General features: G+C 73.1%; 197 protein-coding genes, 3 pseudogenes and 1 riboswitch (1 of these 201 cut by a window edge). Of the genes and pseudogenes, 97 read left to right on the forward strand and 103 right to left on the reverse strand.

Going from position 1 to position 230,686, the window contains the following annotated elements:
• Window positions 1-1,941, forward strand: a 1,941-nt coding sequence (locus NFS20_RS00005; RefSeq protein WP_251149710.1) for a DEAD/DEAH box helicase, incomplete at its 5' end; no start/stop codon positions are given.
• Here the strand turns inward: NFS20_RS00005 and NFS20_RS00010 are convergent.
• Together NFS20_RS00010 and cspE are read right to left on the reverse strand one after the other, a co-directional pair.
• Window positions 1,938-2,714 carry a hypothetical protein gene (locus NFS20_RS00010; protein ID WP_251149711.1) on the reverse strand — a complete coding sequence of 259 codons (777 nt, stop codon included), beginning with the start codon at window positions 2,712-2,714 and terminating at the stop codon, window positions 1,938-1,940. The genes NFS20_RS00005 and NFS20_RS00010 overlap by 4 nt on opposite strands.
• Window positions 2,715-2,952: 238 nt before the next feature.
• A complete protein-coding gene (cspE, locus tag NFS20_RS00015; protein ID WP_047231069.1) occupies window positions 2,953-3,156 on the reverse strand; it encodes a transcription antiterminator/RNA stability regulator CspE in 204 nt (67 codons plus the stop codon).
• Between the two features lie 871 nt (window positions 3,157-4,027).
• Between cspE and NFS20_RS00020 the strand changes: the two genes are divergently transcribed.
• From NFS20_RS00020 to NFS20_RS00045, 6 genes are all read left to right on the forward strand, one after another.
• Complete coding sequence (locus NFS20_RS00020) at window positions 4,028-5,278, forward strand: branched-chain amino acid ABC transporter substrate-binding protein (protein ID WP_251149712.1); 1,251 nt, start codon at window positions 4,028-4,030, stop codon at window positions 5,276-5,278.
• 115 nt (window positions 5,279-5,393) lie between these two features.
• A complete protein-coding gene (locus tag NFS20_RS00025) occupies window positions 5,394-6,452 on the forward strand; it encodes a branched-chain amino acid ABC transporter permease (RefSeq protein WP_251149713.1) in 1,059 nt (352 codons plus the stop codon).
• On the forward strand, window positions 6,449-7,816 hold the full coding sequence (locus NFS20_RS00030; protein ID WP_251149714.1) for a branched-chain amino acid ABC transporter permease: 1,368 nt from the start codon (window positions 6,449-6,451) through the stop codon (window positions 7,814-7,816). Before NFS20_RS00025 ends, NFS20_RS00030 begins: the two co-directional genes overlap by 4 nt.
• Window positions 7,813-8,862 carry an ABC transporter ATP-binding protein gene (locus tag NFS20_RS00035; RefSeq protein ID WP_463104280.1) on the forward strand — a complete coding sequence of 350 codons (1,050 nt, stop codon included), beginning with the start codon at window positions 7,813-7,815 and terminating at the stop codon, window positions 8,860-8,862. Before NFS20_RS00030 ends, NFS20_RS00035 begins: the two co-directional genes overlap by 4 nt.
• Complete coding sequence (locus tag NFS20_RS00040) at window positions 8,849-9,568, forward strand: ABC transporter ATP-binding protein (RefSeq protein ID WP_251149715.1); 720 nt, start codon at window positions 8,849-8,851, stop codon at window positions 9,566-9,568. Before NFS20_RS00035 ends, NFS20_RS00040 begins: the two co-directional genes overlap by 14 nt.
• Window positions 9,569-9,606: 38 nt before the next feature.
• Window positions 9,607-11,493 (forward strand): outer membrane protein assembly factor BamB family protein, encoded by a 1,887-nt coding sequence (locus NFS20_RS00045; RefSeq protein WP_251149716.1) that lies wholly within the window; start codon window positions 9,607-9,609, stop codon window positions 11,491-11,493.
• 32 nt (window positions 11,494-11,525) lie between these two features.
• Here NFS20_RS00045 and NFS20_RS00050 read toward each other — a convergent pair whose 3' ends face one another.
• The 3 genes from NFS20_RS00050 to NFS20_RS00060 are packed head-to-tail and all read right to left on the reverse strand — an operon-like array spanning window position 11,526 to window position 14,391.
• Window positions 11,526-12,476, reverse strand: coding sequence for a transglutaminase-like domain-containing protein (locus NFS20_RS00050; RefSeq protein WP_251149717.1), 951 nt, complete (start codon window positions 12,474-12,476; stop codon window positions 11,526-11,528).
• Window positions 12,473-13,363, reverse strand: coding sequence for a MerR family transcriptional regulator (locus tag NFS20_RS00055; RefSeq protein WP_251149718.1), 891 nt, complete (start codon window positions 13,361-13,363; stop codon window positions 12,473-12,475). Before NFS20_RS00055 ends, NFS20_RS00050 begins: the two co-directional genes overlap by 4 nt.
• A 56-nt stretch (window positions 13,364-13,419) precedes the next feature.
• Window positions 13,420-14,391 (reverse strand): GGDEF domain-containing protein, encoded by a 972-nt coding sequence (locus NFS20_RS00060; RefSeq protein WP_251149719.1) that lies wholly within the window; start codon window positions 14,389-14,391, stop codon window positions 13,420-13,422.
• Window positions 14,392-14,564: 173 nt separating this feature from the next.
• Here NFS20_RS00060 and NFS20_RS00065 point away from each other — a divergent pair, with 173 nt between their 5' ends.
• The 5 genes from NFS20_RS00065 to NFS20_RS00085 all read left to right on the forward strand — a co-directional run bounded on the left by NFS20_RS00065 (window position 14,565) and on the right by NFS20_RS00085 (window position 21,311).
• On the forward strand, window positions 14,565-16,988 hold the full coding sequence (locus NFS20_RS00065; protein WP_251149720.1) for a S9 family peptidase: 2,424 nt from the start codon (window positions 14,565-14,567) through the stop codon (window positions 16,986-16,988).
• Entirely contained in the window at window positions 16,985-17,908 is a 924-nt protein-coding gene (locus tag NFS20_RS00070) for a hypothetical protein (protein ID WP_251149721.1), read from the forward strand. Before NFS20_RS00065 ends, NFS20_RS00070 begins: the two co-directional genes overlap by 4 nt.
• Before the next feature lie 110 nt (window positions 17,909-18,018).
• Window positions 18,019-19,617: a hypothetical protein gene (locus tag NFS20_RS00075; protein ID WP_251149722.1), complete on the forward strand. Its 1,599-nt coding sequence runs from the start codon at window positions 18,019-18,021 to the stop codon at window positions 19,615-19,617.
• A gap of 144 nt (window positions 19,618-19,761) precedes the next feature.
• The gene (locus NFS20_RS00080; protein ID WP_251149723.1) at window positions 19,762-21,015 is read left to right on the forward strand and encodes an inorganic phosphate transporter; all 1,254 of its coding nucleotides are present in this window, start codon (window positions 19,762-19,764) and stop codon (window positions 21,013-21,015) included.
• A gap of 11 nt (window positions 21,016-21,026) precedes the next feature.
• A complete protein-coding gene (locus tag NFS20_RS00085; protein WP_251149724.1) occupies window positions 21,027-21,311 on the forward strand; it encodes a hypothetical protein in 285 nt (94 codons plus the stop codon).
• 4 nt (window positions 21,312-21,315) lie between these two features.
• Here the strand turns inward: NFS20_RS00085 and NFS20_RS00090 are convergent, their stop codons facing one another.
• Together NFS20_RS00090 and NFS20_RS00095 are read right to left on the reverse strand one after the other, a co-directional pair.
• Window positions 21,316-22,527: a glycoside hydrolase family 3 N-terminal domain-containing protein gene (locus tag NFS20_RS00090; protein WP_251149725.1), complete on the reverse strand. Its 1,212-nt coding sequence runs from the start codon at window positions 22,525-22,527 to the stop codon at window positions 21,316-21,318.
• A 64-nt stretch (window positions 22,528-22,591) separates the two neighbouring features.
• On the reverse strand, window positions 22,592-23,005 hold the full coding sequence (locus NFS20_RS00095; protein WP_251149726.1) for an SRPBCC family protein: 414 nt from the start codon (window positions 23,003-23,005) through the stop codon (window positions 22,592-22,594).
• A gap of 131 nt (window positions 23,006-23,136) precedes the next feature.
• Here NFS20_RS00095 and NFS20_RS00100 point away from each other — a divergent pair, with 131 nt between their 5' ends.
• Window positions 23,137-24,132: an alpha/beta hydrolase family protein gene (locus tag NFS20_RS00100; RefSeq protein ID WP_251149727.1), complete on the forward strand. Its 996-nt coding sequence runs from the start codon at window positions 23,137-23,139 to the stop codon at window positions 24,130-24,132.
• A gap of 84 nt (window positions 24,133-24,216) precedes the next feature.
• Here NFS20_RS00100 and NFS20_RS00105 read toward each other — a convergent pair whose 3' ends face one another.
• Window positions 24,217-25,368, reverse strand: a complete 1,152-nt coding sequence (locus NFS20_RS00105; protein WP_251149728.1) for a threonine aldolase family protein — start codon at window positions 25,366-25,368, stop codon at window positions 24,217-24,219.
• Between the two features lie 99 nt (window positions 25,369-25,467).
• On the opposite strand from NFS20_RS00105, the gene NFS20_RS00110 reads away from it, so the two are divergent.
• The gene (locus tag NFS20_RS00110) at window positions 25,468-25,842 is read left to right on the forward strand and encodes a hypothetical protein (protein WP_251149729.1); all 375 of its coding nucleotides are present in this window, start codon (window positions 25,468-25,470) and stop codon (window positions 25,840-25,842) included.
• Window positions 25,843-25,940: 98 nt separating this feature from the next.
• Here the strand turns inward: NFS20_RS00110 and NFS20_RS00115 are convergent, their stop codons facing one another.
• Window positions 25,941-27,644 carry an alpha-amylase family protein gene (locus NFS20_RS00115; protein WP_251149730.1) on the reverse strand — a complete coding sequence of 568 codons (1,704 nt, stop codon included), beginning with the start codon at window positions 27,642-27,644 and terminating at the stop codon, window positions 25,941-25,943.
• On the reverse strand, window positions 27,641-28,633 hold the full coding sequence (locus NFS20_RS00120; protein ID WP_251149731.1) for a TIGR03885 family FMN-dependent LLM class oxidoreductase: 993 nt from the start codon (window positions 28,631-28,633) through the stop codon (window positions 27,641-27,643). Before NFS20_RS00120 ends, NFS20_RS00115 begins: the two co-directional genes overlap by 4 nt.
• A 119-nt stretch (window positions 28,634-28,752) precedes the next feature.
• Here NFS20_RS00120 and NFS20_RS00125 point away from each other — a divergent pair, with 119 nt between their 5' ends.
• Window positions 28,753-29,211 carry a VanZ family protein gene (locus NFS20_RS00125; protein WP_251149732.1) on the forward strand — a complete coding sequence of 153 codons (459 nt, stop codon included), beginning with the start codon at window positions 28,753-28,755 and terminating at the stop codon, window positions 29,209-29,211.
• Here the strand turns inward: NFS20_RS00125 and NFS20_RS00130 are convergent.
• Entirely contained in the window at window positions 29,150-30,010 is an 861-nt protein-coding gene (locus tag NFS20_RS00130) for a helix-turn-helix transcriptional regulator (protein WP_251149733.1), read from the reverse strand. The genes NFS20_RS00125 and NFS20_RS00130 overlap by 62 nt on opposite strands.
• A 93-nt stretch (window positions 30,011-30,103) precedes the next feature.
• Here NFS20_RS00130 and NFS20_RS00135 point away from each other — a divergent pair, with 93 nt between their 5' ends.
• A complete protein-coding gene (locus NFS20_RS00135; protein WP_251149734.1) occupies window positions 30,104-30,709 on the forward strand; it encodes a dihydrofolate reductase family protein in 606 nt (201 codons plus the stop codon).
• A 6-nt stretch (window positions 30,710-30,715) separates the two neighbouring features.
• Here NFS20_RS00135 and NFS20_RS00140 read toward each other — a convergent pair whose 3' ends face one another.
• Together NFS20_RS00140 and NFS20_RS00145 are read right to left on the reverse strand one after the other, a co-directional pair.
• On the reverse strand, window positions 30,716-31,171 hold the full coding sequence (locus NFS20_RS00140) for a YchJ family protein (protein ID WP_251149735.1): 456 nt from the start codon (window positions 31,169-31,171) through the stop codon (window positions 30,716-30,718).
• Window positions 31,168-31,680 carry a MarR family winged helix-turn-helix transcriptional regulator gene (locus tag NFS20_RS00145; protein WP_251149736.1) on the reverse strand — a complete coding sequence of 171 codons (513 nt, stop codon included), beginning with the start codon at window positions 31,678-31,680 and terminating at the stop codon, window positions 31,168-31,170. Before NFS20_RS00145 ends, NFS20_RS00140 begins: the two co-directional genes overlap by 4 nt.
• A 98-nt stretch (window positions 31,681-31,778) precedes the next feature.
• Here NFS20_RS00145 and NFS20_RS00150 point away from each other — a divergent pair, with 98 nt between their 5' ends.
• Complete coding sequence (locus NFS20_RS00150) at window positions 31,779-32,369, forward strand: NADPH-dependent FMN reductase (protein ID WP_251149737.1); 591 nt, start codon at window positions 31,779-31,781, stop codon at window positions 32,367-32,369.
• Window positions 32,370-32,495: 126 nt separating this feature from the next.
• Here NFS20_RS00150 and NFS20_RS00155 read toward each other — a convergent pair whose 3' ends face one another.
• Entirely contained in the window at window positions 32,496-34,280 is a 1,785-nt protein-coding gene (locus NFS20_RS00155; RefSeq protein ID WP_251149738.1) for a carbohydrate-binding protein, read from the reverse strand.
• A gap of 156 nt (window positions 34,281-34,436) precedes the next feature.
• Between NFS20_RS00155 and NFS20_RS00160 the strand changes: the two genes are divergently transcribed.
• Window positions 34,437-35,111, forward strand: coding sequence for a DUF305 domain-containing protein (locus tag NFS20_RS00160; RefSeq protein WP_251149739.1), 675 nt, complete (start codon window positions 34,437-34,439; stop codon window positions 35,109-35,111).
• 57 nt (window positions 35,112-35,168) lie between these two features.
• Here the strand turns inward: NFS20_RS00160 and NFS20_RS00165 are convergent, their stop codons facing one another.
• Window positions 35,169-37,415 carry a hypothetical protein gene (locus tag NFS20_RS00165; RefSeq protein ID WP_251149740.1) on the reverse strand — a complete coding sequence of 749 codons (2,247 nt, stop codon included), beginning with the start codon at window positions 37,413-37,415 and terminating at the stop codon, window positions 35,169-35,171.
• A 1-nt stretch (window position 37,416) separates the two neighbouring features.
• Window positions 37,417-37,815 (reverse strand): hypothetical protein, encoded by a 399-nt coding sequence (locus NFS20_RS00170; protein WP_251149741.1) that lies wholly within the window; start codon window positions 37,813-37,815, stop codon window positions 37,417-37,419.
• A 176-nt stretch (window positions 37,816-37,991) separates the two neighbouring features.
• Here NFS20_RS00170 and NFS20_RS00175 point away from each other — a divergent pair, with 176 nt between their 5' ends.
• Complete coding sequence (locus tag NFS20_RS00175) at window positions 37,992-38,993, forward strand: ribokinase (RefSeq protein WP_251149742.1); 1,002 nt, start codon at window positions 37,992-37,994, stop codon at window positions 38,991-38,993.
• Between the two features lie 126 nt (window positions 38,994-39,119).
• Here the strand turns inward: NFS20_RS00175 and NFS20_RS00180 are convergent, their stop codons facing one another.
• Window positions 39,120-40,727 carry an asparaginase gene (locus NFS20_RS00180; protein WP_251149743.1) on the reverse strand — a complete coding sequence of 536 codons (1,608 nt, stop codon included), beginning with the start codon at window positions 40,725-40,727 and terminating at the stop codon, window positions 39,120-39,122.
• A gap of 236 nt (window positions 40,728-40,963) precedes the next feature.
• On the opposite strand from NFS20_RS00180, the gene NFS20_RS00185 reads away from it, so the two are divergent.
• Both NFS20_RS00185 and NFS20_RS00190 read left to right on the forward strand, forming a co-directional pair.
• Window positions 40,964-42,973, forward strand: a complete 2,010-nt coding sequence (locus tag NFS20_RS00185) for an MDR family MFS transporter (protein WP_251149744.1) — start codon at window positions 40,964-40,966, stop codon at window positions 42,971-42,973.
• 37 nt (window positions 42,974-43,010) lie between these two features.
• Window positions 43,011-44,384, forward strand: a complete 1,374-nt coding sequence (locus NFS20_RS00190; protein ID WP_251149745.1) for a pyridoxal phosphate-dependent decarboxylase family protein — start codon at window positions 43,011-43,013, stop codon at window positions 44,382-44,384.
• Between the two features lie 150 nt (window positions 44,385-44,534).
• Here NFS20_RS00190 and NFS20_RS00195 read toward each other — a convergent pair whose 3' ends face one another.
• The 3 genes from NFS20_RS00195 to NFS20_RS00205 all read right to left on the reverse strand — a co-directional run bounded on the left by NFS20_RS00195 (window position 44,535) and on the right by NFS20_RS00205 (window position 47,791).
• Window positions 44,535-45,848 carry a ScyD/ScyE family protein gene (locus NFS20_RS00195; protein WP_251149746.1) on the reverse strand — a complete coding sequence of 438 codons (1,314 nt, stop codon included), beginning with the start codon at window positions 45,846-45,848 and terminating at the stop codon, window positions 44,535-44,537.
• 298 nt (window positions 45,849-46,146) lie between these two features.
• Window positions 46,147-47,265, reverse strand: a complete 1,119-nt coding sequence (locus NFS20_RS00200; RefSeq protein ID WP_251150547.1) for an endonuclease/exonuclease/phosphatase family protein — start codon at window positions 47,263-47,265, stop codon at window positions 46,147-46,149.
• Between the two features lie 340 nt (window positions 47,266-47,605).
• Entirely contained in the window at window positions 47,606-47,791 is a 186-nt protein-coding gene (locus NFS20_RS00205; RefSeq protein WP_251149747.1) for a hypothetical protein, read from the reverse strand.
• Window positions 47,792-47,945: 154 nt separating this feature from the next.
• On the opposite strand from NFS20_RS00205, the gene NFS20_RS00210 reads away from it, so the two are divergent.
• Window positions 47,946-48,785 (forward strand): VOC family protein, encoded by an 840-nt coding sequence (locus NFS20_RS00210; RefSeq protein ID WP_251149748.1) that lies wholly within the window; start codon window positions 47,946-47,948, stop codon window positions 48,783-48,785.
• Window positions 48,786-48,905: 120 nt separating this feature from the next.
• On the opposite strand, the gene NFS20_RS00215 is transcribed toward NFS20_RS00210, so the two are convergent.
• The 4 genes from NFS20_RS00215 to NFS20_RS00230 all read right to left on the reverse strand — a co-directional run bounded on the left by NFS20_RS00215 (window position 48,906) and on the right by NFS20_RS00230 (window position 54,408).
• Window positions 48,906-50,843 (reverse strand): glycerophosphodiester phosphodiesterase, encoded by a 1,938-nt coding sequence (locus tag NFS20_RS00215; protein WP_251149749.1) that lies wholly within the window; start codon window positions 50,841-50,843, stop codon window positions 48,906-48,908.
• 214 nt (window positions 50,844-51,057) lie between these two features.
• Window positions 51,058-52,023, reverse strand: coding sequence for a glycoside hydrolase family 19 protein (locus tag NFS20_RS00220; protein WP_251149750.1), 966 nt, complete (start codon window positions 52,021-52,023; stop codon window positions 51,058-51,060).
• 340 nt (window positions 52,024-52,363) lie between these two features.
• A complete protein-coding gene (locus NFS20_RS00225; protein WP_251149751.1) occupies window positions 52,364-53,083 on the reverse strand; it encodes a histidine phosphatase family protein in 720 nt (239 codons plus the stop codon).
• A 98-nt stretch (window positions 53,084-53,181) separates the two neighbouring features.
• Window positions 53,182-54,408: a hypothetical protein gene (locus tag NFS20_RS00230; RefSeq protein ID WP_251149752.1), complete on the reverse strand. Its 1,227-nt coding sequence runs from the start codon at window positions 54,406-54,408 to the stop codon at window positions 53,182-53,184.
• A gap of 132 nt (window positions 54,409-54,540) precedes the next feature.
• Here NFS20_RS00230 and NFS20_RS00235 point away from each other — a divergent pair, with 132 nt between their 5' ends.
• A complete protein-coding gene (locus NFS20_RS00235) occupies window positions 54,541-55,086 on the forward strand; it encodes a hypothetical protein (protein WP_251149753.1) in 546 nt (181 codons plus the stop codon).
• A 178-nt stretch (window positions 55,087-55,264) separates the two neighbouring features.
• The gene (locus tag NFS20_RS00240; protein WP_251149754.1) at window positions 55,265-56,131 is read left to right on the forward strand and encodes an alpha/beta fold hydrolase; all 867 of its coding nucleotides are present in this window, start codon (window positions 55,265-55,267) and stop codon (window positions 56,129-56,131) included.
• Window positions 56,132-56,262: 131 nt separating this feature from the next.
• Here the strand turns inward: NFS20_RS00240 and NFS20_RS00245 are convergent, their stop codons facing one another.
• Both NFS20_RS00245 and NFS20_RS00250 read right to left on the reverse strand, forming a co-directional pair.
• Window positions 56,263-56,901: a hypothetical protein gene (locus tag NFS20_RS00245; protein ID WP_251149755.1), complete on the reverse strand. Its 639-nt coding sequence runs from the start codon at window positions 56,899-56,901 to the stop codon at window positions 56,263-56,265.
• A gap of 86 nt (window positions 56,902-56,987) precedes the next feature.
• A complete protein-coding gene (locus tag NFS20_RS00250; RefSeq protein ID WP_251149756.1) occupies window positions 56,988-58,097 on the reverse strand; it encodes a saccharopine dehydrogenase family protein in 1,110 nt (369 codons plus the stop codon).
• Window positions 58,098-58,621: 524 nt separating this feature from the next.
• Here NFS20_RS00250 and NFS20_RS00255 point away from each other — a divergent pair.
• The 5 genes from NFS20_RS00255 (at window position 58,622) to NFS20_RS00275 (ending at window position 69,020) form a co-directional block, all read left to right on the forward strand.
• Window positions 58,622-59,773, forward strand: a complete 1,152-nt coding sequence (locus NFS20_RS00255; protein WP_251149757.1) for a multicopper oxidase domain-containing protein — start codon at window positions 58,622-58,624, stop codon at window positions 59,771-59,773.
• A 170-nt stretch (window positions 59,774-59,943) separates the two neighbouring features.
• A complete protein-coding gene (locus NFS20_RS00260; protein ID WP_285821084.1) occupies window positions 59,944-63,867 on the forward strand; it encodes a ThuA domain-containing protein in 3,924 nt (1,307 codons plus the stop codon).
• Window positions 63,868-63,974: 107 nt separating this feature from the next.
• The gene (locus tag NFS20_RS00265) at window positions 63,975-66,446 is read left to right on the forward strand and encodes an OmpL47-type beta-barrel domain-containing protein (protein ID WP_251149758.1); all 2,472 of its coding nucleotides are present in this window, start codon (window positions 63,975-63,977) and stop codon (window positions 66,444-66,446) included.
• A 252-nt stretch (window positions 66,447-66,698) separates the two neighbouring features.
• Complete coding sequence (locus NFS20_RS00270; protein ID WP_251149759.1) at window positions 66,699-68,432, forward strand: nuclease-related domain-containing DEAD/DEAH box helicase; 1,734 nt, start codon at window positions 66,699-66,701, stop codon at window positions 68,430-68,432.
• 66 nt (window positions 68,433-68,498) lie between these two features.
• On the forward strand, window positions 68,499-69,020 hold the full coding sequence (locus tag NFS20_RS00275) for an MmcQ/YjbR family DNA-binding protein (RefSeq protein WP_251149760.1): 522 nt from the start codon (window positions 68,499-68,501) through the stop codon (window positions 69,018-69,020).
• Window positions 69,021-69,125: 105 nt separating this feature from the next.
• Here the strand turns inward: NFS20_RS00275 and NFS20_RS00280 are convergent, their stop codons facing one another.
• Complete coding sequence (locus tag NFS20_RS00280; protein ID WP_251149761.1) at window positions 69,126-69,605, reverse strand: HEPN domain-containing protein; 480 nt, start codon at window positions 69,603-69,605, stop codon at window positions 69,126-69,128.
• Window positions 69,598-70,194 carry an HVO_A0114 family putative DNA-binding protein gene (locus tag NFS20_RS00285; RefSeq protein WP_251149762.1) on the reverse strand — a complete coding sequence of 199 codons (597 nt, stop codon included), beginning with the start codon at window positions 70,192-70,194 and terminating at the stop codon, window positions 69,598-69,600. Before NFS20_RS00285 ends, NFS20_RS00280 begins: the two co-directional genes overlap by 8 nt.
• Window positions 70,195-70,248: 54 nt before the next feature.
• Between NFS20_RS00285 and NFS20_RS00290 the strand changes: the two genes are divergently transcribed.
• A complete protein-coding gene (locus NFS20_RS00290) occupies window positions 70,249-71,340 on the forward strand; it encodes a type II toxin-antitoxin system HipA family toxin (protein WP_251149763.1) in 1,092 nt (363 codons plus the stop codon).
• A 32-nt stretch (window positions 71,341-71,372) separates the two neighbouring features.
• On the opposite strand, the gene NFS20_RS00295 is transcribed toward NFS20_RS00290, so the two are convergent.
• Both NFS20_RS00295 and NFS20_RS00300 read right to left on the reverse strand, forming a co-directional pair.
• Entirely contained in the window at window positions 71,373-73,055 is a 1,683-nt protein-coding gene (locus NFS20_RS00295) for an SIR2 family protein (protein WP_251149764.1), read from the reverse strand.
• Window positions 73,055-73,711: a DUF6308 family protein gene (locus NFS20_RS00300; RefSeq protein WP_251149765.1), complete on the reverse strand. Its 657-nt coding sequence runs from the start codon at window positions 73,709-73,711 to the stop codon at window positions 73,055-73,057. The genes NFS20_RS00295 and NFS20_RS00300 overlap by 1 nt, the downstream gene beginning before the upstream one ends.
• A gap of 104 nt (window positions 73,712-73,815) precedes the next feature.
• Here NFS20_RS00300 and NFS20_RS00305 point away from each other — a divergent pair, with 104 nt between their 5' ends.
• From NFS20_RS00305 to NFS20_RS00315, 3 genes are all read left to right on the forward strand, one after another.
• Entirely contained in the window at window positions 73,816-74,205 is a 390-nt protein-coding gene (locus NFS20_RS00305) for a hypothetical protein (protein WP_251149766.1), read from the forward strand.
• 53 nt (window positions 74,206-74,258) lie between these two features.
• Window positions 74,259-75,350, forward strand: a complete 1,092-nt coding sequence (locus NFS20_RS00310; RefSeq protein WP_251149767.1) for a vWA domain-containing protein — start codon at window positions 74,259-74,261, stop codon at window positions 75,348-75,350.
• Window positions 75,351-75,419: 69 nt separating this feature from the next.
• Entirely contained in the window at window positions 75,420-75,968 is a 549-nt protein-coding gene (locus tag NFS20_RS00315; RefSeq protein WP_251149768.1) for a hypothetical protein, read from the forward strand.
• A 417-nt stretch (window positions 75,969-76,385) separates the two neighbouring features.
• On the opposite strand, the gene NFS20_RS00320 is transcribed toward NFS20_RS00315, so the two are convergent.
• The 6 genes from NFS20_RS00320 to NFS20_RS00345 form a co-directional block, all read right to left on the reverse strand.
• Window positions 76,386-78,659, reverse strand: coding sequence for a 3'-5' exonuclease (locus tag NFS20_RS00320; RefSeq protein ID WP_251149769.1), 2,274 nt, complete (start codon window positions 78,657-78,659; stop codon window positions 76,386-76,388).
• 17 nt (window positions 78,660-78,676) lie between these two features.
• Complete coding sequence (locus tag NFS20_RS00325) at window positions 78,677-85,177, reverse strand: DEAD/DEAH box helicase family protein (protein ID WP_251149770.1); 6,501 nt, start codon at window positions 85,175-85,177, stop codon at window positions 78,677-78,679.
• Window positions 85,178-85,348: 171 nt separating this feature from the next.
• A complete protein-coding gene (locus tag NFS20_RS00330) occupies window positions 85,349-86,194 on the reverse strand; it encodes a hypothetical protein (protein WP_251149771.1) in 846 nt (281 codons plus the stop codon).
• Between the two features lie 192 nt (window positions 86,195-86,386).
• Entirely contained in the window at window positions 86,387-89,158 is a 2,772-nt protein-coding gene (locus NFS20_RS00335; protein ID WP_285821085.1) for a GmrSD restriction endonuclease domain-containing protein, read from the reverse strand.
• 90 nt (window positions 89,159-89,248) lie between these two features.
• Complete coding sequence (locus NFS20_RS00340) at window positions 89,249-94,201, reverse strand: DNA methyltransferase (RefSeq protein ID WP_251149772.1); 4,953 nt, start codon at window positions 94,199-94,201, stop codon at window positions 89,249-89,251.
• Complete coding sequence (locus NFS20_RS00345) at window positions 94,201-97,248, reverse strand: SNF2-related protein (RefSeq protein ID WP_251149773.1); 3,048 nt, start codon at window positions 97,246-97,248, stop codon at window positions 94,201-94,203. Before NFS20_RS00345 ends, NFS20_RS00340 begins: the two co-directional genes overlap by 1 nt.
• Window positions 97,249-97,507: 259 nt before the next feature.
• Here NFS20_RS00345 and NFS20_RS00350 point away from each other — a divergent pair, with 259 nt between their 5' ends.
• The gene (locus NFS20_RS00350; RefSeq protein WP_251149774.1) at window positions 97,508-98,134 is read left to right on the forward strand and encodes a hypothetical protein; all 627 of its coding nucleotides are present in this window, start codon (window positions 97,508-97,510) and stop codon (window positions 98,132-98,134) included.
• Window positions 98,135-98,281: 147 nt separating this feature from the next.
• Here NFS20_RS00350 and NFS20_RS00355 read toward each other — a convergent pair whose 3' ends face one another.
• The 3 genes from NFS20_RS00355 to NFS20_RS00365 form a co-directional block, all read right to left on the reverse strand.
• Window positions 98,282-99,304, reverse strand: a complete 1,023-nt coding sequence (locus NFS20_RS00355; RefSeq protein WP_251149775.1) for an HNH endonuclease — start codon at window positions 99,302-99,304, stop codon at window positions 98,282-98,284.
• Between the two features lie 19 nt (window positions 99,305-99,323).
• Entirely contained in the window at window positions 99,324-100,466 is a 1,143-nt protein-coding gene (locus NFS20_RS00360; RefSeq protein ID WP_251149776.1) for a MerR family transcriptional regulator, read from the reverse strand.
• A gap of 98 nt (window positions 100,467-100,564) precedes the next feature.
• Entirely contained in the window at window positions 100,565-100,852 is a 288-nt protein-coding gene (locus tag NFS20_RS00365; RefSeq protein ID WP_251149777.1) for a hypothetical protein, read from the reverse strand.
• Between the two features lie 170 nt (window positions 100,853-101,022).
• On the opposite strand from NFS20_RS00365, the gene NFS20_RS00370 reads away from it, so the two are divergent.
• The 5 genes from NFS20_RS00370 (at window position 101,023) to NFS20_RS00390 (ending at window position 109,482) form a co-directional block, all read left to right on the forward strand.
• Window positions 101,023-103,512 (forward strand): HelD family protein, encoded by a 2,490-nt coding sequence (locus NFS20_RS00370; RefSeq protein WP_251149778.1) that lies wholly within the window; start codon window positions 101,023-101,025, stop codon window positions 103,510-103,512.
• 97 nt (window positions 103,513-103,609) lie between these two features.
• Window positions 103,610-105,142, forward strand: coding sequence for a DNA (cytosine-5-)-methyltransferase (dcm, locus tag NFS20_RS00375; protein ID WP_251149779.1), 1,533 nt, complete (start codon window positions 103,610-103,612; stop codon window positions 105,140-105,142).
• Window positions 105,143-105,210: 68 nt separating this feature from the next.
• Window positions 105,211-105,594 (forward strand): very short patch repair endonuclease, encoded by a 384-nt coding sequence (locus tag NFS20_RS00380; protein ID WP_251149780.1) that lies wholly within the window; start codon window positions 105,211-105,213, stop codon window positions 105,592-105,594.
• A gap of 91 nt (window positions 105,595-105,685) precedes the next feature.
• A complete protein-coding gene (locus NFS20_RS00385) occupies window positions 105,686-107,260 on the forward strand; it encodes an ATP-binding protein (protein ID WP_251149781.1) in 1,575 nt (524 codons plus the stop codon).
• On the forward strand, window positions 107,257-109,482 hold the full coding sequence (locus NFS20_RS00390) for a Z1 domain-containing protein (protein ID WP_251149782.1): 2,226 nt from the start codon (window positions 107,257-107,259) through the stop codon (window positions 109,480-109,482). Before NFS20_RS00385 ends, NFS20_RS00390 begins: the two co-directional genes overlap by 4 nt.
• Before the next feature lie 56 nt (window positions 109,483-109,538).
• On the opposite strand, the gene NFS20_RS00395 is transcribed toward NFS20_RS00390, so the two are convergent.
• Window positions 109,539-110,186, reverse strand: a complete 648-nt coding sequence (locus tag NFS20_RS00395; RefSeq protein ID WP_251149783.1) for a response regulator — start codon at window positions 110,184-110,186, stop codon at window positions 109,539-109,541.
• A 113-nt stretch (window positions 110,187-110,299) separates the two neighbouring features.
• Window positions 110,300-111,613: a sensor histidine kinase gene (locus tag NFS20_RS00400; RefSeq protein ID WP_251149784.1), complete on the reverse strand. Its 1,314-nt coding sequence runs from the start codon at window positions 111,611-111,613 to the stop codon at window positions 110,300-110,302.
• 389 nt (window positions 111,614-112,002) lie between these two features.
• Here NFS20_RS00400 and NFS20_RS00405 point away from each other — a divergent pair, with 389 nt between their 5' ends.
• The 8 genes from NFS20_RS00405 (at window position 112,003) to NFS20_RS00440 (ending at window position 125,053) form a co-directional block, all read left to right on the forward strand.
• The gene (locus NFS20_RS00405; protein ID WP_251149785.1) at window positions 112,003-112,884 is read left to right on the forward strand and encodes a DUF4352 domain-containing protein; all 882 of its coding nucleotides are present in this window, start codon (window positions 112,003-112,005) and stop codon (window positions 112,882-112,884) included.
• Between the two features lie 284 nt (window positions 112,885-113,168).
• Window positions 113,169-113,543 carry a hypothetical protein gene (locus NFS20_RS00410; protein WP_251149786.1) on the forward strand — a complete coding sequence of 125 codons (375 nt, stop codon included), beginning with the start codon at window positions 113,169-113,171 and terminating at the stop codon, window positions 113,541-113,543.
• Between the two features lie 110 nt (window positions 113,544-113,653).
• The gene (locus NFS20_RS00415) at window positions 113,654-116,359 is read left to right on the forward strand and encodes a vWA domain-containing protein (RefSeq protein ID WP_251149787.1); all 2,706 of its coding nucleotides are present in this window, start codon (window positions 113,654-113,656) and stop codon (window positions 116,357-116,359) included.
• A gap of 35 nt (window positions 116,360-116,394) precedes the next feature.
• Entirely contained in the window at window positions 116,395-119,730 is a 3,336-nt protein-coding gene (locus NFS20_RS00420; protein ID WP_251149788.1) for a tubulin-like doman-containing protein, read from the forward strand.
• Window positions 119,721-122,498 (forward strand): hypothetical protein, encoded by a 2,778-nt coding sequence (locus NFS20_RS00425; RefSeq protein ID WP_251149789.1) that lies wholly within the window; start codon window positions 119,721-119,723, stop codon window positions 122,496-122,498. The genes NFS20_RS00420 and NFS20_RS00425 overlap by 10 nt, the downstream gene beginning before the upstream one ends.
• Window positions 122,499-122,512: 14 nt before the next feature.
• Window positions 122,513-123,742 (forward strand): GmrSD restriction endonuclease domain-containing protein, encoded by a 1,230-nt coding sequence (locus NFS20_RS00430; protein WP_251149790.1) that lies wholly within the window; start codon window positions 122,513-122,515, stop codon window positions 123,740-123,742.
• Window positions 123,743-123,941: 199 nt separating this feature from the next.
• Window positions 123,942-124,529, forward strand: coding sequence for a G/U mismatch-specific DNA glycosylase (gene mug / locus NFS20_RS00435; protein WP_251149791.1), 588 nt, complete (start codon window positions 123,942-123,944; stop codon window positions 124,527-124,529).
• Window positions 124,530-124,690: 161 nt separating this feature from the next.
• On the forward strand, window positions 124,691-125,053 hold the full coding sequence (locus tag NFS20_RS00440; RefSeq protein ID WP_251149792.1) for a DUF6841 family protein: 363 nt from the start codon (window positions 124,691-124,693) through the stop codon (window positions 125,051-125,053).
• 9 nt (window positions 125,054-125,062) lie between these two features.
• Here NFS20_RS00440 and NFS20_RS00445 read toward each other — a convergent pair whose 3' ends face one another.
• Window positions 125,063-126,358, reverse strand: coding sequence for an FAD-dependent monooxygenase (locus NFS20_RS00445; RefSeq protein WP_251149793.1), 1,296 nt, complete (start codon window positions 126,356-126,358; stop codon window positions 125,063-125,065).
• A 200-nt stretch (window positions 126,359-126,558) separates the two neighbouring features.
• Here NFS20_RS00445 and NFS20_RS00450 point away from each other — a divergent pair, with 200 nt between their 5' ends.
• A complete protein-coding gene (locus tag NFS20_RS00450) occupies window positions 126,559-128,754 on the forward strand; it encodes a family 43 glycosylhydrolase (protein WP_251149794.1) in 2,196 nt (731 codons plus the stop codon).
• Window positions 128,755-128,792: 38 nt separating this feature from the next.
• Here the strand turns inward: NFS20_RS00450 and NFS20_RS00455 are convergent, their stop codons facing one another.
• Complete coding sequence (locus NFS20_RS00455; RefSeq protein ID WP_251149795.1) at window positions 128,793-129,836, reverse strand: ribonuclease Z; 1,044 nt, start codon at window positions 129,834-129,836, stop codon at window positions 128,793-128,795.
• Between the two features lie 180 nt (window positions 129,837-130,016).
• On the opposite strand from NFS20_RS00455, the gene NFS20_RS00460 reads away from it, so the two are divergent.
• From NFS20_RS00460 to NFS20_RS00500, 9 genes are all read left to right on the forward strand, one after another.
• Window positions 130,017-130,604: a DUF6318 family protein gene (locus NFS20_RS00460; RefSeq protein WP_251149796.1), complete on the forward strand. Its 588-nt coding sequence runs from the start codon at window positions 130,017-130,019 to the stop codon at window positions 130,602-130,604.
• A 263-nt stretch (window positions 130,605-130,867) separates the two neighbouring features.
• Window positions 130,868-131,515, forward strand: a complete 648-nt coding sequence (locus NFS20_RS00465; RefSeq protein ID WP_251149797.1) for a hypothetical protein — start codon at window positions 130,868-130,870, stop codon at window positions 131,513-131,515.
• A gap of 198 nt (window positions 131,516-131,713) precedes the next feature.
• The gene (locus NFS20_RS00470) at window positions 131,714-132,424 is read left to right on the forward strand and encodes a histidine phosphatase family protein (RefSeq protein WP_353050397.1); all 711 of its coding nucleotides are present in this window, start codon (window positions 131,714-131,716) and stop codon (window positions 132,422-132,424) included.
• Between the two features lie 179 nt (window positions 132,425-132,603).
• Window positions 132,604-133,482 (forward strand): tryptophan 2,3-dioxygenase, encoded by an 879-nt coding sequence (gene kynA / locus NFS20_RS00475; protein WP_251149798.1) that lies wholly within the window; start codon window positions 132,604-132,606, stop codon window positions 133,480-133,482.
• Entirely contained in the window at window positions 133,479-134,711 is a 1,233-nt protein-coding gene (locus NFS20_RS00480; protein WP_251149799.1) for an amidohydrolase family protein, read from the forward strand. Before kynA ends, NFS20_RS00480 begins: the two co-directional genes overlap by 4 nt.
• Window positions 134,708-136,105, forward strand: a complete 1,398-nt coding sequence (locus NFS20_RS00485; RefSeq protein WP_251149800.1) for a kynureninase — start codon at window positions 134,708-134,710, stop codon at window positions 136,103-136,105. Before NFS20_RS00480 ends, NFS20_RS00485 begins: the two co-directional genes overlap by 4 nt.
• Window positions 136,102-137,019, forward strand: a complete 918-nt coding sequence (locus NFS20_RS00490) for a PaaX family transcriptional regulator (RefSeq protein ID WP_251149801.1) — start codon at window positions 136,102-136,104, stop codon at window positions 137,017-137,019. The genes NFS20_RS00485 and NFS20_RS00490 overlap by 4 nt, the downstream gene beginning before the upstream one ends.
• A gap of 40 nt (window positions 137,020-137,059) precedes the next feature.
• Window positions 137,060-137,290, forward strand: a complete 231-nt coding sequence (locus NFS20_RS00495) for a FitA-like ribbon-helix-helix domain-containing protein (RefSeq protein WP_251149802.1) — start codon at window positions 137,060-137,062, stop codon at window positions 137,288-137,290.
• The gene (locus NFS20_RS00500) at window positions 137,287-137,754 is read left to right on the forward strand and encodes a type II toxin-antitoxin system VapC family toxin (protein ID WP_251149803.1); all 468 of its coding nucleotides are present in this window, start codon (window positions 137,287-137,289) and stop codon (window positions 137,752-137,754) included. The genes NFS20_RS00495 and NFS20_RS00500 overlap by 4 nt, the downstream gene beginning before the upstream one ends.
• A gap of 55 nt (window positions 137,755-137,809) precedes the next feature.
• Here NFS20_RS00500 and NFS20_RS22120 read toward each other — a convergent pair whose 3' ends face one another.
• Window positions 137,810-138,481, reverse strand: a complete 672-nt coding sequence (locus tag NFS20_RS22120; RefSeq protein WP_285821086.1) for a sugar O-acetyltransferase — start codon at window positions 138,479-138,481, stop codon at window positions 137,810-137,812.
• A gap of 142 nt (window positions 138,482-138,623) precedes the next feature.
• On the reverse strand, window positions 138,624-139,367 hold the full coding sequence (locus tag NFS20_RS00515; protein ID WP_251149804.1) for a hypothetical protein: 744 nt from the start codon (window positions 139,365-139,367) through the stop codon (window positions 138,624-138,626).
• 176 nt (window positions 139,368-139,543) lie between these two features.
• Between NFS20_RS00515 and NFS20_RS00520 the strand changes: the two genes are divergently transcribed.
• The 3 genes from NFS20_RS00520 (at window position 139,544) to NFS20_RS00530 (ending at window position 144,265) form a co-directional block, all read left to right on the forward strand.
• Window positions 139,544-139,969, forward strand: a complete 426-nt coding sequence (locus tag NFS20_RS00520) for a ChaB family protein (protein ID WP_251149805.1) — start codon at window positions 139,544-139,546, stop codon at window positions 139,967-139,969.
• Between the two features lie 210 nt (window positions 139,970-140,179).
• Window positions 140,180-141,871 (forward strand): collagen-binding domain-containing protein, encoded by a 1,692-nt coding sequence (locus NFS20_RS00525; RefSeq protein ID WP_251149806.1) that lies wholly within the window; start codon window positions 140,180-140,182, stop codon window positions 141,869-141,871.
• Between the two features lie 225 nt (window positions 141,872-142,096).
• Complete coding sequence (locus NFS20_RS00530; RefSeq protein ID WP_251149807.1) at window positions 142,097-144,265, forward strand: fibronectin type III domain-containing protein; 2,169 nt, start codon at window positions 142,097-142,099, stop codon at window positions 144,263-144,265.
• A 108-nt stretch (window positions 144,266-144,373) separates the two neighbouring features.
• Here the strand turns inward: NFS20_RS00530 and NFS20_RS00535 are convergent, their stop codons facing one another.
• Genes NFS20_RS00535 through NFS20_RS00545 form a run of 3 tightly spaced genes read right to left on the reverse strand, consistent with a single transcriptional unit; the run spans window position 144,374 to window position 146,307 of the window.
• The gene (locus NFS20_RS00535; protein WP_251149808.1) at window positions 144,374-144,679 is read right to left on the reverse strand and encodes a hypothetical protein; all 306 of its coding nucleotides are present in this window, start codon (window positions 144,677-144,679) and stop codon (window positions 144,374-144,376) included.
• Entirely contained in the window at window positions 144,676-145,302 is a 627-nt protein-coding gene (locus NFS20_RS00540) for a hypothetical protein (protein WP_251149809.1), read from the reverse strand. Before NFS20_RS00540 ends, NFS20_RS00535 begins: the two co-directional genes overlap by 4 nt.
• A 42-nt stretch (window positions 145,303-145,344) precedes the next feature.
• Complete coding sequence (locus NFS20_RS00545; protein WP_251149810.1) at window positions 145,345-146,307, reverse strand: WXG100 family type VII secretion target; 963 nt, start codon at window positions 146,305-146,307, stop codon at window positions 145,345-145,347.
• Between the two features lie 153 nt (window positions 146,308-146,460).
• On the opposite strand from NFS20_RS00545, the gene NFS20_RS00550 reads away from it, so the two are divergent.
• Window positions 146,461-146,940 (forward strand): heme-degrading domain-containing protein, encoded by a 480-nt coding sequence (locus NFS20_RS00550; RefSeq protein ID WP_251149811.1) that lies wholly within the window; start codon window positions 146,461-146,463, stop codon window positions 146,938-146,940.
• 175 nt (window positions 146,941-147,115) lie between these two features.
• Here the strand turns inward: NFS20_RS00550 and NFS20_RS00555 are convergent, their stop codons facing one another.
• Window positions 147,116-147,640, reverse strand: a complete 525-nt coding sequence (locus NFS20_RS00555; RefSeq protein WP_251149812.1) for an Hsp20/alpha crystallin family protein — start codon at window positions 147,638-147,640, stop codon at window positions 147,116-147,118.
• A 170-nt stretch (window positions 147,641-147,810) separates the two neighbouring features.
• Between NFS20_RS00555 and NFS20_RS00560 the strand changes: the two genes are divergently transcribed.
• Window positions 147,811-148,170 carry a hypothetical protein gene (locus NFS20_RS00560; RefSeq protein WP_251149813.1) on the forward strand — a complete coding sequence of 120 codons (360 nt, stop codon included), beginning with the start codon at window positions 147,811-147,813 and terminating at the stop codon, window positions 148,168-148,170.
• 3 nt (window positions 148,171-148,173) lie between these two features.
• Here the strand turns inward: NFS20_RS00560 and NFS20_RS00565 are convergent, their stop codons facing one another.
• The gene (locus tag NFS20_RS00565; protein WP_251149814.1) at window positions 148,174-149,142 is read right to left on the reverse strand and encodes a coiled-coil domain-containing protein; all 969 of its coding nucleotides are present in this window, start codon (window positions 149,140-149,142) and stop codon (window positions 148,174-148,176) included.
• 142 nt (window positions 149,143-149,284) lie between these two features.
• Between NFS20_RS00565 and NFS20_RS00570 the strand changes: the two genes are divergently transcribed.
• Window positions 149,285-149,734, forward strand: coding sequence for a PASTA domain-containing protein (locus NFS20_RS00570; protein WP_251149815.1), 450 nt, complete (start codon window positions 149,285-149,287; stop codon window positions 149,732-149,734).
• A 9-nt stretch (window positions 149,735-149,743) separates the two neighbouring features.
• On the opposite strand, the gene NFS20_RS00575 is transcribed toward NFS20_RS00570, so the two are convergent.
• The gene (locus NFS20_RS00575) at window positions 149,744-151,090 is read right to left on the reverse strand and encodes an exonuclease domain-containing protein (protein ID WP_251149816.1); all 1,347 of its coding nucleotides are present in this window, start codon (window positions 151,088-151,090) and stop codon (window positions 149,744-149,746) included.
• Window positions 151,091-151,203: 113 nt separating this feature from the next.
• Here NFS20_RS00575 and NFS20_RS22125 point away from each other — a divergent pair, with 113 nt between their 5' ends.
• Together NFS20_RS22125 and NFS20_RS00585 are read left to right on the forward strand one after the other, a co-directional pair.
• Entirely contained in the window at window positions 151,204-152,946 is a 1,743-nt protein-coding gene (locus NFS20_RS22125) for an acyltransferase (RefSeq protein WP_285821087.1), read from the forward strand.
• 78 nt (window positions 152,947-153,024) lie between these two features.
• Window positions 153,025-153,687 (forward strand): SDR family oxidoreductase, encoded by a 663-nt coding sequence (locus NFS20_RS00585; RefSeq protein ID WP_251149817.1) that lies wholly within the window; start codon window positions 153,025-153,027, stop codon window positions 153,685-153,687.
• 136 nt (window positions 153,688-153,823) lie between these two features.
• Here NFS20_RS00585 and NFS20_RS00590 read toward each other — a convergent pair whose 3' ends face one another.
• The 7 genes from NFS20_RS00590 to NFS20_RS00620 all read right to left on the reverse strand — a co-directional run bounded on the left by NFS20_RS00590 (window position 153,824) and on the right by NFS20_RS00620 (window position 160,930).
• Window positions 153,824-155,587, reverse strand: a complete 1,764-nt coding sequence (locus NFS20_RS00590; protein WP_251149818.1) for a M20/M25/M40 family metallo-hydrolase — start codon at window positions 155,585-155,587, stop codon at window positions 153,824-153,826.
• Window positions 155,588-155,765: 178 nt separating this feature from the next.
• On the reverse strand, window positions 155,766-156,221 hold the full coding sequence (locus tag NFS20_RS00595; RefSeq protein WP_251149819.1) for a PASTA domain-containing protein: 456 nt from the start codon (window positions 156,219-156,221) through the stop codon (window positions 155,766-155,768).
• A gap of 126 nt (window positions 156,222-156,347) precedes the next feature.
• Window positions 156,348-157,682, reverse strand: coding sequence for an NAD(P)/FAD-dependent oxidoreductase (locus NFS20_RS00600; RefSeq protein WP_251149820.1), 1,335 nt, complete (start codon window positions 157,680-157,682; stop codon window positions 156,348-156,350).
• A gap of 128 nt (window positions 157,683-157,810) precedes the next feature.
• On the reverse strand, window positions 157,811-159,658 hold the full coding sequence (locus tag NFS20_RS00605; RefSeq protein ID WP_251150551.1) for an AMP-binding protein: 1,848 nt from the start codon (window positions 159,656-159,658) through the stop codon (window positions 157,811-157,813).
• Between the two features lie 61 nt (window positions 159,659-159,719).
• Window positions 159,720-160,007: a hypothetical protein gene (locus NFS20_RS00610; RefSeq protein ID WP_251149821.1), complete on the reverse strand. Its 288-nt coding sequence runs from the start codon at window positions 160,005-160,007 to the stop codon at window positions 159,720-159,722.
• 12 nt (window positions 160,008-160,019) lie between these two features.
• Window positions 160,020-160,538 (reverse strand): hypothetical protein, encoded by a 519-nt coding sequence (locus NFS20_RS00615; protein WP_251149822.1) that lies wholly within the window; start codon window positions 160,536-160,538, stop codon window positions 160,020-160,022.
• Window positions 160,535-160,930: a class I SAM-dependent methyltransferase gene (locus NFS20_RS00620; RefSeq protein ID WP_251149823.1), complete on the reverse strand. Its 396-nt coding sequence runs from the start codon at window positions 160,928-160,930 to the stop codon at window positions 160,535-160,537. Before NFS20_RS00620 ends, NFS20_RS00615 begins: the two co-directional genes overlap by 4 nt.
• A gap of 34 nt (window positions 160,931-160,964) precedes the next feature.
• Between NFS20_RS00620 and NFS20_RS00625 the strand changes: the two genes are divergently transcribed.
• Complete coding sequence (locus tag NFS20_RS00625) at window positions 160,965-161,690, forward strand: MOSC domain-containing protein (protein ID WP_251149824.1); 726 nt, start codon at window positions 160,965-160,967, stop codon at window positions 161,688-161,690.
• Between the two features lie 33 nt (window positions 161,691-161,723).
• The gene (fes, locus tag NFS20_RS00630) at window positions 161,724-163,058 is read left to right on the forward strand and encodes an enterochelin esterase (protein WP_251149825.1); all 1,335 of its coding nucleotides are present in this window, start codon (window positions 161,724-161,726) and stop codon (window positions 163,056-163,058) included.
• 41 nt (window positions 163,059-163,099) lie between these two features.
• On the opposite strand, the gene NFS20_RS00635 is transcribed toward fes, so the two are convergent.
• The gene (locus NFS20_RS00635; protein WP_251149826.1) at window positions 163,100-163,669 is read right to left on the reverse strand and encodes a PH domain-containing protein; all 570 of its coding nucleotides are present in this window, start codon (window positions 163,667-163,669) and stop codon (window positions 163,100-163,102) included.
• A 69-nt stretch (window positions 163,670-163,738) separates the two neighbouring features.
• On the reverse strand, window positions 163,739-164,386 hold the full coding sequence (locus NFS20_RS00640; protein WP_251149827.1) for a histidine phosphatase family protein: 648 nt from the start codon (window positions 164,384-164,386) through the stop codon (window positions 163,739-163,741).
• 343 nt (window positions 164,387-164,729) lie between these two features.
• Here NFS20_RS00640 and NFS20_RS00645 point away from each other — a divergent pair, with 343 nt between their 5' ends.
• From NFS20_RS00645 to NFS20_RS00655, 3 genes are all read left to right on the forward strand, one after another.
• On the forward strand, window positions 164,730-165,425 hold the full coding sequence (locus NFS20_RS00645; protein WP_251149828.1) for a DinB family protein: 696 nt from the start codon (window positions 164,730-164,732) through the stop codon (window positions 165,423-165,425).
• Window positions 165,426-165,450: 25 nt separating this feature from the next.
• The gene (locus NFS20_RS00650) at window positions 165,451-166,125 is read left to right on the forward strand and encodes a DsbA family oxidoreductase (RefSeq protein WP_251149829.1); all 675 of its coding nucleotides are present in this window, start codon (window positions 165,451-165,453) and stop codon (window positions 166,123-166,125) included.
• Window positions 166,126-166,273: 148 nt separating this feature from the next.
• Window positions 166,274-166,447 (forward strand): hypothetical protein, encoded by a 174-nt coding sequence (locus NFS20_RS00655; RefSeq protein WP_251149830.1) that lies wholly within the window; start codon window positions 166,274-166,276, stop codon window positions 166,445-166,447.
• A gap of 16 nt (window positions 166,448-166,463) precedes the next feature.
• Here the strand turns inward: NFS20_RS00655 and NFS20_RS00660 are convergent, their stop codons facing one another.
• Window positions 166,464-167,486: a DNA-3-methyladenine glycosylase family protein gene (locus tag NFS20_RS00660; RefSeq protein WP_353050398.1), complete on the reverse strand. Its 1,023-nt coding sequence runs from the start codon at window positions 167,484-167,486 to the stop codon at window positions 166,464-166,466.
• A 120-nt stretch (window positions 167,487-167,606) separates the two neighbouring features.
• Window positions 167,607-168,212, reverse strand: coding sequence for a ribonuclease H family protein (locus NFS20_RS00665; RefSeq protein ID WP_251149831.1), 606 nt, complete (start codon window positions 168,210-168,212; stop codon window positions 167,607-167,609).
• A gap of 281 nt (window positions 168,213-168,493) precedes the next feature.
• On the opposite strand from NFS20_RS00665, the gene NFS20_RS00670 reads away from it, so the two are divergent.
• On the forward strand, window positions 168,494-169,207 hold the full coding sequence (locus tag NFS20_RS00670; RefSeq protein WP_251149832.1) for a DedA family protein: 714 nt from the start codon (window positions 168,494-168,496) through the stop codon (window positions 169,205-169,207).
• A 70-nt stretch (window positions 169,208-169,277) separates the two neighbouring features.
• On the opposite strand, the gene NFS20_RS00675 is transcribed toward NFS20_RS00670, so the two are convergent.
• Complete coding sequence (locus NFS20_RS00675) at window positions 169,278-169,649, reverse strand: FKBP-type peptidyl-prolyl cis-trans isomerase (RefSeq protein ID WP_251149833.1); 372 nt, start codon at window positions 169,647-169,649, stop codon at window positions 169,278-169,280.
• Window positions 169,650-169,756: 107 nt separating this feature from the next.
• Between NFS20_RS00675 and NFS20_RS00680 the strand changes: the two genes are divergently transcribed.
• The 4 genes from NFS20_RS00680 to NFS20_RS00695 all read left to right on the forward strand — a co-directional run bounded on the left by NFS20_RS00680 (window position 169,757) and on the right by NFS20_RS00695 (window position 173,990).
• The gene (locus tag NFS20_RS00680; protein ID WP_251149834.1) at window positions 169,757-170,875 is read left to right on the forward strand and encodes a VIT1/CCC1 transporter family protein; all 1,119 of its coding nucleotides are present in this window, start codon (window positions 169,757-169,759) and stop codon (window positions 170,873-170,875) included.
• 102 nt (window positions 170,876-170,977) lie between these two features.
• Entirely contained in the window at window positions 170,978-172,210 is a 1,233-nt protein-coding gene (locus tag NFS20_RS00685) for a hypothetical protein (RefSeq protein WP_251149835.1), read from the forward strand.
• Between the two features lie 80 nt (window positions 172,211-172,290).
• A complete protein-coding gene (locus NFS20_RS00690; RefSeq protein ID WP_251149836.1) occupies window positions 172,291-172,647 on the forward strand; it encodes a hypothetical protein in 357 nt (118 codons plus the stop codon).
• Window positions 172,644-173,990, forward strand: a complete 1,347-nt coding sequence (locus NFS20_RS00695; protein WP_251149837.1) for a hypothetical protein — start codon at window positions 172,644-172,646, stop codon at window positions 173,988-173,990. The genes NFS20_RS00690 and NFS20_RS00695 overlap by 4 nt, the downstream gene beginning before the upstream one ends.
• Window positions 173,991-174,114: 124 nt before the next feature.
• On the opposite strand, the gene NFS20_RS00700 is transcribed toward NFS20_RS00695, so the two are convergent.
• The 5 genes from NFS20_RS00700 to NFS20_RS00720 form a co-directional block, all read right to left on the reverse strand.
• Window positions 174,115-174,795, reverse strand: a complete 681-nt coding sequence (locus NFS20_RS00700; RefSeq protein ID WP_251149838.1) for an ABC transporter permease — start codon at window positions 174,793-174,795, stop codon at window positions 174,115-174,117.
• The gene (locus NFS20_RS00705) at window positions 174,795-175,625 is read right to left on the reverse strand and encodes an ATP-binding cassette domain-containing protein (protein ID WP_251149839.1); all 831 of its coding nucleotides are present in this window, start codon (window positions 175,623-175,625) and stop codon (window positions 174,795-174,797) included. The genes NFS20_RS00700 and NFS20_RS00705 overlap by 1 nt, the downstream gene beginning before the upstream one ends.
• The gene (locus NFS20_RS00710) at window positions 175,622-175,984 is read right to left on the reverse strand and encodes a PadR family transcriptional regulator (RefSeq protein ID WP_251149840.1); all 363 of its coding nucleotides are present in this window, start codon (window positions 175,982-175,984) and stop codon (window positions 175,622-175,624) included. Before NFS20_RS00710 ends, NFS20_RS00705 begins: the two co-directional genes overlap by 4 nt.
• Window positions 175,985-176,047: 63 nt before the next feature.
• Entirely contained in the window at window positions 176,048-177,430 is a 1,383-nt protein-coding gene (locus NFS20_RS00715) for a GntP family permease (RefSeq protein WP_251149841.1), read from the reverse strand.
• Window positions 177,431-177,470: 40 nt separating this feature from the next.
• A complete protein-coding gene (locus NFS20_RS00720; RefSeq protein WP_463104392.1) occupies window positions 177,471-178,058 on the reverse strand; it encodes a gluconokinase in 588 nt (195 codons plus the stop codon).
• 151 nt (window positions 178,059-178,209) lie between these two features.
• Here NFS20_RS00720 and NFS20_RS00725 point away from each other — a divergent pair, with 151 nt between their 5' ends.
• Window positions 178,210-178,917, forward strand: a complete 708-nt coding sequence (locus tag NFS20_RS00725; protein WP_251149842.1) for a FadR/GntR family transcriptional regulator — start codon at window positions 178,210-178,212, stop codon at window positions 178,915-178,917.
• Window positions 178,918-179,038: 121 nt separating this feature from the next.
• On the opposite strand, the gene NFS20_RS00730 is transcribed toward NFS20_RS00725, so the two are convergent.
• The 5 genes and pseudogenes from NFS20_RS00730 to NFS20_RS00750 all read right to left on the reverse strand — a co-directional run bounded on the left by NFS20_RS00730 (window position 179,039) and on the right by NFS20_RS00750 (window position 183,309).
• Complete coding sequence (locus tag NFS20_RS00730) at window positions 179,039-180,238, reverse strand: sulfate/molybdate ABC transporter ATP-binding protein (RefSeq protein WP_251150554.1); 1,200 nt, start codon at window positions 180,236-180,238, stop codon at window positions 179,039-179,041.
• 213 nt (window positions 180,239-180,451) lie between these two features.
• Window positions 180,452-181,228, reverse strand: a pseudogene (locus tag NFS20_RS00735) (ABC transporter permease); the annotation flags it as partial.
• Between the two features lie 37 nt (window positions 181,229-181,265).
• The gene (modA, locus tag NFS20_RS00740) at window positions 181,266-182,051 is read right to left on the reverse strand and encodes a molybdate ABC transporter substrate-binding protein (protein WP_251149843.1); all 786 of its coding nucleotides are present in this window, start codon (window positions 182,049-182,051) and stop codon (window positions 181,266-181,268) included.
• Entirely contained in the window at window positions 182,048-182,452 is a 405-nt protein-coding gene (locus NFS20_RS00745; RefSeq protein WP_251149844.1) for a TOBE domain-containing protein, read from the reverse strand. Before NFS20_RS00745 ends, modA begins: the two co-directional genes overlap by 4 nt.
• Before the next feature lie 284 nt (window positions 182,453-182,736).
• Window positions 182,737-183,309 carry a TetR/AcrR family transcriptional regulator gene (locus NFS20_RS00750; RefSeq protein WP_251149845.1) on the reverse strand — a complete coding sequence of 191 codons (573 nt, stop codon included), beginning with the start codon at window positions 183,307-183,309 and terminating at the stop codon, window positions 182,737-182,739.
• Between the two features lie 73 nt (window positions 183,310-183,382).
• On the opposite strand from NFS20_RS00750, the gene NFS20_RS00755 reads away from it, so the two are divergent.
• On the forward strand, window positions 183,383-183,961 hold the full coding sequence (locus NFS20_RS00755; RefSeq protein ID WP_251149846.1) for a dihydrofolate reductase family protein: 579 nt from the start codon (window positions 183,383-183,385) through the stop codon (window positions 183,959-183,961).
• 79 nt (window positions 183,962-184,040) lie between these two features.
• Complete coding sequence (locus NFS20_RS00760; RefSeq protein WP_251149847.1) at window positions 184,041-184,535, forward strand: GNAT family N-acetyltransferase; 495 nt, start codon at window positions 184,041-184,043, stop codon at window positions 184,533-184,535.
• Window positions 184,536-184,641: 106 nt separating this feature from the next.
• Here NFS20_RS00760 and NFS20_RS00765 read toward each other — a convergent pair whose 3' ends face one another.
• From NFS20_RS00765 to NFS20_RS00795, 7 genes and pseudogenes are all read right to left on the reverse strand, one after another.
• Entirely contained in the window at window positions 184,642-185,214 is a 573-nt protein-coding gene (locus NFS20_RS00765; RefSeq protein ID WP_251149848.1) for a DoxX family protein, read from the reverse strand.
• Window positions 185,215-185,333: 119 nt separating this feature from the next.
• Entirely contained in the window at window positions 185,334-186,092 is a 759-nt protein-coding gene (narI, locus tag NFS20_RS00770) for a respiratory nitrate reductase subunit gamma (protein WP_251149849.1), read from the reverse strand.
• Window positions 186,089-186,892, reverse strand: coding sequence for a nitrate reductase molybdenum cofactor assembly chaperone (gene narJ, locus NFS20_RS00775; RefSeq protein WP_251149850.1), 804 nt, complete (start codon window positions 186,890-186,892; stop codon window positions 186,089-186,091). The genes narI and narJ overlap by 4 nt, the downstream gene beginning before the upstream one ends.
• On the reverse strand, window positions 186,889-188,721 hold the full coding sequence (narH, locus tag NFS20_RS00780; RefSeq protein WP_285821088.1) for a nitrate reductase subunit beta: 1,833 nt from the start codon (window positions 188,719-188,721) through the stop codon (window positions 186,889-186,891). The genes narJ and narH overlap by 4 nt, the downstream gene beginning before the upstream one ends.
• An 85-nt stretch (window positions 188,722-188,806) precedes the next feature.
• Window positions 188,807-191,275 (reverse strand): annotated as a pseudogene (locus NFS20_RS00785) (molybdopterin-dependent oxidoreductase); the annotation flags it as partial.
• Window positions 191,276-191,558: 283 nt separating this feature from the next.
• A pseudogene (locus NFS20_RS00790) lies at window positions 191,559-192,893 on the reverse strand (molybdopterin-dependent oxidoreductase); the annotation flags it as partial.
• Window positions 192,894-193,007: 114 nt separating this feature from the next.
• Window positions 193,008-194,108, reverse strand: a complete 1,101-nt coding sequence (locus NFS20_RS00795; protein WP_251149852.1) for a 3-keto-disaccharide hydrolase — start codon at window positions 194,106-194,108, stop codon at window positions 193,008-193,010.
• A gap of 129 nt (window positions 194,109-194,237) precedes the next feature.
• Between NFS20_RS00795 and NFS20_RS00800 the strand changes: the two genes are divergently transcribed.
• On the forward strand, window positions 194,238-194,753 hold the full coding sequence (locus NFS20_RS00800) for a MogA/MoaB family molybdenum cofactor biosynthesis protein (RefSeq protein WP_251149853.1): 516 nt from the start codon (window positions 194,238-194,240) through the stop codon (window positions 194,751-194,753).
• Between the two features lie 35 nt (window positions 194,754-194,788).
• Here NFS20_RS00800 and NFS20_RS00805 read toward each other — a convergent pair whose 3' ends face one another.
• From NFS20_RS00805 to moaC, 4 genes are all read right to left on the reverse strand, one after another.
• On the reverse strand, window positions 194,789-195,025 hold the full coding sequence (locus NFS20_RS00805) for a MoaD/ThiS family protein (protein WP_251149854.1): 237 nt from the start codon (window positions 195,023-195,025) through the stop codon (window positions 194,789-194,791).
• Between the two features lie 2 nt (window positions 195,026-195,027).
• Window positions 195,028-195,312 carry a DUF6457 domain-containing protein gene (locus tag NFS20_RS00810; protein WP_251149855.1) on the reverse strand — a complete coding sequence of 95 codons (285 nt, stop codon included), beginning with the start codon at window positions 195,310-195,312 and terminating at the stop codon, window positions 195,028-195,030.
• Complete coding sequence (mobA, locus tag NFS20_RS00815) at window positions 195,309-195,950, reverse strand: molybdenum cofactor guanylyltransferase (RefSeq protein ID WP_251149856.1); 642 nt, start codon at window positions 195,948-195,950, stop codon at window positions 195,309-195,311. Before mobA ends, NFS20_RS00810 begins: the two co-directional genes overlap by 4 nt.
• Window positions 195,951-196,051: 101 nt before the next feature.
• A complete protein-coding gene (gene moaC / locus NFS20_RS00820) occupies window positions 196,052-196,522 on the reverse strand; it encodes a cyclic pyranopterin monophosphate synthase MoaC (protein ID WP_251149857.1) in 471 nt (156 codons plus the stop codon).
• A 91-nt stretch (window positions 196,523-196,613) separates the two neighbouring features.
• Here moaC and NFS20_RS00825 point away from each other — a divergent pair, with 91 nt between their 5' ends.
• Window positions 196,614-197,285, forward strand: coding sequence for an AIM24 family protein (locus tag NFS20_RS00825; protein ID WP_251149858.1), 672 nt, complete (start codon window positions 196,614-196,616; stop codon window positions 197,283-197,285).
• 35 nt (window positions 197,286-197,320) lie between these two features.
• On the opposite strand, the gene NFS20_RS00830 is transcribed toward NFS20_RS00825, so the two are convergent.
• A complete protein-coding gene (locus NFS20_RS00830) occupies window positions 197,321-198,112 on the reverse strand; it encodes a helix-turn-helix domain-containing protein (RefSeq protein WP_251149859.1) in 792 nt (263 codons plus the stop codon).
• An 88-nt stretch (window positions 198,113-198,200) separates the two neighbouring features.
• Between NFS20_RS00830 and NFS20_RS00835 the strand changes: the two genes are divergently transcribed.
• Window positions 198,201-198,614, forward strand: coding sequence for a nuclear transport factor 2 family protein (locus NFS20_RS00835; protein WP_251149860.1), 414 nt, complete (start codon window positions 198,201-198,203; stop codon window positions 198,612-198,614).
• A gap of 20 nt (window positions 198,615-198,634) precedes the next feature.
• On the opposite strand, the gene NFS20_RS00840 is transcribed toward NFS20_RS00835, so the two are convergent.
• Window positions 198,635-200,020, reverse strand: a complete 1,386-nt coding sequence (locus NFS20_RS00840; RefSeq protein WP_251149861.1) for a molybdopterin molybdotransferase MoeA — start codon at window positions 200,018-200,020, stop codon at window positions 198,635-198,637.
• 104 nt (window positions 200,021-200,124) lie between these two features.
• On the opposite strand from NFS20_RS00840, the gene NFS20_RS00845 reads away from it, so the two are divergent.
• From NFS20_RS00845 to NFS20_RS00855, 3 genes are all read left to right on the forward strand, one after another.
• On the forward strand, window positions 200,125-200,874 hold the full coding sequence (locus tag NFS20_RS00845; RefSeq protein ID WP_251149862.1) for a PAS and ANTAR domain-containing protein: 750 nt from the start codon (window positions 200,125-200,127) through the stop codon (window positions 200,872-200,874).
• A 13-nt stretch (window positions 200,875-200,887) separates the two neighbouring features.
• A complete protein-coding gene (locus tag NFS20_RS00850; RefSeq protein ID WP_251149863.1) occupies window positions 200,888-201,751 on the forward strand; it encodes an SDR family oxidoreductase in 864 nt (287 codons plus the stop codon).
• Between the two features lie 271 nt (window positions 201,752-202,022).
• Window positions 202,023-202,823: a GAF and ANTAR domain-containing protein gene (locus NFS20_RS00855; RefSeq protein WP_251149864.1), complete on the forward strand. Its 801-nt coding sequence runs from the start codon at window positions 202,023-202,025 to the stop codon at window positions 202,821-202,823.
• Here the strand turns inward: NFS20_RS00855 and NFS20_RS00860 are convergent.
• A complete protein-coding gene (locus tag NFS20_RS00860) occupies window positions 202,812-203,558 on the reverse strand; it encodes a PAS and ANTAR domain-containing protein (protein WP_251149865.1) in 747 nt (248 codons plus the stop codon). The two genes, NFS20_RS00855 and NFS20_RS00860, sit on opposite strands and share 12 nt — an antisense overlap.
• Window positions 203,559-203,703: 145 nt before the next feature.
• Here NFS20_RS00860 and NFS20_RS00865 point away from each other — a divergent pair, with 145 nt between their 5' ends.
• Window positions 203,704-204,210, forward strand: coding sequence for a DUF6328 family protein (locus NFS20_RS00865; protein ID WP_251149866.1), 507 nt, complete (start codon window positions 203,704-203,706; stop codon window positions 204,208-204,210).
• Between the two features lie 23 nt (window positions 204,211-204,233).
• Here NFS20_RS00865 and NFS20_RS00870 read toward each other — a convergent pair whose 3' ends face one another.
• The gene (locus NFS20_RS00870; protein WP_251149867.1) at window positions 204,234-205,499 is read right to left on the reverse strand and encodes an MFS transporter; all 1,266 of its coding nucleotides are present in this window, start codon (window positions 205,497-205,499) and stop codon (window positions 204,234-204,236) included.
• 109 nt (window positions 205,500-205,608) lie between these two features.
• Here NFS20_RS00870 and NFS20_RS00875 point away from each other — a divergent pair, with 109 nt between their 5' ends.
• From NFS20_RS00875 to NFS20_RS00890, 4 genes are read left to right on the forward strand one after another with little or no spacing between them, the layout of a single operon-like run.
• Window positions 205,609-206,313: a DUF1361 domain-containing protein gene (locus NFS20_RS00875; RefSeq protein WP_251149868.1), complete on the forward strand. Its 705-nt coding sequence runs from the start codon at window positions 205,609-205,611 to the stop codon at window positions 206,311-206,313.
• 33 nt (window positions 206,314-206,346) lie between these two features.
• The gene (locus NFS20_RS00880) at window positions 206,347-207,054 is read left to right on the forward strand and encodes a hypothetical protein (RefSeq protein WP_251149869.1); all 708 of its coding nucleotides are present in this window, start codon (window positions 206,347-206,349) and stop codon (window positions 207,052-207,054) included.
• On the forward strand, window positions 207,051-207,713 hold the full coding sequence (locus NFS20_RS00885; RefSeq protein ID WP_251149870.1) for a DUF4352 domain-containing protein: 663 nt from the start codon (window positions 207,051-207,053) through the stop codon (window positions 207,711-207,713). Before NFS20_RS00880 ends, NFS20_RS00885 begins: the two co-directional genes overlap by 4 nt.
• Window positions 207,710-208,288, forward strand: coding sequence for a hypothetical protein (locus tag NFS20_RS00890; RefSeq protein ID WP_251149871.1), 579 nt, complete (start codon window positions 207,710-207,712; stop codon window positions 208,286-208,288). The genes NFS20_RS00885 and NFS20_RS00890 overlap by 4 nt, the downstream gene beginning before the upstream one ends.
• Here the strand turns inward: NFS20_RS00890 and NFS20_RS00895 are convergent.
• Both NFS20_RS00895 and NFS20_RS00900 read right to left on the reverse strand, forming a co-directional pair.
• On the reverse strand, window positions 208,252-209,661 hold the full coding sequence (locus tag NFS20_RS00895) for a hypothetical protein (RefSeq protein ID WP_251149872.1): 1,410 nt from the start codon (window positions 209,659-209,661) through the stop codon (window positions 208,252-208,254). The genes NFS20_RS00890 and NFS20_RS00895 overlap by 37 nt on opposite strands.
• A 60-nt stretch (window positions 209,662-209,721) precedes the next feature.
• Window positions 209,722-209,988, reverse strand: coding sequence for a DUF4235 domain-containing protein (locus NFS20_RS00900; RefSeq protein ID WP_251149873.1), 267 nt, complete (start codon window positions 209,986-209,988; stop codon window positions 209,722-209,724).
• 109 nt (window positions 209,989-210,097) lie between these two features.
• A riboswitch (TPP riboswitch) is annotated at window positions 210,098-210,201 on the forward strand.
• Between the two features lie 67 nt (window positions 210,202-210,268).
• Between NFS20_RS00900 and NFS20_RS00905 the strand changes: the two genes are divergently transcribed.
• From NFS20_RS00905 to NFS20_RS00920, 4 genes are read left to right on the forward strand one after another with little or no spacing between them, the layout of a single operon-like run.
• On the forward strand, window positions 210,269-211,357 hold the full coding sequence (locus tag NFS20_RS00905) for a thiamine ABC transporter substrate-binding protein (RefSeq protein WP_251149874.1): 1,089 nt from the start codon (window positions 210,269-210,271) through the stop codon (window positions 211,355-211,357).
• 56 nt (window positions 211,358-211,413) lie between these two features.
• Window positions 211,414-213,153 carry an ABC transporter permease gene (locus NFS20_RS00910; protein WP_502800774.1) on the forward strand — a complete coding sequence of 580 codons (1,740 nt, stop codon included), beginning with the start codon at window positions 211,414-211,416 and terminating at the stop codon, window positions 213,151-213,153.
• Complete coding sequence (locus tag NFS20_RS00915; RefSeq protein ID WP_251149875.1) at window positions 213,153-214,310, forward strand: ABC transporter ATP-binding protein; 1,158 nt, start codon at window positions 213,153-213,155, stop codon at window positions 214,308-214,310. Before NFS20_RS00910 ends, NFS20_RS00915 begins: the two co-directional genes overlap by 1 nt.
• A 57-nt stretch (window positions 214,311-214,367) precedes the next feature.
• Window positions 214,368-214,688 carry a DUF4235 domain-containing protein gene (locus NFS20_RS00920; RefSeq protein ID WP_251149876.1) on the forward strand — a complete coding sequence of 107 codons (321 nt, stop codon included), beginning with the start codon at window positions 214,368-214,370 and terminating at the stop codon, window positions 214,686-214,688.
• A 25-nt stretch (window positions 214,689-214,713) separates the two neighbouring features.
• Here the strand turns inward: NFS20_RS00920 and NFS20_RS00925 are convergent, their stop codons facing one another.
• Window positions 214,714-215,400, reverse strand: coding sequence for a response regulator (locus tag NFS20_RS00925; RefSeq protein WP_251149877.1), 687 nt, complete (start codon window positions 215,398-215,400; stop codon window positions 214,714-214,716).
• A complete protein-coding gene (locus NFS20_RS00930; protein WP_251149878.1) occupies window positions 215,397-216,704 on the reverse strand; it encodes a sensor histidine kinase in 1,308 nt (435 codons plus the stop codon). Before NFS20_RS00930 ends, NFS20_RS00925 begins: the two co-directional genes overlap by 4 nt.
• Before the next feature lie 203 nt (window positions 216,705-216,907).
• Here NFS20_RS00930 and NFS20_RS00935 point away from each other — a divergent pair, with 203 nt between their 5' ends.
• Together NFS20_RS00935 and NFS20_RS00940 are read left to right on the forward strand one after the other, a co-directional pair.
• The gene (locus NFS20_RS00935; protein ID WP_251149879.1) at window positions 216,908-217,384 is read left to right on the forward strand and encodes a DUF6069 family protein; all 477 of its coding nucleotides are present in this window, start codon (window positions 216,908-216,910) and stop codon (window positions 217,382-217,384) included.
• Window positions 217,385-217,541: 157 nt separating this feature from the next.
• The gene (locus NFS20_RS00940; protein WP_251149880.1) at window positions 217,542-218,159 is read left to right on the forward strand and encodes a dihydrofolate reductase family protein; all 618 of its coding nucleotides are present in this window, start codon (window positions 217,542-217,544) and stop codon (window positions 218,157-218,159) included.
• Here NFS20_RS00940 and NFS20_RS00945 read toward each other — a convergent pair.
• The 7 genes from NFS20_RS00945 to pgi all read right to left on the reverse strand — a co-directional run bounded on the left by NFS20_RS00945 (window position 218,117) and on the right by pgi (window position 226,077).
• A complete protein-coding gene (locus NFS20_RS00945; protein ID WP_251149881.1) occupies window positions 218,117-219,754 on the reverse strand; it encodes a fused response regulator/phosphatase in 1,638 nt (545 codons plus the stop codon). The genes NFS20_RS00940 and NFS20_RS00945 overlap by 43 nt on opposite strands.
• Window positions 219,751-221,499 carry an ATP-binding protein gene (locus NFS20_RS00950; RefSeq protein ID WP_251149882.1) on the reverse strand — a complete coding sequence of 583 codons (1,749 nt, stop codon included), beginning with the start codon at window positions 221,497-221,499 and terminating at the stop codon, window positions 219,751-219,753. Before NFS20_RS00950 ends, NFS20_RS00945 begins: the two co-directional genes overlap by 4 nt.
• A complete protein-coding gene (locus tag NFS20_RS00955; RefSeq protein WP_251149883.1) occupies window positions 221,496-222,542 on the reverse strand; it encodes an ATP-binding SpoIIE family protein phosphatase in 1,047 nt (348 codons plus the stop codon). The genes NFS20_RS00950 and NFS20_RS00955 overlap by 4 nt, the downstream gene beginning before the upstream one ends.
• Complete coding sequence (locus NFS20_RS00960; protein ID WP_251149884.1) at window positions 222,539-222,955, reverse strand: ATP-binding protein; 417 nt, start codon at window positions 222,953-222,955, stop codon at window positions 222,539-222,541. The genes NFS20_RS00955 and NFS20_RS00960 overlap by 4 nt, the downstream gene beginning before the upstream one ends.
• On the reverse strand, window positions 222,952-223,356 hold the full coding sequence (locus NFS20_RS00965) for an STAS domain-containing protein (RefSeq protein WP_251149885.1): 405 nt from the start codon (window positions 223,354-223,356) through the stop codon (window positions 222,952-222,954). The genes NFS20_RS00960 and NFS20_RS00965 overlap by 4 nt, the downstream gene beginning before the upstream one ends.
• Window positions 223,353-224,192 carry an STAS domain-containing protein gene (locus NFS20_RS00970; protein ID WP_251149886.1) on the reverse strand — a complete coding sequence of 280 codons (840 nt, stop codon included), beginning with the start codon at window positions 224,190-224,192 and terminating at the stop codon, window positions 223,353-223,355. Before NFS20_RS00970 ends, NFS20_RS00965 begins: the two co-directional genes overlap by 4 nt.
• A gap of 157 nt (window positions 224,193-224,349) precedes the next feature.
• Complete coding sequence (gene pgi / locus NFS20_RS00975) at window positions 224,350-226,077, reverse strand: glucose-6-phosphate isomerase (RefSeq protein WP_251149887.1); 1,728 nt, start codon at window positions 226,075-226,077, stop codon at window positions 224,350-224,352.
• Window positions 226,078-226,253: 176 nt separating this feature from the next.
• Between pgi and NFS20_RS00980 the strand changes: the two genes are divergently transcribed.
• A complete protein-coding gene (locus tag NFS20_RS00980) occupies window positions 226,254-226,832 on the forward strand; it encodes a dienelactone hydrolase family protein (RefSeq protein ID WP_251149888.1) in 579 nt (192 codons plus the stop codon).
• Window positions 226,833-226,842: 10 nt separating this feature from the next.
• Here the strand turns inward: NFS20_RS00980 and NFS20_RS00985 are convergent, their stop codons facing one another.
• From NFS20_RS00985 to NFS20_RS00995, 3 genes are all read right to left on the reverse strand, one after another.
• Window positions 226,843-228,015, reverse strand: coding sequence for a GNAT family N-acetyltransferase (locus NFS20_RS00985; RefSeq protein WP_251149889.1), 1,173 nt, complete (start codon window positions 228,013-228,015; stop codon window positions 226,843-226,845).
• Window positions 228,012-229,223 carry a GNAT family N-acetyltransferase gene (locus tag NFS20_RS00990; protein ID WP_251149890.1) on the reverse strand — a complete coding sequence of 404 codons (1,212 nt, stop codon included), beginning with the start codon at window positions 229,221-229,223 and terminating at the stop codon, window positions 228,012-228,014. The genes NFS20_RS00985 and NFS20_RS00990 overlap by 4 nt, the downstream gene beginning before the upstream one ends.
• Before the next feature lie 159 nt (window positions 229,224-229,382).
• Window positions 229,383-229,649: a GlsB/YeaQ/YmgE family stress response membrane protein gene (locus NFS20_RS00995; protein ID WP_251149891.1), complete on the reverse strand. Its 267-nt coding sequence runs from the start codon at window positions 229,647-229,649 to the stop codon at window positions 229,383-229,385.
• Window positions 229,650-229,817: 168 nt separating this feature from the next.
• Here NFS20_RS00995 and NFS20_RS01000 point away from each other — a divergent pair, with 168 nt between their 5' ends.
• Window positions 229,818-230,237, forward strand: coding sequence for an RNA-binding S4 domain-containing protein (locus NFS20_RS01000; protein WP_251149892.1), 420 nt, complete (start codon window positions 229,818-229,820; stop codon window positions 230,235-230,237).
• Between the two features lie 100 nt (window positions 230,238-230,337).
• On the opposite strand, the gene NFS20_RS01005 is transcribed toward NFS20_RS01000, so the two are convergent.
• Window positions 230,338-230,686 carry the end of a lytic polysaccharide monooxygenase gene (locus NFS20_RS01005; RefSeq protein WP_251149893.1) on the reverse strand. 380 nt of this gene lie beyond the right edge of the window, so only the last 349 of its 729 coding nucleotides appear in the window; the start codon falls outside the window, past its right edge — the gene reads right to left on this strand; its stop codon occupies window positions 230,338-230,340.

Below are 230,686 nucleotides of genomic sequence, written 5' to 3' on the forward strand. Positions count from 1 at the left end.
GACGGCGTCGTCGCGTACGCCGCGCTGCGCGGGGACGGACCCCAGGCCGTGGACTCGTCCGCCGTCGTGCGGTCGCGGCAGCAGGTCGCGCCGGGGGCCGTCGAGGCCGACCTGCCCACGACGGTCGTCGAGCTCACCGCGGGCCCGTCCGACGGCGCCGCGGCGCGCCTCGCGCTCCCCGTGGAGGAGTGGCCCGGGCGCCGGAACGCGTTCCTCGTCGAGCAGGCGGAGGTCGTGAGGGGGTGGGAGGTCGAGCCGGGGCGCCAGACGTCGTCGCGGCGGCTTGAGCTCGTCGGGCGGCTGCCCGAGGGCACCGACCTGCGCGTCGGCGTCTCGCCCTACCTGTTGTACGACGCCCCGCTGCCGCCGGGCGTGCAGACGTCTGCCGACGGCGTGCGCGGCTGGGGGGGCGGAGCCACGATCGTCGGCGCGGGTCGCCGCACCACGCCTGCGGGGGAGCGGGACGTCCTCGAGGTCCGCGAAGGGCTGCGGCGCAAGGCCGACCCCTTCTCCGCGCTCCCGATGGCGCTCACGCCGTCCCCCGGGCCGCAGACCGGGCCGCTCGAGGCGGCCGTCGCCGGCGCTGCGCGTCGTGCGCTCGAGACCTGGCGCGAGACCGGAGCGCTGCCGCTCGACGCGGCGTCGGACGTGCTGCTGCGCCGTCCTCCGCGGCTCGTCGGGCCAGGTGTGCTGCCGCGTCCGGTCGGCGACGACCTCGTCGGCGCCGTCACCGCCGCCGTCGAGCGGCTCGACGGGTCGTACGTCGCGGTGCAGGGCCCACCCGGGACGGGCAAGACGTACGTCGGTTCGCACGTGATCGCGCGCCTCGTGGAGCGCGGGTGGCGGGTGGGGGTCGTCGCGCAGTCGCACGCCGTCGTCGAGAACATGCTGCGCGCCGTCGTCGAGAAGGCCGGCGTGCCGGCAGGCATCGTCGCGAAGAAGCTCTCGGGCGACGGGCCGTCGCCCACCGCCGTGTGCGCGGAGCTCGACGGCGGCGCGCTCTCGACGTTCGCGACGGAGCCGGGCCCGCGCGTCGTCGGAGGCACCGCGTGGGACTTCTCGGCCGAGCGGCTCCCCGAGGGCACGCTCGACCTCCTCGTCGTCGACGAGGCGGGGCAGTTCTCGCTCGCCGCGACGGTCGCCGTCGCCCGCGCCGCGCGGAACCTCCTGCTGCTCGGCGACCCGCAGCAGCTGCCCCAGGTGAGCCAGGGCACCCACCCGGAGCCCGTCGACCGGTCCGCGCTCGGCTGGCTCGCCGACGGTCACCGCGTCCTCCCCGACGAGCTCGGGTACTTCCTGGCCCGCACGTGGCGCCTGCACCCGCGGCTCGCGGCGGCGGTCTCGACCCTCTCCTACGAGGACCGGCTGGGCGCTCAGCCTGTCGCCGCGCAGCGCCTGCTCGACGGTGTGCCGCCCGGGATCGAGCAGGTGCTCGTCGAGCACGCGGGCAACGGTGTCCGGTCCCGCGAGGAGGCGGCCGAGGTCGTCCGGCAGGTCGAGCGCCTCGTCGGGCGGTCGTGGACCACGTCGGTCGACGGGAGCGAGGTGGTCCGACCGCTCGGTCAGGCGGACGTCCTCGTCGTCGCCGCCTACAACGCGCAGGTCTGGGCCGTCCGGTCGGCGCTCGCCGCCGCCGGGTATCCGGACGTCCAGGTCGGGACCGTCGACCGCTTCCAGGGCAAGGAGGCGGTGGTCGTCGTCGTGACCCTCGCCGCGTCGTCCGCACGGGACGCCTCGCGCGGCCTCGGCTTCCTGCTCTCGCGGCACCGGATCAACGTCGCCGTGTCACGGGCGCAGTGGGCGGCGGTCGTCGTCCGGTCGCCCGCGCTCACGGACTACGCGCCGAGCACGCCCCGAGGGCTCGAGGAGCTGGGAGCGTTCCTCGGGCTGGGCGCCGCCCCGCCCGTCGTCGTCGACGAGCAGGGCGGTCCGGACCTCTAGAACTCGCCGAACCCGCCGCCGAAGTCGTCGAACCCGCCGCCGAAGTCCCCGAAGCCGCCGTCACCGCCCGGGTCGGCACCGGCACCAGGGTCGGCGCCGGACGCCTCGACGGCGCCCGCGTCGCCGGCACCGGCGTCGCCACCGTCGCCCGCGCCCGGGTCCTCGCCACCCGACGCCGCAGCGGCGTCCTCCGCGACCGGCTGCGAGGGGTCGCCGAACGCGGGTCCGAACATCGCGTTCGCGACGGCCGAGCCGATGACGACGCCCGCGACGGTCCCGAGCAGGCTCGAGCCGACCATCGAGCCGAACCCCGGCGCTCCGCCGGTCCGGCCGGCGAACGAGCGCTCCAGGGTGCCCGGCTGACGCATCTCGGCGCGCGTCGCCATGCGTGCGAGGTCCTGGGGCGTGTCGGTGAGGGCGCGCTCCGCGGGCGGCACGGCCGCGCCGAGCTCGGCGAGGACCTGGCTCCGCTGCTGGGGCGTGAGCCGTGCGAACGCCTCCGCGTGCGCCTGCTCGACGGCGTCCGGCGGCGCCGTGCGGAGCATGTACCGGTACCGGTCGATCGCGACCTGGTCCGGCGTGCGCGGCGCACCCGGCACACCCGGCGCAGCCGGCGCGGCGTCGTCGGGCGTGCCGTAGGCGGGACCGCCCGGGGGGTACTGCGTGGGGTATCGGTCCGGCTGCTGCGAGGGCGAGCCGTAGCCGCCCTGGGCGGAGGGGCCGCCCTGCGCGTCGCGCGGCTCGCGGCCGAGAAGTCGGTCGAGGAATCCCATGTTCGTCCTCCGGGGTCGTCGTCGGCGGGCGTCCACCCACCACTCGGGGAACGAGCACGGGGCGCGACCGGTTCCTCGACCCTGCCGAGCCCAGGGTTGCCGGTCACCAGGGCCGGTCCGTGCCGCACGACCCGGGTTTCGGCGCGACCGGCCTGGCCCGGGCGCACGAGTGCCCCCCGACCCGGAGGTCGAGGGGCACTCGTCAGATCAGTTCACGCAGCCTGACGGCCGCGGGAGATCAGATCGCGCGGATGTTCTCCGCCTGCGGGCCCTTCGGGCCCTGCGTGACGTCGAACTCGACACGCTGGTTCTCCTCCAGCGTGCGGAAGCCCTGCGACTGGATCGCGGAGTAGTGCGCGAACACGTCGGCCGAGCCGTCCTCGGGGGCGATGAAGCCGTAGCCCTTCTCGCTGTTGAACCACTTCACGGTTCCGGTAGCCATGGTTACTCCTTCAAGAGTGTCAACCTTCACCCCCCACGGTCGCGGGGGCGTACATCACAGGTGTTCGTCGTCAACTCTTGGGGTAACAAGGTCCGCCGGGGCTCCACCCGAGGGTGTCACCTCAGCGCGAGGACAAGCGAGGCACTGCAATCTCGCGCACAACCGTACAGCCTTCGTCCGATCCTGGCTATGGATCTGGAGACTTCTCGTGAGAGAGTCCCCGGGCCGCGCGTCGGCTCGTCTCCGAGGCGTCGACCGGAGCTCGACGACCGGTACGACACGCCTCCGTTCGACCTCGCCCCGGGGCCTCACCAGCGGCTTCGCCCGCTCCCGCAGCACCGGATCGAGCGGAGACCGGGCCCGTCCCGAGCGCACCGCGTGGTCGTCGCCGAGGCGAGCGCCGCCGTCGGGAGCGAGCGTGCGCGGCCGCGTGCGCCCCCGGTCCCGGAGACCGCGACGGTGCGCGGACCGGCCAGCGGGAGTGCCGCCGCGTCGGTGCCGCGCCGATCGCTCCGCCGCACGGGCGGGCTCCGGTCGCTGCCCGACGATGGCTGGTACCGCCGTACCAGCACCGGTCCGAACAGAGACCTGCGCGTTACGAGTCGGTAACAACTGGTAGCCGTCCGTGAAACCCGACGCGCCTAGGTTCGCCGCACCCAGGTACGCGGAGAGCGCCCCCTCCCGCGGATTTGCCGGGCCGGAGGTCCCTGCCGCAGCGCGGGGACCTCCGGGTGGCGGTCCGCAGGCGGGTTTCGACTGTCGGTGACCTGTGTCACTATTCAGCACGCTATTCAGTGTTGAACTCAGCGATCGACCGTGGAGGCGTGCGGCTCACGCCACCTCCGCGGGGATCTGGACCACGGAGGTTGGCATGCATCGCACAGCACGACGGGCGAGCGGGGGTGCTGCCCTGCTCCTCGCGGCCACCCTCGTCCTGACCGCCTGCGGACCCCAGTCCCAGGGCGGCGACGACGAGACGACCGAGACCTCGACGGAGACCAGCGACGCGGACTCCGGGGAGCTCGGCATCGTCCCCTCCGTGCAGATCGACATCGAGGGCGCGGAGGTCGAGGCCGAGGCGGGTGGAGACGCCGTCGACCCGGCCGGCGACGGCAGCGCGGAGTGCGCGGAGGGCACCGCGATCGCGATGGCCGGGGCCCTCACGGGACCGAACGCCGCGCTCGGTCTCAACATCCAGTACGGCGCCCAGGTCGCCGTCGACGCGTTCAACGAGGCGAACCCGGGCTGCCAGGTGGAGCTCAAGCCGTTCGACACCGAGGGCGACCCGCAGAAGGCGACGCAGGTCGCACCGCAGATCGTCGGCGACGAGAGCGTCATCGGGCTCCTCGGCCCGGCCTTCTCGGGTGAGACGGCCGCGACGGGCGACGTGTTCAACCAGGCCGGCCTGCTGTCCCTCACGGCGTCGGCCACGAACCCCGACCTCACGGCCAACGGCTGGACCAACTTCTTCCGCGGCCTCGCGAACGACGCCGTGCAGGGTCCGTCGGTCGCGAAGTACCTGGTGAACACCCAGGAGTTCGCGAGCGTCTGCGTCGTGGCGGACAACTCCGACTACGGCATCGGCCTCGCCGAGCAGATCACGACCGGTCTCGGCGACGCGGCGAACCCGGACTGCGCCGCCGAGGTGAAGACCGGTGACAAGGACTTCTCCGCAGCGGTCCAGATCATCGCGGGCGCCGACGCGGACGCGGTGTTCTACGCGGGCTACTACGCGGAGGCGGCACCGTTCGTGCAGGGCCTGCGCGACGGCGGGGTGGACCTCCCGTTCGTCTCGGCGGACGGCACGAACGACCCGCAGTTCGTCGAGCAGGCGGGCGCCGCGTCCGAGGGCGCGATCCTCTCGTGCCCGTGCGGTCCCGCGCCCGACGACTTCGCGGCGACGTACGAGGAGTCGGCCGGCCAGGCGCCGGGCGTCTACTCGGTCGAGGGCTACGACCTCGCCACGATCATGCTGACCGGCATCGCGTCGGGCGTCACCGACCGCGCCGCGATGATCGACTACGTCGCGAACTACTCCGGTGAGGGCCTCGCCCGCAACTACGAGTGGGACGACATGGGCGAGCTCGCCTCCGCCCTCATCTGGATCTACGAGGTCCAGTAGTCCGACGACGACGGGCGCCTCGCCCCGCACCCCGCCACCTGCGGGGCCCAGCGGGCGGGGCGCCCCGTCGTGGACCACGACCTCGCACGATCCGAGCCAGAATCCAGGGAGCGTCATGCCCGCTCTTGCCGACGCGCTGCTCGCCAGCGCGACCGCCGGTCCCCTCGTCCACCAGTCGCTCATCGACTTCGACCTCGCTGCCCTCGGCCGCAACTTCTGGGGCCTCACCATCGAGGGCCTCACGTACGGCGCGATCTACGCGCTCGTCGCCGTCGGCTACACGCTCGTCTACGGCGTGCTGCGGCTCATCAACTTCGCCCACTCCGAGGTCTTCATGCTCGGGATGTTCGGGCAGTACGCGACCCTCCTGCTGCTCGGCTTCTACCCGAGCGGCGACGCGTACGACAAGGGCATCGCGCTCACCGTGCTCTACCTCGGGATCGCGATGCTCGGCGGCATGCTCGTCGCGGGCGGCACGGCCGTCGGGCTCGAGCGCGTCGCGTACCGACCGCTGCGCAAGCGCGGCGCACCCTCGCTCGTGTTCCTCATCACGGCGATCGGCATGTCGTTCATCCTCCAGGAGTTCGTGCACTTCGTGCTGCCGAAGCTCACGGGCGGCACGCTCGGCGGCGTCAACGCGGAGCAGCCCATCCGGCTCGTGCAGCCGGAGGTGCAGTTCACCATCGGCGGCGCTCCCGTCACGAACATCACGCTGGTGATCATCCTGTCGGCGCTCGTCCTCGCGCTGGCGACGGACATGTTCATCAACCGGACGAAGTTCGGGCGCGGCATCCGCGCCGTCGCGCAGGACCCGGTCACCGCGACCCTCATGGGCGTCTCGCGCGAGCGCGTCATCATGCTGACGTTCCTCATCGGCGGCATCCTCGCGGGTGCCGCGGCGCTGCTCTACACGCTGCGCGTGCCGAACGGGATCATCTACTCCGGCGGGTTCATCCTCGGCATCAAGGCCTTCTGCGCCGCGGTGCTCGGCGGGATCGGCAACCTGCGCGGCGCGCTGCTCGGCGGTCTGATCCTGGGCGTCATGGAGAACTACGGCCAGGTCGTGTTCGGCACGGAGTGGCGCGACGTCGTCGCCTTCGCCCTGCTGATCATCGTCCTGATGTTCCGCCCGACGGGCATCCTCGGGGAGTCGCTGGGGAGGGCCCGCGCATGAGCACGTCGACACCAGCACCGCAGCCCGGCGGCGGCGCGCCGGTCCAGCTGCCGCCCGCCGGGCGCACGGCGACCAAGGACCGCCCGCACGGCGGCGTCGGGGACAGCTTCCGCCTCTGGTGGGACGCGCTCCCGCGCCCCGCCCAGTGGGCGGCGGGCGTCCCGTTCCTGATCTTCATCGCGCTCGTGCCGATCCTCAACATCCCCGTGCTGACCACGGTGGGCACGAACTTCGGCGGCGTCATGGCGCAGTTCGGCATGATCGCGCTCATCGCGATCGGCCTGAACGTCGTCGTCGGTCAGGCGGGCCTGCTCGACCTCGGGTACGTCGGCTTCTACGCGATCGGCGCGTACACCGTCGCGATCCTCACGAGCCCGGACAGCCCGTGGAACCAGACGGACGAGTGGCTCGCGACCGAGTGGGCCTGGCTCGCCGCGCTCCCGATCGCCGTCGCGATCACGGCGATCTCCGGACTGATCCTCGGTTCGCCGACCCTGCGCCTGCGCGGTGACTACCTCGCGATCGTCACTCTCGGGTTCGGCGAGATCGTGCGCCTGCTCGCCGACAACCTCGACGAGCTGACGGGCGGTGGCCAGGGCCTGCGCGGCGTGGCCTACCCCCGGCTCGGCGTCACGGAGGACCTGCCCAACGGCGTCTTCTCCGCGGGCAACGCGAGCGGCACGCTCAACTCGGGCGTGTGGTGGTACTGGGTGAGCCTCGTCTTCATCGTCATCTCGCTGCTCTTCGTCGGGAACCTCGAGCGGTCGCGCGTCGGCCGCGCCTGGGTCGCGATCCGCGAGGACGAGGACGCGGCGGAGATCATGGGCGTCCCCACGTTCCGCTTCAAGCTGTGGGCGTTCATCATCGGCGCGTCGATCGGCGGCGTCGCGGGTGCGCTCTACGCGGGACAGGTCCAGTTCGTCATCCCGACGAACTTCAACGTCATCAACTCCGTGCTCTTCCTGTGCGCCGTCGTGCTCGGCGGCCAGGGCAACAAGCTCGGCGTCATCCTCGGCGCGTTCATCATCGTGTACCTGCCGAACTTCTTCCTCGGCCGGACCGAGATCTTCGGCATCCCGATCAACGGCAACGAGATCGCGAGCTACCGGTACCTGTTCTTCGGCATCGCGCTCGTGGTGCTGATGATCTTCCGGCCGCAGGGCCTGATCCCCGTCCGGCAGAAGCTGCTCACCTACGGCCGTGAGCTCTACGTGGCGGCACGCCGGCTGGCCCGTTCCGGGAACGGAGCCGGCGGCTCGGCACGCCCGGGCGCTCCGGCGTCCGCAGCGGCGTCGGGCACCGGTGGCACGACGAGCGGCACGGTGAGCGGCACGGCGACCACGAGCGGGGAGGAGACCCGATGAGCACCCACGACCCGGGCGGCATCGGGGCCGGTGGCGAGCACGGCGACGAGCACCTCGCCGCCTCCGGCCGCGCCGACTCCACCCGCCCCGACACGTACATGCCGGGCGCGGTCCTGGACGAGCCGGTCATCGTCGACGTCGAGTCCGTGCGACCCGAGCTGGCGGACCCCGAGCTCGTCGACGCGATGGTCGCGCCGGACCGCGCCGTCCAGGCGAAGATCGGCGAGCCGCTCCTGCAGATGGAGCACGTCACCGTCCAGTTCGGCGGCCTCGTCGCGCTCGACGACGTGACGTTCGACATCCGGCGCGGGGAGATCCTCGGTCTCATCGGCCCGAACGGCGCGGGCAAGACGACGGCGTTCAACGCGATGACGGGCGTGTACCGGCCCACCAAGGGCCAGGTCGTGTTCGACGGCGCTCCCCTCGGCGCGCTCAAGCGGTACCAGATCACGCAGCGCGGCATCGCCCGGACGTTCCAGAACATCCGGCTGTTCAACGAGATGACGGCGCTGGAGAACGTCGTGGTGGGCACGGACGCGCGGCACCGCACGTCGGTGCCGGGCGCGCTGTTCCGCTCACCGCGGCACCGCCGCGAGGAGCGTGACGCGATCGACCGCGGCATGGCGCTCCTCGAGTTCGTCGGGGTCGGCGGCCGGGCGACGGAGAAGGCGCGCAACCTCTCCTACGGCGACCAGCGCCGTCTGGAGATCGCCCGCGCGCTCGCCACGGAGCCGAAGCTGCTGTGCCTCGACGAGCCCGCGGCGGGCTTCAACCCGGCGGAGAAGGAGGCCCTCATGGACCTCATCCGCCACATCCGCGACGACGGCTATACGGTGCTGCTCATCGAGCACGACATGCGCCTCGTCCGCGGTGTCACGGACCGGATCGTCGTGCTCGAGTTCGGCCGGGTCATCGCGGACGGCACTCCCGACGAGGTGACGAGCGACCCGAAGGTCATCGCCGCCTACCTGGGGGTCCCGGACGAGGAGCTGGTCGGGGACGCCGCCACCACGGACGAAGGAGGCAGCGGCGATGCCACTGCTTGAGCTGCAGGACGTGACCGTCGCCTACGGGCGCATCGAGGCGGTCCGGGGGATCTCCATCACGGTCGAGGAGGGCGAGCTCGTCACGCTCATCGGCGCGAACGGCGCCGGGAAGACCACGACGATGCGCGCGATCTCGGGCATCCGGCCGGTCGCGCGCGGGCGGATCATCTTCGACGGCAAGGACATCACGCGCATGAAGGCGCACCTGCGCGTGCTCGAGGGCATCGTCCAGGCGCCGGAGGGTCGGGGCATCTTCCCGGGCATGACGGTGATCGAGAACCTCGAGATGGGCGCGTACTCCCGCACCTTCGCCACCAAGGCCGAGCACGACGAGACCCTCGACCGGGTGTTCGAGCTGTTCCCGCGCCTCGCGGAGCGCAAGGACCAGGTGGGTGGCACGATGTCCGGCGGCGAGCAGCAGATGCTCGCCATCGGGCGCGCCCTCATGGCGCGCCCGCGGCTGATGCTCCTCGACGAGCCGTCGATGGGCCTCGCCCCGATGGTGATCCAGCAGATCTTCCGGATCATCTCGGAGATCAACGCCCTGGGCACGACCGTCCTCCTCGTGGAGCAGAACGCCCAGCAGGCGCTCTCGCGGTCCCACCGCGCGTACGTCCTGGAGACGGGTGAGGTCGTCCGCGCCGGCGGCGGCAAGGAGCTCCTCGCGGACTCGAGCATCAAGGAGGCGTACCTGGGCGTCGCCTGACGTCCGCGAGCGACGGCGAGCGCGCCTACCATCGTCTCGTGCCCCTGCGACGCCGCGCGGCCGCTGCCGACCGCCACACGTTCGAGCTCGTCGACGACGGGTTCGACGACGAGCCCGACCTGGACGGGCCGTCGTCCGCCGGGTCTGCGGGGCGCGTCCACTGGACAGGTGGGACCGGCCCCGGCGTCCGGGCGCACGACGACGTCGACGCAGGCGCGATCCTCGACGGTCTCGCCGGAGACGACGGCAGGCGCTTCGGCGACGGCACGCAGGGCGACGACGGCACGTTCGGCGACGGCCCGGACGGACACGGCCCGGACGGACACGGCCCGGACGGCGACGGCCCGGACGGTGAGGCCGCGGAGCCGACGCCCCGGTCGCCCCGGCGCCGCCGTGCGGTCGTGGGCACCGCAGCGGCCGTCGTGCTCGTGCTCGGCGGGATGACGGCGGTCGACGCGGTCACGCAGCACCTCCAGACGGCGCGACTGCGCGACGCGCCCGGGGGTCTCGCACCGATCGGCGACGCGCCGCGCGTCGCGTGGGAGCTCGACATCGAGCTCGCGGGTCAGCCGCTCGGTGTGATGCCGGGTGCGCTCGTCGTGAACGACGGGAACGACGTCGTCGGGTACGACCTCGACACGGGCGAGGAGGCCTGGCGGACGACGTTCGACGGGCCGACGTCGTGCGGCACGCTCGCCCAGTGGTACTCCGCGGTCTCCGTGGACGTCGAGGAGTCGTCGACGTGCGTGCCGTCCTTCGACGTCGCGGTCTCCGTGGCGAGCCCGGCTGAGGACTGGGACCCGGTGCCCGTCGCGGTGCTCGCCGCTGACGGCACGATCGAGGCGGCCCGGGAGCTCGGCCCGCCCTCCGGGCCGGTCGACGGCGCAGGTCCTGGTGAGGAGGTCCGCTGGATCCGCCCGTCCGCGGGCCCCGACGGGACGCTGCTCTGGGTCGGCCGCATCGGTCCGGAGGCGGAGCAGCAGGGCGAGAGGGTGCCTGTCGACGAGTCCACCGGGTTCGTCCCGGTCTCCGGCGACCCGCCCGACGTCGCGCTCGCGCTCCAGGACGTGGCGAGCGGCGACCTCCGGTGGAGCGCGGCCGTCCCCGCCAGGATGCGTGACGAGGCGTCGTACGAGTGCGCCCAGTGGGGTGCCTCGGAGGGCAGCGGCGAGGAGGTCGCCACGGTCGACCTCGACCAGGCGTGGGGCTTCGGCACCCACCGAGCGGTGCACGTGCAGGGCTGCGGCGTCACGGCGTCGTTCACCGCCGACGGCGTGCGCACCGACGACCCGGCCGTCGTGGGTGACGTCACCTTCGCGCACGGCGACGGCTACCTGCGGGACCCGTCCGGCGGCTCGGTGATGTACGGCGGCTCGGGCCTGTACGACGAGTCGGGAGATCCGCTGCGGTCGGCGCTCCTCGCGGCGGACGGGTCGGTCGCCTGGGAGGCGCCGGGCCTGCTCGTGCCGCCGCTCGCGACCGACGGCCGGTCGGAGCTGCGCTTCGTCAAGACGGGTCTGACGATCGCCGCGTTCGACGGGTCGGGCGCCGAGCTGTGGGAGCCGGACACCGTGGGCACGCCCGAGCAGGTCCTCGTCGCGTCGGCCCCCGCCGTCCTCGTGTCGGTGCGGGGCGCGCTCGCGGCCCTCGACCCCGCGACGGGACGGACCCGGTGGAGCGTCGAACCGTCAGCGCTCGGCGGGTCGGGCTTCTCGTCCGGCTCGGTGATGCAGGCGTTCACCGACGGCCGTTCCGCGATCCTCGTCCTGAGCACCGCTGCGCCGTCGGCGGCCCTCGTCGCGATCGACCTCGCCGACGGCCGGGTGCTGTGGACCGAGGAGGGCTTGCCGGACGCGTGGTCGTACCTCAGCGTCGAGGGGCGCCTCGTGTCCGTCGGCGAGCGCTCGGTCGCACTGCTCCGCTGAGCGTCGCTCCGCTGAGCGTCGTCGACACCCTGTCACTCCCGCGTCACCAGCAGGCGGCTCCCGGGTTCCCCGGTGACGTGCCAGACCGTCGTCCGGCCGGTGAGGTCCGTCGAGCCGAAGCGTCCCGCCGGGGACCACGTGGAGACGACCGGCCCGGGTCGCAGACGTGCGTCGTCGGCGGCCCACAGCGCCTCGAGCTCGAGCTCGGCCGCGGTGTCCCCGGCGTCGGCGCGGACGACGAGCCGCGCGACGCGGTCGGTCAGCGCGGCGTCCCGGGGGTCGACCGGGGACCGGAAGAACCGCGACGTTCCCCACGCGTCCCACAGGAGCAGCTCGGTCCGCATCCGGTGGGCGAGGTCGCCGAGCACGTAGCGCTGCACGATCGTCGGCCCGCCGAGCTCCGGGAGGCCGGGCGCGACGCCGTAGGCGGCAAGGTCCGTGCGGCCCTCGCGGTACGCGAGCCAGGCTTCCGCGGCGGTCTCGAAGGGTGCGCCCTCGCCCGTGGCGAGGTCGTGGACGTCGAACGCGCGCGAGCCGGCGGCCAGCTCGGGGTCGAACCGGACCCACCGCCCGGGCTCCCAGCGTTCCGCGACCACGTGGTCGGTGCGGAAGCCCTCGTCGAGGTAGCCGGCGAACCCGAGGCGCGTGCGCGCCGGGATCCCGTGCTCGCGCAGGATCGCCACCGCGAGCAGCGCGTGGTCGCGGCAGCAGCCGCCGACCTGCTGGGCGGGGTCGCGCGGGTCGGTGAGCGCGCGGCCGGGAGCGCGCCGGGTCGCGGTGTCGAGGATGGTCTCGACCCAGCGTCCGTCGACGTCGGCGAGCTGGTCGGGCGTGGGTGGGGTCGCCCCGGCCCGGTAGTGCACGACGGCGGCCGTGACCGCCGCGTGCAGGCTCGCCGGGTCGGTGGGGACGGCGTCGAGCAGGGTCGCGTGCGGCCCGGGGTCGGAGTACGGGCTGTGGGTGGCGTAGTCGGCGAGGTTCATGACGACACGGTGCGGTCTGCCCCTGGGGCAGGGTCAACCGGGACGACGACCTCGGCGACGAGCGCGTCGTCGTCGGTCGACCACGGCACCGGGTAGACCTCGCGCGTCGGGCCCGCGGGCCCCCCGCGCTCGCGGGCCGCCGCGAGGACCGCGCCGCTGTACGCGAGGATCTGCGGGTACCGGCAGTCGACCGCCGGCACGGGGACGACCAGCTCGGTGCGCGCGGGCTCGACGCGCAGGGCGACGCCTTCCGACGGGTCGACCGTCCCCTCGTACGGGACGCACGTCTCGATCCGGCCGGCCGCCGCGGTGCCTGGCGGCTCGTGGTAGACGACCCAGTGCTCCGAGCCCCACGTCGCGCCCTGCGCGTCGAGGTGCGCACGGATGCCGAGCACGTCCGCGGTGAACCGCGGGACGAGGCCTTCCTGGTCGACGAGCGCGGCGACGGTCGCGACCTTGCGCGCGGGGCAGCGGCGCTCGCGAACGGTGCCGGGTGGTCGCACCGGTGCCGGCTCCGGCAGCGCGCCGATCTGCCGAGCGGCGGCGTGGAGGGTGTCGCGTCGCGCCAGGAGCTCGGCCTGGTGCCCGGACCACCACGCGAGGAGGACGTCGCGCGCACGGTCGGGGGCGGCGTCGAGCACGTCCGCGATCGTGGCGAGCGGCATGTCGAGGCGGCGCAGCAGCGCGATCGAGCGACCTCGAGCGACCTGCGCGGCGGCGTACACGCGGTACCCGGTGCGCGGGTGGACGCGCGCGGGGGCGAGGAGCCCGTTCGCGTCGTAGAGGCGCAGGGCCTTCGGGGACAGGCCCGACGCGCGGGCCATGGCGCCGCTCGTCAGCTCGCCCGCCGCGGGGCTCGGGTGCGCGGCGCTCCGGTCCGTGTGCACGGGCCCGAGCGTACGGGCGCGGGGCTGGACGAGCGGCGCCGGACGAGCGGCGCCGGTCAGGCCGTGGCCGGCGCGTACGGCAGCACGGTCCGGACCAGCGCCAGGCGGTGCTCGGCCTCGCGGACCAGCTCGTCCGGGTCGGCCGCGCCGGCGACGGACCACACGGCGGCGGCGTCGACCGTCGGCCAGGCGGCTGCCGGGACGGGGCCCGACGGCCCGACGAGGCGTCCGAGCACGTCCTGCCGCAGCGCCTCGACCGACGCCGCGGCCTGGATGTCGTCCATGGCGGGCAGGGTCGCGAGGACGGCGAACCGGTCGCCGTCGACGCGGCCGGCCTCGCACCCGCCGGGCACCGCCGCGGCGAGCCGGGCGGCGACCTCGACGAGCACGGCGTCCCCGGCCTCCTGGCCGAAGCGGGCGTTGATCGCGGCCATGCCGTGCACGTCGAGCAGCAGGAGCACGACGCGCGTCCCGCCGCGCGCGACGAGGCGGCAGCGCCGGGTGAGCGAGTGCCACGTGGTGCCGCGCGTGGACAGGCCCGTCAGCGCGTCGTGCGACGACCGCTCGGCGAGCGTCCCGACGAGGGAACGCATGAGGTCGGCCGTGCTCGCGCTGCGCCAGGTCGACCCGGCGACGAGGACGTCGTCGTACCGGTGCTCCCCGGGGCGCTCCATCGCGAGGGTCGCGACCTCGGAGATCGACGCGTCGGGGCGCACGGCGAGCGGCGACCAGTCCGTGACGCTCTCGGTGGGTCGGCGCTCCAGCACGGCCCGGCCGTACCCGAGACGACCGGTGAGCGCCCCGGTGATGCCGGCCCGGGTCACGATGCCGGTGCGGTGGCCCCCCGCGTCGTCGTGCACGACGACGCACGCGACGTCGGCGGGGCGGAAGATCACCTCGAGCTGCCCGACGGGCATCGACGAGCCGACGGCGAGCACGGGGCGCGCGAGCTCCGCGACGACCCCGACCCGGTGCGCGCGCGGGCGGACGGCGACGTGCTGGGCCAGCTCGGCGAGGGTGTCGTGCACACCGGAAGTGTGGCGTCGCCGCAACCCGGGGAGGAAGGTCCGGGTCGAGTGTTCCGGCACTGTTCAGCGCGAGGACACCGACCGTTCGGCGGGGCGTCGCCCGGCGCCCGGCGGGACGTCGCCCGGGCGGGCTGCGGCCCCCCGGGACGAGCGCCGACCACTACCCTGGCCAGATGCCCGACGACGTCATCGCGCCCTCGTCCACCTCCGCCGCCCGACCTGGCACCCGACCTGGCACCGCCCCCGTCACGCCCCCGGCCGCGGCACCCGTCGCTCCCCGCCGCCCGACGTCGCGCACCCACCACGGGGAGACGACCACCGACGACTACGAGTGGCTGCGCGACAAGGAGTCGCCGGAGGTGGTCGCGCACCTGGAGGCCGAGAACGCGTGGACCGAGCGTGAGCTCGCCCACCTCGCGCCCCTGCGCGGGCGGATCTTCGAGGAGATCAAGGGGCGCACGCTCGAGACGGACCTGTCCGTCCCCGTGCGCCAGGGTGACCACTGGTACTACGCGCGGACGGTCGAGGGGCACCAGTACCCGGTGCACGCGCGCGCCCCGATCGATGCGACGCTCGGGAGCGACGCACCGTCGGCCTGGGTGCCGCCCGTGCTGGAGCCCGGGGTCCCCGTGCCCGGCGAGCAGGTGCTGCTCGACGACAACGTGGAGGCCGACGGGCACGACTTCTTCTCGCTCGGATCGTTCGACGTCTCGGTCGACGGTCGCCTCCTCGCGTACGCGGTCGACGTCGTGGGCGACGAGCGCTACGAGCTGCGCGTGCGGGACCTCACGACGGGGGAGGACCTGGCCGACGTCGTGCCGGGCACGTTCCCGGGCGCCGTCTTCTCGCCGGACGGCCGGTACGTGTTCTACCCGACCGTCGACGACGCGTGGCGCCCGTGGCGCGTGTGGCGCCACGAGGTCGGGACGCCGGCGACGCAGGACGTCGTGGTCCTCGAGGAGCCCGACGAGCGGTACTGGGTGGGCGTGGGGGTGTCGCGCTCGCAGCGGTTCGTCCAGATCGAGCTGGGTTCCAAGATCACGTCCGAGACGTGGCTGATCGACGCCGCCGACCCGGCGGGCGAGGCGCGCGTCGTCTGGCCGCGTCGCGAGGGCGTCGAGTACACGGTCGAGCACGCCGTCGTGCCGAGCACGTGGTTGTCGACGCCCGAGCACGGGGTCGGCGACGGGATCTCCCCGGATCCGGTGGGCGACCCCGTGCTCGGCGTGCCGACGACCGACGTGCTCCTCGTCCTCCACAACGACGGCGCGGAGAACTTCGAGCTCGCGGTCGTGGACGTCCCCGGCGCCACCACCGAGGCGGAGGCCGCCGCGACCGCCGCGACCGGGCCCGCCGGCGCGCGCGTCGTCGTGCCGCACGACCCGGCGACGCGGCTCGAGGGCGTCGACGCGTTCGCCGGCCACCTCGTGCTGTCCTACCGGCGCGACGCCCTCTCGCGCGTGGGCGTGATCGACCTGTCGGCGCAGACGGCGCCCCGCCCGGCCGGGCTGCCGACCCCCGTCCGCACGGGCGGCACCGCCGCTCCCGGCGAGCCGTGGCACGTGCACGAGGTGGAGTTCGACGAGCCGCTGTTCACCGCGGGTCTCGGGCCGAACCCCGAGTGGGACCAGCCGACGGTCCGCCTCTCCTCCACGAGCTTCGTCACGCCCGCGACGGTCTACGACCTGCGCGTCGGGACGGACGAGCTGACGCTGCTCAAGCGGCAGCCCGTGCTCGGCGGCTACGACCCCGCCGACTACGTGCAGCGCCGCGAGTGGGCGACCGCCGAGGACGGCACGCAGGTGCCGATCTCGCTCGTGTGGCGCAGGGACGCCCTCGGCCTGGACGCGACGGGGACGGGCGCGGAGCCGGCGCCGCTGCTGCTGTACGGCTACGGGTCGTACGAGATCAGCATCGACCCGGCGTTCTCGGTCTCCCGGCTGTCGCTGCTCGACCGGGGCGTCGTCTTCGCCGTCGCGCACGTGCGCGGCGGGGGAGAGCTGGGTCGCACCTGGTACGACGACGGCAAGATGCTCGCCAAGACCAACACGTTCACCGACTTCGTCGCCGTGGCCCGGCACCTCGTCGAGACGGGCTGGACGAGCCCGCAGCAGATGGTCGCGCAGGGCGGCTCGGCCGGCGGGCTGCTCATGGGTGCGGTCACCAACCTCGCGCCCGAGCTGTTCGCCGGCGTCCTCGCCCAGGTGCCGTTCGTCGACGCGCTGACCTCGATCCTCGACCCGTCGCTCCCGCTGACCGTCGTCGAGTGGGACGAGTGGGGCGACCCCCTGCACGACCCCGAGGTCTACCGGTACATGCGCTCGTACACGCCGTACGAGAACGTGCCCGACGACGCGTCCCGCTTCCCGCGGATCCTCGCCGTCACGAGCCTCAACGACACGCGCGTGCTGTACGTCGAGCCCGCGAAGTGGGTCGCGCGGCTGCGCGCGGCCGGCGCCCCGGCCCTGCTGCGCATCGAGATGAACGCCGGCCACGGCGGGGTGTCCGGGCGGTACGACTCGTGGCGAGAGGTCGCCTACGAGGACGCGTGGGTGCTCGACGTGCTCGGCCGCGCGGGCGGCGACGGGGCGGCATGACCGAGGACGAGCGCCCGCCGGGTACCGCGCGGCTGCTGCTGCGCCCGCTGGGCTACCTGGCGATCGGGTGCGTGTGGCTCGCGATCGGGCTGTTCCTGCTCGGGGCCTACACCGGGCTGGGCGTCGCGCAGGTGCTGTGGGGCGCCGACGTCGGGCCGATCTGGGAGATCGACGGTGAACCGATGGCCTGGGGTGCGGCGGCGCTCGTGGTCGTGCTCCTGGCCCCGATCGCGGGGCCCGCGGCGTGGTACCTCGGGTGCGCGTCGTGGCCGCTCGCCGCGCTGTCGTTCGTCTACGTCCTGCGTGCGGTGCGGCCCTCCTACCGGGGGGAGGAGCTGTCGTTCACGTCCTACGCCGCGCCCGGGACGACGCTCGGACCGCCGACCGCGACGAACGTCTCGCTGTCGCTCCACCCGGTGCGCCGCTCCGGCGTGACGGACGTGCTCATGCGGTTCTACGTCTGCGGGTGGCAGCCGGACGTGCGGGACGTCGCCGCCACCCTGCCCGCCGGCTTCGGCTGGGCGGCCGCGACCGTCGCCGCCTCCCCGTTCCTCTCACCGGGCGTCCGGGCGCTGCTCGTCGCGGTCGCGCTCGTGCTCTACGGGGCGACGGCCGTGCTGCTGCGGCGCCGGTGGGTCTGGCGTTTCCACCGCGAGCGTCCGCGCCCGGGACGCCGCGAGCGGACGGTGGCGCAGTTCGACGGCAGCGGCGGGCCGGTCCTTCGCGACGGGCCGCGTGTCGTGCGGTCGAGGCCGCAGTCCGCGGCGCACCGCGAGCACGTCGAGGTGGAGCGTGCGCGGGCCCGGCAGGAGACGGAGCCGCTCACCGCACTCACGAGCGACGCGATCGGCGAGCGACGCGAGCGGGCCCTCCGGGCTCGCGAGCGGAGGCTGCGCGAGCAGGGCCGGGCGGACGGGTAGGCCGACGAGCGCTGACCGTGCGGTCGCCGCTCGTCCCGGCACCGGGACCGGCGCGGTGGCGGGGAGAGGTCCCCGTGGACAACGGCGCGACGCTGAGTACGCTCGCGCGCATGTCGACCTACAGCTCCTGGCGCTCGGACCACGGCAACATGCAGGCACTCTCCGAGGAGCTGGAGGCGCAGGCGGCGATGGCGCGCTCGCGCGAGGCGTCGCTCAACCGTCGCCTGCGGTCGCTCGAGGGCGACCTGTCGAGCCGTGTGGAGGTCCTCCAGCGCCTCGTCAACGCCCTGATCGAGCTCGGCGAGGTGCGCGAGGAGCTCGCGCTCTTCACGCCCGCGCGCCGCGCGCGCGACGCCGCCCGCGCCCTCGTGCGCGCCGTCGTCTCGGGCGAGGGCGACGTGTCCTACCTGCGGCGCTCGCCGGACCTCGCCGACGTGCACGGGTACTGGCTCGTGCCGGCGGCGCTCGCCGTCGCCGACGTGCGCGAGGGGCGCCTCGACGACGACGCGGCGCAGGAGGCCCTCGTCCGCGACCGTCGGCGCGCGGCCGTCTTCCTCGTGGGGGTGTGCGCGCTCGTCGGGCACCCTGGCCTCGCTGAGCCCTGGCTGTCGTCGGTCCTCCACGCGCCCGCCGCGCCCGACGCGGGCTGGGGCAGCGCGACCGAGCTGTCGGCGCCCGACCCCGACGAGGGGGCGGTCGAGGCGCCCGTCACGGTCGCCGAGCGGGCGCTGTGGCTGGCCGCCGCGGCAGGCCTGCTCGGTCCCGCGGGCACGGAGAGCGTGCGCGACGCGCTCGCGCAGCGCGTCGGGCTGCTCGACGCCGGCGCTCGCGACCGCTTGCGCCTCGCGCTCCTCGCCGAGGCGCCCGCCCTCGGTGGGGGCGGCGACTCCTGGGGGAGCCCGTCGGGCGCTCGCGACGACCTCGAGGTCCTGCGCGCGTGGGCGGCGTGGGCGCGTGCGGCCTCCGACGGGCAGGGTGACGGTGCCTCGACCGAGCCCGCGCGAGCGGCGGTGCTGTCCGTCGTCTCCTCGGTCGTCGACGAGGGGGCGCCGGTCGAGCGTGACCTCCTCGGACGGGCCGAGACGCTCAGCGAGCGCGTCGGCCGGGCGCCGGGCGAGGAGCAGGAGTGGTCGGCGCCGGCCGAGAGCCTCGTCGACCTCCTCGCCGCGGACGCGCGCGGCGACGACCCGGACCGCGCGCGGCTCGTCGCGCCGCTCCTCGCCGAGGACCTCAGGGCGGCCGCGCACGACCTCGCCGCGCGGCTCGCGGCCGAGCCGGCGCCGTCGCGGACGCTGCGGCTCGCCGGCCGGTCCGTCACCGTCACGCCCACGGACGACGGCGCGCGCCTCGCCACGACGGCACGCGCGGAGCTCGTCGCTCGACCGGTCGACGGGATCTCGTGGCCGGTCGTCGGAGGCCTGGCCGCCGTGGCCGTCGTCGCGCTCGTGCTGGCGGTCGTGGTGACGCCTGCCTGGTGGTTCGTCGTGGCGCTCGTCGGGGCGGTCGCGGGGTACCAGGCGGTCGGCGGCGCGCGTCGGGCACGCGACCAGCGCGAGCACGTCCGCCGTCAGCTCGAGCTGTTCGACGCCGAGATCGTGCGCGCGCGGCAGGACGTGGCCGACGACGCGGAGCGGGCAGGGACCCGGTGCGAGGCGGTCGCTGAGGTCGTCGTCGAGCTCGACCAGGCGCTCGACGGGGTCCGTGCCTGACGGCCGTCCAGGGTCGTCGGGCAGCCGTCGTCGGGACCTCCGGCGGGCGGTTCGAACAGGGCTTCGAACGCTGGGTGAACTGTCGATGAACACTGGTCGAAGAATCCACAGGATGGTCGAGACCGCTCCCGGTGCGACCCCACCATGGAGTACGTGACCGAGACGCTCCTGCTGGTGCTCGTCGTCGTGACGGCTCTCGCCTTCGACTTCACCAACGGTTTCCACGACACGGGCAACGCGATGGCCACCTCCATCGCCACACGCGCCCTCAAGCCCAAGACCGCCGTCGCGCTGTCGGCCGTCCTCAACCTCGTCGGCGCGTTCCTGTCGCTCGCCGTCGCCGCGACCATCGCCAAGGGCCTGGTCGACGCGAACGTCATCACGCTCGAGGTGGTGCTCGCCGGTCTGGTGGGCGGCATCACCTGGAACCTGCTGACGTGGCTCCTCGGCCTGCCGTCGAGCTCGTCGCACGCCCTCATCGGCGGCGTCGTCGGGTCGGTGCTCGCGGCCGTCGGGACGTCGGGCGTCATCTGGACCGGCGTCGCCGCGAAGGTGCTGATCCCCGCGCTGCTCGCGCCGCTCGTCGCGATCGGCGTCGCGAGCGTCGGTACGTGGCTCGTCGCGCGGCTCACCCGCGACGTCCCCGAGGACACGAGCAACCGCGCGTTCCGCTGGGGCCAGGTCGGCTCCGCGTCGCTCGTCTCGCTCGCGCACGGCACCAACGACGCGCAGAAGTCGATGGGCATCATCCTGCTCGCGCTGATCGCGGGCGGCGCCGTCCCGGCCGACTCCGGGGTCCCGTTCTGGGTCATCCTGTCCTGCGCCCTCTTCATGGCGCTCGGCACCTACCTCGGCGGCTGGCGGATCATCCGCACCCTCGGCAAGGGCCTCGTCGAGATCGACTCCCGGCAGGGCATGGCCGCCGAGACGTCGTCCGCCGCGGTCATCCTCATGTCGGGCTTCTTCGGCTTCTCGCTCTCGACGACGCACGTCGCGACCGGCTCGATCCTCGGCTCGGGCGTCGGCATGCCGGGCGCGAAGGTCCGCTGGGGCCTCGCGGGCCGCATGCTCGCCGCGTGGGGGCTGACGCTCCCCGCCGCGGGTGTCGTCGGCGCGGTGTGCTACTGGATCCAGGCGGGGATCGGCGGTGTGCTCGGCACCGCGGTCGTGTTCGGCATCCTCGTCGCGACGGCCGTCGCGATCTGGGTGGCGTCGCGCCGCAAGCCGGTCGACCACAACAACGTGAACGACGACTGGGAGGCCGCCGAGCCCGCCGGGGCCGAGCCCGTCGAGCCCGTGCTGGCCGACGTCGCCGCGACCCCGGCCGTCGTGGCCACCGACGCCCCGGTCCCGTCGACCACCGAGCCGCAGGGCGCGCGACAGCGCGCCGGCGTCTGAGAGGAACCCCCGTGTCCGAGTTCATCGAGATCGACTCGCTGCTCAAGGTCGTCGTCGCCGGCCTGATCGTCGGCGCCGGGCTGCCCGCGCTGTTCGCGCTGGGCGTCCGGCTCGCCGCCGGCCGGACCACCCCGGCCGCGGTGGACGCCGACGGCGTGCACATGACGCCGTCGGGCGAGGTCGTGACGGTCGCGCGCCCGTCGACCGTGCGCATCATCGCGGCGGGCGTGTGCTTCCTGGTCGTCGTGCTCGCCATCGCCGGGGGGATCGTCTTCCTCGCCAACGGCGGTCACTGACACCTCAGCGCAGGCGCGCCTTCGCGGCGAGCACGCGCTCGACCGCTGCGTCGACCGTCGCCGCGAACGCCGGGTCGCCCGACGCACGCTCCACGAGCGCGTCGGCCATCTCCGCCACGACGGACGGGTCCGCCGACGCGAGGACCATGTCGCCGCCGGCCTCGATCGTCAGGACGGCGCGCTCGGCCGGCGACCAGGCCTGCACCTGGGCCGCCGCCGAGACGTCGTCGGTGATCACGACGCCGTCGAAGCCGAGGTCTCCCCGCAGCATCCCGTCCACGACCACGGGCGAGAACGCCGCCGGGCGGCCCGGGTCGATCTGCGTGTAGACGGCGGTCGACGTCATGACGAACGCCGCGCCGGCCTCGATGCCCGACGCGAAGACGGCGACCGACGGGTCGTCGCGCGTCGTGACGTCGTCGGTCACGCCCGCGTCCGTGTCGGTGTTCGCGGAGACGCGCCCGAGCCCGGGGAAGTGCTTGATCGTCACGTCGACGCCCGAGGCCTCCATGCCCGCGCTGAACGCGTTCGCGTGCGACGTGACGGAGTCCGGGGTGAACCCGTAGGCCCGGTCGAAGTACCCGATCGGGGGGTTCTGCGCCGCCGACTGCTCGGGCACGAGGTCCATGACCGGGGCGAGGTTGAGGTTGACGCCCGCGGCGGCGAGCTCCGACCCCCACGTCGTCGCCTGGTCCTGCAGCGCGGCCGGCCCGAGGCGCGACTGGTCGAGCGCCGTCGGGATCTGCGAGAACCCGGGCCCGCGCAGCACCTGCACGTTCCCGCCCTCCTGGTCGGTCGCGACGAACAGCGGCGCGCCCTGCGTGGTCTCCCCCGACACGAGCGTCGTGAACCCGGCGACGAGGTCCAGCGTCGCGGCCGTCCCGGCCTGCGACCGCCCCGCGAGGAACACGTTCCCCACGTGGTGCTGGGCGACGGCGTCGTAGCTCACCTGCTGCGGCGAGCGCACGTCGACCCCGACCATGAGGAGCTGGCCCACCTTCTGCTCGAGCGTCCAGCCGGCGAGCGGGTCCGGGGCGGGCGTCGTGGGCGTGGGCGGGGTGGCCGACGGCGCGGGCTCGCCGGTGCTCGTGGCACCGGGCGTCGGGGGCGACGCGACGGTGGCCGGTCGCAGCACGTACCAGACCACGGCGGCGATCGCCGCCGCCGTCGCGACCACGGCCACGACCACCCAGACGGTTCGGGCCCTGCTCGCCATGCGACCACCTCCGCCTGCCACCGTAGTGGGACGCGGTGTCCGTCAGCTGCCCGTCAGCTGCCCGTCAGTCGTGACCGGCGAGCGTCGCGAGGGCCTTCGCCCACAGGGCGTGCGCTCGCTCGGCGCGGTCCGCCGTCTCGATGTTCTCCTCGAGGACGCGCACCTGCGTGCCGGCGTCGTCGGGCTCGAGCGTGATGGTGATGTCGTGGTAGTTCTCCGGGGCGTCGGGGAGCTCCATGGTGGGCGAGAAGTGGGTGAACCGGAGCAGGCGCGGGCGCTCGACCGCGACGACCTCTCCCCAGTCGGCGAACTCCCGGCCCATGTAGTGACCCTCGAACGTCACGGGGCTGCCCGGCTGGTAGTCCGTCTCGACGTTCATGCCGAGCATCCACCGCGCGCCGGGGTGGACCATCTGGGACCACACCACCTCGGGCGGGCGAGCGACGTGGATCTCGGCGGTGGTGGAGTGGGGGGACATGCGAACCTCCTGAGACGTGCGTGAAGCAGGGCCGTGGGGCAGGGCCTGGGAGCGACCGTAGACCGTCCGGGCGCACGTGGCAGCCCGGGCGGTGATGGGCGGACCCGATCGAGCCTGGGTAGGTTCGTCGCGTGACCCGACTCGTGCTCCTCCACGGCCGCGACAACCAGGGCCTCGACGCGGAGGACCTCGAGCGGACGTGGCGCACGGTCCTGTCCGCGGGGCTCGCGGCAGCGGGCCGGCCGCGGCACGTGACCGACGACGACGCCTCCTTCGTCTACTACGGCGACACCCTCGCCGCGCTCGTCCGGGGTGACGGCACGCCTCCGCCCGTCACCGTGCACGCCGTGTCCGGCTCGCGGTGGGACCGGATCGACGTGGACCGACGCGCGGTCGCCGACCTGCCGGAGGACGAGCTGCGGTTCCTCGAGTCCGTCGCGTCCGAGGTGCTGCGCGCCGCGGGGGTGGGCGAGGCCCAGGTCGCGGTGGACGCGCGCGAGGGCGGTGCACCGACACCCCTGGGCGGTGCCGCGAGGGGTGCCCTGGGCAGCCTCGGGGAGCTGGGCGGCTGGGTCAACGCGCTGCTGTCCGCGCTCGACGCGTACGTCCCCGGGCTGAGCAGCGGCGTCCTCGTGCTGCTCGTGCGTGACGTCTGGGCGTACCTGCACGACGCGGACGTCCGACGGGTGATCGACGACGCCGTCGCGGCCGCGGTGCCGACCGACGAGCCGGCGGTGGTCGTCGGGCACTCGTTCGGGTCGGTCGTCGCGTACTCGGTGCTGCGCGAGCACCCCGACGCGCGACGCTGGGACGTGCCGCTGCTCCTCACGCTCGGGGCCCCGCTCGCCGTCCGCGCGATCCGGGACGCCCTCGCTGCGCGGGCGCCGCTGCGCGTGCCCGCCGAGGTGGACCAGTGGGTCGCGGTCCGTGACCGGCGCGACCCGCTCGCGTTCCACGGCCTGGGCCCCGCCGTGTTCCCGCTCGCACCGGGGTCGCCGCCGATCGAGGAGCTCGAGGTGGAGAACGACGCCCCGGGCCGCCACGCCGCCGCCGTCCTGCTCGACGACGGCCGCCTCCCCGCGGGATACCTCGCCCTCCCCGAGGTGGCGCGCCTCCTGCCGAGGTAGTACCCCGGTCCGCGAGGTAGCACCGTGGTTCCGCGAGGTAGTACCGCGGTCTCTACCGCGGTACTACCTCGCGCTGCTGCGGTACTACCTCGCGAGGGCGGCGCGGACGTCCGCGACGAACGCGTCCACGTCGGCGGCGGTGGTGTCCCACGCACACATCCAGCGCACCTCGACGCGGTCGGGCGTCTCGCCCGCGCCCCAGTCGTAGAACCGGTGCCGCTCGCGCAGGGCCGCTACGACGGCGCGCGGCAGGGTCGCGAACACCGCGTTCGCCTCGGTGGGCTGCGTGAAGACGATGCCCGACGCCGCGGGCCGGGTTCCGCCGTCGGGCTCCGGCGCCGAGACGTCGGGGTGCGCGACGTCCGCCGGCGAGAGGTCTGCGAGTCCGGCACGCAGCCTCGCGGCCATCGCGTTCGCGGCCCGGGCGTTGCGCACCCACAGCTCGTCGGCGGCGGCCATCTCGTCGACGTCCGCGACCGGGTCGCCGACGGGCTCGAAGAGCGCCAGGAGCTGCGCCGAGACGTACCGCATCTTCGAGGCGAGCTGCATCGTCGCCTTGCGGACGAACTCCACGCCGTCGACGGCCGAGGGGTCGAGCACGACCACGGCCTCGCCCAGCGCGAGGCCGTTCTTGGTGCCGCCGAAGGACAGCACGTCCACGCCGGCGTCGGTCGTGAGCGCGCGCAGCGGGACGTCGAGCGCCACGGCGGCGTTCGCGAGGCGCGAGCCGTCGAGGTGGACGCGCATCCCGCGCGCGTGCGCGGCGTCCGAGATCTCGCGGAGCTCCTGCGGCGTGTAGACCGTGCCGAGCTCGGTGGTCTGCGTGACCGACACGACGAGCGGCTGGGCGCGGTGGGGGTCGCCGAGGTCGGCCGCGAACCGGTCGACGGCCTCGGGCGTCAGCCTCCCGTCGGGGGCGGGAACGGTGAGGACCTTGATCCCGCCGACCCGCTCGGGGGCGCCGTTCTCGTCCGTGTTCAGGTGCGCGTGCTCGGTCGCGACCACGGCGCCCCACCGGGGCAGCATCGACATCAGGGCGATGACGTTGGCGCCGGTGCCGGTGAGCACCGGATAGGCGGTCGCCTCCCCGCCGAACCGGGCGCGCACCACCTCCTGCAACCGCGCCGTCCACGGGTCCTCGCCGTAGGAGACCTCGTGTCCGGCGCTCGCGGCGGCCAGCGCGGCGAGGACGTCGGGATGGGCGGGGGCGTAGTTGTCTGACGCGAACGAGCTCACGGGCACAGCCTAGGCATGCGGCGCGCGAGCGGCCCCGTCCGGGCCTACCGTCGGGAGGGACGCCGACGTCGGCGTCGCACTCGACGCTGGAGGTGCGCGATGACCACGATCCCCGACCCGGGCTCGGTGCCGGACGACCCGAACTTCACCGGTCTGCCGCGCGACGAGCGGGACACGTTCGCGAACCAGGCCGAGCCCACGGACCCTGCGGGACCGGCCGAGCCGACCGGTCCCGACCCCGGCGGTCCCGTCGAGCCCGGAGGTCCGGTCGAGCCGGTGCGGCCGGCCGAGCCCGTGGTGGAGCCCCCGAAGTCTCCCGGGCCGCCTGCCGACCCCTCGGCGCCCCCGCACGAGCCGGTGCCGGGCGAGCCGGTCCCCGGCGAGCCGCGCCCGAGCGACCCCGTACCGGACGACCCGGGCTGGCCGTCCTCGCCCGGCCCGCCCGTCGGCCCCGACGAGCCGACGCACGGCTGACGCTGGGCTGAGGCCCTGCGGACGCCCGAGACGGCCACGACGCCCCGCCCGGGCAGGACCCGGGCGGGGCGTCGCGCGTCACGGTGCCGTGCGTCGGCTCACAGGAGCCGACGCGCCTCCGGGTGCGTCACGCGCAGCCAGCGGAAGCCGTACCCGTCGAGGCGCACCTCGGCCGTCCCGTCCGGCGCCGGCTCGACGTCGTCGTGGTCCAGCAGGTCGACGAGCCGGGCGCCCTCGGGCAGCTCGCCGAGGGAGAGCGGCACGACGGCGGGGTCCGGTGACAGGTTGTGCAGCGTGACCATCGACGCGTCCTGCCACGTCGTGCGCAGCACGAGCACCGAGGGCTCCGGCTGGTCGAGGACGACGGCGTCGCCCCACCCGAGCTCGGGGCACTCCCGGTAGCGGTGCGCGAGCAGGCGCACGAAGGTCAGGAGCGAGTCGGGGTCGCGCCGCTGGTCGGCGACGTTGACGTGCTCGGGTGCGTAGCCGTCGTCGGGCAGGGGCGCGGCGAGACGTCGCGCGGGAGCGCGCGAGAATCCGCCGTTGTCCTGCGACGTCCACTGCATGGGGGTGCGCACGGCGAGACGGCCCGGCACGGCGAGGTTCTCGCCCATCCCGATCTCCTCGCCGTAGAACAGCACGGGCGTCCCGGGGAGCGCGAAGAGCAGCGAGTAGACCATCCGCAGCCGCCGCGGGTCCCCGCCCAGCATGGGCGGCAGCCGACGACGCAGCCCTCGCCCGTAGAGCTGCATGTCCTCCTCGGGGCCGAACGCCGCGAAGACCTCCTGGCGCTCGTCCTCGCTGAGCTTGTCGAGGGTGAGCTCGTCGTGGTTGCGCACGAACGTCGCCCACTGGGTGTCGTGCGGGATGGGCGGTCGTGCCCGCAGCGACGCGGCGAGCGGGCCGGCGTCGTGGCGCGCGAAGGCCAGGTACATGGCCTGCATGGCGTTGAAGTCGAACTGCATCGTCAGCTCGGAGCTCGTCGTGCCGCCGGGGTCGCCGTCCGCCGGGTTCCCGTCGCCGAAGAAGCGCGCCTGGTCCGGGTAGGGCAGGTTGACCTCGCCCATGAGGATCGCGTCGCCGGAGCGGCGGCCGAGGAACGCGCGCAGCACGCGGAGCATGTCGTGCGGGTCGTCGATCTCGTCGTCGGGGTTCGCGGCCGCGTCGGTCAGGGCGAACGGGACGGCGTCGACGCGGAAGCCCGAGATCCCCAGCTCGAGCCAGAAGCCGATCGTCTTGGCGATGGCGTCGCGGACCTTCGGGTTCGCCGTGTTGAGGTCCGGCTGGTGCCGGTAGAACCGGTGCCGGTACCACTCGCCGGTCTTCTCCTCGAGGGTCCAGATGCCGTCCTCCTGGTCGGGGAAGACGACCTGGTCCTTCGTGGACGGCGGCTCCTCGGCGCGCCACACGTAGAAGTCGCGGAACGGGTCGTCGGTCGAGCGGCGCGCGCTGCGGAACCAGGGGTGGCGGTCCGACGTGTGGTTGATGACGAGGTCGACGATGACGCGGATGCCGCGGTCCCGCGCGGTGCGGACCAGCTCGACGACGTCGCCCATGTCGCCCAGGCGCGGGTCGACGCCGAGGAAGTCGGTGATGTCGTAGCCGTCGTCGCGCTCTGCGGTCGGGTAGAACGGCATGAGCCACAGGCACGTCACGCCGAGGTCGGCGAGGTGGTCGATGCGCTGCACGAGGCCGGGGAAGTCCCCGATGCCGTCGTCGTTCCAGTCCATGAACGTCTCGACGTCGAGGCAGTAGACGACGGCGTTCTTCCACCACAGGTCGCCGGTGTCGCGGATGTTCATGCGGCACCTCCGGCCGTCGTCGAGGCGGCGGCCTCGCGGATCCGGGGCAGCAGCACCTCGCCTGCGGCGTCGAGGAACGCGTCCTGCTCCTGGCCGACGTGGTGCAGGTAGACCGCGTCGAAACCGCACGCGGTCATCTCGGCGACGCGGTCGGCGAGGCGCTGGGCGTCGTGCTCCACGAGGACGGTCCCGCGGACCTCCTCGGGCCGCACGAGGTCCGCGACGGCGTCGAACTGCTCGGGCGTCTCGAGGTGCCAGTTGACGCTCGGCGGCAGGAGGTTCGAGCGCCACTGGTCGTGCGCGACGGCGAACGCGGCCTCGTCGTCCTCGCCCCACGCGACGTGCACCTGCAGGGCCAGCTCGCCGCGGCCACCGGCGTCGCGGTACTCGCCGACGACGCGGCGCAGCGACTCCACGGGCTGGTTCACGGTGACGAGGCCGTCGGCCCAGTCGGCGTGGCGGCGCGCGGTCCGCGGAGTGACCGCCGCGCCGACGAGCCGCGGGGCGACGTCGGGCAGCGACCACACGCGCGCCCGGTCCACGGTGACGTGCCCGTGGTGCGTGACCTCCTCGCCCGCGAGCAGCGCCCGCATGACGTCGGCGCACTCGCGCAGCCGCTCGTCGCGCTCCGCCTTCGTGGGCCAGCGGTCGCCCGTGACGTGCTCGTTCATGGCCTCGCCGGAGCCCAGCGCGGCCCAGAACCGGCCGGGGAACATGGAGCCGAGGGTCGCGATCGCCTGCGCGAGGATCACCGGGTGATAGCGCTGGCCCGGTGCGGTGACGACGCCGAACGGCAGGTCGGTCGTCGCGAGCGCGGCGCCGAGCCACGACCACGCGAAGCCGGACTCGCCCTGCCGCTCGCTCCACGGCGCGAGGTGGTCGGAGCACATCGCCGCGTCGAAGCCCACGTCCTGCGCACGCCGGGCGGCGGCGAGGAGGGGGCCGGGCGGGATCTGCTCGTGGGAGGAGTGGAATCCGAGGGTGACCATGGCGCCCAGTGAACCCAGAGTCGCGCCGGCCCGCGCGTCGAGGGCGGTTTCGGTGGAGGGCGCGTGGTGGTCCGGCGCACGGAGGAGCCCCGCGCCGCCCGGTTCCCTACGCTGTGGCGGTGCGCCTGCTGACCTGGACGTTCGTCGCCTACCTCGCCGCCGTCGGGGTCGTCACGCTGTGGCCGTCGCCGCAGTCCACCGCGGCGCCCGGCTGGGCGACGGCGACCCTGGACGCGCTGCACGGCCTGGGCGTCCCCATGACGCTCCCGGTGCTCGAGGCGTCCGCGAACGTCGTGATGTTCCTGCCGTTCGGGGTGCTCGGGCTGCCGCTGCTGCGCGCTGCGGTCGCGCGCCGCGGGCGCCGGGAACCGGGCGTGGGGCGTGCCGTCGCGGTCGTGACCCTCGGGGCCGCCGCGCTGTCCACCGCGATCGAGCTGACGCAGAACCTCCTGCCCGGTCGGGTGCCCACGGTGCAGGACGTCGTGCTCAACACCGCGGGGGCGCTGCTCGGCGCGCTCACGGTCGCGGTCGTGCTGGCTCTTCTCGGTCGACGAGGCCCAGTGCGGTCGACGGCGTAGGTCGGCGCGCGGCGGCGAGGGCGCTCGGCGTCTCCCCCGAGTACCGGACGACGTCGTGCGTGAGGTGGCTCTGGTCGGCGTACCCGTGGCGGGCGGCGATCTCGGCCAGCGGGAGCACGCCGAGGTCGGCGGAGGCGTGCTCGAAGCGGACGACGCCCGCCGCCCGCTTGGGCGTGAGGCCGACGTTCTCCGCGAACACCGTCGCGACGTGCCGGTGGCTCCAGCCCGTCTGGTCGACGAGGTCCGCGATGCGGGCCTGCCCGCCGCTCGCCCGGATCTGCCGCCACATCCACGCGACCCACGGCGGGACCACGCCCGCGCTGCGCGCCGCGTGCCGGGTGAGCGCGGCCTCGACGAGCGTGAACCGCTGCTCCCAGCTCGCCGCGGACGCGACGCGGTCGGCGAGGTCGTCGCCCAGGCCGGGGACGACGTCGTCCACCGCGACGACCCGACGGGCCACCTCTGCGCCGGGGACACCGAGGACGCGGCGGACGCCGAGCGGGGTGAGGTACACCTGCAGGCAGTCCATCGTCCCGGCGAACCGGGTCGTCGCGTGGCCACCCGACAGGCCGGCGACGAACGAGCGGTAGGAGCGGCCCGCCCCCGCCCCGTCCGCGAGGTCGACGACCTCGAGCGCGCCGTCGAAGGTGAGGACGAGCGGGAGCAGCGTCCCGGCCGGCTGACGACGCATGACGGCGCCGGGGGCGCTCTCCGACAGCCCGACCATGCCGGCGACCAGCCCGGCGAGGCCCGGCCCCGGGCGGTGCCGGACGAGCGAGACGCGGTGGCCGTCGTCCATGACGGCAGTATGGCGCGCAGCGCGGCCGGTCCGGTACCGCCAGGTCACCTTTCTTCAAGCCGGCGCCGGGTCGCAGACACCAGCATCGACGTCATGAGACGACTGGTGATCATCGAGTTCCTGACCGTCGACGGCGTGATGCAAGGCCTCGGCTCGCCCGAGGAGGACACGGACGGCGGCTTCGCCCACGGCGGCTGGGGCGCGCCCTACGCGGCAGCGGTCCACGAGGCCGTCGCCGCGGACGGGTTCGGCCGGACGACCGGCTATCTCCTCGGCCGGCGCACCTACGAGAAGATGGCGGCGTACTGGCCCCAAGCACCCGCTGACGACCCGATGGCGCGGCACCTGAACGAGACGCCCAAGCACGTGGCGACACGGACCCTCACCGACCTCGGCTGGGAGGGCGCGCACGTCCTCGACGGCGAGCTGGAGGCAGCCGTACCGCGGCTCAAGACGGCAGGCGACGGCGACCTCGCCGTCCTGGGGAGCGGCGACCTGGCCCACCAGCTGATGGTGCGGGGTCTCGTCGACGAGCTCCGCCTCTTCGTCCACCCGGTGCTGCTCGGCACCGGCAAGCGGCTGTTCCGGGAGCTCCCCGTGCCACGGCCCCTCCGGCTCACGGCGTGCTCCACCACCAGCCTCGGCACGCTGGCGCTGTCGTACGACGTGCTCGGCCCCGGCACCGCGACGCCGTCCTAGCGGTACCTAGCGCAGATCGCCGTTGACGTACGTCCAGCGCCCGTCCTCCCGGACGAACCGGCTCTCCTCGTGCAGCCGGCCACGCGTCGCGGGGCCGCCGGTGCGCGAGCGGTGGTGGGCGACGAACTCGACGACTCCCGTCGCGTCGAACGGCCCGCCGGCCTCGACCCGCACGACGTCGAGGCGCCGCCACTCGAGGTCGTCGTCGAGCTCGAGCGTCGTGGGCCGGGTGGACGGGTGCCAGGTCGCGAGGAGGTAGTCGGCGTCGCCGACCGCGAACGCGCTGTAGCGCGAGCGCATGAGCGCCTCGGCAGTCGGCGCGTACGGGCCTGTCGTGTCGCCGACCGGCTCGGTGCGGAGGGCCGCGTGGTACCGGCCGCAGCACGCGCCGTAGGCGTCGCCGGACAGGCACGGGCACCGCGCGTCGTCGGGCACGGCCCGCCTGCCGGGGGACACGTTCACGACGCCGCCCCCGTGGGTGCCGCTCGGCGTGCGGCGGGCGCGCCGGGCCGGCCGGAGCGCTCGACCGCGTCGACGACGCGGTGGGCGACGTCCTCGAGCCGCGCGAGCCCGTCGGGACCCAGCGGCTCGAACAGGACCTCGCGCAGCAGCTCGGTGTGACCGCGGACCGCCCGGAGCAGTGCACGGCGTCCGGGGTTGCTCAGCACGATCCAGGTCCCGCGTGCGTCGTCGACGCACTCGGTCCGCTCGAGCAGCCCGCGCTCGGCCATCCGGCGGGACAGGTGGGAGACGCGGCTGCGCTCCCAGTCGAGCGCGGCAGCGAGCTCGCCCGTGCGCAGCGCGCGGTCGTCGGCGGCGTGCAGCACCGACAGCACCTGGAACTCCGCCGGCGACAGGTCGCCGTCCGTGCGCATGGCGGCCTCGAGCACCCGGTCGAGCGAGCGTCGCATCGTGAGGTAGGCGTCCCACGCGTCCCGCTCGGCGTCGTCGAGGATCGGGTGTCCCGTCATGCGGATGATCCTACCGTCGATGCGTGACACGTCACCGAGGACGCGTTACGGTGACACATCACCAATTTCGGTGACACGTCACTTTCCCTGGAGGAACCATGACCTCGACCCCGCGCATCGCGATCCTCGTCGGGAGCACGCGCACCGGCCGCAACAGTGCAGGCGTCGCGCACTGGGTGCTCGACCGGGCCGCGCAGCGGTCCGACGCGACCTTCGAGGTCGTCGACCTCGCCGACCACCCGCTCCCGCACCTCGACGAGGCGCTCCCGCCGCGGATGCAGCAGTACGAGAACCCGCTCGCGTGGGAGTGGTCGCGCGTGATCGACGGCTTCGACGGGTACGTCGTCGTGACCCCCGAGTACAACCACGCGCCGGCCGCCGTGCTGAAGAACGCGATGGACTGGCTCTACCACGAGTGGGCGGACAAGGCCGTGGGCTTCGTCGGCTACGGGGTCCAGGGCGGGTCGCGGGCCGTCGAGCAGCTGCGGCTCGTCGCGGGCGAGCTCCAGCTCGCGGACGTACGCACGCAGGTCGGCCTGTCGCTCTACGACGACTTCGAGGAGTACGCCCGGCTGGCGCCGCGCGCGCGGCACGAGGGGGACCTCGACGCCATGCTCGACGAGCTCGTCGCGTGGAGCGTCGCGCTCGCGACCGTGCGGGAGCGCAGGGCGGCCGTCGCCGCGGCGTGACCCACCGGTGCGCGGGAACCTGCGACCCGCACGGGACCCCGCGCGACGGCGCCCGCCCACCGGAGGGTGAGCGGGCGCCGTCGGGCCTGCTGGTCGCCCGGGGTCACGACCCGGGCGGGACGTGGGTCAGTCCTGCGGGTCCCACGGACCCCAGCGGTCGCCGGGCTCCTGGTTCCGCGTCCACCACTTGGCGGTGTACTCGGTGCCCTCGTGCGTCACGGTGTCGCCCTTGACGTACACGCGCGTCGGCTTCCACGCGCCGACGCCCGCGGAGTCGACGCCCGCGATCTCCTCCCACGGACCCCACGGGTCGCCCGGCGTCTGGCCCTTGGTCCACCACTGGGCCTTCCAGACGGCGCCCCCGTACGTGACGACCGCGCCGCCCTGGTACGCGGTGCCCTTGGCCCAGGCCGCCGGCTCCTCGTACGTCGGCTGGGCCTGCGGGTTGAGCTCGTCCGTCAGGACGGACTTCGCGGCGTTGGTGATCGGGTCGTCGAGCAGCAGGACGTCGAGGCCCTGCTGGATGTCGTTCGAGATGATCGCGCCGTTGTACCAGTACGCCGACCACGAGCCACCGAGGATCAGGCGCTCGGTCGACAGCGGGCCACGGTCGAACCACGCGATCTCGACGGGGTTCGCCGAGTCCGTGAAGTCCCACACCGAGATGCCGCCCTGGTACCAGGCCTGGACCATGATGTCGCGGCCCGGGACGGGGATGAGCGAGCCGTTGTGCGCGACGCAGTTCTCCGTCGGCGCCTGCTCACGGCTGATCTTGTAGTAGCTCTTGAAGACGAGCTGGCCGTCGACGATGTCGTAGATCGCGTCGGCGCCCTTCTCCGGGCCGACGGTCGCGTTGCACGTCGGTGCGCCGCCGCCGCCGAGCTCGTCGGTGAAGACGACCTTCGTGCCCTCGTTGTTGAACGTCGCCGAGTGCCAGAACGCGAAGTTCTCCGTGTCCCGGACCACCTCCGTCACGACGGGGTGCGCGCGGTCGGTGATGTCCATGAGGACGCCGTCGCCCATGCACGCGCCCGCCGCGATGTCCTTCGACGGGTACGTCGTGATGTCGTGGCAGCCCGACGTCGTGCTCGAGCCGTTGCCACCGGGGTTGCCCCCGTCCGGGAAGAGGACGGGCGTCGACACCACGGCCGACGACGCCGGGTCGTCGAGCGGGACCTGCACGACCGAGATGAGGTCGTGCGGCGGCTGGCAGTCGGGGAACGACGCGCTCGGGCTGTACGACGAGACGTAGACGAAGAGGTCCTCGCCGTCCTTGCTCGGCGCGAGCGAGTGCGTGTGGGAGCCGCACTGCGTCTCGACCGACGCGACGTACTGCGGCGACGTCGGCTCGGAGATGTCGAAGACCTTGATGCCCTCCCACGACTCCTTGACCGTGGCGCTCTGCGCGACGTTGTCGCACGAGTCGTTGCTGCGCGACGAGTCCGTGCTGAGCACGAGGAGGTCGCCGTGGACGGAGATGTCGTTCTGCGAGCCCGAGCAGACGACCTGCGCCACCTGTTCCGGGTTCCGCGGGTCCGCGACGTCGTAGACCGTGAAGCCGCCGTAGTTGCCGGCGAACGCGTACCGTCCCTGGAACGCGAGGTCGGAGCTGTACTGGCCCTCGGGGGCGAACGCGCCGTTCTTCGGGATGTTCGCGACGTGGGTCAGGTTGGGGCTGCCGGCGACCTCTCCCGGTGCCAGGACGTCTGCGGCCTGGGCGAGAGGGGCGAGGCGCTGGGCGGGCAGCTCTGCGGTGGACTGCTCGACGATCTCCGCGACGGCCTCGGGCGAGCCGTCGGACGGCTCGGCGAGGGCTGGTGCGGCGACCGCGAGGGAGGAGACGGCGAGTCCTGCGGCGAGTGCTGAGGCGACGATGCCCCGGCGTCGTTGCCTGTGCGTCGGTTGATGCACGGGGGAAACACCTCCTTGGTAGGGTTCTGCGAATTCTGACGGGCAATTCGAGGCTCGGCTACCCAAACCGGACACTTTCTGGCGAAGTTTTACACGGAGGGAACGGGCGGCGTGAGGAGTTTTCCTGGCGGTAACGTGCGGCGGCGTCGGCGCACGGTGGTTCTGACCTGCGCGGTCGTCCTCCCGGCGGTCCTCCTCGCGTCGGCCTGCACGGGCGACGGCGACGCGTCGGCCACGCCGTCGAGCGTCGTCGTGCAGCCGGAGCGGCCTGGCGAGGACGCGTCGACGACGGCGCCCGAGGACTTCGAGGGCCCGCCGTCCACGGGGGAGTGGAACCAGGCCGACGTCACGTTCGTGACGAGCATGATCGGGCACCACCTCCAGGCGCTGGACATGGCGGCGCTCGCGCCCGAGCGGGCGCAGGCGCCCGACGTGGGCGCCTTCGCCGAGCGCGTCACCGCCGCGCAGGGCCCCGAGATCCACGCGCTCGCCGCGTGGCTCCAGGAGCGCGAGCTGCCGGTCCCCGCCGAGGTCGAGTCGCTCGACGGCACCGGGCCGCGCGTCCCCGACACCGGGCACGACCACGAGCACGACGGGATGGCCGGCATGCTCAGCCCGGAGCAGATGACGGCCCTCGAGGCCGCGACGGGGGACGAGTTCGACCGCCTGTTCCTCGAGGGCATGATCCAGCACCACCAGGGCGCGCTCGACATGGTCGACGTCGTGCTCGTCGACGGGCAGGACACGTACGCGCTCGAGATCGCCGCCGACACCGCGGCCGGCCAGGGTGCCGAGATCGACCGCCTGCGCGGTCTGCTCGACACGCTCTGAGGCGCGCCGACCTGTCCGGACCGTGGGACCCGGCGGGGGGTCCGCGCCGTCGACAGGTCAGGGGACGGAAGAGCCGGGCGGGACCGCGAGCGACGTCCCGCGGTACGGGGCGAGGTCGGCCGCCTGCTGGAACGGGGCGCCGAAGCCGCTGCGGTCCGCGCCGTCCTCGGTCCGGACGAACGGCGCCGCCCGGTCCGCGGCGTCCTCCGGAGGTACCCCGTCCGCGACCAGTGCGGCGACGACGAGGTCGTGAGCCCGCGAGCGCAGGACCGTGCTCTCGGCCGTGCCCTCCGCGCTCGCCCGGTCGACCGTCGTCGTGAGTCCGGAGTCGAGGTCGACCAGGTGGCCCTCGACCACGGCGAGCGCCGGCGTGGTCAGCACGGCAGCGCCGGGTGCGACATCGCCCAGCACGCCCATGAGGAACCCGATGCGGGACTCGTAGCGCTCGGCAGCGTCCACCGCGGAGGCGACGTCGGCGCGGTGCATGCTGCCGACGATCACCCCGGCGTCGGACAGCGCCTTGTCGTGCGCGTCGAGCGCCCGCACGACGCCGGTGCGCAGCTCAGGGTCCGTCGGATCCGGCTGCGCCGGCGTCGGGCCGAGCGCGTCGACCACGGTCGCGTCGTGGTGCGCGAGCATCGTCGCGGTCCAGGACCGCACGCCGTCGGCCGACGCCATCGTCGCGGAGAGCGTCCGGGACAGGGCGTCCGGCTCCAGCAGGGGAAGGGTGCGGCCACCGCTCCCGTCGGGCCGCGGTGGTCCGACGTAGACTCCGACGGCGTCGAACGGCTGCTGTGCGGCGAAACTCGTGTCGAACGCCTCGACGTAGGGCGCGTAGGCGGCCGCGAGATCCGTCTGGGCGGTGGGTGACAGGGAGACGGCGGCGAGGCCGCGCGGTGCGTCCCAGGTCACCCGGGACAGCAGCAGCGCCGCGCTCTCCCGGTCCGTCTCCGACGGGCTCGCCGCTCCGTGCTCGACCGCGGCCCGGACGACCGCGGCGACACCCTCGCCCTCGTCCGGCCAGCCGCCGAGGGGGACGGCACCCACCCAGAGCGCGGACCGGGCGGCGACGAGGTCGTGGTCCGCGTCGCCGGCGAGAAAGCGCAGCGACTCCTCGGGGGAGCCCGCGAGCCCGCTCAGCGCGGCGCTCATGACGAACCGCCCGTCGCGCTCGAAGGAGAGGGCGGCCAGGGGGTCGGGCGAGGCGGCGTCGGCCTGCCGCTGCGCGTCGAGGCGTTCCAGCGCCCCGCGGTGCACCCGGGGTGCGCCGTGCGCCGCGCCGAGGAGCGCCGTGGCCGTCGCGGACCACCCGACGGGGATCGTGACCGTCCCCAGGTCGTCGACCACGGCCGCGCCGAGCGCCTCCTGCTCCTCGGGTGCGAGCGAGGACGCCCACGGGCCGAACGTGCCCGCGACCGCGAGGGCGATCGCGCCGTGGTGCGTCCCGGGGTGGAGGACGGAACCGTCGGGCCTGAGGTGGCCGCCCTCCAGCAGCACGTAGAGGTCCCCGGGCGGGGTCGTGGCGTAGAAGGCGGACCAGAACGCCTCGTCCGTCCCCGCCGCGCCGACGACCCGGGCGAGCTCCTCGACCGCCGCCGTCTCGCCGTCGTCGTCCAGCCCACGAGCGGCGAGGCGGTCGACGAGGGTGGCGGCCGCCAGACCCGAGAGCGTCGACGCCGCGCTCGCCGTGGCGCCGCCGCCCGACCACGTGGTGCGGAACGCCGACGCCTGCCCGCCCGAGGCGATCCACGCGCTCACGGCACGGACGTCCGTGAGCGGACCGAGCTGCGCCGCCGCGCGCCGCGACTCGGCCTGCTTCGCCTCGCGTGCGGCGCGCCAGTCCTCCTCGGCCCGACGCACCTCGTCGTGCGCCTCGGCCACGCGCCGGGCGGCGTCCCCCAGCGCGCTCCCGTGGGCAGCGCCCCACGTCTCGAGGAACGGGGCCCGGTGCAGCGCGTCCAGCTCGGCGTCCCTGCGGTGCACGTCGTCCAGCGCGGACCGACGTCGCGCGATCGCTGCCGCTGCCTCGAGCTGGCGGCCGAGGAGGAGGTCGGCCTGTCCGTGCAGGACGCGCGCCGCGGCGTCGAGCACCGCGCCCTGGGTGGACGCGCGCCGGGTGAGGTCGTCGAGCCGTCCGAGGGCGAGCGCGACGGCGTCGCCGCGCTGGGGCGCGACGGCCGCGCGCACGCGCGAGAGCTCGTCGCCCGCGACCCCGAGCGCGTCACGAGCCCGGGCCAGCGCCGCGGCCGTCCCGTGCAGCGCGGCGGAGTCTCCCGTCAGCGGCAGGTACTCGACGTCGGTCATGTCACGCCACCCGCGCCTGTGCGGGCGGTACGGCCGACGGCACGCCCCTCACCGCTCCCACGCCCGGCACCGGTCCCACGGCCCGCACCGCTCCCGACGGCACGAGGATCTCGGCGAGGCCCCGCGCCGCCCCGGTCTCCGCGCCGTCGAGCAGTGCCGCCGCCTCGCGGAGCGCCCCCGCGAGCTGGTCGAGCTCGGTGAGCAGGAGCCGCCGCGCCGGACCCCACGCGCCGAGCAGCCCGGCGACCGCGTCGGCGAGCACCGTGTCTCCCGCCGCCACCGGATCGACCGCCCGGTCCGCGATCTCCGGACCGCCGACCGCGAGGAGCGCACCGGCCGCCCCCGCCGTCAGCGCAGCCGCGAGCGCCAGCGCCTCGGTGTCCACCTCGACGTGCGCCACCACCGACCCCCTGTCGTCGCGGTCCCGAGGGCCGGCGGTCCTCGATCCGGTGCGACGCTAGCAACCGCGCGCCCGGTGACAGGGGTTGTCCACAGGCGCTGGTGGCGCGCGGACCAGGACCGATCGTTACGCTGCGGAGCATCGCGGGCGGCCCGCGACCAGGGAGGCGATCGGGCGTGAGCAGGTCGGGGGAGCGGGGACGCGTCGTCGTCGTGGGCTCCGCGAACGTCGACCTCGTCGTGGACGTGCTGCGGCACCCGGGCGCGGGGGAGACGGTGCTCGGCGGCGACCTGCGCCGGTCGCCGGGCGGGAAGGGCGCGAACCAGGCCGTCGCGGCCGCGCGCGCCGGGGGTGCGGACACGACCTTCGTCGGCGCGGTCGGTCACGACGACGGCGCGGGGTTGCTTCTCGCGTCCCTCGACGCGGCGGGCGTGCGGACCGACCGCGTCGCGCGCCTCGACGCGGCCACCGGCACCGCCCTCATCACCGTCTCGCCCGACGGCGAGAACACGATCGTCGTCGCCCCGGGCGCCAACGCCCACGTCCGGCTCGGCGCCGAGGACGCCGCGCGGGTCGCCGCGGCCGACGCCGTGCTGGCCCAGCTCGAGGTGCCGCTCGACGTCGTGCGCGACGCGGCGGCCGCACGCCGCCCGGGCGTCCCGATGATCCTCAACGCCGCGCCCTCTCGCGACCTCCCCGACGACGTGTGGGCTGTCGTCGACGTGCTCATCGTCAACGAGCACGAGGCCGCCGACCTCGCCGGCTCGCTCGGCTCGGCAGGAACGGGTGCGGCCGGCTCGGCTGGTGCCGCAGGCCACGACCGCACCGGCGACGCGCAGGGCGCCGGGGCGCTCGCGGTCCTGCTGCTCGCGCGCGTCCCGGCGGTCGTCGTGACGCTCGGAGCGGCCGGGTGCCTCGTCGCCCGGCGCGCACAGGGCGCGGGGGCGGAGCCCGAGGTCGTCGTCGTCCCCGCGTTCCCCGCCGACGTCGTCGACACGACGGGGGCGGGGGACACGTTCTGCGGCGTCCTCGCGGCCGCCCTCGCCCGCGGGGCGGACCTCACCGAGGCCGCACGCCGCGCAGCGGCCGCCGGCGCGCTCGCCGTCGGGCGCCCGGGAGCGCAGGACGCCGTCCCGGACGAGGCCGACGTCGTCGCCCTGGCCGCGGCGAGGGGCTGACGAGAACAGGACGGACGACCGCCGAGCACGGGGTCAGCGACCGGAATCCTCAGGAGACGGTCGCCGATCCCGTGCTCGGCGGTCGCCGACCCGGTGGTCGGCTGCTGGGTGCGAGTCAGCCGGGCGTCAGCAGGTCGTCGCGGGGTAGGCGACGGTCTTCACCGTCTGGATGCCCTTGCCGTCGACGTTCTTGTAGGCGATGAGCTTGGCCTCGCCCGCCGCGAGCTCGGCGACCTTCGCCGGGATGGTGTGCTTCACGGTCTGCCCCGCCGGGATCTTCGTGAACTTGTACCCGCCCGCCGGGCTCTCGACGCGCAGGTCGACCGGCACGGCGTCGGAGCTGGTGATCTCGATCGTCAGCTCGGCCTTCTGGGCCTTGCACGACGGCGTCGCGGTCCCGGAGAACAGCACGGCGGTGCTGCCCGGCGTGGCGCCGACCGTGTCCGCCGTCGCCGACTGGTCGAACGACGCGTTGCCGTAGGTCGCGAACCAGCCCTGCGCCGTCGCGAAGTCCTCGGTGAACGCGCGCGACAGGAGGAGCAGGAGCCGCGCCTTGATCGCCGTGAGGTCGCCGCCCGCGATGAGGCCGTTGCCCGAGCCGTACGACGACCCGGAGCCGGTGCGCGTCGTCGAGACGAACCACACGCCCTTGTCGCGGATCGCGGCGCTGCGGGCCTGGCTCATCGCGGACGAGATGCCGCCCGCGCCGGTGCCCGCGGTGACGATCCCCTTGACGCCCGCGTTCGCGAACGCCGTGACCGGCTCGCCGCCCGCCTGCTGGTACGACATGAGGATCTCGGTCCGGGGCAGGTTCTCGGGCGCGACGTCCGTCAGGTCGAACGGCGTGAACCAGTCCTCGGTGTCGCACGTCATGACGCGGGCCGGGGCGCGGCCGAGCGTGATGTTGTCGCCGTCGATCCAGCCGAGCACGCCGTACTCGCGGGTCTGGAACGTGTCGGTGCGGTACGAGTTCGACTTGGTGACCTCGCGGGCCGCCTGGATCTCGTCGTTGAGCATGAGCACCGTGCCGAAGCAGTACGTCTGCTGGGACGCCGCGACCTTGATCGCGTTGTACAGGTTGGCCGGCGCGTCGGTACCGAACACGAGGCTGTCCTCGGGGCCGTCTCCCGACCCCCACGGGCGCATCGAGCCGGACGTCACCACGGGCTTGCGGGACTGCACGGTGAGGTCGAGCCAGTACGCGAACTCCTCCTGCGTGTCCGTGCCGGTCGTCACGACGACGGCGTCCGCCGTCTCGAGCTGCTTCTCGACCTCGAGCGTCAGCGCGTGGAACTGCGCGATCGAGTAGCCGGACGAGCCGGCGTTGCCGAACTGCACCGCGGTCACGTCGGCGACGGCGTCGAGCTCGGGCCGCAGCGTGTCCAGCATGTCCTCCATGAGGTACGTGCCCGCGCGATAGCTCGTGAACGTGTCGCGGCCCGTGGCCTTGCCGGCCATGGTGCCGCCGGTCGCGACGACGACGACCTTCGGCTTGGTGCTCGCGGCGTTCGCGGTCGCGGTGCTGTACCGGGCGGACGCGATGCCGAGCGGGTTCGTCGCCGCGCCTGCGGCGAGCACGGGAGGCTGTGCGCCGTCGGCCCGCGCGGCGGCGGCCGTGGCGCGCGAGTCGGCGACCGAGTACGCGACGGTCGCGACGACCGCGGCGAGCGCGAGCGCGACGGCGACGACGAGCGCGACGACGCGCCCGGAGAGGGTCAGTGTGAGCGTTCTCAAGGTGTGGCCTTCCGTCGGTGGTCCCTGCGCGCCCGACGCTAGGCACTGCGTGTTGCCTGCGGGTTGCCCGGGTGTAAGAAGTACGCGCGTCCAGGAACCCCGCGTGTCCAGGAGGCGCACGCGTCCAGAAACCCCGCAGTCCGGGCGTCGACCCGCGCACGTGCATCGCCCACGTGCAGCCGGACTGCCGCCGTGCCATGCTCCGACGAGCGAGCTTCGCACCCGGGGGAGGGGCTGTGAGCACAGCGTTGCCGGAGACCGAGCTGCCGAAGCGCAGGGTCTACCTCGTCTTCGCCGGGCTCATGCTCGCGATGCTCCTCGCCGCGCTCGACCAGACCATCGTCGCGACGGCGCTGCCCACGATCGTGTCGGACCTCGGCGGCGCGGAGCACCTGTCCTGGGTCGTCACCGCGTACATGCTCGCGTCCACCGCGACGACCGTGCTGTGGGGAAAGCTGGGCGACCTCGTCGGGCGCAAGCCGCTGTTCGTCGTCTGCATCCTCATCTTCCTCGCCGGCTCGATGCTCGCCGGCACCTCCCAGACCATGGGGCAGCTCATCGCGTGGCGCGCCGTGCAGGGCGTCGGCGGCGGCGGCCTCATGGTGCTCGCGCAGGCGATCATCGGCGACGTCGTCTCGCCGCGCGAGCGCGGTCGCTACCAGGGCCTGTTCGGCGCCGTCTTCGGGGTCTCGTCCGTGGCCGGTCCGCTGCTCGGCGGGTTCTTCGTCGACAACCTCGACTGGCGCTGGGTCTTCTACATCAACGTGCCGATCGGGGTCGTCGCCCTGGTCACGGTCGTCGCGGTGCTCCCGCGGATCGCGTCGACCAAGCACCCGAGCATCGACTACGCGGGCATCATCCTGCTCGGCGTCATCGCGACGGCCATCGTGCTCGTCACGAGCCTCGGCGGCACCACGTGGGGCTGGAGCTCCGTCCAGGTGTACGGGCTCGCGGCGGTCGCCGTCGTGTCGCTCGTCGCGTTCGTGCTCGTCGAGCAGCGCGCCGCGGAGCCCGTGCTGCCGCTGCGCCTCTTCAGCAACCGGGTCTTCAGCACGGCGGCCGTCGTCGGCTTCGCGGTCGGGTTCGCGATGTTCGGTGCCATCACCTTCCTGCCCCTCTACCTGCAGCAGGTCAAGGGGGCCACCCCCACGGCGTCGGGCCTCCAGATGACGCCCATGATGCTCGGGCTCCTGCTGACGTCGATCGGGTCCGGGCAGATCATCTCCCGCACGGGCCGCTACAAGGTGTTCCCCATCGCCGGGACGGCGATCACGGCCGTCGGGCTGTACCTGCTGTCCCTCATGGGGCGCGACACGACGACGCTGCAGGCCGGCCTCAGCATGTTCGTCCTCGGCCTGGGGCTCGGCATGGTCAACCAGGTGCTCGTCCTCGCGGTGCAGAACGCCGTCGAGTACCGCGACCTCGGCACCGGCACGTCCGGCGCCACGTTCTTCCGCACGATCGGCTCGTCCGTGGGCGTCGCCGTGTTCGGCACGATCTTCGCGAACCGGCTCACCGCGGACCTCACGACCGGCGTCCCCCCGGACGCCCAGGGCCCGTGCGGGCCGGACGCGCTCGCGGCGTCGAGCGCCGCGCTCGCGCAGTGCCCGACGGACGTCCAGGACTGGTTCCTCGACGCCTATGCCGACTCGCTCTCGACCGTCTTCCTGTGGGCCGTGCCCGTGGCGGTCCTCGCGTTCGGCCTGTCGTGGCTCCTGCCGGAGACCACGCTCCGCACGTCCGCGCGCGACGGCGCCACACCCGACCGCGCCGAGGTGGCCGGCCACTCCGCCGGCGAGGCGTTCGCCCTGCCGTCGAGCCGCACGTCGCTCGAGGAGCTGCGGATGATCCTGTGGCGGCGCGTGGGCGTGCGCGACCCGCTCGCGGTGTACCGGTTCATCGCCCCCGAGGTCGGGCTCGAGCCCGGCCAGGCCTGGATGGTCACGCGCGCGTCGCTCAAGGGCTCGCGGTCCGTCCGGACCATGGCGGAGCGTTCCGGCCGGACGGAGGACCGGGTGCGCGACGTCGCGCGGTCCCTCGCCGAGCGCGGCCTCGTCACCGTCGAGGACGACCGGGACACCGTCGTCGCCACCGACGCCGGGCACGCCGCGGCCGCCGCGCTGCGAGCGGCCGAGCGGGACCGTCTCGCCCGGTACGTGGAGGGCTGGGACCACGAGCCGGACGTCGACGAGCTCGTGGAGCAGTTCGCCGACGACGTGCTAGCGGACCCGGTGCACGACCGCTGACCCGGCGCGCACGAGCGCGAACGACCTGGGAGGACCGATGGAGGAGACCGGCGCCGCGCTGCGGCGTGCGCACGCCCACGCGACGGAGTGGCTGGACTCGCTCGCGACGCGACCCGTCCCGCCCCGCGCGGCCGTCGACGACGTCGTGGCCGCGCTGGGCACGGACCTCCCCGCGGGCCCGACGCCGGCCGCGGACGTCGTCGACCTCCTCGCCGCCGCGTGCGACCCGGGTCTCACGGCGATGCCCTCGGGGCGCTTCTACGGCATGGTCATCGGCGGCAGCCACCCGGCGGCGCTCGCCGCGGACTGGCTCACGAGCGCGTGGGACCAGAACTCCGCGCTGCGGACGGTCACGCCGGCGCACACGGCGGTCGAGGACGTCGCGAGCGCGTGGCTGCTCGACCTCCTCGGCCTCCCGCCCGCGAGCGCGGTCGGGTTCGTCACCGGCGCGACGACGGCGAACTTCACGGCGCTCGCGGCGGCGCGGGGCGAGGTCCTGCGCCGGGTCGGGTGGGACGTGCGCCGCGACGGGCTCGCGGGGGCGCCGCGCGTGCGCGTGCTCGTGGGTGCGGAGCGGCACGAGTCGGTCGACCTCGCGCTGTCCTACCTCGGCCTCGGCGTGCCGGAGGTGGTGCCCGCGGACGACCAGGGCCGCATCCGGACCGACGCGCTGGCCGCGGCGCTCGACGCGGGCTCGCACTCCGACGGGCCGCCGCCGATCGTCCTCCTCCAGGCCGGGAACGTGCACTCGGGCGCGTTCGACCCGTTCACCGACGCGGTCGACGTCGCGCACCGGCACGGCGCGTGGGTGCACGTCGACGGCGCGTTCGGGCTGTTCGCGGCCGCCTCGCCGACGTACCGGCACCTCGTCGCGGGCTACGAGGCCGCCGACTCCTGGGCGACCGACGCGCACAAGACGCTCAACGTGCCGTACGACTGCGGTCTCGCGATCGTCGCGGACCCGGTCCCGCTGCGCGCGGCGATGGGCATGCACGGCGACTACCTCATCCAGAGCGACGCGGGCGACCCGTTCGACAAGGTCCCCGAGCTGTCCCGCCGGGGCCGGGCGTTCCCGGTCTGGGCGGTGCTGCGCTCGCTCGGGCGCGAGGGCGTCGTCGACCTCGTCGACGGGTTCTGCCGCCACGCGGCCGCGTTCGCGGACGGGCTGCGCGCGCTGGACGGCGTCGAGGTGCTGCACGAGGTCGTCTTCACGCAGGTGTGCGCGTCCTTCGGCAGCGACGAGCGCACGCAGGACGTCGTGCGCCGCGTGCTCGAGGACGGCACGGCGTGGATGTCCGGCTCGCGCTGGCACGACCGGGCCGTGCTGCGCATCTCGGTGAGCAGCTGGGCCACGACCGACGCCGACGTCCGGACGAGCCTCGACGCCCTGGCCCGCGCGGCGTCCGCCTGACGCGTCGAAGGCGTGGCGCACCGCCGACGCGAGGCACCCCCGACGCGAGGTACCGCCGACGCGAGGTACCGCCGACGCGAGGTACCGCCGACGCGAGGTACCGCCGAGCACGACATCGCGGTCGTTCTCGGGGTGAGAACGACCGCGAGGTCATGTTCGGCGGTGAGCAGCGTCGTGCTCGACGGCGCCCCCCGGCAGGCCGGCGGGCTCAGCGGTCCCGGTCGAACCAGCCGCCGAGGCCGTGCCGGTCGCCCCGCCAGTCGTCACGCCCTGAGCCCCAGCCGCCGTGGCCGCTGTGACCCCCGTGGCCCCCGTGGCCCGGCCGTGACCCCCGTGACCCTTCGTCTTGCCGAGGCTCACGGTGGTGACGCGGCCGTCGGGCGGCGCGCCCTCGCCCGGGAGCGCGTTCGTCGTCGCGACGAGGCCCTTGCCCGTCCACTCGACGGCGCCGGGGAGAGGTACCTCGACGAGCGTGCGGAGCCGGCCGCGCTCGACGACGGAGATCTTGCCGCCGAACAGCTCGGCCACGTAGACCGTCCCCGTCGGGGTGACGGCGAGGTCGGTGGCGGTGACGAAGCCGGTCGCGATCTGGCGCACGGTGCCGCGCCAGGGGTCGACGGTGAACACCACACCGCGCGCGACGTCCGGGTCCTCCGGGCCGCCGGGGAGCGCGGTCACGTAGAGCTGGCCCCGCGGCCCGACCTCGACGTCGGTCGGCACGGGCTCCCACCAGTACGTCTCGCCCACGACGCACTCCGGCCACCCGACCTGGCCCGCGACGTCCGCGGTCACGACCAGGGGCTGAGGTGGCAGGACCGCGACCGTGCGCAGGCCGCGACGGTCGTGCGCGAGGATCGCGTTCATGCCGGCGTCGGCGACGTACGTCGTGCCGCGCGAGGTCGTCGTCGCGTACGGGTGGGCGTCGACGATCCCCGTGTACGTCCCGGGCAGGAAGGCGTCCTCGGAGATCTGGTCGAGGCACGCCGGGTCCGTCTCGAGCAGCCCGTACGTCACGTCCCCGTCCGGGTTGCTCGCCGTCTCGAACGCGTGCACGTCGGCGAGCACGGTCGGTGCGCCCACGGGCGTGCCGCCGCGGTCCGTCCGGACCGTCTTGAGCACCGCCGACAGCGACGTGTCGCTCTCGCCGTAGAAGGTCTCGGTGAAGGTGATCGTCCGGTCCGCGTACGACACGCCCCCGACCTCGTGCCCGGCCTCCGCGCCGTGGAGCACGGTGGTGGTCCCGTCGCGTGCGACGGACGTGAGCAGCCCGGCGAAGTCCTGCGAGACGTAGGTGATGCCGTGCGGGCCGACGGCGAGGCTCAGGGGCCCGAGGAGCCCGCCGGTGACGTCCTTGACGGTGGGTGGGCGGGGTTCGGGCCGGCCGCCGCCGTGCGCGACGGCGGGGGTGGCGGCCAGCAGCAGCGTCGTGGCCGCGGCGGCCAGGACGGTGGGAACGCGTCTCATGGGTGTGCTCCAAGGTCCGGCAGTGCCCGACACCCGCAAGGGGACGGCCCGCGGTAGCGGGCACGCGAGGTCCGGGCGTGTTCAGGGATGTCGTCGGGCCGGACGACGGAGGCGCGCGTCGCGGGGCGACCGTGCCGGGGGCCGGCGGAGCCGGCCGCAGTTTCGGTGAGAGGTGGCTGTGACTCAGCAGTGAGCACGAGCCTCCACGAGTGTGCACCCTCCGGTCGGGGCCGCGCCAGAGCCCGGTCCCGGCCGGAGGGGTGAGATCCCGGATGAAGATCCCGGACGCGATGAGCGCTCAGCGCACCGCGACGTCGACCCACACGAGGCGGTGGTCGCTGCTCGGGAACGGGTAGACGCCCGTGAGCCGCGACAGCGGGTCGGCCTGGACCGGCCAGAACACGCCGGCGTCGCGCACGCGCAGGTCGCGCGACGGGAGCACGTAGTCGGCGCGCAGGTTGCCGGGCGCGGTGTCGGCGAAGTCCGCGGTGTCGTACGCGGGGTCGCCCTCGTGCGTCGCGTTCGCGCCGCCCTGCAGCGCGGCGGCCTCCGGCCCGCCCTCCGACGTGGGCAGCGGGTCGGTGATGCGCCGGTGGTCGAGGAGCTGGTCGATCGCCGCGTCCACGGAGTCACCGTCGAGCGGGTCGGCGTTCTGGTCGCCCAGGATCACGAACGACTCGCTCGGTCGCAGCCCACCGCGACGGCCGTCGTCGTCGTAGACGTACCGCGAGGCCTTGCCCGGCGTGACGTAGTCCGCCCAGAAGCGGATCTCGTCGTGGTTGCGGCGGCCGTTGCGGTCCTCGGGGCCGTCGAAGGTGGGCGGCGTCGGGTGCGAGGCGAGCACGTGCACGGTGCGCTTGCCGACGCGGACGGGGACGTCCCAGTGCGACTTGCTCGACAGGCGCACGACCTCGAGCTCCTCGGGCGTGAACCAGTCCGCCGGCTCAGGCGTCGCCGGGTCGTCCGGCAGGAGCGCGCCCGGCATGTCCTTCCAGAGGAACTCCTGGAACGTGCGGACGTCGCGCGTGTCGATCGGGTACCGCGACAGGACCGCCATGCCGTACTGCCCCTCGAACACGCCGAACCCGAGGGCGTCGTCCCCGCCGCCCACCGTCCCGTCGTTGTTGAGGTCGAACCCGCTGGGGATCCCCGTGTTCGACGGCGCCACGTACGCGTACCGGTACTCGATCGGCTGCGCGCCGCCCTGCGGGACCTCGAGGTAGTTGTCGCGGAACAGGTCGACGGCGCGGTGGTCGGGGACGTAGTCGAACTCGTTGAGGAGCACGACGTCCGGGCGCGTGCGCTGCAGGACCTCGGCGATCGTGGCGGCCTGCGCGTCGTCGGGCGTCGACAGGTCGGCCTCCAGCTCGCCCGCGGCGGCGCGGTTGAGGCTCGCGTTGTACGTCGCGACGCGCAGCGTCTCGCCCTTCCCGTGCCCGCTCCCGCCGCCAGGCCCGCTCCCGCCTCCGTGGCCGTGGCCGTGGCCGCCGCCGTTCCCGTGGCCGCCGCCGTGGGCGACGGCGGCCCCCGCCGACGCGCCGACGGCACCCAGCGCCAGGGTGGCGGTGAGCGCCGCGGCCAGCGCCGTGCGGGTCCGCGGGCGGGTGCGGGGACGGCTCGTGGTGGGGGTCGTGGTGCGGGATCGCGCGGTACTCGTGGTCACGGTCGGGCTCCCTCGTCGTCGACGGATCGTCCCCGCCACCGTACGAGGTCGGGGTGACGCCGGGAAGACCGGGAGGTGACTCCCCGGCGTCGGGTCAGAGCAGCCGCCGGGCCTTCTGGGCCAGCCCGTCGACGGAGCGCAGCCCGCGCGAGAGCGTCGTCGGCCCGCCGTGCTTCGCCTCCGTGCGATCCGCGATCGCCCGCGCGACCCGCGTCGCGACGGGGATGAGCACGGCCACGATGACGAGCGTGCGCAGCCGGCGTCCGAAGAATGCCCACATGGTCGTGCCTCCGGGGTGTCGAGGTCGTCGGACCCTGACCGTAGGGCGGCACCCCGGTGCTCGCGCGGCGGGAAGGGTCCGGCCCTTGCGGAGGCGGGCTCCACGGGCCGAAGGTGGGACGGGGCCGCGCGCAGCGGCACGGACGGAGATCGAGATGACGGACCAGCAGCCGGGCGGACCGGTCCCGCGCACCTATCCCCACGGCGTGCCGTGCTGGGTGGACACCGAGCAGCCCGACGTCGACGCGGCGCTCGCGTTCTACGGCACGGTGTTCGGCTGGTCCTTCGAGGACCGGCTCCCGCCCGGGACGGACGGCCGGTACGTCGTCGCGTCGCTCGGCGGGCAGCCCGTCGCGGCCATCGCCTCGGGGGAGGGGCCCGCGCAGTGGGTGACGTACGTCGCGGTCGACGACGTCGACGCGGCGGCGCGAGGCGTCGAGGACCTGGAGGGCGAGGTCCTCGCAGGGCCGACGACGGTCGGCTCCGCGGGCCGGATGGCCGTCGTGCGCGACCGCCAGGGCGCGACGTGCCGGTTCTGGGAGCCGGACGAACGCCTCGGGGCCCAGCGCGTCAACGAGCCCGGGACGTGGAACTTCAGCATCCTGCGGACGCCCGACCCCGAGCGGGCGCTGCACTTCTACGGGCCGCTGCTCGGGTGGGAGGTGAGTCCCGACCTCGGCGCCGGCATGGTGCGCGTGCCCGGGTACGGGGACCACCTGGCGCGGACGTCCGACCCCGGGATCCACGAGCGGCAGGCGAAGCTGCCCCCGGGGTTCGCCGACGTCGCCGCCGGGATCGAGCGGGCCGACGGCCCCGCGCGCTTCGTCGTGACGTTCGCCGTCGCCGACCGCGACGCGTCCGTCACGACCGCCGAGCGTGCGGGCGCGGCCGTCCTGTCGACGGTCGAGACGGACTGGTCGCGCGATGCGGTGGTCCGCGACCCGCAGGGTGCCGAGCTCACGCTCTCGCAGTTCGCCCCGAAGCAGCCCGTCTGACGGACGGACCCCGGGTCGCGCGTCCTGAACGCCGAACCCCGGGTCGCACGGCGATCGGACGGTCGATCGCCGCGCAACCCGGGGGTTCGGCGAACGGGTCAGTGGTGCGTCAGTGGCGCGTCAGCGTGCCGCGAGGTGGTCGATCTCCGCGGCGAGACGTTCGACCGTCGTGTCGTCGTCCACGTGCTTCGTCACGCTGCGCACGAGGCGGTCCCAGTCCTCGCGTTCCAGGGCGGAGAGCAGCTGCTGGAGCTGGCCCGTGCTCACGTCGAGCCCGGCGAGCCGGGCGCGCAGGCCCTCGGCGGTGACGGTCACGACGACGGTCCGCTCCGCCGTCGCCTCGCCGCCCTCGCCGGTCGCCGTCGCGACGACGGTGTGCTCGCCGAGCGCGAGGCCGCCGGCGGGGATCGTGGCGCCGTTCTCGACCGGCTCGCCGTCGAGCGTGAGCACGACCTCGTCGGCGTCGGTGGACGACGCGGCGGCGACGAGCGTCTGACCGCGCTCGACCTCGGTGCCCTCGGCCGGGCTGACGATGCTGACGGTCGGGGCGGGGGCCTGGGGGTCGACCGCCTGGCCCTGCGCCTCCTTCCAGCCGACGAACGCCCCGGCGCGGTCGGTGATGACGCCGTCGACACCGATCTCGGTGAGCCGCTTCCAGTCCGCCGCCGAGTTCACGGTGTACGGCATGACGGCGATCCCTGCCGCGTTGAGCTCTCCGACGACGCCCGGCCGCGCGAGCAGCGCCGCCGCAGACGGGTTGTACATGACCGCGCCGAGCTCCTGCGCGACGGCGACCGGGTCGGCGTCGAGCGCGCCACGGAGCAGGCCGCGCGGGATCTGCGGCGCGTGCTCGCGCGCGTACCGGAGAGCGTTCACGTCGAACGACTGCAGGACGACGCGGTCCTCGATCCCGGCGTCCACGATCATGTCGACGACGCGCTCCACCTCGGCGGACGTCTCCGGCCCCTTGATCTCGAGGAGCATCGTCGACGATCCGGTCCCCACGAGCTCCAGCATGTCGGCGAACGTCGGCAGGCGCTGGCCCGCGAACGCCGGGCTGAACCAGGAGCCGGCGTCGAGCCCGGCGAGGTACGACGACTGCAGCTGTGCGACGTCGCCCGACCCGTCGGTCGTCCGGTCGACGGTCTGGTCGTGGCTCACCACGGGGACGCCGTCCGCGGACGTGTGCACGTCGATCTCGACGTACTCGGCACCGGTGCGCATGCCCGCGGCGTATGCGGCGAGCGTGTTCTCCGGGGCGACCGACGAGTAGCCGCGGTGGGCGACCGTGACCGGCAGCTCGCCGTCGTCGCCGACCCAGGACGCGGGCTCGATCTCCGTGACGCTGACGTCGTCGATGCTCACGGTGGCGCCTGCTGTGACGAACCCGAGCGCGCCGCCGTCGGTCCGGTCGATGCGACCCTCGAGCACCTCCCGGCCGTCGAGGGCCCACGTCGCCTGCGCGCCCTGCACCTCGACGGCGAGCGCGACGTCGCGGCCGGTGCCCGCGTCGAACGGCGCCGACGCGGTGTACGGGACGTTCCACGCGTTCGCGCGCGTGCGCTGCGCGATCTCGACGCCGTTGCTCGCGGTCGAGGTGCTGCGCAGCACGGCCTGCCACCACGGCACGGCCCCGTCGGGCGCGACGTCGAGGATCGCGCCCGCCCAGCGGGAGGCGTTGTCGACCTGCTCGAAGCGCAGCGTCGCCTCGAGGCGGTAGTTCTCGAGCGAATCGCCGAACGTGATGCGTGCGGGCGAGGAGCCGTCGGGCGCGTCGCCCACGAGCCGGCCGTCCCGGACCTGCCAGTCGCCGAGGACGGGCGTCCAGCCGGCGGGGAGCGCGTCGCCGTCGAACGTCTCGGTGAGCACGACGTCGCCCGGTTCCAGGGCGAGCACGGCGGGCACCGCGCCGGCACCGGGAGCGGCGGGGAGCGACGCGGCACCGGCGGCGCCGGGGGCGAGCGTCCCGGCGGCGACCGTGGCGGCGACGAGCGCCGCGGCGAGGCCGGAGCGCCTCGCGGCGGGTCTGCGGGTCGGGCGGGTGGTGGTGACGGTCATCGTCGGGTCCTCCAGGCGTCGTGCTGACGGTTGCCCTGACGACGCTAGGAACACCGGGTGGCCCCCGCGCGACGAGCGGACGAACACCGCGCGTCGGTCGGGTGACGTCCCGAACCGGCCGGCCGGCCGTCCGGGCACCGCGGGAGCTCATCGTCCGGAGGGCGCGCCGGCGTCGGTGGGGCGACCGGCGCCGGCGCGCCTCCCGGGGTCGGGATCAGCAGTACAGGTTCGCACCCGTCGTCGTGCCGAGGATCTGCGCGAACCGCTGGAACGCGGTCACGCGGGACTGGACCTGCGCCGGGTTGCCGCCGTTGCACTCGATCGACCCGTTGATCGACCGGATCGACTCGCCGAACCCGGCGCCGCCGACGATCGCCTGGTGCCCGGACATCGTGCCCGCGCCCGACTGCGTGTTCCAGAACCAGAGGCCCGTCTTCCACGCGACGGCCGGGTCGGTCTCCACGAGGTACGGGTTGTTGAGCAGGTCGATGCCGAGCGCGTCGCCCGCAGCCTTGTAGTTGTAGTTCCAGCTCAGCTGGACCGGGCCCTTGCCGTAGTACGCGCTCTGGCCCGCGGGGCAGCCGTACGGCTGCGAACGGTCGCAGTAGTGCGGGTAGTTGGCCGTGTTGATCTCCTTGACGTAGACCAGGCCGCCGGTCTCGTGGTTGACGTTCGCGAGGAACGCCGCGGCCTCGCGCTTCGCGATCTCCGTGCCGCCCGCCGACGCGAACTGCGGGTAGGCCGAGAGCGCCGCGACCAGGCCGTCGTACGTGTAGAACGGGTTCCGGTTCGGGAACATCTGGTCGAACTGCGCCCGGCTGACGACGAAGCCGCCGGGCGTGCCCGGGTCGGTCGGGCCACCGGGGTCGGTCGTGCCGGCGCACGCGCCCTGCGAGCGCCACACGCCCCACTCGCCGGTGGTGCCGGGGCGCTCGTTCTGGGTCCACCAGCCTGCGCGCCAGTTCTGGCCGCCGTGCGACACGACGGCGCCACCGGTGTACACGGCGCCCGCGCTCCACGCGGGGGCGCACGCCGTGGCGGCCTGGGCGGACGGCGTCGGGCCGGCCGTGGTCAGCGCGAGCGCAGCGACGAGCGCCAGGGTGAGCGCGAGCAGCGCGGCGAGCGGCCGGGACAGCGGGGCCGGGAGCCGGGAGACACGGGTCTGAGCGGGGGAGTGCATCGGTGCACCTCTCGTCGGGATCGGGTCACCGACGAGCCTGTGCCGCCCGCCCTGGGATGGACAACCCCCGTACGGGGAACCCCGTAGTCGTCCGTCCCGCGTCCGGTCGCCCGGCTCCCGTGGCGTTCCGTCCGCCCGGCGTCCACGACGGCGCGCGCGGGTCTACCATCCGACCGCTCGTTCCTCGCGGCCTCCCGCCAGACCCGCCACGACCCGCGCGCGCCGTCGTTCCCGCCGGGCTCTCCGTGCGTCCCGGTCGGCTGCCGCGCTCCCGTCCCGGCGCCGTCCCACCTCGGCCCGTTCGTGCGAGGGGCGACGGGACGTGCCTCCGTGCTCGGCTCTAGCCCGGCACGGTCGCCGAGCGCGCGGCGACCACCGAGGGGTCGACCGGGACGCCGCCCGGGGGCAGCGGGGCGGGCCGTGCCGCGACCGAGCCGTGGCCCGCGACGTCGACGCCGACCGAGACGGCGCGCGCGGTGCCGTCGGTCACCTCGACCGTCGAGACGGACGCGTTCGGCAGCGCGGCGAGGCACGTCGGGTCGAGCGTCGCGAGGTAGGCGCCGAGCGTCAGCCCGTGCCCGACGACGAGCACGTCCCGGTCCTGCGTCGCACCCGGGCGGGCGGCGTCGTCGTGCGCGGCGACGATGCGGTCGAACACCGCGGCGACGCGGGCCATGAAGTCTGCCCCCGGCTCTCCCCCGCCGACGCCCGGGTGGGTGCCGGCGAGGACGGCGGGGACGAGCTCGGACCACGGCTCGACCGCGTCGAGCTCGTGCTCGGGCCGGCGCTCGAACGTGCCGAACGACAGCTCGCGCAGGTCGTGGTCGACCGTCATGGTCAGGTCGGGGTGGTGACGCAGGATCTCCATCGCCGTGAGGACGGCCCGGCCTTGCGGCGAGGAGTACGCGGTGTGGAAGTCGTGGCGCGCGAGGTGCTGCGCCGTCACGCGGACGCCGGCGCGGCCGGTGCGCGTGAGGGGGGAGTCGCACGCGCCCTGGAGATGGCGGCGCGCGTTGAGGACGGTCTGCCCGTGGCGGACGAGCGTGATCGTGAGGGTCATCGTCGGTGTGCCCTTCCGGTGGTTCCCGGTGTCGCGGTCGACCGCGACGCTAGCGCGCCGAGGTGACCGGGCGGCGTCGGGCAGGGGTCCGGGAGGAGTCAGGCAGGGGTCCGGTCGGTGACCGGGCGCGCTCGCTGCCCCGCGCCCTCGCCCTGCACCTGCTCGTCCCGCTGCGCCAGCTCGTCCCGTGCCGCGTCCTCGCCCTCCTCGCCGTGGTCCGGAACCGCGGGGTCCTCCGTGGCCACCGGCGCCGGAGCGGGCCAGGGGTCCTCGACGGGGACGCCCTCCGGCACGACGGTCCCCGCGTGCCGGTGGACCAGGACGGTCAGCAGCGCGACGACCCAGCCGAGCCCGATGCCCCAGGCCAGGGCGTCCTGCACCGGGGGCAGCACCTGGTTCAGGTCCGGTCCGGACAGCGACCCGAACACCTCGAGGCGGTGCGCCACCTCGCGCACCGCGGCGGCGGTCGCCGCCGCGGCGACGCACGCGAACCACACCGCGAGCCCCAGCGCGACGCGGCCGGTCGCCGGCGGCAGCCGCCGCGTCGCGAGCGCCACGAGCACGCCGACGACGAGCGCGACGACGCCGAGCAGCCCCAGCTCGACCGGCTGGTCGAGGAGGTCCTGCGGGCTCTCGCCCCAGCGCATCGCGGGCGGCGGGACGCGGCCGTCGAGCGGGCCGAGGACGTCGCGCGCCCACGACGTCGCGAGCAGCACCTGGCGCGCGAGCCCGGCGCCCGCCCACACGGCGACCGCCGACACCACGGCCGTGAGCACCGCGGGCAGGATCCGCACGTGCGGCAGGGCGCGCGCGTGCCGCGACCCCGCCGGGTCGTCGCGCCGGTCGTTGAGCGCGAGCGTCACGACGACGGCGAGGCCCACCACCCAGCCGTTCACCAGGCCCCAGTACCCGTCCACGAGCGCGCCGAGGAGACCCGACGTGCGCTCCGCCGTCCACGGCAGCGTCATGCCCGAGAACCAGCGCGCGGTCCCCGCGCCGACGGCCGCCGCCACCACGGTGAACCACACCGCGAGGAAGGCCGCCCAGCGGCCCGTCCACAGCGGGAGGCGCCGTACCGCGAGGAACGTGCCGAGCGCGGCGACGGCGCCCGCGAGGACCGCGGTGAGGACCGCGCTCCCGGTCAGCGGCTCGCCGCCGAGAACGAGGCCGGTCGGGTGCGGCAGGACGGTCCGGACGATCGCGCCGTGGACGAGGTAGGTGGCGTTCGCGTGCACCCAGTCGGCGGCCTGGCCCGTCAGCAGCCACAGCAGCGCGGTGAGCAGTCCGGCGACGGCGACGGGAGGGGCGGTCCTCGATGACGGCATCCTGCGAGGGTAGTGGCACCCGGGTGTCACGAAGCACGTCGAGCCGGACATCTCCGGCGGGCGCCGGAGGGGCGCGAGGTCGACCAGGCACGTCGTGGAGCTGACCGGCTGACGGGTCGTAGGGTGGGCGCCGTGCCGACCGCCGCCGACCTCGCCGCCGCCGTCGGGCAGCGGCTCGAGCAGACGCCCTACCGGATCGTCGACCCGCGCCCGGACGGGTTCACGATGCAGCTCGACCTCGCCGACGCGCGCTGGTGGGGCGTGCTGTCCCGCAGCGGTCTGCGGGAGACGTACGACTTCGTCGTCCGGGTCGAGCCGGACGGGCCGGGCTACTCGATCCTCGAACGCCGGACGCAGGTCGAGTGGGTCGTCGGCGCGCACGGCCCGCAGCCACGGCTCGGAGGGGTGCTCTCGGCGTCCCGGTTCGACGGGACGAGCTGGACGTACTCGGCGAAGATCCGGGTCGGGCTCGACGACGAGGGGCGGCTGCGCGCCGTCGTCGCCTACGCGTTCTCGCCGGTCCACGGCCGCCGCATCATCCGGGAGGCGGCGAGCTCGCTCGGGCTGCGCCTGCGGATGACCGGGCGGTCGAAGGTCGCCCTCGGGGCGGCGATCCTCGGCGGTGTGGTGGCGGTCCTCGGCGTCGTCGTCGCGATCGTGGCGTCCGGCGCCGCCTGACGCGCACGCCGTCCCGGCGGACGACCGCCGAGCCCGCGGGACCCGCGGAGGCGAGCCGGGCGCGACGACCGCAACCGAGGCCGATCAGTTCTCGTCGGTCCCCGCGTCTACCGTCCATGAACGCCGACCCGCCGCGCAGAGCGGCCGGGCCAGCAGGACCGACGACGCGGAGGCTGACATGAGCGAGCGCACCACCCACACCCTGGACGTGCCCGGTGCCGTCCTCACCTACGACGTGATCGAGCCCGGCACCCCGGGCGACCAGCCGCCGCTCGTCGTCATGGGCTCGCCGATGGGGGCCTCCGGCTTCACGCAGCTCGCCGAGCTGTTCGGCGACCGCACCGTCGTCCTCTACGACCCGCGCGGAGCCGAGCGCAGCACGCTCGCGCCCGGCGGCGAGGTGACCATGCCGCTGCACGCGGACGACCTGCACCGGATCGTCGAGGCGCTCGGCATCGGCCCGGTCGACGTCTTCGGGTCGAGCGGCGGCGGGATCGTCGGCCTGTCCTGGATCGAGCAGCACCCGGAGGACCTGCGCACCTTCGTCGCGCACGAGCCGCCGCTCACGGCCGTGCTCGAGGACCGCGAGGTCGCCGACGCGGCGGAGCTCGACATCGTGGCCACCTACCACCGGGACGGGTACGGGCCGGCGATGGCGAAGTTCATCGCCCTCATCAGCCATGTCGGCCCGCTGCCGGCCGACTACCTCGACCGCCCCGCGCCCGACCCCGCCATGTTCGGGATGCCGACCGAGGACGACGGCTCCCGCGACGACGTGCTGCTGTACGGCAACCTCGCGGCCCAGCCGCTGTACGCGCCGGACGTCGAGGCCCTGCGGTCGTCCGGGGTGCGGATCGTCCCCGCGGTCAGCGCGGACGGCGAGGGCACGCTCGCCTGGCGCGGCGGGGTCGCCGTCGCCGGGGCGCTCGGCGTCGAGGCCGTGACGTTCCCCGGCGACCACGGCGGCTTCATGGTCAGCGAGTGGTCGCCGGACAACGACCCCGCGGCGTTCGCGAAGACCCTGCGCGAGGTGCTCGCGGGCTGACCCGCGCGTCGAGATCGGCAGTGCGGCGTGAGACCGGTCCTCCAGAGGGCCGGTCTCACGTCATTCTGCCGATCTCGCGTCCTTCTGCCGATCTCACGTCCTTCTGCCGATCTCACGTCTCGCTGTCGATCTCAGGGCTCCGTCGTCCCGTAGACGGGGCGCGAGAAGGCGAGGACGATCCCCAGCCCCTGGCGCGCGGCGAGGAGCGAGCGGTCGTCGGGGTGGTCCAGGAGGTGGCGCAGCACGAGCGCGACCGCCTCGGCGTCGACGAGGTCGACGGCGCCCAGGTCTGGTGCGGCACCCGGCGCGCGCGCCCGCAGGAGGTCCTCGCCCTCGGCCAGGACGATGCGGGCCCCGTCGTGCAGGTCCACGGCCACGGACGGACGGCGCTCGCCCGGCACGACCCGCACGTCGGCGACGTCGTCCCAGCGCACGACGACGCGCGTCGTCTCCGTGCGACCCGTCGGCAGCTCGACCCCGTCGGGTCGCAGGACGACCGACCCGCGCAGCGGGGCGCGCACGTACAGACCGAGACCGCACGCGAACCCGAGCGCCGCCAGGGCGGCCACGAACCCGGCGAACCCCTCCTCGGCACGCAGCGCCAGCACGGACAGCACCACGCACCCGCCGAGCAGGGCGACGAGGATCAGCAGCACCGCGAGGAAGTCCACGAAGGGCGAGAGGCGCTCGCGGCCGCGCACTCCGCGGCGCACGCGAGTCCAGACCATCGCGCGCCGGTGCACGGGCACGGGTCGAGCGGTGCGGGTCACGGGACCAGTGTCCCGGATCCGTGGACCGCGTCGGCCCGGGTCGGCCGACGGCGACGTCCCGGGTCGGCGGTGGACGACCTCCCGCCTCAGCGGATGCGGACGCCTGCCTCGCGGAGCGCGTCGAGCATCGCGTCGAGGCCGAACGCGTCGACGGGACCCAGCGCGCCGGTACCCCGGACGCCGTCCTCGGCCGCCCGCAGAGCACCCCACGCGAGGAACCGGGCGGTGAGGTCGTAGGGGTCCGGCCCGTCGAGGCGGACGCGCCGCAGCAGCGCGCCGTCGGCGTCGCGGGCGTCGGCGACCACGTGGCTCCGCGACCGCGCGCGTCTCGCGGCGTCGGGGCCGCCGGACGAGCCGGTCGACCTGGCTTCGAGCACGCGGCGCACCCGGGGGCCGAGGCCGGGGACCCGGAGCGCGCCGGTGAGGACCGCCGTCGCCGCGGGCACGAGCCGCAGCGAGGGGGTCCTCGCGCCGATCACGACGTCGACGTCGCGCAGACCGGGCGCGAGCGCCGGCAGGGTGAACGGCTCGGTGCCGCCCGCCGAGACGCCCCGGACCCGCCGTCCGTGCCCGAGCTCGAAGGTCACGACCCGCGCGCCGACCCGCTCCGCGCGCAGGCGCCCGCCGCGGAAGGCGTACGACGGCTCGAGCACGACCCGCGCCGCGCTCGCCCGGGTGCCACCGCTGATGCCGCCCCCGCCGCTGCCGAAGTAGCCGATGCTCAGCCGCGTCGTGGCGTCACCCGCCTCGCGGAGCGCGAGGGCGCCTGCGACGTTGCCGGGCACCCAGTCGTGGCCGAACGCCGTGAGGAGCGCCGTGCCCGCCGCGTGGGCACGCGGGCCGTATCGCTCGACGACGTCGCGGATGAACGCGGGCTCGCCGGTCGAGTCGAGATAGACCGCGCCGGTGTCGATCGCAGCCTCGATCGCCGGGCCGCCGTGCCGCACGAAGGGACCCACCATCGACACGAGCACGTCGCCGTGCTCGACGAGCGCGCGCACCGTGGCCGGGTCGTCGACGTCGGCGATCGCCGTCTCGAGCCGCGGACCGGTCACGCTCGTCAGGTCGTCGACGAGCGACGCCAGCCTGTCGCGCGACCGCCCGGCGAGCAAGGGGCGCGCCCCGAGACGCACGAGCTCGTGCGCGACGAGCGTTCCGGTGTATCCCGTGGCGCCGAGCAGGACGATCCGCTGCATCCGGTGAGCGTACGAGCGCGACGGCGTCCTCGCGCGCTCCCAGCCGCCTGCGGAGGTGGCATCGCTCCCACATGCTGAGCGCTCTGTCGATCGACAGGGGACTTTTGCGCGTTGGCGACAAAACTTCCGTACACCTGTTGACACCGCTGTCTAGGTGGGGTGTGATGAATCTCAGTTGCCCCTGGAATCCACCGGGGGATCCGGACGTCGGGCCCAGGGGAAGCCGGGCGTCCGGACCGACCGCCGGCCCGCACGCATCGCGGCGTGCACCGGCACGGCCCTCGCTGGCCCTGGACCTCCTCGCGGCTCGGGTACCTGCCCACCGCGCGGTGCGCCCCGCCCGTCCGACAACCTGATCACGCCTCCGACGTACCTCCAGCGCGGGAACGACCCCGCGTCCTCAGTCGTGCCCTCGCGGCACGGGCCCCGGCCCGCGACCGCTCGATCGAAAGACGTGGCACCGAACGCCGCGGCGCGCCGACGCGCCGGGTCGACTCGGCATGCCTCCGTCCGGAAGGAGAACCATGTCCGCACCGACGACAGACGGTGAGTCCCCCACGAAGCCGCTGTCCCGACGCTCCCTGCTCGTCGGGGCCGGCGTCGTCGCCGCGAGCCCCGCGGCGGCGCTCGTGCTCGGCTCGGGAGGCAGCGTCGTCGCGGCCGCGCCCGCGGCCGCCGCAGGCTCGACCGCCGCGGCACCCGTCGCCGCCGCGGCGAGCGGCACCCGCAAGATCACGATGTACGCGGAGCGCATCGACGACCGGACCGTCGGCTACGGGCTCGAGCCGGGGAAGGCCACGGTGCCCGGCCCGATCCTCGAGATGTGGGAGGGCGAGACGCTCGAGATCACGCTGGTCAACACCACCGACCAGCGGCTGTCGATCCACCCCCACGGCGTGAACTACGACGTCAACAGCGACGGGAGCCCCTTCAACGACTCGTTCAACGAGCCGGGGGAGACCCGCACGTACGTCTGGTCGACCGTGCCGATGCGCCGCGACCGCGGCATCTGGATGCCCGGGAGCGCCGGCTACTGGCACTACCACGACCACGCGTGGGGCGAGCACGGGACGCCGGGCATCGCCGCCGGGCTGTACGGCGCGCTCGTCGTGCGCCGGGTCGGGGACGTGCTGCCCGAGAAGCAGTTCACCGTCGTGTTCAACGACATGCTCATCAACAACAAGGCCGCTCCGGACACGCCGATGTTCGAGGCGAACCTCGGGGAGCGCGTCGAGTTCATCTGCATCGGGCACGGCAACACGTTCCACACGTTCCACCTGCACGCGCACCGCTGGGCGAACAACCGCACCGGTCTGCTGTCCGGGCGTGAGGACGTGACCCAGGTCGTGGACAACCGCGACCTCAACCCCGGCGACGCGTTCGGGTTCCAGGTCGTCGCCGGGCTGGGGGTCGGGGCCGGCGCGTGGATGTACCACTGCCACGTCCAGTTCCACGCCGACGGCGGGATGGCCGGCATCTTCCTCGTCCGCAACGCCGACGGCAGCATGCCGACCGGTGCCCAGGAGTCCATCGACCGCTTCCAGGCGCACGGCGGGCACGCGGCGTCGGGCACGTCCAGCGGGACGACGGCGACCACGGAGCCCGGGGCGGACGCCGCCCCCACGGACCACGGCGTGGCGGGCCTGCCGCCGCTGGCGGTGCACACCGACCACTGACCCGGTTCCCGCACCACCAGGAGCCGTACCACCAGCCGTTCCACCCCGGCGCCCGGTCCCGTCCGGGTGCACCGCACCGATGACGAAGGAGTTGGAGAGTGCTATCCAGACGTGCAACGTCCCCCACCACGAGAGGGCGCTCCCGACCGGGAGCGCTCCGCTCGGTCGCCGTGGGTCTGACGAGCGTCGCGCTCGTCGCGAGCGCGGCCGTGATCCCGGCGTCCGCCCAGTCCGGCCTGACCACGGGCACCACCCCGACGGCGGCGCAGCCCGCCGCCGTGAAGACCGCGACGAACGCAGCGCCCGTGCGCGTGCTCGTCTTCCACGGCGCCCCGGACGCGCAGGACGACCCGGTCGTCGACGCGACGCAGGCCCTCTCGCAGCTCGGGTCCGCGAACGGGTTCGAGGTCGAGGCGTCGTCCGACCCGGCGGTCTTCACCGAGGCCGCGCTGAGCGACTACCGCGGCGTCGTCATGCTGTCGGCCGAGGGCATCGAGCTGAGCGCCGCCCAGGAGGCGGCGCTCCAGGCCTACGTGAACGGCGGCGGCGGGTTCCTCGGCGTGCGTGACGCGGCGCGCGCCCAGGAGGCGTCGCAGTGGTTCACGGGCCTCGTCGGCGCGCGCATCGCCGGCGCCCAGCCCGACGCCGCGGACGTCGCCGAGGTCACCGCGACCGCGGAGAACCCGCCGAACGAGGACGCACCGAACCTCGTCGACGGCGACCCCGGCACGAAGTGGCTCGCGTTCGAGCCCACCGCGACGATCACCCTGCGGCTCGAGGAGCCGCTCGAGCTCGCGCGCTACACGCTCATCTCGGCCAACGACTCCGCGGGTCGCGACCCGCAGAACTGGACGCTGCAGGGCTCGACGGACGGCGAGACGTGGGTCGACGTCGACGAGCGCAGCGACGAGGACTTCCCGCAGCGCTTCCAGCCGCGCGACTTCGACGTCGAGAGCGACACCGCCTACGGGTGGTACCGGCTCGACATCACGCAGAACGCGGGCGAGGGGCTGACGCAGCTCGCCGAGATCTCGCTGTTCGACGACGAGTCGGTGAACCAGCCGGCGCCCGAGATCCCGGTCGAGACGCGCACGGTCGACCTCATCGACCGGCAGCACCCCGCGACCGCGGAGCTGCCGCTCACGTGGGAGCGCGACGACAAGTGGCTCGACTGGGCCGACAGCCCGGCCGGCGAGGTGCACACGGTCGCGCAGGTCGAGCCGGGCCCCGACGCCGGGCCGACGACGAACCCCTTCCACCCGGTGTCCTGGTGCCGCGACTACGACGGCGGCCGCTCCTTCTACACCGGCATGGGGGGCACGCCGGAGAGCTGGGCGGACGAGTCGTTCCGGCAGCACCTGCTCGGCGCGCTGCAGTGGACGACGGGCGTCGTGCGCGGCGACTGCCAGGCCACGATCGCGTCGAACTACACGACCGAGCGCCTCTCGGCCCCGAACACCGCGGGCCAGCTCGACCAGAACGGTGAGCCGCACGGCCTGACGATCGCGCCCGACGGCACGGTCTTCTACATCGGCCGCGGCGCGTGCCCGACCGGTCCGATCCCGTCGTGGTCCAACCCCGACGTGGGCCTGGGCTGCGGCACGATCCACCAGTGGGACCCGGAGACGGGTGAGGTCGACCTGCTGACGACGCTCGAGGTCATGGGCAACCGCGGCAGCGGCGACGAGCTGGTGAAGAACGAGGAGGGCCTGCTCGGCATCACGCCGGACCCGAACTTCGCCGAGAACCACCACCTCTACGTCTTCTGGATGCCGCACGAGTCGATCGACACCGAGCGCCGCGTCGGCATGCGGACCGTCTCGCGGTTCACGTACGACCCCGCGGGGCCGAGCATCGACCAGAGCACGCGCGTCGACCTGCTCGAGTGGGAGACGCAGATCCACAGCTGCTGCCACGCGGGCGGCGGCATGGCGTTCGACGACGACGGGAACCTCTACATCGGCTCGGGCGACAACAACTCGTCCGGCGGCTCGAACGGCTACTCCGGCAACAACTGGACGCAGGAGTACGCCGGGATCAGCTTCCAGGACGCGCGCCGCACGTCGGGCAACACGAACGACCTCAACGGCAAGATCCTGCGGATCCACCCCGAGGCCGACGGCACGTACACCATCCCAGACGACAACCTCTTCCCGGTGGGCGAGTACCCCGCCGACAAGACGCGCCCCGAGATCTACGTCATGGGCGTGCGCAACATCTCGCGCCTGCAGATCGACCCCGATACCGACTGGCTGACCGCCGCGTGGGTGGGGCCGGACGCCGGCATGCCGGACCCCGAGCTCGGCCCGGCCAAGTACGAGACGGCGACGATCATCACGTCCGCCGGCAACCAGGGCTGGCCGTACTGCATGGGCAACCGCCAGCCGTACCGTGACCGGAGCAACGAGGACGCGAGCGTCCTCACCGGCTGGTACGACTGCGACAACCCGAAGAACACGTCGCCGCGCAACACCGGTCTGGTCGACATCCCGCCGGTGCGCGACAACATGATCTGGTACTCGCCGAGCGGCGGCGGCCCGGTCTTCCCGATCGGCGAGGACGGCATCCCGTCCTACGAGGACGACGAGGCCACCTACACGATCCCGTGGCTCCGCGGTGGCGGCCAGGCCGTCATGTCCGGCCCGACGTACCGCACGTCGCAGGTCGACCCCGAGTCGGACGTCGCCTGGCCGTCGTACTGGGAGGGCAAGTGGTTCCTCGGTGACCAGTCGAACTCGAACAACCGCACCGCGGTGACGGTCGACCCGGACGCCGTGGAGTCGCAGGGCGCCCCGGCGTTCATGGAGGACCTGCGCCAGATCCTCCCGGGCGGTCGTGGTGACGACCTGGTGCAGAGCTGGATGGACGCGAAGTTCGGTCCCGACGGCGCGCTGTACCTGCTCGACTACGCGGGCGGCTTCTTCAGCCTCGACCCGAACCAGAAGCTCGTGCGCGTCACGTACGACGGCGGGGCACCCACCCCGCTGCCGACCGCCACCGCGGCGAGCATCCAGGGCGACCCGCTGACGGTGGCCTTCACGGGCGCCCGCTCCGGCGGCGTGTCCTACCAGTGGGACTTCGGCGACGGCTCGACGTCGACCAAGGCGAACCCGCGGCACACCTACCCGCGGGTGGGCGAGTACGAGGCGACGCTGACCGTCACGTACGCCGACGGCACCACGGAGACGGTCACGGCCGACGCGAGCACGACGTGCACGCTGCCGGACGACCGCGAGACCGTCTTCTTCGGCGAGTTCGACTCCGGCGTCGCCAACGACGACCTGGGCGGCTGCACCATCGCCGACCTGTTCCAGGACGAGAAGGAGTGGGACACGCACCAGAAGTTCCTGCGCCACGTGAAGGCCGTCGCGAAGAGCCTCTTCGACGACAGCCGCATCACGGGCTCGGAGCGCAACGCTCTGGTGAACGCGGCCGCGCGGTCGCAGATCGGCGTCGACCCGGGCGGGTACCGGACGATCTTCGACGGCACCCAGGAGTCGCTGTTCGACTGGAAGCAGGCGCCTGGCGGCAGGTTCGTGCTGCAGCCCGACGGGTCGCTCCGCTCGGAAGGCGGCCTGGGGATGCTCTGGTACGCGGCCGAGGAGCTCGGGGACTTCTCCGTGAAGCTCCTGTACCGCGACATCTCGGAGGGGAACACCTTCGCGAACAGCGGTGTCTTCACCCGGTTCCCGAACCCTGACGCCCCCGGCGACGTCGAGTGCGCCGAGGGTCAGTCCCCGGCGTGGGTCGCGATCTCGTGCGGTCACGAGATCCAGATCTACGACGGCACGACGGGCGAGCCGCAGAAGACCGGCTCGGTCTACAACTTCGACCCGGTCGGTCTCGACACCCCGGGGCTGAAGCCGAAGGGCGAGTGGAACGAGTACGAGATCCGGGTGGTCGGCCAGCAGTACACGATCATCCGCAACGGCGAGGTCATCAACGAGTTCGAGAACTCGCCCGGCCAGGAGTCGTCGCGCGCGGGCGACCCGCCGACCGACCTGCGTCAGTTCGAGCGCGGGTTCATCGGGCTGCAGAACCACGGGAACGCGGACCTCATCGAGTTCCGTGACGTCCGGGTGGCCGACCTGTAGCACCCACCGGGCCGCCCGCGCGGCGCAGCGGCTTCCCGGGGCGCCGCCCCGGGGTTCTTCCGTACGACCGACCTGAACCACCGCACATCGACGAGGAGTGCACCCCCATGGAACGACACAGCGCGAGAGCGCGCGGCACCCAGCGGCTCGTAGCCGCCGTGGTCGCCGGCCTCACCGCCGCGACGGTCATCTCCGTCGCCCCGGCGACGGCGAGCCCCCTGCCGGCGGCCCTGCCGTCGGTCACCCAGCCGGCGGACGCCGAGGCCACCCAGGCCGTCGTCGCCGCCGAGCAGGTGCTGACCTGGACCGGCGACAACAGCGTCAGCGACTACAAGACCTTCCCCGCCACGGCGACCGCCGGTCCCGCGACGATCGTGTTCGAGAACAGCATCGCGACCGGCAGCACGTTCGGCATGAGCCACACGCTGACGTTCGACACCTCGACGCCGGGCTACAACCACGACGTCGACCTCAACATCCTCGCGAGCCCGTTCGACGCGAACGGAGGCCTGCACGAGGCCGAGGTCGTGCTCACCGAGGGCACGTACCGCTACTTCTGCGCGATCCCCGGTCACGGCGAGATGTGGGGCGAGCTCGTCGTCACGGGTGACGGTGGGGGCGGCGACGACACGACCGCGCCCTCGGTCACCGCGCAGGTGACGGGCGAGCAGGACGGCGACGGCGCGTACGTCGGCGGCGCGACGGTCACGCTCGCCGCGACCGACGACGACTCCGGCGTCGCGGGCGTCGAGTACGACCTCGACGGCGCGGGCTGGCAGGCCTACGACGAGCCGTTCGTCGTCGACGCGGTCGGGGCGCACACGCTCCAGTTCCGCGCGACGGACGCCGCGGGCAACACGTCCGAGGCGCAGACGGCGGAGTTCACCGTCGTCGAGGGCGAGGAGCCGGTCGAGGACACGACCGCCCCGGTCGTCGAGCCGATGGTCATGGGCGAGCAGGACGAGGACGGCGCGTACGTCGGCTCGGCCGCCTTCATGCTCCACGCCACCGACGAGGAGGGCGGCTCGGGCGTCGCGTCGATCGAGTACGCGGTCGACGGCACCTGGCTGCCGTACACGACGACCGTGCAGTTCACCGAGCCCGGCGAGTACGCGGTGCAGTACCGCGCGACGGACGAGGCGGGCAACGTCTCGGAGGTCGGCACGTCGACGTTCACCGTCGTCGCGGACGGCGGAGGCGAGGACACCACGGCCCCGACCGTGACGGCCGAGGTCACGGGCGACCTGGACGACAACGGCGCGTTCGTCGGGTCGGCGACCGCGACGCTCACCGCGACCGACGACGCGTCCGGCGTCGAGACCGTCGAGTACGACCTCGACGGCGCGGGCTGGACCGAGTACACCGAGCCGGTCGTCGTCGACGAGCCCGGCGAGCACACGCTCGTCTACCGGGCGACCGACGTCGCGGGCAACGTCTCCGAGGAGACGGTCACGGAGTTCACCGTCGTCGCCGAGGGCGGCGGCGAGGACACCACCGCGCCGACGGTCGCCACCGAGCTCAGCGGCACGCAGGACGACGACGGCGCCTACGTGGGCTCCGCGTCCGTCATGATCACCGCCACCGACGACGGGGGCGTCGCGTCCGTCGAGTACGACCTCGACGGCGCAGGCTGGGCCCCGTACACCGAGGCCGTCGTGGTCGACGAGCCCGGTCAGCACACGCTCGCCTACCGCGCGACCGACGAGGCGGGCAACGTCTCCGAGGCCGGCACGGTGACCTTCGTGGTCGTGGCGGGCGACGGGAGCGACACGGTGGCGCCCGAGGTCGACCACCGCGTCTACGGCCAGCAGAACGATGCCGGCGAGTACGTCGGTCCCGCGTTCGTCCGACTGCGCGGGACCGACGCCGGCTCCGGCGTCGCGTCGATCGAGTACCAGGTCGACGGCGGCGAGTGGACCCCGTACGCGAAGCAGATCTCGCTGCGCGCCCCGGGCGAGCACGTGGTCACCTACCGCGCGACGGACGTCGCGGGCAACGTGTCCGCGCCGGTGAGCGTCACCGTCGTCATCGAGGGCGGAGAGCCCGGCGGCGAGGGGCCCGAGGTCACCGCGGGCATCGGCGGCAGCCGCAACCGCGACGGCGCGTTCGTCGGTCGTGCGACCGTGACGCTCACCGCCGTGGACGAGGAGTCGGGCGTCGACCGCACCGAGTTCCAGGTCGACGGCGGCACGTGGCAGCGCTACGCCGCACCGTTCGTCGTCGCGGCGGACGGCGAGCACGTCGTGCGCTACCGGGCGGTCAACGGCGCCGGCGAGACGTCGCAGACGGGCGAGGTGACCTTCACGGTCGTCCAGCTGCTGCGCGACCGCTGCCCCGGCTCGGACGTGCGGCCGACCGTCGTCATCGACGGCAACGACAGCACCGTCGGGAACTTCGACGACGGCGAGGGCTGCACCGTCAACGACCACATCGCCGAGGACGACGAGTACCCGACGCACCGCGAGTTCGTCCGCCACGTCCGCGAGGTCACCCGTGACCTCGTCGACGAGGGCGTGCTCATCGGCGCCGAGCGGCAGCTGATCATCGCTGCGGCAGAGCTGTCGGACATCGGTCGCTGAGGCGCTGAGGCGCTGACGCGTCGAGGGCTGAGGTCCTGAGGCGCTGACGCGACACGGCACGGAACGGCGGGCCGCGCCCCCTCGGGGGCGCGGCCCGCTGCTGCGTGGTCGCGGACCGGTGCGTCGTGCGCGGCGAGGCCGCGCTCGTGCGCCGAACACGACCTGAAGGTCGTCAAGAGCTCGATAACGACCGTGAGGTCGTGGTCGACGGCGCGTGGTGTCGTTCTCGACCACGGTCGCGGGTGAATTCTCATGACCGCGGCGACGATCTCGCCCGGCGCACGTGACGTCGTCGGGCACGTGCGGTACGAACGGGTCATGCCGCGTGCGTACCCGCCCGAGCCGACGTTCCCCGACGACGGCGGGGCCGAGCGTGCCGTGTGGGAGGCGCTCGTCGACCAGCTGCCCGACGACGCTGTCGTCGTCCACGGGCTGCACCTCCAGGAGGAGGAGCACGAGTACGAGATCGACGTGCTCGTCGTCTGGCCCGGGGTCGGGCTGGCAGCGGTCGAGGTGAAGGGCGGGCACGTCGACCGGGTCGACGGCGCCTGGTACCAGGGCAGCGGAGAGCGGCGCCATCGGATCGACCCGCTGCGCCAGGTGCAGGGCGCGCGGCACGCGCTGCAGGCGCTCCTGGGTCGTCGGGACCTCTGGGCGGGGGAGGCGCGCACCGCGCACCTCGTGGCCCTGCCGCACCGGTACGTGCCGGCCGACTGGTCCGCGCTCGACCTGCCGCGCGACATGCTCGTCGACCGCGGCGACCTGGAGCGGCCGTTCGGTGTGGCGGAGCGCGTCAAGCACGCGATCGAGCGCCACGGTCAGGGGCACGCGCCGCTCGCGCCCGACGACGTCCCCGACCTCGTCGAGTCGCTCGCCGGTGGCTTCCCGAGCCAGGCGGAACATCTCGCGCTCGCGGCGCAGCACGAGACGCGGCTCGAGCAGATGACGCGCGACCAGTCGCGCACGCTCGACGCGCTCTCGGGCGTGCGTCGGATGCGCGTCGTGGGCGGCGCGGGGTCCGGCAAGACATGGCTCGCCCTCGAGCAGGCACGGCGTCGGGCGCGATCGGGGGAGCGCGTAGCGCTCCTGTGCTACTCGCGCGGCCTCGGCCGGTACTTCGAGCGGGTCGTCGAGCAGTGGCCGGCGCGTGACCGGCCCGCCTACGTCGGCCTGTTCCACGACCTGCCGCTCGCCTGGGGTGCGGAGCCCGGCGCCGACGACGACCCGGACTACTGGGAGCGGCGGCTGCCGCTCGCGCTCGGGGAGCTCGCGGACGGGCGCGGGCCGGGCGAGCTGTTCGACGCGGTCGTGGTCGACGAGGCGCAGGACTTCGGCGACCTGTGGTGGCCGTCGCTGCTCCGCTGCCTGCGCGACCAGGACGGCGGCGGGCTGTACGTCTTCATGGACGACGCGCAGCGCGTCTTCCCCCGCGAGGGTCGTGTCCCGCTCGAGCTCGTGCCCGTGACGCTGCACGAGAACCTGCGCTCGACGAAGCAGATCGCCCAGGTGTTCGGGGCGCTCTCGCCGGAGCGCATCACGCCGCGCGGGATGGAGGGGCCGCCCGTCCGGGTCGTCGACGTGCCCGCGACCGACGCCGTCGGCGCCGCCGATGACGCCGTGGAGGCCCTGCTCGACGAAGGCTGGGAGATCGGACAGGTCGCGCTGCTCGCGACCGGGCGCCGGCATCCGCAGCAGGTGAACGAGGTCCAGGCCGGCGGTCATGCTGCCTACTGGGACGCGTTCTTCGCCGAGGACGACGTGTTCTACGGGCACGTGCTCGGGTTCAAGGGCCTTGAGCGGCCGGTCGTCGTGCTGGCGGTCAACGGCGTGCGGGACGAGTCGAGGGCGCGCGAGATGCTCTACACCGGGCTCTCGCGCGCGAGGTCGCTGCTCGTCGTCGTGGGCGACCGGTCCTGGATCGAGCGCGTCGGCGGCGAGGCGGTGCGGCGTCGGCTCGAGCGGGCGGACGGGTGGGTCCCGGGCTGACCCGGTGAACGGCTCCGTGGACGGCCCGGCGGACGGCGGGTGGGACCGCCGTGGAAGGGTGGTGGCATGACGACCGTCGCCCAGCTCCGCAAGGCCGCGCTCACGCTGCCCGAGACCGTCGAGAAGCCGCACTTCGGGATGGTCGCGTTCCGGGTCCACGACAGGGGGTTCGTGTCGGTGACGACGGACGACGTCGTCCAGCTCCACCTCTCGGCCGACGACGTCGAGCGGCTGCTCGCCGAGCACCCCGGTGCGTCGCGGCTGACCCGGGGCGATTCCCTGCTCGGGGCTCGCGTACCGCTCGCCGAGGTGGACGGGCAGCAGCTCAACCACTGGGTACGCCGAGCGTGGCTGCACCGGGCGCCGAAACGCCTCGCGGCGACGGTCGCGGCGGGGGACGCGGCCAAGCCGGGGCAGGTCGGGGACCTTCCCGCGTCCATCGGTGGCCCGGCCACGCGCGCGCTCGCAGGCGCGGGTCTCACGTCGCTGTCCGACGTCGCGCGGCTGAGCGACGCGGAGCTGCTGGCTCTGCACGGGGTCGGGCCCAAGGCGGTGCGGCTGCTGCGCGAGGCGCTCGCGGGAGTCTGACGTGGATCTTGACGGCGATGACCATGGCGACCCTCCGCCCCAGAAGCCTCAAGAATTTGGCACCGTTGCCAAGTTGTTGGCATCAGCGGCGAGATCTCTTCGGCGTCACCAGGGGCCGACGAGCGGGATGAAGCGTTCCATCGCAGCGACAACTGATCGTGCGTCCTCGAGTCCCTCTCGCGCCTGGTTACTCGTGACGGGCTGGCTGTCGAGGTCGGGGTACTCGGAGTCATGACGGCGCAGTCGAAGCTCTCGGAACCTTCGGACGACGGTTCGGCCGTCGGGCCCGAGCTGAGCCTCGAGGACGTCCTGGACGACGCGGTGTCCTCCGCGCGCCGTCGGCCGCAGACCCTGCGTGGCGAGAACGGCGACCATCGACTTGCGCGCTGCGTCGTACAGCATGGTGAACGCGCCGGCAGGATCGACGTCCACGACGAGTGCTGCCGTCCGGAGGTGCTGCTCGGCCTGTTCGACGAGCAGCGCGGCGTGCTCGGTGGACGGGTGCACCGTCTGGAGCCGGCGCTGTTCGATGGCCGTTGCGACCACCCGCTCGCCCGTCGTCCACCGACCCCGAGAATCAGGCATCGTCGCCTCCGGAGGGGACGATCACGTCGACCGTCGCGCCATCGAGCACCGTGCGCTTGAAGCTGCTCGTGTCCTTCGCCCAGTCGTCGGCGCGTACGCGTCGGACGTTCACCTCGCGGTGCAGTCGGCGTTCGGACTCCTCGACGGCGTCCGCCAGCTCGTCGCGGTCGGGGTCGCCCACGACGAGGAGGTCGATATCGGCTGGCACCGGTCCCGGCTGCTCCTCGTAGCGAGCCGCCCACGACCCGTAGATGAACGCCTGCGTGATGCCTGCCACGCCGGTGAGCTCGTCGCGCAGGACGGCGAGCGGACCGAAGGTCACGGCGAGCAGCTCGACGAGCGGGCGGTAGACGACCGAGTCGGTGAGCACCCGGACAAGGCGCGTGTTGCCGCGCTTCGTGGTGTGTACCAGTCCGGCGTCCTCGAGACGCGAGACCTCCCGCGTCACTGTCGGAGCCGAGGTGTCGACCGACTCGGCGATCTCGGAGATGCTCTGCTCCCGGTCCGGCGCGAGGAGGATATGGGCGAGGATCTCGCCCTGCGTCCGCGACCGCAGCAGGGGGAGCAATAGCGGCGACGAAACTTTCATAAAACAGAGGCTAGCGGTCGTCTTATGAAAGCAACAAGGTTGCTCTCGGAGTCGGTGCCGCTGAGTCTCGTGGAGAACCGCGCGCGTGCGGCCCGACGGCGCAACTACTTCGCGGAGCTTCTCCCCGAAGGTCGGGTCCTGAGCGACCTCTCCGGCCGTGCACGCCTCGCGGAGAACGACGTCGTCGGGCTGCTCGCGCGCTACGGGCGCGACGTCGCCGGCGCCGTCGAGCTGTACGACCCCGAAACGCCCGGAGAGCCACGCACACCGCGCGCGACGCCGTTCAGCGAGGAGCAGGTCGGAGTGCTCCTCGGCGACACGCGAGGAATGCCGCTCGGGAACTCGCCGCTCGGCGGCAAGTCGTCCCTCGCCGGCGTGCAGGACAAGATCGTCCTCGCCCTCGTGGAGGGCGTCTGGCACCAGGTCCACGACGGATACCCGTCGACACACATCCTCAAGCCCCACTCCGCGGCGAACCCGACGATCATCTACGACGAGGAGTACGCGACGCGGATCGCCGCGCGCATCGGCCTGACGCACGGGACGGTGCGTCTGCACGACTTCGGCGGACGGACCGCCCTTGTGATCGAGCGCTACGACCGGTCGCCAGACGCTCCCCGTGGACGCCTCCACCAGGAGGACATGAACCAGGCGCTCGGTGCGCGCGGTGACGAGAAGTACCAGGAGATCGGCGGCAAGGTCAGTCTCGCGAGGATCGCGAGCGCCCTCCGTCGTGCCGCCGGTCCGACCGCGGTCGAGCAGCTCCTGCGATACGTCACGCTGACCGTCGCCGTCGGCAACCTCGACATGCACGCCAAGAATCTCTCGATGCTCCGCCTCCCGGACGGCTCCGCGCACATCGCGCCGATGTACGACGTCGTGCCGCTGCGGCACCAGCCGACCGACGGTCGGCTCGCCCTGGCCGTGAACGGTGCCTACGTGCACAGCACGGTCACTGCGGACGATCTCGTCGCGGAGGGTGAGGCGTGGGGTGTGGCGACCGCGCGGGATCTCGTCGCTACGACGCTCGGTGACGTCGCTGCCGTCGTCTCGGACGAGGTGCCCGACCCGCGAGCGCACCCCGGGCTGCAGGACGACGTCGCGCGCTTCACGAGCAACCTCCTCGCGGAGGGTGCCCTAGGTTAGGGCCACACTCGTGTCTGCTCGACGTGGATCGGTCAGCTCGGTGAGGACCCCGCGCCGAACTGGTCGAGGGCGTCCGCCAGCTGGGTCCACGCATCGTCCGTGCCGAGCAGGCGCGCGGTTCGCGCCGACACGCGGAGCGTGGCGACGAGCGCTGCTGCCTCGTCGCCACGCTCGTCGGCGTACCGGTCGTCGAGCAGGTGCGGTGCGTCGCGCTCCGCGTGCATCGCGACGACGTCGAGGAACACCGTGAGCGCTCGCGCGGCCCGACGACGCTCGGCCGCCTCGCGCTCGCGTCGCTCCTCGTCCGACTCGGCGGGTTCGGGCGCCGGTGTTCCGGTCCGGTCGGCGACGTCCAGGGTGGGGACGACGACGTCGAACCTGCCCTTCCACAGGCGGCTGAACGCCGCGTCGTCGGCGAGGTGGACGACCGTGCCGATCTCCGGTGCGTCCGGGTCGCGCTTCTCGATGCTCGCGCGGAGACCGGCCACCTCGTAGGCGAAGCGCAGCAGGTTGTCGTCGGTCATCGACGCCCCGACGACGAGCAGGTGCTTCGTCATCATCAGCGACTGGACGAGCGACCCGACGGGCTTCCACCGGGTGTCGTAGTGCACGAACGAGCTGCGCGACAGCACGATCGAGTCCGGGTGCTCCACGTCGCCGTGCATCTTGAGCAGCCACGGTCGGTCGGTGCTCGTGCGGTCCCACGGGAGCCGGTCGATGACGACCCGCTGGTCGTCGGACGGGCGGCCGGCCGTTGCGGTGACGGCCTGCTCGTAGAGCTGGTCGTAGTTGGTCGTCGTCGCCTCGCGCACGCGCATGCTCGCGAGAAGGGTGTGGGCGAGGCTTGGCCGGGCAGACGCCGCGGTGATGATCTTCGCGACGCGACTGCCCAGCGCCTTCTGCGTGTCCGCCTTGGCGCGCGCGGACCGGTCGGCGAGCGCGACCTGGATGAGCTCCGCCTGCTCGAGCGGGCCGAGCTCGCTGATGCGTTCGCGCACGTCGCTGTCCAGGTCCAGCTTCGCGACCAGGTCGGTGAGCAGGTGGCTCCACGACGGCAGTCCCGCAGCGATGCTCACACCGGCGCCGAAGAAGAGGGCGAGGTCGCCGTCGGCGGCGTGCTTGCCGAGCACCTGCGCTCGGGTCGTCGTCCCTTCCGGGAGCCCTGTGTGTCGGGCCAGCGCCCGACGGCGGTGCTGCAGCGCCGAGTAGTCCGCCCGGTTCGACGCCACGAGGGCGACGTCGACGCCGAGGTCGCGTGCGGCGTCGTGCAGGGTGGTGAGGAGCGCCGAGATGACCTGGCCGCGGCGCAGCCGGTGACCGCCGTAGCCGGTCCCGACGATCGGGAGCGCGACGAGCGGCAGGTCGCGACCCGCTGTCTCGGCAGCGGTGCGGAGACGGTCGGCCGAGTGCTCGACGATCGCGGCGACGGCCCGGCGGGCGGCGTCGCCGACGCCGTCGGGCGTGGTGGCGATGGTGTCGAGGAACCAGACCTCTGGCTGGTGCTTGGCGCTACGGCGGGACGTCCGCGCGGGGAGGGCGGCGCCGTGCCCCCAGCCGGTCGGCTCGACCTGGCTCCAGGTGGTCGCCGGCTCCAGGCCGGCCGCGTCGCGCCACCAACGCTCGACGTGGAACGCCGCGTCGGTCGGGATCACGACGGCGTCGGCGCTCAGCGCCTCGAGGCGGCCGTTGACGACGAAGAGGTGTCCCTCGGTCATCAGGCGGCTTCTGCGTCGGCGGTGGGATCGAGGTAGCGATTTTGCATCCACACGACGACGTCGAAGACACGCAGCGCCGAGATGTCGTCGCCGATGCCGGCCTCGTCGCGGAGGGAGAGGAGGTGGCGGTGGAGCGCGCGGTCGTCGGCGCGCAGCGCTGCGCGAAGTGCTTCCCAGAACGAGGCCGTGGGTGTGACCGCCTCCTGCACGACGCTGTCGTAGACCGGGATGAGACGGGGACGCTTGCGTGCCAGCAGCTTGCCTGCGGTGACCCAGCCGATGCCACGGACGTCGCGCAACGCCGCCCACAGGCGGTTCGGGGCCCAGTCGTCGGGGATCGACTCCACGTCGACGAGCTCGAGGTCGTGAGGGATCTCGGCGAGCAGGCGCGCGAGCTCGTCCGCACGAGACTCGAGGAGCTGGATCGCTCCGTGAGGTGGCACGTTCACCGACAGGAGCGAGACGGCGACGAGGTCGTCCGCAGTGAACCGGTCGGCGACGTCCGGGCGGTCACCTCCACCCGCCAGGCGCTCGAAGCGTGAGCCCGCCCAGCCAGACGTCCCGTCGACGGGACCGAAGTACCGGCGGAGGTGTTCGACGGCCTGGGCACGGGAACCGGGCGTCAGGATCTTCGGGACGTTCAGCGTCGAGGTCACGCGGCCACAGTAGGTGCGACCTCATGCCCGTCCGGCTCCACCGTGCGGGTGAAAACTGCGTGCACCTCTTGCGCATGTGCAGTTACTGCACATAGTGTCCTCGCATGACTTCGACCCCGGCGCGACAGTCCCGTCCTCGCCTCGACGCCGTGCGTGCGGCACTCAACGAGGCGTCGTGCGCTGCGCCGGGTGAAGCGGTCGAGCCGCTCGCCCGGGCCCGTGGATTTCTCGACGCCGCCCTCGACGAGGCGATGGCCGAGTCGTTGCTCGCCGGGGCGTCGATGCGGTCCGTCGCGGAGGAGGCGGGCGTCGCGCCCAACACCGTGCCGCCGCGGCTCGGTCGGACGGAGTCGCTCGGTGGCTACTCCGGTCCGGACGGCCGCGTCTCGGCCGAGGGTGTCACCCGGGCCCGCTACGACCGGGAGCGCGGCACCCCGCCGCCGGCCGCGCCGTCGTCCACGGAACCGCTGCGGTTCCGCCGACGCCGCAGCTGAGGCCAGCACCACTCTGCAGGACCCAGACCAGCAGCACGACGAAGGGAACCGCCATGCCTGACAACGCCCTCACCCATCTCGCCATGCTGCTCGACCGGTCAGGTTCGATGCAGTCGATCAAGACGGCCACCGAGCAGGGCTTCGACCTGTTCCTCTCCGAGCAGCGCGAGGCGCCGGGCCGCTGCACGGTCACGCTCGCGCAGTTCGACAACGAGTACGAGGAGGTCTACACCGACCTCGACATCCGCCAGGTCCCGCCGCTCGACCTGCGTCCGCGCGGTATGACGGCGCTGCTCGACTCGATCGGACGGCTCGTCCAGACGACCGCGCTGCGCATCGCGCAGCTGCCGGAGGAGCAGCGCCCGGGCGCGGTGATCGTCGGCATCATGACCGACGGCATGGAGAACGCGTCGAAGGAGTTCACGCACGCCGCGATCAAGGCGCTCGTCACCGAGCGCGAGGAGACGTTCGGCTGGACGTTCCTCTACATGGGCGCGAACCAGGACGCCATCGAGGTCGGAGAGTCGATCGGCGTGAAGCGCGAGCGGTCGCTCACCTACGACACGGCGAACGTCGATCAGGCCTACGCCGCGACGTCGCGCAGCATGGCCGCGATGCGCGGCGCCGTGTGGGCGGGGGCGGCCCCCGCCGCAGCGCGCGACCAGCACGCCGCGTACACGGAGGCCGAGCGCCTCAGCGCCGCCGCCCCCAGCGGCCGGCGGCGGGCGGCGCGCCCCACGGCTCGTCCCGAGGCCCGTCCCACAGCCCGGCCCGCCGGTGACGGCACGAAGGCGGCGCCGTTCTCCGAGGACGAGCTGCTCACGCACCTGCGGTCCGTCGTCGCGTCCGGCTCGCCGACACTGGCGGACGTGGCGACGTTCGGCGGGCGCGCCGTCGTCTTCGCCACGGTCCGCGGTGTCCCGGTGTTCCTCAACGCCGACACGACACGCGCCGCCATCCAGGACCTCGTCGACGCAGCGGAGCGAGGGCCGGTGCACTGGGCCGTCATCGCGAACCGGAAGGGTGAGCTCAACAAGGTCACCGTCCGGCCCGACGGCGCTCGCGTCCCGGGCTTCTACTGCTACACGCGTGACGTGCAGAGGGTGGCCGGCCCGCTGGGCGCCTCGGTTCCCGCCGCCCGCTGAGACGTACCCGACGGCGCTGGGCGAGTCGCGAGACGGCTCGCCCAGCGCTCGACTCGACGGAGGAGAGCGATGAACGAGAAGAATGAGCTGGTCAACGGCGCTGAGCTCTACCGCACGAATGGGCGTGGACGACTGCACGTCCTCGGGTGCAGCCACCTGCAGACGACCGACCTGTCGCAGCTGATCGTCGCCGACACGACTGATCGTGCCGAGCGGGAGCTGTGCAGCGAGTGCGACAAGGAGATCCGCGGCGTCGGCAGGACGGAGTACCCGTCGCTCGACGCAGCCTTCGAGGCGCTGAAGTTTCCGGTGGAGAACCGTCCGCGCATGCGAGAGATCGCAGCGGAGCTCGACTTCGACCTGGTGTGGGCGCCTCAAGCGCGAAGCTACATCGCCGCGGGACACCGAGACAGGCACGCGGCGGCCGCCGCGTACTTTAACCGCGGATTCGTCGACGTCCATCTCGACACCGGTGGGTATGCCCGGCACGAGCTGCCCACGGCGGTCCAGCGCGGGGGAGGAGACGGAAGACGGCAGGTGGCCGAGCGGAACGCCGCGACGTGCCCGACGTGCTTCCTGGAGCTCCCGGCGAACGGCACCTGCGACACCTGCGACTGAGCCGTGGTGTGCACGTCGTGCTCGAGCTGGACGACGTGCGCCGCGAGCTTGTCGACGACGTGCTGCGCAGCGGCGCCGAGCCATTCGTGCTGAGCGCCGTGCGCGTCGATCATCGGGCCGTCGAGCCGGCGAAGGAACGATTCCGGACTCTCGACCCGTCGACGCGCTATCTGACGTACGTCCGGTGGGCCCTTTCTCCCCGAGACACCCGCGGCGCTTGCCGCGCGAATGCGCGCCCGGATCGTGCTGCACGTGTGGGCGTTAGAAATCACTCATCCTCTGCTCGGTGCCCAAGGCCTCGTCGAGGACCTCGTCGCCGCCGGCAGATCCGCGCGGTGAAGTCGATATCGACGTCACGGTTCTCGATGTCGATAGTGAAGTCATCCTTGTGCTTCGCTGCGGGTGCTTGTGGCTTTCCTAGACCGACGACGTGGACTTGAGGGGTGCGGGAAGCAGGTCGCTGCGCCGGCCGTTCCACAGGACCACGAGCTCGTCACGTGCGCGCGTCGCCGCGACGTAGAGCAGCGACCGCTCGCGCAGCTCGCCGTCGACCCGATCGGCCTCGGGGAGCGACGAGAGCCCGGAGCCCCAGCCTCCTTCGTCCGACGAGACGCCGAACAGCACGACGCGCTTGAACTCCATGCCCTTGGAACGGTGCATCGTCATGACGAGCACGCTGCCCGATCCCGTCGCGGCGTCGTCCTGGATGAACTTCGCCTTGACCCCACGCTCGCTCAGCGCGTGGACCACCTTGTCGCCGATGTGGTTGGCGCGGACCAGCACGCCGATCGTCTCGGGAGGGTCGCCTCCGTCGCGCCAGCCGCGGACGAGCTCGGCGGCCTGTTCGTACTCGTCGAGGAGTGAGCTGGCCTTCACCTCACGCGGCACCGGCCCGGACCGCGCGGACCGGTAGCCGGTGGCCGCGGCGTCCTCGGCTTCCATGTCGATCCACTCCTCGCCCGCGAGCACTCCGACGGCGTAGCGCAGCACCTGCGCCGTCGTGCGGTAATTGAGCCTGAGGCGGCGTGAACGGCCCTGGATGTTGATGCCGTACCGGGAGAGCACGACCTTCTGCCCGTAGATGCGCTGTTGCGAGTCCTCGGCGAGGAAGAGGTCGTCCGGTCCCTGGGCGACGAGCGCACGCAGGAACACGAGACGGGCCGGGGCGAGGTCCTGAGCCTCGTCGACGAGCACGTGGTCGGCGAGGCGCGGCTCGCCCGCCGCCGCCCGGGCGTCGAGGTGGGTGGCCGCGATCATGGCCTTCTCGTCCCAGTCGGTCGACCCCGCGGCGTCGGCGGATGCGCGGTAGGCCTCCACGACCTCCCACACGGCGACGCGCTGCAGCCGGTTCAGCGCCACGCCTCGTCCGGGCCGGCGGACGCGCAGGTACTCGTCCCGCGACGTGATCCGGTTCGGGACGACGACGGTCGAGTACTCCGCGACGAAGAACGCCTGGCTCCGCAGCTCGGGTGCGAGGCCGGGACGAGCGGCCGAGATGGCGGCGTCCCACCGTGCGGCCGTCGTGAGATCGAGGACGTACGGCGAGCGCGGCCCGAGCACGGCGGCGACCGTCTCTCCCCAGGCGGCAGAGGCCACGTGGACGTCCTCGGCCTTCGCGAGCACCCGTCGCGAGAGCGCGTCGACGCCGGCCACGTACACGCCGGGGTCGCCGAGGTTCTTCGCGATCGGCAGAGACGGGTCGAGGAGCTTCAGCGTCTCCTGCAGCGAGGAGGCGAGAGTCCGGTTGTACGTGGTGAGGACGACGCGCGCCGCGGGGTCGGTGCGCGCGAGGTGCCGCGCACGGTGGAGCAGCACGACCGTCTTGCCGGTGCCGGCGCCGCCCGAGAGTCGGAACGAGCCGGTCCGGGCCTTGAAGGCGTAGTCGCGCTGCTCCGGGTGGAGGAACACCCGCCAGCGGCCGAAGTTGTCGTCCTCGATCGCGGCGCGCAGCGCGGCGTCGTCCTCGATGAACGCGAAGTCCATCTGCGCCGCGGGTTGCTTGAGCGCGTCGAGCAGCTGCTCGTCGCTCTGAGGGTCGGGCTCGACGGCGAGGACCGCCAGCCCGAGCTTCTCCTTGACCGTCGCGAGCCCGGCGCCGGTCGAGAGGTCGAGCAGCGCGTCACCCTGCCACGTCGCGGGGGCGCGCTCGGCGACGGCGAGCATCGCGTCCTCGGTCTCGGCCGTCGCAGCAGCGTTCGCGATCTCGACGTCGATGCCCAGGTCGACGAGGTCGGCGAGGGAGATCCCCTGCGTCTGCAGCAGGGGGTAGGTCGTGTGGTCGACGTCGTCCGGCTTCGGCCGCGGCTTTTCGACGAACGGCTTCTCGACGACCGGCTTCTCCACCGCGGGCTCGACGACTGACGCAGCCTCGACCAGCTCGGCGATGCCGTTGCGGGGGTTGATCCGCACGACGGCGGTCTTGGCCCGGCTGATCGCCTCGTCATGAGGGTAGGTGCCGAGGTACACGTAGTGCGCCTCGGCGGCCTGGCCCTGGATCTTGACGAGGAGGGCGCGCCAGAACTCGTTGACGCGGCCGGTCCGGATGCGGGAGTCGGCGGAGCCGTTGATCGGCTCGATGTGCAGGCCCGGGGTGGCGTCGTTCTCCTGGAGCTTCTCGAGGAACGCGTACGCGGCCTTGCGCACGGCGCCGTCGAGCTTGCCGAACGACGGTCCGAGGATGATCTGCGGCATCGGGGATGATCTCCGGTTCAGGCGGTCAGGGCCGCGCGGAGCGCGGCAGCTTCAGGTTCGACGACGACCCATCCGTCGGCGTGGAGGGTGCGGATCGTCTCGTGGTCCAGGTCGTCGACGTGCACGGTCACCTTACGGTCCGGCCACGACAGCGAGAGAGGTACGCCGTCGCCCACCTCGTCCCCGATCGTCGGTGCCCCGAGTCCCGACGCCGCGAGGTCGAGGAGCTCGACCAGCAGATCGTGCTCGGCCTCCGTGGCGAGCCGCGCCACAGCACGCCAGTCGGGGTACGCGTCCAGCCGTTCACGGAGCTCGGCCTCGACACGGCTGGACTCCTCGGCCTCGGCCAGGGAGGGCTGGACTGCCGGCTCCGCGCCCGTGAGCATCGACCGCGTCACGATCCGCAGCGGCAGCTCCTCGCGGAAGTTCAGCAGGTTGGCGAGGCGCAGCCACTCCCGCCACGAGGTCTTCTCGTCGTGGGCGAGAGCGTCGAGCGCGTCGTCGAGGACGACGGCGATCTCGAACGACTCGCCGACGAACGACCGGACGCCGATCGCGACCGTTCCCTGAGACCACACGCCGCCGAACTTGGTCCCGGGCGGGAGACCTGCGCCGTCGAGCACGTCGAGCGTGACCTGGTCCATGCCGATCTCGGCGGAGATCGCGCCGCCGTTCAAGGACGGCGCGACGAGCAGAGGCAGCCACCGGGCGAGCTGTGCTCGGCCGCCGCGGTCCGGACGCTGGACCCAGTCCAGCAGGAGGTCCAGCGCGGGACGGGTCACGAGCGCGACGGTGGCCGGCGACAGCGAGTCCTTGGCCTCGCTCAGGACGGCCGCGGTCGCCTGGGGGTGCAGCCACGGCACGTCCGCCGTGGACGGGTGCTGGCGGTCGAGGTCCTCCCACGTGAAGGCAAGCACCTGGTAGCCGAGGTCGCGCAGCGCCTGCCGCTTGGTGGCGTCGTCCGCGACCCTGTTGACGGCGGGGGAGGCGTGGAACTGCCAGCCGTCGGTGTAGATCGCCGTCGGCGGGACGTCCGGGCGGTCGCTGCGCAGCACGAAGTCGGGCTTGGTGCCGGCCTGGGCGACGAGGACCTGCGGCTCGAGCCGCCAGTGCGCGCCACCGGGCATGGTGATGGACCACGTGTTGCCGTTCGGTCCCGGCTTCTCGGTGATGGTCGAGCCCATCTTCTCCAGGCGCTCGCGGAGCACCTTGCGGAAGAGCAGCTCGATGTGCGACTCGGGGTCCGCGACGTCCGGCTCGTCCACGGTGACCGTCCACGGGCTCGCGGTCGGGACCTCGTCGTCGGCACCGACCTGCGACCGGCCGAGCAGGATCGACCGGAGGTGGCGCGTCGCGGAGGCCCGTGAAACGTGCTCCACCTGGTGCAGTGCGGCGTGGGGGAGCAAGCAGCGCTCGCAGGCGAGCTTTCCGTCGTGCTGGCAGGGGCACTCCTCGAGGTGCTGCCAGGCGTCGCGCAGCATCGACCAGACGGCCTCGTGGTCGGCGAGCTCGGCGAGGTAGCCCGTGCCGCCGCGGACGACGTCGTGCAGCAGCAGGGCCTCGGCGGGGCTGTCCGCCGCGGGGCTGGGGTCGACGACGTCCGTGACCTCCAGGTGGTCCGGGTCACCGCCGATCCGGATGCGCAGCGCGAGCAGCAGCGCGGCGCGCAGCGAGGGGAGCGAGAAGTCGTCGCCGAGGGTGACGGACTCGGGCAGCCGCAGGACGAGGCCCTCGGTGGTGAGGGACCGCGCGAGCGCGACCGTCCGGACCTTCTCGTTGCTGGCCTTGCGCAGCGGGCACCACGGGCGGTGCTCGGACGCGCGGTTGGCGCCGGTCGAGGTGTCGAGCTTGCCGCACTGCTCGCACACACGGAAGAGAGCGACGTCGTGCGGGTGCCCGGCGAGCTCGACGGTGGCGCCCTGCGCGGAGGCCTTGCCGAGGTTGAGCCACCGGATGGTCATCTGCCGCTGGTAGCGGGCGCCGAACCCGTAGTCCTCGACGAACCACTGGCGTGTGACGGCGGTCGGGTCGACGTCGGCGAGCGTCCGGATGGTGAAGCGCTCCCGCTCGCGCTCGTCGTGCCGGTCGTCGATGGTCGCCTCTTCGCGCCGGATGACGGACGAGACGCGCTTGAGCTCGACCACCTCGACCTGCTGCGCGACGTCGGCGATCCCGGGATCGCCGCACCGCGGGCACGACGACGGCGCGCCGGTGCTTCCCGGCGCGGTGGAGTCCGTGACGTCCTGCGTGTAGCCGCACCGCGGGCAGCACGCCCAGGTGCGGACGGCGTCGTCGTCCCGGCCGAGGTCGAGCGCGTCGATGGCGATGGCGTACCCGCGGGCGTAGAAGGTGGAGCCGGGCGCAAAGTCGCGCAGCGCCTGCGCCGAACCCCGGTTCAGCTCCATGTGCTCGGTGCGGTACTCCTGGGAGTCGGGGTCCACCCAGGACAGCGCGACCTCGAGCGACACGGAGTCGTCGAGGAGCGTGTAGTTGGGGAGCAGGCCGTGCTCCTCGAGCACGCCCACCCAGTGCTCGGTGGACGCCAGGGCCTTCTGGTACTGGGTGAGCTTGAGCGCGGCCTGCGCTGTGCGGAGCGCGCGCTCGTCGTCGCTCGTCGCGGCGGGCGACTCCGCCTTGATCCGCAGACCGTCGGCGGCGTTGATCGCCGTCTGGATCTCCTTCTCGCGGTACGCGAGGGTCTCCATGCGGGCTCGCCAGGCCTGGGACGCCGCGTGCGCACGTCCGGCCAGCTCGGAGGAGACGGTCTCGCCCGAGCTCGCGTCGACGGACGGCAGCGCCCACGCCCGCAGGCTGTCCTTCACGGCGTCGGAGATCTCGGCGAACCCGCTCAGGAACCGGTCGAGCAGTGCCGGGCCCTCGGCCTCGGACAAGGCGACCAGCTCGCCGAGGAACGTGCCCGGCTCGCTGCTGCCGAGCGCGTCGGAGGCGGTGCGCGGGTGCGGCGCGTCGGGCCGTCGCGCGAGCTCGTCGGCGAGGGACGCGACGTACTGGCGGCGCAGGATCTCTTCGGCGTCGAGGTAGGTCGCCGGCGGGCGCACGGCGCCGTTGATGACGCTCCCAGGATCGGTGAACCGCGGGAGCTGGTCGCCGCGTGCGGTGACGAACGCGAGCGCGAGCGCGTTGCCGGTGAAGCGCCCGGCGCGGCCGACGCGCTGCAGGTAGGACGCGACGGTGCGCGGCAGGGAGCTCAACATGACGGCGGAGAGCTCGCCGATGTCGATACCCATCTCCAGCGTCGGCGTGGCGACGAGGACGTTCGGTGCGTCCGGTTCGGGGTCGCTGGACTTGAACGCCGTCTCGTACGCCAGCCGGACCTCGTCCTCGAGCATGCTGGTGTGCTCGCGCGCGACGACGCGTGCCGGGTCGGAGTCCTCGTACATCCGGCGGTAGAAGTTGTCGGCGATCGTGTGCCGGCGCAGGCGCCCGGTGCACCGGGCGACGAGGCACGGCGCGCCGTCGAGCTGGTCGACAACGGTCGACGTCGCAGGCACCGTCGAACCGCAGTCGCTGCACTCCAGGCACAGTGCTCCGGAGCCGAGCGCGTCCATCCCTGCCGCCTGGACGGTGACGGTCCGGGGAGCGAGGTGGTACGTCGTGGCACCGGACGACGACAGGAGCGTGCCGACGAGGTCGAAGCGCGCGAGCTGCTTCATGAGCAGGCGCGCGAACGTCGCGGCCTCGGTCTTGTCGACGTGCAGGCACTTGTGCGTCCACGCCGCGTACCAGCCGCGAGATGAACCGACGGGCTCGAGGTCGTCGCCGGGTGCCTTCGCGCCGGCTCCGGTGATGACGGCGCCCCCGACGCGCGGATACCCCGGCGCGCTGGCCCCCTTGCCGAATCCGGGCATGCCGTCGTGACGCCGACGGCCGCCGGTGATCCACCAGCGGTTACCGTCCTCCTCGCGGAACTTCTTGAACCACTCGTGGTCGATCGCCCCACGGGTGCGCATGTGCTCGAGCACGCCGCGCACCCAGGCCCGGAGCTCGGCGTCGGTCGGCGCGAACCCGTCGAGCACGCCCTGCCGGTCGGCCTCGTCGAGGGCAGCGCTTGCAGTGGTGAGCAGCAGCTCGGGATCGGCTTCGACCTCGGCGACGACGGTCCCCGTCGCCTCGAGCGTGCGGCCGACGGCGGAGCGCAGCCCGTGCTCGAGCAGCACGTCGAGCAGCAGGCGGCGGCGCACGCGTCCTCGCACCGTGTGGTGGACCCTGGCCCAGGACGTGGCCTTCCAGAACGGGGCGAACTTCTCGCGGTCCGCGAGGTCCGGCGGGAGCAGTCGGTATCGCTTCTTCGCGTCGTCCCCGGCCTCGGCGATGACGCGGTCCACGAGTGTGTCGAGATCGACGGGATCGTCGCCGACGGCGTGGCGCAGTACGGCACGGAGGGTCAGCGCGTGCGAGCGGGACTGCACGAACCCGGCGCGGTGCGCGGCGTCCTGCACCGAGTCGGTGAAGACGAGCGCCTTCTTCTCCGCCGGGTCGAGCCCAGCGGTGCCGAACAGGCTGGACAACGACACCGACAGCAGCGTCGCGATGGCCGAACCGAGGAACCGGATGCCGTCCTTCTGCCCGCACGACGGGCAGTCGTCGTCCTTCGAGGGCTTGGCACCGGCGTCGTCCATGGGGTGCGCGAGAACCGGGAGGGCACCCTGGTCGGCGTCCTCGCCGTCCGGCGGTGAGGAGACGAGGCGGCGCTGCCCGACGAGGAACCACCACAGGCCCTCGATCTTCTCGCCGCCCTCGGCGCGCTCACCCTCGGCGGGGGCGTGGACGAGGGCGCGGAACCGCTCGTCCCCGCGCAGGTGACGGCCCCGGATGTCGTTGTCGTGCGTGTCCAGATCGGTCCCGGTCGGGGCAAGCGCGACGCCCCAGCCGGATCGGCCGCAGTGCCGGCAGTACAGCGCGGGGAACGCACGTGACTCGTCGCCGGACTCGTCCTCGTCGGAGTCCTGCACGACGACACCGTCGTCCTGCCAGCGGAACTGGGCGACGCCCGCGGTCGTGCGGTTCAGGCGCGTCAGCTCGCGGGTCCACAGGTGCACGTCTACCGACAGTGCGCCACGCCCTGTCTCCTTGCGCAGGTGCGACAGGGCGGAGAGCACCGCGGTGAGCGTCTGCTCGGCGCGGGCACGCCAGGCCGGGTCCGACGACGGTGTGAACACTTGGGCGGCGAGCTCGCCCAGGTCCACGGCGTGATCCGCGAGCCGGGCCAGGCCGTGGTGCCCCGAGACAAGAGGAAGCGCCTTGACGAGGGTCAGGAGGTCGTCGTTCGAGTCACCCGACAGGTCCGGGCGGGGCGACGCGGGGTCGACGTAGCCGGCGTCGCCGGAGCCCGCGCGGTACAGGTGGGACAGCACACTGCGGGTCAGGGCATCGGGGTCGGTCGGGTCAACCTCGGCGAGGTCGGCGAGCAGGGCGCGTGCGACGACGTCGTCCACGTCGACCGGGTGCAGCCCGAGCGCCTCGGTCCGGGTCACCGCGTCGCCGACCCACTCGTCGAGCGACAGGCGCGACTCGGTCACCACGGACTCCGCGACGAACTCCTCGCCGAACACCGTGCGGGCAAACTCCAGCATCGCCGTCGGGTCGCCCTTGTCGCCCAGCGTCGCGGACGTCGCGACGGGCGTGACGATCCCGAGCGGGCGTTCGACGTCGGCGTCGGTCAGCCCGGCGTCGGCTAGTGCGCCCGGCTCGGTGGGCCAGTGGGACTTCAGTGCGAGCCCTAGGCGCCGGATGAGCATGGCGACGTCGGTGCCCTGCGCGCCGTCGTAGGTGTGGAACTCGTCGAGCACCAGGTATTGCAGGGAGCGGGCGCTCGCGGACCACAGCTTCGCGTCCGCGTGGCGGAGCAGCAGCTGGTCGAGCATCTTGTAGTTGGTCAGGAGGATGTCGGGCGGTGTGTCGCGGATGATCGCGCGGTCGGTGATCAGGCCGGCGGTGCTGACCTTCGAGCGAGTGCCAACCTGCTGACCGGTGTAGAGCGAGGCGGTAACGCCGCCGAGCTCGGAGTTCCTGGTGAGTAGTTCTGTGAGGCGCTTCGCCTGGTCGTTGGCCAGCGCGTTCATCGGGTAGAGGATGACCGCCTTGATACCGCCAAGGCCCGCGCGCTTGGCCCGCAGCACGTGGTCGAGGATCGGGTAGAGGAACGACTCCGTCTTGCCCGAGCCAGTGCCCGTCGTGACCAGGGTGGGCTGCGGGCGGCGCAGCCCGCCGTCCGGCGCGAGCGACGACAGCCGCTGGAACGCTGCGGCCTGGTGGCCGTAGGGCGACGGGTAGCCGCCGTACCAGTCGAGCGAGTCGCGCCAGCCGTCGTCCGCGGGGCGGAACGGGAGGCGCAGCCGCACGTACGGGCCGCGAAACAGGCCTGTCTGAGGCGAGCGCAGGAAGTCCTCGAGCGACGCGCGCGTGCTGGCGTCGGCCAGGGCGAACGTCGTGCCCAGGTACTCGAGCAGCGCCGCGCGCAGCGAATCGGCCTGGGATACGGGGAGGAGCTCGGTCACGTCGGCATCGTTTCAGATTCGTGCGGCACGCTTCCAAGCTGAACGAGACCGGACAGCGATTCCCCATCCAACTGGAAGAGCTCGCACGCCCGACTGGCGAACGCGCAACCCCGCACAGAAGCCTCCGCGCCTTGTGGGAATGACGGGCCACACATCTTGGTGGAAGCCCCTTCAGGAGGTGTGCGGAGCGTAGAGGTCCCGCGGTTGGTCCTCGTCGGCTTCGTCGCGTTGCAGTTCGTCGTCTCCCCGGTCTTCGTTCGGCGCGCGCAGGCCCGGTTTCGTCAGTTCCAGACTTGCGAGGTGCCGCTGCAGCCGCCTCGACATCGGGAGGAAGGTGGCGAGAGTCAGCCCCCCGGAGAGAAGTGCACCCGCGACAGGGATCGCTTTGGCGACACCGCTCGCGAAGGTCTTCTTGGTCATCGCCACGCCCAGTAGCCCGGCGACATTCTTGACGGTGGGGTAGATGATGCCCTTGGTGAGCGCCTTCTGCGGCAGCTTCTTCACTGCTTGAGCCGCCATCATCTCGGCGACCTTCGTCACGCCAGCCTGTGCCACCGATACCCCGAACATGACGCCGATGAAGAGCGTCAGCAGGCTCTCGGTGGCTTCGTCAAGGTCCTCACCGCTGTTCTCAAAGAGATCCGGCCAGCTGTAGATGTACGCAAGTTTCTGCGTGACGCGGAGCAAGTGGCCCATGAACTGCGCCAGGTCCGCTGGCACAGAACCCAGCAGCGCCCAGCCCCCGGGAATCCCGGCCGCGGCGGAGAGTGCGGTCACCTTGCTCGTCTCAAACCTGATCGAGGAGTCCGCCGCTTCGCGAATCACCTCCAGAGGGATGCCAGCGGCCGCTGGGCTCTCTGCGATGGCACGACTGACCTGGTCCTCCGTGCAGTGTCGCTGCAGAGCCTTCCGGAGATAGTCAGCCCTGTCTATCCGCACGCCCGGGAGCTTCGCCGCAGCCTCGAGCAGCTGCGCGAATCCGAATCCGTTCTGTGCCACTTGCTGGTTCGCTGACATGGCGATGATCTACCAACTTTGAAGTCGAGTTTCGGATGGACGGAAGGTCATATCGCGAGGTGTGGGTCGAACCTACACAAGTCGGCTACGTCCCAGCGACGTCCGGAGTGATTTCACCCGCTCGTTGCGCATGACCTTCCCCAAGCGTGTGAGCGCACCAACCGCTCCTGCGAGCCTGGCGCTCTCGGCTCGTCATGCGCTGGGGACACCCTTGCCCGCGACGGCGGCGTTGACGGCCCGCTCCACCGAGTCCGCATCGAACGGCACCAGGACCCATCCGGACGACTCGATCAGTTCCCGGTCCGCGGTGGGGAGGGTATCCACGGTTGTCGTCAACCCGAGGTCCGGCCATGACAGCGACACGGGGATTCCCTCGACGAGCTCGTCACCGACCCTCGGCACCGGGAGGGCGTCCACGTCGGCCAGTGCCCGGAGCAGCGCTGCTTCCTCTTCCGTACCGGATCGGATCGCCTCGGCCCATTCGTCCGAGAGCTCAGTAAGCTCCGCCTGCTCCTCGTCCTCGGCAGCAATGACGGCTGTGAAGGTCTCAGCGGTTGACTCGTCCATCCAGTACGAGCTGGGGTTACCTCCGATGAAGCGCGATGGCATGCGGTGCCCGCGCTTCGCCGCAGCCCGGTCCGTGAACGCCAACGCTCCTGCCAGCGACCGGACGCTCTCCTCGCCCACACGTTCGGCGAGGACGGGCGCTGGAACCGGCTCCGGAGCGGCCGCGACAAGTGCGGCAAAGATGCTTCGTGCCCGTTCGCCGATCTCCGCCCAGTACCCCGCAGCGTCGTCGACATCCGTCTCAGGGTCCCAATGGGGCGCAGTCTCGTCGGAGGCCGACGGTGCTTCCGGGCGGTACAGCTGACGGATGTCCGCGAGCCGCCGCCCGTCCTCCAGCGACCAGAACGTCCAGCCGTTGGTGACACCGCCGCGTACGTGGCGGCCGGCGCGGGACGGGCTGTCGAACGACTGCCCTTCCACGACGATCTGACCGGACTCGGCAACCACGGCCGTCTTGGCCTGCCAGGTCCCTGGCCGCGGACGCAGCACCGTGCCCGCGGCGATCATCCCGGCGCGGACCAGCTCGGCCACCGTGACGCTCACCTGACCGCTCGTCCGGGCGTCCGTGACCTCGCCCGTGTGCTCCGCCGGTACCGGCCACACCGTGAGCAGTCCGTCGAGGAGCATCTGGGTCCGGACGTCGATGTGCTCCTCGTCCCAGCCGGACTCGCTCATCGTCAGCAGACGGCTGTTGAGCAGCAGGACGTCGTGCTGGGCGATCTTCGTGCGCTTGCCTCCGCGGCCGAGCCAGGCGGCGTTAGACGCCGACGAGTTGAGCTTGCTCGTCAGGAGCGTGAGGTTGCCCAGCCGGTGCACGTGGGCGTTGCGCGCGATCTCTTCCTCAAGGCTGTCGACGGGCCACTTCTTCTCCCAGGACTGCGGGAGCAGGTGCTCGATCGGGTACGAGCCACGCGGCACCTGCTGCGCGTCGTACTCGCCCCGCAAATGGTTCTCGGCGGCCTCGAGGAACATCCTCAGCCTTGTCCGCGAGAAGCGCCGGTAGGCCCGCTCCTCCTCGAAGACGTCGCGGATCTCGGCGTCGCCCGGCCAGTACGTGGAGGTGACCCGGAAGGACCGGAGGGTGTCCTCAACGCGTTGGACGAGGTCCTCTGCGGGCACGCCTCGCATCGCTCGGAGGATCTCGGCGACGGCACGTCCCAGTGACGTCGAGGTGAGCCGTAGCAGCGTGCGTCGCACGAGCCAGCTCTCGACGAGTCGGACGACGCCGATCACGACGTCATCCGGCAGAGCGCCGTCCACGGGGTGCAGCCGGAGCAGGATCGGAGTCAGCGCCGCCGATCCGATGGCGCGCGACCGATACATGCACATCTCGACCGGGTCGAGGCTGCGGCGGGTGTCTCCGACGGCGCGGGTCCAGCGCTCGTAGAGCTCGGCCTGAGCGCGCATGTCCGTGAGGACGTCCAGCATCGGGCGCCCGGCCTCGTGCTCCATGTAGTGCTTGAAGCGCGTGAACGTCGCTCGCGGGCGCACCTCCTCGGCGACCGTCGCGGCGAGCCACTGGTTGATGAACAGGGCCGCGTGCGTCGACGTCGCCCGCCCGACCGTGATCTCGGAGTCCCAGAACGCGGAGTCGAATGGCCATACGTCCCGGTACGCCGATCGCGCGTCTGCACCCTCCTTCGCAAGACGTTGGAACACGAGGTTCTTGACCAGGTCGGCTGCCGTCAAGGGCGTACCGCGAGCGTTGAGGGTCTCGAAGATCGCCTGGGAATCCTCGTTCGACTGCAGGTCGATGACGACGAACTGAATTCCGTTCGAGAGCGCGCCGGCCAGGAGCTCGGCACGCCGCCCGAGGTCGTCGGGCCGGGTATCCGCACTGACGTCGCCGTCGTCGTCCAGCCACTCGCCGACACAGCGCGCGAAGTAGGCGTGCGCTGCCGTGATGCGCGACGACGCGTGCGGCAGGGTGTCGTGGGTAACCGGCGGCTCCGCGTTCATGACGTCGTCGAACGCCGCGCGGTCGCGGTTCGTGTGCCGCACCTTGAGTCGTTGCTCCTCGTCGTCCACGAACGCCGGGTTGTTGTGGGTCAACGCTTCGAGCTGGGTGCTGTACCGGTCGAGCCCGCGTTCCTCAAAGGCAGCACCTGCGGCATCCATGAGGAGCTGCAACGTGGTCAGCCGCTGCTGGCCGTCGATGACGTTCCGCACGATGAGGTTTCCCATCGCTGACTCTTCCGCCTGGACGACGACCGCTCCCAGGAAGTGGCTCGCCCCGGTCGAGCCGCTGTGCCGGATCGACGCGATCCGGACGATGTCCTGCCACAGCGGCTCCCACTGGTCCTCCTCCTCCCACACGTAGGGGCGTTGGAAGAGCGGGACCATGATCTGCTGCGGCTGGATGAAGATCTGCTGCGGGGTCCGGACGTTCGTTTCCACTCTCGCGTTCCTCGTCCTTCGTGGTGGTGGCGACGGCGGTGGATCTTGCTGGGGGTGCGAATCTGCTGACAGGTGCGCGTCAGCCAGCGTCTACTCCGGAGCGGCAGGCTTTGCTCGTGCGGCGAGGCGGCGCTCGAACTCGGCGTAGGCCTGGCGCATGTGGGCCTCGCGGTCGAGGGTCTCGAACGGGAACTCGTAGAGGTAGTCGACGCCGCTGGCCGGGTGCGTCGAGGTGAGCTCCTCGTCCGTGTAGCGGCCGTCGTTGCCGCCCCGCTTGCGCCAGAGCGTCAGGACGGTGTTGGGCACGATGCGGCCGTTGGCGTCGAAGTGGTCGCGGCTGCGGTCGTAGCCGTAGAGCACCGGGAACTGCGTGCGGTAGATCGTGCAGAGCTCGTCCGCCGTGAGGCCCAGGGACAGGGCGACCAGCGCGTCGATCTCCAGGAGCGCCTGGCGGCGGTCCTCCGCACGACGCAGCGGCGTCTCCGGCGTCCAGGCCGGCCCCACATCGCCGAGGTCCACGAACCCGGAGCGCTCGGGCAGCCCGGTCCAGGAGTCGTCGGCGAACGCGTGGTCGAAGCAGTCGGCCCAGAGGTCGGCGTAGGCGTCGGTCACGCAGTTGAGGCGGAGCGATCGCAAGACGAGTTCCCCAGCGAACGCCCCGTCCACTGAGGGAAGACGGTTGACTGTGCGCGCTGAAATACCAGACTTTGGCGCGCTCCGAACGCCGAAGTCATGGACGAGTGACGCCATACCCGCGGATAGCAGTACTACGGCCCGAGGGGAAGAGGTGGGTGCGGCCGCAGAAAAGATTCCGTCGACGTGCGCAGCCCCAATCGGGATGAGTGCGGGGATCAGCGTTCGCTCGCCTGTGTTGGCTGCCATCCGGCGCCATGCAACTCGGTAGAAGCCCCGCGCGGCCACCGACTCAGTGCGGACGGTCGTGCCGTCCGAGCGGGTGGCGGTCTCTACGTCGCGAATCCACCGTGCGTCTACGGCGGGCACGGGCTGGATCGGATTGCCGTCTCGGCCAAGTATGACCTCGCGGGTCCAGTGCGTGTATGCCGCATCATATTTCGAGCGATCTCCCCGCGGCTTGTACGAAGTTGCAAGGATCGCGTCAAGCTGCAGCGACTCCAAATCAACATCGGTCCAGTCGCGGTGGTGTTTCATCGTCACGTTTGGCGACTTGAATGCTGGGTTTGCTACGAACAAGTGCGGCCCTTGAAGCACCGCGTCATCCCAGGATTCTGGCGCGCCCCAATCCGAGTCAAAATAGCCCTTAGCCTTGGTGGCGGCATTCTCCATCCATCCGAGCGAGAACTCGAGTCCGATCGAGCCGATCCTTGGAGCCTCCGCAAGACTATCCAGCACCGACGCTGTCGAGCGGTTCACCGCATAGACCATTCGGCTCTGGCGCGCGGGAGTTCCCTCGTCTTCCAGGACGTCGCGCCATGTTTCGAGCACATGGTCATCCACGCGGACAACGCGGGCCGCGTGCGGCCTTAAATCCCAATTGCCGTCTGGATCCTTGATTCCCGGTTCTTCGCCGGAGCCGTCGTGCACGAGCGATCTTTCGACAGTGTCCGGGTGATAGAGCGACGCCGCCTGCAAAAAGTTGGGCTTCTGACGTGACGCGTAGACGTTGACGCCGTACCGCTTTTGGTTCTGAATCTCAAAGAGTTGGAACTCGTTGATGAACTGCCAGTGCCGACGAAGCCGCTCGTAGGTCATGGCGCGCAGGGGCCCAGCTTTCTCATCCGTGAAGTGCGACTCGAGGTGAATCATCGCCGTCACGCCTGTCAACGACTGGTGGCGCCATGTCTGCTCCATGAAGCAGCGGTAGAGATCGGGAAAGAGTCCCGCGAGCAGGGGGTAGTTGGAGATATCGCTGACGTAAGCCGCCGTCGTGAGAACCTCAGCCGTGCTACCCACCACAAGTTCCACCAAACCCGGGAGGCTGAGCGTCGCCTTGCGGCGTATAGCTATCTCAGTTTGCGTCGCCGTTGCCTTGAGTTGCCACCACGGATCACCCTCAGCAAGTAGCGCTTCGGGATCCACCCTCGGCCGCACCCACGGTGGGTTCCCGACCTGCAGGTCGAACCCGCCGCGCCCAGCGAACACCGGCGCGAAGTCGAGCTTCCAGTGGAAGAACCCCTGCTGCGCGGCCACCTTCTCGCAGACGCGGAGCCACGGGTGCTCCGCGAGCACTTTCTCGGGGTCGAGCGCCTGCGCGAAGCCCAGGTCGAGCTCCTCGGCGGTGTTGAGCTCGTTCCAGTCGGCCACGTCGGAGAACGTCTGGTCGCCGCCGCGCCAGCGCTTGCCGGAGCCGGTGCTCGCGGCCGAGACGGTGACCCCGACGAGCTTCTGCAGCGCGTCGATCCACTTACCGAGCGACGGCGGATCGATCCGGACGCGACCGCGCTCGCCGCCGTCGGACACCTCGGTGCCCGCTCCCTCAGTCTCCACACTGTCGACCCGCGTGGTCAGCTCGTCCGTGAGCGGCCAGAACCACAGCGCGCACCAGGCGTCCATGATGCGGCGCAGGCGCTGATACGCCCCGCGCGCGTCAGCGAGGCTCGCCTCGATCTGCTCGCGGGTCACGGCCCCACCGGCAGGGAGGTCGTCGGCACCCCAGACGTCGACCTGCCGACGGATCTCGGACTCCGCGATCGTGAGCCGGCGCAGCGCGATGTCCCAGAGCTGCTCGACGCGCAGCGCGATGTCGTCGAGCGCCTTGGCCTGCGCGGCCGTCGGGCGCACGAGCACGCTCTTGCGCCACGCCTTGAGGCGGGCCAGCGCCTCGGGTGCGAGCTCCTTGGCCTCCTTCGCCTCGACGGCTGACCCCCAGCCCTCGGCCGGCAGCAGGAAGTGGTGGATGCCGCCGTCGACACCCGGCTCCGAGCCCTCAGAGTCAGGCGCCCCAGACAGGAGAGACACGTCGCGCGGGATCGCCTTGAGCCAGTCCTTCTTGGCCACCTGGTCGCGGCGAAACACCGCGCGGCGCGCCCCGATGAGCGAGTTGCCGCGCTTGAGGTGCAGTCCGAACCACGGTGCGCTCAGGCCCTTGCCCATGGTGTCGAGCCACAGGGAGATCTCCGCGAGCTCGACCGCGGTCGCGTTGAGGTCGACCCCGTACACCTGGTGCAGGGCGATGTACGCCTTGACCTTCTGGAGCTCGGCCGCGTACCTGTCCGGGTCGATCGACTCGCCGCGCTCCGCCTGGGCGCGCTTGAGGTACTCGGTAGCGAGCTGGCGCACGGCCTCGATCGCGAACGCACCCGACCCGAGGGCCGGCTCGCACACGGTCAGGTCGAGGATCTCCCGGGCGGACGTCGTCCGACGCACGCCGTCCGGGCCCTCCTGGTCGAGCAGTTCCTCCAACGCCTGCGACACCGTGAACCGGGTCAGCACCTCGGGCGTGTAGTACGACGCCGACTGCTGCCGCTCCCGGCCCGCGAGCCGGAACACGAACGTGCCCTGCTCGTGGACGACCGGCTTGAGCTCGCCCGTGACGGGGTCCGGCGTCTTGACGAAGTCCTTGGCCGCGATGGACTGGGACCTCACGACCGGGACCACCCACGAGCCCTTCTCGGAGTTCCCGTCCTTGGCGACCTCGTGCAGGTCCTCGGTGGCGAAGAAGCCCGTGTAGCTCATGAGGCCCTCGTACACCGCGCCGAGCTGGTTGATACCGAGCTCGGCGTACGAGATGAACCCGCGGTCCTTGCCCTTCGACTCCTTGCTCAGCAGCAGGTGCCGCAGCACCTGCTGCAGAGCCGCGTTACCCAGCCCGACGGCGTCGATGTGCGCGGTCGCCTTCGGCAGGAACAGGTCGGCCTTGAGCGGCTGGAACGTCAGGCCGTCCGCGCCGTCGTCGACGCGCTGCACCTCGCCGTCGACCCGCTCGCCGCGTGCGGCGCCCGCCGCGCCGTCGTGCCCGGAGTCGACGAGCGCAAAGAGCGTGCTCAGCGACTGGTACAGGTGCGTGCCGTGCTCGGAGCGCGGCCCGGCGATCTCCACGAGCGTCAGCTCGCGCAGTCGGTCGAGGCTGTACCCCTGCTCGTACGTCGGGTCGCCGACAGGCAGCACGCCGAGCTCCGGCGAGGCCTCCGCGAACAGCAGGAAGAGGATGCGGTAGAGGTAGCGCAGCGCGTGCCGCGCGAGTTCCTGCGCCTCCGCCTGCGGCAGCGGCTCCAGCCCCTGCGCGGCGCGGCGACGCACCACCTCGTTGGCGATGATCTCGATGGACAGCCGCACGCCCTCGCGCAGGTCCTTCGACACCCCGACGGTGTGCTTCACCGACTCGTCGAGGACGCCTGGCCACCAGAGGTTGCCCTCCGGGTCCGGGGCGAGCGACGCCGCCTCGACGCACGTCAGCGCAGTGTCCGTCTCGCCACCGCGCCTGTCGTCCGCGCGCTCGGCCACGAGCTGCACGTCGACGGCGAGGTAACGGCCCTCTGCCCAGCGGGTCTTCTCCGCGACGAGCATCCACCCGCCCGCCAGCACGAGCGCGAACTCCGGGGCGTCGTCCTGCACGAACAGGTAGGACAGCAGCCGCGCCACCGAGTGGATCTGCGTCTTCTCGTCGACGTCGTACGGCTCCAGCAGCGTCCGGTCGCGGCGGGCCGGCTTGGCGGGGTCACCCTTGACCAGCAGCGACTCGACATCCTTGACTGCGACGGCCTCGACGATCACGAGCGGCGCGGCGGCCTCCAGGCCGGTCGCGTGGATCCACTCGACCGGCCCGACGCGCTTGGACTGCAGCGCGATCGTCGAGTACCCGAGCACCTCGCGCAGTTCGGCGTACAGATCGGGCAGCACGGCGAACCGGCCGCCCGCCTCGCCGAGGCCCGCCAGCGTGGACAGCAGGTTCGCGCGCGCGCCCACGAACCGGGCGCGCGTCGTCTGCTCACCCTCCTTCGCGGCGTCGTCCCACGCCTTGCGGCGCTCGAGCACCTGCGTGCGGAACGACTGCTTGCCGTCCGTGCCGAAGTAGTGCTCGCTGATCCAGTCCTCGCCGACGACGATCGCGTCGCTCGCGGCCATCAGTGGTTCTCCTCGGTGTGGTTCGGGACGACGACGAGCAGCGGCCTCAGCAGCGTTCGCTGCGGCGCCATCTCGCGCGCCAGGCGCGACTCCTCGTCGATGTCCGACTGGCGGTTCGTGATGCCCACCTTGGCGGCCGCGGCCTCGCGGCTCATGAGCGCGGAGGCCTCCATGCGCCAGTGCTGGCTGCGCTTGAGCCACGCCTCGACGCGCTGCTGGGTCTCGGTCTCGATCGACGCGATCTGGTCGCCGACGGCGACCTCCGCCGACCGGACCGCCTGCCGGACGAACGGCTGGAACGACTCGGCGCCGTCGATCGCGCCGGTGTTGGTGACGCTGACGGCCAGGTGCGCGACGGCGTCGGGCGCGGACCCGTGCTTGGTCACCAGCCCGAACGACGGGCTGTCCTGGTTGGGGAACGCGACCGTCTGGTACGACGTCGCGACGACCTGCCCCCGCGCGTTGTACAGCGCGACCTGCACCAGGACTGTCAGGTCCTCGACGTCACCGCGCACGGCGAACACCTGGTTGCGGCCCAGCGACGCGAGCGCTCGGTCGGAGGCCCAGTCGACGATCGGGTGCAGCGGGCCGAGGAAGTGTGCCTCCGGCCAGGTGGACCGGGACTCCGCGCTCTTGGCGTTCGTCAGCTCCTGCTTGCCCTGCGCCAACGACGTCGCCAGGCGCAGCGTCTCGGTGACGTGCCGGTCGGCGAGGTACGACTGCGGCAGGACCTCGAGGCGCTGCTGCAGGTCGCGCGGGGGCTTGAGCGAGGCGATCGACTGGTGCGGGAACGTCTTCCACGCGACACCGTTCGTCGGCTCCTGGCCGGGCGTCGTGTAGATCTGGGTGAGCGCGTCCTCCAGGAACGTCAGCTCGTCGTCGTAGACGCCCGTGCGACCGCCGGTCTCCGGTCCGGCGGGTGGCTGCTGCCCCGGCGCCGGCGCGGCTGAGCTCGTGGCGCCGAGATTCATCATGCGTGCCAGGAGGCCCGCGGGGCCGTCGTCGGCGACGACCTCCTCGACCTCCTTGACCACGCTCTCCAGCGGCTTCGCCCGCCGCAGCACGTCCGCGATCGCGCGTTCCTCGGCCTTGACCGAGTACTCGCCCATGAGCGACGCCGTGTCTCCGAGCGCGGTGTGCGCGTGGTGCTCGCGGTCCACCAGGCGGGTCAGGACGCGGATGTCGCCGCCGAACCGGGTCGTCGTCTGCGGGTCCAGCAGCAGCGTGGTGATCTGCGGTGCATCCTTCTGTCCGTAGCGGTCGATGCGGCCGTTGCGCTGCTCGATGCGGATGAGCGACCAGGGAATGTCGTAATGCACCAGGTGGTGGCAGTGGCTGTGCAGGTTCACGCCCTCGGACGCCACGTCGCCCGTCACCAGCACGCGGATGGGGGAGGACGCCAGCTTGAACGACTCGACGATCTCCTGCTGGTCGACGTCGGACAGCCCGCCGTGCAGCACGACGACGTTCTCGTCGGTCAGGCCGAGGTCTTTCACGAGCTTCGCCTGCAGCCAGCCCAGCGTGGCCACGCGTTCGGCGAAGACCACGGCCCGCATCTCCGCGCCCTTGCGGACGCCGATGCCGCGCAGGTGGGCGAGCAGCGCCTCGTACTTCGCCGAAGGCTCGGACGTCGATCGCACGGCGAGCTCGTGCAGGCGCGTCAACGCGGCACGCTCGTCGGCGCGGGAGCCGGTGCCCGCCGATGCCCTGCGTACGGGGGAGGCGGGATCGGGTGACCCGATGCCGGGAAGGTGCGCGTCGACGTCGGGCATCTGCTCGGCGCTGTCGGGTGCGACGAGCGAGTCCTCGTCGTCGGACTCCTCGCGGCCACCCTCGAGGACGCGAAGCCGCTTGCGGACCGACTCCTCCAGCGCGGCGGGGGAGGACAGGAACGCCTTGGCGAGCGTCCACGGGAAGAGTGTTGCTCCGCCCTTGCCCGAGTACGGGCTGGCGCCGCCCGCCGGCCAGAGCCACGTGCGCTCCAGCTCGACCGCGATCTCCTCCTCGATCGGTGACGGCTTGACGAGGGTGTTCTGCGGTTCCTTGCGCTCCGCCCAGTCCGAGCCGACGACGGACGCGACCTCGGGAGAGTGGCGGTGGCGGCGGACGATCAGCCGCTTCACCTGCTCCTCGTCCAGCTCGACGCCGTCCGGCTTCACCGCCGACGGCTCGAGCATGCGGACCAGCGCGGCGAACGACTTCGGGTCGCCGTTGTGCGGGGTCGCGCTCGCCAGGATCATGGCGTCGGTCTGGCGGGAGAGCATCGTCGCGAGGCGGAAGTTCTGCGTCGACGAGTTCGTGACGTTGTGCGACTCGTCGATGACGACGGCGTCCCACCGGTGCTTGCGCAGGTGCGCCACGTACTTGTCGGACTTCAGCGTGTCGATCGAGATGATGACCCGCTTGAAGTACGCGAACGGGTTGCGGTTCGCCGGCAGCTTCTGGCGGATGCGCTGGATCCCGGTGCTGTCGAGGCGGACGAAAGGCAGTGCGAACCGGGTCCACAGCTCGAACTGCATCTGCTCGAGCACGTGCTTGGGGGTGACGACGAGGATGCGCTCGCCGCGGCCTCGCCGGGCGAGCTCCGAGAGGATCATGCCGATCTCGAGCGTCTTGCCCAGACCCACCGCGTCGGCCAGCAGGATGCGCGGGCGCAGGTTGTCCGGGTCCAGCGCCTTGCGCACCGCGGCGAACTGGTACGGCAGCGGGTCCGCGAGGGCGCGGTGGGCGGTGGTGAGCGAGTCCTCGGCGATCGGGACCGGCGTCTTGCGCAGCATCGCCTCGAGCCACAGCCGCGACTCGCGGTAACGGGGGGAACCGTCCGCGACGACGGTCGTCTCCGCCGGGTCCGCGACCACGACGTCGTCGATCGCCGTCGAGAAGATGGCCTCTGTGTCGCGGACGAGCTCCGAGAGCCCGACGACGTGGACGAAATGACCGTCCGTCGTCGGCTCCACCTGCGTGACGAGCCACTCCTCGTCGCGGACGACCACCGTCGACCCGGGGGCCGCGTTGAACTCCGTCCGTGACTCCGTCGCTGCTGTCACGTGCCTTCCCTTCAGTCCTTATGTGTGGCTGCGTGGGGTCCGGCGATCCACACAATCGCTCCGGTCATCATCTCTTGGACCGAGCACGTGCTGTCCTCACCCGACGGTGGAGCAGGACATGCCAGTCCCTGAAGGTAACGAGGGACGGGTCGGCGAACCCCCGTCCTTGTGGGTGAATTTTGCCGTTCGCCATCCTCTGGGCCAAACCAGCAGATAATGTCAGCCCGCTCAAGGTGATCTCTCTGAGGAGGGCCTGGTCGTGGCTCACGCCCACGTGACGACTGCTCGGCGTGAGCAGCGCATCCATCTCTTCAACGGCACGTGGGGTGCGCTGTGCTGCGCGTCACTGCTCACCGGCTGCGCTGCGAACACCTACTCGACGAACGAACCGAACGCCTACTCGCCGGGCGCAGCGGGATCCCATGCAGCCTCGCAGTCCTGTACGTCGCTCCTGGACAGCATCATCGCCCGTGTGCGTGACGGCGAGACGAGCGGTGCTGTCGACGTCGAGCTGGATGCGCTAGGGGATGGCTGCCCGTCCGAGTACGGCATCTTCGCCGACTACGCGTCCATCGACGGCTTCGCGCAGGCGGGCGCCGGTGGTGTCTGCTCGGACTACGCGGCCTACGGCGTCGACCCCGTCGCGATCGACCTTGCACGGCGGGATGGTCTGTGTGCGCCCGACACCTTGGGGGGAGTCGAACTCATCGGGTCATGGTCGTGCGGATATTCGCCGACCTTCAACGACGACTGGCACGACGACGTCCTCTGCACGAACGGCACGGAGGACGTCCGCCCATACCTGAGGGAATGGGACGACTACGTCACTGAGGAAGAAGTTATGGACTCCGCAAGGGAGTACGAGCAACAGCTCAACTCCCAGTGATCGTGGCCGCCCCATCGCAAGCGCGGTCTGGACTTTCAGCCGAGCGATGCCCCGGTGTCAAGCTCGGGAATACGGGGGGCGTTCGTGCTGATATACGCTGCCGCCAAACCCCGGGGCTTGCCACAGCCGATGTGATTCCCCGCGAGCCTACGCCTCCGCTCGTCGCGGCATGTTCGATCGGACCGGTTCCGGCGGTCCTGCCTCGAAGACATGCGAGCGGTGCCATCCGAGGTACTTCGCCCGGGGATGCAAGCCCTGGACCGGTTCGTGCAGTCGCTTCTTAAGATGAGGTTCGGCGAAGTACGTTCTCACGGCGGCGTTGTTGGCAATGGCTCGGTCCAACCGGTGGGAGACGAGGACTTCCAACTCATCGGTCACGGTCAGCAAGCCGGCGTCGAAAGCAGAATCGTGGGCTGCGCATGCGGCGTACCCGTTCGCGACGTCGAGCCGCTCCCTGCCGTCCGAGTTTCTCCACGGCTTGATGTGGCTCGCGCGAAGAAGCGTCGGACCCGATTCGACTCCTAGGGAGAAGCCGCAGAAGGCACACTCATACGCCCACGAAGTCAAGACCGAACGCGCGAAACGATGCTGGCCGATGCGGAGCGACGCGAGCATGAGGCGTTCTGTCACCTGTTCCTCGACGTCCTTGACGACCCAGCGATGGATCTCCCGCTCGACGACGGACTCCAGGGCGGCGACGTCGAGCTCGTCCTGGCCGAGGAGCTCGACTTCGCCACCGGTCTCCAGACCGAGGAAGTCGGGCAGCGAATCTCGGTCGACGCCGACCGTGCGGGCGGCGCCCAAGATGACTCGATATATATGGCTCATCGCCTGAAGGTTGGTTCGAAGCACCGAGCCGACGATGAGATCGTTGCGGGCGCCGTGAGAGCGAGAACCGTGAAGGTTGTTCATCTTGGCAATGATGCTCGTGGGCCGACGCTTGAAGAGCTGTGCGAGCGACTGGACCGGTTCGGGTGCCCTGTGGGCGCTTCCACTGCCGTATCGCGAGTGCTCGACCACGAACATGCCGGCCAGACACAGAAGCGTCTCGATCGGGAGGTAATCGACCTGATTGCGACCTGAAGGCCAGCTGCGTTCGAGGATCGCGCGCCATTGCTGGGCTGCTTTCGCAGTCGTCAGGTCGAGATAGTCGGCGGTCGACGCGGGCATGCGTGTGCCTGTTCTTGTGTCAGCGAACCCGAGCCGTAGAACGCTCGACCGTGCTGCTGATGCGTTGGGCGAGGTGCAGGAGTGAGGCGGCCTCGTTGCGGAGCTTGGCCCTGTCCGCGTCGGACATGCCCCGGAGGCGCTTCTCGAGGCTCTCGAGAATGCGGACCGACGAGTTGATCTGGCGACCCACCGCCAGCGCCTCGTTCCCGTGCTCGGCCTCGTGCGCCTCCTGCACGGCTTGCTTGGCGTGGGCGAGGTCGCGAGACTGCCGAAGAGCCGCCCGGCCGGCGGCATCGGCGACGACGTCAGCAAGGGTGCCGATCTCACGAGATTCTTTCACGACGGGGGGCCTTGCATCCCCGGCGCCGAAGATCCATCCGATGAGTTCCTCGAGCTCAGGCGTACGCTCGTGAGGCACGGGTGGCTCGCCCACCTTGAGCTGCGAAGCCAGCGGGGCACCGACATGCTCCCGGAGCGCACCGTTGGCCATCGCTACGGTGATCAGCGAGAACTCGTCCTCAGCCGCGGCGACCGTCTCTGTCGGAACCCCAGGCAAGTTCCGCGCCTGCTCGAGGATCTCCAAGTTTCTGTAGGCATTCCCGACCTTGACGCTGCTCGCGCCCATCAGTTTTGCAGCGTTCCGGATCGTCATCCCCTCGTCCTCGACGAGGTACTTCACGTAGCGCGCTTGCTCGAACGCGCGCCACTTCTTGATTCCGGTGAAGTGGCGGAAGCCGATCATCGGGGCGGCTTCCTCCCGGCTCGAGACGATGACGGTGGGGACCAGTGACGTCGTGGAGATGCCGCCTTGTGCAGCGATCGAGTGCCATCGGGCCGGCTTCGAGAAGGCGAGCCGGAACGCCTCATCGCTCAGCCCGAGAAGCGCGGTGACACGCCGATTGCCCTCGAGCACGACGAACGTGTCTTTGTCGCTCGGGTGTTGCATCACGACGATGTGCTCAGTCCCGAAGTACCCGTTGTCAACGATCGACTCGGCGATCTGGAAGGCGTCCGCTGTCTTCTCCAGGTACGCCGCGAGCGTAGCTTGGTCTGAGCCGCGCAACCGCTCGGGTAGTCGTGGGTTGCGTTCATCGAGACGAAGTCGGTCCAGGCCGATATGCGTGGTGTTGCCGGCCATGGCAGTACGGACGTCGGTAGACATGAAATGGATGCTCCGCAAATCGCGCTCAGCCCGGTCGCCCGTCGACCGGTCCCGTCAGGATCAGAACATACCCGCATCCGAGATGCGGCAGGTGCGACTCACTGGCTCGTGGTCGCGGTCAACCGCTGGACCGCGGTGAGGACTGCGGCCAGCCCCTCCCGTGTCACGGTAGACCCTCTCGACGTGTACGAGCTAGACCACGTGCCGCCAGCGATCTCCACGATGGCACGCGCGAGATCATGCTTGGTGCGGGCCTCGAGACCGAGGCCGAGGCGCTCGTCGACGAGCTCGAAGATCCGGCGAGGTTCGGTCGATCCTGAAGACATCGTCGGCGCGTCCACGCCGATGGCCAGTGCGATGTCACGAACGATTTCTTCCTTCTTCACGCCGGTCTCCCTACGACGGCTGCACACCTGTCTCCCTACGGCGGCTGCACACCTGCCGGAATCTACTGCATCCGCACAGTCCGCAGCCCTCTACGTCGGTGCCCGCGGGTAGGCTCCAGGCACGCTGTGCAAGTTGCCCGGAGGCGAGAGTGGCCCTGACGATCCCTGAGATGGACTCGACCCGCGACGTCGAGCAGTCCTACTTCGACGACGTGTACGAGATCCGAGAGCGGAAGCGCCAGTTTCGCGCAGGGGCCTACGTCGCCGCAGCAGACACCAAGGCCCGTACTGGGATGAAGCGCAATTCCGACGCCGACCAGACGCTGGGCAAGCCATCTGACCCTGCTGCCTTTCTCCGGATCGATACTCTCGACGGCGGTTGTCACTACGTAGGCAACGCTCCAGTCCAGGATGGCGGCGAACTCTACGTCATCTCTTGGAAGTCCGACGTCGCGCTAGAACTGAGGAGCGCCACAGTTGATGACGCACGTGGAGTGGCGCGTCTGCGGAATTTCGCATGCCTTCCGACGAATGTCATCGACTCCATCGGCGACCAGATCCTTGCGGAGCTCGCCCAGACCGTGGCCGATCTGGATGACAGCGACCTCGGAGTTGCCAAGGTCGACGCGATGCTTCAGGACGTCCTCAGCAGCGCGCGAGAGCCCGAGATGCGGAAGATCGTCGAGACGATCCAGGCGGCTCAGGCAGCACTCATCGGATCCGATGCCGACAGACTTCTTGTGATCCAGGGAGGTCCGGGCACCGGGAAGACAGCCGTCGCCCTTCACCGCCTCTCAGTCATACTTTTCCAGCAGCGGTCCCTCACCCCGGACGACGTCCTCGTCGTGGGGCCGAGCAAGACCTTCGCCCGATATATCGGCCGAGTGATGCCTGAGCTCGGCGATGACAAGGTGAGGGTCACAGACCTCGCGCAGATGCTCGGTGATGCTCGGCCGTCGTACAAGGACACCCCGGACGCTGCGCGACTCAAAGGTGACGTGCGCATGGTCGGATTTGTCTCGCGCGCTCTGCGTGATCGGGTCCGGGCACCAGAGGATGGGGTGACGTTCACGGTCTCCGGAGTCGGTCCTGTCACGATTGACGCTGGTGAGGTGTCGGAGGCGATCGGCCGATCGGTCGGAGGTCCTCTGGTTGAAGACCGCTCCCGGTTCCGGGAGGCGTTGAAGAACGTCCTTGTCGTGCGCGCGCGGGAAGCAGCCGCTGCTGCCCGCGTACCGGTACGTGGCGACATCGCGATGAGGATCGATGGAACCGAGGTCGAGGCCGCAGTCGCGCGGATCTGGCCCACCATGTCCCCCAGGGCGTTCCTCGCCAGCCTCTACGGTTCGTTCCCTCGACTGATTGCTGCCGCCGGTTCGGTTCTCCTCGCTGAAGAGGTTGCTCTTCTGCAGCGCTCGGTCGGCTCGAGGGTCGCTGACCAGCAGTGGTCCAGCGAGGACCTCTTCATGCTGGATGAGGTCGCCGCGCAGATGGGTGACATCCCGCCGGCGCGATTCGCACACATCGTCGTCGACGAGGCGCAGGATCTGTCGCCGATGCAGGTCCGTGCCGTTGCCCGTCGATCGCGCGACGGTGCCATGACGATGGTCGGAGACATCGCGCAGTCCACCGGCCACTGGGCGCGAGACAGCTGGAGCGACGTGTTCGACCTTGTCGAGACGAGCCTCCCCAAGGACATCGAGTATCTCGATATCGGATACCGCGTGCCCAGATCGGTGATGGATGTAGCGGCCCGCCTGCTCCCTCATGCGGCGCCCGATGTCCCCATGCCCAGAGTCGTCCGAGACGTAGAGCAGGGGCCCCGTTTCGTCGAGGTCGACGACCCGGAAGATATCGGGATGCGCGTCGCAGACGTCGTGCAGGAGCACTCGTCGCGCGGTCGGTTCGTCGGTGTGATCTGCCCTGACAGGAGTCGGGCGATGGTCGAGTCCACGATGCGCCGCCGGAGCATCAACTGGCAGGACGTTGACGCTGGAGGGTTGAGCAGCGCCATCAACCTTGTCAGTCCCGTGGCCTCGAAAGGGCTGGAGTTCGACTCCGTCGTGGTCGTGGATCCGAGCGGGATCGTCGAGGCAGGCCCGCAGGGTCTGCGGATGCTGTTCGTCGCTCTTACACGCACCACGGCGCACCTCGACATCGTTTATTCGTCGGGTGAACTTCCTGTCGAGCTCTTGCCACCGGGTCAGGGACGGGACGATGCGGAGACTGCGCATGCGCACTTCGCTGACGTTGAGATGGACGCGTCGGGCGGTGACAGTGATGCCGTGGACTCGTCAACAGTCGCCGAGAAGCGTCACGAACGGTCCAGGATCGGTCGCTCGTCGTCGCGTGGGCCTGATGGGGTGCCTCGTGCGGAGGACCTGCTTCTCACACCGCGCCAAGAGGCAGTCGTGGAGAGCGAGTCCCGGGAAATCCTGGCGATGCTCCGCGAGACCGTTGCCCCGGCGATCGTGGCTGCCGTGCTCGATCGCGCCCTCGTGCACGTCGGAAGCGCGACGACGAGCGCTCCGGGCTTGAGCGAGCGTCAAGAGCGGGTCGTCGATCGAGAAGCCGCTGATGTCGTGGGGCAGCTCGAAGAGACGCTCGCACCGACGCTCCATGCATCCGTACTCAGGCGGGCAATCCGGCAACTCGACTGACATCTGGTCCAACATGTCTGACAACAGCCTCATTGGGAGCTAAGCTGGCACATCGGTTGCCCGCCCACCGGCAGCTCACGAGCAAGCAAGGAGAGTCATGCCCGCGGAAGCTGATGCGGAGTTCACATTCATCGACCTCTTCGCGGGTGTCGGCGGGTTTCATGCCGCACTCGCAGAGCTGGGCGGGCGATGCGTCTACGCGAGCGAGAAGGACAAGCGAGCGTGGGAGGTCTACCAGAAGGCGTGGGGCACCCCGCGGCACGAGGGCAAGCCGTCCTTCTCTCTCGACATCCGGGATCACGTGAAGCCGCTGCCCGAGTCCGAACTGCCTGATCCTGAGAGGGACCTGCCGCAGATCCCGGAGCACGATGTCCTGACGGCAGGGTTCCCCTGCCAGGCGTTCAGCAAGTCAGGGAAGCAGAAGGGAACTCTCGACGAGACCCGCGGCACTCTGTTTTACGACATCCTGAGGATCGTCCGGGCACGGCGGCCAAAGATCGTCTTCCTCGAGAACGTCAAGAATCTGGTGGGGCCTCGGCATCGCGACACGACGTTCGAGACCATCATCGGGGGTCTCAAGGAGTTCGGGTATCTCGTCTCCCGTGTGCCGACGGTCATCAGTCCGCACCGCATCGTGCCCCAGGCCGGAGGCACCCCGCAGGTTCGCGAGCGGGTGTACATCATGGCCGTCCGGCGCGACCTGGTCGGCCGTGCTGCTCTCCCGTTCAGCGAGTTTACATACCAAAACTGGGACGTCGAGAGTTGGAACCTCCACGAACTTGAGCTGCCCGTGCTCGGAGGGCGGACCATCTTGGAGGCGCCTGGCGAGGATCTCCGACGGTACGAGGTATCCGGAGAAGAGCGCGCGGCGCTGGATTGGTGGGAGTCGCTTCTTCAGGAGGTGATCAAGGAGTCAGAGGCTACTGCCGCCCAACCGCGCTCTGATCGATGGATCCCCGGACATCCCATCTGGCTCAAGGTGCTTGACGAGGTCTGGCGCGGTAGGGAACTTGACGACGCCAAGACACGGGACCTGCCGTGGAAGGCGAATTTCATCCGGAAGAACGTCGACTTCTTCGAGGAGCGCGCGGGAGCCCTGGCGGCAGTCAGGCAGGCCTGGGACGAGAGCGGGCAGCCTCAACCGGATGCGCAGCGGGCGCTGAGCAGGGCAAAGTTTGAGTGGCAGGCGGGGCTTGAGAGGTCGATCTTCCACTGCCTCATCCAGTTCCGGCCCTCGGGTATCCGCGTGCGGCCCGCGACCTACACGCCGGCACTGGTCGCCATCAACCAGACGCCGATCTACGGGCCGGAGCGCCGTCGGTTGACGCCGCGTGAGGTCGGGAGGCTGCAGGCGTTCCCCGAACGAGTCCGTGACGCGATGGTGGCTCTGAAGCAAGGGGACGCGGAGTCGTACAAGCAGTTCGGCAATGCCGTCCACGTCGGCGCGGTGCGCTTCGCGCTCGCACAGCTCCTCACGCATCTCTCGCAGTGGGAGCTTGACCCCCCCTTGCTCCGACTCAAGGAGAAGCTCGACGATGTTGTCGGGGGGCAGCGTGGTTCCGAGTCGGATGGGATGCCGGGCCAGGGAATGCTGCGGCTGGAAGACCGGGCGGGATCTGAAGCCGCGTGACCCTCACGCCATCTCCGCAACAGGTCCCCGCCCACCCCGGGGCCAGCTCTCCAGCGATATCCAGAAGGATGAGCACGGCGAAGCGCCGCGACACCGCGCCAGAGCTGGCACTGCGACGCGAGCTTCACGCTCGAGGGTTGCGCTACCGGGTGGCGTTCCCCGTCCCTGGACAGAAGCGGCGGACGATCGACATCGCCTTCACCCGTGCGCGAGTCGCCGTCTTCGTGGACGGCTGCTTCTGGCACGGGTGCCCGGTGCATGGAACGTCGCCGCGAGCGAATGGACAGTGGTGGAAGGCAAAGCTGGCAGCCAATCGCGCACGAGACGAGGACACGGATCGGGTCCTGCGCTCCGTGGGCTGGCGCACTGTTCGCGTGTGGGAGCACGAGTCCCCGATGGAGGCGGCGGGGCGCGTAGAGCGGGAGGTGTGGGGCCAGGCGGCGACGCGGTGACGACACCGATTTCACCCGCTCGGACGAGTTCGGCGACTTGGGCTCCGGCGGCCGGACGCCTACGGTGTTTCCAGCCAATGGAGGGGCACCCATGACTCAAAGCGTCGTCGTCCGGCCAGGTGTCGGGATGCTCGCGCTCTTTCCCTCGATGAGCTACAAACCGTGGTACGCCATCGGCGAGTTTGTCGACAACGCCCTCCAGTCCTGGCGAGCAAACAAGGGGAACCTGCGGGCGGCTCACGGTGGTCGCGATCCCGTGCTCAAGATCGACGTCGACATCGACCGTGACCGGGGAACCATCGTCGTCACCGACAACGCGGCTGGCATCGCGACGGCCGATGTCGGCCGCGCGTTCACCCCAGCTGAGCCGCCGGCCGATGCGACGGGATTGTCCCAGTTCGGGATCGGCATGAAGAGTGCCGCCTGCTGGTATGCCCAGCACTTCGTCGTCACGACGACAGCACTCGGGGAGCCAGTGCGTAGGACGGTCAGCTTCGACGTTCCTCTGATCATCGAGACGAAGTCCGACACGCTCCCGGTCACGGAGACTTCTGCACCCGCGGAAGAGCATGGCACCACGCTCGTCCTGACTCGACTCAATCAGAGCCCGCCGACCGGACGTACCCTCGGCAAGATCCGGGACTATCTGCGGAGCATCTATCGGGAGTTCCTCGTCGACGAGGATGTCCACCTAGTCGTAGGGGGTGAACGGCTGCGTCCCGAGCCCGCCCAGTTGCTCACCGCTGCCAGATGGAACGACCGAGAGGCGCTTGCTTTGGAATGGCGCAAGGATCTCGAGGTCTCGCTGCCCTCTGGGCGGCGGGTCAGCGGATGGGCCGGGCTCCTCTCGAAGGGCTCGACCTCAAGAGCTGGCTTCGCGCTCCTCTACCGCGGCAAGGTGGTCCAGGGCGCCGGCGCGATGGCGAAGGATCCCGCCGATGCGTTCAAGCCTCAAGAGATCTTCGGTCAGGGCAATACTTTTCGATCGCAGCGTCTGGTCGGCGAGTTCGACGTCTCCGCCATCAACGTCACGCATACCAAGGACGCGCTGATCTGGGACGGCGAGGACGAAGAAGCCTTTCTGGGCGAGCTAAGGGAGCAGATCGATGCGGAACCTCTGCCCTTGCTTCGACAGGCCGACAACTATCGCGCTACAGAGCGGAACCGGTCTGTTCAGTCGACGGTGCGTAATGTTGTAGAAACCGTCGCGCAGCTCGTCGGGCGAACCGAGCGCGAGAATCCCTATGTTCATGGCGCGGCCGTCACCGTCGGCCCCGTCCCCCCCGAGGCGAACGATAGCGTGACCGAGAGCGCTTCGCCGGCCGTCGAACAGAAGGTAGAAGTCAGTGAGGCCGAGCTTGCCGTGCAGGGAGAGAGCCTCATCATCCGCGTCGTCGATGAACCTGCGGACTCCAAGAGTTGGCTGCGGGTCGAACGGGCAGGCGATGACTGGGTCATCTCGATGAACCGGGCGCACCGGTTCACCGAGTCGTTCGCCTACTTACCCGGCATGGATCTTGAGCCAATCTTGCGACTCGCCGTGGCGATCGCGCTTTCGCAGATCCACGCTCAACAGAGCGGATCGCGCGAGCCGCGGTTCTTCGTCGCAGAACTCAACAGGCTGCTGGCGGGTCCACTCGCTGAACGTACGGAGGCTGTCTCATGAACGCTGACGTCAATGGCGTTGCGACGCCCAATGCAGCGTGGACACCGGTCGCCGGCGATGAACTCGAGATGACACTCGAACGGTCAGGGCTCCCTGAAGCTGCCGCCTCCAAGGTTCGCAATGAGACCTTACGTATTCTCTCGAGATGCCGTGAACCCATCTGGCACTCCGAGGGTAGAGAGGCGGAACTGGTCGTCGGCGAAGTGCAGAGCGGCAAGACGCTCTCCTTTACTTCCCTCATCGCGGCGGGGCGGGACAACGGATTTCCGCTAGTCGTGGTTCTGGCCGGGACGAAGAAAAACCTTCGCGACCAGACGTTCGAGCGGCTCAAGCGCGATCTCGGCATGGACGGTGACGGGGGGCTCGCGGTGTGGAACGCCCTCAACGGCCCAGCGGGCGCTGATGCTGAAGGCGTCGTAAGGCTTCTCAACCGTTGGCAGGGGCGCAAGAGTGAGCGTGGCCGGGTGGCGACGGTAGCAGTGGTCCTGAAGAACCATGACGCACTGCGCAGCACCCGCGAGTTCCTCGCCGCAGTGACGGCGGCGGTCGGCAGCGTGCCAATCCTCTTTGTCGACGACGAGGGAGACCAGGCAGGACTGAACCTCGCCAAGGGCGGAAATGAGAGCACCACCTACCGCGCAATCCGTCTAGTCCGGGAAGCATCACCGAACCACACATACGTGCTATACACCGCGACTCCTCAGGCGCCACTCCTGATCGCGATGGAGGACTCGCTGTCCCCGAGGACGGTCAGCGTCCTCGAAGCCGGCCCCGACTATGTCGGCGCGGAGGCATTGTTCGAGAACCACACGAGCGATTTTGTACGCAAGATCACTGACAGCAACGACGCTCTCGATCCGGACGCGGTGGGACCACCATCGTCGCTCGTCACTTCGCTCGCGACCTATCTGTTGTCGCTCATCGTCGCGCAGCGTCGCCGGTCGCCCCGGCCGTTGAGCATGCTGATCCACCCCTCGTCGACGACCGATCTCCATCGGGCATATGAGAGGTGGATCAAGAAGATCATAGATCGGCTCATCACGGTATTCGAAGCGGACGATCGGGAACTACTTGAACAGACGAAGGCGGAAACCTTCGCCGCGGCCTACGAGGACCTCACGTCGACGGGCGGTGCAACCGTGCGTGGCGATGTGGTCTCGCTCGACGAGCTGCTGGAGGATCTTGAGGTCTATCTGCCGCAAGTCAAGGTCGTGACCGTAAACAGCGAAGACGGACGCGAAATCCAGTCGAACGACTGGCGTAGTCGTCCAGGCTGGATCGTGATCGGTGGCAACAAGCTGGACCGAGGATTCACAGTCGAGAACCTCGCAGTCACTTACATGCCGCGAGGGCCCGGGATCGGAAACGCCGATACCGTACAGCAGCGTGGGCGGTTCTTCGGATACAAGCGAACATACATCGATCTGCTCCGTGCTTGGCTCAACCCTGGGACGATCTCGGTCTACGAGAGCTACGTCGAACACGACCGTGTGATGCGTCACGATCTCGCGCTACTCGACCAGGAAGATCTTCCGCTTCGCGACTGGCGTCGCTCGATACTCCTCGACCCGGCGCTGAACCCGACACGGCGCGCCGTCATACGCCTCGACCTCTCGAGCCATCAAGTCCGTCCTGGTTGGGCCTTGGTTCAGGAGCGTCTCTACTCGGAGTGCCACCCCGATACCGAGGGTGCGGCGGACCTTGAGACACTCAAGCGTCTTGCGTCGGCCGATCCGCGTGACTTCCGGCCCGAACCAGCCGTAAGGAACTCGACTGTCCGGACGACGTGGGAGAGGGTTGCACCGGCGCTCGCTGGCTGGCGGGCCGCCGAGATTGAGAAAGACAAGATCTACTCCCTCCTCCTAGCCATCCAGGAGACTGCGGGGAGCGACTTTCCCACCGAAGTCGTGTTCATGAACGGTGGAGCCATCCGCCGTCGCGGTCCCGACACTGAGTCGAGGCAGACAATCATCGCGGTTGCGGGCAACATCGCTCTCGTAGATGACACTGATGAGCTCTCGATCGGAAACCTGATGCAAGGCGCCGACCCAGCAGACGGGAGCGTATACCCGGGGGATCGCGCGTTCGTCAGCGAGGACGCGATCACCCTCCAGGTTCACGAACTGGACGTCGAGGTGCCGTCTGCGGCGTCCGTGCGGGCGACGGCTCTCGCGATCCATCTCCCAGATGGCTTCAGCAGTCGGGTGCTGCTTCAGGACTAACGCGCGCTTGCGCTCTGCGCCTTTCCTGTGCGTAATGCGTCTGGCAGGGCTCCGTGCTAACGCTCGCGGGCGACGACAAGAGCGACTGCTAGTTGAACGCGGCCCGAGGTTCCGAGCTTTGCGTTCGCACTCTGGATATGTGTCTTTACCGTTGCCTCGCTGAGGAACAGCCGTTGGGCGATGTCCGCGTTGGACAGGCCGTCCACCACGAGCCGTGCGACGTCAAGTTCGCGCTCACTGAGCGCGGCGAGCCGTTTCGCTGCCTCTCGGCGGCCAGCCACCCCAGGCGCAGCGCTCACCTGGGCCATGACGGTCCGTGCCGCTCTCGGCGACAGCGCCCCGTCTCCTGCCGCCACGGCACGCACCGCCGCGACGATCTCCGCCGGTTCGGCGTCCTTCGCGAGGAATCCCGCCGCGCCGGCGTGCACGGCGTCGAGGATGACCTGCTCGGTGTCGAACGACGTCATGACGATGACACCGGGTGCCGTCGGGATCGCTGCGAGCGCGCGAGTCGCCGCGACGCCGTCCATGCGCGCCATCCGGAGGTCCATGAGCACGACGTCCGGGTGGTGGGCCTGTACGCAGGTGACGACCTCGTCGCCGTCAGCCGCTTCCGCCACGACCTCGAGGTCGCTGGCCCGCAGGATGGTCCGCAGCAGGCGTCGCACCATCGCGTCGTCGTCGACGACCATCACCCTGATCACGATCGAAGCCTAGCGACGACGCCCCACTCGTGGTCGGGACGCCCGCCCAGCATCGCTACAGCGCGGGTCGTTTCGTGCCAACAGCTCGACCGCACCGGCGTATCGACGGCGAGCTACGCCGTCGGGCGCTCCCACGGGAGGTGTGCCGTCACGACGAACCGGCCGTCGTCGACCCCCGCGCTGAACGTGCCGCCCACGGTCTCGCAGCGTTCGCGCATCCCGACGATGCCTGCGCCACCTCCGGGGATCCCCGTCCCGCCGGCGGTTGCGCCCGGGTCGCCGAGCAGCGGCACGTCGCCGTAGGGGTTGAGGTCGCGCGTCAGGGCGTTGCGGACGGTGATGTCGACGCCGTCGCCGGGCCGAGCACGCACGTCGACCTCGGCCCGCGCGCCGGGCGCGTGCTTCATGACGTTGGTCAGTGCCTCCTGCACGACGCGGTACACGGCTCGTGTCAGGGCAGGCGGCGCGCCGTCCGCGTCCGTCACGAAGACCGTCGCGGCGAGGTCCACCCCGCTCGCGCGGGCGTCGTCGAGCAGTGTCGCGAGATCGCCGAGCGCCGGCGCCGACCCCGTGTACTGCTCGGAACCGGCGCGCAGCGACGTGATGAGCGCGCGCATCTCGTCGAGGGCGCGGTGCGCCGACGAGCGCATGGTGCGAGCGGCGTCCACGACCTCCGGGTCGTCGGTCGTCACCTCGAGCGCGGACGCCTGGAGGGATACGACGGAGAGGTTGTGCGCGACGGTGTCGTGCATCTCGCGCGCGATGAGCTCGCGCTCGTCCTGGCGGGACAGCTCCGTGCGGAGCTCGTCGGCCTGCGTGCTGAGCACCTCGGCGCGGTGGGTCTCGACGGCGGCGACGCGCTCGGCGGCGTCGGCCTTGCCCACGTAGCGGCGGACCAGCCCGGCACCCATCGACACGGCCAGGAGCAGCACGCCGAGGATCACGTAGCCGATCGGCTCCAGGTACGAGCGCTCGACGGTGCCGGTCGCCACGGAGGAGAACATCACGGCCTCGCCGTCACGCGAGGCGTCACGCCAGAACGACGCCCCGACGGAGAGTGCCGTCGCGACCGCGCACCCCGCGATCACGTGCCATCGCCGCTCGCGTGCGACGACGAAAGGCAGCGCGAGGAGCGGCGCCGCGGCCCCGACCGGTGTGAGGATCCCGGCGGCGGCCGTCGACAGGCAGACGACGACGGCGTGCCGGTCCCGCCAGACCACGGCCGTCGCGATCCCTGCGACAAGGACCCACCAGAGCACGGTGGCCGCCATCTGGGGCCCGGACACCTCGCTCCCGTGGCGCATGGCGTCGAACGACGTGCTGAACATCCCGACGGAGAAGGTCACCACCACCGCGGCGACGGTCCCGAGGACCGAGAGCACGCCCAGCGCCGACGACGGTCGGCGCTGTCGACGCGGGCCGGGCACGGGTGCGTGACCCCGTGAGGCGGGGTACGGCGTCGGGCCGTACGAGGGGACGACCCCGGACTGGTGGGCCGAGCTGCCGGTGTGGGGTGACCAGCCCGCCGGTGGAGTGCCGTACGGCTGAGGCGTGCCCCGAGCACCGTGCGGGCCCCCGGCCGGCGGTGTGCCGGGCTGCGGCGAAGGGGGGTACATGGCGCGAGCATATGGCCGCGCACCGACGTAGCGGCTCGCCCGTTCGGCTCGTCCTGACCGCCGCAGACCCACCGATCGGCTGGCCCGGACGAGCCGGGCGGGGGATCCGGCGGCGTGCTCGCGAAGAGCACGATCTTCGGAGAACGCCAGCACGGCGGCGCCGACGAGCGGCGACGTCGAACCCACCGCAGGAGGCCACGATGTCCGCACCCACGCCCCACCCGCAGCAGCCCGGTCAGCCCCAGCCGTACACGACGCCCCACCACCCGGGCGCTCAGGGCCAGCCCGCCCCCCAGCCCGCCTTCGCCGCGCAGCCGGGGTACCACCCGCAGCCCGGTCACGCCCCTCAGCAGGGTTATGCACCGCAGCCCGGGCAGGCGCCGTACGCCGGCCAGCCGTACCCCCAGGGCTACCCCACCCAGGGTGCGCAGCCGGGCGTCCCGACGCCGCCGCGCAGGTCCTGGTTCGCGCGCCACAAGATCCTCACCGGCCTGGGCGTCGTCGTGCTCGTGGCGATCATCGGGGGCGCCCTGGGTGGCGGGGGAGAGGACGAGCCGACGGCGACCGCCGTGGCGAACGAGGCGCCGGCGGAGAGCGCAGCACCCGAGGGGGAGGCGCCGGAGCCTGCGCCGGAGGAGCCGGCAGAGGAAGCTCCGGCAGAGGAGCCCGCGCCCGAGGTGCCGGCGACGCCGGGCATCGGCACGGCCGTGCGCGACGGCAAGTTCGAGTTCACCGTGACGTCCGTGGAGACGGGCGTGCCGAGCGTCGGTGACGAGTTCCTCAGCGAGCAGGCGCAGGGTCAGTACGTGCTGGTGCACATGACGGTGACGAACATCGGCGACGAGGCGCAGATGTTCGACGGGTCGAGCCAGGAGCTCACCGACACCGTCGGCCGCACGCACTCCTCCGACGGCAGCGCGGCGATCTACCTCGGGGACGCGAACAGCTTTCTCACCGACATCAACCCCGGGAACTCCGTCGAGGGGACCGTCGTGTTCGACATCCCTGCCGATGCCGTGCCGGCGTCGATCGACCTGCACGACTCGTTCTTCTCGGGCGGCGTCGAGGTCGCGCTGGGCTGACGCTCACCGGGTGAAATCTGGACATGTGTCCAGAATCCAGCACGACCAAGAGATGGCCACCAGACGATCCAGCGAATGATCGCAGAAGGCGACGGCTGGCGGCAATGGCATGGCGCACTCACGAGATCAGCCCGTGTTCAACCATCCGGTGGTCATGTACCCGCCCTGCACGTTAAGGAATGTGTGATGACCACTTCTTCGTCGGGCGTCGTGCCGGCTCGTAGGGTGAGCGCAGAGATCGACCGCCTGATCACCGAGACGTCAGGCGCGGAGCGGGGGGCCTCATGAGTGTCCACGTGCCCACGTCCTCGTCGGAGGCGTCGGGAGCACGGCGAGAAGAGGCGCCCCGTCCCGCCGCATGGCCCGCTCTCACCGCGCTCGGCGCGGCTCTGGCAGCTGCCGTGACGGTCGTCGTCGCCGCGACGACGCCGCACTCGGACGTGCGGCTCTGGGCCTCGATCGTCGGCTACGCGTTGGGAGCCGTCGTCGTGACCGTTCTGGTGAGCGTTCACAAGAGCAAGGACAACCGGTCCCGTCAGCACCCGGAGTTCCGTCCCCGCCCGCTGTGGGACACCGTGCTCCGCGTCGCGCTCGTCCTCGGGCTCGTTGCCGCTGCCGGGGACGCCTACCTCCTCGCGACGGAGGTCTCGAAGTGGTGAGGGGTGCACGCGCGCTGGCGGCTGCTCTGATGGCGGCATCCGCGCTGGTGCCTTTCGGTGCAGCGACGTCGGTCGCGTCCGCTCCGAGCGCGCATCCTCGGACCGCCGCAGTGGCCGCCGCCGAGGCCGCCGATCTCAGCGCCCAGGGCGCGAAGGCGTTCGCCGACCTCTCCGCGTGCGTCGCGGCGAACGGGTCGCTGCTCGCGACCGTCGTGGTCGACGAATCAGGAAGCCTGCAGCAGACGGACCCCGAGGACCAGCGCGTCGGTGGGGTCGAGGCGGCGATCGACGCACTGGCCGGTCTCGAGAGCTCCGGCGGTGCCGAGCTCCGGGTCGAGGCCAATCTCGCCGTCTTCGGCTCGGAGTACACGGAGCTGGTCGCGTGGGGATCACCGTCGGGCGAGCACGGCCAGGAGCTGCTCGACGCCGCGTCGGGTGAGCTGCCGTGGCACGACGGGGGCCGGCTCACGGACTACCGGGCCGCACTGCGCGAGGCGCAGTCCGCGATCGACGTGCGCGCCGACCAGATCGGCGGGCCGACGTGCAAGGCGATCCTGTGGTTCACGGACGGGAAGCTGGACGTAGGAGACGAGGGTGCGGGCGAGGCCACGGCCGCGGCGCGCGAAGAGCTCTGCGTGCCGCAAGGCATCGTCGACGGTATCCGGGCGTCCGGGACGACGATCATCGCGCTCGCGCTCTTCACCGAGGGTGCGGAGGGTTCCGTCACCGAGGCCGACAGGGAGCAGCTGCGCGCGATCGCCGAGGGCACCGCCGCGGGCGGTGTCACCTGCGGAACGACGCCCATCCCGTCTACGTCCGCGTCCGGTGCGTATCTGCGCGCCGACCAGCCGGACGCGCTACGACGTCTGTTCAGCGGCGCCGGAGCCCTCATCCAGGGCGGCACACCGGCCGGCTCGGTGCTGTGCCCGGGCGAGGAGTGCACCGACGGGGTGCTGACGTTTCCCGTGGACCCCGCCGTGGGATCGGTTCGGCTGATCTTCGAGACCGAGGACGGTGCCGACCCCGTGACCCTGGTCGCCCCCGACGGCGAGGAGACGGTTCTCGCTGCGGGAGAGGCGGCGCTCCCCGCCGCCGAGGTCGCTACCTCGAGCCGGTCCGGTCTCTTCGTGACCGACGTGGTCCCGACGTCCGGAGCCGCCTATGGCGAGTGGCGTCTGGTGACCGACCCGGAGCGCGTCACCGTGATCGACCTCTACTACTTCTGGGGCGCCGAGCTCGCGGTCGACGCACCGGACGGACTGGTCCTGGGCGAGCAGAGCGAGGTCGTCGTCTCCGTCCACGGGCCCGACGGCACCGCGCTCGACCCGAGCCTGCTCAGCTCCGTCGCCGGGGACGTGCTGGTCGACGGCGAGCCCACGGAAGCCCGGGCGCAGGGCGACGGCACCTTCGCCGTCACCGTCGACCTGAGCGGAGGGGAGGCCGCCTCGGAGATCCAGATCGGTGCGACCGTGAGCGCGACGAGCGCCCCGAACGAGATCGCTCTCGGCCCGGTGACGGCGCAGACCACGCTCCCCACGCAGCTGCCGCCGTCGTACCCGACGTTGGCGACGTCGCGACTCGAGCTCGAACCGCTCGTCGGCGACGAACCGGCGACGGGCACGCTCACGCTCACCGGGTCGGACCGCGGCGACACGCAGGCATGCTTCGGCGCAGCCGAGCTGGCGGGGCCGCCGGACGCGGGGGCGCTGAGCCTCTCCGTGCCCGAGTGCGTCGACGTTCCCGCTGCCGAGACCGTCGACGTCGAGGTCGCCCTCACGTCAGGACACCCGGCCGACGGCGTCGTCACCGGGAGCCTGCCGGTCACGCTCTCCGGCGTCGACGCCGCGGAGGACGTGACCCTGGCCGTGCCGGTGTCTTCGACGATGAGCCGGCCCGTCAACGAGCTCGCGCGCTGGGGGATCGTCCTCGGTCTCGTCCTTCTCGGATTCCTCCTCGCAGCCGTCGTGGGCTGGATCGGTCGCCGGATCTCCGACCGGTACCCGCTCGGACCCGACGTCCGGTCCGCCTCGATCCCGGTCGAGGTCACCGCTGCGGGTGTCCGACGTGCCGGCGGCGGTGAGCTGGTGCGGCTCGACGACTTCGGCCAGCGTCTGCGCCAGCCGCACGCAGTGGCCGGGTTCGAGACCGACGGGCTCGCCTTCGACCGGTACGGCTCGTGGTGGCCGTGGTCGTCGCTGCACGGACGGGTCCGCGCGACGTCGGGCGCGATCGTCGTGACCGACGGCAAGCACGCGCAGACCCTGGACGCCGAGGCCGCGACAGCGCCCGTGGAGTTTCCCGGTACGCAGCAGTTCTACCTCGTCGTCGACCCGGCGCCCGTCCCCGGCGCCAGTGCGGTGGCCGACGCAGAGGGTCTCGTCACCGGGCGGATCGTCCTGCTGGCCGACACGCCGCACGGCATCCGGCCGGCGGTCGTGGCGTGGAGCGAGGCGCTGCGCGACTTCCAGGAGTGGGCGTCGATCGTCTCGACGGTCGAGGGCGCGCGCGCCGCGAGGGCTGCGGCCGGCGTCGACGCCGCCGCACCTCGACGTCGCGACCGCGGATCTCGCAGCGTGCGGGGCGGGCGGCAGCCGGCCGCCACCACGCCGGCAGATCCACGGACTCGTGCCGCGGCGGTGCCGGGAGGCGACGAACCCCCGACCCTCCTCGGCAGGCCGGACGGCTCGAGAACCTCGGTTCCGCCCGAGCCCGGTCCGGGCACGGACCGGCCGGCGTCCCCACGGCCTTCCGACACGCGGAGCGCCGCACAGTCGCCCGGCGCGACCGACGACGGGCCTCCGCCCTCCCTGTTCTGAGCGTCTCAGCCCCCGACCATCCAGAGGTGTCCACCATGCTTCGTCCCTTCCTTCTCGTCGGCGTCGGCGGTTCCGGCGGCAAGACGCTGCGTGTCGTGCGCGAGGACCTCGAGCGTCGCCTCGCACAAGCGGGCTGGACGGGTGACTTCCCGGCAGCCTGGCAGTTCGTGCACGTCGACGTGCCGACCCAGGCGGACGGCAACGACCCCGACCTGCCCGCGCAGCTCCCGGACCGCGACTACCAGGGCCTGGTCGCGACCGGGGTCGACTACCGCACGATCGACACCGCCCTGCTCCAGGGCGCCCGCGACACCCTGCGGGACGCCGTCGCGACGTGGCGTCCCGACCCCAACAAGGTCAACGTCCCCGCGTCCAAGGGCGCGGGGCAGTACCGCACCCTCGGCCGGATCATCACCATCGCCGGGCTGTCGCGCATCAACGAGGCACTCCAGCACGCGCGTCGCGCCCTGAGCGGCGCGGAGGTCGTCGGGGAGCTCGCCGAGGTCACCCGCAAGCTCGGCGGAACCACCTCGCCGAACGCGGGCGAGCCGACGGTGATCGTCGTCTCCTCGATCGCCGGTGGCTCGGGGGCGGGCGCCGTCATCGACGTGTGCGACGCGATCCGCTCGCTCTCGGACAAGTGGGCGGACGAGTCGGTGGGCCTGCTCTACGCCCCCGACGTCTTCGACTACCTCGCGCCCGAGGCGCGTCGCGGCGTGCGACCCAACTCGCTCGCGACGCTCGCCGAGGTGCTCAACGGCTTCTGGAACAGCAACGGCCCGTCCGACGCGACCACCGAGCTGTTCGCGCGCAACGGGGTCGCGCTCGGTGCCGCGCGCCGGTCCGGCCCGCGATACCCCTTCCTCGTCGGTGCCCGCAACACGAACGTCGCGTACAGGACGCAGAACGACGTGTACCGCGCGCTCGGCCGGTCCGTGGCGTCGTGGGTCGCGAGCCCGACGCTGCAGGACAGCATCACCGGCTACCTCCAGGGCAACTGGGCCAACACCGCGCAGGCGGTGTCCGACCGCCTGCCGCTGCACTCGCAGGGCACGGAGACACCGTTCTCGGCGCTCGGCTCTGCCCGGGTCGGCCTCGGTCGTGACCGGTTCGCGGACTACGCCTCCGAGCACCTGGCACGGTCCGTCGTCGAGCGCCTCGTCGGCCAGCACGAGACGCTGCGCCGCAAGGACGACGACCGCCCCGAGAAGCAGCTCGTCCGTGACACGGCCGACGACGTCTTCCCCGGATTCCTGCGCCAGTCGCGGCTCGACGAGCGCGGCGAGGAGAACAACGCGCTCGTCGACGCGCTGCGCCCGTCGGGACAGGCCGACGACGCCCATGCCCTGTCTGCGCAGATCCTCGGCCGGATCCAGTCCGACATCCCGCCGAAGGGGGAGAAGGTCGAGAGGCTCCGGCAGGCGGTGGTCAACGCGGTCAACGACAGGGCCGCCGCCTTCGCCTCGACGCAGCGCGAGGCGCGCTACGCCCAGGCTCGGGTCTGGGTCGCCGAGATCCAGGACCATCTCGCCGACCTGGTGGCGAAGCAGGTCGCACTCAGCGGCGCGCCGGTGACCGAGCAGGTCCTCCACCGGCTCACGGCGGAGCTGACCTTCGTGAAGGAGGAGCTCAAGCAGGAGGCGTCCAAGTACCGCCGCTGGGCCGCCGACGTCGCGCAGCCGGTCGCCCAGGCGCTCAACGACCCCGACGGGACGACCGTGCTCGCCACGACCGAGGCGCTGCGCTCGGCGGTGCGCGGGGCCGTCAACACGCTGCTCCTGCAGGCCGAGGCCGACGTGCGCGACCTGGCGCTCGCGCTGATCCCGGACCTGATCGACAACCTCGTCGAACCGCTCACCGCAGCCGTGCGGGCCGCGCACGAGCGACTCGCCGTCGAACGACACGACGCGGGCTCCGCCGTCGGGAGCTGGCCCGAGGGCGACGTCGTCCCGATCCGGCTGCGACCGGCGCCCAACGAGTTCCTGCTCGACCCGCCCGACGAGTACCCGGCGATCCTCGCGCAGCTCGTCGGCCGCACGACCGGGTCCCCCGACCCGCGTGACGCGCGTCGCGACGCGGAGATCCAGGTCCTGCTCGACGCGGATGAGATCGACGGGACGCACCAGGGTCTCGTACGCCGCACCGTCTCGTGGGTCCCGCGGGACCACCTCGTGACCGGGTCCGTGACCGCGGTGCCGACGCGAGCCGCCTTCGACGTCGAGGCGCGCTCCAGCCAGGTGCTCTTCCGGGCACGGACGTGGCTCGCCAAGGAGGGGACCGCCGTCGGCGGCTACATGGCCGAAGGGCTGCGGGACTACCTGAACCCCGACAAGGTCTCACCGACCGAACTCGACAGGAGGCTCAACCGCTTCGAGGGGCAGCTCGTCGCCGCGCTCAACGCGGCGGAGCCGCTGGTGTCCATCAACGCCTCCGTGCTCGTCAACGTGCACGGCCGCCACGAGCCGGCTTTCCTCAGCAAGTTCGGCGAGATCCCGCTCCCGGACAAGTCCCAGGGACGCGGTGTGGTCAAGCGTGTGCTGGAGTCCCGCGGGCAATGGACGGGCGACATCGAGAAGGCGTTCACCGACGGCAGGGGCGGGTTCATCGACGTCTTCACGCACCTCAGCGAGCCGTACGAGCCGGTCGTGTTCGACTCGCTGATGCGTCCCATCGCCGCGGACTGGGGGGCGAAGAACAAGGCCGCCGATTCGCGCGCCGAGTTCTGGCGCTGGCGGCGCTCGCGTCCGCTCAACGAGTTCCTGCCGCTCTCGCCCGACGTCCTCGATGCCATGATCCGCGGCTGGTTCGTCGCCGGCACGCTCCAACAGCTGGAGCTCGCCGACGACTCCGCGTCGATCTACGTACCCGCCGACGCGGGTGTGGGCGGCAAGATCATGCCGTTCCCGTCGCCGACGCTCCGCAACCTCGCGATCACGAGCGCGGAAGGACTCCCGGTCGTGCTCGAGTCGATCGTGCTCGCGCTCGTCGACGTCAACGGCCAGGAGTCGCTCACGCCCGTCCTGCCCTACACACGACTCGTCGTGCTCGGCGGCGGTGGCGGCGTCGCCGGTGACGAGGAGGGCATGAGCGTCGAGCTCAAGCGCTGGGTCCTCGACGGCGCGAACCGTCGTCCGGAGAAGGCGGCGCTCGGCGAGGGGTGGGAGGACCGCCGCAAGGCCGCCCTCGACCGCCTCGATCGGCTGCGCACCAGCTACACCCAGCACTTCGAGAGCATCGCGACGCGGAACGAGGCGCTGGAGTTCCCGCCGAGCTACGACCTGCGCCACCAGATCCTCGCGGCACTCGGTGATCTGCACCGTGCTGTGGAGACCATCGAGACCGCACCGGCAGGAGACTTCGGATGGGCCTGAGCGACCTGACCGTGTTCGTCGTCGCTGACGACGATCGCTCTCGCGACGTGCGTGAGGCGATCGCCGCCTGGACCGTCGAAGGCCTCGTGGACCCGTCCGTCTGGGTGTCTCCGCTCGACCTGGCGGTGATGCCTGCGGGCCCGCCGCGCGTCGAGGGCGAGTATCTCGGCGCCGACGAGCGGTCGACGGACGACCTCTTCCGCATCGTCGGGCGCCGGCGGCGGAGCACGGTCCGCGTCGTCGTCGGCCAGCTGATCGGGCTCGACGGCGCCCATGACGAGGCGCTCGTCGAGACGGGCCGTCTCGTCGCCCGAGCCCTGAGCGACGCGATCCCCCGCACCACGGACGGCAACGGGTACGGGACCTCCTTGCGCTGCCTCAACGTCGTCGTCCCCGTGAGCGGCGCGAGCGGTGTGTCGTCGGAGTGCCTCATCGGCGGGTGGGACGTCAACGTCGTCGTCTCCGCCGAGGACCGGCCCGACGTCGATCGGGCGAGCACGTACGTCCGTGACCCCGGGAACATCGCGGGCCACGCCGCCACGGCGCTCGCGGCGTGCGGCGGCGTCCTCACGGGGATCGACGAAGGAGTCCTCGACGTCCTGGGCGCGACCTCGTCGACGTCGAACGGCGTCGAGGTCCAGCTGCTCCGGGTCTCGGTACGCGCAGTCGTCGGGCAGGACATGGAGAGCCGTCTCGCCGTGCGGGCGCTCGCGGCGGTCGAGGACGAGCCGCTCGGTGCAGGGACCTTCGTCGAGTGGGGACGCCTCGCCGCCGACCCGCAGCGCGTCGTCGCGGACATCACCGACAATCTGCTGCGCTCGGATCCCTGGGGATCGGGACGGCCGGCGGGCGTCCGGAGCGTGACCCGTGCCCAGACGGCACCGTGGGACGCGATCAAGGAGGCGGTCCGCTTCGACGTGGGAATGTTCCCCACCGTCGTGCGCTGGATCGCCGGTCGCAAGAAGGCGGAGCTGGAGGACCGGGCCACGGCACTCGTCGTCGGTGAGGACGGCGACACGCAGATCCGCTTCGAGCCGGCGTCGCCGGACCGGATCGCCGCCGATGCCGCGCGGCACCTCCACCAGGTCGACCAGCGGGCCCACGACGCGGAGATCGAACGCGAGTCCGCGGCGGTGGCCTTTCCCGATCCCGGCTCGTGGGGCGCCCTGCGGGACGTCGCGTTCGCCGCCGTGGACGGCGGGGCGTTGCCGGACGCCGTGCCTGAGCCGCGGTACGCCGGTGTGCGGGAGATCCTCGCGCCAGGGCGCGTCGTCCCGGACGTGCTCGACGTGTTCGTCACCTCGTCCGGAGTGCGGCTCGTCCCGAGCGACCCGGTCGCCGTCCGGTCGTACCGGCTCGAGCTCGGTCATCGGATCCAGTCCGCTCAGCGGGCGGTCGTGCCGGGCGAGCCGGACGCGTCGTCGGATGGGGGTGGCGTCGAGCCGTCGCCCGCTCAAGCCCGCAAGCACGCCGACGCGGAGGCCCGTCTCGAGCGGCTGGGCGACGAGCGCGACCGGCTCGACGCCTGGATCGGAGGGGCCGAGCAGTCGGTCCTGTGGCTCCTGGCCGACGACATCGGGCGGCGACGCTTCGACTACGCCGGGAAGCAGGTCGCGGCTCGAGAGCGCATGACGACGGAGGTGCCGCCGCACGAGGCGCTGGTCCGAGCGAAGAAGCGCCTCACCGGCTGGTGGTACACCATCTGCGGGACGTGGTTGCTGGCGCTCCTGGTGGCCGCGGCGTTGCTCGCCGCCGGGGAGTCCACGGAGATCTGGGACTGGGTCGCCTGGCTCGGTGGCATCAGCGTCGTCGCGGTCGTGCTCCTCGGCGTCGGCAACCACCGGTTCTACAAGGCGGTGCGGACCTACGAGTGGGACCTCGCCACGACGGTGCAGCGTCGACAGCGGACGTCGGAGGAGATCATCTTCTACGGGCGGGAGTCGCGTCGCCTCGGTCAGCTGTACGGCACCTTGGTCGACTGGATCGCGATCATCAGCTGGGTGCTCCACCATCCGACCGGCAAGGTCGTCGAGCAGGCCGACGACGTGGACGACGAGGTCGTCGGGACGCTCCCCGCGGCGTTCGGTGTCGCCCGGACGGCGTCCGAGGACGACATCCCCGAAGGGACCGTCGTCCAGGCCGTGCGCAGGTTGCACCCCGTCGGCTGGGCCGCCGGCGACTTCGACCAGGCGTACGACGCGTTCCGGTCGACGCTCGCGTCCGACGGAGACACCGGGTTCATCGCTGCCGACCTCGACACCATCGCCGGCCCGTTCAACCCCAGACGGCTGCTGCTGAAGTTCTTCGCGGAGGGAGAGGCGGCGACGGCACTCACCGGCCGCGCCGTCGAGACGTTGCGTCGCACGGTGCACGACGAGCTCATCGTCCTGCCCACGAGGCGTGTGACTCGTCTCGGCCCCCACACGGAGGACGTCTCCATGCCGGAGCCTGTCTTCTACGAGGCCGCGACGCGCAGTGCCACGACCTTCGTCGTCGACATGTTCTCGCCCGCCGGGATGACGGGACGCAAGCACTATGCCGCGAGGTCCGCCGCGTGGCTTCCACGCCTCGCCCGGGCGAGCGGTCGCGTCGACGGCATCGAGTCGAGACCGTCCGGAGCCGACGTCGCCCTGCGCGCCGACGTCTCCGACCGGTTGGCGCTCGAGGAGCTGCGGCTGTTCAGCCGTCCTACAGCCCAAGAGGCACGTCCGAAGGCTGCGGTGACGGTGGACGACGGCGTCACGCCGTCCGACGCCGTCTTCCACTGAGAGGGGTATCGCGCATGTCGCGCGCACGCGTGATCGGACTCGTCGGGCTCGTGCTCTGCGCCGCGCTGGGACTGACCAGCGGGCTCCACGGGGCCGTCTTCATGGCGTTCCTCTACCTGGCGATCAGCGCGGGGTGGGGGATCGTGCGGGGTCGCACGTGGTGGGGTGCGATGCCGCGCGCGGTCGCCACCGGGTGTGCCGGCGTCGCACTGCTCCTCGCCGTGGGCGCGGCCGCGACGGCGCCGTCACCGGCTGACACCATTCCGCAGGCGACGACGTCCTCGCCGGTGCCATCGGGTGCCGTGGAGACGACGACGCCGGTACCCGAGAACTCCACGGAGCCGGTGGAACCGAGCGAGGCCGCGACCGAGCAGGCGGAGGCTCCGCAGGCGACCGACACGGAACCGGTCGCGGCCCCTGGCTCAGCGCTCGCAGCGGTGGGCTCGCTCGACGTCAAGGGCCGCGCCCCGCGCACCGGCTATGACCGCGATCTCTTCGGTCAGCGGTGGGCGGACGTCGATCGCAACGGCTGCGACCAGCGCAACGACGTCCTGCGCCGGGACTTCACGAGCTTCACGATCAAGACCGGTACTACCGGCTGCGTCGTGGCCACCGGCGTGTTCGCCGACCCGTACAGCGGGACCACCATCGACTTCGAGCGCGGGCAGGGCACCTCGGAGGCGGTGCAGATCGACCATGTGGTCGCCCTGTCGGACGCATGGCAGAAGGGGGCGCAGCAGTGGGACTCCGTGACCCGGGAGCTGTTCGCGAACGACACCCTCAACCTGCTGGCGGCGGACGGGCCGCTCAACCAGCAGAAGGGTGACGGCGACGCGGCGTCGTGGCTGCCGCCCAACACCTCGTTCCGCTGCGAGTACGTGGCGAGACAGGTCGCGGTGAAGGTCGAGTACGACCTCTGGGTGACCGAGGCAGAACGGCGCGCCATGATCGACGTGCTCTCCGGGTGCCCGGAGGAAGGCCTGCCGGTCCCCGTCGTGGTGGAACGCGCGGAGGAGCCACCGGCGGAGGCGCCCGCTGCGCCGCCCGCTGCGCCGCCCGCTGCGCCGCCCGTCGCACCTTCCGAGAGTGGCGGTGCGTGCCCGGTGAAGGGCAATCACTCGTCGTCGGGCGAGTGGATCTATCACGTCCCGAGCGGGGCCTTCTACGACGTCACTGACCCGGAGGAGTGCTTCGCCACTCCGGGCGAGGCGGAAGCTGCCGGATACCGGGCGTCCAAGCGCTGATACGGCGTCGCGGCCGTACGCCCACGGGTTGCCGGCCGGAAATCGGAATCACCTAGGGCAAGGACGAGTGGTTCACGTACGCGCAGCGGTGGTTCGAGCTCTGGTCGGCGAAGAGCCGGGAGCCTCGTCGGAGCCGGGGGGCGAGCGCGCCGACCGAACCTGTTGCCGGCCACAGGCAGAGACGCGCGAGAATCGCCTCGTGTCGCCCGAGTCATCGCCGCCCTACCCGCGTCCCACGCCGGCCGAGCTCGCCGCTGCACGCGACAGCGAGATCGACGACTGGCTGCGCCCCGACCTCGACGTGCTGTTCTGCGGCATCAACCCGGGCCTGTACTCGGCGGCCGTCGGGCTGCCGTTCGCCAACCCGGGCACCCGGTACTGGAAGGCGATGCACGCGGCCGGCTTCACCGACCGCGTGCTCGGCCCGTGGGAGCGCGACGTGTTCCTCGACGCGGGGCTGGGCATGACGAACGTCGTGCGGCGCGCGACGGCCCGCGCGGACGAGCTCGCGCCCGAGGAGATCGTCGACGGCGGTCGTCGGCTCGTGGAGACGGCCGAGACGTGGCGCCCGCGCTGGGTCGCGGTGCTCGGGCTGGGCGCGTACCGCACGGCGTTCGGCGACCGCCGTGCGACGACGGGCCCGCAGGAGCAGCGCATCGGCCCGGCGCGCGTGTGGCTGCTGCCCAACCCCAGCGGGCTCAACGCGCACCACACGGTCGCGACGCTCGGGGCGGTGTACGCGGAGCTGCGCGAGGCGGCGGGGCTGCCGGACCGCCGTCGGGCCTGACGCCGCGCTCCTGGCGGGGCCTGGCCCGGCGCAGCCGGCCGCCGCGGGGCCTAGCAGTACCCGCCGGCCCGACCAGCCTGCCGACCAAGCGGCCCGACCAGCCCGCCCGACCTCCGGACCGGAGCGCGCGAGCGCAACAGGGCGTGCCTACCGTCGACAGCATGGACGCCCAGGGAACCGCTCAGGGGTTCTTCGACCGCTACACGCGAGCGCTGCTGGACCGCGACGAGGAGGCGCTCGCCGACCTGTACGCCGTGCCGGCGCTCATCGCGTTCCCCCAGCAGTCGCTCGCGGTGGCCGACCGCTCGCAGACCGCCGCCTTCTTCTCCTCGGCCTTCGGCCAGTACGAGGGCGTCGAGGACACGAGCGCGGACATCACGGTGATCGCGGAGGCCCCGCACAGCATCTGGGCGGACGTCACGTGGCATCACGACAACGGCATGACGGAGCGGTTCGTCTACCAGCTCCTCGACACCGGCGACCGCTGGCAGATCGGCGTCCTCACGCCGCTGCCCACCGACTGACGATTGCCGTCACGCCCCGCCCGGCGTCGGCGACCGCCAGCCCATGACGCCGTCGAGCGCGCGCGTCCCGAGCGACGCCGCCCACGTCCCGGCCGCTCGCGCCCCGAGGTCTCGGGCGCCGGTCAGCACGGGCGACGTCCATCGCGTCGGGACGGCGACCTGCGCGGACAGTTTCATGACTTTCTCGACCCGCGGCCGTCGCTCGGCCGACCACTCCTGCAGCGCCGACGCGACGTCGAGCCCACCCGACCGGCGTGCCGCCGAGGCTGGCACGCGCGCGCCCAGCACCACCGCGTCCTCGAGCGCCTGGCACCCGCCCTGCCCGACGTTCGGCAGCATCGCGTGCGCCGCGTCGCCGACGAGCGCGACGCGTCCGGTCGCGAGCGTCGCCGGGGGAGCGGGCAGGCAGCGGAGCGCGTGCCGCAGCGTCTGCGCGGGGTCGACGGACGCGAGCAGCTCCGGGATCGGCGCGTGCCAGTCGGCGAGGCGCGCGCGGAGCTCGTCGAAGGACTCCGGCACGCCCGCCGCGTCGGCGACCGAGACGTAGGAGTACACCCGACCGTCGGCGAGCGGCACGATCCCGACGACGATCCCGCGGCCCCAGGTCTCGCCCCCGACGATGTCCGTCCGGGCCGGAGCGACGAGCCGCCACGCCGTCGACCCACCGTGCACGGGCCGCGGCGCGTCCGGCCACCACCGCGTCCGGGTGGGCGAGTCGATGCCGTCCGCCGCGACCACGAGGTCGGCCTCGACCTCCTCGCCCGACGCCGCGGCGTCGGGCGCGTCCGTCCCCGCCGGCCCCGCGCCGTCGCGCACGTCTCCTCCCGCGGGACCCGCGGCGTCGGCCACGTCCCCACCTGGCGACCCCGCGGCGTCGGACACCCGGACCACCGCGGGTCGCCCGCCGTCCCCGGCGTGCACGACGGCGGCGCTCGTCCCGAGCCGCAGCGCACCGTCGGGCAGGGCGTCCGCGAGCATGCCGACGAGCTGCGCGCGGTGCAGGACGAGCGTCTGGTCGCCGAACCGTGCGCCGGCGTCCGCCGTGTCCGCGCGCACGAGCCACCGGCCGTCGGGGCGGCGCATGCCGACCTCGCCCTGGAGGGTCGACAGCTCGCGCAGCGCGTCGCCGAGGCCGAGCGCGCCGAGCGCGCGCACCGCGTTGGGCGCGACGGCGATCCCGGCGCCGACGGGCTCGAGAGACGTCGCGCGCTCCAGCACCGTGACGTCCCAGCCGCCGCGCGCGAGCGCGACCGCGGACGCCAGCCCGCCGATGCCGCCGCCGATCACGACGGCCCGCGCGGTCACCGTCGTCCGTCCTGAGGTGCAGTCACCCGCAGACCGTACCGTCCGCCACGGCGCCTCCACCCCGACTCCGTCGGTGGTCGATATCGCAGTGTTTGCTCTTGCCCGAATGTGTTGACTCGTGTGCGTTCGCCAGGGACACTCAGATTCCCAGGGACGACGCTGCCCCGGGGACACCGCCCCTCACCGTCGAGAGGACACCGATGAGGCCACGCGCCCGGTCCACCCGTTCCCTGCCCTCGCTCGCCGCGCTCGCGACGAGCGCTCTCGTCGCGCTCGGCCTCGTCGCGTCCGCGACGACCGCCACCGCGGCCGCCCCGAGCACCGCGACCACAGGGCCCGTCGCAGCGCAGGCCGCTGCCGACGCGACGCCCGTGATCGCACCCGTGATCGACGACAACTTCCCCGACCCCGACATCCTGCTCGTCGACGGCGTCTACCACGCGTACGCGACGAACTCCGGCGGCGACAACGTCCAGCACCGGACGTCGACGGACCTCGTGACGTGGACCGAGCAGCCCGACGCCGCGCCCGAGCTCGGCGCCTGGGTGGGGGAGTGCAGCTTCAGCCCGGGCGGCGCGACGGACCGGTGCGTCTGGGCGCCCGAGGTGGCCGCGGTGGAGGGCGGCTACGCGCTCTACTACACGGCGCGCGACGCGACGACGGTGCGCCAGTGCATCGGCCTCGCGCTGTCCGACACCCCGGACGGACCGTTCGTGCCCGTCGGCGACGACCCGATCGTCTGCCCCAACGGCGAGGACGGCACGCAGGACCTCGGCGGCGCGATCGACGCCGGCACGTTCCACGACGGCGACCAGCTCTGGCTGCTGTGGAAGGCCGACGGCAACTGCTGCACGGGCAAGACGGCGATCATCTACGCCCAGCCCCTCTCGGCCGACGGCACGACGCTCACCGGTCCGGCGACGGAGCTCATCCGTGTCGACCGCGCGAACGAGGGTCGCGTCGTCGAGGCGCCGACGATCGTCGAGCGCGACGGCACGTACTACCTCATCTACTCCGCCAACGACTTCTACGGCGGCGCCTACCGGACGGCCTACGCGACGTCGGACAGCGTGACCGGGCCCTACACCAAGGCCACCACGGAGCTCATGACGAGCGACCGCTTCCGGGGCGACGTGCGCGGCCCGGGCGGCCAGGACGTCGTGACGACGCCCGACGGTGGCACCGCGATCGTCTTCCACGGCTGGAACGAGGCGTTCACGTACCGCGCGATGTACCTCAGCGACCTCGAGTGGTCGGAGGACGGCGTGCCGTCGGTCGCCGCCGCGTCCGACCGCTACCAGGCCGAGGACGGCGTCGTGACGAACGCGCGCGTCGTGCAGGACGGCAGCGCGTCGGGGCTCGCCAAGGTCGGCGGGCTCGACTTCGCGGACAGCTCGATCACGGTCGAGGTCTACGCCGAGGAGGCCGGCCCGGCTCTTCTGGGCGTCCGGTACGCGAACGGCTCGACGGACGGCGCCGAGCGCGTGCCGTCGACCCACACGATGACGGTCAACGGCGAGGACGCCGGGACCGTGACGTTCGCCCACACGACGTGGGGGAACTGGCAGACGGTCGAGCACGTCGCCGAGCTGGACGCCGGCTGGAACACCGTCACGCTGACCCGTGCCACGTTCTTCGCCGAGATCGACGCGATCGACGTGTTCCCCGTCCTCGACGAGCCGCGGACCGTCGTCCCGCCGGTGATCCCCGACGACGCGACGCGGTACGAGTTCGAGGACGGCGTGATCGTGCGCGGCTCCGTGGGCACCGCTGCCGGCGCGTCGGGCGGCGAGAAGGTCGGCGGCCTCGACTTCGCCGACAGCTCCGTGACGCTCCAGGTCCAGGCCGAGGAGGCGGGGCCGTACACGCTCGCCGTGCGGTTCGCGAACGGGTCGGAGCGCGGGGGGTACACGCTCTCGTCGACCGACTTCGTCACCGTCAACGGCGAGGACGCCGGGGTCGTCACCTTCCCGCACACGACGTGGGGCAACTGGCAGAGCGTCGAGCACGACGTCGAGCTCCAGGCCGGGCTCAACACCGTGACCTTCACGCGCGGCACCTGGTACACCGAGCTCGACGCGCTCGACGTCTACCCGCGCGAGGAGCCGCCGACGGAGATCGACGTCGCGGTGACCGCGCAGACCCGCTGCCTCGGCAACGCGGCCTTCGTCGCGGTGCGGGCGACCAACGACGGGGACGAGGCGCTCGCGCTGACGCTCTCGACGCCGTTCGGCGACAAGAGCTTCGCCCAGGTGGAGCCCGGCAAGAACGCGTACCAGTCCTTCAAGGTGCGCGGCACGGGGGCGGCAGGGGAGGCCACGGTCACCGCGACCGCCCCGGACGGGACGTCGCAGACGTTCACCGCGGCCTACGACGCGCCGAGCTGCGGCGCCTGACGCAGCCGACGAGCACTACCCGCGAGCCCGGCGGCCCCTCACGACGAGGGGCCGCCGGGCTCGTCCGTGCCCACCGGGCGGGACGCGTCGTCGTGCCGGTGGACGCCGGGCTGGTCGACGCCGGGCTGGTCGACTCCGCGCTGGTGGGCGCTGCGGCGCCGGGGGACCGGCACGCGGTCGAGGTCCTGCGCGACGGTGAGGTCGCCGTCGAACACGGCGCGGGCCTCGCGCTCGAACTCGCGCGGGTCGGTGTAGCGCTGCGAGAAGTGCGTGAGGACAAGGTGCCGCACGCCGGCCTCGGCCGCGACCTTCGCCGCCTGGAACGCCGTGAGGTGTCCCCAGCGTTCCGCCTGGTCGAGGTCGCGGTCGAGGAACGTCGACTCGATGACGAGCAGGTCGACGCCCTCCGCGAGCTCGAGGACGGCGTCGCACAGGCGCGTGTCCATGACGAACGCGAACGACTGGCCGGGGCGTGGCGCGCTCACGTCGTCCAGGGTGACGGTCCGGCCGTCCGGCGCGGTGACGACGCCGTCGCGCTGCAGCTGCCCGACGACCGGCCCCGCCAGACCGTGCCGCGCCAGGAGGGTGGGGTCGAGGCTGCGGCCGTCGGGCTCGTCGAGCCGGTATCCGACCGCCTCGAGCGTGTGATCCAGGCGGCGGTGGCTCAGCGTGAACCCGGGGTCGGGCCGGTCGGGTGACGGGGGGATCGTGCCGTCGGTCGTCAGCGGCTGCTCGAGGAGGTGGCTCCGGCGGTGGTGCGCCGACGCGTCGAGCAGGTGGTCGACCCACCGCTGGCCCGACGCCGGGTACGACACCGGGATCGTGTGCTGCACCCCGTCACCGCTGATGCGCTGCGCGACGCCCGCGAGACCGAGGCTGTGGTCGCCGTGCAGGTGCGTGATCGCGACGCGCGTGACGTCCGTCGCGGAGACGCCTGCGAACGTCATCTGCCGCTGCGTGCCCTCGCCGGGGTCGAAGAGGATCGCCTCGTCGTCCCAGAACAGCACGTACCCGTTGTGGTTCCGCGTCCGGGTCGGGACCATGCTGGCCGTTCCGAGGACCACGAGCTCCCTGCGCGACATGCCGACAGGGTGCCACGCGACGTCGTTGTCCACAGACCGAGAACACGGGTTCCGCCGGACGTCACGGTTCGCTAGGTTCTGGGGCAGTTCGTGCGGCGCGGCCCGGATCCGGGCGCGCAGGGGGTCTCAGGGGGTTGCATGCGTCTCGCGTCAGGTTCGTCGTCCCGTGCCCGACGGCGCGTGCTCAGCCTCGGTGTCGTCGTCGCCGTGGGGCTGGTTGTCGGTGGGTGCACGGGGGATGAGCCCGTCGAGCCCGAACCGTCGACGAGCTCGGCCGAGGAGACGCCCGAGCCGACCGAAGAGCCCGAGCCCACACCGACCGAGACAGGCCCGGTGAAGCCTGAGCGCCCGGCGGCGATGGAGCGGGAGGATGCCGAGGGCGCGGCGGCCGCGGCGGAGTACTTCATCGAGCTCTACCCCTATGTCATGGCGACGGGCGACACAACTGAGTGGCGGGCGATGTCCCACGAGACATGTGAGCCGTGTTCCGGATTCATCGATCAGGCCAGCACTATCGCCAGTCGCGGTGATGTCTTCGACGGTGGTGAGATCTCGGCCGAGGTGCCCGAGCCCGAGCGATACATCCGCGATGAAACCACAGGGATCTTTCCGCTCGATGTCCAATACAGCCAGGATGCGATGAAGATTCTGAGCTCGGCGGGGGAGGAACTCTTCTCATCAGACAAGACGTCGAACGAGAGGCGCGTCGAGATGGGGCTGCGCAATGGCGAGTGGGTTGTCGTAACGATCGCGGAGATTCCAGCGTGACGACTCGCGCGGCACTACGCCGGACACCGATGATCGCGCGCTTCAGCGCGGCTGCGGTCGCGTTGGGGTTCACCCAAATTGGCGCGGCACCCGCTCTTGCAGTCGTGCCTGACTACACAGATTTCACCAGTGAGTCCAAGGGCGGCGCCATTCACACGCAGGCGGTCAGAGAAGCGACCCGTGGCGGTGGTGTCTTCGTCACCGCCGGCGCCGAGGACCCGCCCGATCGTTACTTCTCCGCGACGCCTGCGCTGTGCTCGCTCGTGACCAGCTTCGACGGTCCGTCGACGCGCTACGACTTCGCATGTACCGAGGGCGAGCAGCTCGCCTACGAGGGCATCGAGTGCGGTCCGGACGAGTTCGCCGAGGGTGCGCTGTTCCGCGAGGTCCGGCAGCCGGACGGTTCGTGGGGTCCGCCGGAGCTCGTCGGTGACGAGGGCTGCATCACGCCCGCCGATCTGCTCGCCGAGGCGGAGCGCGAGTTCGCGACGCTGCCGATCGCGCCGTCGTCGATCGTCGTGCAGCCACCGGACGGCTGGACGCTCGTCAACGTCCCGACCATCACGTACACCGACTCCGCGGAGCAGACGTTCGACGCCACGCTGCTCGGCATCCCGGTGCAGATCCGCGCGACGCCCGAGTCGTTCGCGTGGGACTACGCCGACGGCAGCGCGCCGCTCGTCACGTCCGACCCAGGCGGGCCGTACCCGGACCACACCGTGCACCACACCTACGAGCAGCCGGTCGAGTCGCTGACGATCGGGCTGACGACGTCCTGGTCCGGGCAATTCCGGATCGCCGGCGCACCGACGTGGACGGACGTGCCCGGAACCGCGACGACGGCGAGCGCGGCCGAGCCGCTCCAGGTGTACGAGGCGCGCTCGCGTCTCGTCGCGGACCCCGTCGGCTGACGGGGGCCGGCCCGAGGAACGGTCGCGGCTCGTAGCGGCACCCCTCGACACCCCTCGCTGCTCACTGGACACCCCGCCCTGCTCACGGGTCCCCTCCGGCACCATGGCGGCGCCCTCTCGGTGCCTCCGGTGCCGTCTCGTTCGCCCCTTTCGTCGCACCGGCTGTCGAGGCATGCGGGGGTTCCGGACCATAGGGTGGTGGGGTACCCCACGAACCGGAGAACCATGCGCCTGCTGCTCGTCCGTCACGGACAGACCCCGTCCAACGTCGCCGGTCTGCTCGACACCGGCCACCCCGGCCCCGGGCTCACGGCGCTGGGTGCGCGCCAGGCCGCGGCGCTCCCCGACGCGCTCTCGGAGCGGGTGATCGATGGCATCGCCGTCTCGACCCTCGTGCGCACGCACCAGACCGCCTCACCGCTCGCGGAGCACCGTCAGCTCGAACCGCTCGAGCTGGACGGGTTCCGCGAGGTCGAGGCCGGCGACCTGGAGATGTCCGACCGGCACGAGGACCACCTGCTCTACCTCGAGACGGTGTTCGCGTGGGGTGGTGGCAACCTCACGCGTCGGATGCCGGGCGGCCCGTACGGGACCGAGTTCGTGGCGCGCTTCGACGACGCGGTCGCGAAGGTCGCGGCAACGGGCTGGCAGACGGCCGTCGTCCTCTCCCACGGGGCTGCCATCCGCTCGTGGACGAGCGTCCGCGCCGAGGGCGTCGACCTGCACGCCATGGCCTACACGCCGCTCGAGAACACGGGCCTCGTCGAGGTCGAGGGTGACCCGGAGAACGGCTGGCGCTACGTCGGCATGAGCGCCGGCCCCCTCGGTGGTCACGTCCTGGCGGACGAGCTCGCCGACGACCCGACCGGAGAGTCCGTCGCCGAGGAGCGCGCCGACGCCGAGTCCTGACGCGCGCTTCTCCCGCGAGCGGCCGCGCCGAGGGGCGCTCCTCGCCCGGGCGGAGCAGCGAGATCGGCAGGCGCGCGTGAGACCGGTCCTTCGTCGTGCCGATCTCGCGGCGAGCTGCCGATCTCGAAAGGCATTGCACACTTCTGGCTCTCGTCACGTCTGTGACATACGCTCGGCGGATGGTCGAACCGTCACAGCGCGCGAACCCGCCCTCGAACGAGCGTGCCCTCGAGCCCGATATCGTCACCGACCTGCGCGAGCGCATGACCTACGGCTCCTACCTGCACCTCGACACGCTGCTCGCGGCGCAGGAGCCCACCAGCACCCCGGCGCACCACGACGAGATGCTGTTCATCGTCCAGCACCAGACCACCGAGCTGTGGCTCAAGCTCGTGCTACACGAGCTCGTCTCGGCCCGCGACCTCCTCGCCGCCGACGAGCTCCAGGCCGCCCTCAAGCGGATCGCCCGCGTCAAGCACATCCAGCGCACGCTCACCGAGCAGTGGTCCGTCCTCGCGACGCTCACGCCCAGTGAGTACGCGCAGTTCCGCGGCTTCCTCGGGAACGCGTCGGGGTTCCAGTCGTGGCAGTACCGGGCGGTCGAGTTCCTCCTCGGCAACAAGAACGCGGGGATGCTCCAGGTCTTCGCGTCCGAGCCGGCCGCGCACGCCGAGCTCTCCCGGCTCCTCGGTGAGCCGAGCGTCTACGACGAGTTCCTCCGCTACCTCGCCCGCCACGGCCATGACGTCCCGGCACATGTCCTCGACCGCGACGTCACGCACGCGCACGTCCTCGACGACGACCTCGTCGACGTCTTCCGCCGCATCTACGACGACCCCGACACCCACTGGTCCGCCTACGAGACGTGCGAGGAGCTCGTCGACCTCGAGGACAACTTCCAGCTCTGGCGCTTCCGCCACATGAAGACCGTCCTGCGCATCATCGGCACCAAGCGCGGCACCGGCGGGTCGAGCGGCGTCGGCTTCCTCCAGAAGGCCCTCGACCTCACGTTCTTCCCCGAGCTCTTCGCCGTCCGCACGGAGATCGGACGGTCATGACGCGCCGGGTGATCGGCCGGGTCGTCGAGGGCGGGACGCTTCTCCCGCCGTTCACCGACGCGCACGTCCACCTCGGCCTCGTCGACGCGACCGCCCTCCTCCCGCACGGCATCGCCGCCGTCCACGACCTCGGCTGGGTGCCCGACGTCGCGGCGACGTGGGCTCGCGACGCCGAGTACTCCGGGCTCCCGGAGGTCGCGTTCGCCGGTGCGTTCCTCACCGCGCCGGGCGGCTACCCCTCCGACCGTTCCTGGGCGCCGCACGGCTCGGTCGCGGAGGTGTCGTCGCCCGACCAGGCGGTCGCCGCCGTCGACCGCCAGCTCGCGGCCGGGGCGTCGTTCGTCAAGGTCGCGCTCAACAGCGAGGCGGGTCCCTTGCCCGACGACGTCACGCTCGCCGCGATCGTCGCGCGCGCCCACGAGCGGGGCCGGGACGTCGTCGCACACGCGGAGGGGCCGGGTCAGGTGGCGCGCGCGTTCGAGGCCGGCGTCGACCGCCTCGCCCACGCCCCGTTCTCCGAGCGACTGCCCGACGACCTGATCCTTGCCATGGCGCGCCCGGGCCCCCACCCCCGCGCCGAGCACGACGCTGCGTGCGGTCGAGCACGACCTGAGGGCCGGAATGCGCCCGGGAACGACCCTCAGGTCGTGATCGGCACGGTGCCGGTGAGCCGCACGACGTGGGTGAGCACGCTCGACATCCACGGGTGGGGCACGCCGACGCCCGCGCAGGACGTCGCGATCGACAACGTGCGGCGCTTCGCGGCCGCGGGCGGCACGGTCGTGTACGGCACGGACCTGGGCAACGGCCCGCTGCCGGTCGGCGTGAACGAGCGCGAGCTGCGCGCGCTCACCGCCGCCGGGTTCGGCCCGGAGGCCCTCGTGCGCGCCCTCACGTCCACCACGTCCTCGAACTCCACCCGTCCCGCGAACTCCACCCGTCCCGCGGCCTCCACCCGTCCCGCGGGCTCCACCCGTCCTGCGGCCTCCACGCTTCCCGTGACCTCCGCCCTTCCTGCCGAGCACGACCTGGAGGACGGCACGAGCCGCGGGACGACCGCCAGGTCGTGCTCGGCAGAGCGGGTGACGTTCGTGCCGGGCGCACAGCCTGACGACCCGGACGACCTCCCGCGCTGGCTCGCCGGCGCCTCGACCCTGCACCTGGACGACGTGCTGCGCCCGGGGTTCACCCCGCCGTCGGGCACGACCACCCGGAAGGACCAGCCATGACTCCCACAACCGCGTCCCGCGACGACCACCCCGACCGTCCGGCCGACCATGCCGACCATGCCGACCATGCCGACCATGCCGACCCCGCCGCCGACCCCGTCGCCGACCGCGCCGCCGAACGTGCTGCGCGGGCGCGCCGGCTCGACGCGGCCGACCCGCTCGCGCACCACGTCGACGCGTTCGTCCCGTCGGACGACGTGGTCGCCTACCTCGACGGCAACTCGCTCGGGCGCCCGACACGCGCTTCTGCCGAACGCCTCGCCCGGTTCGCGACGGAGCAGTGGGGTGCGCGGCTCATCCGCGGCTGGGACGAGGAGTGGTACGAGCTGCCGCTGACGCTCGGGGACCGGATCGGCGCGGCGGCGCTCGGCGCGGCGGCGGGCCAGACGTTCGTCGCGGACTCCACGACCGTGGTCCTCTACAAGCTCGTCCGCGCAGCGCTCGCGGCCCCGCAGGTGGACGGGCGCGACGAGATCGTCCTCGACTCCGGCAACTTCCCGACCGACCGCTACGTCCTCGAAGGGGTCGCGCGCGAGCACGGTGCGACGCTGCGCTGGATCGAGCCCGAGCGTGACGCCGGCGTCACGCCAGACCAGGTCGCCGCTGTGCTCTCCGACCGCACCGCGCTCGTCGTGCTGAGCCACGTCGCGTACCGGTCGGGGTACGTGAGCGACGCGGAGGCGATCACGCGCCTCGCGCACGACGCCGGAGCGCTCGTCCTGTGGGACCTGTGCCACTCCGCGGGAGCGGTGCCCGTCGCGCTCGACACGTGGCGCGTCGACCTGGCGGTCGGCTGCACGTACAAGTACCTCAACGGCGGGCCGGGCGCGCCCGCGTTCGGGTACGTGCGCGCCGACCTGCAGGACGTCCTGACCCAGCCGATCCAGGGGTGGATGGGCAGCGCGGCGCCGTTCGAGATGGGGCCGGGCTACGCCCCGCACCCCGGACCGCGAGGGTTCCTCAGCGGGACGCCCGCGATCGTCGGGATGCTCGCGATGCAGGACATGGTCGACCTCATCGCCGACGCCGGCATGGACGCGATCCGCGCGAAGTCCGCCGCGCTCACCGAGCACGCGCTCGACCTCGTGGACGAGCTGCTCGTGCCGCTCGGTGCGCACGTCGCGTCTCCGCGCGACGTCGCCCGGCGCGGCAGCCACGTCACCGTCGACCACGACGCGTTCGAGGCGACGCTTCCCCTGCTCTGGGCGCGTGGCGTCATCCCGGACTTCCGTCGTCCGAACGGCCTGCGCCTCGGGCTCTCGCCCCTGTCGACCTCGTTCGACGAGGTGCGCGTGGGCGTCGAGGCCGTGCGCGACGCCCTCGCGGAGGTGATGTCGGGCCAAGTCCCCGCTGCGCGACTGGTCGACGACGCGCCCGACGCCCCGACGCCGTGAGCCGGCAGCTGAGCCCGGCACCTGACACCGACGACGTGGTCCTCGACGACCTCGACGCCCGCCCGGGCAGCGCGACGTCGCTGCTGCGCACGGTCGTCGGGCTGTACCTGCGCGACCTCGGCGGCTGGGTCGCCGTCGCGGATCTCGTCGCGCTGCTGGACGCCGTCGGCGTCCCGTCCGCGGGCGCCCGCAGCGCGGTCTCGCGGGTCAAGGCGAGAGGGCTGCTCCTCGCGGACGACGTCGGCGGTCGGCCGGGGTACCGGCTCGCCCCGGGCGCCGACGCGATGCTCGCGCGCGGGGACCGGCGCATCTTCGCCTACCGGCAGCAGGCCGACGACGACGCGTGGCTCCTCGTCTCGTTCTCCGTCCCCGAGGACCGGCGGGCCGCGCGCCACCAGCTCCGACGCCACCTCGGGGGGATCGGGTGCGGGACGGTCGCCGACGCCCTGTGGATCTGCCCGGCGCACCTGTCCGGCGAGGTCGAGCAGATCCTCGACCACCTGGACCTGCGCGACGCCGCGACGCTGTTCGTCACCGGGACGCCCCAGACCCACGGGACCTTCGCCGACGCCGCGGCTCGCTGGTGGGACCTCGACCGGATCGCCGCGCTGCACGGCACGTTCCTCGCGGCGCACGGGGACGCACCTCGGCGGCCCGGGCCCGACGACGCCGGGTCGTCCGGGTCCACCCTCTCGCCGCGGGAGGCGTTCGCCCGGTGGGTGCGCGCCGTCGACGACTGGCGGCCCGTCCCGTACGTCGACCCGGGACTGCCCCCGAGCGCCCTGTCCGCCGACTGGCCGGGGACGGCCAGCACCGCGCTGTTCGGTGCCCTGCGGGCCGCGCTCGCCGGCCCGGCGTCCGAGCACGTCCGAGCCGTCACGAGGGAGAGCCCAGGACGTCACGGCCGGCCGTGACGTGCATGCAGAGTGCCTGCATTGGCGCTAGGATGCCTGCATGGTGACGATCACGATCCGCGACGTCCCGCAGGACGTGCGGGACGAGCTCGCGTCGCGCGCAGCAGGCAGCGGGCGGTCGCTGCAGGAGTACCTGGCGGCGGCGCTCCGCGAGATCGCCGCGCGTCCGTCCCTCGAGAGCGCTGTGGTGGAGGTGCGCCGGCGCGCTCGTGGCCTGCCGGAGCTCGAGGTCGGCGACGTCCTGGCCGACCTCGCGGCCGACCGGCGGTGAGCAGCCGGTTGCCGGCGCATCGCGGCTCGAGCGGCCCGGCCCGGTCGCCGTCCGGCGGGGCGCCCCTCGGCCCGCTCGTCGTCGACGCGTCGGCGGTGCTCACGATGCTCGTCGACCCGGGCGCTCGCGGTGAGGCGGTCGCACGCCGCACGCGCGGGGTCGGCGTGCTCGACGCCCCGGACCTCCTGCCCTACGAGGTCGCGAACGTCCTCCGTCGTCGACGCGCGTCGGGGCTCCTGACCGAGCGTGAGGCGCGGTCCGCGCTGGAGGGCTTCGAGCTCCTACCGGTGCAGCTCTGGCCGTTCGCCGTCCTCGCGGCGCGGGCGTGGGAGCTCGGTGCGAACCTCTCGACCTACGACGCGTCGTACGTCGCGCTCGCGGAGCGGCTCCGCGGGACGCTGCTCACGGCCGATGCGCGGATCGCGAGAGCGTCGGGCATCCGGTGCGCGGTCGACCTGCTCTGAGAGGCCGGTGCAGCGGACGTGGAGCCGGCGAGCGCCGGCTACCGCGACCTCGACGTCAGACGGCGGTGCCCGGCGCGGCGGCGGGGACGATCCGCGGGCCCGGACCCGGGACGTCGAGCGTGCGCGGCGCACGGTAGGTCCACTCGCGATCGGCGTCGGTGATCCCGCGCAGCACGCGCGCGGGCACGCCCCCGACGACGGTCATCGGCGGCACGTTCCCCGCCACGACGGCTCCCGCGGCGACGACCGAACCCCGCCCCACGGTGACGCCCGGCAGGATGACTGCTCCCGTCCCGACCCACACGTCGTCCTCGATGACGACCGGCGCGGAAAACTGGGTGCCGTCGGGTCGCAGGTCGGGGTGCACGGGATGTCCGGTCGTCGAGATCGTCACGTTCGGCGCGAACATCACGCGGTCGCCCACGGTGATCTCCACGTCGTCGACGAGCGTGAGCCCGAAGTTCGCGTACACGCCGTTCCCGAGGCGCGTCGTGCTGCCGTAAGCCACGCGCAGCGTCGGCTCGATCCAGACGTCGTCGCCGACGGCGGCGAACAGCTCGTGCAGCAGACGCCGCCGCTCGTCGGTCGCCGACGGCCGGGTCGCGTTGAAGTCGTAGGTCAGGTCGGTCGCTCGTGCGCGCTCGGCGGCGAGGCCGGCGACGCCGTGGTCCGTGTACAGCTCGTGCGCCGCCATGCGCCGCCGGATCTCGCGTTCGTGCTCGTCCACAGGTCTGGGCTCCCAGGGATCGGGGTGGAGGTCGGGTTCGGGACCAGCCTCTCGCACCCGAGCTCGAACGGCGCACTCCGGGCCGGGAGATGCGCTCTCCCGTGCATCCCTGGAGCGGGAGCGGATCTCTCGCCGGCTGCCCTCAGGCGACGTCGCCTCCGCCGTCCGGCAGGACGATCGTCGTCACGACGTCCGTCACGGCGGGGCGTCGCGGCGTCGACCCGAACCCGAAGCGCACCGGCGGGTCGACGGACGTGAGGTTTCCCAGCGGCTCGCCGTCCCACGAGGACGTGACCTCGTCGAGCGCGTGCACGTCCGTGGCGCCGTAGTGCTCGACGCGGCCCGACCCTGCGCTCCCGCGCGTGCGCACGCCGTGCATCAGCGCTCGGGCGACGGGGTCGGTCACGGTCGTGAACCGTCGTGACCCGGCGACCCGATCCGGGACCGCCCGCAGTGCGTGCCCCAGGCCGGTCCGCCGCCCGACGACGAGCCGCGCCTCGAGCGGGCCCGCCGACACCTGCCACGGGCGAGGAACCCGATCCAGCCGCGTCCGGCGGCCTGCCGAGCCACCTGTCGTTTCGCCCGTCGTTCCGCCCGTCGTCCCGCCCGGCGGAGCCTCGACGTCCGTGACCTCGACGTCCACGACCTCGACGTCCACGACCCGCACGGCGACGACCTCGACCCGGTCGAACCGGTACGTCGAGGCCACGAGCTCGGCGACCTCCGCGGTCGGTGCGAGCAGGAGGCGCTCGCCGTCGGGTCGTTCCACCATGACGTCGGCGAACAGGCCGAAGGGCGAGCGGTCCCAGCGGCCGACGACGACCCGGGTCCCGGACGACGTGCCCCAACCGGCGATCCGGCCGTGGAAGATCAGGGCGGGCGACATCCGGGAAGCGTAGGCCGGTGCGTTCCTGGTCGCCCGTCGGTGGGCACGTGGCGTCGACCCGCGCTGCCGCACCGCCGCGCCGCCGTGCGGCCGCGCTGGCGAGCGACGGCGGGCGGCGAGACGCTCGACGGGAGGCGGCGACCGCCGTCGGGCAGCGAGCGCGAAGGAGGCCGACCGTGCCGAAGACGACCCGCAGCGGGGACGCGAAGGAGTCCGAGATCCCGAGCACGCTCCAGCGCTCGGACGAGAAGGCGCAGCGGACGTTCGCCAAGGCCTACGACGCCGCGATGGAGCAGTACGGATCCGCCGAGCGCGCAGGCCGCGTGGCGTTCGCGGCGCTCAAGCACACGCACGAGAAGGTCGGCGACCACTGGGAGCCCAAGGACGAGCCGGGGCCGTCGGACGAGCGCGCCGAGGAGGACGGCCTGGAGTCCTCGGCGGAGACGGCGGGCGGCGTGGACGCGAACGCGACCAAGGAGCACCTGCTCGACGTCGCGCGACGGCTCGACGTGGACGGCCGGTCGTCGATGACGAAGGACGAGCTGGTCGAGGCGATCCAGCGCGCGAACGACCGCGCGACCAGGCACGCTCGCGGCGACTGACGGACCTCGGCGTCGGCGACTCTGACAACTCCGGCACTCCGGGAGCAACCAGGACGGCTCTCCGGTGGCCTTCGTCACAGCCTGACGCGTTCACCCGCGCTCGCCCCCGGAGGTGCGTCCGGAGCGACCTACGGTGGATCCGTGGGTCGCCCCCGGCCCGCCGCCCGTGATGCCGACCCCCAGGTAGTGATGACCCTCTCGACGACGTCCGTGTCCCCTCTGTCCTCGGAGCTGTTGCTCCGGTCAACCGGTCCCCGGCGTCGACGCCGGACGCGCGCGGCCCTGACCGCGGCGGCCCTCGTCTCCGCGTCCCTGCTGCTCCCGACCCAGGGAGCCGTCGCAGCCGTAGAGCCGGTCAACCCGTTCGACCTTGCCGGTGGCTTCAGCGTCTACGCCCGCGGCGACGCGCAGCTCGACAACACCGAGACCGAGGGCGCGGTCGCCGTCGGCGGCGAGCTCGCCGTCCGTGCCGACGGGGGCATGTACGGGATCATCCACCACGCAGCAGGCACGGCCGACTACACGATCCCGACCGTCGACGGCGACCCGACGCGGCTCCTCGTCGGCAGCTACGCGCCGACGTCGGGCACGGTCGAGATCACGAACCAGGGGGTGCCCGCGGGCAGCGGCGGCGAGCTGGAGGGATATCTCAAGGTCGTCGGCGACGACCCCGCGTTCGGCACCTACGAGCGCGGTAGCTGGGTCCGGTACCGCACGGCCGTCGACGACGCACCGGCGATCGACGCGACGAACCAGGACTGGCCGGCCGACGCGGGGACCGTCGCGACGCAGGGAGACTCCGTCGCGGGGTACGTCGAGCAGGGTGCTACCGACCCCGACGTCGTCCGCCAGTGCCTTGCCGACCTCGTCCCCTCCGGAGCGGCGCACGAGCTGACCGTCACCGAGGACGCCGGCGACCGCGTGGTGCTCTCCGCGCTCGAGCCCGGCCGCCCCAACGTCGTGGACTACGCGGCGATCGCCGACGCGTACCAGGTCCAGTTCGCCGACGGGGTCCTGCCCTCGGTCGACGCGCCGCTCGTCGTCTCCGTGCCCCCGGGCACGACGACGGTCGAGGGCAAGGTCTTCGGAGCGCAGGGCGAGGCGTCGCGCTACGTCCTGTGGGACCTCTCGCAGCTCGACGGCGCGGTGACCCTCGACGGCGCGGGGACGCGCGTCGACGGCTCGGTCTACGCGCCCGACGCCGACCTGACCGTGAACGCGGCACCGCTCGACGGCCAGGTCGTCGCGCACGACCTCACGCTCCTCGGCGGCGAGGCGCACGCCTACCTGTTCGCCGGGGCGATCCCGTGCGAGACAGCGCCCGTCGACGAGACCGGCAGCATCAAGGTGTCGAAGGTCGTCGACGGCGACGCCGCGAGCAGTGTCCCGGACGGCACGGAGTTCACCGTCGCGTACGTCGTCGGCGGGACGTCGGGCGAGCTGACCGTCCCGGTCGGCGGTTCGCAGACGATCGACGATCTCCCGCTCGGCTCCGAGGTCGTCCTGTCCGAGCCGACGTTCCCGGAGGTCGACGGCGTCGTGTGGGGCGAGCCCGCCTGGGAGGTCGACGGCGAGCTCGTCGAGCCCGCCGCGGACGGTGTGGTGAGTGTCGAGGTGAGCGGTACCGACGGCGTCGAGCTGGTCCTGACGAACACGGCGGGCAGCGAGCCCGCGCCGGACCCGACCCCGGACCCGACCACGGACCCCTCCCCGAGCCCGACGCCGGACCCGACACCGACCACCCCGGACGCGACCGTCACGCCGACGGAGACCGCGACGGACACGCCGACGGACGAGGGCCTCGCCACGACCGGTGCGCAGACCGTGGGGATCGCCGTGGCCGCCCTCGTGCTCGTCGCGCTCGGCGCGGTGCTCGTCGCGCGCCGTCGCCGGAGCGTCTGACCGGCGACCCACAACCACCACGAGCCGACGCCGCGTCCCCGCCCGGGGGCGCGGCGTCGCGCGTCTCCCGAGGCGGCCACCTGATCGCCGCGTGCCGTTCACGGTGCGGACCGCTTCGGGACACCGGCCCTCCGTAGCGTGACAGCGCTTCCCTCCCCGGGTCCTGCGCTGCCACGGTGGTCCGACGGCCGTCGCTGCCGGGACCCCTGACCTGCGAAGGAACCCATGACCCCGCATGCCTCCCGGCAGCCCGGCGCGCTGACGCGCGCGGCCGCGGCGACGCTCGCCGCGTCGCTCGTCGGCACCGTCCTCGTCACGAGCAGCATCGCGACCGCCGCCTCCGCGGTCGCCGACGACGAGTCGCTCCTCAGCACGAGCGGCACCACGTGGCGCTACCTCGACGACAACACGAACCCCGCAGGCGCCGACGCGGACCAGCGCGTCTGGACCACGACGGCGTTCGACGACACGGCCTGGAAGTCCGGCACCGGCGCGTTCGGCGCGAAGCGCGGCCAGCCGACGGGCATCGGTGCGGCGTTCCCGATCACCACCCTGCTGACCCAGTACATCGCCGGCACGACGACGGACGTCCCGACGTTCTTCTTCCGCACCGACGTCGACCTCACCGCGACGGACCTCGACGGCGTCCCGGCGTTCGAGGGCGAGATCGTCTACGACGACGCCGCGATCGTCTACGTCAACGGCGAGGAGGTCGCGCGCCTCGGCGACGACGCCGGCGAGATCACGGAGAACCTGCAGTACCACGGCAACAGCCGCACGGACCCGGTGACGAGCACGTTCGTCGTCCCGGCGGACGCGTTCGCGCCGGGGGAGAACACGATCTCCGTCGCGCTCTACCAGGACGCCCCGACGAGCTCCGACATCTACCTCGACGTCCGCTCGCTCGTGCCGACGCACGGCGAGGTCCGCGACGTCGCGCTCAACGTCGGCGCGGACGAGACGCAGGCGAACGTCGCGTGGTTCTCGACCCTGCCCGGCGCGGGCGAGGTTCAGTGGACGCGTGCCGACGAGGCGACCGACGCCGCGGGCGACCTCTCGTGGGAGGGCGCGGCGACGGCGTCGTCCACGGGCGGCGCGTCCGCCGACGGCGCGACGTACCACCACGCCACGATGACCGGCCTGGAGGAGGCCTCCTCCTACGTGTACCGCGTGGGCAGCGCCTCCTCCGGCTGGTCGGAGCCCAGCACGTTCGACACCGGCACGTTCGGGGACGAGTTCTCGTTCCTGTTCGTCGGTGACGCGCAGATCGGCGCGAGCGGCAACGCCACGAACGACGCCGCGCGCTGGGCCGAGAACCTCGGCACGATGACCGCTCGCCACCCGGACGCGTCGTTCCTCGTCTCCGCGGGGGACCAGGTCGAGCACGCGGGCAGCGCCCAGCAGTACACGGGCTTCCTCGCCTCGCAGCAGATGCGCGAGCTGCGGTTCGCGACGCAGGACGGCAACCACGACACGGCGAGCGCGCTGTACGACCAGCACTTCGCGATGCCGAACGTCTCGGCCGAGCAGCGCCGCGACTACTGGTACGGCTACAACGACGTGCTCGTCGTCGGCATCGACTCGAACGACTGGAGCGAGGCGGACCTCGCCGGGCACGAGGCGTTCCTGCGCGACGTGGTCGGCACGCACGGCGACTCCTACGACTGGGTCCTCGTGACGTTCCACCACTCGCTGTACAGCCAGGCGTTCCACTCGCGCGACCGCGACGTCGTCGCGATGCGCGACGCCCTGTCGCCGGTGTTCAGCGACCTGGGCGTCGACCTGGTGCTCGCGGGCCACGACCACATCTACACCCGCAGCCACCTCATGGAGGGCACGACGCCGGTCGCCCCGGCGACCGACCCCGCCGTCGGCGACGTGCTCGTCCCCGACGAGGACCAGGTCCTCTACGTGACCGGGAACTCCGCGAGCGGCTCGAAGTACTACGGCTTCGACGGCGACAAGCCGTGGACCGCGCGCTGGGAGCAGGAGCGTACGCCGAGCTACTCCGACGTCGACGTCACGCCCGAGGCGCTGACGATCACGACCTACGAGACCGCGACCGAGCGCGTCATGGACCGGGTCACGCTGCAGCGCGCGCCGCAGGGCCCTGAGCTCGTCGAGGTCACCGCCCAGACCCGCTGCCTCGCGGGCACGGCCTACGTCGCGGTCCGCGCGACGAACGGCGAGGAGGTGCCGGTCGACGTCACGCTCGCGACGCCGTTCGGCACCCGCGCGTACGCGGACGTCGCGCCCGGCAGGGCGGCGTACCAGTCCTTCCCGACGCGCACGACGTCGGTCGAGGCCGGCACGGTCACGGTCACCGCGGCTCTGCCCGACGGCGGAGCCTCCCGGGCGTACGACGTCCCGGTGGATGCCCTGACCTGCTCCTGACAGCAGTGCCGAACCCGGGGTTGCGCGTCACGAACCTGCTGACGTGGCGTGCGACCCCGGGTTCGGCGTCACCGTGTGCCTGCGCGGCGTCTCAGCGCGCGGGAGCGGTCAGCGGCGGTTCGGCGGCGGGTACGCGCCGCTGCGGATCTGACGCATCGCCAGCCCGCGGGTGACCCAGGCGAAGATGCCGACCCCACCGAACGCCACGACCCCGATCCAGCGGGCGACGTTCTTGCTCTCCCCGGCCCAGGCACCCGTGAGCAGCCCGACGAGGAGCGCGACGGCCACGACCAGGGCGATCGTGCCCATGACGGGGAGCCAGTAGCGGACGAAGCGCACGGCACCCTCGGGCGTGCGCCGCCCGTTCCCGTGCGGCGCGGGAGGCGGTCCGGGGTGCTGGGGGTGGTGGCTCATCGGAGCGCGGTCCCGAGCGCGGCGAGTGCCGCGTCGGCGTCGGGGAAGGTCTCGTCCCGGATGGTCAGGGCACCGTCGGCGTCCACGGGCTCGGTGGCGACGCGCCACGTCCCGGCGTCGTCGCGGTGGACGGCCGCCGCGACGCTGCCGTCGAGCGTGGTCACCTTGAGGCTCGCGCTGACCGGCTGGTCCCCGGCGTCCTCGATCCCGCGCCGGGCGAGGTCGAGGCCGCCGTCCAGCAGGTCGGACCCGGGCCGCAGCGGCAGCACGTCCCACGTGTCGAGGCCGCGCGGGCTGACGAGCAGCCCGCTGCCGCCGACGCCGACGAGGACGGCGGCGTCGGTCCGGTCACGGCGGACGATGCCCACCTCGACCCACCGGTCTGCCCGGGTCAGCACGCCGCTCACGCCGCCCGCGTTGCCGAGGGGCGCGACCTGGCCGTCGGTCGCGACGGCGAGCCCGCGGACGAGCAGGGAGGACAGCCCGGCCCGGCGCGCCTCGGGGGACGGCTGCGTGTCCGCCAGGCGCAGGCTCTGCGCGGACTGCGTCGCGGCCGCGCCGGGCTGGAACGTCAGCAGGGCGACGAGCTCGAACGACGTGAAGGGCATCGCGGGGTTGCTCAAGGGGTTCTCCGGCTGGTGTCGGGTGCTCGGTCAGGCCGGTGCTCAGCCGAACCCGAACAGTGTACGGACGGGTGAGGTCACGTCGTCGACGAAGTCGCTCGCGGCGTCGACCGCGTGGGACGCGCCCTCCGCGATGTTCGACCCGACGTCGCCCGCGAACGACGTGGTGGCGTTCCAGGCGTCGCTCGCCATGCCACCGATCCACTCGGTGGTCTCCATGCCGTCGGGCGTGAGGAGGTTGAGGCCACCCCAGACGAGGCCGGCGACGCCGATACCGGCGGCGACGCCCCAGCCGACGGGGTTCGAGGCGAGCGCCGCGATGGCGACGGCGGTCCCGGCGCCGCCGATGGCCGTGCTGATGACGCCGTCCGCCGTGGCCCAGCCGTTCCCGTCGATGATGCCGTTGACGCCCTCGACGATGCCGTCCGCCATGGTGAGGGCGGAGAAGAGACCGCCCGCGGCGGTGAAGGCCGAGCCGAGCGCGGTGACGCCCTTGCCCGCGTTCGCGAGGAAGCCGAACTCGTCCAGGCTCGAGAAGATCAGGTCCGCGGTGCCGGCAACGAGGCCGCCGCCGGTGACCGCGTCGGACACCCAGCCCGGCAGGCCGAACCACCACGTGTCCTCGTCGGCGCCCGGCGTGCCGGGTCCGCCGGGTCCGCCCGGTCCACCGGGTCCGCCCGGTCCACCGGGACCGCCGGGGCCGCCCGGACCCCCGGGACCGCCCGGTCCGCCGGAGTCGGTGCTCGTCTGCTCCTGCTGGTCGGCGTTCGTCTGCAAGGACTCGGCATGACCGGCGAGCATGTCGGCGACGGAGGTGAGCTGCGGCGCCAGCGCCGCGTCCCACGTGCCGATGAACTCCGAGCGGTCGGGTCCCGACCACGGGCTCTGCGCCACCTGCGGCCCGACGGTCGACGCCACCGAGCGCAGCGTGTCGCTCGCGGTCCCCATCTGCTGCGCGAGAGCGCGCAGGGCGGCGATGTCGGCGCCCCACATCCCTGAGCTCACGCGTCCCCCTCGTCGTCTCGTGGATGCTGCGCGGGCCGTGCCCGCGCGGGTGTCGTGCGCCGGTGTGCTGCGCTCCGAGGACCCTAGCCGACGGCGGTGCGGGGCTCCCATGGGGAGAGGTGCCCATCGGCCCGCTCGTGCCACGATGGCGGCATGACGACGACGCCCGACGACCTTGCCGCGACCATCGCCTCCGTCGAGGCGCAGGAGCACGAGCTCGTGCTCGCCTCGTTCACGCACGACGACGCGTGGCGCCTCGGGTGCCTCCTCGTCGAGCTCGCTGCCGAGCGCGACCTCGCGGTGACGATCGACGTCCGGAAGGGCACGCAGCAGGTGTTCCACGCGGCGCGCGAGGGCACGACTCCCGACAACGACTCCTGGGTCGAGCGCAAGGTGCGGGTCGTGCAGCGGTTCGGGGCGTCGTCGTACCTCGTGGGCCTGCGGGCGCGCGCCAAGGGGACGACGTTCACCGAGCAGCACCAGCTCCCGCTCCAGGAGTACGCCGCGCACGGCGGGGCCTTCCCGGTGCGCGTCGAGGGCGTCGGGCCCGTCGGGGTCGTCACCGTCTCGGGCCTGCCGCAGGCGGACGACCACGCGCTCGTCGTCGAGGCGCTGCGGGCGTTCCGCGGCTGAGCGGCCGCCTGCCGAACCCGGGGTTACGCGTCAGTCGAGGCGCTGAGCGGCCCGTCACCCGGGGTTCGGCACGTTCAGTCCGCCGCACGACGACGGGCCGGTACCTCGGGAGGTACCGGCCCGTCGGGCCCGGCCGCGGCAGGGGAGGGGCGCGGCCGGAGCAGGGAGCGCGGCGTCAGGCCGCGCGCGTGACCTCGATGCGCTGCGGCGCACGGCCGGCGAACACGCCGGCGACGGTCACGGTGAGCACGCCCGCGTCGTACGACGCGCGGACGGCGTCGGCGTCCGCCGCCTTCGGCAGCGTGACGGTCCGGCGGAACTCGCCGAACCGCACCTCACGGATGCGTCGGCCGACCGGCTTCTCGACCGGCTCGGCGACGGGCTCCGCCGCAGTGCCGTCGGTCGCCTCCGAGCCCTCGGCGGGCTCGTCGGTGGCCTCGGGCGCCTCGACGACGCGCTGGTCGCGACGCTCGCCACGCACGACGAGCCGGCGACCCTCGAGCTCGACGGTCACGTCGCGCTCCGGGTCGACGCCCGGCAGGTCGAAGCGGGCGACGAGGTCGTCGCCGTCGCGGTAGACGTCGGCGGCCGGTGCGTAGCCGCTCCGCTGCGCAGGGGCGGCGGGACGGGTCCACAGGTCGCGGACGAGACGGTCCGCGGCCAGAGCGCCGAACGGGATCGGGGTGAGGGTGGTGGTCATGGTGACTCCTCCGGGTCTGCTGCCGCGGTGAGCCCGCGGCGTCTGACGGGATCAACCTTGAGCGATCCCGGCTCAATCCCGCGTTCGCGCACGACGAACGGCGACGGTACGGGTCGGCCCGTGCAAGGTCGCGCGGGGTCACCACACGATCAGAGCGAGGGGAGGACGTGATGACCGGAGCACTTCGCGGTCGCCGGGGCGCGGCCGTGCTCGTCGTCCTGACGGCGTGCCTCTCCGCGTGCGGTCCAGCGGTCCGAGGGCCGGACGACGGCGCCCCGGACGAGGCCTGGACGATCGGCGTCGCGCACGGCGAGGGGGACTGGATGTCGTGCGTCGAGGCGTCGGGCCTGTCGGTCGCCGAGATGATCTCCACGGCCGACATGCCGGCGTCGTCGGTCGGCGTGCGGTTCGATCCGGGGGTGTCCCGGTCGGAGGCGTCCGATGTCGTGCGGTGCATCGAGGACCGGCTCACGGCGGGCGAGGTGTCGCTGGAGCTGTCGCCCCCGCTCGCCCGGCCCGGCGTCGGCTGAGCCTCAGGGCCGCGGGCGACGGGCGGCGCGGCGAGCCTTGCGCGCCTCGGCGGCACGCTCCTCCGCCGCCTCGAGCGCGTCGTCGGCGGACCCCAGCTCGGCCCGTGCCTCGTCCTGTGCAGCGCGCGCGGCCTCCAGCCGGGTGCGGGCCTCGTCGCGTTCGTCGGCGAGCCGGGCGAGCTCGTCCTCGATGCGGCCCAGCTCGTCCTCCACCTGCCCGACGGCGTCGCTCGCCTCGCGCGCCAGCGCGTCCGCCTCGTCACGGGCGGCCTCGAGCCGGTCGACCTCGGCCGCGGTCTCCTCGACGGCGCGCTCGGCCTCGGCGAGCGGGTCCGGCTCCTCCGCTTCCGCGGGCTCTGCCTCGGCACCCTTGCCGCCGCCGCCGGCCTTCCCCTCGCCGGCGCTGCGGCGACCCTTCCGCGGACGTTCGCGGCCGTCGTCGCCCACGACGTGGAGGGTGACGACGTCCGCGGGCTCCCCGCCCTCGTCGACGATCCCGAACCCGACGTGCTGCAGCGCCTGGCTCAGGCGCCCGGCCTGCACGACGGCGCCTGCGTCCGGGTCCATGACGGCGGCGGTCAGCGTCTCGGCGAGGCGGTCGACCGCGCTCGAGGAGACCGCGCGACCGGCGACCTCGCCGGCCTTTCTGACGGTCCCGACCAGCGCCTCGACGCGCTCGCGACGCAGCCGGTCCAGAGCGGTCAGCCGGCCCCGGTCGCGGTCCTCGGTCGCGTCGCGCAGCTCGTCGCCGATCGCGACGAGCGCCGCGACCTCGTCGGGGTGCTCGCGAGCGACCTGGTTGACGACCCACGCCGCGACCGTCGGCTTGGGGAGCCGCCCCACGCGCTCGGCACCGACGGCATCGCCCGACGCCTTGATCCGTTTCGACGCCGCCGTGCGCGCGACGACGAACTGCTCGAGCGGCAGCGCGTACAGCTCGTCGAGCGCAGCGTTGAGATCGGCCTTGGTCATGCGCCCACGATGTCACCAAGTGCTCCATTCAAACACCGCTGTAGATGGCTCCATCCGCACCAGATTCACCCGCTTTCATCTCGGACGAGCGCGCCCGTCCGTGCGCATACTGTCGCGATCAGCCATGGAAAGGTGTGGAGAGATGAGACGAACATCGGTTGTCGTGACGGCAGGATTCGGATTGTTGCTGCTGAGCGCGTGCGGTGGGGAGGGCTCGCCCGAGCAGGTCACGGTAACCGTGACAGAGGAGGCCGCACAGCCGGTGCCCTCGCCCACCGAGCCGGAAGCGGAGCCGGTCGACGAGAGCGCACCAGAGGACTCCGCAGCCGCATCCGAACCGCCTGCCGCCGAAGTGGAAGAGACCTTCGAGATGCCTAACGTCGTGGGTCAGAACCTCCAGGATGCGCAAGACCTTCTTCAAACGCTGGACTCGTACGTCATGGATCAAGTCGACGCGACGGGACTTGAACGTTTCGCTGTGGACGATTCGAACTGGACGGTGTGTACTCAGGACCCCCCGGCTGGAACCGTTTCTCCTGTGTCGACGGTTGTGACGCTCTCAGCCGTGAAGCTGGATGAGACGTGCCCATAGTCTGCGGCGTCAGGCGGTCATGACGTCCATGTCGCTCGCGCGCAGCATCCGGGCGAACGCGTCCTCGGTGACGATCGGGATGCCGTAGCGGCGCGCCGTGCGGGCCTTGGTCGACAGCGAGTCCGGGTCCGCCGCGACGACGAGCCGGGTGCGGCGCGTCACGTACGCCCACGGCGCGAGCCCGGCCCGGCGCACGGCGTCCTCCCACGCGGGACGCGTGCGCCGCATCGACCCGGTGAGCACCACTTCGTCACCCGGCACGAGGACGAAGCGCTCCCGGTGCCCGACGCCGACCCGCGCGTCGCCCACGAGCCGCGCCCCGAGCGCGGCCTGGGATGCGGCGACGACGTCGTCGGCGTCGAGCCCGAGCTGGCCCGCGACCTCGTGCAGCGTCGGGTCCTCCGTGAGGGCGCCGAGCACCCCGGTCTCGTAGACCCGCTCGCCGAGGGCCGACGACACGGCGACGTCCAGGACGTCGCCCGCGAGGAGCGCGAGGTGGTCGCGGTGCAGCCGCTCGACGTCCGACCGAGACAGCCCGGCACGTCGCGCGGCGTCGACCAGGGCGCTGCGCTCCGTGTGCGACACGTACCGGTCGAGCAGCGCGAGGTCGAGCAGGGAGAGGTACTCGTCGGTCGAGCCCGCCGTGACGGTCGCGGACCGGGACGACCGACGTCCCCCCGCGCCGTCGGGCAGCGCCGTGGCGGCAAGGACGGGTGGTCTGTCGAGGGCCGCGAGCCAGTGGCCGTGGAGGCGGCTCGCGCCGCGCTGCACGGGCTCGACGTCGAGCGCGGGCGGCAGCGTCCAGCGAACGCCGTCCGCCGCGGCGCGGGCGACGTCCCAGCACTCGTCCTCCCGCGCGACGTCGAGGTAGTGCGCGAGCAGCCCCGCGGTGGCGCGCGCGTCCCCGAGGGCCGAGTGGACGCCGTCGTGCACCACGCCCACGGTCGCGCAGCACGCGGCGAGGCTCCGCGACCCGGTGAGCCAGCGCCCGGCGAGCTGCTGCGTGCACAGGCACGCGAGCGGGTCGATCGCCGCCGCGACGCCCGCGCGTCCGAGCTCGGCGCGCAGGAACCTGGTGTCGAAGGACGCGTTGTGCGCGACGAGGACCCGGCCGTCGAGCAGACGGAGGAGTGCCGGGACGACGCGGTCGAACGCCGGCGCGAGCGCGACGTCGGCGGCCGCGATGCCGTGCACGTGCTGCGGACCCAGGTCGCGACCGGGGTTGACCAGGGTGCACCACTCGTCCTCGACCCGGCCCGCGTCGTCGACCAGGACGACGGCGACCTCCGCGACCCGGTCGCCGAGGCGGGGGGAGAACCCGGTGGTCTCGAGGTCGACGACGGCGAATCCGGGCACGGGCACAGTCTGCCCGACGCCGCCGACGGGGACGTCCGACCGCGCGTGACCGTTTCCGTTCGGTTCCGCCGCGGCCGAGGTCGGTCCGGTCGGCCTGTGCGAGCCTGGTGCGCGTGCCCGGCCCGCTGACCCCCGACTACGCCCCCTGGACCTTCGACACCACGGCCTCGCCGGAGCAGCGCGAGGCGAACGACGAGCGCGTCGCGTCCCTCCGCGCGGCCGGCCACGCGATCGGTGACGCCTGCGTCGTCTCCGGCCTCGCCGACGTCGACGCCGACACGTTCGCCCTGGGCGACCGCAGCTACGTCGCCGCGCACGCCCACGTGACGGGCGACGTCGCGATCGGGGCGGACTGCTCGGTCAACGTCTCCGCCGCGATCCGGGGGGCCGTGACCGTCGGCGACGCCGTGCGCATCGGCAGCCACACGAGCATCCTCGGGTTCGACCACGCGTTCGACCGCGTGGACGTGCCGGTGTTCCGGCAGGGCCTCACGTCGCGCGGCATCACGATCGGCGACGACGTGTGGATCGGCGCGCACGTCGTGATCCTCGACGGGGTCGACGTGGGCGACCACGCGGTCATCGGCGCCGGCGCCGTCGTCACGCGCGACGTACCTGCGGACGCGGTCGCCGTCGGCAACCCGGCGCGCGTCGTGCGCGACCGCCGCACGGGCGAGCGGCCCGCCACCTCCACCGGCACCGCACCCCCGTCCGCGCCGGCCCGGCGCCCGGAGCCCGACGCCGAGCGGGCGCGCCGGCTCGAGCGCTTCGGCGCCGAGGCGTTGGCGGCCCTGCCGGCGCTCGTCGAGCGGGCCTTCGACGGCCAGGACCACCGCGACGCGCCCGGCGCCCCGCCGACCGTGCGCGCCCACTGCGACGCCGTCGAGCTCGCGGCGCTCGCGGGTGGCACGCCCGCGGGTCTGTCGCGCGACGAGCACGTCCGGCGCCTCACGGACCTCGTCGGTCCGGACGGTCGCACCCCGGAGCTCGGGCACGGGGAGAAGGTCCTGCCCGACGGCGCGGGGCCCGACGGCGCGCAACCTGAGGACGCGCAGCCCGACGGCGCGTGGGCCGACGGCGCGGCCGCGTACCACGTGCTGTGCGTCGGGTACGCGCTCGACCTGCTCGGTGCGACGCTGCCCGCCGTGCCGTCCGTGGCCGCGAGCGCCGCCGAGGTCGTGCGGAGGGTCGAGGCGCTGCCGTGGGCGACGAACGCGTGGGGTGCGGGGTCGACGATCGACACCGTCGGGACCGCGCTGACGTTCGCGGGCGAGGCCAGCGTCGAGGTGCCCGCAGGGGCGCGGGAGGCCCTCGTCGGCTGGCTCGTCGAGCACCGCGACCCGGTGACGGGGCTCTGGGGCGCCCCGCGCGCGTCCGACGGGTGGCGCGAGCCGGTCAACGGGACGTACCGGCTGGTGCGCGGCACGTTCGCGCAGTGGGGGACGGCCCTCGGGCTCGGGCGCGAGCTCACCGACTCGGTGCTGCGGCACGCGTCCTGCGGGGTGCTCGACGCGCCGCGAGTCACGGCCTGCGACGCGCTCGACGTGGTGCACCTGCTGTGGTGGGCGCGCCGGTGCGGCGCCGACGGCTACCGAAGGGCCGAGGCGGACGACGTCGCGCGCCACGTCCTCGACGGGATCGCCGAGCGCTGGACGCCGGACGGTCTGGCCTTCGCCCCGGAGGGGTCCCGGACGGCACGGGGCGGCACGGTGTCCGGGGTTCCGGACGGGCTGCCGAGCCTCCAGGGCACCGAGATGTGGCTCGCGACCGCGTGGTACGCCGCGGACCTCCTGGGCCGTCCGGGCGTCCTCGGGTGGGTGCCCCGCGGCATCCACGCCCCCGCGCCGCGCGTCTGAGCCTCGTCCCGGGTGGCGGCGGGCCGGCTCCCGGGCCACGGTGGAGCCACATCCAGCACCCCCACGGAAGGACGCCCCATGAAGGTCGCCGTCATCGGAGCGCACGGCAAGGTCGGTCGGCTGCTCCTGCCGATCCTCGCGGACCGCGGTGAGCACGCGGCGGGAGTCGTGCGGCGCGAGGAGCAGGTGCCGCTCGTCCGCTCCCTCGGCGCGGAGCCCGTCCTGCTCGACGTGGAGCACGCGTCGACCGAGGAGATCGCCGCGGCGCTCGACGGGTTCGACGCGGTCGTGTGGTCGGCCGGCGCGGGCGGCGGCGCACCGGAGCGCACGTACGCCGTCGACCGGGACGCCGCGATCCGCTCGATGGACGCCGCGGCGTCGGCGGGGGTCCGTCGCTACGTCATGGTGTCGTGGGTCGGCTCCGTCCCCGAGCACGGCGTCCCGGAGGACAGCAGCTTCTTCGCGTACGCCGACGCGAAGCTCGCCGCGGACGACCACCTGCGCGGCACCGACCTCGAGTGGACGATCCTCGGGCCGGGCACGCTCACGGACGACGACCCGACGGGCGCGATCACGGTCCTCGCGGACGACGCCGAGACACCGGAGGGCGCGGCGTCGCAGGTCTCCCGGGCGGACGTCGCGATGGTCGTGACGCAGGTGCTGCGCACGCCCGGGACCGTAGGCCGGTTCGTCCGGTTCACCTCCGGCGACGCGCCGATCCTCGAGGTGTTCGCGGAGTAGCCGGGCACGTCCCGCCCGAGGCCGAGGCCGAGGCCGAGCGCGGGTCGCGGCCGGCCCGAGGTCCCGGGCCCTGCACGAGAACGGCGACCGGGGTCCGTGCGGACCCGGTCGCCGTCCTCGTGCTCACCGCCGTGCGTCAGCCGCAGCTGATCGCGTCGTACGGCACCTCGTACACCTGGTGGCGCGGGTCGCCGTCGTTCCACCGGTACGCGCTGACCGTGGCGCTGCCGGCCTCGACCGACGCCGAGCGGGTGCTGAACGACTGGTACGCGTTCGAGCCGGACCCGACCTTCGTGAACTTCTTCTGGCCGAAGTCCGTGGCGATCCGGACGTCCGCCCACCCGGTCTCGTCGTTCGTCGCGCGCACCGCGACGTACGCCGTGCCGTTCAGGCAGCGGGCCTCGGCCGTGAGCGCCGTGAGCTCCGGGTTGCCCGCGCCGTTGACCGGGAACGTGTCGTCGGCGAGGGCCGCGACCGCGTGGCCGATCGCGCGCGACATGATGTCGAGCGCCGTCGGGTCCACGTTGTCGATCGTGTCCTCGGGAGAGTGGTAGTTCGGGTCGTAGAAGATGCCCTCGGTGCCGCCGAACAGCGCGACCTCCTCGGCGGTCTTCGAGCCGTCGGCGCCGGTGAACAGCCCGGACGCCGGGACGCCGTTGTTGATGAACGCCTGGTAGTCGGAGCGGCCCGAGAACTCGGTGTCGACCCACGGCTGCCCGATCTGGTCGAAGTAGTCCGTGAAGACGGCCTCGGTCTCGGCCGAGCCCTCCGGCACGGGGACCGGGGCCTCGTGCGTCGACTCGTCGGCGTCGTACACGCCGATGATGTAGTTCGGCGAGCCGACCATGTCGAAGTTGAGGTAGGTGGCGATGTCGTCGAGCGCCGCGGGGTCGTTCGCGACGAGGTCGTCGACGTAGTGCGTCGAGCCGACGAGCCCGACCTCCTCCGCGCCCCACCACGCGAACCGCACCGCGTTGTCGGGCCAGCCGTCCTCCTCCGCGGCGGCGGCGAGCTGGACCGCGACCTCGAGGATCGCCATCGAGCCCGACCCGTTGTCGTTGATGCCCGGGCCCTCCTCGACGCCGTCGAGGTGCGCGCCGGCCATGACGACGTTGTTCGCGCGGCCGCCCGGTGTCTGGGCGATGACGTTGAAGGTCTCGAACTCGTCGACGTGGTACTGGTAGTCGTAGGTCGCCTCGGCGGCGGCGCCCCCCTCGAGCGCGGCGAGGATCTCCTGGCCGTCCGACAGCGAGAGCCCGACCGTCGGGACCCACGCGCCCGCGGCACCGAGCGTCGGGTTCAGCGGTTCGTCGACGTTGTTGTAGAGGATCACCGCGACGGCCCCGTCGGCCATGGCGTTCGTGACCTTGATCGAGAAGGCGCACGTGCCGCGGCTGACGAGCGCGACGGCGCCCGTCGCGTCGACGCCGTCCCAGTCCGCGGCGGTGCAGCCGTGGCGCAGGTCGTCGACGGGCTGGACGATCGGCCCCGTGACGCCGTCGTCCGGGGTGGCGGGGGAGAACTCGGCGGCGTACAGGTCATCGGTCGGCTCGACCCCGGCCGCCGTGAGCGACAGGTCGTCCACGACGAGGTCCTCGAACGTGAAGTACTGGCGCTCGGGCGTGTACCCGGCGGCCGTCAGGGCCTCCTCGACGTACACGGCGCTGGCCTCGTACCCGGGGGTCTCGAGCGCGCGGCTGTTGCCGTTCGCGTCGGCGATGGCCTGCAGGTCCACCAGGCGGTCCATGACCGCGTCGCCGGTGACGAGGTCCTCGAGCGGGAGCGGGTCTGCGGCGGCGCGCAGGGCGCCGGCCGGGGCGGCGCCCACCGGCGCGGCGGACAGGACCGCGAGCACGAGGCTCGCGGCGGCTGCGGACGGGACGAACGATCGTGGTCTCACGCATCCTCCTCGGCAGTGGCCCCCGCCGGCCGCCCCCGGTCGTGCCGAGGGGTCAGCCGAGTCGCACACGAGACGCGACGGTGCGAGGACTCGTGTGATCGTGAGCGTAGGCGCTGCCCGGGGCGCCGTCGAGAGGTCGACGGCTCGGGGTCAGGCGGGAGGGCGGCTCAGTGTCGGGTCAGGGGCACTGGCGAGCGTTCGGCGCGGCGGTGAGCACGACCTCGGCGGCGTCGATCGTGAAGGTCCCCGCAGCGGGCTCGTGCTCGCACACCGTCCAGCCGCTCGACCGACCTGCGACGACGTCGCCACGACGCGCGTCGACCACCTGGACCGTCGTCGCTCCCTCGCGCTCGAGCGTGCGTCGCGCCTGCCCGAGAGAGGCCTCGACAAGGTTGGGCATCGTGTAGCCGGGCTCGATGCGGACGCGGACGTCGACGCCCTCGCTCTCCCCGGGGAGCGCCGGGTCCGCCGGGTCGGTGGTCGGGGTGTCGTCCGTCGGCGCGGGCGTCGGCTGGTCGGTGGGCGCGTCCGTCACCGGGCTCGTGGGGCCCGGCGGCGTGGTGGGCCCGCCCGCGCCGGGATCGACCGGCGCACGGCACGCCCCGAGGACGGCGACGACCACGACGGCCGTCACCACGGCACCACTCTGACGCACGACACAACGCACTGCTGCCCCCCGGCATCGGTGGGCGCCGCCCCCTGCGGCTCCCACGTCGAGCGTACGGGACGATTGCCCCCGGCGATCGAGAGCCGGGGTGTTTCAGGCGGACCTGTCCGCGATGTCCGTGCGGTCGGTGGCCGCACGGGCCGCACCGGGGCCCTTCTTGGGGGGCCGGATCGTCGGCACGTCGCCCACGATGGGGATGGGCCGGCGGTGGAACGGGAAGCCGTACCGCGTGACCAGGCCCGCGAGCGTCGTCAGGCGGTTGCGCGGTCCGATGAGGCCCATGATGTGCACGAACAGCCAGGCCAGCCAGGCGACCCCGCGCGTGAGCCGGACCTTCCCGACGACCTCGGCGATCGCTGCGCGCCGCCCGATGACGGCCATGGTGCCCTTGTCGAAGTAGTGCAGGGGCGCCGTCGGGCGCCCGTCGACGAGGGCCCGGATGTTGCGCGCGACCTGCGTGCCGGACTGGATCGCGGGCTGCGCGAGCTGCGGCAGTCCCGCGGGCGACGCGGCGATGTCGCCCGCCGCGAACACGCCGGGCAGGCCCTCGACCTGCAGGTCGTCGCCCACGACGACGCGACCGCCCTCGCCGCGCGGCAGACCCCAGTCGTCGACCTCCTCGTGCGGGTGCACGCCCGCGGACCAGACGGTGAGGTCGGAGCGGATGCGCGTGCCGTCGGTGAGCACGACGGCGTCGGGCAGGACCTCTGCGACGCCGGCCCCGAGGTGCAGGCTCACGTCGCGACGCCGCAGCTCCTCGGCGGCGTAGCGGCGCAGCCGCGGGTCGAAGGACTTGAGCACCTCGGCGCCGCGCTGGACGATCTTCACCTCGAACGCGTCGCCGTGGATCTCCGGGTACGCGGGCCGCAGCCCGGCGGTGCGCAGCTCGGCGAGCGCCCCGGCGACCTCGACGCCCGTCGCGCCGCCGCCCACGACCACGACCCGCAGCCCGTCGTCGGTGCCCGGCGTCGACGCCGCCTTCTCGAGCCGGACGAAGAGCGTGTCGCGGATCTTCATCGCCTGGGACCGCGAGTACATGGGGAACGAGTTCTCCTTGGCGCCCGGGGTGCCGAAGAAGTTCGCGGTGACGCCGTTGGCGAGCACGAGGTAGTCGTAGCCGACCCACTCGTCGTTGAGGAGCCGGATCCGCCGGCCCTCGTGGTCGATGCCGACGAGGTGCTCGTGCACGACCCGCACGTTCTTCTGCTTGAGCCGCAGGCCGCGCAGGAAGTACGTGACGTCGCCCGGGTTCAGGCCGCCCGTCGCCACCTGGTAGAGGAGCGGCTGGAACGTGTTGTAGACGCGGCGGTCGACGAGCGTGACGCGCACGGGGGCCTTCGCGAGCTCCTTGACCACGGCGAGACCGGCGAACCCGGCGCCGACCACCACGACGTGCGGCAGGGCGGTGGGTGGGGCGGACTCGGGCACGGGGCCTCCTCAGGGCGACGGGTGGTGGGGCCCGACGGCGCCCGCCACCTGCGTCGCGGACGTCGCCGACGACGCCAGTCAGGTTACGGCGGCCGCGCGCCGCCCCGGCGAGGGGGGGGCGCCCGCCGTCAGCCGCGGTGGCGCTCGACGTCGTCGCGGCCGAGGAGGTCCTCGCGCACGACGCGGCGCAGGACCTTGCCGATCTGCGAGCGCGGGAGCTCCGGCACGACGGCGAGCGTCCGCGGCAGCGCGTACCGGGCGAGGCGCTTCTCGCCCCACTCCCGGACCGCGGCGAGGTCGACGCGCGGCGGCGACCCGCCGTCGTCGGCCCCGACCGGACCGCCGGGCGCCTCGTCCAGGACGAGGACGGCCGCCACCTGCTCGTCCGAGCCCGTCCCGGGCAGGCCCACGACCGCGACGTCGCGCACGCCGGGCATCTGCCGCAGGTGCTCCTCGACCTGCGACGGGTACACCTTGAACCCGCCGGTGACGATCATCTCCTTGATGCGGTCGACGAGCGTGACCGTGCCGGCGTCGGGACCGTCCAGCGGCACCTCGACGACGTCGCCCGTGCGCAGCCAGCCGTCGTCGAGGAGCTGGCCCGCGGTCTCGTCGGGGCGCTGCCAGTAGCCCTGGAAGACCTGGGGGCCGCGGACGAGGAGCTCGCCCCGGACGGTCGGGACGCCGCCGTCCGGCGTGGTGGGCTCCGCGTCGCGCAGGTCGCCCGCGTCGAGCGCCTCGGCGTCGACGACGCGGATGTCGGTGCTCGGGAACGGCAGACCGAGGGTCCCGGGGCGGCGGTCGTCGGAGCAGGGGTTGCCGAGCGCGACCGGTGCCGTCTCCGTCATGCCGTAGCCCTCGATGAGCAGGCCGCCCGTGGCGTCCTCCCAGCGCTGTGCGGTCTCTGCGGTGATCGGCATCGCGCCGGCGAACGCGAGCCGGATCGACGACAGGTCGGCCCGGGGCTCCGCCGCCCGACCCTCGGAGCCGTCGCCGGACGCGGTCCCGGTGGCGGCCGCGACGATCCGGTCGAACATGGGCGCGACGCCGGGCAGGAACGTCGCCGGGCGTCGCTTCTGCGCGGCGACGAACGCCTGCGGGTCGAACTTCGGGAACGCGACGAGCGTCGCGCCGATGCGCGCGGGGAGCGTGAGGCAGAACGTCAGGCCGAACGCGTGGAAGAACGGCAGGACGCCGTAGACGACCTCCGCGCCCTCCGTGAACGCGGCCCACGCCTGGCCCTGCACGACGTTCGCGACGAGGTTGCGGTGCGTGAGGACGGCGCCCTTGGGCGTGCCCGTGGTGCCGCCCGTGTACTGGATGAGCGCGACGTCGTCGGAGGTCGGGTGGGGGAGCGCCGGCGGCAGGCGGCGCGCGCGACGGACGAGGTCGTGCCAGTCCGGGACCCCGGCGGGGACCGGGCCGCGCAACGCGTCGCGCTGGGCGCGGGCGCGCGCCACGGGCAGGCGCAGGGCCAGCCGTGACGCGGTGGGCAGGTCGCGTGCCAGGTCGACCGCGACGACCGTGCGGAGGTCGGGTGCCGCGTGCTCCGAGCCGTCGCGGGCGGCGAGGACCGCGGGCACGGCCTTGGTCCACACGAGGGCGACGCTCGCACCCGAGTCGGCGAGCTGGTGCGCGATCTCGTCCGCGGTGTACGTGGGGTTGTGCTCGACGACGACCGCGCCGAGGCGCAGGACCGCGTAGAACGCCACGACGTGGGCGGTGGTGTTGGGCAGGACGATCGCGACGCGGTCACCGCGCCGCACGCCGAGGTCGTGGAGGGCGCCGGCCGCGCGCTCCACCTCGGCGGCGAGATGCGCGTAGGTGGTCGTCGCGCCGAAGAAGTCGACCGCGACGCGCGCGGGCCAGCGGCCCGCGGCTGCGGTGAGGGCAGCGGTGACCGGCTCGTCGGGGATCTTCACGTCGGCCGGGACGCCCGGTGCGTAGCGGGACGTCCACGGCTTCGTCGCCAGCATGTTCACTACGCCACCGTAACCTACGGTTGCGTAGGTTCTGTGAGGCCCTCGTGCCCGCTCCTCAGGCGGGGTACCAGCGCGCGCCCCACCGGCGGGTCAGGCGGCGGTCCGACGCCGCCGCGAGGGTCCGCACGCCGGCCTCCACCGCACGCGCCACCGCGTGCGCCGCCTCGTCTCCGTCGGCGAGGAAGCGCACGGTGATGCGCGCCTCACCGCGCACGACGCCGACGTCGTACGCCTCGACGGTCGTGCGCTCGCGGCCGGCGGCGACGGCGGCGGGCAGGACGGACTCCGGGTCGGCGCCGGGGTGCAGCAGCCCGACGGCGAGCGTGACGCGGTAGGAGGGCACGGGCGCTCTCCGTCAGCCGAGCGCCGGCAGGCCGGCCTCGTCGCACGGGTCGAGCGCGACCGGGCCGGACAGGTCGAGGCGCACGACGTCGCCGTCCGCGGTCACGCGGACCGACCACCCGGCGGGGTCCTCGGCCTCGACGTACGCCGACCCCCCGTGCTCCGGGTGCACGACGTCCGAGGGCGCACCGAAGCCGTGCTCCTCGAGCGTGGAGGCGATCGCGTCGGGAACCTCCTCGAGCAGGTCGTAGGACGCCGAGCCCTCGCGCGTCGCGTGGGAGTCCAGGAGGAAGACGACGCAGCGGCCGTCCTCCTGCCCCGTCGCGGTGGGGACGTGGTCGTCGGCCCAGCCGTCGGCGCCGAGCACGCCGTCGACGTCGGCGCGGAGGGCCCGACCCGCCTCCGCGTAGGACGTGAGCGCGTCCGGCGGGGGTGCGGGTTCCGACGGTTCGGCGCCGCCACCGCACGCGGCCACCGCCCCGAGCAGGCCGAAGGAGAGGACCGGGCCGCCCGCGCGTCGTGCGGCGCTCACGACGCGGAGAGCACGGCGACGAGGAAGTCTGCGTCGGGGGACCACGGACGCAGGTCCCACGTCGAGAGGGCGAGGTCGAGCTCGGCGAGGTCCCCGACGCGCCAGTCCGGTCCCGGGTGGTCGGTGCGAGCGGCGTCGACGAGCACCGGGTCGACGTCCACGCCGACCACGACGTGCCCCCGCGCCGCGAGCTCCGCCCCCACCCGGCCCGGACCGCACCCTGCGTCGAGCACGCGCGAGCCGCGCGGCAGCATCGCGTCGACGAGCCGCGCCTCGCCCGCGAGGTCGGCGCCGTCGGCGGCCATGCTGCGGAACCTCTCGACGTACCAGGTGGAGTGGGACGGGTCGGCGGCGACCTTCTGCTCCCAGCGGGAGGGACGGGCGGTGCTCATTCCCCGACGGTACCCGGGCTGCGACAATCCGAGGATGAGCACCACGACCACCGCCCCCGTGACCGATCTCGCGTCGTCCGCCCCGACCGGTGCGCTGCTCGCCGTGTGCCGCGTGCACGCGCTCCTGCCGGACGCCGGCCCTATCGGTGTCACGGCGATCGACAAGAGACCCGTCGACGGGCCCGTCAAGGTGCGCCGCCTCGGGCTCTACGCCGACGTGCAGGCCGACCGCGCCGACCACGGCGGCGAGGAGCAGGCCGTGTACGCGTACGGGCAGGACGACGCCGAGTGGTGGGCCGGCGAGCTCGGGCGCGAGGTCACGCCGGGCCTGTTCGGCGAGAACCTGCGCGTGCAGGGCATCCCGGTGAGCGGCGCCGTCGTGGGCGAGCGGTGGTCCGTCGGCACGGCGCTGCTCGAGGTCACCCTCCCGCGGACGCCGTGCGCGACGTTCGCGCGCTACCTGGGCGAGGAGAGGTGGGTCAAGCGGTTCGCCGTCGCGAACCGGACGGGCGCGTACCTGCGGGTCGTGCGCACCGGCGAGCTCCGCGCGGGCGACGCCGTGACCGTCTGCTACCGGCCGGAGCACGGCGTGACGCTCCAGGACTGGTTCGGCGCGTGGACCGGCCGCGGGGCCGACCCGGAGCGTGCCGCCGACATCGCCCGGCGCCTCCTCGCGGCCCACCTCGGCGGCGACACGACCCTCGCGGACGAGCTGCGCGAGCGTGCCGAGATCGCCGCCGGCCACGGCGTGGACGACTGAGGCGCCCAGCCGACCGCGGCTACCCTTCGTCACGTGCAGGCCACGTCACCCGCGTCCGTCGTCCGTGATCTCCGGCCGCTCCTCCGTGAGGGGGTGCGCGGGCGGCTGTCGCTGGCCGCGGAGAGGCTGTGCGCCGTCGTCGCCGGCCCGGCGGCGGTCGGCTCCGACGCGTGGTGGGACGAGGTCGCCCGGATCGGCACGCCGCTGCGCGTCCCCGGCCCGGGGACGACCGACCTCACGCTCTTCCTCCACCGGGACGCTCACGCCGCCGCCGTGTACGTCGACGTCCAGCCGTTCGCCGACCGCTCGCACCTCGCCGACGGTCTCATGGAGCACGTGCCCGGGACCGACGTGTGGTGGGCGGCGTTCGCGACCGGTCCGCAGTGGGTCTCCGGGTACGGCTTCCTCCCGCTCGACGAGGAGCCGGTCGCCCCGGGCGGCAGGGACGACGCGGCGACGCGCGCCTGGTGGCTCGACCTCCTGGGGCGATCCGTCCACGACGTGCTCAACCCGTCGCCGTCGTACCGGGGTCTGCGGGGCGAGGCCCGCTCGGTCGCCCGCGGCCCGCGCGCGCCCCGCCCGCCCGCACTGCCCGACGGCGCGCCGCCCGGCGTCCTCGAACGGCGCACCTGGCAGCGGCCCGGCGCGGGCGCCTACCCCGTGTGGACGTACGTGCCGCCGGGCTCGGGCCACGCGCCGGCCGGGTTCCCGGTGGCAGGCCGGCGCGAGCTGCCGCTCGTCGTGCTGCACGACGGCCAGGTCTGGGCCGAGCAGCTCGACGCCCGCTCGCTGTTCGACGCCCTCGTCGCGCACCGCACGGTGACACCGTTCGTCGCCGTGCTCGTGGGTTCCCTGACCCGGGCCGAGCGCGGACGGGACCTGCCCGACAGCACGGCGTACTACGACGACCTCGCCGACCACCTGCTGCCCGAGGTCACGCGGCACCTCGCCGACCGCGGGGTCCGCCTCACGCGCGACCCCGCCCTGACCGTCGTGGCCGGGCAGAGCTTCGGCGGTCTCGCGGCGCTCCAGGAGGTGCGGCACCGTCCGGACCGGTTCGGGAACGCCCTCGCGCAGTCAGGATCGCTGTGGTGGCCCGACCTCGACGACGCGTCGGCGCGCGACGTCGCCGGCTGGCTCCGGACCGCGGGCCCGCGCACGGGCCGCACGGTGCTGCAGGTCGGGGCCCACGAGGGGACGATCACGGACGCGAACCGCGAGGTGCGGGACCTGCTGCGCGGCCGGCGCGAGCACGTGGTCCTCACCGAGGTCGACGGCGGTCACGACTGGGCGTGGTGGCACGCGTGCCTCGGCACCGGGCTGGCGGAGGTCCTCGGCCCGCCGAAGGGGACGGGATGGTCGCGCTGAGCGTCCGTCGTGCTCGGCGCGCGGGACGGTCCCGCTGAAGGTCAGCCGTGCTCGGCGCGCGGGATGCGCGGCGCGCGAGGGCCCCGGGGGCCGCGCGGCGGCTCGTTCGGCGGCCACTCGCCGTCGTCGGAGCCGTCGTCGGCGCTGAAGAGGAGGTCGTGCAGGCGCACCTGGACGGTCTCGACGTCGGGGACGTCGTGCAGCTCGAGGCCCGGCTTGTCGGTGGCGTCGGAGATGACGAGCGTCCCGCACCCGAAGAGCCGGTCGATCGGGCCCTTCTCGTAGTTGACGTCGTTGATGCGGTAGAGCGGGATGTCGCGGCCGGTGCGCGTGATGATGCCCGTGCGCAGCGAGATGCGCTTGTTGGTCACCGTGTACTCGGTGGTGCGCCAGCGCAGCCACGGCACGAAGACCCAGATCACGGCCGCGACGAGCGCGACGCCGGCGATCACCCAGCGCACGACCGGGTCCGGGACGAGGACGACCGCGACGACGACCGCCGCGACGAGGAGGGCCAGCAGCGCGAGGGGCCAGAACAGCGCCTTCGCGTGCTCCTTGAGCTCCATGACGACGTGCTCACCCTCGGTGAGGTGCTTCTCGCTCAGTCCCATGGGGAGCATGGTGCCACCTCGTGACGCGCCGGCCCAGGGCGTCCCACACCTGTGGACCGCGCCGCGAGGTCAGCCGTTCGCGGGCAGGTTCCAGCCCTCGATCGTGCGCAGACCGTGGCCGTACCCGAGCAGGCAGATCGTGGCCGTGCCGAGCTCCAGGCGTGCGCCCAGCCCGGGCTCGACGCCGAGCCACACGGTCGCGAGGACGCGCAGCACGTGCCCGTGGGCGAACAGCACGACGTCGTCGCCGTCGCGCAGCGTCGGCTCCACCCGGGCGAGGACCCGGGCGCAGCGCGCGGCCACGTCGTCGAGCGCCTCGCCGCGGTGACCGTCGGGCGAGGAGAGCACGTTGACCCCGTCGCGGAACACGAGCCACTCGCGTCCGAGCTCGGCGGAGATCTCGCGCGTCGTGCGGCCCTCCACCGGCCCGTAGTCCCACTCGACGAGGTCGTCGTCCGTCGGCACGTCGGCGAACCCCGCGAGGTCGGCCGTCCGTCGCGCCCGCTGCCGGGGGCTCGCGAGCACGACGGCGGGGCGTCGCCCGCGCTCGTCGGCCCACCGCTGCAGCCACACGCCCGCCGCGACGGCCTGCTGCTCGCCCGCGACGGTGAGCGGGATGTCGCTGCGGCCGGTGTGCCTGCCCGTCGCGCTCCACTCGGTCTCCCCGTGCCGGACGAGCACGAGCTGGGGGTCGGGTGCGGTGTCGTTCGCAGTCACGGGGGGCCTTCCTGCTCGGGGTCCGAGGGTCTCGGGCCTCCCAGCAGGATCCCCCGCGGTCCCCGTGGGCGCGCGGCGGGCAGCGCGGAGGGACGGTCCGGCGTCAGTCCGGGACGCCGTCGACCCCGTTGACCGCGAGGAACACGACGAGCGCGGCGAGGAGCACGACGGCGATCCCGGTCGCGACGAGCAGGACGGTGCGAGGGCGGACGCGCAAGGCTGGGCTCCGGTCGGTGTCGTTGTCGGTGTCTGTGTCTGTGTCCGTGTGTGTCTGGCGGGCCGGTGTGGGCGGCTCGTCCTAGTGTCGCGCAGGTCGAGCAGCTCCACGGTGAGGAGAAGGACGATGGCGCGCGAAGGCGGCGGCACGGACGGCATTGACGGTACTGACGGCACGGACGGCGCTCGGGCCACGGATCAGGACGAGCACACGTACGGCAGCCCGGAGTTCGACTGGTCGGTCCTCGAGGTCCCGACCGCGGCAGCCGTCGTGCGGGGCCAGCTCGGGTTCTCCTGGCTCGTCCTCGCGGACCGCCTCGCGACCGTGACGCAGGCCGAGCTCGAGTGGGAGCCGGGACCCGACGCGCTGCGGGTCGTGCGGCGCGGGGAGGAGCGCGCGCCCCGGACGCTCGGGCCGGGGGAGTGGGTCATGGAGTGGCCGGCAGGTCCGGAGTCGGCGCAGCCCCGCACGATCGCGTGGCTCGTCGCGCACCTCACGGAGGCGTTCTTCGAACGCTGGGAGTGGACGTTCGGCGACCACGAGCGGCGGCGCGACGCGGTGCCGTTCTCGGGCGAGGTGGGTCCTGCCGTCGACGGGCTGCGCCGCGGGGTGGACCGCTGGCGCGAGGGCGTCGAGGCGCTGCCCGACGACGAGATGTTCACGGTCGGCCTGAGCCAGGCCACCCCGATCGACGCGCAGTCCCCGTTCGCCCACCTCGTCGCGCACATGAACCGCGAGCTGATCCACCACGGCGCGGAGATCCTCCTGCTCCAGGACCTGTACCGGGCGTCGCACGTCACAGCGGCGCCGGGGAATCGGTGAGCCTCCTGGACAGTTGAACCGTCACATGACGCAGAACCCCTCGACGGTGAAGATCGACATCTGGTCCGACGTGGCGTGCCCGTGGTGCTACGTGGGCAAACGACGTCTCGAGACGGCGCTCGGGCGCCTCGAGGAGAGCGGCTTCGCGCCGCAGGTCGAGATCGAGTACCACTCGTTCGAGCTGTCCCCCGACACCCCCGTCGACTTCGACGGCACGGAGGTCGACTTCCTCGCCGGGCACAAGGGGATGCCGCGCGAGCAGGTCGAGCAGATGCTCGGTCAGATGACGCAGCTCGCCGCCGCCGAGGGCCTCGCGTACGACTTCGACGCCGTGCAGCACACGAAGACGCTGGCCGCCCACGAGCTGCTGCACCACGCGAAGGCGCACGGCAAGCAGGTCGAGATGAAGGAGCGCCTGCTCAAGGCCTACTTCGAGGAGGGACAGCATGTGGGCCGTCCCGAGATCCTGGCCGACCTCGCCGCCGAGGTGGGTCTCGACCGCGACGAGACCGTCGCCGCGCTCGAGGACGGCCGGTACGCCGACGACGTGCAGGCGGACATCGAGCAGGCCCGCGCCTACGGCATCAACGGCGTCCCGTTCTTCGTCGTCGACGGGCGGTACGGAGTCTCAGGCGCACAGGACCCGGCCGTGTTCGTCCAGGTGCTCGAGCAGGCGGCGGCCGAGGGTGCCGCAGCCTGACAGGCCTGCGACCAGGGCGACGCACGTCACAGGCGGTGCGGTGGAACCGAGACGCGGTATCACCGACACTGGACAGAAGCCCGCACCGCCGCCGGCACCGACTCCCACGTGCACCGGAGCCCGTGAATCCCACGAGGAGGATCTCCCGATGACCGACACCACGCTCTTCCACTCCATCGCCAACCCGCGCCGCACGACCCTCATGACCGTGTCCGCCGCGGAGGCCGCGGCGCCCCACCACGAGGACGCCCAGACGTTCACGATGGTCGGCTCCGACGACGCCGGCGCGTGCGTCGACGGGGTGTGCGCGCTGCCCGAGTGACGGGTGGGGCGGCCGGTCAGTTCTGCCGGTGGTCCTGGATCGAGAGCTTCGGTCCGCGGCGCGGGGGTCGCGCGCGCCCGGAGATCTCGAGCAGCCGCACGACGCGGTAGCGGTGCGGCGCGTAGGGGGCGAGGAGCTCGAGCATGCGGTCGTCGTCGACGCGCTCGCCGACGAGCACCCACCCCACCGCCTTCGACAGGTGGTAGTCGCCGACCGACACCGAGTCGGCGTCGCCGAGCGCGCGCTGCGCGACCTCGGCCGCCGTCCAGACGCCGACTCCCGGGACGAGCCGTAGCCGTGCGTGCGCTGCGGGCGCCCCGTGGGCGTCGAGCACGTCGGCGCACTCCTCGAGCCGTCGCGCGACCTGCGCCGCCGCGCGCACGGTCCGCGCGCGTCCCGGGTCCACCCCGGCCCGGTGCCACTCCCAGCTCGGGATGCCCACCCAGGTGGCGGCGTCGGGCACGACGAGCATCCCCACCCCGCCCGCGGGACCGGGGGCGGGCTCGCCGTACCGGCGCACCAGCGAGATCCAGGAGCGCCACGCGACGACGGTCTGCACGCGCTGCTCGAGGATCGCGGGCACGAGCGCCTCGAGGACGCGTCCGGTCCGGGGCACGCGCAGACCGGCCGCGCGGCGGTGGACGTCGTGGAGCGAGGGCGGCGGGACGAACCCGGACGCGTCGTCGTGCTCGCCCAGGAGGGCCGGGAGCCCGTCGAGCGCCTCCTCGGCGCCGGGGCCCCACGCGTGGCAGACGACGTCGCGCGGCCCCGCCTGGACGAGGCAGCACGTGACGGGTCCGGACGCGAGACGGCTCGTCCGCCAGACCTCGCCGGACGGCGACACGCGGACGGTCGGGTCGTAGGGCCCGCGCCGGAGCCGGGCGAGCGTGAGGTGGAGGTCGACCGGCCGGTCGGAGGTGAGGCGTCGGGCGCGGGGCTCATCCGTGCCGAGCACGGGATCGGCCACCGGTTCCGGCCGAGAACGGTCGACAGGCCCGTGCTCGGCGGGCTCCAGGCCCGTGCTCGGCGCGACGGTCACCGTTCCATGGTCGCACCCGCCCCCGACGCCCGAGCACGACGCTGCTCGCTGCCGAGCACGACATGGAGGTCGTTCTCGCCGGGATGACGACCCTCAGGTCGTTCTCGGCGGGGCGGAAGATCAGTCGAAGAGCGTGTCCATGCCCCAGTCGGGGGCCGCCGCACCAGCCTTCGTCGCAGCCGTCGCAGCCGTCGCAGCCGTCGCAGCCGTCGCGGCGGACGACGGCGCGGCTCGCCCGGGAGCGGCGGTGGGGTCGCCGAGCTCGGGGACGAGGGTCCCGTCGAGGTCGCCGCGACCGGCGGCCCAGTCCTGGGCGGCGAGGCCGGCGAGCTGGTCCGCGCGCTCGTTGAACGGGTCGCCCACGTGGCCGCGGACCCAGCGGAAGCGCACCGGCCCGGCACGCTCCGTGATCGCCCGGTCGATGGCCTGCACGAGCTCGAGGTTCTTCACCGGCTGACCGCCGGCGGTCCGCCAGCCCTTGCGCTTCCACGCGACGACCCACTCCGACGCGCACTTGATCGCGTACTGGGAGTCGGACTCGATGAGCAGCGGCTCGGCACCCGGGTGCGAGCGGACGGCTTGGAGGAGGGCCGTGAGCTCGGCGACCTGGTTGGTCCCGCTCACGGCACCGCCGGAGTCGAACGACCCGTCGTGGTTGATCCACGCCCATCCGATCGCCCCGCCGGGGTTGACCAGGCACGAGCCGTCGGTGCTGACAGTGATCACTGCGCTCCTCGATCCACTGTGCTCCTCGATCACGGACGTCCCCGTCCGCGGGCTGCGGCGCGGGGAGGCGAATGCGTCGGGGCACATTGTCTCCCGTCCGGGGACGACGTCGTGCACGCGTCCGGCGTCGAGGTCGACGGGCCCCGAGGGACCTGCCGTCCCGTCCCGCGGCACGACGTCGGGGACCCCGGTTCTCCCGCGGCACGGTCGGGGTCGCCTCAGGGGAGAACCGGGGGGATACCCCATGGTGGGAGGCAGGGCCGGTCGTCGAGGGTGGGGACATGGTCACGTGGGTGGGAGAGCTGTGGGGACAGGTCGAGTCATGGTTGCTCGCGCTCGTCGACTCCGTGTGGGCGCTGCCGACGCTCTTCGCGACGACCGCGGCCGACGGGTTCTTCCCGCCGATCCCCGGCGAGACGGTCATCGTCATGCTCGCGGTCGGGGCGCAGTCGGGCGGCGGGGTGGCCTGGGGGCTCGTCCTGCTCGTCGCGGCGCTCGGCGCGTGGTGCGGTGACCAGCTCGCCTACGCGCTCGGTCGCGCGCTCGGGACACGGGCGCTCCCCGCCCTGCGTGGCTCCCGCGGGCAGCGCACCGTGGGCTGGGCGGCACGAGCGCTCGACCGTCGCGGCGCGTCCGTCGTCCTGGCGGCGCGGTTCGTGCCCGTCGGGCGGACGGCGGTCAACGTCACGGCCGGTGCGGTGGGCTTCTCGCGGCGGCGCTTCATGGGACTCTCGGCGGTCGCGTCCGTGGTGTGGTCCGCGTACTCCGTCGCGGTCGGCACGCTCGCGGCCGCCTGGCTCGGCGACAGCCCGCTCCTGGCCGTGGTCGTCGGTGTCGTCGGGGGAGTGCTCGTCGGCGTCGTCGTCGACGCGGTGGTCCGGGTCCGCGCCGCCCGCCGGGAACGGTCCGTACTGACGTCGGGCGTCACGAACCCGGACCCGTCGCCGTCTGATCGCGAGGCGGCTCTGGTCTCGTGCTCCGCTCCGGCGAGGTAGTACCCCGGTCTGAAGACCGCGGTACTACCTCGCGGACCGGGGTGCTACCTCGCGGGAGAGGCGGTGCAGGTCAGGAGACGCCGAGCAGGTCGATGACGAAGATCAGCGTCTTGCCGGACAGGCGGTGGCCGCCGCCGGCGGGGCCGTAGGCGAGCTCCGGCGGCACGACGAGCTTGCGGCGCCCGCCCACCTTCATCCCGGGGATGCCCTGCTGCCAGCCCGCGATGAGGCTGCGCAGCGGGAAGTTGATCGACTGGCCGCGGTTCCACGACGCGTCGAACTCGTCGCCGGTCTCGTACTCGACGCCGAGGTAGTGGACGTCGACGGTCGAGCCGGGGGTGGCCTCCGGTCCGTCGCCGACGACGACGTCCTCGACGACGAGCTCGGTGGGTGCGGGCCCTTCGGGCGCGTCGATCTCGGGGCGTTCAGGCTGTGTGGTCATGCCGTCGATCCAACCACGTGCCGACGGACGGCGTCAGACGGACACCGCCGTCCCCGTCTTCGGGGAGGCGAAACACCAGGACGCGAAAGATCGCCATCATGGGAGGCATGGCCACCTCCCCCGAGCCGTCGTCCGGCGTGCCCGCAGAACCATCCGCCGGCGTCGCCCCGAGCGCCCGCGACGTGCGCCGGTGGCGCCGGTACCTCGCCGACGAGCGTGCGGAGGCGGCGTCCTACCGTGACCTCGCGAGCCGGCGCAGCGGCGAGGAGCGCGAGATCCTCCTCGCACTGGCCGACGCCGAGAGGCGCCACGAGCAGCACTGGCTCGACCTCCTCGGTGACGACGTCGGGCGGCCGCTGCGCGGCGACTGGCGCACCCGGAGCCTGGGCTCGCTCGCACGGCGCTTCGGTGGCGTGTTCGTCCTCGCGCTCGCGCAGCGGGCCGAGTCGCGGTCGTCGTACGAGACCGACGCGGACGCGACCGCGACGATGGCCGCCGACGAGCGCATCCACGAGGAGGTCGTGCGCGGCCTCGCGACCCGGGGGCGGAACCGCATGTCGGGGACGTTCCGCGCCGCCGTGTTCGGGGCGAACGACGGTCTCGTCTCCAACCTCGCGCTCATCCTCGGCATCGGGGCGTCGGGTGCCTCGAACCAGACCGTCCTGCTCTCCGGGCTCGCCGGGCTCCTGGCCGGGGCGCTGTCGATGGGCGCGGGGGAGTACGTGTCGGTGCGCTCGCAGCGCGAGCTCCTCGACGCGTCGACGCCGAGCCCGCACGCGTCGGCCGCGCTGCCCGACCTCGACGTCGACGCGAACGAGCTCGCGCTGGTCTACCGGGCGCGCGGGATGACTGCGGGCGAGGCCGAGGCGCACGCGTCCGAGGTGCTCTCGACCTACACGGCGCAGACGGAGATCGCGCCCGCCCCCTCGGTCGACGAGCACGAGACCCACGGCACGGCGATCGGCGCGGCCGTGTCGTCGTTCCTCTTCTTCGCGTCGGGTGCGCTCATCCCGGTCCTGCCCTACCTGCTGGGCCTGACGGGAGCGGCGGCTGTGGCGGTCGCCGGCGGTCTCGTCGGGATCGCGCTCCTCGCGACCGGTGCGACGGTCGGCCTCCTGTCCGGCACGTCGCCCGTGACGCGCGGGCTCCGGCAGGTCGCCATCGGGTTCGGCGCTGCGCTCGCCACGTACCTGCTCGGTCGGGTGTTCGGGGCAACGGTCGGGTGAAAATCGGTGCGTCGGGTGGTGTGACCGGCGGCACTCTGCCTACCGTGGCCCGGACCGGTCCTGCGACGGGCCGGCCATGGGGGATCGACACAGGGGACGGTCGTGGACGAGACGCAGGGACAGCAGCGCAGACGCTCCGGCGTCCGCCGCTGGGCGCTGCGTGGCCTGCTGACCCTTGGTGGTGCGGGCCTCGGGCTCGGCCTGGCCGTCGCGACCGCCGGTGGTGCGAGCGCCGCCGAGCGTGACCCGCTGGGCCTCGGCGCCGTCCTCGACCCCGTCACGTCGACGGTGCAGACCGTCGTCGAGCCGGTGGTCGAGCACGTGGTGGAGCCGGTCGCCGCACCGGTCGTGCAGCACGTCGTCGAGCCGGTGGCGCGCGACGTCGTGGCGCCGGTGACCGCACCCGTCGCCCCGGTGGTCGAGGCGGTCGCTCAGCCTGTGGCTCCCGTGGTGGAGCAGGTGGTGGAGCCCGTCGCACCCGTCGTCGACGCCGTGGCCGAGCCGGTCGCTCCGGTGGTGGAGCAGGTGGTGGAGCCCGTCGTCCCGGTCGTCGAGGCGGTGACGGAGCCCGTCGCTCCCGTCGTCCGCCCGGTCGTCGACGCGGTCGAGCCGGTCACCACGCCGGCCCTCGACACCGTGACCGACGTCGTCACCCCCGTGGTCGGCGCTCTCGCGCCGGTCCTCGACCCGGTGCTCGCGGCGACCGCGCCGCTGGCGCCCGTGACCACGCCGGTCCTCGACCTGCTTGCGCCGGTGACCGACGAGCTCGCGCCGATCACCGACCCGGTCCTCGGCCCGATCACCGGGCTCCTCGCGCCGGTCGACCCCCTGGCGCCGCTGCTGCCTCAGGTACCGGGACCCGGTGGCACCGGCCCCGGGACCCCCGGCACGCCAGCGCCGCCGGGAGGCTCGACCTCCCAGCCGCCGGGCGCCTCCGACGCCCCTGCGGCGCCGGGGACCGCCGCCGTCGCCGGACCCCCGAGCGGCGCGCCCGCGTCGTCGTCGGCCGGGGCCGGCGTCTCGCGCTCCTTCGCCGCGCCGGGTTCGCCCGTGACGCAGGACGTCGCCGGCGAGGGCTTCCCGGAGGCCACGGTCGCGACGCCGGCCGGCGCGTCCGGGACCGACGGCGGGCACCACGGCCCCGCGGACGGGGCCCTCGGCACCGCGCCCGCGCCGTCGGGCAGCGTGACCCCGCGCACGGCCGGCGGCGGCGCCGACGCGGCGCTCGGCGCCCACGCGGCCCTGGCGGCCCCCGACTCCTGGACCGTCGTCGTCGACGACGCGCGGTCCGCGCACCCGTCGACCTTCTTCGAGGTCCCGGTCTCTCCTGCCTGAGGCGGTCGCGCCGTGCCCCGAGCACGGCACGCGACCCGGCGCACCGAGCGCCACCACCTCAGACCAGGAAAGAGCACATCATGCACATCTTCTTCCGGCGTGCGCTGCGCACAGCGCTCGTCACAGGCGGCCTGCTGGCCGTCGGGGCCGGAGCGGCCCACGCTGCCGAGGGCGACCTCCTCGGCGATCTCGGGATCGACGTCTCGGTCGACGCTCCGTTGAGCGACGTCGTGGACGTCCTGCCCGACGTCTCGGTCGACGTCCCCGTGGACGTGCCGATCTCTGTGTCCGACGTCGCGGTGGGGGTGGTCGGCGACGCGAGCGTCGCCCCGGCCGAGGCCCCGCCCCGGCGCCCGAGGCGGCCCCCGCACCGGCACCCGAAGCGGCCTCCGCACCGGTGGCCGAGCCCGCGGACGTCGCCGTGGACGTGCCGGTGACCGTCCCGGTGGACGTCTCCGGCGTCGCCGTGGGCGTCCTCGGCGACGCCGCGGTGGAGCCCGCACCGGAGCCTCCGGCTTCGGCTCCCGCTCCGTCGCAGGACGCACCGGCGGAACCGGCCGCAGCAGCTCCCGACGTGGACGTCGACGTACCGGTGACCGTCCCGGTCGACGTGTCCGGTGTCGCGGTGGGTGTCCTCGGCGACGCGACCGTGACGCAGCCCACGACGGGCGGAGGAGCGGGCGCGCCCGCGTCGCCGCCCGCGCAGGGTGAGGCGGGGACCGTCGACGTCGACGCGCCGGTGACCGTGCCGGTAAACGTGTCGGGCGTCGCGGTGGGCGTCCTGGGCGACGCGGTGGTGACCTCCCCGGCGGAGGGCACCGCGGGCGAGACCCCGGCACCCGGCGGCGCGACCACCGACGACAGCTCGTCCGACGTGGACGTCGACGCACCGGTCACGATCCCGGTGGACGTGTCCGACGTGGCGATCGGCGTGGTCGGCGACGCCGTCGTCGGTTCCGGTTCGGGCTCGGGCTCGGGCTCGGGTCCGGGGACGGGCGGCGACGGCGCCACGGGTGACGACGGCGGTCTGCTCGACGAGCTTCTCGGCGCGGGCGGCCTCGTGGACGACCTCCTCGGGAACGGTGACGCTGACGGTGTCCTCGACGGCGTCCTCGGTGACGGTGGTCTGGTCGAGGACCTGCTGGGCGACGACCTGGTCGGCGGCGGGGACACCGGCGGTCTGCTGGACGGGGTCGCCGGTGACGGCGGTCTGCTGGACGGCGTCGTCGGTGACGGCGGTCTGGTCGACGGGCTGCCCGACCTCGACGTCGACCTGCCGGTGACGGTCCCGGTGGACGTCTCCTGCATCGGCGTGGGGCTCCTGGGCGACGCGAGCCTCGCCTGCCCGGCCGCCGTCGTCCCGACCGACCCGACCGACCCGACGGACCCGACGGACCCGACGGACCCGACGGACCCGACGGACCCGGTGGACCCGACGGACCCGACCGACCCGACCGACCCGACGGACCCGACCGACCCGACGACCCCGGGCGGCTCGGGCGGCTCGAACGACTCGGACGGCACGGTGATCCTGGTGCAGTACCCGACCGGCTCGGGGAGCGGTGCCGTGACGACCGGTGGGGTCGGCACGGCGGGTCCGGTGGTCGCCGCGTCGGGGCCGACTGCTCTCGCGACGACGGGCGCCGGCGGTGACGACCTCGGCCTGCTGCTGATGGCCGGCGGGCTCACGCTCGTCGGGCTGGTCATGCGACGCCTGCGCCGCAAGCCGTGGCTCGCGGACCCGGACGCGTACGCCCCGGTGTTCACCGAGCGGGGCTGACCTCACCGATCACGGGACCGCCCGGGCCTCGCGCCCGGGCGGTCTCCGTGGCGCGGTCGCGCAGGACGTGGGCGGGGCAGGCGACGTGACCGCCCCGGGGCGTCACCTCGGCCCGGCCTCGCTCTCACGAGGGAGGCCGGATCTCGGCGGGGCGGAGTCGCGCGATGCTCACGACCCACGCGACGAGCACGCACAGCGTGGCCGTGAGGGCGAAGTGGGCCAGACCTGCGGTGAGGGAGTCGGTCCCGGTGCTGCCGTCGATGGCATAGCCGGACAGCTCGCGGGTGGACCACAGCGGGAGGAGCCAGGCGAGGGAACCGGAAGGATCGACCAGGAGCTGGAGCGACATGATCGAGAGCAGCGCGAGCGCTCCCTCGAGCTCGCGCGTGATGACCAGGCTCACGAGCGCGCCCAGGGGCGCGGCGACGCACACCGTCGTGACCAGGAGCAGCGCGATGCCGCCAAGCCGCGGCAGGTCGGGCTGGGTGATCGCGACGAGACCGAAGTAGACACCGGCCATGACCAGCCCGACGGCGAGCAGCGCGAGCTGTCGGCCGAAGAACAGGGTGGTGGGCCGTGCGCCCACCACGCTGAGCCGCCGGTCGAGGTGGCGCGAGCCGACGTGGCTGAACAGCGACAGCGTCGCGACCGCCCAGCCGATCCCGAGGGCGAGGAACCGGATCGCCTGCCAGTGCACGTCGAGGCGGACCAGGTAGAAGACCAGCGGGAGCAGGAGGACGAGCACCAGCGCGACGCGTCGCCTGCTCAACTCGCGCAGGCTCGTCGTCGCGACGGTCAGCAGCATCACGTCTCCTCCACCGGGGCCAGCTCGAGCACGTGGTCGACCCGGTCGAGGTCGTGCAGGAGGTGCGTCACGACGAGGACGCCGGCACCGGCGTCCCGCCAGCGGAACAGCTGGTCCCAGAAGTCGAGGTACGAGTCCTGGTCGAACCCTTGGTATGGCTCGTCCAGCAGGATCAGGTCGGGCCGGCCGAGCTCGCCGAGCACGACGTTGAGCTTCTGCTGCGTCCCACCCGACAGTTGTGCCACGACGCCGTCCGTACGCGCCCGCCACCCGAGCTGGGCGGCGAGGTGATCGCCGAGCGCCACCGACTTCCGGGCGGTCATCCGGTGGGCTGCTCCGAAGAGCCGGAAGTGCTCCGAGGGTGTCAGCAGAGGGGCGACGCCGTTCTGCTGGGGCGCGTACCCGATCCGCTCGGTGCGCTCGACCGTCCCGGACGAGGGCCTGGTCGACCCGGCGCAGATGTTGAGCAGCGTCGACTTCCCGGAGCCGTTGGCGCCCACGACCGCGGCCACCTCGCCTGCCCGGAGGGTGAGGTCGACGTCGCGCAGGACGTGTCGCCGCCGGTAGCGCTTGGACACGCCCAGCAGCCGCAGGACGACCGGGCCGAGCACGCGCGGCAGCGGCGCCGCGGCGGCGGCGCCGGACCGTGCGGCCTGTGCCAGCGTCCCGGCGTAGGCGACGGCGGGCCCGTACATCGCGGCCGGCTCGACGTCGGCGGCCCGGGACTCGGACAGGGCGTCCGCGGCGAGCTCGTCGGCCTGGGGGACGCCGATCCCCAGGTCGGTCAGGCGACCGCGAAGCTGTCTCGTCCACTCCTCGGCCGTCGTCATGGCGTCGCGCCGTTCCGGGCGGTCGCGGTCTCCGAGGGCTTCACGACGGCGTCCACAGCGGTGCGGAACTGGCGCCACGCCACCCGGCGCTCTCGGACGGCCGCGCGGCCGTCGTCGGTCAGCTCGTAGTACTTCCGCGGTGGACCGGAGGTGGACGGCTCCTTCTCGGTGCGCACGAGGCCCTGCGTCTCCAGGCGCAGGAGCGCCGGGTACAGCGTCCCGCCCGGGACCTCGTCGAACCCGGCCTGCACGAGCCTCTCGACGAGCCCTCGTCCGTAGTCCCTGCTCTCGTCGAGCAGGGACAGGAGGCACGCGTCGAGAAGCCCGTGGAGCCACTGCTGCCGCACGGTACGAGTCACATAGGTAGATTAATTTTCTACCGGTAGTCAGTCCACCTACCCACCGCGGTCGGTCGGGTCTCGTCAGGCGACGACGAACACCAGGGCGGCGATGGCGAAGCCCATCACGCCGATGGCCGTCTCCATGACGGTCCAGGTCTTCAGCGTCGTCTTGACGTCCATGTCGAAGAAGCGGCCGACGAGCCAGAACCCGGAGTCGTTCACGTGGCTGAGCACCACCGACCCGGCGGCGACCGAGACGACGATCGCGGCGAGCTCGACCGGGTTGAAGGATCCCGCCTCGACCGCCGGGGCGATGAGGCCGGCCGCCGTAGTGAGCGCGACGGTCGCCGACCCCTGCGCCACACGCAGGATCGCGGCGATGAGGAACCCGGCGACGATCACGGGGAGGCCGAGGTCGCTGAGCACCTCCGCGAGCGCGTCGCCGATGCCGGTGGCGCGCAGCACGCCACCGAACATGCCGCCCGCGCCCGTGATGAGGATGACGGAGCAGACCGGCCCGAGCGCGGAGTCGAGGGTCTTCTCCAGCGCCGTCCCGGTCACGCCGCGGCGCTTGCCGAGGACCCAGGCCGCGACGAGCACGGTGATGAGCAGCGCGACGGGCGTCGCGCCGATGGCCCGCAGGGCGAGCACGCCGGGGTTCTCGCGGTCGACGGCGCCCGCGGCCCCCAGCGCGTCGAGGCCCGTGTTGGCGAAGATCAGGATGAGCGGCAGCAGGAGGATCGTGATGACCGTGCCGAACTTCGGCGGGTTCTCGAGCTGGTCCTCGTCGGCCTTGCCGAGGATCGCGGGGATCGGGAGGTCGATGCGCTTCCCGACGTAGCGGCCGAACAGGTAGCTCGTGACGTACCACGTGGGGATCGCGACGACGAGGCCGAGCAGGATGACGATGCCGATGTTCGCGCCGAGGAACTCGGTCGCGGCGACGGGGCCGGGGTGCGGCGGCACGTAGATGTGCATGACCGAGAAGGCACCCGCGACGGGGAGGCCGTAGAGCAGGAGCGACCCGCCGAGCTTGCGCCCGACCGAGAAGACGATCGGCAGCATCACGACGAGGCCGGCGTCGAAGAAGATCGGGAACCCGAAGATGAGGGACGCGAGCCCGAGCGCGAACGGTGCGCGCTTCTCGCCGAACTTGTCGATGAGGAAGTCGGCCATCACCTGGGCGCCGCCGCTCGTCTCGACGAGCCGGCCGAGCATCGCACCGAGCCCGACGAGCAGGGCGACGGTGGCGAGCGTCGTGCCGAACCCTGCCGTGAGCACCTCGATGACGGACCCCGTGGGGATGCCGGCGACGAGCGCGGTGAGCAGGCTGACGACGATCAGGGCGAGGAACGCGTGGAGCTTGAGCTTGATGATGAGGAACAGCAGGAGCGCGATGGCGCCCGCGGCGATCGCGAGCAGCGGGCCCGCGGTCAGGGTCTGGGTCCAGTCCTCGGGGGGCATGGGTGTCTCCGTCGACGTCGTGGGGATGCGGTCAGGTAGGTCAGCGGGCCTCGGCGGTGCCGCGCAGGTGCGCTCGCGCGAGGATCTCCTCCACGAGCTGCTCGGGCGGCGCGGCGATGTCGAGCCGGAAGCCCCGCTCGTCGTCGGTCAGGGGCTCGAGCGTGGCGAGCTGTGACGGCAGGAGCGACGTCGGCATGAAGTGCCCGCTCCGGTGCTGCATGCGATCGGCCAGGAGCTCGGGCGACCCGTCGAGGTGCACGAAGCACACCTGGCCGCGCGCGGTGCGCAGCAGGTCGCGGTACGAGCGCCTGAGCGCGGAGCACGTCACGACGCCGGACCGGCCGGCGTCGGCCTCGCTGCTCAGCCAGTCGCGGATCGCCTCGAGCCACGGCCAGCGGTCCTCGTCGGTGAGCGGGGTGCCCGCGCTCATCTTGTCGATGTTGGCCTGCGGGTGGAACTGGTCGGCCTCGGCGTAGGTGATGCCGAGGTGGTCGCCGAGGAGCGTCGCGACCGTGGTCTTGCCCGAGCCGGCCACGCCCATGACGACGAGGTGCTCGGGTGCTGGTGCGGTGGAGCCGGGCGCCTGCGCCGGCGTGCCGGGAGCGTCTTCGCGTTCCGTGCTGTCCATGCGGATTCCTGTCCGGTCCGTTCGGACCGACGTCGACCGTCGACGTCGGTGTCGCGGCGCGGCCGTCGCGCCGTGCGTTCGAGGATGCATCATTGATCACACCATTGGCAAGTGATTGATCACACCAATGGTCACCACTAGGCTCGACGTCATGGCGACGACGGTCCTGCACACCACCGTGCTCGACTCTCTCGGGCGTCGCATCACCAGCGGCGACGTCGCCGCCGGCACGCCCCTCACGCTCGACGCGATCGGGACCGAGTTCGGCGTCTCGCGCACCGTCGCCCGCGAGGTCATGCGCCTCCTCGAAGGGCTCGGCCTCGTCCGCTCCGGGCGGCGCGTGGGCATCGTCGTGCTCGGCATGGACGCCTGGAACGTGCTCGACCCGCGCGTCATCCGCTGGCGGCTCGAGGGTCCCGGTCGTGACGCGCAGCTCCGCACGCTCACCGAGCTGCGCCACGCCGTCGAGCCGCTCGCCGCGGCGGGCGCCGCACGGAACGCGACGCAGGAGGTCCGCGACGAGCTCGTCGCGACCGCCGCGCGCATGCGGATGCTCGGCGAGGCGGGAGACCTCGAGGAGTTCCTCGCGCTCGACGTGCGCATGCACGAGCTCCTGCTCCGATCGAGCGGCAACGAGATGTTCGGGGCGCTCGCCGACGTCGTCGCCGCCGTGCTCTCCGGCCGGACGCACCTCGGGCTCATGCCTGCGTCGCCCGTCCCCGAGGCGCTCGACCAGCACGAGGCCGTCGCGCACGCCGTCGCGGAAGGCGACGCGGAGCGGGCCGAGGCGGCGATGGCGGCGCTGGTCGGCGAGGTGCGCAGCGCGCTCGGCGGCGTCTCGCCGTCCTCGTCAGTCTGACCCGCCGAACCCGGGGTCGTGTCCACCCGGGCGGATCCGCGGCGCGCAACCCCGGATCGGCTGACGCTCACCCGGGAACGGCGAGAGGCCCGAGGGGGATGGGTCCCGGCAGGCGGTCCCGTCAGCGCGCGTGGAGCCGGACCTCCGCCGCCTTGACGACGAACCAGACGCTCTCGCCGGGCGCGAGGCGCAGCTCGGCCACCGCGCGCGGGGTGAGGTCGGCGGCGAGGCGCGGGGCGTCGTCGCGCACGACGGCGGACCGCTCGCCCGGCCGGAGGTCGTCCCGCTCGACCCGGCCCCACGCGCGCAGCAGCGGGCCGTGCGGCTCGACGCTCGTGACGACCACGCGCCACGCGTTGCGCGGGCTGCCCTCCGGCGTCGCGCGGTGGACCGCGACCGTCCGCGGCTCGAAGACGGCCACGGCCGCGGAGCCGACGGCGAGCGGCTCGCCCGCCGTCCCCAGCACCCCGGTCTCGGTGCCGCCGACCGACAGCGCCGCCTCGTGCTCGACGGCCTCGACGGCTTCGACAGCCCTGAGGGCGGACCGCGTCGAGACCGGCACGGGTTCGGTGACGTCCGAGACCACTCCGGCGAGCAGGTTGACGCCCGCGAGCCTCGCCGCGAACCGGGACCGCGGACGCGTCAGCACCTCGGTGGCCGGGCCGTCCTCGACGACGCGGCCGTCCTCGAGCACGACGGCGCGGTCCGCCAGGAGCAGCACGTCCAGCAGGTCGTGGGTGACGAGCAGCGTCGTGCGCGGCCGGTCGCGCTGCGCGTCGTGCAGCACCGAGCGCACGCGCTGCGCGACCCCGACGTCGAGCGACGCGAGCGGCTCGTCCAGCAGGAGGACGCGCGGGTCCGTCGCGAGGGCGCGGGCGATCGAGACCCGCTGCGCCTGGCCGCCGGACAGCTCGGTCGCGCGGCGTCCCGCGAGGTCGTCGACGCCGACCCTTGCGAGGACGTCGAGCGCGGTGGCGCCGGCCGCGCCTCGCCCGGCACCGCGAGCCCTCGGGCCGAACGCGACGTTGCCGACGACCGAGAGGTGCTCGAACAGGAGCGGGCGCTGGCTGAGCCACGCGACGCGTCGGCCGCGCGGCGGCTCGCGCGTGACGTCGGCCCCGTCGACCGTGACGCGAGCGGACCGGGCCGCGGCGGGGGGCAGCAGCCCGGCGACCGCCTGGAGCAGCGTCGACTTTCCCGACCCGTTCTCCCCGAGCACGGCGACGACCTCTCCGGGAGCGACCGTGAGGTCGACGTCGAGCCCTCGCCCCGGCACGACGGCCCGCACGGCGAGCGAGGCGGCCGGCTCCGCCGCACCCATGGTCGCCTCGGCGACTTCCGCCGGGGTCCGTCGCCCGACACGCGCCGAGGCCCGGCGACCGACGAGGGGTCGGGGTAGGGACGCGCGCCCGACCGTGGCGGGTCTGGCGGGAGCGTCGCGAGGAACGAGCGGCGCGGATGGTAGGTCGGGCGCGCGTCCCCACCTCGGCCCCGGACCTGAGCGCCCGGCACCCGCGCCGTCGAGCACGCGCGGACCGTGGACCCCGGCGGTGATCACCACCGCGACGACGACGAGCACGAACGACAGCGCGACCGCGGCGTCAGGGTCGGCGCTGCGCTGCAGGTAGATCTCGAGCGGCAGCGTCTGCGTCACGCCCTGGAGCGCGCCCGCGAACGTGATCGTCGCGCCGAACTCGCCGAGGGCCCGCGCGAACGCGAGGACGGAGCCGGACAGCAGCGCCGGCAGCACGCGGGGGAGCGTGACCCGGCGCAGCACGGTCGTCGGGCGTGCGCCGAGCGTCGCGGCGACGTCCTCGAACCGGGTGTCCTGGGTGCGCAGCGCGCCCTCGAGGCTGAGGACGAGGAACGGGAGCGCGACGAACGTCTGGGCCAGCACGACCGCCGTCGTCGTGAACGCGATCTCGATCCCGAGCACCTCGAGGTGCTGCCCGATCAGGCCACGCCGCCCGAACGTGTGGAGCAGCGCGATGCCGCCCACCACGGGCGGCAGCACGAGCGGGAGCAGGACCAGCGCGCGCGCGACCCGCTGCCCGGGGAACGTCGTGCGCGCGAGGACGAGCGCCATCGGCGTGCCGACGACGACGCAGCACGCGGTGGCGGCGAGCGACGTCCGCAGCGACAGCCAGAGCGCGTCGACCGCGGTCGGCGACGTGACGAGCGACCAGAGCCCCCCCGTCCCGTCCGCACCCGGCGCGAGATCGACACGGGCGGCCATCGCCACGAGCGGCACGACGACGAACAGGGCCCCGAGCGCCGCCGGGACGAGCAGCCAGCGGGGGAGCGTGCGCATCAGCCGGTTCCTGGCACGGCGCGGCTCATGGTCATGGTCACGGCGTGCCGAAGCCCGCCTCGGCGAGCGCGGCCCGGCCGGTCTCGCCGGTCACGAGGTCCACCCACGCCTGCGCGAGCTCCCGCTGCTCCGCCCCGGCGTCGGTCGCGGCCGCGACCACGGCGATCGGGTACGTGTTGAGCGCCGCGTCGGTCTCGGGCACGTCGACGACCTCGACGTCGTGCCCCGCGAGCGCTGCGTCCGTGACGTAGACGAGCCCGGCGTCGGCCTCACCCGCGGTGACCTTGCCGAGCACGTCGGTGACGCTCGCCTCCTCGCTCACGCGGTGGATCGTCACGCCCGCGGCGTCGGCGACCGTCTCCGTCGCGCTCCCGCACGGCACCTCGGGCGCGCACACGACGACCTTGACGTCGTCGCGGGCGAGGTCGGCGAACGACCCGACGCCCGCGGGGTTGCCCGGAGGCGTGACGACCGTCAGCGTGTTCGTCGCGAACGCGACCGGGTCGTCCGCGTCACCGGCCTCGACGACACGGTCCATGGTCCGCTCGTCGGCGGGCGCGAAGACGTCGGCCGGCGCTCCCGCGAGGATCTGGTCACCCAGGTCCGACGACCCCGCGAACGAGAGCGTCACCGTCACGCCGTCGTGCTCCGACTCGAAGTCCGTCGCGAGGTCGGTGAACACGTCGCGCAGCGACGCCGCCGCGAGCACGGTCAGCGTGCGATCCTGCGGTGCCCCGGCCTCCGCGTCCGCGCCGCACGCCGCGAGGCCGACCGCGAGCGCCAGCGAGCCCAGTGCGGCCGTGCCCCGGGCGGCTGCGCTCACGCTGCGCCACCAGGGGTCTCGACGATGACGGTCGTCGCCTTGACCACCGCGACGGCGAGACTCCCGGGCTCGAGCCGCAGCTCCCGGACGGCCTCCGTGCTCATGAGCGACACGACGCGCTGCCCGCCGCACAGCATCTCGACCTGCGACATGACCTGGTCGCTCACGACATCCGTCACGATGCCCACGAACCGGTTGCGCGCCGAGCGCGCGACCCCCGACGGGTCCGGCGTCGGGTGCGACTGCGCGACCGCGAACCGCGCGAGCTCCGCGCCGTCGACCACCTTGCGCCCGGCGGCGTCGGTGCTCGCGGCGAGGTCCCCGGCGTCGACCCACCGGCGGACGGTGTCGTCGCTCACGCCGAGAAGACTCGCGGTCTGACTGATCCGAAAGTGCGGCATGAGAACGATCATAGACCCGCATGTGCGGGTTGTTGCCCACTCTTGGGCAGTCGGTCCGCGGACGGTGCGCCGCCGGTGCTCGGGCTGTCCGCGCCGTCACCTCGCACGGTCGGCCGTGCGTCTGAGGAGCGCGGCCTTGACGCCCTTCGCATCCGACGTCGCACCGCCCGCTCGGCCGTCGTCTCGCCGCGGTCTCGGTCGTGCACGACGCCGCTGCGTCCGCTCCTCCACCCTCTCGCCCTGGCGATCCGGCCGGGACGCGCCGTCGCCGTCGGCTCGCGACCTCACCGCGCCGGAAGCAGGCCTGCCACGAGTGCGTCGATCACGTCGTCGACCGGGACCTCCGGGTCGACCGGTGTCGTCAACCGGTCGAAGAGGAGCCCGTCGATCGCGTAGTGGAACAGGGCGATCTCCCTGCGCCCGCCGGGCAGGCCTGCCGACCGGTTGAACTCGACGTCGGCCTCGAACCCCGCGCGCAGCCACGGCTCGAGCACGGCGGCGAGCTCCGGCCGGCGCCCGGAGGCGAGCCGCAGCTCGAACAGGGCTCGGGTGACGTCGGGGTCGGCGGACAGCCGCCGCACGATGTCGCGGAGGTAGTCGGCGAACAGCGCGCGACTGGGCTGCTGTGCTGCTCGCCGGGCCAGGTCCTCCGGTGTCGGCGCGAGCCGGGCCCCGATGCGCTCGAACAGCCCGGCGACGAGCGCGTCACGGCTCCTGAAGTAGTTCGACGTCGTTCCCGTGGGAACCCCGGCCTCGTCGTCGATCGCTCGATGCGTCAGGCCGCGCGACCCCTCGCGTGCGAGCACGGCGATCCCCGCGTCCGCCAGTGCGCTGCGTCGTGCCGGGTTCTTCGCCATGCGCCGACGATAGCCCGACCACTGCACCTGTTGTAGTCTCCAACCACTGCACCTGTAGTTATTGGAGACTCTGATGCGAGAAGTGACCTATTACGCCGCCGTCAGCCTCGACGGGTACATCGCCGGTCCGGGCGGTGAGTTCGACGCCTTCCTCGCCGAGGGCGATCACATGGGACCGATCTGGGAGCGGTTTCGTGGCACCGCGCCGACGCGGCTGGCCGAGGCGGTCGGCCTCCCGGTCGACGACGGCCCGTTCGACACCGTTCTCATGGGATGGAACACCTACGCCGTCGGCCTTCCCGACCACCACCTGCCGAACCCGTACGAGCACCTGCGGCAGATCGTCTTCTCCCGCGCGCACGAGGCGCCTCCCGGGAGCGAGGGGGTGCACGTCACGGACTCCGACCCGGTGGAGACCGTCCGCGCGCTCAAGCAGGAGGACGGCAAGGGGATCTGGCTGTGCGGCGGGGGCGTTCTCGCCGCGGTGCTCGCCGACGAGATCGACCGGCTCGCGCTGAAGATCAACCCCGTCCTTCTCGGTGGGGGGATACCGCTCTTCGGCGCGCGGGACTACGCGCCGCAGCGGTGGGAGAACACCGGCACGCAGACCTTCGGGTCCGGCGTGACGCTCGCGGAGTACGCCCGGTCGTGAGGTCCGCACCCGTCGGGGGAGGACCTGAGGCCCGAGGGCGCGGCTGCTCCACGATCGGGGGGTGTGGCACCCTCGTCCCGTGAACGACACGACCACCCGGGGCGACGTGCGCGTCGCCGTCGAGGACCCGTCGGCGACCGACGTCCTCGCGCTGCTGCAGGAGCACCTCGACGACATGTTCGCGACGTCGCCGCCGGAGAGCGTGCACGCGCTCGACGTCGAGCGGCTGCGGGTCCCGGAGATCACGTTCGTCACGGCGCGCTCGGCCGAGGGGACCCTGCTCGGCTGCGGCGCGCTCAAGGAGCACGCGGGCGGGCTCGGGGAGCTCAAGTCGATGCGCACGACGGCGGCCGCGCGCGGGCGAGGGGTCGCGACGACGGTGCTGGTGTTCCTGCTCGACGAGGCACGACGCCGAGGGATGGACCGGGTGAGCCTGGAGACCGGCACGGAGGCCTACTTCGCTCCGGCGCGTCGTCTCTACGCGCGGCACGGGTTCGTCGGGTCCCCGCCGTTCGCCGACTACACCGACGACCCGAACAGCGTGTTCATGACCCTGGGCCTCCAGGTCCGCTGACCGACGGCCACCACCGCCGAGAAGTGGGTTCCCGCCCCGAGCTCTGCTGATCCCGGGGCGGAAACCCACTTCTCGGCGGTGGTGGTGCTGTCGGCGTGCGGTGCGGTCATGCCTCGAGCTTCAGGCGTGCACCGAGCGCGACGGCCGCGACCACGGAGGCGCCTGCGACGAGCACGGCGTCCTTGAGGACGTACTGGCCCATGAGCGTCATGCCGTCGCCGAAGAGCTCGCCGAAGAACAGGAGCAGCGGGGACAGGATGCCGACCAGGGCGACGGCGAGCGCGAGCAGGCCGATCTTCAGGAAGCGGCCGGTGACGAGAGACAGGCCGATGAACGTCTCGAGCACGGCGGTGAAGAGCACCGCAGCGGTGCCGCCGACGAGCCCGAACGTGAGCGTCTCGACGGTGCGTGCGGCGATGGTCTCGGCAGGGCTGCCGCCCGGCACGAACTTCAGGACGCCGAAGCCGAGGAAGACCAGGCCGATCGCGACGCGCAGCGCCGGCACCGACCAGCGTGTGAGGAACCGCGCGGTCGCGGCGACGGCGGTGTCGACGTGCCCGGTGACCGTGGCGACGAGCTGACGCGTCGGCGGGGCGGCGGCCGGAGCGGCGGGACCGGCGGTGACCACCGGACGTGGTGCGACGGCCGGGGTGGCGTGTGTCGGGGCCGGGTGGAACATGGTGAAGCCTCCTCCAGGTGGTGGGAGCAGCCGGTGTGGCCGCCTCTGGAAGGAGGGGAGCGCAGGACCCCGTGGGGCGTCCTCGCGCCGTTTTCACCCAGGCGGGTGGCGGAGTGCCGTCACCGCCGCTTCGGCGCGGAGGACGGGTCCCAGCCGGGTCGCGGCTCGCGCGACGTCGTCGACGCGTCGCGCGAGCGGTACACGACGTAGGGCCTGAACAGGTACGGGACCGGCGCCGAGAAGGCGTGCACGAGGCGCGTGAACGGCCACACGGCGAACAGGAGCATCGCGGCGACGACGTGGACCTGGAACGCGGTGGGGACCCCGGCCATCAGCTCGGGCTGCGGCTGGAGGTACCAGAGCGAGCGGTACCAGGGGGAGATCGTCTCGCGGTAGTCGTAGCCGTGGCCGCCCGCCAGGATCTGGGTCTGCACGGTGGCCCACGCCCCCGAGAGGATGGATGCCCCGAGGAACACGTACATCCCCTTGTCCACGCGCGTCGTCGCGAGGAACACGGGCCCGGTGGTGCGCCGCCGGTAGATGAGGATGAGGAGTCCCGCGACGGCGACGACGGCCGCGACCGTTCCCATCGACGTCGCGATGAAGTGGTAGAACCCCTCGCTGATGCCGACGGCCTCGGTCCACGCCTTCGGCACGACGAGCCCCAGCAGGTGCCCGAGCACGACGAACAGCAGCCCGAAGTGGAACAGCGGCGAGCCGAGGCGCAGGAGCCTCTTCTCGTAGAGCTCGCTCGACCGGGTGGTCCAGCCGAACTTGTCGTAGCGGTACCGCCAGATCGACCCGACGACGAGCACCGCGAACGTCACGTACGGCAGCACGACCCAGAGCAGGACCTCGCCCGCGCTCACGCCGCTCATCGCCGTCCACCCCGCTCGTCCGTGTCCGTCGGCCCGAACGGCGCGAGCCCCTCGAGCCCGACCATCTCGCTCGGCGGGCCCGCCGTGACGAGCGCCTCGTAGCGGCGCTCGGCCGCCTCGTCGAGCGGCGGCAGCGTGAGGCACACGGCTTCGACGACCCCTGTCCACGGCGCTCCCGTGTCCGCGAGCGCCGCCCGCAGCACCTCGATCCCGTCGCGGTGCATGCCCAGGAGCCCGGCGGCGATGGTCGCGTCGTCGCCGGTCGTGCGGGCCGAGAACTCGAGCACGGTCGGCAGGTAGTCCGGCAGCTCCGGCCCGCCCGCGGACGTCCGGGCGGCGAGCTCCCAGCCGGCGGCACGGTACGCCTCGACGAACCGGACGAGCGCGATCCCGCGCCTCCGGGTGTCCCCGGCGGCGTAGTACGAGAGGTACATCGAGCACTTGCGCTTGAGGTCGAACGTCGCGACGTAGAGCGCCTGGAGCTCGCGGAGCCCGCGGGGACCGGGTCCGTCCGTCCCGCCCGTGCCCGACGCCGCGTGGTCCAGCAGGTCGCAGAACCCGCCGAGCCGCTCGGCCACCGGGGCCGGCAGCCCGGGCAGGGCGGGCCGGACGGCGGCAGCGGCGGCGAGCACGTCGTCGTCGGGATAGGCGAGCAGGAGCGAGGCGGCCATGTGCGCGGTCCGGCGCTGGGCCGCCGTCGTGGGGACGGGGGCGACCGCCCGGGCGGCGTCGTCGGCGGTCCTGGCGCCGCGGCGTCGGGCCCCTGGGCGCAGGCGGGGCAGCGGGAGGAGCGAGGTCATCGCACACCGCCCGTGGTGTCCGGGGGTCCGGGACTCGGGGGCTCGCCCGACGACTCCACGCCGCCGGGGGCGTCGTGGCGCGCGTCCTGCCGTCCACCGGGAAGCGTGCCGGGCGCACCGGGCGGGGTGCCGCCGCCCTGCCCGACCGCCGCCGCGTGACCCGTCTCCATCTCGGGCGGGAACAGCCCGGCGGGACGCCCCCTGCCGTCCCAGTTGAGCAGGTTCACGCGCGACGTGGTCGACGGCTCGTGCGGCGAGTCCGCCGTCTGGCGGGCCTGGAGCACGTGGAAGTTCTCGACGGCGACGGGCATCGGCTGCCCGGAGGACGACCCGAACGGTCCACCGCCACCCATGGTCGTCCCGCCGTACCCGCCCATGCCCGGGCCGCCGTCGACGTCGAGCGAGCACGCCATCTCGTCGAGCTCGCGCGCGATCTCCGTGTGCGCGGTGGGGATGACGTAGCGCTCCTCGTACTTCGCGATCGCCAGGAGCCGGTACATCTCCTGCACCTCGCGTCCCGTCATCCCGACCGCGGTCGCGTTCTCCTCGGGGAACGCGTTGCCGAGGTTGACCTCGCGCATCGACGAGCGCATCGCCGCGAGGCGTCGCAGCACCTTCTCCACAGGTGCCGTGTCGCCCGCGGTGAACAGCCCGGCGAGGTACTCGAGCGGGATGCGCAGCTGCGAGATCGCGGCGAAGAGCGTGCGCCCGTCCTCGCCGTCGTTGCCGGACGCCGTGACGGTGTCGACGACAGGGGACAGCGGTGGGATGTACCAGACCATCGGGAGCGTGCGGTACTCGGGGTGCAGCGGCAGCGCGACCTCGTACTCGGAGATGAGCTTCCAGATCGGCGACGCCTGCGCCGCGGTGATCCAGTCGTCGGGGATGCCCTCGCGACGGGCCGCGGCGACGACCTCGGGGTCGTGCGGGTCGAGCAGGATCGAGCGCTGCGCGGCGAGCAGGTCGTGCTCGTCCTCGGCGGCCGCGGCGGTCGAGACGCGGTCGGCGTCGTAGAGCACGAGACCGAGGTAGCGCAGGCGGCCCACGCACGTCTCGGAGCACACCGTCGGCAGCCCCACCTCGAGCCGCGGGTAGCACAGCGTGCACTTCTCGGCCTTGCCGGTCTTGTGGTTGAAGTAGACCTTCTTGTACGGGCATCCGGTCACGCACATGCGCCAGCCGCGGCACTGGTCCTGGTCGACGAGCACGATGCCGTCCTCGGCCCGCTTGTACATCGCGCCGGACGGGCACGACGCCACGCACGCCGGGTTGAGGCAGTGCTCGCAGATGCGCGGCAGGTAGAACATAAACGTCTTCTCGAGCTCTTCGGCGACGTGCTCGCTCATGTGCTGCAGCACCGGGTCCTGCTGCATGGTCGCCGTGGAGCCCCCGAGGTCGTCGTCCCAGTTCGCCGACCACGAGATCTGCATGTTCTCGCCCGTGAGCAACGACTTGGGGCGCGCGACGGGTGTGTGCTTGCCCTGCGGCGCCGAGAGGAGCATGTCGTACTCGTAGGTCCACGGCTCGTAGTAGTCGTGGATCGACGGCAGCTTCGGGTTGGAGAAGATCGTCGCGAGCTTCTTGAGCCGCCCGCCGGCGCGCAGCTTGAGCTTCCCGCTCCTCGTGCGGACCCAGCCGCCCTCCCACCTCTCCTGGTCCTGGTACGTCCGCGGGTAGCCCAGCCCCGGGCGCGTCTCGACGTTGTTGAACCACACGTACTCCACGCCCGTGCGGTTCGTCCACGCCTGCTTGCACGTCACCGAGCACGTGTGGCACCCGATGCACTTGTCGAGGTTCATGACCATCGACATCTGCGCCATGACTCTCACGCCGTCACCCCCTCGCGCCGGTCGACACGGTCACGTTCCGCTCCGGACTCGTCCCTCGCCCTGCGCGTCACCGTTCCACCGACCTTCACTGGTACCGGACCTCCTGCGAGCGCCGCCGGATCACCGTCATCTCGTCCCGCTGGTTGCCCGTCGGGCCGAGGTAGTTGAACGCGTACGACAGCTGCGCGTACCCGCCCGCGAGATGCGTCGGCTTGAGGAGGATCCGCGTCAGCGAGTTGTGGATGCCGCCGCGCAGCCCCGACGTCTCCGCGAGGGGCACGTCGATCGTCCGGTCGGTCGCGTGGTGCATGTAGACCGTGCCCTCGGGCATGCGGTGGCTCACGACCGCGCGTGCCACGACGACGCCGTTGCGGTTGTACGCCTCGATCCACTCGTTGTCCGCGACGCCGATCTTCGCCGCGTCGGCGGGGCTCATCCACACGTTCGGCCCGCCGCGCGACAGCGACAGCATGAAGAGGTTGTCCTGGTACTCCGAGTGGATCGACCACTTGTTGTGCGGGGTGAGGTACCGGACCGCGACCTCGGCGTGCCCGTCCGAGCCCGGGTAGCCCGACGGCGACGTGTCGCCCACCACGGGCGAGTCGCCGAACAGGCGGTGCATGTCGAGCGGCGGCCGGAACACCGGCAGGTGCTCGCCCAGCTCGATCATCCAGTCGTGGTCGAGGTAGAAGTGCTGGCGCCCGGTGAGCGTGTGCCACGGCTTGAGCCGCTCCACGTTGACGACGAACGCCGAGTACCGACGCCCGCCGTGCTCCGAGCCGGACCACTCGGGAGACGTGACGACCGCCGTCGGGCGCGACTGCACGTCCGGGAACGTGATCCGCACGCCCTCCTCCTCGCGGGCCAGGTCCGCGAGCGGCGTGCCCGTGCGCTTCTCGAGGTTCTCGAACCCCTGCACCGCGAGCCGGCCGTTCGTCGTCCCGGACAGGGCGAGGATCATCTCGCACGCGTGCGTGTCCTTGTCGAGGCGCGGGCGCCCGGCGGCCGGTCCGTCCTGGACGACGCCGTTGCTCCGGCCCAGGCGGCGCACCTCCTCGTCCGGCATGAACGCGACGCCCTTCGTCGCCATCCCGGCGGTGTCAGTGAGCGGTCCGAGCGCCGCCATGCGCGCCGCGAACGCGGGGTAGTCGCGCTCCACGACGACGAGCTTCGGCATGGTGCGGCCGGGCACGAGCTCGCGCTCCGTCATCGGGGCGCCGGAGTCGGGGAGCGCGCCGTGCGGCACCGCCATCTCGTCGGGGGTGTCGTGCTGCAGCGGCACGGCGACGAGGTCCTCGCGCACCCCGAGGTGCGTCACCGCCATCTCGGAGACCTTCGCCGCGATCGTGTGGAACGTCGCGAAGTCCGTGCGCGTCTGCCACGGCGGGTCGACCGCCGGGTTGAACGAGTGCACGAACGGGTGCATGTCCGTCGACGACAGGTCGTGCTTCTCGTACCAGGTCGCGGCCGGCAGCACGACGTCGCTGAACAGCGTCGTCGACGTCATGCGGAAGTCCATCGTCACGAGCAGGTCGAGCTTGCCCTGCGGCGCCTCGTCGCGCCACGTCATGGTCTGCGGCCGCCGGTCGGGCCCCGACTCCGACGCGTTCACCGCCGCGTCCGTGCCCAGCAGGTGCTTGAGGAAGTACTCGTTGCCCTTGCCCGACGACCCGAGGATGTTCGCGCGCCACACCGTCACGACGCGCGGGAAGTTCTCCGACGCGTCCGGGTCCTCGCACGCGAACCGCAGGTTCCCCGACCTCAGCTCGTCGACGACGTGCTGCGCGGGCTCCTTGCCCGCCGCGCGCGCCTCGTCCACCAGGTCGAGCGGGTTGCGGTCGAACGTCGGGTAGCTCGGCATCCACCCGCGCTGCGCCGACTCGACGAGCGTGTCGGCCGTCGTGCGCCCGGCGAACTGCCCCTGCGCGAGCGGCGACGCCAGGGCGTCCGCCGGCAGCCCGTCGTAGCGCCACTGGTCCGTCGCGAGGTACCAGAACGCCGTCCCGATCATCTGCCGCGGCGGGCGCACCCAGTCCAGCCCGCCCGCGTACTGCGCCCAGCCCGTGACCGGGCGGCACTTCTCCTGCCCCACGTAGTGCGCCCAGCCGCCGCCGTTCACGCCCTGGCAGCCCGTGAGCGTCGTCAGCGCCAGCATCGCGCGGTAGATCGTGTCCGAGTGGAACCAGTGGTTCGCGCCCGCGCCCATGATGATCATCGAGCGCCCGCCCGAGTCGAGCGCGTTCTGCGCGAACTCCCGGCCGATGCGCTCCGCGGCCGGCGCGGGCACCCCCGTGAACTGCTCCTGCCACGCCGGCGTGCCCGGCGTCGAGGGGTCGTCGTAGCCCGTCGGCCACTCGCCCGGCAGGCCGAGCTCCGGCCGGTCGACGCCGTACTGCGCGAGCATGAGGTCCAGGACCGTCGTCACCACGTGGTCCCCGACGCGGCGCACCGGGACACCGCGCACGACGACGCCGGAGCCGCCCGTGTGGGCGGAGGCGTCGTCGCCCGGCGTCGGGTCGAGGTCGAACCGCGGGAGCGCGACCTGGACCGTCTCGTAGGTGTCCGGGGCGCTGTGGCCGGGTCCGGCGGGGGCGGGGGCGGGCGGCGTCGGGGCTCGGGCTACCCTCCGCGCCGCTCGTCCCTCGCGTCGCTCCCGCCAGGCCCGCCACGCCCTTCGCCTCCGACGCCGCCCCCGTCCCCGCCTCCGCGGCCGTCTCGCCTTCGTGCGCTGCCGAGGTAGTACCGCGGTCCGCTGAGGTAGTACCGCGGTCTGGCGAGGTAGTACCGCCGTCGGTCGAGCCGCGGGTCGGGGCGCCGCCCGGGGCGCCGAAGAAGGCGCCGTGCGGGTCGGCGACGGAGAGGAGCGGGTCGATGTCGCCCAGGTCGAGGTTCCAGCGGCCCGCGTCGGCGTCGCCGTAGCGGTGGCCGAGGGAGCCGTTCGGGATCCGGGGCGTGCCGTCGGCGTCGAGGACCACCGTCTTGAACGCCGCGTTCGCGGGCGGGGAGCCGTCGGGCGCGGGCGCAGCGGCGGCCGCGGCGAGCATCTGGTCGGGCAGGTCCGCGGCGGTGAGGAACTTGGCCGGGAGGTACGTGCCGTCGTCGCGCTGCTCGAGGCGCACGAGGTGCGGGAGGTCCGTGAAGCGGGCGCCGTACTGCGCGAACTCGGGCGTGCGGCGTCGGGCGTAGTGCTCGGTGAGGATCACGTGGCCCATGGCCTGGGCGACGGCGCCGTCCGTGCCCGGCTGCGGGGCGAGCCACTCGTCGGCGAACTTCGTGTTGTCCGCGTAGTCCGGCGAGACGACCACGACCTTCTGGCCGCGGTAGCGCGCCTCGGCCATGAAGTGGGCGTCGGGCGTGCGGGTCACGGGGACGTTCGAGCCCCACATGATGCAGTAGGTCGAGTTCCACCAGTCGGCGGACTCCGGGACGTCGGTCTGGTCGCCGAAGACCTGGGGCGACGCGACCGGGAGGTCGGCGTACCAGTCGTAGAACGAGAGCATCGTGCCGCCGAGCATCTGCACGAACCGCGCGCCGACGCCGTGCGACACCATCGACATCGCGGGGATCGGGGAGAACCCGGCGACGCGGTCGGGGCCCCACCGCTTGATCGTGTGCACGTGCGCCGCCGCGACGATCTCCGCCGCCTCGTCCCACGACGCGCGCACGAGCCCGCCCTTGCCGCGCGCCGCCTTGTAGGCGCGCGAGGCGTCCGGGTCGGACGTGAGGAACTCCCACGCGAGCACCGGGTCGCCCCCGACGGTCGCCTTCGCCCGCCGGTACAGGTCGAGCAGGACGCCGCGCACGTACGGGTAGCGGACCCGTGTGGGGGAGTAGGTGTACCAGGAGAACGCGGCGCCGCGCGGGCACCCCCGTGGCTCGTACTCCGGCGAGTCCGGGCCCACCGAGGGGTAGTCCGTCTGCTGCGTCTCCCACGTGATGATGCCGTCCTTGACGTACACCTTCCACGAGCACGACCCCGTGCAGTTCACGCCGTGCGTCGAGCGCACGACCTTGTCGTGCGACCACCGGTCCCGGTAGAAGACGTCGCCCTCGCGACCGCCGCGCAGGAAGACGTGACGGAGGTCGGCGGACACCTCGCCGCGGCGCAGGTGCTTGCCCAGGCGGAGCAGCGCGTCCTCGACGGCGTTGTCGGGCACGGTGGACTGCGACATGCGGCCTCCTGGGCGAGCAGGGTGGGCGTGGTCGGTCGTCGTCCACTATGCCGAGGAACGTCGGGGACCGCGCGGCGAGCGCGCGGTCCCCGACGTGCCGGCTCCTGCGGGTGGTCAGCCGCAGTCGGCCGCCGCGAACGGGGTCTCGACGACGACCGGTTCGCCGTCGTCCCCGACGACGGTGAGGGACACGGAGCCCGCCGCGACCGACGCCGCCCGGGTGCTGAACGACTGGTAGGCGCTGCGCTGCGGCGCGACGTCCGTGAACGTGCGCTCCCCGGTGGGCGTCGCGAGGGTCACGTCGACCGGGGTGTCCCCGACGTTCTCCGCGCGGACGGCGACGTACGCCGTCCCGGCGAGGCAGCGGACGTCGGCCTGCGTCGTCACGGGCGGCAGCTCGCGCACCCGGATGTCGCGGTACGACACCACGTCCGGCGCGGAGCCGTGCGCCTGCACCCCCACGTACCCGACCAGGCCGCGGCTGCTCGAGTCCGGGTCGAGCGGCCGGCCCGGGAAGGGGACGCCGGGCAGGTTCTCGTACTCGTTGATCACGACGCCGTTGCGGATCACCGTGTAGTGCTGCCCGACGACGCGCACCTCCAGCTCGTTCCACGTCCCCTTGGGCGTGGGCATGGCCCGGTCGAGCCCGATGTCGGCGAAGCCGTAGATCGACCCCGTCTTGCGCGGGTCGTTCGACCCGCCCTCGGGCGAGTCGTTCACCTGGATCTCGTGGCCGCAGTTCACCGCGATCCACGACAGGTTGCCGGTCTCGCTCCCGTTGAAGGTCGTCGGGCAGCCTTCGACGGGCCCGTCCAGGGCGGGGAAGCGGACCTGCACGCCGCTGTTCCCGCGCAGGTCGCCCGGGGCGTCGTCGCGGAACTCGAGCGTCAGGGAGAAATCGCCGTACTGGCGGACCGGGTACCAGAGCGTGCCGAAACCGCCGTCCTCGCCGACCCGGCTGCGGATCGTGCCGTCGTCGAGCAGGTCGAACCCGCCGTCGCCGGCGTACTCCCACGCGTCGAACGACTCCTGCGTCCCGTCGAAGATCACCTCGTAGCCGTCGTCGGCAGCCTGGGGGGTGACGACCGGGGCGGCGGAGGCAGGCGTCGCGAGGGCGAACGCCACGACGACCGCGGTGCCGCCGGCGAGCCGGGCAGCGTGCCCGGTTCCCCACCGGGGCGCGCGGCGGGAGGTCACGGACCGGGAGGTGCTCATCGGAACTCCTTCGTTCGGCGGGCCACGAGGGAGCGGCGCCGGTGCCGTCATCCCTCCACCCACCCTAGGCACGTGCCCCGTGGTCTCGCGCGACGGCTGCGCCGGCTCCGGCGTCGGTACCGTGCCCCCATGAGCGAGCACCCGCGACAGCCCTCCGTCGACGTCCACGTCGTCGTCGTCACCGTGTCCGACCGCTGTGCGCGCGGTGAGGCCGAGGACCGGTCCGGCCCGCTCCTGGTCGGGCTCCTCGCGGACGCGGGGTACCGCCGCGTCGGCACCGACCTCGTGCCCGACGGCGCCGCGTCGGTCCGCGACGCCGTCGCCCGGGCCGTCGCCTCCGGGGCGCGCGTCGTGCTGACGACGGGCGGGACCGGCGTCGGGCCACGCGACCTGACGCCCGAGGGGACGCGCCTGGTCGTGGACCAGGAGGTCCCCGGCATCGCCGAGGAGCTGCGTCGGCGCGGCGCCGCGCACGTGGCCGCCGCGGTGCTGTCGCGCGGGATCGCCGGGACCTCCCCGGGACCGGACGGTCGCGTGCTCGTCGTCAACCTGCCCGGTTCGACGGGCGGGGTGCGCGACGGCTGGGCCGTTCTCGAGCCGCTCGTGCCGCACGTGCTGTCGCAGCTCGGCGGCGGCGACCACTGACCTCGCGGTCGCAGGTCCGCGCCGAACTCCGGGCGTCAGCCCCCGGCGAAGGGTGGCAGGACGTCGACGAGCTCGTCGGCGCTCACGGGTGCGGCGTCGTCGGACGCGCGGACGCCGCCCACGAGCAGCGAGCAGCGCGGCAGGACGTCGGCCAGGGCCGGGTGCCGCGAGACGAGCGCCGCGTGCAGCGCGCCGACGGTCGTCGCGACGACGGTCTCCGACTCGACCCCCGCGGCCTCGCGGGCACCGGCGAAGTACCGGACGGTCGCCACGGTCAGGCCTCCGGCGTCTCGGTGCCGGGCAGCTCGGGCTCCACGGTCCAGGCGAGAGCGAGCTCGGTGGCGCGAGCCAGCACGTCCTCGATCGGGTGGTCGGCCCCCTCGCCCGCGGCCATCCCGGCGACGTACCCCGCGATGAACGTCGTGAGCGGGGCCGCAGGACGCTCGACGCCGTGGGCCGCGTCGCGCGCGAGGTCGAGGACGGCCCCGATGTCGACGACCTCGGGGTCGAGGTCGTACTCGTCGACGAGGGCGTCCACCCAGCGCTCGAGGTTGGTCATCGCGGCCTCCTGTCCTCGGGGGTGGCGTCCGCCGCGCGGTCGGTCCCGGCGCGACGGTCGTGCTCGTGGGCATCCTGCCACGTGTCCACGTCGTCGGTGAGGCCGGCCGCGTCGTCGACGGTCCGGGCCGGCAGCGCGCCGAGCAGGCGGTGGGCGGGCGCGCCGTCGACGCCACCCGCCGCGCGCAGCCGCGCGACCGCGGCGTCGAGCGCGTCACGGCGGTAGAGACCCACGAGCCACTGGTCGCGGCCGTCGCGCACGGCGCGGACCGCGTCCACGCGGTCGCCGGTGGCGTCGGTGTCGGAGCCCGCGGCTGCCGCGAGCAGGAGCGGGACGGCGTCCGCGGCCTGGGGGACGTCGCACGCGAGCACGAGCACCCAGGGTGCGGCGGCGTCGGCGGGCAGGGCGGCGAGGCCCGCCGCGATCCCGGCCGCCGGCCCGCCGAACGGGGGGTCCTCGCGCGTCAGCAGGTAGCGGGCCGGCCCGACGGTGGGGTCGGCGAGGTCGGCCGGCCCGACGACGACCGTCGCCCGCGCGCCCGACGTCGCCGCGAGCGCGTGCTCGAGCAGGGGTCGGCCGGCGACGACGAGGCCCGGCTTCGGCGTCCCGAGCCGCTCCGCGCGCCCGCCGGCGAGCACCACGGCGTCGTACGGCGGAGGTCCGGACGGTTCGGCACCCGAGGCACGGTCCGGCAGCTGCCGAACCGGAGCGCCGGCTGCCGAACCGTCGGCGTGCCGGGTCACGGCTCGCGGTGCCAGTCGCCGGACTTGCCGCCGGTCTTCGCGACGAGGCGGACGTCCGTGAGCTCGACCGACTTGTCGAGGCCCTTGACCATGTCGACGACGGCGAGGCCGGCGACGGCGACGGCGGTGAGCGCCTCCATCTCGACACCCGTGCGGTCGGCCGTGCGGACGGTGGCCGTCACGTCCACCCCGTGGTCGCCCACGGTCAGGTCGACGACCGCGCCGTGCACGCCGATGACGTGCGCGAGCGGCAGGAGCTCGGCCGTGCGCTTGGCGGCGGCGATCCCGGCGACGCGTGCGACGGCGAGCACGTCGCCCTTCGGGACGGCGCCGTCGCGCAGCGCCGCGACGACGTGCGGCGAGCACCGCACGACGCCCGTGGCCGTCGCGGACCGGACCGTCGGCTGCTTCTCGGTGACGTCCACCATGCGCGCGTGGCCGCGCTCGTCGAGGTGCGTGAAGCTCATGCGCCCACTCTTCCACGGCTCCCCGCGGTCTCCGCCACGACGAGGTGTGCGGTCGTTGCCACGGGCGCCGCCGTGCCGCAGGATCGAGGGCATGCGCAGCTCACTCCTCGACCACGCCGAGCGCTCCGTCGAGCCCGGCAGCTTCCAGCTCCAGAACGACCGCATGCTCAAGGTCGACCTGACCGGCACGGGCGGGTTCTTCTTCGCCAAGCAGGGCTCGATGGTCGCCTACCAGGGTGACGTCGACTTCGCGTACGAGGGCTCGGGCGGCCTCGGGAAGATGTTCAAGAAGGCCTTCACCGGCGAGGGGATGTCCCTCATGAAGGTCTCCGGGAGCGGTGACGTGTTCCTCGCGCAGGACGCCGACCAGGTGTTCGTGCTCCACCTCGAGGACGAGGGCGTCACGGTCAACGGCGCCAACGTGCTCGCGTTCGAGAGCAGCCTGACGTGGGACATCAACCGCGTCGAGGGTGCGTCGATGATGAGCGGCGGGCTGTTCAACACGACGTTCCGCGGCACGGGCTCGATCGCCGTGACCGCGTACGGCACGCCGGTCGTGCTGAGCGTCGACGTGCCGACGTTCGTCGACATGCAGGCCGCGGTCCTCTGGTCGACGTCGCTGCAGTCGGCGGTCCGCAAGACGGCGAAGCTGGGCGCCGCGATCGGCCGCGGCTCGGGCGAGGCGTACCAGCTCGCGCTGTCCGGGCAGGGGATCGTCGTCGTGCAGGCCTCGGAGGGGCACCCGATCCCCGCCGCGAAGTAGTACCCGGGTCGCCCCGGCCCACGGCCGGTGGGGCGCTAGCTGGCCAGGCCCCCCTCGGGCGGGCCTCCCGCCTCGAAGTACGCGGTGCTCTCGGGATCGGCCGGGTAGTACATCTCGACCGCGACCTCGTCGAGGGTGACGTCTCGTGGCGAACCGAAGGTCGTGATGGTCGAGAACAGCCGCAGGTCCTGGCCGTCCACGCGCAGGTGCATGGGGATCGCGACGTCGGACTCGATCGACGGCTCCGTCCCCTCCTCGGCACCCGGGCCGAGCAGCTCCTCGTAGAGCGCCGTGAGGGCGGGGTCCGGCGCGGCGGCGAGCTGGCGCCCGATCCGGGCGCGGAACATTGCCCGCACGTCCGCCAGGTTGACGACCAGCGGTGCCAGCCCGCGCGGGTCGAGGCCGAGGCGCACCAGGTTGACGGGCGGTCGCAGCAGGTCGGGGGAGACGTGGGCGAAGAACGGCTCGACGGCCCGGTTGGTCATGATCACGTCCCAGCGGCCGTCGACGACGACCGCCGGGAAAGGCTCGTGCGCGCGGATCACCCGCGCCACGGCGCGGTGCGCCGCGGCCAGCTCGTCGTCGTCGAGCGGGCGCTCCGGGAAGCGCGGGGCGAAGCCCGCGGCGAGCAGGAGGCGGTTGCGGTCGCGCAACGGGACGTCGAGGTGGTCCGCGAGCCGCAGGATCATCGGTGCGCTCGGGTGGGACCTGCCGGTCTCGACCAGGCTGACGTGCCGGGGCGAGACGTCGGCGGCGATGGCCAGGTCCAGCTGGCTCAGGCGCCGTCGACGCCGCCAGGATGTCAACAGCTCCCCGACCGTGTGCACAGTCGTCGACGCTAGACGGTGCCGGCACGGTGCGCCATGACATGCCATGTCATCGACAGGGGGCGGGAGGCGGGGAACGGTGGGCGTCATGACCACACAGGGCACGACCACCGGCAGCGCCGGGGAGACGAACGTGGACACCGTGCGGCGGGTGCTCGGGGAGGTGTTCTTGGCGGGCGACGTCGGCGCACTCGTGCCCGTGCTCGACGAGAGCTTCGTGCACCATCGGCCTGACGGGACGTCGCGGGGCCGGCAGGAATGGGTCGCCGCCGTCCGCGAGACGGTGGCCGAGGCCCGCGGCGTGCAGGTGGACGTCCAGCACCTGCTGGCCGACGGCGACCACGTCGTCATGCATTCCGTACGCCGCCTGCCGGGTGGGCCCGCGGTCACCGGGGTGGACATCTGGCGGTTCGACGGCGGCCGGGTCGTCGAGGCGTGGGAGGTGCTCGAGCCGGCGGCGGAGGCGGCGGGGCACCTGCGGTGGTGGGAATCAAACGCCTGACCCGGGTGAGGAGACTCGACCTAGTCCAGGAGGAGCACGCGGACCGCGTCCCCCTCCGCCAGGGCCGTGACGTCCGCCGGCACGACGGCCACCGCGTCGGCGACCGCCAGCGCCGAGAGCCGGTGCGACCCGGAGCCCTCCCGACCGCGCTGCACCGGACGTGCGAGGACGACCCGCGCGTCGTCGGGCCCTGCGTGCCGCACGAGGACGAGCTGTTCGCGGCCGGGTGGCGACGCCCACCCTTCGCCCGCCACCCGGGTGACCAGGGCGCGCCGCGGTTCCGGACAGCCGCGCAGCCGGTCCACGACCGGACGGACGAACAGCTCGAACGACACGAACGCGCTCACCGGGTTGCCCGGCAGGGCCAGCCACGGGACGCCCCGCCAGCGCGCGAGGCCCTGGGGCTTGCCGGGCTGCATGCCGACGGCGACGAGCTGCGCGTCGGTGACCGCGTCCGCCCAGGGCGTCCCGGCCCGGGTGGCGGGGTCGAGCAGCCCGCGGACGACGTCGAACGCCCCGGCGCTCACCCCGCCCGTGGTGACGACGAGGTCCGGTGGTGCGACGGCGCCGTCGGGCCACGCGCCCGAGAGCACCTCGTCGAGCGCGACGCCGAGGGCCTGGACCGTGTCGCCCACGGCACCGCGCCGCACGACGTGCGCGCCCAGGGAACGCGCCGCGGCGGCGACGAGCACGGAGTTCGAGTCGGGGAGCATGCCGGGCCCGGGGACCGTCCCGGCGGCGACGAGCTCGCTGCCCGTCGAGACGACGGCGACGCGCGGCTCGCGGTGCACGGGCAGCGTCGCGTACCCCGCGGACGCGGCCACGGAGACGTGGCGCGCGCTCAGCCGCGTGCCCGACCCCAGCACGACGTCGCCGCGCCGCACGTCCTCGCCCCGGGCGCGGACGTGGGTGCGTCGCGCACCGCCCCGGCCTGCGACGGGGAGCGTCACCGTGCCGGTCCACGAGTCCGGGGACGCGGGCGAGCCGGGCACGAACCGGCCCGTCGACGTCTCCTCCACGGGCACGACGGCGTCCGCGCCGGCCGGGACGACGGCCCCCGTCATGATGCGCGCCGCCTCCCCGGGCCCGATGCGTGGTCCGGCAGCGCCGGGTCCGCCGTCCACCCCGGCCGGGCCGCCCGGGCCGCCCGCCGGGACGTCCGCGACGACGCGCAGCGTCACGGGGTCGGTCGGCGTGGCGCCTCGCACGTCGGCGGTCCGGACGGCGTAGCCGTCCATCGCCGAGGAGTCGGACGCGGGGGAGTCGAGGAGCGAGACCACGTCCGAGGCGAGCACGCGACCGAGCGCGGCGTCGAGGTCGTGCTCCACGACCGGCAGGGGGGCGACGAGGGCGAGCGCGGCGTCCACGTGCTGCGCGACGGTCCGCCGGTCCTCGGGAGGGGTCATGGGCGCACGCTACCGAAGTGCGGGTGCCGTCCGTCGACCACTGGGCTAGGTTGGAGGCGGAGTCAAGAAGCGGCCCGAAAACCCCCTGGATACAGGAGGACCACATGGCCCCGAACTCCGTGACCGCCGACAGCCCCGCGCAGACCACCCCCGTGCGCCCGGCGTCCCTCGCCGAGGTTCTCGCGCTCGGCACGCACCTCCTCGTCGGGCAGTACCGGGTCGAGATCGGCACCGGCACGTGGTGGTGGTCGGACGAGGTGTACACGATGCACGGCTGGGAGCCCGGCGACGTCGAGCCCGGGCTGGACGCGCTGCGCTCGCGCAAGCACCCGGACGACCGCGCCCGCGTCGTGCGTGTGGGGACCGAGGCGCTGCGCACGGGACGTCCCTTCTCGTGCGCCCACCGGATCGTGGACGGCCACGGCCGTGCGCGGACCGTCGTCATCACCGGGCAGGGGCGGCGCGACGCGAGGGGGCGCGTCGTCGAGATCGCCGGGTACGTCGTCGACGTGACGCCGGTGCAGCGCGAGGTGCTCGACCGCGAGGCGAACCGCGCGGTGACCCGGGCGTTCGTGACCGCCGCCGCCGTCGAGCAGGCGAAGGGCGTCCTCATGGCGGTCCACGGCGTGGACGACATGGAGGCCGCTCGGCTCCTCGCGGAGGGCGCGAGCGAGGCGGGGACCCCCGTGCACGACGCCGCGGCCCAGGTGATGGCCGCACTGACGAAGGCGGGCGGGGTCGGCCCGACGGCCGAGGCGACCGTCGCCGGAGCGCTCGCCGCGGTCAAGCCGCCGGCCCGGCCGCGCGCCCACGACGCCCAGCTCGCGCGACGTCGCGAGCCCGCCCGCAACTGATCAGGAGGTCGAGATGACGGACGACACCACCGCTTTCCCCGCCCAGCAGCAGGAACCGCCCGGTCTGACCGGGCCCATGGACCCGACGCCCGACCACGGCGAGCGGTCGTACCGCGGGAGCGGCCGGCTCGAGGGTCGACGGGCGCTGATCACCGGCGGCGACTCCGGCATCGGCCGCGCGGTCGCCATCGCGTTCGCCCGCGAGGGCGCCGACGTCGCGATCTCGTACCTGGCCGACGAGCAGGAGGACGCCGAGGAGACCGCGCGCTGGGTCCGTGAGGCCGGTCGCACGGTCGCGCTCCTGCCCGGCGACCTCACCGAGGAGGCGACGGCGCGCGCCCTCGCGGGACGGGCCGTGGCCGAGCTCGGTGGCCTCGACGTGCTCGTGAACAACGCCGGCTTCCAGTACGCCCGCCGCGAGTCGTTCGCGGACGCGACGACCGACGAGTTCGACCGGGTGCTGAAGACCAACCTGTACGCCCTCCTGTGGGTGACGCAGTCGGCGCTCGAGCACCTGGGCGAGGGGGCGAGCATCATCAACGTCTCGTCGATCCAGGCGTACCAGCCCTCGACGTCGCTGCTCGACTACGCGTCGACGAAGGCCGCGATCAACAACCTCACGGTCAACCTCGCGGCCGAGCTCGGTGCGCAGGGGATCCGGGTCAACGCGGTGGCCCCCGGGCCGATCTGGACGCCGCTCCAGCCGGCCACGCAGCCGCCGGAGAAGATCGAGCAGTTCGGCCAGGACACGCCGCTCGGCCGCGCGGGGCAGCCCGCCGAGGTCGCGCCCGCGTTCGTGTTCCTCGCGTCCGCGTCGGACGCGAGCTACGTCTCGGGGACGGTGCTCGGTGTCACGGGAGGAAAGCCCGTGTTCTGAGCCACGATGCCTCCCCCGGGGTCGCGGCTGCTCGGCCGATCGCCGCAGCCCGACGGGAGGACGGAGGACGAGCCAGCCGTGCTCGTCCGGGGGCGGGTCCTTCGCGAGAGCGACGGCGCCCGACCGGGACACCGGCCGCCACGCCTTGTGCGGGCGAGACGGCCCACCGCTCCCGCCCCGTCCGGGCCGCGCGCCCGGGCGGGGTTCCCGAACCGGTCGCCGGCGAGCCCGACGTAGTCTGGTACCGGACAGACCGAGAAGGAGCCGCACGATGAGCATCGAGCAGCGCACTGCCGACCTGGGCAGCACGACCGAGGACGAGCCCCGCGCGGCCGCGCCCGGCGCGCCGATCGTCGTCGACGGGCTGACCGTGACGGGACGCGTCGCGGACGCGGCGCGCGCCCTCGCCGACGAGCCGACGCTCCAGCAGACGCTCGACCGTGTGGTCGAGCTCGCGGTGTCGATGGTCGACGGCTGCGAGTCCGCGGGCATCTCGCTCATCTCGCGGGGTCGCATCGACAGTCCCGCGGTGTCGGACCCGCTCGTCGCGCGCGGGGACGAGCTGCAGTACGAGCTCGGCGAAGGGCCGTGCCTCGACGCGATCCGTCAGTCCCCCCTCGTGGAGTCCGGCGACATCGAGGCCGACGTGCGCTGGCCCCGGTGGGCCCCGCAGGTCGCGGACGAGCTGGGCGTCCGCTCGATGCTCTGCGTCCAGCTCTACACGTCGGAGACCGCCCACGGCGCGCTCAACATGTACGCGACGACACGGAACGCGTTCGGACCGGACGACCACCACCTGGCCTCCACCTTCGCCGCCGTCGCCGCCGCGGCGATCTCGGCGGCGCGGACCGAGGAGCAGCTCCAGTCCGCCGTGCAGACCCGCACTCTCATCGGCCAGGCGCAGGGCATGCTCATGGAGCGCTTCTCGCTGTCGGCGAGCCGGGCGTTCGCGGTGCTGAGCCGGGTGTCCCAGGACTCGAACGTCAAGCTGGTCGACGTCGCGCGGGAGATCGTCGAGACGCGCCGCGTCCCCGGGATCGACCGCCCCGACGCGCCGACGTCAGGATCCTGATCCCTCCAGGTCGGCTTCGCCGGCGGCACCCGCGGCGGGACGGCGCTCCGCGTCGGTGAGCAGCGCGTCGACGCGCTCGCGGGCCGCCTCGACGACGTCGCCCGAGGTGCCCAGCCCGCCCACGAGCCGCCGCGCCAGCTCGCGCACCGCGACGTTGGCGTCGTTGGACCGCTTGCGCAGCAGCTCGAACGCCTCGTCGGAGTCCACGCCGAAGGCGACCATGAGGACGCCCTTCGCCTGCTCGATGACGGAGCGCGAGGCGTCCGCGGCGCGGATCGCCGCGGTGGCCTCGCGACGCGCCGACTCCTGGTGGTGCTCGGTGACGTCCACGAAGTAGCCGGCGATCTCCGCGACCTGCCCGCTCGTGCGGTTGCGTCGGCCCTGCGCCGCGACGGCGAGGATGCGTGTGGCGCCGGAGGCGTCCACGATGCGGTGCATGGACCCGAAGGCGTGTCCGCTGCGTGCCGCGAGCGCGAGGGCGCGCACGCCCCGGTCGCGGTCGTCGGGATGGGTGTGCGACACGAGCAGCGAGGTCGTCGGCACGACCTCGCCCGGCGCGAACCCGTGCATGGCGAACACCTCGTCGGACCACCACCACCGGTCGGTCGCGAGGTCCACGCGGAAGCGGCCGACGGGCTGCGGCTCGCCCGCGACGAGGGCGGCGAGCACGGTGACGAGATGACCCTGGCTGGTGATCGCGAGCTGTGGGTCGTCGAAGGGCTGAACGGCGTCCATCGATGGGTGTCCCCGGGGGTCGAAGCAGGACGGAGCCGATTCCTGACCCCAGCAGTGGAAGATTAGCCCAGCGCGCGGCCGAAGGCGGTCCGCGACGTACGAGTGGTCGAGCAGGCGGCACCTGCTCCGACGGACGGAGGACGACATGGGTGTGGGCGCGGACGAGGCGCGGGCCGGGGACGACCGAGGCCGTGACGAGACCCCCGACGAGCGGTCCGACCGCAACTGGGTGGAGCTGCTGCAGGAGCTGCGCGTCATGCAGACCGGCGTGCAGATCCTCACGGGCTTCCTGCTGACGCTGCCGTTCCAGGCGCGGTTCGCCGACCTCGACGAGTTCCAGGTGGGCGTGTACCTGACGCTGGTCGCGCTGTCCGTGCTGACGACGGGTCTGTTCGTCACGCCGGTGAGCATCCACCGGGCGCTGTTCCGCAAGCATCGCAAGCCCGAGCTGGTGACGCTGAGCGACCGTGTCACGCGTGCCGGGATCGTCGTCCTCGCCCTGGTCTTCACCGGGACGGTCCTGCTCGTCGTGGACGTCGTCGTGGGCCGGACGGCCGCGCTCTGGGCGAGCGGTGCGGTCCTGGCGCTGCTGGCGACGCTGTGGCTCGTCCTGCCGCGCGTCGCGGTACGCGACGCGGTCCGCGACGCCTGAGCGAGACCGGCCGCCGTGCGGGGTCAGGCGGAGGCCGTTGCCTCGCGGGCCCGCACGCCCCGGCGGACCGGGCCGAGCGTGAAGAGGAGCGTCGCGAGCGCGGTGAGGGCGAGCAGCCCGAAGCCGAGCCCGTACGTCCCCTCGAGCTGGTAGACGGCGCCCATGAGCAGCGGCGGGATGAACCCGCCGAGGCCGCCCGCGGCGCCGACGAGGCCGGTCACGGCACCGACCTTGTCGGGCGGCGCGACCTTCGCGACGAGCGCGAACGTCGCGCCGGAGGACGCGCCGAGCGCCGCGGCCAGGCCGAGGAACGCGATGGTGCCGACCGGCACGAGGTCGGGCTGGAACGCGACGACGGCGGCGAGCGCCGTCACGACGACGAAGCACACGACCGAGACCGGGACGCCGCCGAACCGGTCCGAGAGCGTGCCGCCGACGGGTCGCATGACGACGGCGAGCACGACGAAGCCCGCGGTGCGCGCCGCGGCGTCGGACACGGTGAGGTCGTAGGCGTTGACCAGGAAGGTGGGCAGGTAGACCGAGAACGCGACGAAGCCGCCGAACCCGACGGCGTACAACCACGAGAGCTGGAGCGTCACGGGCATCCGGAACGTCGACCACGTGCGGGCCCAGAAGCCGCCGGCGGCCCCGGCCGCGCGCCCGGGCGCGTCGCGCAGCAGCAGCCACGACGCGACGGCGAACACCGCGAGGATCGCCGCGACGAGCAGGAACGGCGCCGCGTCGCCCCAGACGTCACGGATGCGGACGGTCGTGAACGCAGAGATCGCCGTGCCGCCCATGCCCATGCCGAAGATGCCGATCGCGGTGCCGCGCCGGGCCGGCGGGTACCACGCGTTGACGAAGGGCACGCCGACCGCGAACGCCGTGCCGCCGAGACCGAGGAAGAACCCACCGACGATCAGCGCGACGAAGCTGTCCGCGACGAGGCCCACGAACAGCACGGGCAGGATCGTGGCCGCGCTGACGAGCGGGAACATGAGGCGTGCGCCGAACCGGTCCGTGAGGGCCCCGACAGGGATGCGGCCGAGCGAGCCGACGACGACCGGCACCGCGACGAGGACCGAGACCTGGACGTCGGTGAGGTCGTACTGCTGCCCGTACGCGGCGCCGAGCGGGCTGATGAGCGCCCAGGCCCAGAAGTTCACGGCGAACCCGATGGTCGCCAGGGCGAGCATGAGCGTGGGGGAGGTGCTGGGTGCCGGTGGTCCGGCGGGGGCCTCGGGCGCGACGTGCCGGGGCGTCGCCGGGGTCTCGTCCTGCCGTGCCATGTCCGCTCCTGGGGGAGGTGCCCGTCCTCGGGCACGGGGAGGTTCGCCGTCGTCCACGCTATCGGCGTCGTCCCGGGCCCGCGCGACGAGCCGCCCGTAGCGTAGGGGCGTGCTCACCTGGCTCTTCGGCGGCGTCGCGCTGCTCAACGTCTACGCGCTGGTGCTCATCGTGCTGCGGGCCGTCGTCTACCGCACGACGGTCTACCGGCCGATGCTGCTCAACCTCGCGCTCTCGATCGTGCCCGTCTTCGTGCTCGGTGCGGTGGTCCTCGTCGACGCCGCGCTGCTCGCCGCGGGGGTGACGTCGTGGGTCGTCGCGACGGTGGCCGTGCTGGGGACGCTCGTCTGGCTGGTCCTGCTGCCGAACGCCGGCTACCTCGTCACCGAGCTGAACCTCAACCACCGCAAGGACGGCGAGGGGGTCCCGCTCTGGTACGACATCGTCGCGGTGCTGACGCTCGCGCTGTCCGGGGTGCTCAACACGGTCGTCAACGTGCTCGTCGCGCAGATGCTGTACGCCGTCGTGCGGTACCCCGAGGACGACGCCCCGTTCGCCCGGCCGGGGTCCTGGCTCGCCGTGGCCGCCGTGCTGGTCCTCGTCACCGTCGGGATCTACCTCGGCCGCTACGTGCGGTTCAACAGCTGGGACCTGCTGCACCCCGCGCAGTTCGTGCGCAAGCTCGTGCGGCACCTGCGCGAACCGGGGACGCTCGGCCAGGCCGTGCTGTTCTGCGTGCTGCACACGCTGCTGCTCGCCCTGGTCTACGCCGTCGTGGTGGGACCGATCACGACGGTGTTCGTCCGCGGGTCCTGACGGCACCGCTCGCACCACCGTAGGATGCGCGGCGTGACCACGACGCCGCCTCGGGCCGCCCGCGCCGTGCCCGTGGCGCGAGCCCTCGTCGGCACGTGGCCCCGCCGGGCGGCCCTCGCGGCCGTGCTCGGCGTCGTGGTGGGCACGACGGCGGCCGGGGGCCTCGCGAAGCACGTCGCCGCCGACGCGGGGCCGGCCCGGGCCGCCGCCGGCGAGCCGGTCCCGACCGGGCCGTTCGACCTCACCGTGCGGTCGTGGTCCGTGACCGACGACGTGCAGGTCTCCGCGCTCGAGGACGCCGGCGCGGACGCGTGGCTGCTCGTGGTCGTGGGCGCGCTCGACACCGATCGTGAGTCGCGCCGCCTCGACGACACCGCCGTGACGCTCCCGGCGGAGCTGCCCGCCGGCCTGGCGCTCGTGGGCGAGGCGGAGCCGGACCGTCCCGAGACGACGCTGCTCGTGCGCGACGCCTCGCTCTACCCCGTCCTGCAGCCGGGCCTGCCCGAGGACGTCGCGCTCCTGTGGCCCGTGACGGTCGAGGACGCGGGCGCGGTGTCCGACGACCCGGCCACGCCCGACGAGCCGCTCACCGTGACCCTGCCGACGTTCCGGTACCGGGACATGACGATCGGGGGCGGGAGGCGGTGGGCCGAGACGGGCGCGGTGGTGCTCGTGGACGTCCTTCCCGGCGACGTGCCGGCGGACGTCGTGGACCCGCCGGAGGAGGAGGTCGACTGGTGAGCGATCAGACCACCGAGGCGGCCGTCGTCGGGTCCGCGCGGCCGGCGCCGTCCGACGCGCCCGTGACCTCGCGGCCGCGGCGCGGCGACCGGGTCGTGACCGCCGTCCTGCTCGCCCTCGCCGTCGCGGTCGGGGCGGCGGTCTCGCGCGTCGACACGTGGTGGCCCACCCTCACGTCGACGACGACGCGCGGTGCCGTGGGCGAGGTCGTCACGGCGGGGCCCGTGCGCGTGCGGGTCGACGACGTCCGTACCGGCACGGTGCTCGAGGACGGCTTCGACACGCTCGCGACCGACGGCGTCTGGGTCGCCGTCGACCTCGCGGTGTCCGGCACGACGCAGGAGGCGGGCCTCGAGGTGCTGGAGCTGCGCGACGCCGACGGTCGTGACCACGAGGCCTCGCACCGGGTGCGCAACCCGATGATGAGCACGTTCGTGGACCCGGACGTCCCCGAGGCGGGGACGGTCGTCGTCGAGGTCCCGGCCGAGGCGCTCGAGGGGGACGTCGTGCTGCGCGTGCTCACGGAGCACCAGGACGCGGACATCGACCGCCCGCAGGCCGTCGCCGAGATCGACCTCGGCCGCGTCGGGCCGCCGCCGGACGGCGGCACCGTCGAGATGCTCGAGCCCGCGCTCGTCCCGGGCGGGTGGGGCGGTTGAGCGGCGTCGGCGCCGGCGGCGTCGGATGGCGGCGCGCGAACCGCTGGTGGCTGGTGGTGCTCGTGGTCGCGCTCGCTGCGCTCGGCGCGCTCACCTGGCGCTCCGACGCCGTGCAGGGGTGGTGGGCGTCGGAGCCGCACCGCGGCCACACGGCGGACGACGAGGGCTGGGCGCAGGTCGGCGACGTGCGGGCCCGCCTCGCCGGGACCGAGGTCGTCGACTGGCTCGACGACGGCTACGACGGCCGCGTCGAGGCCCCGGACGGGTACACCCTGTGGGCCGTCGACCTGTCGGTGCGCTCGGACGCCACGCCCGGCCCGGCGAGCGCGGAGGAGGCGTACTCCGCGTGCGAGGTCGTGCTCGTCGACACGTCGGGCCGCCAGTTCACCGCAGGCGCGTCGTCGCTGCCCGGCATGCCGGTGACCGATTCGCCGGTGTGCACGGGTGCCGTCTCCAGCCGCGCCACGCAGTACGTCCTCACGCCCGACGACGCCGAGCCCGCCGAGGTGCGCCTCGTCGAGCCGGAACTCCTGCCGGACTACTGGTCCTTGCCGGTCACCGCCGGGTCCGGCTGACGCTCGCGCGAGAGCCGCGCCGCGCGTCGCGTGCGCAGCGCAGACGGCAGTCCCAGGTTGGCGAGCAGCGCGTCGGCCGCGGCGGCGAGCAGCACGGTCGTGAGCACCTGCACGACGACCGTCGCGACGGTCTCGAGCGGGCCGATCACAGCGCGCCACGCGACGATGCCGGGCTGGCCGAGCACCGCCTGGGCCGCCGTGAGGACGGCCTGCTCGGCGAGCGTGAGCAGCGCGAACGCGACGCAGAACAGCAGGACCGCGCTCCAGCGGCTGCGCCACAGCATGCCGAGGGCGCCGACGAGGCCGCCGAACCGCCGACCCGGGTCGAGCATGAAACCCCAGGCCGCCTGGGCGCGCTTCTCGCCGAGCGTGCGGTTGACCCGGTCGACGACACGCGTCGCGCGTCCGTCGGTGCCGTCCTGCGCCGCGCGCGTCCGCGCGGGGTCGACGACGTCGACCGCCTCGACCCCGTAGACGATCGTGCCGAGCGTGAGCCACGCGAGCGGCACCACGAGCCCGGTGACGATCCCTGCGAGCAGGAGCGACGTCGTCGGACCGACGGCAGCGACCAGCGGCTCGAGGAGGTCCACGCGTGCGACGACGCCGTCCCACCACGTCGTCACCTCGACGACGACGACGCGCGACGTCCACCACTCGCGGACGCTCCCGACGACCGCCGTCACGGTGAAGGCGCCGACGACGATCCAGACGACCTCGCAGTACCCGGCGACGATGCGCACGGCGGCCGTGCGGGCGCTGCGTCGGGCCTCCCCGCCCGCCTCGACGACGCCCCGCTCCAGGCGCTTCGCGAGGCGCTCGAGGAGGGTACGGGCGAGCAGCGCGCCGGCCACGAGGAGCACGACGGTGAGCCCGAAGCCCTCGGGGATCGGGTCGGCGGTCTCGATCCCCGCACCGGCGGCGAACGCGTGGTCGAGCGCGGCGGAGTCGACGTACGCCTGCCAGTCGGACGACAGGCCGCCGTAGAACTCGTAGATGACGAGGTACGGGACGAGCACCGACGCGATCGACCCGAGGAGCGCGCGCACCTCGATCCGGTCGCGGTCGTCCCGCGGCTCGCGGCGCAGGACGTGCAGCATGACGACGATCCCGACGACCGTCGCGAGCGGCGAGAAGCACAGCACGAGCAGCCCGAGCTCACCCGACGACGGCGCGACCGTGAGCGCCGCCTGCAGCGCGAGCTCGTGGGCCACCTGGGCGAGCACCGCCACCGCGACGAGCGCGGGCCAGTGGCGCACGAGGAGGCGTCCGGCGTCGACGAGGACGCGCGAGCCCGCGCGCAGCACGGACGGCGCGGCCGGTGCGGCGCCGGCGTCGGGCGCGGGCGTCGAGGTCATCGGGACGGGGTCCGTCACGCGCGCCAGGGTACCGGGGCTGCGGGCCGGGGCCCGAGCTGGCTCACGACGAGCCGAGGACTACGACAGGAAGCGCGTGACGACGCGCTTGGCCTCCTTGCCGGCGAACCGGCGGGCGAGGACGCCGACACCCGCGGCGACGGCCGCGAACGTCACGGCGGAGACGATGCCGACCTCCTCGTCGTCGAGGTCCTTCGGCGCGTCGTGCCCCGTGACCTTCGCCCACACGAGCGTGACGAGCTTCTGCGCCGCCCAGCCAGCCGCGAACGTCAGCGCGACGGTCCCCACCTTGACGGCGAGGGTGGCCTTCTCCTCGGTGTCTGCCACGGGTGCTCCTCCATCGGGTCGGCGGTCCCGGCGGGGCCGGGTGCTGCGCACCACCGTAGTCCCTGGCCTGCGTCGACGCCGTGCGGCAGCCACCGCGGTGTACGCTCGCCGGGAACGACAGGGGAGCTCCCCGGGAGCTGAGAGTGCGGACCACCGCAGACCCTCGAACCTGATCCGGTTAGCACCGGTGGAGGAAGTCGGGAATCTCGATCACCCGTCCGCGTCGGCCTCCGCGCCGACGCTGGCGGATGGACCCCTCCTGAACGTCCGGGGAGGACACATGCAGCACACCACCCGTCGCCGAGCAGCGCGGCCCGGCCGTCACGTCACGACGGCGTCCCTCGCCGCGGTCACGCTCCTCGCCGCTGCCGCGTGCAGCGGGGGCGAGGACACGGCCGGGGGCGACGGCGCGTCGTCGGGCACCGTCACGCTCGTCACGCACGACTCCTTCGCGGTGAGCGACGACGTGCTCGCCGCGTTCGAGGAGGAGAGCGGGCTGACCGTCGAGCAGGTCGCCCCCGGCGACGGTGGCGCGCTCGTCAACCAGCTCGTGCTCACCAAGGGCTCGCCGCTCGGCGACGTCGTGTTCGGGATCGACAACTCGTTCGCGACCCGCGCGATCGACGAGGGCGTGCTCGACCCGTACACGCCCGCCGACCTCCCGGCGTCCGCAGAGCCGTACGCCGTCGGCGACGGCGAGCTGACGCCCGTCGACGTCGGCGACGTGTGCGTCAACGTCGACCACGCGTGGTTCACCGAGGCCGGGGTGCCGGAGCCCGAGACGCTCGAGGACCTGGCGGAGCCCGCGTACCGGGACCTGCTCGTCGTGACCAACCCCGCGACGTCGTCGCCCGGGCTCGCGTTCCTCCTCGCGACCGTCGGCGCGTTCGGCGAGGACGGCTGGGAGCAGTACTGGGCCGACCTGCGCGAGAACGGCGTCAAGGTCGTCGACGGCTGGTCCGACGCCTACTCCGTCGACTTCTCCGGCGGCGAGGGCGCGGGCGACCGCCCGCTCGTGCTGTCGTACTCGACCTCGCCCGCGTTCACGGTCTCCGAGGACGGGACGTCGTCGACGACGGGCGCGCTGCTCGACACGTGCTTCCGCCAGGTCGAGTACACGGGCGTCCTCGCCGGGGCCGAGAACCCCGAGGGCGCCCAGCAGCTCGTCGATTTCCTCGTGAGCGAGGCGTTCCAGGCCGACGTCCCGGGCCAGATGTACATGTACCCCGTCGACGACACCGTCGCGCTGCCCGCCGAGTGGGAGCAGTTCGCCCCGCTCGCCGACGAGCCGTTCGAGGTCGCGCCCGAGGACATCGACGCGCACCGCGACGAGTGGATCACGGCGTGGACGGCGACGGTCGTCGACTGACCACGCCGGCACCCTCCGCCGAGAACGGGGTCAGCCACCGGGTCGGCCGCCATCCGGTGGGCGACCGCGTGCTCGGCGGTGGATGGTCCCGTGCTCGGCGCGGGCTGCTGTGGGGGGTCGCGGCGGCGGTGCCGCTGGTGTTCCTCGGCGTGTTCTTCGCGTGGCCGGTCGTGGCGCTCGTCGCGCGGGGGTTCGTCGGGCCGGAGGGCGGGCTCGACCTGTCGGGGTTCGCCGAGGTGTTCTCCGACCCGCGGACGTGGCGGATCGTCCGGCTCACGCTGTGGCAGGCCGTGCTCGGGACGACGTTCTCGCTGCTCCTCGGCGTGCCCGGCGCGTACGTGCTGTACCGGTGCCGGTTCCGCGGGCGGCGCGTGCTGCGCGCGCTCGTCACCGTGCCGTTCGTCCTGCCCACGGTCGTCGTGGGCGTCGCGTTCCGCACGCTCCTCGTCGAGGGTGGGCCGCTCGGGTTCCTGCGGCTCGACGGGACGTTCGCGGCGATCGTCGTGGCGCTCGTGTTCTTCAACTACTCCGTCGTCGTGCGCACGGTCGGCGGGCTGTGGGAGCACCTCGACCCGCGCGCGGAGCAGGCGGCGCGCGCGCTCGGCGCGACGCCGTGGCGCGCGTTCCGCACGGTGACCCTGCCCGCGCTCGCCCCGGCGATCGCGAGCGCCGCGTCGATCGTCTTCCTCTTCTGCGCGACGGCGTTCGGCGTCGTCCTCGTCCTCGGCGGCATCCGCTACGGGACGATCGAGACCGAGATCTGGATCCAGACGACGCAGTTCCTCGACCTGCGCACCGCCGCCGTCCTGTCGGTCGTGCAGCTCGTCGTGGTCGTGGCGGCGCTCGCGGTCGCGAACCGCACGCGCGCGAAGCGTGAGCGGGCGTTGACGCTCACCGCCGCGTCGAGCGCTGCGCACCCGCTGCGGCTGTGGCAGCGCGGGTCGGGCGGTCCGGCGAGCGGCCGGCCCGGCGGTGACCTCCTGCCCGCCGCGCTGACCGCCGTCGTGGTCGTGGTGCTGGTCGGGCTGCCGCTCGCGACGCTCGTCGTGCGGTCGCTGCGCGTGCCGGGCGGCGGCTGGGGTCTCGACAACTACGCGAACCTCGGCACGACGGGCGGGCGCAACGCGCTGTCCGTCACCGTGTGGGAGGCGGCGGGCAACTCGCTGCGCACCGCGGCGCTCGCGACGCTGCTCGCGGTGGTGATCGGGGGCCTCGTCGCGCTCGTCGTGTCCCGGCGACCGCGGTCGCGCACGGGACGCCGGGCGATCGGCGCGCTCGACTCGCTCTTCATGCTCCCGCTCGGGGTCTCCGCGGTGACGGTCGGTTTCGGGTTCCTCATCACCCTGGACCGGCCGCTCGGGCTCGACGTCGACCTGCGCACCTCGGGCCTGCTCGTGCCGATCGCGCAGGCGGTCGTGGCGATCCCGCTCGTCGTGCGCACGGTGCTCCCGACGCTGCGCGCGATCGACCCGCGCCTCCGGGAGGCCGCCGCGACGCTCGGTGCCGCGCCCGGCCGCGTGTTCCGCAGCGTCGACGGCCCCATCGCCGCGCGGTCGCTCGGCCTCGCGGTCGGGTTCGCGTTCGCGGTGTCGCTCGGCGAGTTCGGCGCGACGTCGTTCCTCGCCCGCCCCGACACCGCGACCCTGCCCGTGGTGATCTTCCGGCTCGTCGGGCGACCGGGTGCCGAGAACCAGGGCATGGCGCTCGCGGCGAGCGTCGTCCTGGCCCTGCTCACGGCCGTCGTCATGCTGCTCGCCGAGCGGTTGCGCGGCGACCGCCCCGGAGGAGAGTTCTGATGGTGCACACCGACCCGACCGCGCGGCCCGTCGCGCCCGGCCCGGCGCCGCGACCCGTGCAGCACGCGGCGGACGGCGCGGGCCTCGAGGTGCGCGATGTCGTCGTCCGGTACGACGGCGCCTCCCGCCGGGACCCGCGCACGACGGCGGTCGCGGGCGTCTCCCTCGACGTCGCCCCCGGCGAGGTGCTCGCGCTGCTCGGGCCGAGCGGCTGCGGCAAGTCCAGCCTGCTGCGCGCCGTGGCCGGGCTCGAGCCGGTCGCCGGCGGCACCGTGCGCTTCGCGGGCGACGACCTCGCTGGGATGCCCGTGCACCGGCGCGGGTTCGGGCTGATGTTCCAGGAAGGCCAGCTCTTCCCGCACCGCGACGTCGCGGGCAACGTCGCGTACGGGATCGCGGACCTGCCGCGCGCCCAGCGGGACGACCGGGTGCGCGAGCTGCTGGGCGTCGTCGGGCTCGCGGGGTACGAGGGGCGCGCGGTGACGACGCTCAGCGGCGGCGAGCGCCAGCGGGTCGCGCTCGCGCGGTCGCTCGCTCCCCGGCCGCGTCTCCTGCTGCTCGACGAGCCGCTCTCCGCGCTCGACCGCGGGCTGCGCGAGCGGCTCGCTCTCGACCTGCGCGCCGCGCTGCAGGCGACCGGCACGACCGCCGTCTTCGTCACGCACGACCACGACGAGGCGTTCACGGTCGCGGACCGCGTCGCCGTCATGGACGCGGGCCAGGTGCTGCAGGTCGCGCCGCCCGAGGAGCTGTGGCGAGCGCCGTCGTCGCGCCGCGTCGCGGAGTTCCTGGGCTACCAGGCGTTCCTCCGGCTCGGGGACCTGTCAGGCCGAGAGGTCACCGGAGGGTCCACCCGCCCTGACGCGCCGCGCGGCGGAGTGCTGGCGATCGGGCCGCGGGGGTTGCGCGTCGTCGGGCCGGCGGACGTGTCAGGGTCACCGGTCACCGGGGTGACCGCTCGCCCTGACACGTGGCGCGGGACGGTCGTCGGGAGCGTCTTCCGCCGCGGTGCGACGGAGGTGACGGTCGACGTCGCGCTCCCGGGGGGCGCGGGACCCGCCCGCGTCGTCGCGCTCGCCGGCGGGCCCGCCTGGGCGGCGGGCGACGAGGTCGACGTCGCGCTGGACCCCGCGGGGTGCGCCGTCGTGCCGGCCTGAGCGTCGTCCACGGCCGTTCGGCGCGCGACGACGACGGGCACGTCCTAGCGTCGAGGGATGAGCGACGCATCGATCGGGGAGCAGCTTCCCGAGAAGGACGGCGGCAAGGCCGCCAAGATCCTCTACCGTCCGATCGGGCTCGTGAGCTCGATCGTCGGCGGGCTCGTCGCGGGGCAGGTGTTCAAGCAGGTCTACAAGCGCGTGGCCCCCGGAGACCGCAAGGACGCCCCCACCCCGCTGCAGTCGGAGTACCCGCTCAAGGAGATCGTCCTCGCGGCGCTGATCCAGGGTGCGATCTATGCGGTGGTGAAGGCACTCATCGATCGTGGAGGCGCCCGCGCGTTCGAGCGCTGGACGGGGGAGTGGCCCGGCGACTGACGGCTCGGCGGGGGCGTCCACCCTCTCAGGCCCCCCTGTCGGCGCCCGCGTCGTGCACGACGAGCGCGACCTGGGTCCGGTTCTCGACGCCCAGCTTGAGCAGCACGTTCGACACGTGCGCCTTGACGGTCGGGACGGAGAGGTAGAGGCGCGCCGCGATCTCGGCGTTGCTCGCGCCGCGGCCGATCTCGACCGCGACGTCCCGCTCGCGCGCGGTGAGCCGGCCCATCGTCGCGAGCGCCCGTTCGCGCGTCCCGCCCGCCGACGCCGCGGACGTCATGAGGCGCCGCGCGATCGTCGGCGACAGCACGGGCTCGCCCGCGGCCGCGGCGAGGACCGCGGCCACGATCCGCTCGGGTGCCATGTCCTTGAGCAGGTAGCCCGAGGCCCCGGCGTGCAGCGCGCCCACGACCTCCTCCTCGGAGTCGAACGTCGTGAGCACGACGACGGCCGGTGCGGTCGGCCGCGCCCGCACCCGGCGCGTCGCCTCGATGCCGTCGACGCCCGGCATCCGCAGGTCCATGAGCACGACGTCGGCCGGGTGCGCGTCGAGCACGCCCGCCACGGCGCCGCCGTCGGACGCCTCGCCCACGACCTCGATGCCGTCGGCCCCGTCGAGCATGAGCCGCAGCCCGGACCGCACGAGCGCGTCGTCGTCGACGACGACGAGGCGCGTGCGCCGGGGCTGCTCCGCGGGCAGGTCGGCGCTCATGCGCCCCACGGTAGCCGGGCGTCGAGGACCCAGCCCGCCTCGTGCTGGTCGTCGCGGGGCCCTGCGTCGAGGCGTCCGCCCAGCAGGTCGACGCGCTCGCGCAGGCCGACGAGCCCCGTCCCCGTCCCGCCCCGAACGGCCGGCGGGCCGCTCGGCAGGAGGCGAGCGCCGACGTCGGACACCACGACGCGCAGCTCGCCGGGCGAGACCGCGATCCTCAGCGCGACCGGGCTCCCGGGGGCGTGGCGCCGCGCGTTCGTCAGGCCCTCCTGGGCTACGCGGTACGCCGCGACGGCGACGGCGGGCGGCGGCACGGTGTCACCCGTGCGCTCGTAGGCGACGTCACCTCCCGCCTCGCGCACCTCGGCGACGAGCCGGTCGACGTCGGCGAGCGTCGGCGGGGGAGCGAGCCGGGTCCCGTCCGCCGGGCGACCGTCGTCGGGCACGTCGCGGAGCACGCGCACGACGTCGCGCAGGTCGTCGAGCGCCGCGCTCACGCCCTCGCGCACGAGCGCGGCGGCGGACGCGAGCCGCTCGGGCGGCGCGTCGGGCCGGTACTCGAGCGCGCCCGCCGTCGAGGCGAGGAGGGACAGGCGGTGGGCGAGGGTGTCGTGCATCTCGCGGGCGATCCGGGTCCGCTCGGCGAGGCGGGCCTCGACGACGCGACGCTCCGCGTCCGCCTCGGCGCGGTGCGCGCGCCCGCGCAGCGACCGCAGCAGCTCGGCGCGCGCCTGCCAGTACGCGCCCCAGCCGAGGAGCGCGGCGTGGACGGCGAGGTCGCACAGCAGCCACCAGCCGAGGGGAAGGGCGACGGGCCGCCAGAGTGCCTGGACCGCGTGACCGAGGAACCCCGCGAGCGCGACCGGCAGCGCGGTCCGCACGGGGTACCAGCGCGCGACGTGCAGCGTCGCGACGGTCGACGCGGGCGTCGCCGTGCCCGACACGGCGACGAGCACCGCGAGGGCGACCGCCACCGGGATCGGACGTCGCGTCCACAGCAGCGGGAGGGCGGCGACCGCGGCGACCGCCACGGCGACGTCGACAGCCGCCGCGGGCGACGACGCGTCCGCGTCGAGGAGGGGCACGAGCGAGAGGAGCGTGAGGACCGCGACGGCGGCCCAGGCCGCCGCGACCCACGACCACGGCATGACGCGCGCCGTCGGGTCGCGGCGCGCGGACGGCGTCGCGAGGACCGGGGGCCCGGCGAGGGGCGGGCAGTCGAGAGCGGGTTCGGGGATCGGGTCGTCGGCCGGGGTGACGGCCGGACCGCGCGGGCTGCGGGGGTTCGGACGGGGAGTGCTCATGGCGGCGACGCTAGGCCGCGCCGCCACCGACCGACACCGACCAAGGTCGGGGGTCGAGGTCGAGCGGTCGGGGGCGGCCACCGACTCCGGGTGGGTCGGCCGCCGACGTCGGGCGGGCGCGGCGGCGCGCTCCGCGGCGGGAGCGTGGTGGACGCCGGCACGAGGCCGGCCGCGGCTCCGGCCGCGTGACGAAGGAGGCCATCATGACCACGTCGCAGAACACCCCGCGCACCGCAGGGACCGTGCCGTCCGTCCGAGCAGGCTCCGGGCCGGACGACGCTCCTGGTACCTCGTCCACGGCCCGACGACGCGTGCCCCGCTGGACCGTCCCGTTCGCGGCCGCCGTCGTCGCCGCGGCCGTGTGGCTCGTCGGGACGGCCGCAGGTGTCGACGTCGCCGCCCGGTCGGGCGCGACCACGCAGCCGGTCGGGATCCTCGCGGTGGTCGTGGCCGCGCTCGTCGTCGGGTTCGCCGGGTGGGGCGTGCGCGCCGTGATCGGGCGCCTCCGCGCGTCGAGCCCGGGCCGCGGCGAGCGTGCGTGGCTCGTGACGTGCGGCGTACTGCTGCTCGTGTCGCTGCTCGGACCGCTCGGCGGCGTGAGCGCCGGGGCGGTCGTGGTGCTGCTCGCCGAGCACCTCGCCGTGGGCGCCGTCGTCGCCCTGGGGCTGCGCCGCTCGTGACCGACCGCCGACCACGGGATCACCCACCGGATCCGCTCGGAGACGGTGGGCCGTCCCGTGCTCGGCGGTCGTCGGCGGACCGATGAGTTGCGCGGGCGGTCGTGGTCCACCCCCGTGACCGCGCACGACCCGATCGCGCCCACACCCGGAGGAACCCATGGCGACGCTCGTCTCGACCCTGTTCATCTCGCTCGACGGAGTGGCCGAGATCGACCCGGAGTGGCACTTCCCCTACTTCGACGACAACATGGCGGCCGCGGTCGACGACGACTACCAGGAGGTCGACGTCCTGCTGCTCGGCCGCGTCACCTACGACAGCTTCGCCGGCGCGTGGCCGGACCGGGAGGCCGCGGGCGAGGAGGACGCCGAGTTCGCGAAGCGGCTCGGGGACACGCGCAAGGTCGTGGCGACACGTGGCGACCAGGACCTCGGGTGGCGCCACGTCGAGCGGCTCGACGGGGATCTCGTCGAGAGGGTGCGCGCGCTGAAGGCGGAGCCCGCCACGCGCCGGATCCTCGTCGCGGGGTCCATCTCGGTCGTGCGGCAGCTCCTCGCGGCCGGGCTGCTCGACGAGCTGCGCCTTCTCGTCCACCCTGTCGCGGCCCGCGCGGGCGAGCGCCTGTTCGACGAGGGCGAGCCCCGCTACCCGCTGACGCTCCTGCGGTCCGAGACGTTCCCGACGGGCGTCGTCCGCCTGGTCTACGCCCCGGCCGAGGCGCCCGCCGACACCTCCTACGAGGACGTCAAGGACAAGGTGCCGTCCGGGGCCGAGTGAGCACCCGGGTGAGCGACCGTCGCGCGCCGCACCACGACGACCGCCACGTCGTCCTCGCGCCCCCCGTCGTCGAACGCGTCGACGAGGTGGTCGCACACCGCGGCCGGCGCGTAGCCCGCGCTGCGTGCCGCGACCTCCGCGAGGCGGTCGACGGCGTCGAGCAGCGACCCGCCGCGCCGTTCGACGAGGCCGTCGGTGACCAGGACGAGGAGGTCGCCGTCGGCGAGGACGTCGGCGTACGAGGGGCGCTCGCCGGGGCTGGGGACGCCGAGCAGCCGCGAGCCCGCCTTCGCCTGGACGACCCTCCCGTCGGTCCGGACGACGAACGCGGGAAGGTGTCCGGCGTCCGTGACCTCGACCGCGCCGGTGCGCGGGTCGAGCACGCACACGCACACGGTGACGAACTCCGAGTGGTCCTGGCGCAGCGCGTCGTTGAGGAGGTCGAGCGCGCGGGCCGCGGGGTGGCCCTCCCGCAGGTAGGCGCGCAGCGTGAGCCGGACCTCGGCCATGACGGTCGCGGCGCGCAGCGAGTGCCCCTGGACGTCGCCGATGACGACCGCCACCCGTCCGTCGGGGAGGTCGAACGCGTCGTAGAAGTCGCCACCGACGTCGAGGCGGTCGTCGGCGGCCTCGTAGCGCGCGGCGACCTCGACGCCCCCGGTGACCGAGAGCGTGGCCGGCAGCATCGTGCGCTGCAGCGCGAGCGCGATGCGGTGCTCGGTGGTGAACGTGCGCAGGTTCGACAGCGCCACCGTCGCCGCCTCGACGAAGCGGTCCGCGACCTCCTGCTCCTCGGAGGTCGGCCCGACCGTCGGGTCGTCGAGCCGCACCCCGAGCCCGCCGACCAGCGCACCCTCGCCGTCGACGAGCCACAGGGTCCACCACGCCCCGTCGGCGACGCCGGCCTCCTCGAGCAGGGGACGCCACGGCGCCGGGACCTCGTCGGGCGGGAAGACGACGGACCGCAGGTCGGAGGGGGGCAGGACGGGAGCGGTGCCGCGGCCGCGCACGAGCCCGGCGTCGGGCGACGTGCAGACCGTGCGCAGCACACCGGCCTCGGCCACCACCATGGCGACGACCGGGCGACCGAGGACCGCGCACGCACCGCGCGCGGCGTGGTCGACGACCGCCTCCGCCGAGCGCGCCTCGTGCAGCGGGACGAGCGCCGTCGACAGCGCCTCGAGACGTCTCGCCGTCCGTCCGATGCCCCGCTGGGCGTCGTGCGTGCGGCACAGGGCGGTGATCGTCGCGAGGAACTCGTCGCGGTCGAGGGGTTCCGGGAGGTAGGCGTCGGCCCCGCCCTCGAGCCCGGCGGTGCGGGCCGCGGCGTCCACCGCCGTCGCCGACACGTGGAGCACCGGGACGTGCGCGGTCACCGGGTCGGCCTTGAGCCGCCGGCAGACCTCGCGCCCCGACACGTCCGGGAGGTTGACGTCGAGCACGACGGCGTCCGTCGCGCCCGTCGCCCTCTCCAGGGCCTCGGCGCCGGTACCGGCTTCCATCACCTGGAAGCCCGCGCGACGCAACCAGCTCGCCATGACGTAGCGGTGGGCCGGCGTGTCGTCGACGACCAGGACCGTCCGCGCCTCGCTCACCGGGTCGCCTCCGCGCGGCGCAGGGCGGCGACCAGGACGGTGCGGTCGATCGACGACTTCGCGAGGAACGGCACGGCCGCGAGCTCCGCCGGCAGCGGCGGCCGGGGACCGCTCGACATGAGGACCGTGGCGGTGCCGGGGTGGAGCGCACGCACGCGCGACAGCAGCGTCGGTCCGTCCGTCCCCGGCATGCGCACGTCGAGCAGCGCCACGTCGGCGGCGCCGTCGCGCAGGAGGGCGAGCGCGTGGGAGGCGTCGTGGGCGACGCTCACGCGGGCGGCGTCGTCGCGCAGCATCGAGACGAGCACCGACGCGTAGGGGCGGTCGTCGTCGACGACGAGGACGTGGCCGAGGGTGGTGCCGCGCTCCGGGGGCTCGGGCGGGATCTGCGTCCGTGGACCCTCGGCCGCCTCCGCAGCGACGGGCAGGGACGGCAGGCGCAGCGAGAACACGCTGCCCTCGCCGGGCAGGGAGGACGCGTCGAGCGTCCCGCCGAGCGCCTCGGAGGTCCGTCGCGCGTAGGGCAGCCCGAGACCCGTGCCACGGACCGTCGGCTGCAGGCGGTTGGGCACCTGGACGAACTCCTCGAAGACGGACTCGAGCTGGTCGGCGGGGATGCCGAGGCCGGTGTCCTCGACGGTCAGGCGGACCAGGTCCCCCTCTGGCTCCGCGGAGAGCCGGACGTGGCCCGTGTCCGTGAACTTGACCGCGTTGGTGAGCAGGTTGCGCAGGACGCGCGACACGAGCCGCCGGTCGGTCACGAGCGTGAGCCCGGCCGGCGCCTCGGTCCGCAGCGTCACGCCGGCGCGGACAAGCGGGAGGGTGGTGCCGCGCAGCTCCTCGAACAGCTCCGCCACGTCGACGCGTGCCGGTTCGACGTCCTCGTGGCCCGCCTCGGCGCGCGCGAGGTCGAGCAGCTCGTTGACGAGCGTGAGCAGCGTGTCGGCGCTCTCGCGGACGAACGTCACCTGCTGGGTCTGCTCCCCGTCGAGGTGGGAGTCGGCGAGGAGCGACGCCAGCCCGAGGATCGAGTTGACCGGCGTCCGCAGCTCGTGGCTCACGTTGCGCAGGAACCGCGACTTCGCCTCGTTCGCGGCGGCGAGCTCGCGGCCGCGCTCGTCGAGCTCGGCGTAGAGCGCCACGACGCCGGTGTTCGTCTCCTCGAGCTCGGTGGAGAGCTGGTCGTACATCGCGAGGACGCCGCGGTTCGTCTCCTCGAGCTCGACGTTCACGCGGCGGAGCTCCTCCCTCTGCAGGGTCAGCTCGTCGAGCGTCCGCACGAGGTCGGAGTTCTGCACGCGCAGCTCGTCGAGGGCGTCGGCGGTGTGCGCGGAGCGCGCGGAGCGCCGCGCCGCGGCGAGCGTCGCGTCGTCGAGGTCGGTCGACACCCCGAGGACCTTCGTGAGCACGACGCGCGCACCGTTCGGGTCCAGCTCGAGCGAGTCGACGAGCCGCCGCGCCGCGGGCAGGCCGCCGTCGCTGGAGTCGCCGTCGACGGGCAGCGGCGCCGACGCGACGACCTCGGCCCGCAGCGTGGGGCGCACGGGCGACGGCGTCACGGTGATCACCACCCGGGCGGATCCCGTGGCCACCGCCGCGCGCCCGACCTCCGAGAGCGCCGTCGCGACCCGCACCTGGTCCTGCACGTCGAGCCCGAGCCGGCGCCCGATCTCGCGCCCGGCCCGGCGGAGGGCGAGCACGTCGGTGTCGGAGAGCAGCTGCGTCGCGAGGAGGGTCGTGCTCACGCGTCACCCCGCGCGGTCGGTGGCAGCACCGGCAGCACGGCGACGCACGAGTCGTCGCGCCGCACCGCGTGGTCGCGCAGGACGACGCCCGCGACGACGAGGGGCGAGCGGGCGGCGAGACCGGGGTAGTCGGCGAGCGACCAGCGGCTGGTCAAGCCGTCGCTGTGCATCACGACGACGTCCCCCGGCTCGATCGGGTACGTCGTCTCGCGGAGTGCACGACCGTGCGAGCCGGCGATCCCCGGGTGGCTCACGAGGCCGCGCGTGCGGCCGCCGTACACCGAGCCGGAGATGTTCCCGAGCCCTGCGTAGCGCAGCGTCGGTCCTTCCACCCGGGCGACCGCGACGGCGGCGCCGCGCGTGCCGCCGAGCGCGCCGTGCACCCGCTGGAGCAGCGCGGCCGGCAGCCCTGCCGGGGCGTCGAGGAACGCGCGGACCGCGGCGCCCGACGCCGTCGCGGCGAGCGGCCCGTGCCCCAGCCCGTCGGCGACGAGCAGGGTGGTCACGCCGTCGTCCTCGCGCAGCGCGAACGCGTCGCCGCACACGGCCTGGCCGGTCAGCGGCCGCGTGATCCCGCTGGGCTCCCGGAGCCCTGCGGACGTGCCGGGTGCGGCGAAGACCGCAGCGACGACCGTCCCGCGACCCGGCGCCGTCCACGCGTCCCACGCCGTCGCGAGCCGGGGCAGGGTGCCGAGCCCGATGCCGAGCGTCCCGCGGCTGGAGGTGCCGTCCCGCATCGCTGCCGTGATGTCGCGCATTCCCGGTCCCGAGTCCACGGCGAGCACGTCGAGGACGGCGTCGCCGCCGGTCCGCCGCACGCGCACGAGCACCGATCCTGAGCCGGCGTGCCGACAGATGTTCGTGGCGAGCTCGGACACGACCAGCCCGACCTCCGCCGCGCGGTTCTCGCCGAGCCCCAGCCGCAGCGCGGCCGTGCCGGCGGCGCGGCGCACGCCCCCGACCGCCGACGGGTGGTCGACCGTGTGCCAGGCACCCTCGTCGACGACCGTGCGCCGGGCGTCGAGGCGGTCCGCCGAGCTCATCGGGTCCAGGTGGCGATCTCGACGCGGGTCCCTGCCCCGGCGGCGGTGTCGATGGTGAAGTGCTGGACGAGCCGGCGTGAGCCCGAGAGCCCCAGACCCAGGCCGCCGCCGCTGGTCCACCCGTCGGTCAGCGCGAGGTCGAGGTCGGGGATCCCCGGCCCTTCGTCGGCGAAGAGCGCGCGCACGCCGGTCCGCGCGCCGTCGCGCACGAGCTCGACCTCCGCCTCGCCGCCACCGCCGTACACGAGGGTGTTGCGGGCGAGCTCGCTCGCCGCGGTGACGAGCTTCGTCTGGTCGACGAGGGAGAGCCGTGCCTGCTGCGCCAGGGTGCGCACGAGCTGCCGCACCCTCACGACGTCGGCGTCCGTGCGGACGGGCAGGCGTTCGCCGGTCGACGTCGTCGGGGTCGTCATCTCTCCTCGCGCTCGGCGGCCGCGAGCAGCACGTCCTCGCCGGACTGCTCCTGCGGCGCGAGAAGGGCGAGACCACGCTCGACGTCGAGTGCCGTCCGGACCTCGCCGAGCGACAGGCCGAGCTCGACCATCGTGATGGCGACGGCAGGCCGCATCCCGACCACGACCGTCGTCGCGTCGAGCACGTGGGAGATCGCGGCGACGGAGGCGAGCATGCGGCCGATGAAGCTGTCGACGATCTCCAGGCCGGAGATGTCGATGACCACGCCCCTGGCGCCGGTCGCGGTGATCCGCTCGGCGAGGTCCTCCTGCAGCCGCAGCGCGGTGTCGTCCTGGAGGTCGACCTGGATCGACACGAGGAGCGTCGACCCGATCTTCAGGATGGGGACGCCGTCGTTCATGCCGGCAGACCGGTTCGCGCCCTGCTGCGGTTGGAGCGCAGCGCGTCGACGAGCGCGTCCGCGAGCGTCGCGCGCGTGCGGATGTCCCCGAACTCGATGCCGAGCGCGACGATCGTCTGGGCGATCTGCGGTCGGATGCCGCTGATCGTGCACTCGGCGCCCATGAGGCGTGCCGCGACGACGGTCTTGAGCAGGTGCTGCGCGACCTGGGTGTCGACGGCCGGGACACCCGTGATGTCGATGATCGCGTGCTCGCTGCCCGTGTCGACGAGCGTGTTGAGCAGCTTCTCCATGACGACCTGGGTGCGCGCGGAGTCGAGGGTGCCGACGAGGGGCACGGCGACGACGCCCTCCCAGAGCTTCACGACGGGGGTCGAGAGCTCGAGCAGCTGCTCGGCCTGCTCGCCGATGATCGCTTCGCGCGCGGACGCGAACGTCTCGAACGTGAAGAGCCCCAGCTCGTCCACGAGGCGCAGCAGGCTCGTGACGCCCGCCTCGGTGGACGCGGCGAGCTCGTACAGGCCCTCCTTGAGCGCGAAGATGCCGATCGCGGTCTCGCGGGGCGTGAAACCGAGCCGGGCGCGGGCCGCGGAGACGTCGGCGAGGATGCCGCGGAGCTGGTCGAACGCGGGGTCGGAGAGCGCCGTGCCCCCCGCGCGCAGCCCGTCGGTCAGCGCGTCGAAGATGTCGGACTGCTCGCGCTCGAGCTCTCCGCGGGAGGTGCGGCCGTGCAGCTCGCGGGCGGCCGTCTCGAGCCAGGCACCGCGCACGCGGTCGGCGTCGTCGACGAGGAGCTGAGCGAGGTGCTCGGGGGCGGTGGTGCCGGTCGAGGCCATCCAGGTTCCTTCCAGGAGAGAGCGACCGTCGCAGGGCTCAGCGGCGGTCGCGCGCGCCCAGTGTACGCAGCGCGCGCGCCCTCGCACCCGGAGCGGACGCGACGGTCGGCCCGGAGCAGGGCGCGCTCCGGGCCGACCGCGGTGGGGCGGTGGACCGTCAGTCGCGCAGCTCGAGGTAGCGCGTGATGAGGGCTTCCGTCGAGGGGTCCTGCGCGGCGAGCGCGGCCTCGTCGCCGGCGACCGCGGGCGCGATCTCGAGCGCGAGCTTCTTGCCGAGCTCGACGCCCCACTGGTCGAAGCTGTCGATGCCCCACACGACGCCCTGGACGAACGTGATGTGCTCGTACAGCGCGATGAGCTGGCCGAGGACGGACGGCGTGAGCGCCGGGGCGAGGATCGACGTCGTCGGCCGGTTGCCGGGGAAGGTCCGGGCGGACACGAGAGCCTCGTCCGTGCCCTCGGCCCGCACCTCGTCGGCCGTCTTGCCGAACGCGAGCGCCTTCGTCTGCGCGAAGAAGTTCGCGAGGAAGAGACCGTGCACGTCGGCGCCGGGCTGGACCGCACCGCCGTCGCCGACGTCGTCCGTGAGGGGGTGCGCCGGGTTCGCGACGGCGATGAAGTCGGCCGGGATCAGCCGCGTGCCCTGGTGGATGAGCTGGTAGAACGCGTGCTGGCCGTTGGTGCCCGGCTCGCCCCAGAAGATCTCGCCGGTCTCGGTCGTCACGGGGGAGCCGTCCCAGCGCACGCGCTTGCCGTTCGACTCCATCGTCAGCTGCTGCAGGTACGCGGGGAAGCGGTGCAGGTACTGCGCGTAGGGCAGGACGGCGTGCGTGTGGGCGTCGAGGAAGTTGACGTACCAGACGTTCAGCAGGCCCATGAGCACGGGCACGTTCTGCGCGAACGGGGTGGTGCGCACGTGCTCGTCGATCGCGTGGAAGCCGGCGAGGAGCTCCGCGAACCGCTCGGGCCCGAACGCGATGGCGAGCGACGTGCCGATCGCGGAGTCCACCGAGTAGCGGCCGCCGACCCAGTCCCAGAAGCCGAACGCGTTCTCGGGGTCGATGCCGAACGCGGCGACCTTGTCGAGCGCCGTCGAGACGGCGACGAAGTGCTTCGCGACGGCGTCCTGGCGCGCCTCGTCCGTGTCCTGGATCGCGCCGAGCTCGACGAGCTCCGTCCACAGCCAGTCGCGCGCGAGGCGCGCGTTCGTCAGCGTCTCGAGCGTGCCGAAGGTCTTCGACGCGACGATGAACAGCGTGGTGCGCGGGTCGAGGCCCGCGGTCTTCTCCGCGACGTCCGTCGGGTCGATGTTCGAGACGAACCGGACCTCGATGTCCTCGTGCTTGTACGGCAGCAGCGCCTCGTACGCCATCACGGGCCCGAGGTCCGAGCCGCCGATGCCGATGTTCACGACCGTGCGCACGCGCTCGCCGGTCACGCCCGTCCACTCGCCCGAGCGGACCGTGTCGGCGAAGCCGTAGACCTTGTGCAGCACCTCGTGCACGTCCGCGTCGACGTCCTGGCCGTCGACGACCAGGTGCTCGTCGTCGCCGAGCGGGGCCGGGCGCCGCAGCGCGGTGTGCAGGACGGCGCGGTCCTCCGTGACGTTGATGTGGTCGCCGCGGAACATCGCCTCCAGCCGTCCGCCCAGGCCCACCTCGTCGGCCAGGCGCGCGAGCAGCTCGAGCGTCTCGTCGGTGACGAGGTTCTTCGAGAGGTCGACCGTGAGGTCGGCCGCCTGGTGGGTCAGACGGTCCGCGCGCTGCGGGTCGGCGGCGAACCAGCCGCGCAGGTCCGGGTCCAGCGAGTCGCGGTGGGCGGTCAACGCGTCCCACGACGCGGTCGTGGTGGCGTCGACGGGCGGGGGAACGGGCGAGGTGGTCATGCGGGCCACGCTACTGACCGCCGCCGCCGCGCGCCCACCCCGCCCGGCCCGCGAGAGGTCCGCCGCTCGCCTGACGAACGTCCCGGCCGTCGTACGATCGGCGTGCGGCCGCGTCACGGACCACGATGGGTCGGGCGGCGCGGACGCGCCGCGACGACGGACGAGACGGAGGAGACATGGCCGAGGTGCTGCTGTTCCACCACGGGCTGGGAGTCACGGACGGGGTCGAGGAGATCGCGGTCCTGCTGCGTGACGCGGGGAACGTCGTGCACGTCCCCGACCTCTTCGAGGGCCGGACGTTCGACTCGCTCGAGGACGGGGTGGGCTACGCCGAGGAGCTCGGGTTCGACACGCTGCTCGACCGCGGCCAGGCGGCGGCCGACGCGCTCGGGCCGGGCCTCGTGTACGCGGGCGTCTCGCTCGGCGTGCTGCCCGCGCAGATGCTCGCTCAGACGCGCGCGGGCGCGAAGGGGGCGGTGCTGCTCGAGGCGTGCGTCCCCGTGTCCGAGTTCGGCGAGGCATGGCCCGACGCCGTTCCCGTCCAGGTGCACGGCATGGACGCCGACCCGTTCTTCGCCGGCGAGGGCGACCTCGAGTCGGCGCGCGAGCTCGTGGACTCCACGCCCGACGCCGAGCTGTTCCTCTACCCCGGCGACCACCACCTGTTCACGGACCCGAGCGTGCCGTCGCACGAGCCGGAGGCGTCGGCGCTGGTCGTCGAGCGCGTCGTGCGGTTCCTCGACGGCATCCGCTGACCGCGCCCGCTCAGCCGGCGGGGGCGTCCCCGGCGTCCTCCAGGCGGAGCTGCCACTCGGCGTCGACGCTCGTCGGCGCGAACCCGAGCGCGACGTTGATCGCGAGCATGTGGTCGTTCTCCTGCGCGTTCCAGGTGTGGACGCGCCGCGAGCCGGGGCGCGAGCGCGCGAGCTCGTCGAGCACCGCGACCTTCACGAGCAGGCCGAGGCCGTGGCCACGGTGCTCGCGCAGCACGAGCGTGTCCTCCTGGAACACGACCTCCGGCTTGTCGTGCGGGTAGGCGACCATCGAGAACCCCGCCAGCGTCCCGGTCGGGATGTGCTCCGCCGCCGCGATGACGTAGCCCTGGCCGCGGTCGTGGAAGTCCTGCGACGCCGTACGCACGCGCTGCGCGTCCCACGGGTCCTCCTCGATCTCCAGGCCAGCGCTCGGGGCGTCCGTGCTCATGCGCGTCTCGAGCACGGCGAGCTGGTCGATCCAGACGTCCGGCACCTCGTCCGTCCACACGTGCACGCGGTACCCGTCCGCGCGGCGCCGGGCGTCGTCGCGCAGGGCGTCGAGACGCTCGGCGGGCACCGGGAGCTCGAGCACCGAGTGCCGCACGACCTGCTCGAGCGCGAAGCCGCGGTCGAGCACGAACGTCGTCGCGGCGTCGTGCCGGGGGATGCGGCCGCTGCCCGTCGGTGCCTCGAGCGCGTCCGGGCCGGGCGGGGGCTCGGGCGCGAAGGTCGAGTCCGCCAGGATCACGCGCCGTCCTGCCTCGCGGGCGATCGCGAGCGCGTCCTCCCACAGCGCGGTCCCGATGCCACGGCCGCGGTGGTCCGGGTGCACGCCCACGTAGACGATCGCGGTGTGGGTGTTCCCCTGCAGCGGCAGGGCGATCATCGACCGGCCGACGACGTCCTCGGGGCGCGGCGTCCGGCCGCCGGCCGGGTCCTCGGGGTCCGCTCCGCCGTCGACGACGGCGACGCGCCGGACCGTGCGGCGGTAGTCCCCGCTGGCCACGCTGATGACGACCGTCCCGGCGTCGAGCGCGAGGTCGGTGTGGCCGTAGACCTGGCGGTCGATCGCCTCGCTGACGAGGACCGAGCCGTGCACCGCCCAGGCGTCGGGGGCGTCGGGCGACGCCGGGACGGAGTCGATCCGCACCGTCGTGGTGCCGGTACGGGTCGTGCTGCTCATGCGTCCTCCTGCGACGTGCCGGTGGTGGTGCCGGTCTTCTTCTGCCACGCCGCCCAGCCGCCCGCGGGCCGGAATCCCAGGGCGACGTTGATCGCGAGCATGTGCTCGTTCTCCTCGGCGTTGCCGGTGTGGATGCGCCGCGTCTCCGGGCGGGCCGCGCCGAGCGCCTCGAGGTTCGCGACCTTGACGAGCATCCCGAGCCGGCGGCCGCGGTGCTCGCGCAGGACGAGTGTGTCCTCCTGGTGCGCGAACTCCGGCCGGTCCTTCGGGTACTCGAAGAGCGTGAAGGCGGCGAGGCCGCCGGACGGCACGTGCTCCGCGACCGTCATGAGGAACCCGTATCCCTTGCCGCGCAGCTGGTCGACCCACGTACGGACGCGCCGCGCGTCCCACGGGTCCTCCTCGTAGTCGACGCCGCCGACCGGCGCGTCGGTGCTCATGCGGGTGAACAGGACGGCGACGTCGTCCACCCGCTCGTCCGGGACCTCGTCCGTCCAGGTCGCGAGGCGGTAGTCCGGACCGGCAGCGGCCCGCGACTCGGACCCGAACCGCTCGAGGAGGCCGTCGGTGACGGGCAGATCGAGGACCGAGTGCCGGTCGACCTGCTCCAGCGTGTAGCCGTGCGCCAGGGCGAACCGGGTACCGGGGGCGTCGGCGTCGACGCGCCCCGCCCCGGTCGTCGCGGCCACGGTGCCCGGCCCCGGTGCCGGCTCGGCGCCCTGCAGGGTGTAGCTCACGAGCGACGTGCGGCCGGCGTCCGCCGCGAGACGCTCGGCGATCGCGAGGAGGGCCGAGCCGATGCCCTGCCTCCGCGCGGACGGCCGCACGAACGGGTACGACTCCGCCAGGCGAGGGTTGCTCGTGGTCGGGTGGGCCACGAACAGGTGCGCGACGACGTCGTCCACCGTGGGCGGCGGGACGTCCCGTCCGAGCGCGTCGGCCCGCACGACCACGAAGCGCCGCTTCGTCGCGTACTCCTGGTGCCGCATCCCGGAGAGCGCGTCGCGCGCCTCGAGCGCCATGTCGTCGTAGCCGTGCGTCTCGAGCTCGAGCTCCCGGTCGACGTCGGCGACGGCCCGGTAGGCCCACGCCTCGGGAGCGTCGGCGGACCCGACCGGCGGGTCGTCGGCGAGCACCTCGACGAGGACGAGGCCCGGTGGGAGGTCGACGTCGACGACGGTCGACGCGGTCGTGCTCGTGCTGCTCATACCCTCAGGGTCACGCCGACGGGGGAGGGTGTCCACGGATTTCGCCACCCCGTGCGGCGGGTGGCGGGCGGCGACGGACGGAGGGCGACCGACGACGGCCCGGTCCCCGGAGGGCCGGGCCGTCGCGGCAGGCTCGGTCGGCGGGCCGACCGGGGCGCGTCAGGCGCGCTTGCGGTTCGTGAACCAGGACCAGGCGAAGACGACGATGAGCGAGCCGAGGAGCGCGAAGCCCCACGTGCCCAGGTCGAAGAACTCCTCGTTCACGTCCGTGTCGAAGACCGCGGACGCGATGAATCCGCCCAGGAGCGCTCCGACGACGCCGAGGATCAGAGTGACGATCCAGCCGCCCTGCTGCTTGCCCGGGACGATCGCGCGGGCGATCGCACCCATGATGAGCCCGATGAGGATCCAGCCGATGATTCCCATGTCACGTCTCCGTTCCTGTAGGACACATCCCGCCACCGCGGGGCGGTCACCCCGGGCGGCGTCGCTTCACCGTGGCACGGACGACCACTTCTCGCACGCCGGAGAGCCGTCGCGGGGTATGTCGTGGCAGGTCACGGCGGCAGGACCCGGACCTCGTAGGCTCGGGTCATGGTGACAGGCGGTGCGACAGGTGGTGCTGCGGCCAGGTCGACCGGCGGCTCCGCGACGAGCGCGCGCGTCGACAGCTGGCTGTGGGCCGTCCGCGTGTACAAGAGCCGGTCGCAGGCGACCGCCGGCGTCAAGGCCGGTCACGTGCGTGTCAACGGCGAGCGCGCGAAGCCCGCGACGAACGTCAAGGTGGGGGACCGCGTCGTCGTGCGGGGCGGTCTCGTGGAGAAGGTGCTCGTCGTCGAGAAGGTGCTGGTCAAGCGCGTCTCCGCGGCGCTCGCGGCCGACGCGCTGACCGACCAGAGCCCGCCCCCGCCGCCGCGCGAGCTCACCGTGCCGCTCGCCCTGCGCGACCGTGGAGCCGGTCGTCCGACGAAGCGCGAGCGGCGCGAGATCGACAGGCTGCGCGGACGCGGCTGACGAGCACCCGCCGACCCACCGGGCGGCCACGCCCGGCCGAGCGATGCACGTCGACGTGCATCGCTCGGCCGCGGGCGCACCACCCGGCGCGCCGGGCGGGTCAACAGGCGCCGAGGTCCTTCCAGACGCCCCACTGGCCGCTCTGGGCGGGGTTCTCGCCCGTCGTCCACCACTTGGCCTCGTAGGTCTTCCCGCCGTGCGAGACGCGCGCGCCGCCGAGGTAGACGCCGCTCGTCGACCAGACGGGTGCTGTGCAGTCGCCGGGCGGGTCGGTCGGCGGGTCCGTGGGCGGGTCGGTGGGCCCGCCCCCACCGGTGCCGATGGTCAGGTCGACGCAGTTGTAGAACGCCATCGGCGTGTTCGACACGTTCCAGCGGGCCAGGATCGTGTGGTTGCCCTGCGGCAGGCCGGTCAGCGTGTGCGAGATGTCGCTCGGCGGCTGCGCGCCT

Origin of the sequence: Cellulosimicrobium sp. Marseille-Q4280 (genome assembly GCF_943181405.1) — a bacterium.
Classification (GTDB): domain Bacteria; phylum Actinomycetota; class Actinomycetes; order Actinomycetales; family Cellulomonadaceae; genus Cellulosimicrobium.

Bases quoted from the DNA above. Each gene is read 5' to 3' on its own strand.
- NFS20_RS00010 (WP_251149711.1), bottom strand. From the start codon at position 2,714: ATGGGATTCCTCGACCGACTTCTCGGCCGCGAGCCGCGCGACGCGCAG.
- cspE (WP_047231069.1), bottom strand. From the start codon at position 3,156: ATGGCTACCGGAACCGTGAAGTGGTTCAACAGCGAGAAGGGCTACGGC.
- NFS20_RS00020 (WP_251149712.1), top strand. From the start codon at position 4,028: ATGCATCGCACAGCACGACGGGCGAGCGGGGGTGCTGCCCTGCTCCTC.
- NFS20_RS00025 (WP_251149713.1), top strand. From the start codon at position 5,394: ATGCCCGCTCTTGCCGACGCGCTGCTCGCCAGCGCGACCGCCGGTCCC.
- NFS20_RS00030 (WP_251149714.1), top strand. From the start codon at position 6,449: ATGAGCACGTCGACACCAGCACCGCAGCCCGGCGGCGGCGCGCCGGTC.
- NFS20_RS00035 (WP_463104280.1), top strand. From the start codon at position 7,813: ATGAGCACCCACGACCCGGGCGGCATCGGGGCCGGTGGCGAGCACGGC.
- NFS20_RS00040 (WP_251149715.1), top strand. From the start codon at position 8,849: ATGCCACTGCTTGAGCTGCAGGACGTGACCGTCGCCTACGGGCGCATC.
- NFS20_RS00050 (WP_251149717.1), bottom strand. From the start codon at position 12,476: ATGAACCTCGCCGACTACGCCACCCACAGCCCGTACTCCGACCCCGGG.
- NFS20_RS00065 (WP_251149720.1), top strand. From the start codon at position 14,565: ATGCCCGACGACGTCATCGCGCCCTCGTCCACCTCCGCCGCCCGACCT.
- NFS20_RS00070 (WP_251149721.1), top strand. From the start codon at position 16,985: ATGACCGAGGACGAGCGCCCGCCGGGTACCGCGCGGCTGCTGCTGCGC.
- NFS20_RS00075 (WP_251149722.1), top strand. From the start codon at position 18,019: ATGTCGACCTACAGCTCCTGGCGCTCGGACCACGGCAACATGCAGGCA.
- NFS20_RS00080 (WP_251149723.1), top strand. From the start codon at position 19,762: ATGGAGTACGTGACCGAGACGCTCCTGCTGGTGCTCGTCGTCGTGACG.
- NFS20_RS00090 (WP_251149725.1), bottom strand. From the start codon at position 22,527: ATGGCGAGCAGGGCCCGAACCGTCTGGGTGGTCGTGGCCGTGGTCGCG.
- NFS20_RS00095 (WP_251149726.1), bottom strand. From the start codon at position 23,005: ATGTCCCCCCACTCCACCACCGCCGAGATCCACGTCGCTCGCCCGCCC.
- NFS20_RS00110 (WP_251149729.1), top strand. From the start codon at position 25,468: ATGACCACGATCCCCGACCCGGGCTCGGTGCCGGACGACCCGAACTTC.
- NFS20_RS00115 (WP_251149730.1), bottom strand. From the start codon at position 27,644: ATGAACATCCGCGACACCGGCGACCTGTGGTGGAAGAACGCCGTCGTC.
- NFS20_RS00120 (WP_251149731.1), bottom strand. From the start codon at position 28,633: ATGGTCACCCTCGGATTCCACTCCTCCCACGAGCAGATCCCGCCCGGC.
- NFS20_RS00130 (WP_251149733.1), bottom strand. From the start codon at position 30,010: ATGGACGACGGCCACCGCGTCTCGCTCGTCCGGCACCGCCCGGGGCCG.
- NFS20_RS00135 (WP_251149734.1), top strand. From the start codon at position 30,104: ATGAGACGACTGGTGATCATCGAGTTCCTGACCGTCGACGGCGTGATG.
- NFS20_RS00145 (WP_251149736.1), bottom strand. From the start codon at position 31,680: ATGACGGGACACCCGATCCTCGACGACGCCGAGCGGGACGCGTGGGAC.
- NFS20_RS00150 (WP_251149737.1), top strand. From the start codon at position 31,779: ATGACCTCGACCCCGCGCATCGCGATCCTCGTCGGGAGCACGCGCACC.
- NFS20_RS00165 (WP_251149740.1), bottom strand. From the start codon at position 37,415: ATGACCGACGTCGAGTACCTGCCGCTGACGGGAGACTCCGCCGCGCTG.
- NFS20_RS00190 (WP_251149745.1), top strand. From the start codon at position 43,011: ATGGAGGAGACCGGCGCCGCGCTGCGGCGTGCGCACGCCCACGCGACG.
- NFS20_RS00195 (WP_251149746.1), bottom strand. From the start codon at position 45,848: ATGAGACGCGTTCCCACCGTCCTGGCCGCCGCGGCCACGACGCTGCTG.
- NFS20_RS00205 (WP_251149747.1), bottom strand. From the start codon at position 47,791: ATGTGGGCATTCTTCGGACGCCGGCTGCGCACGCTCGTCATCGTGGCC.
- NFS20_RS00210 (WP_251149748.1), top strand. From the start codon at position 47,946: ATGACGGACCAGCAGCCGGGCGGACCGGTCCCGCGCACCTATCCCCAC.
- NFS20_RS00215 (WP_251149749.1), bottom strand. From the start codon at position 50,843: ATGACCGTCACCACCACCCGCCCGACCCGCAGACCCGCCGCGAGGCGC.
- NFS20_RS00220 (WP_251149750.1), bottom strand. From the start codon at position 52,023: ATGCACTCCCCCGCTCAGACCCGTGTCTCCCGGCTCCCGGCCCCGCTG.
- NFS20_RS00225 (WP_251149751.1), bottom strand. From the start codon at position 53,083: ATGACCCTCACGATCACGCTCGTCCGCCACGGGCAGACCGTCCTCAAC.
- NFS20_RS00230 (WP_251149752.1), bottom strand. From the start codon at position 54,408: ATGCCGTCATCGAGGACCGCCCCTCCCGTCGCCGTCGCCGGACTGCTC.
- NFS20_RS00240 (WP_251149754.1), top strand. From the start codon at position 55,265: ATGAGCGAGCGCACCACCCACACCCTGGACGTGCCCGGTGCCGTCCTC.
- NFS20_RS00250 (WP_251149756.1), bottom strand. From the start codon at position 58,097: ATGCAGCGGATCGTCCTGCTCGGCGCCACGGGATACACCGGAACGCTC.
- NFS20_RS00255 (WP_251149757.1), top strand. From the start codon at position 58,622: ATGTCCGCACCGACGACAGACGGTGAGTCCCCCACGAAGCCGCTGTCC.
- NFS20_RS00265 (WP_251149758.1), top strand. From the start codon at position 63,975: ATGGAACGACACAGCGCGAGAGCGCGCGGCACCCAGCGGCTCGTAGCC.
- NFS20_RS00270 (WP_251149759.1), top strand. From the start codon at position 66,699: ATGACCGCGGCGACGATCTCGCCCGGCGCACGTGACGTCGTCGGGCAC.
- NFS20_RS00275 (WP_251149760.1), top strand. From the start codon at position 68,499: ATGACGACCGTCGCCCAGCTCCGCAAGGCCGCGCTCACGCTGCCCGAG.
- NFS20_RS00280 (WP_251149761.1), bottom strand. From the start codon at position 69,605: ATGCCTGATTCTCGGGGTCGGTGGACGACGGGCGAGCGGGTGGTCGCA.
- NFS20_RS00285 (WP_251149762.1), bottom strand. From the start codon at position 70,194: ATGAAAGTTTCGTCGCCGCTATTGCTCCCCCTGCTGCGGTCGCGGACG.
- NFS20_RS00295 (WP_251149764.1), bottom strand. From the start codon at position 73,055: ATGACCGAGGGACACCTCTTCGTCGTCAACGGCCGCCTCGAGGCGCTG.
- NFS20_RS00305 (WP_251149766.1), top strand. From the start codon at position 73,816: ATGACTTCGACCCCGGCGCGACAGTCCCGTCCTCGCCTCGACGCCGTG.
- NFS20_RS00310 (WP_251149767.1), top strand. From the start codon at position 74,259: ATGCCTGACAACGCCCTCACCCATCTCGCCATGCTGCTCGACCGGTCA.
- NFS20_RS00315 (WP_251149768.1), top strand. From the start codon at position 75,420: ATGAACGAGAAGAATGAGCTGGTCAACGGCGCTGAGCTCTACCGCACG.
- NFS20_RS00320 (WP_251149769.1), bottom strand. From the start codon at position 78,659: ATGCCGCAGATCATCCTCGGACCGTCGTTCGGCAAGCTCGACGGCGCC.
- NFS20_RS00330 (WP_251149771.1), bottom strand. From the start codon at position 86,194: ATGTCAGCGAACCAGCAAGTGGCACAGAACGGATTCGGATTCGCGCAG.
- NFS20_RS00340 (WP_251149772.1), bottom strand. From the start codon at position 94,201: ATGGCCGCGAGCGACGCGATCGTCGTCGGCGAGGACTGGATCAGCGAG.
- NFS20_RS00355 (WP_251149775.1), bottom strand. From the start codon at position 99,304: ATGCCCGCGTCGACCGCCGACTATCTCGACCTGACGACTGCGAAAGCA.
- NFS20_RS00360 (WP_251149776.1), bottom strand. From the start codon at position 100,466: ATGTCTACCGACGTCCGTACTGCCATGGCCGGCAACACCACGCATATC.
- NFS20_RS00370 (WP_251149778.1), top strand. From the start codon at position 101,023: ATGGACTCGACCCGCGACGTCGAGCAGTCCTACTTCGACGACGTGTAC.
- dcm (WP_251149779.1), top strand. From the start codon at position 103,610: ATGCCCGCGGAAGCTGATGCGGAGTTCACATTCATCGACCTCTTCGCG.
- NFS20_RS00380 (WP_251149780.1), top strand. From the start codon at position 105,211: ATGAGCACGGCGAAGCGCCGCGACACCGCGCCAGAGCTGGCACTGCGA.
- NFS20_RS00385 (WP_251149781.1), top strand. From the start codon at position 105,686: ATGACTCAAAGCGTCGTCGTCCGGCCAGGTGTCGGGATGCTCGCGCTC.
- NFS20_RS00390 (WP_251149782.1), top strand. From the start codon at position 107,257: ATGAACGCTGACGTCAATGGCGTTGCGACGCCCAATGCAGCGTGGACA.
- NFS20_RS00405 (WP_251149785.1), top strand. From the start codon at position 112,003: ATGTCCGCACCCACGCCCCACCCGCAGCAGCCCGGTCAGCCCCAGCCG.
- NFS20_RS00410 (WP_251149786.1), top strand. From the start codon at position 113,169: ATGAGTGTCCACGTGCCCACGTCCTCGTCGGAGGCGTCGGGAGCACGG.
- NFS20_RS00420 (WP_251149788.1), top strand. From the start codon at position 116,395: ATGCTTCGTCCCTTCCTTCTCGTCGGCGTCGGCGGTTCCGGCGGCAAG.
- NFS20_RS00425 (WP_251149789.1), top strand. From the start codon at position 119,721: ATGGGCCTGAGCGACCTGACCGTGTTCGTCGTCGCTGACGACGATCGC.
- NFS20_RS00430 (WP_251149790.1), top strand. From the start codon at position 122,513: ATGTCGCGCGCACGCGTGATCGGACTCGTCGGGCTCGTGCTCTGCGCC.
- NFS20_RS00440 (WP_251149792.1), top strand. From the start codon at position 124,691: ATGGACGCCCAGGGAACCGCTCAGGGGTTCTTCGACCGCTACACGCGA.
- NFS20_RS00450 (WP_251149794.1), top strand. From the start codon at position 126,559: ATGAGGCCACGCGCCCGGTCCACCCGTTCCCTGCCCTCGCTCGCCGCG.
- NFS20_RS00455 (WP_251149795.1), bottom strand. From the start codon at position 129,836: ATGTCGCGCAGGGAGCTCGTGGTCCTCGGAACGGCCAGCATGGTCCCG.
- kynA (WP_251149798.1), top strand. From the start codon at position 132,604: ATGGTCGAACCGTCACAGCGCGCGAACCCGCCCTCGAACGAGCGTGCC.
- NFS20_RS00480 (WP_251149799.1), top strand. From the start codon at position 133,479: ATGACGCGCCGGGTGATCGGCCGGGTCGTCGAGGGCGGGACGCTTCTC.
- NFS20_RS00485 (WP_251149800.1), top strand. From the start codon at position 134,708: ATGACTCCCACAACCGCGTCCCGCGACGACCACCCCGACCGTCCGGCC.
- NFS20_RS00495 (WP_251149802.1), top strand. From the start codon at position 137,060: ATGGTGACGATCACGATCCGCGACGTCCCGCAGGACGTGCGGGACGAG.
- NFS20_RS00515 (WP_251149804.1), bottom strand. From the start codon at position 139,367: ATGTCGCCCGCCCTGATCTTCCACGGCCGGATCGCCGGTTGGGGCACG.
- NFS20_RS00530 (WP_251149807.1), top strand. From the start codon at position 142,097: ATGACCCCGCATGCCTCCCGGCAGCCCGGCGCGCTGACGCGCGCGGCC.
- NFS20_RS00535 (WP_251149808.1), bottom strand. From the start codon at position 144,679: ATGAGCCACCACCCCCAGCACCCCGGACCGCCTCCCGCGCCGCACGGG.
- NFS20_RS00550 (WP_251149811.1), top strand. From the start codon at position 146,461: ATGACGACGACGCCCGACGACCTTGCCGCGACCATCGCCTCCGTCGAG.
- NFS20_RS00555 (WP_251149812.1), bottom strand. From the start codon at position 147,640: ATGACCACCACCCTCACCCCGATCCCGTTCGGCGCTCTGGCCGCGGAC.
- NFS20_RS00560 (WP_251149813.1), top strand. From the start codon at position 147,811: ATGACCGGAGCACTTCGCGGTCGCCGGGGCGCGGCCGTGCTCGTCGTC.
- NFS20_RS00565 (WP_251149814.1), bottom strand. From the start codon at position 149,142: ATGACCAAGGCCGATCTCAACGCTGCGCTCGACGAGCTGTACGCGCTG.
- NFS20_RS00570 (WP_251149815.1), top strand. From the start codon at position 149,285: ATGAGACGAACATCGGTTGTCGTGACGGCAGGATTCGGATTGTTGCTG.
- NFS20_RS00585 (WP_251149817.1), top strand. From the start codon at position 153,025: ATGAAGGTCGCCGTCATCGGAGCGCACGGCAAGGTCGGTCGGCTGCTC.
- NFS20_RS00605 (WP_251150551.1), bottom strand. From the start codon at position 159,658: ATGCTGGCGACGAAGCCGTGGACGTCCCGCTACGCACCGGGCGTCCCG.
- NFS20_RS00620 (WP_251149823.1), bottom strand. From the start codon at position 160,930: ATGAGCACCGCCCGTCCCTCCCGCTGGGAGCAGAAGGTCGCCGCCGAC.
- NFS20_RS00625 (WP_251149824.1), top strand. From the start codon at position 160,965: ATGAGCACCACGACCACCGCCCCCGTGACCGATCTCGCGTCGTCCGCC.
- NFS20_RS00635 (WP_251149826.1), bottom strand. From the start codon at position 163,669: ATGGGACTGAGCGAGAAGCACCTCACCGAGGGTGAGCACGTCGTCATG.
- NFS20_RS00645 (WP_251149828.1), top strand. From the start codon at position 164,730: ATGGCGCGCGAAGGCGGCGGCACGGACGGCATTGACGGTACTGACGGC.
- NFS20_RS00650 (WP_251149829.1), top strand. From the start codon at position 165,451: ATGACGCAGAACCCCTCGACGGTGAAGATCGACATCTGGTCCGACGTG.
- NFS20_RS00655 (WP_251149830.1), top strand. From the start codon at position 166,274: ATGACCGACACCACGCTCTTCCACTCCATCGCCAACCCGCGCCGCACG.
- NFS20_RS00670 (WP_251149832.1), top strand. From the start codon at position 168,494: ATGGTCACGTGGGTGGGAGAGCTGTGGGGACAGGTCGAGTCATGGTTG.
- NFS20_RS00675 (WP_251149833.1), bottom strand. From the start codon at position 169,649: ATGACCACACAGCCTGAACGCCCCGAGATCGACGCGCCCGAAGGGCCC.
- NFS20_RS00680 (WP_251149834.1), top strand. From the start codon at position 169,757: ATGGCCACCTCCCCCGAGCCGTCGTCCGGCGTGCCCGCAGAACCATCC.
- NFS20_RS00690 (WP_251149836.1), top strand. From the start codon at position 172,291: ATGCACATCTTCTTCCGGCGTGCGCTGCGCACAGCGCTCGTCACAGGC.
- NFS20_RS00700 (WP_251149838.1), bottom strand. From the start codon at position 174,795: ATGCTGCTGACCGTCGCGACGACGAGCCTGCGCGAGTTGAGCAGGCGA.
- NFS20_RS00705 (WP_251149839.1), bottom strand. From the start codon at position 175,625: ATGACGACGGCCGAGGAGTGGACGAGACAGCTTCGCGGTCGCCTGACC.
- NFS20_RS00715 (WP_251149841.1), bottom strand. From the start codon at position 177,430: ATGCCCCCCGAGGACTGGACCCAGACCCTGACCGCGGGCCCGCTGCTC.
- NFS20_RS00720 (WP_463104392.1), bottom strand. From the start codon at position 178,058: ATGGACAGCACGGAACGCGAAGACGCTCCCGGCACGCCGGCGCAGGCG.
- NFS20_RS00725 (WP_251149842.1), top strand. From the start codon at position 178,210: ATGGCGACGACGGTCCTGCACACCACCGTGCTCGACTCTCTCGGGCGT.
- NFS20_RS00730 (WP_251150554.1), bottom strand. From the start codon at position 180,238: ATGGGTGCGGCGGAGCCGGCCGCCTCGCTCGCCGTGCGGGCCGTCGTG.
- NFS20_RS00745 (WP_251149844.1), bottom strand. From the start codon at position 182,452: ATGCCGCACTTTCGGATCAGTCAGACCGCGAGTCTTCTCGGCGTGAGC.
- NFS20_RS00750 (WP_251149845.1), bottom strand. From the start codon at position 183,309: ATGGCGAAGAACCCGGCACGACGCAGCGCACTGGCGGACGCGGGGATC.
- NFS20_RS00755 (WP_251149846.1), top strand. From the start codon at position 183,383: ATGCGAGAAGTGACCTATTACGCCGCCGTCAGCCTCGACGGGTACATC.
- NFS20_RS00765 (WP_251149848.1), bottom strand. From the start codon at position 185,214: ATGTTCCACCCGGCCCCGACACACGCCACCCCGGCCGTCGCACCACGT.
- narI (WP_251149849.1), bottom strand. From the start codon at position 186,092: ATGAGCGGCGTGAGCGCGGGCGAGGTCCTGCTCTGGGTCGTGCTGCCG.
- narJ (WP_251149850.1), bottom strand. From the start codon at position 186,892: ATGACCTCGCTCCTCCCGCTGCCCCGCCTGCGCCCAGGGGCCCGACGC.
- NFS20_RS00795 (WP_251149852.1), bottom strand. From the start codon at position 194,108: ATGAGCACCTCCCGGTCCGTGACCTCCCGCCGCGCGCCCCGGTGGGGA.
- NFS20_RS00800 (WP_251149853.1), top strand. From the start codon at position 194,238: ATGAGCGAGCACCCGCGACAGCCCTCCGTCGACGTCCACGTCGTCGTC.
- NFS20_RS00810 (WP_251149855.1), bottom strand. From the start codon at position 195,312: ATGACCAACCTCGAGCGCTGGGTGGACGCCCTCGTCGACGAGTACGAC.
- moaC (WP_251149857.1), bottom strand. From the start codon at position 196,522: ATGAGCTTCACGCACCTCGACGAGCGCGGCCACGCGCGCATGGTGGAC.
- NFS20_RS00825 (WP_251149858.1), top strand. From the start codon at position 196,614: ATGCGCAGCTCACTCCTCGACCACGCCGAGCGCTCCGTCGAGCCCGGC.
- NFS20_RS00835 (WP_251149860.1), top strand. From the start codon at position 198,201: ATGACCACACAGGGCACGACCACCGGCAGCGCCGGGGAGACGAACGTG.
- NFS20_RS00840 (WP_251149861.1), bottom strand. From the start codon at position 200,020: ATGACCCCTCCCGAGGACCGGCGGACCGTCGCGCAGCACGTGGACGCC.
- NFS20_RS00845 (WP_251149862.1), top strand. From the start codon at position 200,125: ATGGCCCCGAACTCCGTGACCGCCGACAGCCCCGCGCAGACCACCCCC.
- NFS20_RS00850 (WP_251149863.1), top strand. From the start codon at position 200,888: ATGACGGACGACACCACCGCTTTCCCCGCCCAGCAGCAGGAACCGCCC.
- NFS20_RS00855 (WP_251149864.1), top strand. From the start codon at position 202,023: ATGAGCATCGAGCAGCGCACTGCCGACCTGGGCAGCACGACCGAGGAC.
- NFS20_RS00860 (WP_251149865.1), bottom strand. From the start codon at position 203,558: ATGGACGCCGTTCAGCCCTTCGACGACCCACAGCTCGCGATCACCAGC.
- NFS20_RS00865 (WP_251149866.1), top strand. From the start codon at position 203,704: ATGGGTGTGGGCGCGGACGAGGCGCGGGCCGGGGACGACCGAGGCCGT.
- NFS20_RS00870 (WP_251149867.1), bottom strand. From the start codon at position 205,499: ATGGCACGGCAGGACGAGACCCCGGCGACGCCCCGGCACGTCGCGCCC.
- NFS20_RS00905 (WP_251149874.1), top strand. From the start codon at position 210,269: ATGCAGCACACCACCCGTCGCCGAGCAGCGCGGCCCGGCCGTCACGTC.
- NFS20_RS00915 (WP_251149875.1), top strand. From the start codon at position 213,153: ATGGTGCACACCGACCCGACCGCGCGGCCCGTCGCGCCCGGCCCGGCG.
- NFS20_RS00920 (WP_251149876.1), top strand. From the start codon at position 214,368: ATGAGCGACGCATCGATCGGGGAGCAGCTTCCCGAGAAGGACGGCGGC.
- NFS20_RS00925 (WP_251149877.1), bottom strand. From the start codon at position 215,400: ATGAGCGCCGACCTGCCCGCGGAGCAGCCCCGGCGCACGCGCCTCGTC.
- NFS20_RS00930 (WP_251149878.1), bottom strand. From the start codon at position 216,704: ATGAGCACTCCCCGTCCGAACCCCCGCAGCCCGCGCGGTCCGGCCGTC.
- NFS20_RS00935 (WP_251149879.1), top strand. From the start codon at position 216,908: ATGACCACGTCGCAGAACACCCCGCGCACCGCAGGGACCGTGCCGTCC.
- NFS20_RS00940 (WP_251149880.1), top strand. From the start codon at position 217,542: ATGGCGACGCTCGTCTCGACCCTGTTCATCTCGCTCGACGGAGTGGCC.
- NFS20_RS00955 (WP_251149883.1), bottom strand. From the start codon at position 222,542: ATGAGCTCGGCGGACCGCCTCGACGCCCGGCGCACGGTCGTCGACGAG.
- NFS20_RS00960 (WP_251149884.1), bottom strand. From the start codon at position 222,955: ATGACGACCCCGACGACGTCGACCGGCGAACGCCTGCCCGTCCGCACG.
- NFS20_RS00965 (WP_251149885.1), bottom strand. From the start codon at position 223,356: ATGAACGACGGCGTCCCCATCCTGAAGATCGGGTCGACGCTCCTCGTG.
- NFS20_RS00970 (WP_251149886.1), bottom strand. From the start codon at position 224,192: ATGGCCTCGACCGGCACCACCGCCCCCGAGCACCTCGCTCAGCTCCTC.
- pgi (WP_251149887.1), bottom strand. From the start codon at position 226,077: ATGACCACCTCGCCCGTTCCCCCGCCCGTCGACGCCACCACGACCGCG.
- NFS20_RS00980 (WP_251149888.1), top strand. From the start codon at position 226,254: ATGGCCGAGGTGCTGCTGTTCCACCACGGGCTGGGAGTCACGGACGGG.
- NFS20_RS00985 (WP_251149889.1), bottom strand. From the start codon at position 228,015: ATGAGCAGCACGACCCGTACCGGCACCACGACGGTGCGGATCGACTCC.
- NFS20_RS00990 (WP_251149890.1), bottom strand. From the start codon at position 229,223: ATGAGCAGCACGAGCACGACCGCGTCGACCGTCGTCGACGTCGACCTC.
- NFS20_RS00995 (WP_251149891.1), bottom strand. From the start codon at position 229,649: ATGGGAATCATCGGCTGGATCCTCATCGGGCTCATCATGGGTGCGATC.
- NFS20_RS01000 (WP_251149892.1), top strand. From the start codon at position 229,818: ATGGTGACAGGCGGTGCGACAGGTGGTGCTGCGGCCAGGTCGACCGGC.